At 67.8% G+C, this 204,740-nt stretch carries 183 protein-coding genes, 3 tRNA genes, 2 pseudogenes and 1 CRISPR repeat array (1 of these 189 only partly in view); of the genes and pseudogenes, 90 read left to right on the top strand and 98 right to left on the bottom strand.

Annotated elements, in window-relative coordinates:
• From CGZ91_RS10860 to CGZ91_RS10880, 5 genes are all read right to left on the bottom strand, one after another.
• Positions 1–276: the start of an SMI1/KNR4 family protein gene (locus tag CGZ91_RS10860; protein WP_229116584.1), read on the bottom strand. 357 nt of this gene lie to the left of the window's left edge; only the first 276 of its 633 coding nucleotides appear in the window; the start codon lies at positions 274–276; its stop codon lies beyond the left edge, outside the window.
• Positions 273–776: a mycothiol transferase gene (locus CGZ91_RS10865; protein WP_094455097.1), complete on the bottom strand. Its 504-nt coding sequence runs from the start codon at positions 774–776 to the stop codon at positions 273–275. The genes CGZ91_RS10860 and CGZ91_RS10865 overlap by 4 nt, the downstream gene beginning before the upstream one ends.
• A 210-nt stretch (positions 777–986) precedes the next feature.
• Positions 987–2,270: a citrate synthase gene (locus tag CGZ91_RS10870; protein ID WP_094455099.1), complete on the bottom strand. Its 1,284-nt coding sequence runs from the start codon at positions 2,268–2,270 to the stop codon at positions 987–989.
• Positions 2,271–2,415: 145 nt separating this feature from the next.
• Positions 2,416–2,829 (bottom strand): HIT family protein, encoded by a 414-nt coding sequence (locus CGZ91_RS10875; protein WP_094450370.1) that lies wholly within the window; start codon positions 2,827–2,829, stop codon positions 2,416–2,418.
• Between the two features lie 97 nt (positions 2,830–2,926).
• Entirely contained in the window at positions 2,927–3,478 is a 552-nt protein-coding gene (locus CGZ91_RS10880) for a MarR family winged helix-turn-helix transcriptional regulator (RefSeq protein ID WP_179229329.1), read from the bottom strand.
• Between the two features lie 116 nt (positions 3,479–3,594).
• On the opposite strand from CGZ91_RS10880, the gene CGZ91_RS10885 reads away from it, so the two are divergent.
• The 3 genes from CGZ91_RS10885 to CGZ91_RS10895 all read left to right on the top strand — a co-directional run bounded on the left by CGZ91_RS10885 (position 3,595) and on the right by CGZ91_RS10895 (position 5,216).
• Positions 3,595–4,086 (top strand): glutathione peroxidase, encoded by a 492-nt coding sequence (locus CGZ91_RS10885; protein ID WP_094450368.1) that lies wholly within the window; start codon positions 3,595–3,597, stop codon positions 4,084–4,086.
• A gap of 74 nt (positions 4,087–4,160) precedes the next feature.
• Positions 4,161–4,652: a thiol peroxidase gene (gene tpx / locus CGZ91_RS10890; RefSeq protein ID WP_094450367.1), complete on the top strand. Its 492-nt coding sequence runs from the start codon at positions 4,161–4,163 to the stop codon at positions 4,650–4,652.
• A gap of 105 nt (positions 4,653–4,757) precedes the next feature.
• Positions 4,758–5,216 carry an SRPBCC domain-containing protein gene (locus tag CGZ91_RS10895; protein WP_094450366.1) on the top strand — a complete coding sequence of 153 codons (459 nt, stop codon included), beginning with the start codon at positions 4,758–4,760 and terminating at the stop codon, positions 5,214–5,216.
• A 115-nt stretch (positions 5,217–5,331) separates the two neighbouring features.
• Here CGZ91_RS10895 and CGZ91_RS10900 read toward each other — a convergent pair whose 3' ends face one another.
• Positions 5,332–6,168 (bottom strand): aldo/keto reductase, encoded by an 837-nt coding sequence (locus tag CGZ91_RS10900; RefSeq protein WP_094455103.1) that lies wholly within the window; start codon positions 6,166–6,168, stop codon positions 5,332–5,334.
• Positions 6,169–6,280: 112 nt separating this feature from the next.
• On the opposite strand from CGZ91_RS10900, the gene CGZ91_RS10905 reads away from it, so the two are divergent.
• Both CGZ91_RS10905 and CGZ91_RS10910 read left to right on the top strand, forming a co-directional pair.
• Entirely contained in the window at positions 6,281–7,024 is a 744-nt protein-coding gene (locus CGZ91_RS10905) for an amidohydrolase family protein (RefSeq protein ID WP_179229330.1), read from the top strand.
• A complete protein-coding gene (locus CGZ91_RS10910; protein ID WP_094455105.1) occupies positions 7,021–7,833 on the top strand; it encodes a hypothetical protein in 813 nt (270 codons plus the stop codon). Before CGZ91_RS10905 ends, CGZ91_RS10910 begins: the two co-directional genes overlap by 4 nt.
• A gap of 29 nt (positions 7,834–7,862) precedes the next feature.
• Here CGZ91_RS10910 and CGZ91_RS10915 read toward each other — a convergent pair whose 3' ends face one another.
• Positions 7,863–8,885 (bottom strand): DUF2330 domain-containing protein, encoded by a 1,023-nt coding sequence (locus CGZ91_RS10915; RefSeq protein WP_094455107.1) that lies wholly within the window; start codon positions 8,883–8,885, stop codon positions 7,863–7,865.
• Positions 8,886–9,118: 233 nt separating this feature from the next.
• A complete protein-coding gene (locus CGZ91_RS10920; RefSeq protein WP_229116585.1) occupies positions 9,119–9,895 on the bottom strand; it encodes a PadR family transcriptional regulator in 777 nt (258 codons plus the stop codon).
• Positions 9,896–10,341: 446 nt separating this feature from the next.
• On the opposite strand from CGZ91_RS10920, the gene CGZ91_RS10925 reads away from it, so the two are divergent.
• Both CGZ91_RS10925 and CGZ91_RS10930 read left to right on the top strand, forming a co-directional pair.
• Positions 10,342–10,908 (top strand): GNAT family N-acetyltransferase, encoded by a 567-nt coding sequence (locus CGZ91_RS10925; protein WP_094455109.1) that lies wholly within the window; start codon positions 10,342–10,344, stop codon positions 10,906–10,908.
• Positions 10,909–11,013: 105 nt separating this feature from the next.
• Positions 11,014–13,272 (top strand): FAD-dependent oxidoreductase, encoded by a 2,259-nt coding sequence (locus CGZ91_RS10930; RefSeq protein ID WP_094455414.1) that lies wholly within the window; start codon positions 11,014–11,016, stop codon positions 13,270–13,272.
• Positions 13,273–13,568: 296 nt separating this feature from the next.
• Here the strand turns inward: CGZ91_RS10930 and CGZ91_RS10935 are convergent, their stop codons facing one another.
• Positions 13,569–14,399 (bottom strand): peptidoglycan-binding domain-containing protein, encoded by an 831-nt coding sequence (locus CGZ91_RS10935; protein WP_094455111.1) that lies wholly within the window; start codon positions 14,397–14,399, stop codon positions 13,569–13,571.
• Positions 14,400–14,688: 289 nt separating this feature from the next.
• Between CGZ91_RS10935 and CGZ91_RS10940 the strand changes: the two genes are divergently transcribed.
• Together CGZ91_RS10940 and CGZ91_RS10945 are read left to right on the top strand one after the other, a co-directional pair.
• On the top strand, positions 14,689–15,102 hold the full coding sequence (locus tag CGZ91_RS10940) for a hypothetical protein (protein WP_094455113.1): 414 nt from the start codon (positions 14,689–14,691) through the stop codon (positions 15,100–15,102).
• Between the two features lie 3 nt (positions 15,103–15,105).
• Complete coding sequence (locus CGZ91_RS10945; RefSeq protein ID WP_094455115.1) at positions 15,106–16,458, top strand: glucose-6-phosphate dehydrogenase; 1,353 nt, start codon at positions 15,106–15,108, stop codon at positions 16,456–16,458.
• Between the two features lie 164 nt (positions 16,459–16,622).
• Here the strand turns inward: CGZ91_RS10945 and CGZ91_RS10950 are convergent, their stop codons facing one another.
• The 3 genes from CGZ91_RS10950 to CGZ91_RS10960 form a co-directional block, all read right to left on the bottom strand.
• A complete protein-coding gene (locus CGZ91_RS10950) occupies positions 16,623–17,399 on the bottom strand; it encodes an SDR family NAD(P)-dependent oxidoreductase (RefSeq protein ID WP_094455117.1) in 777 nt (258 codons plus the stop codon).
• 150 nt (positions 17,400–17,549) lie between these two features.
• Positions 17,550–19,493 carry an ABC transporter ATP-binding protein gene (locus tag CGZ91_RS10955; protein ID WP_094455119.1) on the bottom strand — a complete coding sequence of 648 codons (1,944 nt, stop codon included), beginning with the start codon at positions 19,491–19,493 and terminating at the stop codon, positions 17,550–17,552.
• Positions 19,490–21,391 (bottom strand): ABC transporter ATP-binding protein, encoded by a 1,902-nt coding sequence (locus CGZ91_RS10960; protein WP_094455121.1) that lies wholly within the window; start codon positions 21,389–21,391, stop codon positions 19,490–19,492. Before CGZ91_RS10960 ends, CGZ91_RS10955 begins: the two co-directional genes overlap by 4 nt.
• Positions 21,392–21,617: 226 nt before the next feature.
• Here CGZ91_RS10960 and CGZ91_RS10965 point away from each other — a divergent pair, with 226 nt between their 5' ends.
• From CGZ91_RS10965 to CGZ91_RS14350, 3 genes are all read left to right on the top strand, one after another.
• Positions 21,618–22,127 (top strand): hypothetical protein, encoded by a 510-nt coding sequence (locus CGZ91_RS10965; protein ID WP_094449405.1) that lies wholly within the window; start codon positions 21,618–21,620, stop codon positions 22,125–22,127.
• An 80-nt stretch (positions 22,128–22,207) separates the two neighbouring features.
• Positions 22,208–22,621, top strand: a complete 414-nt coding sequence (locus tag CGZ91_RS10970; RefSeq protein WP_094455123.1) for a hypothetical protein — start codon at positions 22,208–22,210, stop codon at positions 22,619–22,621.
• The gene (locus CGZ91_RS14350; protein WP_179228892.1) at positions 22,618–22,782 is read left to right on the top strand and encodes a hypothetical protein; all 165 of its coding nucleotides are present in this window, start codon (positions 22,618–22,620) and stop codon (positions 22,780–22,782) included. The genes CGZ91_RS10970 and CGZ91_RS14350 overlap by 4 nt, the downstream gene beginning before the upstream one ends.
• Before the next feature lie 79 nt (positions 22,783–22,861).
• Here the strand turns inward: CGZ91_RS14350 and CGZ91_RS10975 are convergent, their stop codons facing one another.
• Complete coding sequence (locus CGZ91_RS10975) at positions 22,862–23,860, bottom strand: hypothetical protein (RefSeq protein ID WP_094455125.1); 999 nt, start codon at positions 23,858–23,860, stop codon at positions 22,862–22,864.
• A gap of 137 nt (positions 23,861–23,997) precedes the next feature.
• Between CGZ91_RS10975 and CGZ91_RS10980 the strand changes: the two genes are divergently transcribed.
• The 3 genes from CGZ91_RS10980 (at position 23,998) to ypfJ (ending at position 27,159) form a co-directional block, all read left to right on the top strand.
• A complete protein-coding gene (locus CGZ91_RS10980; protein WP_094455127.1) occupies positions 23,998–25,233 on the top strand; it encodes a Tm-1-like ATP-binding domain-containing protein in 1,236 nt (411 codons plus the stop codon).
• Positions 25,230–26,054, top strand: coding sequence for a phosphoenolpyruvate hydrolase family protein (locus tag CGZ91_RS10985; protein ID WP_094455129.1), 825 nt, complete (start codon positions 25,230–25,232; stop codon positions 26,052–26,054). Before CGZ91_RS10980 ends, CGZ91_RS10985 begins: the two co-directional genes overlap by 4 nt.
• Positions 26,055–26,295: 241 nt before the next feature.
• Positions 26,296–27,159 carry a KPN_02809 family neutral zinc metallopeptidase gene (ypfJ, locus tag CGZ91_RS10990; RefSeq protein ID WP_094455131.1) on the top strand — a complete coding sequence of 288 codons (864 nt, stop codon included), beginning with the start codon at positions 26,296–26,298 and terminating at the stop codon, positions 27,157–27,159.
• Positions 27,160–27,261: 102 nt separating this feature from the next.
• Here ypfJ and CGZ91_RS10995 read toward each other — a convergent pair whose 3' ends face one another.
• Together CGZ91_RS10995 and CGZ91_RS11000 are read right to left on the bottom strand one after the other, a co-directional pair.
• On the bottom strand, positions 27,262–28,095 hold the full coding sequence (locus tag CGZ91_RS10995) for an endonuclease/exonuclease/phosphatase family protein (RefSeq protein WP_094455133.1): 834 nt from the start codon (positions 28,093–28,095) through the stop codon (positions 27,262–27,264).
• 327 nt (positions 28,096–28,422) lie between these two features.
• Positions 28,423–28,611 carry a GrpB family protein gene (locus CGZ91_RS11000; protein WP_094455135.1) on the bottom strand — a complete coding sequence of 63 codons (189 nt, stop codon included), beginning with the start codon at positions 28,609–28,611 and terminating at the stop codon, positions 28,423–28,425.
• A gap of 417 nt (positions 28,612–29,028) precedes the next feature.
• Between CGZ91_RS11000 and CGZ91_RS11005 the strand changes: the two genes are divergently transcribed.
• The 3 genes from CGZ91_RS11005 (at position 29,029) to CGZ91_RS11015 (ending at position 32,131) form a co-directional block, all read left to right on the top strand.
• A complete protein-coding gene (locus tag CGZ91_RS11005) occupies positions 29,029–29,685 on the top strand; it encodes a hypothetical protein (RefSeq protein ID WP_144276876.1) in 657 nt (218 codons plus the stop codon).
• A 200-nt stretch (positions 29,686–29,885) separates the two neighbouring features.
• The gene (locus tag CGZ91_RS11010) at positions 29,886–30,497 is read left to right on the top strand and encodes a hypothetical protein (RefSeq protein ID WP_144276877.1); all 612 of its coding nucleotides are present in this window, start codon (positions 29,886–29,888) and stop codon (positions 30,495–30,497) included.
• A 128-nt stretch (positions 30,498–30,625) separates the two neighbouring features.
• Positions 30,626–32,131, top strand: a complete 1,506-nt coding sequence (locus CGZ91_RS11015) for a gluconokinase (RefSeq protein ID WP_094455141.1) — start codon at positions 30,626–30,628, stop codon at positions 32,129–32,131.
• Between the two features lie 22 nt (positions 32,132–32,153).
• Here the strand turns inward: CGZ91_RS11015 and cas2e are convergent, their stop codons facing one another.
• From cas2e to CGZ91_RS11070, 11 genes and pseudogenes are all read right to left on the bottom strand, one after another.
• Entirely contained in the window at positions 32,154–32,459 is a 306-nt protein-coding gene (cas2e, locus tag CGZ91_RS11020) for a type I-E CRISPR-associated endoribonuclease Cas2e (RefSeq protein ID WP_094455143.1), read from the bottom strand.
• Positions 32,459–33,502, bottom strand: coding sequence for a type I-E CRISPR-associated endonuclease Cas1e (gene cas1e / locus CGZ91_RS11025; protein WP_324252663.1), 1,044 nt, complete (start codon positions 33,500–33,502; stop codon positions 32,459–32,461). Before cas1e ends, cas2e begins: the two co-directional genes overlap by 1 nt.
• The gene (gene cas6e / locus CGZ91_RS11030) at positions 33,411–34,148 is read right to left on the bottom strand and encodes a type I-E CRISPR-associated protein Cas6/Cse3/CasE (RefSeq protein ID WP_179229331.1); all 738 of its coding nucleotides are present in this window, start codon (positions 34,146–34,148) and stop codon (positions 33,411–33,413) included. The genes cas1e and cas6e overlap by 92 nt, the downstream gene beginning before the upstream one ends.
• Entirely contained in the window at positions 34,145–34,930 is a 786-nt protein-coding gene (gene cas5e, locus CGZ91_RS11035; protein ID WP_094455149.1) for a type I-E CRISPR-associated protein Cas5/CasD, read from the bottom strand. The genes cas6e and cas5e overlap by 4 nt, the downstream gene beginning before the upstream one ends.
• Positions 34,930–36,018: a type I-E CRISPR-associated protein Cas7/Cse4/CasC gene (cas7e, locus tag CGZ91_RS11040; protein WP_094455151.1), complete on the bottom strand. Its 1,089-nt coding sequence runs from the start codon at positions 36,016–36,018 to the stop codon at positions 34,930–34,932. Before cas7e ends, cas5e begins: the two co-directional genes overlap by 1 nt.
• 4 nt (positions 36,019–36,022) lie before the next feature.
• On the bottom strand, positions 36,023–36,559 hold the full coding sequence (gene casB, locus CGZ91_RS11045; protein WP_229116586.1) for a type I-E CRISPR-associated protein Cse2/CasB: 537 nt from the start codon (positions 36,557–36,559) through the stop codon (positions 36,023–36,025).
• Positions 36,556–38,130 carry a type I-E CRISPR-associated protein Cse1/CasA gene (casA, locus tag CGZ91_RS11050; RefSeq protein WP_094455153.1) on the bottom strand — a complete coding sequence of 525 codons (1,575 nt, stop codon included), beginning with the start codon at positions 38,128–38,130 and terminating at the stop codon, positions 36,556–36,558. The genes casB and casA overlap by 4 nt, the downstream gene beginning before the upstream one ends.
• Positions 38,131–38,235: 105 nt before the next feature.
• Complete coding sequence (locus CGZ91_RS11055) at positions 38,236–40,959, bottom strand: CRISPR-associated helicase/endonuclease Cas3 (RefSeq protein ID WP_094455155.1); 2,724 nt, start codon at positions 40,957–40,959, stop codon at positions 38,236–38,238.
• A 147-nt stretch (positions 40,960–41,106) separates the two neighbouring features.
• Positions 41,107–45,235: direct repeats of the CRISPR family, unit length 28 nt; unit sequence GTCGTCCCCGCACACGCGGGGATCTTCC.
• Between the two features lie 17 nt (positions 45,236–45,252).
• A pseudogene (locus tag CGZ91_RS11060) lies at positions 45,253–46,238 on the bottom strand (IS481 family transposase).
• A 143-nt stretch (positions 46,239–46,381) separates the two neighbouring features.
• Positions 46,382–46,768, bottom strand: coding sequence for a VOC family protein (locus CGZ91_RS11065; protein WP_094455157.1), 387 nt, complete (start codon positions 46,766–46,768; stop codon positions 46,382–46,384).
• Positions 46,769–46,778: 10 nt separating this feature from the next.
• Positions 46,779–47,576 (bottom strand): helix-turn-helix domain-containing protein, encoded by a 798-nt coding sequence (locus CGZ91_RS11070; protein ID WP_094455159.1) that lies wholly within the window; start codon positions 47,574–47,576, stop codon positions 46,779–46,781.
• A gap of 266 nt (positions 47,577–47,842) precedes the next feature.
• On the opposite strand from CGZ91_RS11070, the gene CGZ91_RS11075 reads away from it, so the two are divergent.
• Positions 47,843–48,043: a hypothetical protein gene (locus CGZ91_RS11075; protein ID WP_179229332.1), complete on the top strand. Its 201-nt coding sequence runs from the start codon at positions 47,843–47,845 to the stop codon at positions 48,041–48,043.
• 1 nt (position 48,044) lies between these two features.
• On the opposite strand, the gene CGZ91_RS11080 is transcribed toward CGZ91_RS11075, so the two are convergent.
• The 3 genes from CGZ91_RS11080 to CGZ91_RS11090 form a co-directional block, all read right to left on the bottom strand.
• Positions 48,045–48,917, bottom strand: a complete 873-nt coding sequence (locus tag CGZ91_RS11080) for an SDR family NAD(P)-dependent oxidoreductase (RefSeq protein ID WP_094455161.1) — start codon at positions 48,915–48,917, stop codon at positions 48,045–48,047.
• A gap of 69 nt (positions 48,918–48,986) precedes the next feature.
• Positions 48,987–50,318 (bottom strand): TIGR01777 family oxidoreductase, encoded by a 1,332-nt coding sequence (locus tag CGZ91_RS11085; protein ID WP_094455163.1) that lies wholly within the window; start codon positions 50,316–50,318, stop codon positions 48,987–48,989.
• A gap of 41 nt (positions 50,319–50,359) precedes the next feature.
• Positions 50,360–51,217 carry a CPBP family intramembrane glutamic endopeptidase gene (locus CGZ91_RS11090; protein ID WP_144276878.1) on the bottom strand — a complete coding sequence of 286 codons (858 nt, stop codon included), beginning with the start codon at positions 51,215–51,217 and terminating at the stop codon, positions 50,360–50,362.
• Positions 51,218–51,360: 143 nt separating this feature from the next.
• On the opposite strand from CGZ91_RS11090, the gene CGZ91_RS11095 reads away from it, so the two are divergent.
• The 3 genes from CGZ91_RS11095 (at position 51,361) to CGZ91_RS11105 (ending at position 53,829) form a co-directional block, all read left to right on the top strand.
• Positions 51,361–52,578, top strand: coding sequence for a Gfo/Idh/MocA family protein (locus CGZ91_RS11095; protein ID WP_229116587.1), 1,218 nt, complete (start codon positions 51,361–51,363; stop codon positions 52,576–52,578).
• Between the two features lie 93 nt (positions 52,579–52,671).
• Positions 52,672–53,079, top strand: coding sequence for a YccF domain-containing protein (locus CGZ91_RS11100; RefSeq protein ID WP_094455168.1), 408 nt, complete (start codon positions 52,672–52,674; stop codon positions 53,077–53,079).
• Between the two features lie 108 nt (positions 53,080–53,187).
• Complete coding sequence (locus CGZ91_RS11105) at positions 53,188–53,829, top strand: immunity protein Imm33 domain-containing protein (RefSeq protein ID WP_094455169.1); 642 nt, start codon at positions 53,188–53,190, stop codon at positions 53,827–53,829.
• Between the two features lie 10 nt (positions 53,830–53,839).
• Here CGZ91_RS11105 and CGZ91_RS11110 read toward each other — a convergent pair whose 3' ends face one another.
• Positions 53,840–54,643, bottom strand: a complete 804-nt coding sequence (locus CGZ91_RS11110) for an acyl-CoA thioester hydrolase/BAAT C-terminal domain-containing protein (protein ID WP_229116588.1) — start codon at positions 54,641–54,643, stop codon at positions 53,840–53,842.
• Between the two features lie 136 nt (positions 54,644–54,779).
• Here CGZ91_RS11110 and CGZ91_RS11115 point away from each other — a divergent pair, with 136 nt between their 5' ends.
• A complete protein-coding gene (locus tag CGZ91_RS11115; RefSeq protein ID WP_094455171.1) occupies positions 54,780–55,718 on the top strand; it encodes an SDR family oxidoreductase in 939 nt (312 codons plus the stop codon).
• Here CGZ91_RS11115 and CGZ91_RS11120 read toward each other — a convergent pair.
• Positions 55,709–56,296: a TetR/AcrR family transcriptional regulator gene (locus tag CGZ91_RS11120; RefSeq protein ID WP_094455173.1), complete on the bottom strand. Its 588-nt coding sequence runs from the start codon at positions 56,294–56,296 to the stop codon at positions 55,709–55,711. The genes CGZ91_RS11115 and CGZ91_RS11120 overlap by 10 nt on opposite strands.
• Positions 56,297–56,422: 126 nt before the next feature.
• On the opposite strand from CGZ91_RS11120, the gene CGZ91_RS11125 reads away from it, so the two are divergent.
• The 3 genes from CGZ91_RS11125 to CGZ91_RS11135 all read left to right on the top strand — a co-directional run bounded on the left by CGZ91_RS11125 (position 56,423) and on the right by CGZ91_RS11135 (position 59,346).
• Positions 56,423–56,647 (top strand): hypothetical protein, encoded by a 225-nt coding sequence (locus CGZ91_RS11125; RefSeq protein ID WP_094455176.1) that lies wholly within the window; start codon positions 56,423–56,425, stop codon positions 56,645–56,647.
• A 123-nt stretch (positions 56,648–56,770) separates the two neighbouring features.
• On the top strand, positions 56,771–58,306 hold the full coding sequence (locus CGZ91_RS11130) for a hypothetical protein (protein ID WP_094455178.1): 1,536 nt from the start codon (positions 56,771–56,773) through the stop codon (positions 58,304–58,306).
• A gap of 74 nt (positions 58,307–58,380) precedes the next feature.
• Positions 58,381–59,346: an ADP-ribosylglycohydrolase family protein gene (locus tag CGZ91_RS11135; protein WP_094455180.1), complete on the top strand. Its 966-nt coding sequence runs from the start codon at positions 58,381–58,383 to the stop codon at positions 59,344–59,346.
• 3 nt (positions 59,347–59,349) lie between these two features.
• Here CGZ91_RS11135 and CGZ91_RS11140 read toward each other — a convergent pair whose 3' ends face one another.
• The gene (locus CGZ91_RS11140) at positions 59,350–61,125 is read right to left on the bottom strand and encodes a glycoside hydrolase family 15 protein (protein WP_094455182.1); all 1,776 of its coding nucleotides are present in this window, start codon (positions 61,123–61,125) and stop codon (positions 59,350–59,352) included.
• 89 nt (positions 61,126–61,214) lie between these two features.
• Positions 61,215–62,105 carry a cation diffusion facilitator family transporter gene (locus CGZ91_RS11145; protein ID WP_094455184.1) on the bottom strand — a complete coding sequence of 297 codons (891 nt, stop codon included), beginning with the start codon at positions 62,103–62,105 and terminating at the stop codon, positions 61,215–61,217.
• 126 nt (positions 62,106–62,231) lie between these two features.
• Here CGZ91_RS11145 and CGZ91_RS11150 point away from each other — a divergent pair, with 126 nt between their 5' ends.
• Positions 62,232–62,576: an ArsR/SmtB family transcription factor gene (locus tag CGZ91_RS11150; protein ID WP_094449375.1), complete on the top strand. Its 345-nt coding sequence runs from the start codon at positions 62,232–62,234 to the stop codon at positions 62,574–62,576.
• Positions 62,577–62,596: 20 nt separating this feature from the next.
• On the opposite strand, the gene CGZ91_RS11155 is transcribed toward CGZ91_RS11150, so the two are convergent.
• From CGZ91_RS11155 to dnaB, 3 genes are all read right to left on the bottom strand, one after another.
• Positions 62,597–63,007, bottom strand: a complete 411-nt coding sequence (locus CGZ91_RS11155; RefSeq protein ID WP_179229333.1) for an OsmC family protein — start codon at positions 63,005–63,007, stop codon at positions 62,597–62,599.
• Positions 63,004–64,020: an NtaA/DmoA family FMN-dependent monooxygenase gene (locus CGZ91_RS11160; RefSeq protein ID WP_229116589.1), complete on the bottom strand. Its 1,017-nt coding sequence runs from the start codon at positions 64,018–64,020 to the stop codon at positions 63,004–63,006. Before CGZ91_RS11160 ends, CGZ91_RS11155 begins: the two co-directional genes overlap by 4 nt.
• 172 nt (positions 64,021–64,192) lie before the next feature.
• Positions 64,193–65,482 carry a replicative DNA helicase gene (gene dnaB, locus CGZ91_RS11165; RefSeq protein ID WP_229116598.1) on the bottom strand — a complete coding sequence of 430 codons (1,290 nt, stop codon included), beginning with the start codon at positions 65,480–65,482 and terminating at the stop codon, positions 64,193–64,195.
• A gap of 589 nt (positions 65,483–66,071) precedes the next feature.
• Between dnaB and CGZ91_RS11170 the strand changes: the two genes are divergently transcribed.
• From CGZ91_RS11170 to CGZ91_RS11190, 5 genes are all read left to right on the top strand, one after another.
• Positions 66,072–66,428, top strand: a complete 357-nt coding sequence (locus CGZ91_RS11170) for a metal-sensitive transcriptional regulator (RefSeq protein WP_094455420.1) — start codon at positions 66,072–66,074, stop codon at positions 66,426–66,428.
• Between the two features lie 56 nt (positions 66,429–66,484).
• Positions 66,485–66,694, top strand: coding sequence for a heavy-metal-associated domain-containing protein (locus tag CGZ91_RS11175; RefSeq protein WP_094455192.1), 210 nt, complete (start codon positions 66,485–66,487; stop codon positions 66,692–66,694).
• Positions 66,695–66,898: 204 nt separating this feature from the next.
• A complete protein-coding gene (locus tag CGZ91_RS11180) occupies positions 66,899–68,197 on the top strand; it encodes a septal ring lytic transglycosylase RlpA family protein (protein WP_094455194.1) in 1,299 nt (432 codons plus the stop codon).
• Positions 68,198–68,710: 513 nt separating this feature from the next.
• Positions 68,711–69,025: a thiamine-binding protein gene (locus CGZ91_RS11185; RefSeq protein WP_094455196.1), complete on the top strand. Its 315-nt coding sequence runs from the start codon at positions 68,711–68,713 to the stop codon at positions 69,023–69,025.
• A gap of 2 nt (positions 69,026–69,027) precedes the next feature.
• Positions 69,028–69,696, top strand: a complete 669-nt coding sequence (locus CGZ91_RS11190) for a type 1 glutamine amidotransferase (protein WP_094455198.1) — start codon at positions 69,028–69,030, stop codon at positions 69,694–69,696.
• Between the two features lie 101 nt (positions 69,697–69,797).
• Here the strand turns inward: CGZ91_RS11190 and cydC are convergent, their stop codons facing one another.
• From cydC to CGZ91_RS11210, 4 genes and pseudogenes are all read right to left on the bottom strand, one after another.
• On the bottom strand, positions 69,798–71,423 hold the full coding sequence (gene cydC / locus CGZ91_RS11195; protein WP_094455200.1) for a thiol reductant ABC exporter subunit CydC: 1,626 nt from the start codon (positions 71,421–71,423) through the stop codon (positions 69,798–69,800).
• Complete coding sequence (gene cydD, locus CGZ91_RS11200) at positions 71,420–73,087, bottom strand: thiol reductant ABC exporter subunit CydD (protein ID WP_094455202.1); 1,668 nt, start codon at positions 73,085–73,087, stop codon at positions 71,420–71,422. Before cydD ends, cydC begins: the two co-directional genes overlap by 4 nt.
• A 137-nt stretch (positions 73,088–73,224) precedes the next feature.
• A pseudogene (gene cydB, locus CGZ91_RS11205) lies at positions 73,225–74,232 on the bottom strand (cytochrome d ubiquinol oxidase subunit II); the annotation flags it as partial.
• 9 nt (positions 74,233–74,241) lie between these two features.
• Positions 74,242–75,750: a cytochrome ubiquinol oxidase subunit I gene (locus CGZ91_RS11210; protein ID WP_094455204.1), complete on the bottom strand. Its 1,509-nt coding sequence runs from the start codon at positions 75,748–75,750 to the stop codon at positions 74,242–74,244.
• 115 nt (positions 75,751–75,865) lie between these two features.
• Here CGZ91_RS11210 and CGZ91_RS14790 point away from each other — a divergent pair, with 115 nt between their 5' ends.
• Positions 75,866–76,225, top strand: a complete 360-nt coding sequence (locus CGZ91_RS14790) for a BlaI/MecI/CopY family transcriptional regulator (RefSeq protein ID WP_094455206.1) — start codon at positions 75,866–75,868, stop codon at positions 76,223–76,225.
• Between the two features lie 114 nt (positions 76,226–76,339).
• Here the strand turns inward: CGZ91_RS14790 and CGZ91_RS11220 are convergent, their stop codons facing one another.
• From CGZ91_RS11220 to CGZ91_RS14355, 6 genes are all read right to left on the bottom strand, one after another.
• Entirely contained in the window at positions 76,340–76,564 is a 225-nt protein-coding gene (locus CGZ91_RS11220) for a hypothetical protein (RefSeq protein ID WP_094455208.1), read from the bottom strand.
• 378 nt (positions 76,565–76,942) lie between these two features.
• Positions 76,943–77,554: a hypothetical protein gene (locus CGZ91_RS11225; protein ID WP_144276879.1), complete on the bottom strand. Its 612-nt coding sequence runs from the start codon at positions 77,552–77,554 to the stop codon at positions 76,943–76,945.
• A 151-nt stretch (positions 77,555–77,705) separates the two neighbouring features.
• Positions 77,706–79,754 carry an ABC transporter ATP-binding protein gene (locus CGZ91_RS11230; RefSeq protein WP_094455212.1) on the bottom strand — a complete coding sequence of 683 codons (2,049 nt, stop codon included), beginning with the start codon at positions 79,752–79,754 and terminating at the stop codon, positions 77,706–77,708.
• The gene (locus tag CGZ91_RS11235; protein ID WP_094455214.1) at positions 79,751–81,484 is read right to left on the bottom strand and encodes an ABC transporter ATP-binding protein; all 1,734 of its coding nucleotides are present in this window, start codon (positions 81,482–81,484) and stop codon (positions 79,751–79,753) included. The genes CGZ91_RS11230 and CGZ91_RS11235 overlap by 4 nt, the downstream gene beginning before the upstream one ends.
• A complete protein-coding gene (locus tag CGZ91_RS14085) occupies positions 81,478–82,062 on the bottom strand; it encodes a TetR/AcrR family transcriptional regulator (RefSeq protein WP_179229335.1) in 585 nt (194 codons plus the stop codon). Before CGZ91_RS14085 ends, CGZ91_RS11235 begins: the two co-directional genes overlap by 7 nt.
• Positions 82,063–82,271: 209 nt before the next feature.
• Entirely contained in the window at positions 82,272–84,011 is a 1,740-nt protein-coding gene (locus CGZ91_RS14355) for a MinD/ParA family ATP-binding protein (protein ID WP_179229336.1), read from the bottom strand.
• Between the two features lie 363 nt (positions 84,012–84,374).
• Here CGZ91_RS14355 and ngcE point away from each other — a divergent pair, with 363 nt between their 5' ends.
• Genes ngcE through CGZ91_RS11265 form a run of 3 tightly spaced genes read left to right on the top strand, consistent with a single transcriptional unit; the run spans position 84,375 to position 87,655 of the window.
• On the top strand, positions 84,375–85,781 hold the full coding sequence (gene ngcE, locus CGZ91_RS11255) for an N-acetylglucosamine/diacetylchitobiose ABC transporter substrate-binding protein (protein ID WP_094455220.1): 1,407 nt from the start codon (positions 84,375–84,377) through the stop codon (positions 85,779–85,781).
• Between the two features lie 9 nt (positions 85,782–85,790).
• On the top strand, positions 85,791–86,780 hold the full coding sequence (locus tag CGZ91_RS11260) for a carbohydrate ABC transporter permease (protein WP_094455222.1): 990 nt from the start codon (positions 85,791–85,793) through the stop codon (positions 86,778–86,780).
• Positions 86,777–87,655 carry a carbohydrate ABC transporter permease gene (locus CGZ91_RS11265; RefSeq protein WP_094455224.1) on the top strand — a complete coding sequence of 293 codons (879 nt, stop codon included), beginning with the start codon at positions 86,777–86,779 and terminating at the stop codon, positions 87,653–87,655. The genes CGZ91_RS11260 and CGZ91_RS11265 overlap by 4 nt, the downstream gene beginning before the upstream one ends.
• A gap of 105 nt (positions 87,656–87,760) precedes the next feature.
• Here the strand turns inward: CGZ91_RS11265 and CGZ91_RS14360 are convergent, their stop codons facing one another.
• Positions 87,761–88,630, bottom strand: coding sequence for a YbjQ family protein (locus CGZ91_RS14360; RefSeq protein WP_179229337.1), 870 nt, complete (start codon positions 88,628–88,630; stop codon positions 87,761–87,763).
• A 76-nt stretch (positions 88,631–88,706) separates the two neighbouring features.
• On the opposite strand from CGZ91_RS14360, the gene lysS reads away from it, so the two are divergent.
• A complete protein-coding gene (gene lysS / locus CGZ91_RS11275; RefSeq protein ID WP_094455226.1) occupies positions 88,707–90,266 on the top strand; it encodes a lysine--tRNA ligase in 1,560 nt (519 codons plus the stop codon).
• 657 nt (positions 90,267–90,923) lie between these two features.
• Here the strand turns inward: lysS and CGZ91_RS15020 are convergent.
• Positions 90,924–91,697 (bottom strand): cell division protein CrgA, encoded by a 774-nt coding sequence (locus tag CGZ91_RS15020; protein WP_407670874.1) that lies wholly within the window; start codon positions 91,695–91,697, stop codon positions 90,924–90,926.
• 135 nt (positions 91,698–91,832) lie between these two features.
• Between CGZ91_RS15020 and CGZ91_RS11285 the strand changes: the two genes are divergently transcribed.
• Both CGZ91_RS11285 and CGZ91_RS11290 read left to right on the top strand, forming a co-directional pair.
• A complete protein-coding gene (locus tag CGZ91_RS11285) occupies positions 91,833–92,549 on the top strand; it encodes a DUF881 domain-containing protein (RefSeq protein WP_229116590.1) in 717 nt (238 codons plus the stop codon).
• Between the two features lie 46 nt (positions 92,550–92,595).
• Positions 92,596–93,243, top strand: coding sequence for an aminodeoxychorismate/anthranilate synthase component II (locus CGZ91_RS11290; protein WP_094455230.1), 648 nt, complete (start codon positions 92,596–92,598; stop codon positions 93,241–93,243).
• Between the two features lie 411 nt (positions 93,244–93,654).
• On the opposite strand, the gene CGZ91_RS11295 is transcribed toward CGZ91_RS11290, so the two are convergent.
• The 8 genes from CGZ91_RS11295 to CGZ91_RS11330 form a co-directional block, all read right to left on the bottom strand.
• Complete coding sequence (locus CGZ91_RS11295) at positions 93,655–95,910, bottom strand: PhoX family protein (RefSeq protein WP_094455232.1); 2,256 nt, start codon at positions 95,908–95,910, stop codon at positions 93,655–93,657.
• A gap of 155 nt (positions 95,911–96,065) precedes the next feature.
• Positions 96,066–97,871, bottom strand: coding sequence for a Stk1 family PASTA domain-containing Ser/Thr kinase (gene pknB, locus CGZ91_RS11300; protein ID WP_094455234.1), 1,806 nt, complete (start codon positions 97,869–97,871; stop codon positions 96,066–96,068).
• A gap of 145 nt (positions 97,872–98,016) precedes the next feature.
• Positions 98,017–99,456 carry a peptidoglycan D,D-transpeptidase FtsI family protein gene (locus CGZ91_RS11305; protein WP_094455236.1) on the bottom strand — a complete coding sequence of 480 codons (1,440 nt, stop codon included), beginning with the start codon at positions 99,454–99,456 and terminating at the stop codon, positions 98,017–98,019.
• Complete coding sequence (locus CGZ91_RS11310) at positions 99,453–100,916, bottom strand: FtsW/RodA/SpoVE family cell cycle protein (protein WP_094455238.1); 1,464 nt, start codon at positions 100,914–100,916, stop codon at positions 99,453–99,455. The genes CGZ91_RS11305 and CGZ91_RS11310 overlap by 4 nt, the downstream gene beginning before the upstream one ends.
• Positions 100,916–102,391: a PP2C family protein-serine/threonine phosphatase gene (locus CGZ91_RS11315; protein WP_094455240.1), complete on the bottom strand. Its 1,476-nt coding sequence runs from the start codon at positions 102,389–102,391 to the stop codon at positions 100,916–100,918. The genes CGZ91_RS11310 and CGZ91_RS11315 overlap by 1 nt, the downstream gene beginning before the upstream one ends.
• Positions 102,391–102,861: an FHA domain-containing protein FhaB/FipA gene (locus CGZ91_RS11320; protein ID WP_094451552.1), complete on the bottom strand. Its 471-nt coding sequence runs from the start codon at positions 102,859–102,861 to the stop codon at positions 102,391–102,393. The genes CGZ91_RS11315 and CGZ91_RS11320 overlap by 1 nt, the downstream gene beginning before the upstream one ends.
• A complete protein-coding gene (locus CGZ91_RS11325; protein ID WP_094451553.1) occupies positions 102,861–103,565 on the bottom strand; it encodes an FhaA domain-containing protein in 705 nt (234 codons plus the stop codon). The genes CGZ91_RS11320 and CGZ91_RS11325 overlap by 1 nt, the downstream gene beginning before the upstream one ends.
• A 134-nt stretch (positions 103,566–103,699) precedes the next feature.
• Positions 103,700–105,628 (bottom strand): outer membrane protein assembly factor BamB family protein, encoded by a 1,929-nt coding sequence (locus tag CGZ91_RS11330; protein WP_094455242.1) that lies wholly within the window; start codon positions 105,626–105,628, stop codon positions 103,700–103,702.
• Positions 105,629–105,885: 257 nt separating this feature from the next.
• Between CGZ91_RS11330 and CGZ91_RS11335 the strand changes: the two genes are divergently transcribed.
• Positions 105,886–105,971, top strand: a tRNA-Leu gene (locus CGZ91_RS11335).
• Between the two features lie 208 nt (positions 105,972–106,179).
• Here the strand turns inward: CGZ91_RS11335 and CGZ91_RS11340 are convergent.
• From CGZ91_RS11340 to CGZ91_RS11350, 3 genes are read right to left on the bottom strand one after another with little or no spacing between them, the layout of a single operon-like run.
• Positions 106,180–107,145, bottom strand: a complete 966-nt coding sequence (locus CGZ91_RS11340; protein ID WP_144276881.1) for a hypothetical protein — start codon at positions 107,143–107,145, stop codon at positions 106,180–106,182.
• Complete coding sequence (locus tag CGZ91_RS11345; RefSeq protein ID WP_094455246.1) at positions 107,084–107,926, bottom strand: hypothetical protein; 843 nt, start codon at positions 107,924–107,926, stop codon at positions 107,084–107,086. Before CGZ91_RS11345 ends, CGZ91_RS11340 begins: the two co-directional genes overlap by 62 nt.
• Positions 107,923–108,231 (bottom strand): hypothetical protein, encoded by a 309-nt coding sequence (locus tag CGZ91_RS11350; RefSeq protein ID WP_094455248.1) that lies wholly within the window; start codon positions 108,229–108,231, stop codon positions 107,923–107,925. The genes CGZ91_RS11345 and CGZ91_RS11350 overlap by 4 nt, the downstream gene beginning before the upstream one ends.
• A 1,112-nt stretch (positions 108,232–109,343) precedes the next feature.
• Between CGZ91_RS11350 and CGZ91_RS11360 the strand changes: the two genes are divergently transcribed.
• The 5 genes from CGZ91_RS11360 to CGZ91_RS11380 all read left to right on the top strand — a co-directional run bounded on the left by CGZ91_RS11360 (position 109,344) and on the right by CGZ91_RS11380 (position 117,582).
• Positions 109,344–111,125, top strand: coding sequence for a site-specific DNA-methyltransferase (locus tag CGZ91_RS11360; protein ID WP_094455252.1), 1,782 nt, complete (start codon positions 109,344–109,346; stop codon positions 111,123–111,125).
• Position 111,126: 1 nt separating this feature from the next.
• The gene (locus CGZ91_RS11365) at positions 111,127–113,628 is read left to right on the top strand and encodes a DEAD/DEAH box helicase family protein (RefSeq protein WP_094455254.1); all 2,502 of its coding nucleotides are present in this window, start codon (positions 111,127–111,129) and stop codon (positions 113,626–113,628) included.
• Positions 113,629–113,810: 182 nt separating this feature from the next.
• Complete coding sequence (locus tag CGZ91_RS11370; protein WP_229116591.1) at positions 113,811–114,170, top strand: TIGR02391 family protein; 360 nt, start codon at positions 113,811–113,813, stop codon at positions 114,168–114,170.
• Between the two features lie 146 nt (positions 114,171–114,316).
• Positions 114,317–115,933, top strand: a complete 1,617-nt coding sequence (locus CGZ91_RS11375) for an ATP-dependent nuclease (protein ID WP_094455256.1) — start codon at positions 114,317–114,319, stop codon at positions 115,931–115,933.
• Positions 115,930–117,582: a UvrD-helicase domain-containing protein gene (locus CGZ91_RS11380; protein WP_094455258.1), complete on the top strand. Its 1,653-nt coding sequence runs from the start codon at positions 115,930–115,932 to the stop codon at positions 117,580–117,582. The genes CGZ91_RS11375 and CGZ91_RS11380 overlap by 4 nt, the downstream gene beginning before the upstream one ends.
• 74 nt (positions 117,583–117,656) lie before the next feature.
• Here the strand turns inward: CGZ91_RS11380 and CGZ91_RS11385 are convergent, their stop codons facing one another.
• Entirely contained in the window at positions 117,657–117,872 is a 216-nt protein-coding gene (locus CGZ91_RS11385) for a hypothetical protein (protein WP_094455260.1), read from the bottom strand.
• A gap of 332 nt (positions 117,873–118,204) precedes the next feature.
• On the opposite strand from CGZ91_RS11385, the gene CGZ91_RS11390 reads away from it, so the two are divergent.
• Entirely contained in the window at positions 118,205–118,393 is a 189-nt protein-coding gene (locus CGZ91_RS11390) for a hypothetical protein (protein WP_077349434.1), read from the top strand.
• 18 nt (positions 118,394–118,411) lie between these two features.
• On the opposite strand, the gene CGZ91_RS14365 is transcribed toward CGZ91_RS11390, so the two are convergent.
• The 4 genes from CGZ91_RS14365 to CGZ91_RS11405 form a co-directional block, all read right to left on the bottom strand.
• Positions 118,412–118,573: a hypothetical protein gene (locus tag CGZ91_RS14365; protein WP_179229338.1), complete on the bottom strand. Its 162-nt coding sequence runs from the start codon at positions 118,571–118,573 to the stop codon at positions 118,412–118,414.
• A gap of 127 nt (positions 118,574–118,700) precedes the next feature.
• Positions 118,701–118,925 carry a DUF2188 domain-containing protein gene (locus CGZ91_RS11395; protein ID WP_094455262.1) on the bottom strand — a complete coding sequence of 75 codons (225 nt, stop codon included), beginning with the start codon at positions 118,923–118,925 and terminating at the stop codon, positions 118,701–118,703.
• Positions 118,926–119,005: 80 nt separating this feature from the next.
• Positions 119,006–119,758 carry a hypothetical protein gene (locus tag CGZ91_RS11400; protein ID WP_144276882.1) on the bottom strand — a complete coding sequence of 251 codons (753 nt, stop codon included), beginning with the start codon at positions 119,756–119,758 and terminating at the stop codon, positions 119,006–119,008.
• Positions 119,759–119,987: 229 nt separating this feature from the next.
• Positions 119,988–121,724: a glycerol-3-phosphate dehydrogenase/oxidase gene (locus CGZ91_RS11405; RefSeq protein WP_094455266.1), complete on the bottom strand. Its 1,737-nt coding sequence runs from the start codon at positions 121,722–121,724 to the stop codon at positions 119,988–119,990.
• A gap of 151 nt (positions 121,725–121,875) precedes the next feature.
• On the opposite strand from CGZ91_RS11405, the gene lgt reads away from it, so the two are divergent.
• From lgt to CGZ91_RS11420, 3 genes are all read left to right on the top strand, one after another.
• A complete protein-coding gene (gene lgt, locus CGZ91_RS11410) occupies positions 121,876–122,883 on the top strand; it encodes a prolipoprotein diacylglyceryl transferase (protein ID WP_094455268.1) in 1,008 nt (335 codons plus the stop codon).
• Between the two features lie 210 nt (positions 122,884–123,093).
• Complete coding sequence (locus CGZ91_RS11415; RefSeq protein ID WP_144276883.1) at positions 123,094–124,557, top strand: type 2 periplasmic-binding domain-containing protein; 1,464 nt, start codon at positions 123,094–123,096, stop codon at positions 124,555–124,557.
• A gap of 194 nt (positions 124,558–124,751) precedes the next feature.
• A complete protein-coding gene (locus CGZ91_RS11420) occupies positions 124,752–125,375 on the top strand; it encodes a DUF6891 domain-containing protein (RefSeq protein WP_094455272.1) in 624 nt (207 codons plus the stop codon).
• Positions 125,376–125,381: 6 nt separating this feature from the next.
• Here the strand turns inward: CGZ91_RS11420 and CGZ91_RS11425 are convergent, their stop codons facing one another.
• The 3 genes from CGZ91_RS11425 to CGZ91_RS11435 all read right to left on the bottom strand — a co-directional run bounded on the left by CGZ91_RS11425 (position 125,382) and on the right by CGZ91_RS11435 (position 128,043).
• A complete protein-coding gene (locus CGZ91_RS11425; RefSeq protein WP_144276884.1) occupies positions 125,382–126,017 on the bottom strand; it encodes a hypothetical protein in 636 nt (211 codons plus the stop codon).
• 35 nt (positions 126,018–126,052) lie between these two features.
• A complete protein-coding gene (locus CGZ91_RS11430) occupies positions 126,053–127,135 on the bottom strand; it encodes a CPBP family intramembrane glutamic endopeptidase (protein WP_094455276.1) in 1,083 nt (360 codons plus the stop codon).
• 125 nt (positions 127,136–127,260) lie between these two features.
• A complete protein-coding gene (locus tag CGZ91_RS11435; protein WP_094451584.1) occupies positions 127,261–128,043 on the bottom strand; it encodes an HAD-IIA family hydrolase in 783 nt (260 codons plus the stop codon).
• 130 nt (positions 128,044–128,173) lie between these two features.
• Here CGZ91_RS11435 and CGZ91_RS11440 point away from each other — a divergent pair, with 130 nt between their 5' ends.
• The 4 genes from CGZ91_RS11440 (at position 128,174) to CGZ91_RS11455 (ending at position 133,886) form a co-directional block, all read left to right on the top strand.
• Positions 128,174–128,572: a PRC-barrel domain-containing protein gene (locus tag CGZ91_RS11440; RefSeq protein ID WP_094455278.1), complete on the top strand. Its 399-nt coding sequence runs from the start codon at positions 128,174–128,176 to the stop codon at positions 128,570–128,572.
• 11 nt (positions 128,573–128,583) lie between these two features.
• A complete protein-coding gene (locus CGZ91_RS11445; protein ID WP_094455280.1) occupies positions 128,584–130,593 on the top strand; it encodes an ABC1 kinase family protein in 2,010 nt (669 codons plus the stop codon).
• Between the two features lie 124 nt (positions 130,594–130,717).
• Complete coding sequence (locus CGZ91_RS11450) at positions 130,718–132,361, top strand: type 2 periplasmic-binding domain-containing protein (RefSeq protein ID WP_094455282.1); 1,644 nt, start codon at positions 130,718–130,720, stop codon at positions 132,359–132,361.
• 271 nt (positions 132,362–132,632) lie between these two features.
• Complete coding sequence (locus tag CGZ91_RS11455; protein ID WP_179229339.1) at positions 132,633–133,886, top strand: cutinase family protein; 1,254 nt, start codon at positions 132,633–132,635, stop codon at positions 133,884–133,886.
• A gap of 120 nt (positions 133,887–134,006) precedes the next feature.
• Here the strand turns inward: CGZ91_RS11455 and CGZ91_RS11460 are convergent, their stop codons facing one another.
• The 3 genes from CGZ91_RS11460 to CGZ91_RS11470 all read right to left on the bottom strand — a co-directional run bounded on the left by CGZ91_RS11460 (position 134,007) and on the right by CGZ91_RS11470 (position 137,916).
• Positions 134,007–136,532 carry a DEAD/DEAH box helicase gene (locus CGZ91_RS11460; protein WP_094455426.1) on the bottom strand — a complete coding sequence of 842 codons (2,526 nt, stop codon included), beginning with the start codon at positions 136,530–136,532 and terminating at the stop codon, positions 134,007–134,009.
• A 139-nt stretch (positions 136,533–136,671) separates the two neighbouring features.
• Positions 136,672–137,229, bottom strand: coding sequence for a GNAT family N-acetyltransferase (locus CGZ91_RS11465; RefSeq protein ID WP_179229340.1), 558 nt, complete (start codon positions 137,227–137,229; stop codon positions 136,672–136,674).
• A gap of 51 nt (positions 137,230–137,280) precedes the next feature.
• A complete protein-coding gene (locus CGZ91_RS11470; RefSeq protein ID WP_094455288.1) occupies positions 137,281–137,916 on the bottom strand; it encodes a beta/alpha barrel domain-containing protein in 636 nt (211 codons plus the stop codon).
• Between the two features lie 219 nt (positions 137,917–138,135).
• Between CGZ91_RS11470 and CGZ91_RS11475 the strand changes: the two genes are divergently transcribed.
• Positions 138,136–138,681: a hypothetical protein gene (locus tag CGZ91_RS11475; RefSeq protein WP_094455290.1), complete on the top strand. Its 546-nt coding sequence runs from the start codon at positions 138,136–138,138 to the stop codon at positions 138,679–138,681.
• A 63-nt stretch (positions 138,682–138,744) separates the two neighbouring features.
• Positions 138,745–139,548 carry an NUDIX hydrolase gene (locus CGZ91_RS11480; protein ID WP_094455292.1) on the top strand — a complete coding sequence of 268 codons (804 nt, stop codon included), beginning with the start codon at positions 138,745–138,747 and terminating at the stop codon, positions 139,546–139,548.
• A 3-nt stretch (positions 139,549–139,551) separates the two neighbouring features.
• Here the strand turns inward: CGZ91_RS11480 and CGZ91_RS11485 are convergent, their stop codons facing one another.
• The 5 genes from CGZ91_RS11485 to CGZ91_RS11505 all read right to left on the bottom strand — a co-directional run bounded on the left by CGZ91_RS11485 (position 139,552) and on the right by CGZ91_RS11505 (position 144,962).
• Complete coding sequence (locus tag CGZ91_RS11485) at positions 139,552–139,935, bottom strand: MmcQ/YjbR family DNA-binding protein (protein ID WP_094455294.1); 384 nt, start codon at positions 139,933–139,935, stop codon at positions 139,552–139,554.
• Between the two features lie 2 nt (positions 139,936–139,937).
• The gene (locus CGZ91_RS11490; protein WP_094455296.1) at positions 139,938–140,330 is read right to left on the bottom strand and encodes a VOC family protein; all 393 of its coding nucleotides are present in this window, start codon (positions 140,328–140,330) and stop codon (positions 139,938–139,940) included.
• A gap of 49 nt (positions 140,331–140,379) precedes the next feature.
• The gene (locus CGZ91_RS11495; protein WP_094455298.1) at positions 140,380–141,366 is read right to left on the bottom strand and encodes an endonuclease/exonuclease/phosphatase family protein; all 987 of its coding nucleotides are present in this window, start codon (positions 141,364–141,366) and stop codon (positions 140,380–140,382) included.
• 156 nt (positions 141,367–141,522) lie between these two features.
• Positions 141,523–142,455 (bottom strand): hypothetical protein, encoded by a 933-nt coding sequence (locus CGZ91_RS11500; protein WP_094455300.1) that lies wholly within the window; start codon positions 142,453–142,455, stop codon positions 141,523–141,525.
• Between the two features lie 266 nt (positions 142,456–142,721).
• The gene (locus CGZ91_RS11505; protein WP_094455302.1) at positions 142,722–144,962 is read right to left on the bottom strand and encodes a polysaccharide lyase 8 family protein; all 2,241 of its coding nucleotides are present in this window, start codon (positions 144,960–144,962) and stop codon (positions 142,722–142,724) included.
• Positions 144,963–145,157: 195 nt separating this feature from the next.
• Between CGZ91_RS11505 and CGZ91_RS11510 the strand changes: the two genes are divergently transcribed.
• Entirely contained in the window at positions 145,158–146,159 is a 1,002-nt protein-coding gene (locus tag CGZ91_RS11510) for an SH3 domain-containing protein (RefSeq protein WP_094455304.1), read from the top strand.
• 70 nt (positions 146,160–146,229) lie between these two features.
• On the opposite strand, the gene CGZ91_RS11515 is transcribed toward CGZ91_RS11510, so the two are convergent.
• From CGZ91_RS11515 to CGZ91_RS11555, 9 genes are all read right to left on the bottom strand, one after another.
• Positions 146,230–147,798 carry a deoxyguanosinetriphosphate triphosphohydrolase family protein gene (locus CGZ91_RS11515; protein WP_229116593.1) on the bottom strand — a complete coding sequence of 523 codons (1,569 nt, stop codon included), beginning with the start codon at positions 147,796–147,798 and terminating at the stop codon, positions 146,230–146,232.
• Between the two features lie 49 nt (positions 147,799–147,847).
• Positions 147,848–148,771 (bottom strand): type IV toxin-antitoxin system AbiEi family antitoxin domain-containing protein, encoded by a 924-nt coding sequence (locus CGZ91_RS11520; RefSeq protein WP_094455306.1) that lies wholly within the window; start codon positions 148,769–148,771, stop codon positions 147,848–147,850.
• 454 nt (positions 148,772–149,225) lie between these two features.
• On the bottom strand, positions 149,226–150,875 hold the full coding sequence (gene pgi / locus CGZ91_RS11525; protein WP_094455308.1) for a glucose-6-phosphate isomerase: 1,650 nt from the start codon (positions 150,873–150,875) through the stop codon (positions 149,226–149,228).
• A gap of 88 nt (positions 150,876–150,963) precedes the next feature.
• Entirely contained in the window at positions 150,964–151,347 is a 384-nt protein-coding gene (mnhG, locus tag CGZ91_RS11530) for a monovalent cation/H(+) antiporter subunit G (RefSeq protein WP_094451577.1), read from the bottom strand.
• Complete coding sequence (locus tag CGZ91_RS11535; protein ID WP_094455310.1) at positions 151,344–151,766, bottom strand: monovalent cation/H+ antiporter complex subunit F; 423 nt, start codon at positions 151,764–151,766, stop codon at positions 151,344–151,346. Before CGZ91_RS11535 ends, mnhG begins: the two co-directional genes overlap by 4 nt.
• Positions 151,763–152,344: a Na+/H+ antiporter subunit E gene (locus CGZ91_RS11540; protein WP_094455312.1), complete on the bottom strand. Its 582-nt coding sequence runs from the start codon at positions 152,342–152,344 to the stop codon at positions 151,763–151,765. Before CGZ91_RS11540 ends, CGZ91_RS11535 begins: the two co-directional genes overlap by 4 nt.
• Positions 152,341–153,867: a Na+/H+ antiporter subunit D gene (locus CGZ91_RS11545; RefSeq protein ID WP_094455314.1), complete on the bottom strand. Its 1,527-nt coding sequence runs from the start codon at positions 153,865–153,867 to the stop codon at positions 152,341–152,343. Before CGZ91_RS11545 ends, CGZ91_RS11540 begins: the two co-directional genes overlap by 4 nt.
• Positions 153,864–154,481 (bottom strand): Na(+)/H(+) antiporter subunit C, encoded by a 618-nt coding sequence (locus tag CGZ91_RS11550; protein WP_094455316.1) that lies wholly within the window; start codon positions 154,479–154,481, stop codon positions 153,864–153,866. Before CGZ91_RS11550 ends, CGZ91_RS11545 begins: the two co-directional genes overlap by 4 nt.
• A 1-nt stretch (position 154,482) precedes the next feature.
• Positions 154,483–157,461 carry a Na+/H+ antiporter subunit A gene (locus CGZ91_RS11555; protein WP_094455318.1) on the bottom strand — a complete coding sequence of 993 codons (2,979 nt, stop codon included), beginning with the start codon at positions 157,459–157,461 and terminating at the stop codon, positions 154,483–154,485.
• Between the two features lie 281 nt (positions 157,462–157,742).
• Between CGZ91_RS11555 and CGZ91_RS11560 the strand changes: the two genes are divergently transcribed.
• Together CGZ91_RS11560 and ggt are read left to right on the top strand one after the other, a co-directional pair.
• Positions 157,743–159,056: an exo-beta-N-acetylmuramidase NamZ family protein gene (locus tag CGZ91_RS11560; RefSeq protein ID WP_094455320.1), complete on the top strand. Its 1,314-nt coding sequence runs from the start codon at positions 157,743–157,745 to the stop codon at positions 159,054–159,056.
• Between the two features lie 47 nt (positions 159,057–159,103).
• Positions 159,104–160,948 carry a gamma-glutamyltransferase gene (gene ggt, locus CGZ91_RS11565; protein WP_094455322.1) on the top strand — a complete coding sequence of 615 codons (1,845 nt, stop codon included), beginning with the start codon at positions 159,104–159,106 and terminating at the stop codon, positions 160,946–160,948.
• 115 nt (positions 160,949–161,063) lie between these two features.
• Here ggt and CGZ91_RS11570 read toward each other — a convergent pair whose 3' ends face one another.
• The gene (locus CGZ91_RS11570; protein ID WP_094455324.1) at positions 161,064–161,789 is read right to left on the bottom strand and encodes an arsenate-mycothiol transferase ArsC; all 726 of its coding nucleotides are present in this window, start codon (positions 161,787–161,789) and stop codon (positions 161,064–161,066) included.
• A 180-nt stretch (positions 161,790–161,969) separates the two neighbouring features.
• Between CGZ91_RS11570 and CGZ91_RS11575 the strand changes: the two genes are divergently transcribed.
• Together CGZ91_RS11575 and CGZ91_RS11580 are read left to right on the top strand one after the other, a co-directional pair.
• The gene (locus CGZ91_RS11575) at positions 161,970–162,575 is read left to right on the top strand and encodes a SanA/YdcF family protein (protein ID WP_094455326.1); all 606 of its coding nucleotides are present in this window, start codon (positions 161,970–161,972) and stop codon (positions 162,573–162,575) included.
• Between the two features lie 41 nt (positions 162,576–162,616).
• Positions 162,617–163,897, top strand: a complete 1,281-nt coding sequence (locus CGZ91_RS11580; protein ID WP_094455328.1) for a sulfatase-like hydrolase/transferase — start codon at positions 162,617–162,619, stop codon at positions 163,895–163,897.
• Positions 163,898–163,917: 20 nt separating this feature from the next.
• Here the strand turns inward: CGZ91_RS11580 and CGZ91_RS11585 are convergent, their stop codons facing one another.
• From CGZ91_RS11585 to CGZ91_RS11595, 3 genes are read right to left on the bottom strand one after another with little or no spacing between them, the layout of a single operon-like run.
• Entirely contained in the window at positions 163,918–164,877 is a 960-nt protein-coding gene (locus CGZ91_RS11585) for a hypothetical protein (protein ID WP_094455330.1), read from the bottom strand.
• Positions 164,874–165,533, bottom strand: a complete 660-nt coding sequence (locus tag CGZ91_RS11590) for a hypothetical protein (protein WP_094455332.1) — start codon at positions 165,531–165,533, stop codon at positions 164,874–164,876. Before CGZ91_RS11590 ends, CGZ91_RS11585 begins: the two co-directional genes overlap by 4 nt.
• A gap of 6 nt (positions 165,534–165,539) precedes the next feature.
• Positions 165,540–166,352 carry an aldo/keto reductase gene (locus CGZ91_RS11595; RefSeq protein ID WP_094455334.1) on the bottom strand — a complete coding sequence of 271 codons (813 nt, stop codon included), beginning with the start codon at positions 166,350–166,352 and terminating at the stop codon, positions 165,540–165,542.
• A 126-nt stretch (positions 166,353–166,478) separates the two neighbouring features.
• Here CGZ91_RS11595 and argS point away from each other — a divergent pair, with 126 nt between their 5' ends.
• The 9 genes from argS to CGZ91_RS11640 all read left to right on the top strand — a co-directional run bounded on the left by argS (position 166,479) and on the right by CGZ91_RS11640 (position 176,801).
• Complete coding sequence (gene argS / locus CGZ91_RS11600; RefSeq protein ID WP_094455336.1) at positions 166,479–168,113, top strand: arginine--tRNA ligase; 1,635 nt, start codon at positions 166,479–166,481, stop codon at positions 168,111–168,113.
• A 25-nt stretch (positions 168,114–168,138) separates the two neighbouring features.
• Positions 168,139–168,672, top strand: coding sequence for a DUF6886 family protein (locus CGZ91_RS11605; protein ID WP_094455338.1), 534 nt, complete (start codon positions 168,139–168,141; stop codon positions 168,670–168,672).
• Positions 168,673–168,931: 259 nt separating this feature from the next.
• Positions 168,932–170,386, top strand: coding sequence for an Ig-like domain-containing protein (locus CGZ91_RS14370; protein ID WP_179229341.1), 1,455 nt, complete (start codon positions 168,932–168,934; stop codon positions 170,384–170,386).
• A 208-nt stretch (positions 170,387–170,594) separates the two neighbouring features.
• Positions 170,595–171,731, top strand: coding sequence for an LLM class flavin-dependent oxidoreductase (locus tag CGZ91_RS11615; RefSeq protein WP_094455340.1), 1,137 nt, complete (start codon positions 170,595–170,597; stop codon positions 171,729–171,731).
• Complete coding sequence (locus CGZ91_RS11620; protein ID WP_094455342.1) at positions 171,728–173,050, top strand: LLM class flavin-dependent oxidoreductase; 1,323 nt, start codon at positions 171,728–171,730, stop codon at positions 173,048–173,050. The genes CGZ91_RS11615 and CGZ91_RS11620 overlap by 4 nt, the downstream gene beginning before the upstream one ends.
• Positions 173,047–174,984, top strand: coding sequence for an FAD/NAD(P)-binding protein (locus CGZ91_RS11625; protein WP_094455344.1), 1,938 nt, complete (start codon positions 173,047–173,049; stop codon positions 174,982–174,984). Before CGZ91_RS11620 ends, CGZ91_RS11625 begins: the two co-directional genes overlap by 4 nt.
• Before the next feature lie 110 nt (positions 174,985–175,094).
• Positions 175,095–175,565, top strand: coding sequence for a hypothetical protein (locus tag CGZ91_RS11630; protein WP_094455346.1), 471 nt, complete (start codon positions 175,095–175,097; stop codon positions 175,563–175,565).
• Positions 175,565–175,885 carry a hypothetical protein gene (locus CGZ91_RS11635; RefSeq protein WP_094455348.1) on the top strand — a complete coding sequence of 107 codons (321 nt, stop codon included), beginning with the start codon at positions 175,565–175,567 and terminating at the stop codon, positions 175,883–175,885. The genes CGZ91_RS11630 and CGZ91_RS11635 overlap by 1 nt, the downstream gene beginning before the upstream one ends.
• Entirely contained in the window at positions 175,878–176,801 is a 924-nt protein-coding gene (locus tag CGZ91_RS11640) for a hypothetical protein (RefSeq protein WP_094455350.1), read from the top strand. Before CGZ91_RS11635 ends, CGZ91_RS11640 begins: the two co-directional genes overlap by 8 nt.
• Before the next feature lie 138 nt (positions 176,802–176,939).
• On the opposite strand, the gene CGZ91_RS11645 is transcribed toward CGZ91_RS11640, so the two are convergent.
• The gene (locus CGZ91_RS11645; protein WP_094455352.1) at positions 176,940–177,275 is read right to left on the bottom strand and encodes a hypothetical protein; all 336 of its coding nucleotides are present in this window, start codon (positions 177,273–177,275) and stop codon (positions 176,940–176,942) included.
• A gap of 165 nt (positions 177,276–177,440) precedes the next feature.
• Here CGZ91_RS11645 and CGZ91_RS11650 point away from each other — a divergent pair, with 165 nt between their 5' ends.
• Positions 177,441–178,370 carry a hypothetical protein gene (locus CGZ91_RS11650; protein ID WP_094455354.1) on the top strand — a complete coding sequence of 310 codons (930 nt, stop codon included), beginning with the start codon at positions 177,441–177,443 and terminating at the stop codon, positions 178,368–178,370.
• A gap of 131 nt (positions 178,371–178,501) precedes the next feature.
• Here the strand turns inward: CGZ91_RS11650 and CGZ91_RS11655 are convergent, their stop codons facing one another.
• Entirely contained in the window at positions 178,502–179,473 is a 972-nt protein-coding gene (locus CGZ91_RS11655) for a hypothetical protein (protein WP_094455356.1), read from the bottom strand.
• Between the two features lie 379 nt (positions 179,474–179,852).
• On the opposite strand from CGZ91_RS11655, the gene CGZ91_RS11660 reads away from it, so the two are divergent.
• Positions 179,853–181,364 carry a hypothetical protein gene (locus CGZ91_RS11660; RefSeq protein WP_094455358.1) on the top strand — a complete coding sequence of 504 codons (1,512 nt, stop codon included), beginning with the start codon at positions 179,853–179,855 and terminating at the stop codon, positions 181,362–181,364.
• Between the two features lie 153 nt (positions 181,365–181,517).
• Here the strand turns inward: CGZ91_RS11660 and CGZ91_RS11665 are convergent, their stop codons facing one another.
• From CGZ91_RS11665 to CGZ91_RS11680, 4 genes are read right to left on the bottom strand one after another with little or no spacing between them, the layout of a single operon-like run.
• Entirely contained in the window at positions 181,518–182,447 is a 930-nt protein-coding gene (locus tag CGZ91_RS11665) for a phosphotransferase (RefSeq protein WP_094455360.1), read from the bottom strand.
• Between the two features lie 4 nt (positions 182,448–182,451).
• Positions 182,452–183,219: a polyphosphate--glucose phosphotransferase gene (gene ppgK, locus CGZ91_RS11670; RefSeq protein ID WP_094455430.1), complete on the bottom strand. Its 768-nt coding sequence runs from the start codon at positions 183,217–183,219 to the stop codon at positions 182,452–182,454.
• A gap of 48 nt (positions 183,220–183,267) precedes the next feature.
• Complete coding sequence (gene galE / locus CGZ91_RS11675) at positions 183,268–184,245, bottom strand: UDP-glucose 4-epimerase GalE (protein ID WP_094455432.1); 978 nt, start codon at positions 184,243–184,245, stop codon at positions 183,268–183,270.
• 15 nt (positions 184,246–184,260) lie between these two features.
• Positions 184,261–184,818, bottom strand: coding sequence for a CGNR zinc finger domain-containing protein (locus CGZ91_RS11680; protein ID WP_094455362.1), 558 nt, complete (start codon positions 184,816–184,818; stop codon positions 184,261–184,263).
• Positions 184,819–185,037: 219 nt separating this feature from the next.
• Here CGZ91_RS11680 and CGZ91_RS11685 point away from each other — a divergent pair, with 219 nt between their 5' ends.
• Complete coding sequence (locus tag CGZ91_RS11685) at positions 185,038–186,000, top strand: EamA family transporter (protein ID WP_179229342.1); 963 nt, start codon at positions 185,038–185,040, stop codon at positions 185,998–186,000.
• Positions 186,001–186,012: 12 nt separating this feature from the next.
• Here the strand turns inward: CGZ91_RS11685 and CGZ91_RS11690 are convergent, their stop codons facing one another.
• The 3 genes from CGZ91_RS11690 to CGZ91_RS11700 form a co-directional block, all read right to left on the bottom strand.
• Positions 186,013–187,524: a PH domain-containing protein gene (locus tag CGZ91_RS11690; RefSeq protein WP_144276887.1), complete on the bottom strand. Its 1,512-nt coding sequence runs from the start codon at positions 187,522–187,524 to the stop codon at positions 186,013–186,015.
• Entirely contained in the window at positions 187,521–188,006 is a 486-nt protein-coding gene (locus tag CGZ91_RS11695) for a PH domain-containing protein (RefSeq protein WP_094455368.1), read from the bottom strand. The genes CGZ91_RS11690 and CGZ91_RS11695 overlap by 4 nt, the downstream gene beginning before the upstream one ends.
• Positions 188,007–188,070: 64 nt before the next feature.
• Positions 188,071–188,754 carry a DUF1707 SHOCT-like domain-containing protein gene (locus CGZ91_RS11700; RefSeq protein WP_179229343.1) on the bottom strand — a complete coding sequence of 228 codons (684 nt, stop codon included), beginning with the start codon at positions 188,752–188,754 and terminating at the stop codon, positions 188,071–188,073.
• 105 nt (positions 188,755–188,859) lie between these two features.
• Here CGZ91_RS11700 and CGZ91_RS11705 point away from each other — a divergent pair.
• The 14 genes from CGZ91_RS11705 to CGZ91_RS11765 all read left to right on the top strand — a co-directional run bounded on the left by CGZ91_RS11705 (position 188,860) and on the right by CGZ91_RS11765 (position 200,447).
• A tRNA-Gly gene (locus CGZ91_RS11705) sits at positions 188,860–188,930 on the top strand.
• A gap of 46 nt (positions 188,931–188,976) precedes the next feature.
• Positions 188,977–189,050, top strand: a tRNA-Gly gene (locus CGZ91_RS11710).
• A 79-nt stretch (positions 189,051–189,129) separates the two neighbouring features.
• The gene (locus tag CGZ91_RS11715; RefSeq protein WP_094455372.1) at positions 189,130–190,071 is read left to right on the top strand and encodes an ROK family protein; all 942 of its coding nucleotides are present in this window, start codon (positions 189,130–189,132) and stop codon (positions 190,069–190,071) included.
• A 29-nt stretch (positions 190,072–190,100) separates the two neighbouring features.
• A complete protein-coding gene (locus CGZ91_RS11720) occupies positions 190,101–190,784 on the top strand; it encodes an N-acetylmannosamine-6-phosphate 2-epimerase (protein WP_094455434.1) in 684 nt (227 codons plus the stop codon).
• 91 nt (positions 190,785–190,875) lie between these two features.
• Positions 190,876–191,601, top strand: coding sequence for a MinD/ParA family ATP-binding protein (locus CGZ91_RS11725; RefSeq protein WP_094455374.1), 726 nt, complete (start codon positions 190,876–190,878; stop codon positions 191,599–191,601).
• 28 nt (positions 191,602–191,629) lie between these two features.
• Complete coding sequence (locus CGZ91_RS11730) at positions 191,630–191,974, top strand: hypothetical protein (protein ID WP_094455376.1); 345 nt, start codon at positions 191,630–191,632, stop codon at positions 191,972–191,974.
• Positions 191,975–192,012: 38 nt separating this feature from the next.
• Positions 192,013–192,888, top strand: coding sequence for a hypothetical protein (locus tag CGZ91_RS11735; protein ID WP_144276889.1), 876 nt, complete (start codon positions 192,013–192,015; stop codon positions 192,886–192,888).
• 2 nt (positions 192,889–192,890) lie between these two features.
• On the top strand, positions 192,891–194,702 hold the full coding sequence (locus CGZ91_RS11740; RefSeq protein ID WP_094455380.1) for a hypothetical protein: 1,812 nt from the start codon (positions 192,891–192,893) through the stop codon (positions 194,700–194,702).
• The gene (locus CGZ91_RS11745; protein WP_144276890.1) at positions 194,699–196,252 is read left to right on the top strand and encodes an SCO6880 family protein; all 1,554 of its coding nucleotides are present in this window, start codon (positions 194,699–194,701) and stop codon (positions 196,250–196,252) included. Before CGZ91_RS11740 ends, CGZ91_RS11745 begins: the two co-directional genes overlap by 4 nt.
• A gap of 2 nt (positions 196,253–196,254) precedes the next feature.
• Positions 196,255–197,829, top strand: coding sequence for an ATP-binding protein (locus CGZ91_RS11750; protein WP_094455384.1), 1,575 nt, complete (start codon positions 196,255–196,257; stop codon positions 197,827–197,829).
• A 20-nt stretch (positions 197,830–197,849) separates the two neighbouring features.
• Positions 197,850–199,439 carry a type IV secretory system conjugative DNA transfer family protein gene (locus CGZ91_RS11755; protein WP_094455386.1) on the top strand — a complete coding sequence of 530 codons (1,590 nt, stop codon included), beginning with the start codon at positions 197,850–197,852 and terminating at the stop codon, positions 199,437–199,439.
• Between the two features lie 5 nt (positions 199,440–199,444).
• A complete protein-coding gene (locus tag CGZ91_RS11760) occupies positions 199,445–200,065 on the top strand; it encodes a hypothetical protein (protein ID WP_094455388.1) in 621 nt (206 codons plus the stop codon).
• On the top strand, positions 200,062–200,226 hold the full coding sequence (locus tag CGZ91_RS14375) for a hypothetical protein (protein WP_179229344.1): 165 nt from the start codon (positions 200,062–200,064) through the stop codon (positions 200,224–200,226). The genes CGZ91_RS11760 and CGZ91_RS14375 overlap by 4 nt, the downstream gene beginning before the upstream one ends.
• Positions 200,223–200,447, top strand: a complete 225-nt coding sequence (locus CGZ91_RS11765) for an antitoxin VbhA family protein (RefSeq protein ID WP_094455390.1) — start codon at positions 200,223–200,225, stop codon at positions 200,445–200,447. The genes CGZ91_RS14375 and CGZ91_RS11765 overlap by 4 nt, the downstream gene beginning before the upstream one ends.
• Here CGZ91_RS11765 and CGZ91_RS14655 read toward each other — a convergent pair.
• A complete protein-coding gene (locus CGZ91_RS14655) occupies positions 200,419–201,021 on the bottom strand; it encodes a Fic family protein (protein WP_094455392.1) in 603 nt (200 codons plus the stop codon). The two genes, CGZ91_RS11765 and CGZ91_RS14655, sit on opposite strands and share 29 nt — an antisense overlap.
• On the opposite strand from CGZ91_RS14655, the gene CGZ91_RS14660 reads away from it, so the two are divergent.
• The 4 genes from CGZ91_RS14660 to CGZ91_RS11785 all read left to right on the top strand — a co-directional run bounded on the left by CGZ91_RS14660 (position 200,952) and on the right by CGZ91_RS11785 (position 204,444).
• Positions 200,952–201,197: a hypothetical protein gene (locus CGZ91_RS14660; RefSeq protein WP_229116595.1), complete on the top strand. Its 246-nt coding sequence runs from the start codon at positions 200,952–200,954 to the stop codon at positions 201,195–201,197. The genes CGZ91_RS14655 and CGZ91_RS14660 overlap by 70 nt on opposite strands.
• A gap of 56 nt (positions 201,198–201,253) precedes the next feature.
• A complete protein-coding gene (locus CGZ91_RS11775; RefSeq protein WP_144276893.1) occupies positions 201,254–202,150 on the top strand; it encodes a hypothetical protein in 897 nt (298 codons plus the stop codon).
• A gap of 96 nt (positions 202,151–202,246) precedes the next feature.
• A complete protein-coding gene (locus tag CGZ91_RS11780) occupies positions 202,247–203,515 on the top strand; it encodes a hypothetical protein (protein WP_144276894.1) in 1,269 nt (422 codons plus the stop codon).
• A gap of 110 nt (positions 203,516–203,625) precedes the next feature.
• Positions 203,626–204,444: a hypothetical protein gene (locus CGZ91_RS11785; protein ID WP_144276895.1), complete on the top strand. Its 819-nt coding sequence runs from the start codon at positions 203,626–203,628 to the stop codon at positions 204,442–204,444.
• The last annotated feature ends 296 nt before the right edge of the window (positions 204,445–204,740 follow it).

The following is a 204,740-nucleotide window of genomic DNA, read 5'->3' on the forward strand; positions in this document are numbered from 1 at the left end:
GGAAAAGAAATAGAGGCCATCGGCCAGGTCGTCGTACGCCGCCCGCCAGCCGGTGCCGTCATTCCAGTTGTCGAGCATGCCGGGCTCGCTGCCCGCGCCGCGAATCACCAGCGCCGACTCGAATGCGACGAATCCGTTGCGTCGGCGTAGCAGATCGCCGAGTTGCCGTCCCAGGGCGGTGTCCGGGACCGAGGCGATCGGATTGGTGGAGATGGCCTCCGACCCGATCGAGAGCAGGGTGTCGAGCGCGCTGTCAGCCTGAGGGTCCCTGTTCACCCGAGCAGGCCGCGCAGGTATGCCGCCTGACCGGCGTGCTGTGCAGCGTCGTCGACGATGGACACCAGGCGTACGCCGCGGGTCACCGGCGGGTCCCAGTTGGTGTCGATGACTGCGTCCCAGTCGTCCGCGCCGAGCTTGGCGATGTAGTCGCGGGTGGCTGCCGCAGTCGCCTCGAGGTAGCCGGTCAGCAGGCCCGGATCGGTGACGGTGACCTTGGCGACCTCCTCGGGGGAGTGGCCGTAGCCCATCGCGTCTGCGGGCAGGTCGAGCCCGAAGCGCTGCTGCCAGCCGCCGGTGTGCCAGACCTCCTCGGTGCCGGCCAGGACCGCCAACTGGGCATCCTCCTCGCGGGCGGCGTGCCACGCCAGCCACGTGATCGAGTTGGTGGTCGGCGTCGGTTGGTGGTTGAGCTGACCGGCGGCAAGACCGTCGATCGCGGCGGCGAACGCCTCATGGGGGCGTGAGTGGAAGTCCAGGAACAGCGCAGTCAGATCCATGCCGTCCACCGTAGTCCGGGGATGATGGCCCGCTGTGTGCTGGGGGTCCGATCGAATCGGTCGACTCGACTGCCCAGGAAGTGCCTTCCCGGCCCCGAATCGCCGATCGAGTCGACCGAAACGATCGCAGCCGGCGTACGCCCGTCGCCAACCCATCCCGGGACGGCAAGAACGCCCACCCCCGACGGGGATGGGCGTCTGCTCAGTCGCTCAGCGGTCGGCCGGGGCGACCCAGTCGCGCTTGGTGGCGCCGGTGTAGATCTGGCGGGGACGGTAGATCCGGATCTTCGGATCGTCGTTGACCTCGGCCCAGTTGGCGATCCAGCCGGGCATCCGGCCCAGCGCGAACATCACCGTGTACATCTCCAGCGGAATGCCCAAAGCGCGCAGCACGATGCCGGAGTAGAAGTCGACGTTCGGATAGAGCTTGCGCTCGACGAAGTACTCGTCCGCCAGCGCAACCTGCTCCAGGTCGCGGGCGATCTGCAGCAGCGGATCCTCGACGTTGAGCTGCTCCAGCAGCGCGTCGACGGTGCCACCCAGCACCTTGGCGCGGGGGTCGAAGTTGCGATAGACGCGGTGCCCGAAGCCCTGCAGCAGCATGGTCTTGTCCTTGACCTTCGCCACCACGTCGTCGAGGGAGTCGCCGTCGGCCTGGATCTTCTCCAGCATCCGGACGACCTCCATGTTGGCGCCGCCGTGACGCGGCCCCCACAGCGCGCTGACGCCGGCAGCGACGCTGGTGTAGAGGTTGGCGTGGCTGGAGGCCACCATGCGCACCGTCGAGGTCGAGCAGTTCTGCTCGTGGTCGGCGTGCAGCAGCAGGAAGAAGTTGAGGGCCTTGTCCGCCTCGGCGGTCGCCTCGTGGTCCTCGGTGTCGGTCGAGAACATCTCGTGGAAGAACTCAGCCACGTAGCCCTTGTCGGTGCTGGGCTGAATCGGCTTCTCGCCCTTCGAGGCACGGTAGAAGGCCGCGGCGATGGTGCGGGTCTTGCCCAGCAGCTTGGCGGAGTGCTCCTCGAGCTGCTCACGGTTGCCGGGCTCGATCGTGGTGTTCTCCTCGTGTACGAAGAGCACGTTCAGTATTGCCGCCAGCACTGCCATCGGGTGCGCGTCGGCCGGGAAGGCCTGGATCTGTGCCAGCGTCGACTCGTCGAGCTTGGAATTCTCGCCGATCAGTCGGTCGAAGCGCTCCCGCTGCTCAACAGTGGGCAGTTCGCCGAAGATGACCAGGTAGGCCGTCTCCACGAAGTCGCTGTGCTCGGCGAGCTGCTCGATCGGGATGCCCCGGATCTGCAGGATGCCGGCCTCACCGTTGATGAAGGTGATCTCCGAGGTGCACGACCCGGTGTTGCCGTAGCCGGAATCCAGCGTGATGTAGCCGGACTCGCTACGGAGCTTGCTGATGTCGAAGGCGGATTCATCCTCGGTGCCGGTGATGATCGGCAGCTCGTAGGTCGTTCCCTCAATCTCCAGTCGGGCCTGCTGGGCCACGGTGACCTCCTGCGGTAGGGGACTTCATCATCGCCCACCGCGGCGGGAGCTGCGACACAGAGTCCATCAGTGATGTCAAAAAAGCATTTCCAAGATGTTGTGGTCCACTTTGCCGAGTTGGCCGCGGTTGAGCAAACGCGCGGGCTCAGTCCTGGCCCGCCAGAACGGCGGTCAGCGCCTCCGCGGCCCGGTCCAGGGTGGCATCCGGATCGTCGCCCAAGTCGGCGCCGGGAAGGTCGAATCGGAGGTCCTGTTCGGAGTTGGTCGGGATGACGTGGAGATGGGTGTGAGGCACCTCGTAGCCGGCAATCACCAGACCAATGCGCTGACAGTCGAAGGCCTCCAACTGCGCCCGGCCGATCCGCTGCGCGACCTGCAGCAGGTGGGCGGCGTGTTCGGCGGAAAGGTCGATCCAATGGTCGGTCTCGGCGATCGGCACCACCAAGGTGTGCCCGAGCGTACGCGGTCCGACGTCGAGGAAGGCGGCACACAGATCGTCCCGATGGACGATCCGGCCGGGCAGCTCGCCGTTGATGATTCGGGAGAACAGGGTGCTCATGCCCCCATCCAATCAGGAGCCGTACGCCCACCCGCCTCGGGTCCCCATCCCCTGCCCTGGCGGAGGACCCAGGCGACGACAGCTGAGGCCGACAACCTCAGGTCGGACGTTCGCTGCTGGTGTGGTGTTGGAAGAACTCACTGTCCATGACGGCATCGGTGAATCGGACCAACGTCGCGTGGAGGTTTTGGGCGTCATCCTCGGACCAGTCCGCCAGCAGTTCCCTGATCCATTCGCGCCGGGTCCGGCGAATCTGTTCCAGCACTTCTTGGCCCCGCTCGGTGAGCTCCAACAGCTGGGCGCGGCCGTCCTGCGGATCGGGGGTACGCGCCACGTAGCCGGAATCGACCAAGGTGGCGACCTGTCGGCTGGCGGTTGACGGCGCGGAATGGATGCCGGCCGCCAAGTCCGACAGCCGCAGCGGCTCGGTGGCGAGCCGATAAATGATGGGCAGGTGCGAGGGCTCCAGGTCAGGGGCCGCGCGGGGAATCCGCGGCCGGGTCACCCACATCGCCTTGGACAGCCGCGCCACCGCGATGCTCAGCTGGTCGGCGGTCTCGGCCCGTACCGAATCAGTTCGGTCCGAATCCCCTGACTGGGCTGGGGTCGACGCAGCGGCGGCGGCGCCGTGGTCCTCGGAGGCGGGCATGCTCCCCATCCTAGGGCCGGGGGTGGCGGCGATCCCACCGTGGCGGCGTGACCTCGGTCACGGTCGCCTAGAATTGGCGGTGGTGCTGCTGCCCCGTGGCGCCGGAGGGAGTCGCCATGACCACGTTGTCCGATTTCACTGCCACCCGGTTGGACGGCACCGAGGAGTCGCTCGCGCAGTACGCCGGCAAGGTCGTCTTGGTGGTCAACACGGCCAGCAAGTGTGGATTCACCCCGCAGCTGGAGGGGCTGCAGAAGCTCTACGACAGCTACGCCGACCAGGGCTTCGTGGTGTTGGGTTTCCCCAGCAACCAGTTCGGCAACCAGGAGCCCGGCAGCGCCGATGAGATCGGCGAGTTCTGCCAGCTGAACTATGGGGTCACCTTCCCGATGTTCGCGAAGATCGACGTCAACGGCGCCGACGCGCACCCGCTCTATCAGTGGCTCACCAAGGCCAAGGGCGGCGTACTGAATGACGCGATCAAGTGGAACTTCACCAAGTTTCTCATCGCCCGCGACGGCACCGTGCTGCGTCGTTTCGGGCCGCCGACCAAGCCCGAGTCGCTGGCTGACGACGTCGAGGCTGCCTTGGGCGCGGTCACCAGCTGAGCCCGGACCTCGGCGCCGGTCCCACCCGCGCCCCCCGGGGTTGCCCCTGGCGGCCGGCGCGCAAGAATGGCGGCATGGCCACTACTGCATTCAAGGGTTCCGAAGTTCACACCGTTGGCGAGCTCCCCACCGGGGCGGCGCCGTCCTTCACACTGGTCGGCACCGACCTCGCTGACGTCACACTGGACAGCTTCGCCGGCAAGCGGGTCGTCCTCAACATCTTTCCCAGCCTCGACACCGGCACCTGTGCCGCGAGCGTACGCCGTTTCAACGAGCTCGCTGCCGACCTCGCTGACACCGTGGTGCTGTGCGTGTCCAACGACCTCCCGTTCGCCCAGGCCCGCTTCTGCGGCGCCGAGGGGATCGAGAACGTCGTGACCGCCTCCGGTTTCCGTTCCAGCTTCGGCGACGACTACGGCGTCAAGCTGGTCGACGGCCCGCTGGCTGGCCTGCTCACCCGCACCGTGATCGTCATCGACGCCTCTGGTCAGATCACCTACACCCAGCTCGTGCCCGAGATCACCGACGAGCCCGACTACGACGCCGTCCTCGCCGAGCTCAACTGAGCCACTGACGTCGACTGAACCGGCGCCGCCCTCACCGGGGTGGCGCCGGTTCTGCGTACGGGGGGTGGTCCCGGCCCGCCGATGTCCACCTGTGAGACTGGGGCCATGGCTGATGACACCAAGAAGCTGACTGTCACGCGGACGATCAACGCCCCTGCCGCGGAGATCTATGACCTGCTGACCAATCCGCATCGTCACTCCGAGACCGACGCGTCGGGCATGGTGCGGTCGCTGGACCAGGGGGACCGGCTGGCCGAGGTCGGTCAGGTCTTCCGCATCAACATGCACCACCCCGACATGGGGGACTACCAGATGGACAACACCGTCTCCGGTCTGCAGGAGAACAAGCTGGTCGCGTGGAAGCCCGCCAACCCGGGGGAGGAACCGTACGGGCTGGAGTGGGCCTGGTCGCTGGAGTCCACCGACGCCAGCCGCACCGAGGTGACGCTGACCTATGACTGGTCCTCGGTGACGGATCCGAAGTACACCCCGATGCTGCCGGCTTTCGACACCGACCTGCTGGAAGGCTCGTTGGCGACGGTCGCGGCCGCCGTCGAGGGCTGACGTTCAGCACGAATCCACAGAACAGCCCGCCCCAGCGGCGGTAGGTCGAACTATTTGCGACCTACGTCGTCTGGGGCGGGCTTTTTGTGAGAACCGGCCGGTCAGGAGGGGAGAATCACCACTCCTCGTGGGTGCGGGAGTCCCAGGCGTGCTCCTCGCCGAGGTCGAGGCTGGCCAGCAGCTGGCGATCCTCGTCGTCGAGCGCGAAGTCGAGCTGCGCGTTGGCGCGCTGGCGCTCCGGGTTGGCCGACTTGGGGATCACGACGACCCCCTGGTCGACGGCCCACCGCAGCGCGACTTGGGAGCCGGTGACGCCGTGCTTGCTGGCCACCCGCTGCAGCGCGAACTGGTCGGCCAGTCCTTCGCGGCCACCCAGCGGACCCCAACCCTCGGTCACGATGCCGTGCTCATTGTTGAAGGCCAGCGACTCCTGCCGCGGCAGCGCGGGCGAGAGCTGGATCTGGTTCACCTCGGGCCACGCCCCGGTGGCCTCGTGGAGTTCGGTGAGCTGGTCGGGCAGGAAGTTGGACACGCCGACGTGGGCGATCAGGCCCTCCTCGCGCAGCTCCAGCAACTCCTGCCAGGTCTCCACAGCGAGCCCGCGGGACGGGTTGGGCCAATGGATCAGGACCAGGTCGGCGTACTCGACACCGAGCCGTCGCAACGACCCCTCGACACCGGAGCGGGTGCTGCCCTTGCCCTGGTCGCCGCCGGCGACCTTGGTGGTCAGCAGCACCTCTTCGCGGGGGACGCCGCTGAGGCGTACGCCCTCACCCACGGCCGCCTCGTTGCCGTACTGGGCGGCGGTGTCGATGAGTCGATAGCCGGACTCCAGCGCGGCGGCGATGGCCTTGGCGGCGTCGACACCGCGCATGCCGCTGGTGCCGAAACCGACCAGCGGGATCGGCGTGCCGTCGCGCAACTGGGTGGTCGGGATGGAGAGCTGGGACATGAAACCTCCTGGACGAGAGCCTGCCCATTTCCTACCACGCCGGCCCGCGGAGTCGTCTCGGCCCGTCCCACCCGGATGCGAAACCATCGAAGAAAAGGGCATCATGGAGCCCATGCCTGTCATTGACTGCCATGGCCACGTGGGTGCGGGATTCGACGAACGACTCCTGCACCAGGCCGACCAACTGGGCGTCGACACCCTGGTGCTGTCCAACATTTCGATGTCGATGCGATGGCCCGACGAGGCCGAGATCGAGCGCCGCAACGCCGAGATGGGGCAGATCGTCGCCGCCCATCCGGGCCGGGTGGAGGGCTACGCGTACGTCAACCCTCGACACCGCAACGCCCTTGACGTGATACGCCGCGGCCTCGAGGATCAGGGCCTGATCGGCCTGAAGCTGTGGATCGCGACCACCATCGACGACGCGCTGGTCGATCCGATCGCCGAGCTGGCGGCCGAGTACAACGCGCCGATCCTGGCCCACACCTGGGACAAGGTCGACACCCAGCTCGCCCACGAAACTCGCCCTGCGAACCTCGAGAACGCCGCTCGGCGCCACCCCGACACCACCTTCATCGCGGCCCACATGGGTGGCCGGGTGGAACGCGGCCTGCCCCACTTCGTCGGCCTGCCCAATGTGTACGTCGACACCTGCGGCACCCTCATCACTGCCCGTGAGGTGGCGCTGACCGTCGAACGGGTCGGCGCCGACCACACCCTTTTCGGGTCCGACCTCGAGGGCGGCTGTCTGGCCGTCAACGTCGGCAAGGTGCTCGCCGCCGACCTCGACCAGGCCGATTTCGACCTGGTGATGGGCAACACCATGCACACCATCCTTCAGGGGGTACGCCGATGAACACCCGCGCAGGACAGCAGCAACTGGACCGGTTCGCCGGGCTCGGAGCCGTCGACACCACGCACTGGTTCGGCCACTGGCCGGCCCGCCACGAGGCGTACGTCGATCGTGATCGGCTGCGCGCCTCCATCGAGCGATTCGGGCTGTCGCAGGTGTGGCTGTCACACCTGTCGAGCCTGTATTCGCTGGAGGTGCGGCCCGGCAACGACGCGGTGTTGCGAGTCGCCGAGGAGGTCGACCAGGTCCGCCCGTGGGGCGTGATCGACCCGTCCTTCCCGCACTGGCAGCGGGAGCTGCAGCGGGTGCTCGAGGCGGGCGTCGCCGGCGTACGCCTGGCCCCGGGGCACCACAACTATGCGCTGAACGAGCCGTACGCCATCGAGGCCTGCCAAGCGCTGGCCGAGAAGCGGGTGCCGACGATGGTGGTCGTGCGGTTGGAGGACTTCCGGCTGCGGGACTGGCGCTGGAACCTCGCCACCCCCAACGTCGACCAGATCGCCGGCGCACTGATGCACCTGGACCGGGAACGGACCATCATCAGTGGCTTCAACTTCACAGAGATCGCGCAGCTGCGCAGCACGATCGGGTCCTGGATCGATCCGGTGCGGTTCGACAGCTGGTTCATCAACGGGCCGTCCTTCGGGTTGGACGCCTCGGTCGAGACGGCCCCCGGCCAGGTCGTCTATGGCAGCGGTGCACCCTGCATGGAGCAGGTCCCGACGGTGCTGCAATTCGGCGTGATTGACGCTGAGCTGGAGCCCCAGGTGCTGCGGGCAGTGCGCGGGTCGGCCGAGCAGCTGCTCGGCTGACCTGCCGAGTTGGTCTGAGTTGCCTCACCTCAGCGCTTGCTGGCGCGGAAGACGACGATCCCGCTGATCACCGCGGCGGCGATCACCGCCACCCCGGCCACGGCGATCGGCCACGGGATGTCGGTCTGGTGGCGGACGACCTCGTAGGTTTCGTACCGGTCGCTCTGGTCGGCCGACTCTTGGAAGCGGTAGTCGGCGGTGATGGTCTCGGGCTGGAGGGTGCCCTCAAACTTGGTCAGCCGCCAGGTGCCGCTGCCGCCCGGGCTGATTCGGGCGTACTCGATGTCGCCGGCGAAGGTGAGCTCCAGCGGCGTGCTGGAGGCCTGCTGGCTGATCTCGACGTTGCGGGGAGCGGCGACGTAGAGGATGAGGTCCTGATCCTGCTGGGCGTGGCGCGACAACAGGATCGGATAGACCGGCTCCTCGGTCGGGAAGCTCAGCCGCAGCGGTTCCAGATCGCCCGTGAACGCGTGGGCGCCGTCGGCGGTGAGACGTGTGGCGAGGATGTCCCAGCCCTGGTCGATGTAGCTCTGGAAGGTCGGCTGGAGCTCCTCGCGGGCCGGGAAACCGTGCTCAGTCAGCCAAGCGCTGACCGAGGCAGCGTCGCCGCCGCTGAGGGTGCTCACCTCGAAGGGGCCGACCTCGGTCGTGGTGACGCTGGGCGGGGCGCCCTCGGGGGCACCGCCGTCGCCCTCGTCGATGCCGACGATCCGCGGCCACCAGACGTCGCGGTACTCTGGCCGAGGTCGGCTCAGCCATTGCAGGTGGGAGAAGATCTCGCGGTCGCCCAGGGACAGTTCGGTCTCGGGCGGCGCCGGCATGATCCAGGCGGCCTCGGTCGCGTGGCCGTCGACCTGGAAGACCATGTCGATCTGTTCGTGGCGGCCGTCCCACGTGATCAGCGAGACCTCGCCGCCGACGTCGAGCTCCTCAGCGACCATCGCCCCGCAGGCACAGGCCTGGGCGGCGGGGACAGCGACGATGCTGGACATGGCGAGCAGGGCAGCAGCGAGCAGCAGGCGTACGCCGCGCAGCGCGGCTGACGTGAACATTCGTCAACGATAGAAAGCGCCGGGACCGACCCGCCGGTGATGTCGCTCGATCGAGAGCGAATCGTGACAGGTCGACCCCGGCTCAGCGTGTCATCGGGCGGGCGGACCTGCACAACTACAGCTTCGCGTAGCTGCGCAGGTGAAGTGGCCCGGATGACCTGCACAACTACAGCATGCTGTGGTTGTGCGGCCGGCGTGGTGGAGTGCGTACGCCGGCTCGGCCGCGGTGAGGATCAGTCCTGGTCGTCGGCGAGCAGCCGGTAGAGGGACTTGCGGGTCTGGTCCAGCAGCTCGCCCGCCTTGGCCCGAGTCGCCTCGTCGCCGCTCTGGGCGACCGCCTGGACGGCCATCGCGAGGGCTTGGGCCTGGTGCAGGAGTCCGTCGCCGGCGGCCTCGGCGGCCTGCTGGTTGAACTCCTCCCAGGGGCGGGGCTTGTCGCCGGCGGCCGCGACCTCGGCCTTCCCGGCCTCGGTCAACTGGTAGGCCTTGCGGTCCTCGCTGGTGACCTGCTCGATGAGACCCTCGTCCTCGAGCTGGGCCAGCGCCGGATAGATCGCGCCGGAGCTGGGCTTCCACGCGCCGTCGGTGCGTTCGGCGAGCGCCTGGATCAGCTGGTAGCCGTTCATGGGCTGCTCCGAGAGCAGGAAGAGGGCGGCGCTGCGGACATCACCGCGGCGAGCCCGGCCGCGTCGGCCGCGCGGGCCAAACGGACCGCCGGGGCCAAAGGGCCCACCCGGACCGCTGGGACCGAATGGCCCACCGGGACCGAAACCAGGCCCGAACCCGCCCGGCCCGAAACCGCCACGGCGACCACGGTGGTGGCCCTTGTGCTCACGGCCCTCGGGGCGCTCATCGGCGCCTGCGTCCGGGCCAGTCATCGGCAGGACGTTGCCGCGGGGGCCGCGACCACGTCCGCGTCGGCGGCGACGTCGGTCGCCCTCGGCGCGATTGCTGCTGTCGTCAGCCGGGCCGTACGCCCAGCCATTGAAGGGGAAAGAAAGAGAAGTCATGGTGCCTCCTTGGGCAGTCATCCCCGGGTCACGGTGGCCCGGGTGCGCTCCGGCGACCCCCATCGGATCACCTCGCTGACACCATGATGAAGTATCAGTCGCGATATGTCAAAGATATGTCGAGACCTAGCTGGATCGGTGCCGTGCGAAGGCGTCTCCGCCCTGACAGCGGCCTTGCGGGCAGTCGCCGGGGGCGTACGCCCCAGCTCCGTGGCGATCGACCCGACCTGCGCAACTACAGCTGGCTGTGGCAATGCGGCCGGATCGGGCCGAATGCCTGCGCAACTACAGCATGGTGTGCCTCTGCATCCAGGTACGCCGGCGGCCTGCTCCTGAGGCAGCCGGCTCGCGTACGAATGACCACGACGGGCGGACGCACCCGGGCGTCGGGGCAGCCAAGCGCTGGGGGAGACTGTCGCCATACTGGGACAGTCGAGAGGACCGCCATGGAGCACGATCTGACCCTCCGTCACGAATCCATCACCCTGCGACCGCTGCAGGTGGCGGACGCGGCTGCCCTGCGAGCCCTGGTCGATGAGGAGATGTGGGCCGGCATGAGCGTGCCGTTCCCGCGCAGCAATGCCCACATGGAGCGGCATCTGGCAGCCCTGATCGCGCGTCCGCAGGCGTACTTCTTTGCCGTCGAACGCGGCGGTGAACTCATCGGCCGGACCAGCTACTACGACCTGGTCGAGGGGCTGCGGGTTGAGATCGGCAACACCATCTATGGCCGGCCGTGGTGGGGCACCGAGGTGAATCCAACCACCAAACTGCTGCTCTTTTCCCATGCGTTCAGCGGCTTCGGGGTGGTCAGGGTCGCGCTGCGCTGCGACGCCCGCAACCGCCGTTCCCACAATTCCATCCGGCGACTTGGTGCCCGCTATGAGGGCACCCTGCGCAACTTCCGCCATGCCGCCGACGGTACCGTCGCTGACATGGACTACTTCAGCGTGGTCGATCGGGAGTGGCCCGCCGTACGCGAGCGGCTCGAGGTGCGCCTGGACCATCTGTGATCCCTGCCCGAAACCAGGGGCAACCGGTTGCTACAGGCGTATGGACCGGGCAGGATCGTTCCAGGCACGCATGTCGGTGGCGACATGCACGTTTCAGGGGTGAAGATGCTCGGCACGACGCAAACCATTGAGTCCGACCTGGCCGTGGTCGGGGGTGGTTTGGCCGGCGTCTGTGCGGCGATCGCGGCAGCACGACGCGGCCATCGGGTTGCCCTGGTGCAGAACCGCCCGGTGTTGGGCGGCAACTCCTCCTCCGAGGTGCGGGTGTGGGTCTGCGGCGCGACCGCCCACGGTGTCCACCAATGGGCCCGTGAGACCGGAATCATGGGCGAGCTGTGGGTCGAGAACCAGTACCGAAACCGCGAGGGCAACCCGTACTACTGGGACATGGTCGTCCTGGAGAAGGTGAAGGCCGAGCCCAACATCGAGCTCTTCCTCAACACCGAGGTCACCGAGGTCGACACCGCCGACGGCAGGATCACCGGCGTACGCGGCTGGCAGTCCGGCTCGGAACGCCGGCTGGAATTCACGGCGCAGCTGTACGCCGACTGCACCGGTGACGGGATCGTCGGGGCCCTGGCGGGAGCATCGTGGCGTACCGGCAGGGAGGCGCAGGAGGTCTACGACGAGTCGTGGGCGCCTGACGTGCCGGACGACAACACCTTGGGCAGCACGATCCTCTTCTACACCAAGGACCTCGGCAAACCCTCGCCCTTTGTGCCGCCGCCGTGGGCGGTGAAGATCTCCGAGACCGCGATCCCGACCACCCGCACCATCAAGCAGACCATGTCAGGCTGTGACTTCTGGTGGATCGAGCTGGGTGGCGACCGGGACGTGGTCGCCGACAACGAAGAGATCCGCGACGACCTGCAGGCGGTCTGTTACGGCATCTTCGACCACATCAAGAACTCCGGCGAGTTCGAGGCCGACAACCTCACCCTGGAATGGATCGGGTCGGTGCCTGGCAAGCGCGAATATCGCCGCTTCGAGGGCGAGATCACGCTCACCCAGCACGACATCCTCGAGCAGACCGAGTTTGAGGACCGGGTCGCGCACGGCGGCTGGTCCATCGATCTTCACCCACCGGGCGGGGTGTACGCCAGCGAGCGCGGTTCGCGGCACTGGCATCCGCCGGGCAACTACCACATCCCGTTGCGGGCGCTGTTCAGTCCGCAGGTCAGCAATCTGTGGTTTGCCGGCCGCGCACTGTCGGCCTCGCACGTCGCCTTCGGTTCGGTGCGGGTGATGGCGACCTGTGCGCTGACCGGTGAGGCGGCCGGCCTCGGCGCCGCGCTCAGCCTGGAGCTCGGCGTACCGGGTGGAGTCCTGGCCGCCGAGCGACTGCCGGAGTTGCAGGCGGCCCTGGCGTACGCCGACGCCTCGGTGCTGGGACTGGAGAATCGCGACCCGGCCGACCTGGCACGGCAGGCGACAGCGAGCGCATCCTCGACGATGACGGCGCTCGACAACAGCCCGCAGGATTGGACGCCGGTGGATCTGGCAGATGATCTGGCGATCGTCATCCCCGTCGACCCGAGCATCGACGGCATCGAGGTGGCGGTGCGGGCGACGCAGGCGACCACGCTGCGCGCGGAACTGTGGAACACCGACAAGCCGCAGAACTATCTGCCCCACGAGTTGGTCGCTGAGGCCGAGGTGACGGTCGATCCGTCCGGTTCAGATGATTCGATCGGTTCAGATCATGTGACGGTGCCGACCTGGGTGCAGCTGCCGCTGGCCTGGGCGCCCGAGGCGGCCCGCAACACCATGCTGATCCTCAAGGCGAATCCGGACATCACGCTGCACGAGGGCCGGCACCGGCAGCCGGGCACCGTGGCGCTGCGCCACCGCCACATGCCCGCCGATGAGCAGTGGACCGAGCAGTTCCGGCCCTGGAAGCCGGTCCTGGTCGACACCGGGCTGGCGATGAGGGTCAGCTCGACCACGCAGGCGTACGCCCCGGACAAGGCGGTCGGCGGGTACGCCCGGCCCTACGGCGGGCCGCAGACCTGGGTGTCGGCGCCGCTGACCCAGGATCAACAGCCGTGGCTGGAACTGGCCTGGCAGGGCCCGCAGGAGATCGACGAGGTCGTCGCGATCTTCGACGACGACATCGAGGTGGACCTCATCAACCTGCACCACCACACGAATGAGGAGCTGGTGATGCCGACGCTGGTCACCTCCGCGGTGATCGAGGTCGCCGACGGGGACGGCTGGCGTACGGTCGCCGAGACCGAGACCAACCGGGCCCGGAAGTGGACCGTACGCCTGGACGCCCCGGTCACGACCGACCGGCTGCGGCTTCGGTGCCGGGCCACCGGCGGCACCGACCGGGCGCGCGTGGTGGCGCTGCGGGCGTACTGACGCCAGCCGTCGGTCCTGCACGGCTCAGCCCCCAGTCCAGCCCGGACCTGACTCGTGCCACTGAATGCCTGATCGTTGCTCGAGGCATCCAGTGGCACGAGTGCGTGTGTCAGGCGGGGAGCTTGGACGCCAGGACGTCGAGCTGATGGCGTACGCACTCGGGAGCTGTCGGCGTGCGACGCACTGAGCTCGCCCCGGGCGTGCAGGAAAGACGGGCAGATCGCCGATCTGCAGCTCAGCCGCAGAAAGGCAGATCTGCCCGTCGATTCTGCACGGACCTGATCGGGTGGCTGAGGTCAGCCCATCACGATCTTGCTGTAGCGGCGTGCCTTCCAGTTGCTGCCGAGGCCGAAGAACGGGTACGAGGTGACCTCGCGACCGATGGCGCCCTTGCTGCCGCTCTCCTCGAGGGAGTAGTAGGCCGTGCGGGCGCTGTTGGCCCAACCGCAGAAGACCACCGTGTGGTAGTCGTAGCTGTTGAGGATGTCGCCCGGACGCAGGCTGGCCTTGGAGATCACTGACGTGATCTGGTCCAGGCTTCGGGTCGAGTAGGACTGGGTCGCGTGGAAGGCGTTGGAGACCTGGCCCGAGCAGTCCTGACGGTAGGTCCGGGTGCCCTTGATGTCGCGGTAGTAGTTCGAGCGGCTGTAGCCCAGCCCGATGTTGGGCCAGTACGCGGCCCGCTGGATGACCTCGGTGCGCCGGATGGAGCCGCCCAGCGAGGAGGAGCCCAGGCCGACGACGCGGGTGATGTTCATCTTGGCCATGGTCTTCGGGCCGGCCTTGCCATCGACGACCAGGCCGTTGCGGGACTGGTAGGACTTCACGGCGCTGGTGGTCGCGTCGCCCCAGGAACTGTCCATGGTGGCGCCGGCCTGAATCTGGACGAGCGCGACCATCGCCGCGAGGACGGACTGGCTGACCGGGCCGATCTTGCCGTCCTGGACGAGGCGGTGGTCAGCCTGGAAACCCTTGGGGTTGTTGGTGTAGCCGAGGCCGGACAGGTTGCGGTTGATGCGGTCAGTCGGCATCGCGGCGGTGGCCGGGACGGCGCCGAAGACGCTGGCGGCACCCAGGGCGATACCGCCCATGGCCGCGCCTTGGAGAAACAGACGACGAGTGGACATGAAGGATCCTTCGGTTGGGGTGGGTGAACCGTCGGCAACGCGGACTCGGGGTCAACCGTCGTCGAGGTGGCCGGCGGATGTGGCGGCCCCGTCACTACTGTGTTCCGGAAGCTCCACGGCCCCCACTCGATCACGGCTTGCCGAACCGCGCAAGGATTTCGGGAATCTTCCCAGCGGCGATGGTCATTCGGTCGCACGCCGGCGTACGCGACCCCACCCGATCAGCCGGTGCCACCCGCTCCCTAGACTCGGGGATGACCGATGCGCGAGAGCGACTGGAGGAGCAACCATGAGCACCACACCAGAGGACGGCGGGATCGTCGACGGCTTCGAGCAGACCACCGAGGAACGCGAGCAGGAGGCCTTCGAGGACGGCACGGAGCCCGGCGCCGAGGGGCCGATCGGGACTGGCGTCGAAGGTGCTGACGACATCCTGGAGGCCGAACGGCAGGGTGACGATGACGGCATCGACAGCGCCGACCTGCATCCACGGTTCGCGCCCGACGAGGTCGCCGCGGCCGAACAGGGCAACCGGATCGGTGACGAGATGGCCTCCGGCGGGGACGACGCCGCCGAGGTGGCCGAGCTGACCGGTGACACGCTCGACGTGGATGACCTCAGCGACGACGGCATCCGCGCGGTGAGCGACGTGGACGGCCTGGACGTCGCCACCGGCCACGTCTTCGACGATTCCCAGGAGTGAGGCGTGGCGACGACGCTGGTCATCTTCGGCGCGGCCGGGGACCTGACCTCCCGGTTGCTGCTGCCCGGATTGGCGGCGCACGTACGCGATCACGGCGGCGCTGACCTGCACCTGATCGGTTCGGATCGACGCCCGGTCGACGACGCGGACTGGCGGCAGCGGGTACGCACCGCCTGCACCGCGGCCGGCGTTGCCGAGGCGGACACCGAGACCATCGTCGCCGCCGCGCGCTGGCAAGCCGCCGACGTCACCTCCGGCGCCGACCTGACCGCCCTGTTCGAGACCGTGGCGCCCGGCCGCTGCATCCTTTACTTCGCGCTCCCACCGGCGGTGACTCGCCGCAGCTGTGAGGCGCTGGCCACCATCCAACGGCCCCAGGACCTGCAGCTGGCGATGGAGAAACCGTTCGGCTTCGACCTCGCCTCCGCGCGGGAGCTGAACCAGATCGTCCACGGTCTGGTGCCGGAGGAGAAGATCTTCCGGATCGACCATTTCCTCGGCGAGGCGATGGTGCAGCAGCTGTTGGCGATGCGACTCGGCAATCGGATGTTGGCGCAGCTGTGGAGCAGGGAGCACGTGGCACGGGTGGACATCGTCTGGGACGAGACGCTCGGGCTGGAGGGTCGCGCCGAGTTCTACGACCCGACCGGCGCCCTGCGCGACATGCACCAGTCCCACCTGCTGCAGGTGTTGGCGATGGTCGCGACCGAACCGCCGGCCAGCCTCACTGAATCAGACCTGCGCGACGGTCTCGCCGCCGCGTTGCGGGCCACCCGGATCGCCGGCGACGACCCGGTCGGCAGCGCGCGGCGGGCCCGTTACACCGCCGGTGTGATCAACGGTCGGCCGCTGCCCGACTATGCCGCCGAACCGGGTGTCGCCCCGGCCCGCAACACCGAAACCTTGGCGGAATTGGACGTCGAGGTCGACACCGACCGGTGGCGTGGCGTGCCCTTCCGGCTCCGGTCGGGCAAGGGGCTGGCAGCCGACGTCTTCGAGGTGGTGCTGACATTGCGGGCCCCCGAGGCGAGTGGCGTAGCCGTGCGCGAGCAGCCCGACCGGATCGTCTTCTGCCTCGATCCCCACACCGTCACCTTCGAGATGGCGGTCGGCGTCACAGACCCGCTGGGAGCGACCGAGGACGGCGTCGCGGTGCTGGATCTGGGCGAGTCGCCACCGGCGTACGCACGGGTGGTCGGTGCCATCCTGGCCGGTGATCCGCTGCTGTCGCTGCGCGCTGACCAGGCCGAGGAATCCTGGCGCATCATCGAGCCGGTGGTGCGGTCCTGGGAGCAGCGACGTACGCCGCTGGCCGAATATCCGGCCGGCACCACCGGACCTCAGAACTGGTCCTGAACCGACACTCTGAGGGCCGAGCGGACTGCCCGCACGGCAGACTGGGTGCATGAACTCCCTTGCGCTGCCCGACCGGGCCGTCCTGCCGCTCCAGCCCCCGGCGGCCGGTGGGCTGGAGCGGTGGGCACGCCCGCCGGAGCCGCGCTGAGGGCGTACGGGCTGGATCAGACCGCGGTGTAGCCGCCGTCGACCAGCAGGTCGGTGCCGGTGACGAAGGATGCCTCCGGCGACAGCAGGAAGCGCACGACCGCGGCGACTTCCTCAGCCTGGCCCAGCCGGCCGATCGGGTGCTTGGCGACCAGAGCGTCGAACACTTCCTTCGGCAGCCCCTCGAGCAGCGGGGTGTCGATGTAGCCCGGTGAGACCGCGTTGATGCGGGGGCCGGCGGCGCGTACCTCGGCGGCGGCGTTCTTGGTGACTCCGAGCAGCGCGTGCTTGGAGGCGGTGTACGCCGAGTTGCCGTCGACCGCGGTGTGGCCGTGGATCGAGGCCAGATTGACGATGGCGCAGTCGGCGGCGTCGGGCTGGCTGAGGAACTGCTTGAGCTGGAAGTGCATGCCATAGACGACGCCGTCGAGATTGAGCCGGATGACCTTGTCCCAAGCGGCTAGGTCCATCTCCGCGATGGACCCGATCATGCCGCCGATGCCGGCGTTGTTGACCGCCAGGTGCAGTGCGCCGTAGGTGTCAACCGCCAGCTTCACGGCCGCCTCGTTGTCCTCGCGGGAGGCGGCATCCATCTTGAAGGCGACGGCTTCGCCGCCGGCCTCCTTCACCTCGGAGACGACGCGTTCGGCGCCCGCCTGGTTGAGGTCGGCCACAACCACCTTGGCGCCGTGGGCAGCGAGGTCCTTCACGGTTGCCTCGCCGATTCCTGAGGCGCCGCCGGTGACCAGGGCAACCTTGCCGGCCAACAGGGTCCGGCCATCGAGTTCCGACATCAGTACCTCTCCTTTCGTCCGCGACGTGAGGCGCGGGATTCAGTTGTTGATACCTCGAGGCTAGAAAGAAAACCCTGTTTCCTCAATGGTTCTCGGGTGTGGTGATGGTCACAGCCGCTGGGGCGCGGTTTTCGCAGAGAAGCGGTTGCCTCAGCTGGTCCACGCTCGCCACAGAGCGGCGTACTCGCCGTCAAGGGCCAGCAATTCGTCGTGGCTGCCCAGCTCGGTAATCCGGCCATCGATGACGACCGCGATCCGGTCTGCGTCGTGGGCGGTGTGGAGGCGGTGCGCAATCGCGACGACGGTACGCCCGGTGAGCAGGGAGGCCATCGACCCTTCCAGGTGCCGTGCGGTCTGCGGATCAATCAGGCTGGTCGCCTCATCCAGGACAAGGGTGTGCGGGTCGGCGATGACGAGTCGGGCCAGCGCGACCTGCTGGGCCTGGGCCGGGGTCAGCTTGAGGTTGCCGGAACCGACCTGGGTTGACAACCCCTCGGGCAGCCGTTCCACCCACTCGCGGGCCTCGACGGCCTGCAGCGCGGTCCAGACCTCCTCGTCGGTCGCGGTCTCCTCGCGCGCCAGGATGACGTTGTCGCGCAGTGATCCGACAAAGACGTGGTGCTCCTGGGTGACCAGCGCGACCTGGGTGCGCAGATCATCCAACGGCAGCCCCATCACGTTGACGCCGCCGACGGTGACCGCACCGGTACGCGGGCCGTTGATGCCGGCCAACAGCCGCCCCAGGGTCGACTTGCCCGAGCCCGAGGGGCCCACTATTGCGAGCCGCTCGCCGACGGCCAAGTCGAGGTCGACGCCGTGCAGCACGTCGTGACCCTCACGGTAGGCAAAGCGCAGGTCCGAGCCGACCAGGTGCGCATCGGCGGGGCGGCCCGGCTGCGGCGTACGGTCCGGCGGCACCGTCGAGATGCCCAGCAGGCGTCCGGTCGAGGCGACACCGCTCTGGATCCGGTCAATGGCGTGCAACAGCATGTCCAACGGGCCGATCAGCTGCTGACAGTAGAGCGCGGCGGCCGCGATCTGACCCAGCGACACCCAGCCCTGCAGATAACCGACGCCGCCCAGCACCAGCAGCACCGGCAGCGGCAGCTTCAGGGCCGAGTCCACGCCGATGAACATCAGGGTGCGCAGCGTCAGCGTGTACCGCTCGGCCTGGCTGGCCAGCTCGACGTCGCCGTCGGTGTGGCGGACCCGGCTGCCCTCGATGCTCAGCGACTCGACGGTGCGCGAGGCCACCACCGACTCGGTGAGCGCGGAGTTGGCCACCGAATAGGAGTTGCCCTCGGCGACGTACCCCTTCAGGGCACGCGGCAGATACCAGCGGGCGGTGAAGAAAAACAGGGCCAGCGCCACCAGGTTCGGCAACGCCAGCAGTGGCGAGGTGATGACCATCGCTATCAGCGTGATGACCACGGTGGCACCGGAGACGACGCCCATCGGCAACGCCCAGGCAGCGGTTTCCCCCATCACCGCGACATCGCGGGTGACGCGGGTGACCAGGTCGCCCGAACTGGTCGACTCCACGCGCGACAGCGGCAGTCGCAGCACCGAACGGACCACCGACTCCCGAGCCCGGGCCAGCAGGTCGTTGCCGAACAGGGTCGTCACGGTCTTCGCCAGGAACTGCAGCAACACCTGCAACAGCACGATCCCAATCGCGATCGCGGCGAGCCCGGTCAACGCATCCACCAGGGTCGGATCGCCCGCCTGGACCCGGTCCACGATGCCGCCGAGCAGTGCCGGCAACAGCACCGCGGAGACGGCGGCGGCCACGTTGGCGATGACGACCAGCACCACGATCCACGGCTTGGTGCTGATCAGCTGTCGCAGGAAGCGGCCGACCTCCTTGTTGCCGGCCACCGGCAGTCCGGCCTGGTCAGAGCGGGTCCGGGCGTACCATTCCTCGGCGCGTTCCCGGCGCAGCGTGTAGCGGTGCAGCAGTGCCTTGGCGCGGTCGCCCCAGCTGGTCGACCGGTCCGCGAAGAGCTCGCCGGGCAGGTCGGGACGGGAGTTGTCGGGCGTACGCCAGGACTCGGCGGATCCCTCGAAGCGCGGCTCGGTGAGTGTGTCGGTCACGATGCCTCCTCATCCATGCCGCGGGCGACGATGGCCCGGTAGTCGTCGTTGTGGAGCAGGTCCTCGTGGCTGCCGGTGGCGACGGCCCGGCCGTCGACCACCAACACCACCTGGTCGGCGTGGTGCAGCCACAGCGGCGACACCGTCGTGATCACGGTCGTACGCCCGCGGCGGGCCTCGGTGAGCCGCTCGGCAATCCGGGCCTCGGTGTGGGCGTCGACCGCCGAGGTCGGCTCCACCAGGACCAGTACGTCGGGGTCCAGGACCAGGGCGCGCGCCAGCACCAGCCGCTGCCGCTGACCGCCGGACAGGCCGCGGCCGCGTTCGTCGATGGTGCCGGACCAGCCGCCCGGGATGGCATCCCAGACGTCCTCGGCGCTGGCGACGTAGAGCGCCCGTTCGGCCTCCTCGCGGTTGGCCTTGCGGTGGGGGTCGACCAGCCCCTGCAGGGTGCCGGCGAAGACGGCGGCGGACGCGTCGGACACCACGATGGTGCGACGGGTCTCCGCCAGGCGTACCTCGGACAGGTCCACCCCGCCGACGGTGACGCCCCAGCGGCCACCGGCACGTTCGGCGTCGCGGGCCGCCTGGGCCGCGCGCTGTTCGGCGAGCCGACGCCGTTCCTTCTTGGCGGCACGGCCCTTGAGGTCGCCCTCGGCCCCCAGCGGCACCGGGTCGTCGTCATCGGGCAGGTAGCGGCCCAGCCGGTCCGCCAGCGCGACGGTCTCGTCGGGCACCGCCGAGACCAGCACGGTGAGCTGGTGCGGTTCGATCCGCAGCCCGGAGTGCTCGTCGACGATGGTCGCGCCGAGCGGCAACGGTTGCGGGTCGGTCGGCTCGGTCCACGGCGGCGACTGACGCAGCACACCGAGCGCCTTCTCTGCGGAGACCAGCGCCTGGTTCCACCGGTTGATGAACATGAACAGGGTCTGGATCGGGCTGGTGAGATAGACGGCGTACCCGAAGAACGCGACCAGCTGGCCCGGCGTGAGGGCGCCGTCGAGCACCTGCTGGGTGCCCAGCCAGACCACGGTGACCATCAGGGCACCGCTCATCAGCGTCGCGAGCGCGTCGACGCCGGACTGCCAGGGTGCGGCGGTGTTGGCGGCGTGGCGGACCGACTGGGACTGGCGTACGTAGTTGTCGCCGAAGGTACGCTCGCCGCCCACGCCACGCAGGATCCGCAGCCCGGCGACAATGTCGGTGGCCATGCCGGTCAGGACACCGGATCGGGTCCGCTGCCGCATCCGGGCCTCGCTGAGCGGCTTCAGCAAGGGCCGGGAGATGATCACCATCACCGGAGCCAGCACCAGCACGATCAGGCCGAGCTGGAGCGACTCCTGCAGCATGATGGCGGCGACGATGAAGATCGTCGCCAGGCCCGTGACGGCACGCGAACCGATCTCGCCGAGGGATCCGAAGATGTCGGAGTCGCCCATCGCGACCGACAGCACCTCGCCGGTGGGGGCGCGGCGAGGCAGGTTGTGGCCCAGTTCGGCCGACTTGCGGTTGACCAGCATCATCGATCGGAACATCACGTTGAGCCACTGCGCGACCGCGGCTCCGTGCAGCGCGATGCCGCCGATGATGCTGACCAGGACGGCCAGCAGATAGATGCCGGACCAGACCAGCGTGGTCTGCAGGTCGCCGGTGGCGATGCCCGTGTCGATGGTGCGGCCCAGCAACCAAGGCATGATCGCGGTCGGCACCATCCACAGCGCCGCCAGCACGATGCAGACCACGAACAGGCTCTTGGCCTGCAGGATCAGCCACAGCACGAAGCGGGCCGGGCTGCGGGTGTCAGGAGTCTCGCCGGTGCTGGGCAGCTCCACCGGATAGGGGCCCTCCGCAGTCGCCGGGATGCCGTACGCGTGCACGCGCGGGGGAAAAGTCTTCATAGCCCGAAGAACATTACGCCGGGCGGTGCGGGTCGGCCACTTGTTTGCCGAGGCCCCCGCGGCGCCGGTGGCGGCGTCTGCGTACGCCCTGAAACGTCCGGTTCTGGGGCTCGTGGAGGACACTATGAGCATGGCGCCCCGCTGGCGCGGACGCTTCAGGGGCGCTGGCCCTGGCATGGCCGACCATGGAGTGGTCAGACGAGTGGGCAGACGAAAGGGAACGATCATGAAGCCGGTGCGCACACTGGTCGCAGTGGGGTCGGTGGTGGCCGTGCTGGCGCTGACGGGCTGTGGTCTGATCCCCAGCGCGAGCAATCCGTCGGCTGACTGGTGCAACACCGAGGACATCTCGGGAAGCCTCGAGCTCTACACCGGGTCGGTGCCGCCGCCGCACAACTGGACCCGGACGGTGACCTTGGAGGGCGCCCGGGCCAAGGTCGTCATGGAGCCCGGCTATGTCGATGGGGCGCCCACGTGGAGCAGCGATCGGCAGGTCTCGCCGCGGGACGTGGCCGAGCTGTGCCGGGTCGTGGTGGCAAACAAGCTGAGTGCCGAGGACGAGAACGCCGCCGGCGGATCCCAGATTCTGGTGAAGCTGGTCGCCGACGGGCACGAGCTGGACTTCCGGGCGTACGGGAACGAGGAGACCCGGGCGGCGCTGCGGCAGGTGGTCGGAGAGGACGAATGGGACCAGCAGCAGGCCGCCTATGAGGAGTGGAAGGCCAGCTACGAATGAGACGGACCGGTCAGTGAGACCGGCTTGGTAGAGTCGCGCTGGACCACTGAGGTACTGGATCGGATCGGTAGGAGGGGACCATGTCGGTCACCCAGCAGGAGGCGGCGCCGGTTGTCGCGCCGCCGGCGTACCGTTCCGACTCCGCCGCCGACCGTTTCATGCGCCGGCTGTTGCGGGTGCAGGGCAAGAATCGGCGCGCTGCCGACGGCGCGCACCGGGCGTACCGCACGTCGTTGATCGTGTCGGGCATCCGTTGCCTGATCACCTATCTGTTGATCCCGGTCCTGGTGCCGGTGCTGAATCTCAGCAATGCGGTCGCGGCGCCGGTCGGGATCCTGCTGTGTGCCGTGGCGGTGGTGTCGGGAATCGCGGGCGTACGCCGGTTTTGGCAGTCCGACCACAAGGGCCGGTGGGGTTACACCGCTTTCATGGCCGTGATCTTCGTGATCTTGGCCGTCGGCCTGGTCGCCGACATCGCGAGGGTGGCGGCATGAGCACTCACGACGAGCCGGACTTGGTCGAGGACGACCTGGTTGATGACGAGATCGACGAGGAGGACGAGGCTGGCCTGTCGGTCAACGCCCTCATCACCCTCGGGATCGGGATGGCCGTCGTCGTGGTCTTTCTGGCCGTCTGCGTCCCGCTGCTGATCTGAGCCGACCCGTCAGCGAAACGGGGTGACTCGACGGTCGGACCAGGCGGGTGTGCTCGTCCGACAGGACCGACGGCCGGCGTCAGTCCTTGCCGGGCCAGTCCAGCATCAGCGTGACCAGCTTCAGGCCGGAGTCGTCGTACGTCAGGTGGAGGGCCTTGCCGCCGGTGATCCAGTTGGCGGCGCCATCGCCGCGCCATTCCGGTTCGCCGAGGGAGGCGAGCGCGTCCTCCAGCGTCGGGGCGGCCGGTTCGAGCAGCGGCGCCGGCGGGGTGGCAGCGGCCGCGGTGATCCAGATCGTGGTGAGGACCTTCTGCTCGGCCTCCACCTCGAGGCCGGCCTTGCGCAGCTTTCCTCCGGCCCGGGTGACCGGCTTGCCGGCCAGGTCGACACCGAACTGGGCCAGCGTCTCGGCGATGGCCGGGTCGTCGACCGGCCGCCCGAGGAGGTCCAGCAGTTGGGCCACCGAACCGGCCACTGGCGTACCGGGCTCGGCATCGGCATCAACGCTGGGGACGACCGTCTCCTGGCCGAGCTGGGCGTTCACCCAGGCGGTGAAGTCGTCGTCGCCGACGCTGTGCCACTCCTCGGGGACATCGACGGAGAAGGTGTCGGCCAGCCAGGTCCGGAAGGGCTCAGCCAGCTCGACGGATTCGGTGGATTCTGGCGGCAACGCCAAGGAGATCTCGTTGAGTTCGTCGTAGCCGATCGCGACCAGGGTGAGGAAGTCCAGGACGTTGTCGGCCAGCAGGAAGGCGCTGCCCTCGCTGCTGAGGCCGACCACCTTGAGTTGATCCTCGTCGTCGAGCCACAGGGCGCCGATGCTGCCGCTGCCGTCCAACTCGGCGATCGGTAGCAGCCGGGCGGCGGCCGGCGAGTCCGGTTCGAACCAGCCCTCCAGGGTGGCGTTGGGGGTGAAGACGATGCTGACCTGGAACTCACTGGTGACCGGGGTCAGGTAGTAGCCGTGGTCGGTGGTGTCGCCGTTGCCGGCGTTCTCCATCCAGAGCCAGGCCTGCTCCAGCTCGTCAGGGATCGTGATGTGGGGGTGCTTCGGCAAGGAATCCTGCATCGTCGACATGCGGGGGAGCTTAGCCGGTCACTGTTCCATCGGTTGGTCTGGTCGTGGCCGGGTGGGGCGATCTGCACTGGTGGCCGCGAGTAGCATCCGAGACAGGTCCGGTGGATGCGCCGGGGGCGAGGAGAGGGGAGCAGAGCATGGCAACCGTGGCCGTCCTGGGGACGCTCGACACCAAGGGTGAGGAGGGTGCGTGGCTGGTCGCCCGACTGCAGGAGCACGGCGTCGACACCCTCACCATCGACGTGGGGTCCTTTTCGGACCGGACTGACGTGGACGTCACCGCCGAGGCGGTCATCGATGCCGCCGGTGAGGATGCCGCGGCGTTGCGGGAACGCCGCGACCGCGGCGAAATGATGGACGTGATGGGGCGCGGTGCCGCCGAGATCGTGCGCCAGCTGGCCGAGGAGGGCCGGGTCCACGGGCTCTTGGCCTTCGGTGGGTCGAGCGGTTCCTCGGCCGCCGCCCCCGCGATGCAGGCGCTGCCGGTCGGCTTCCCGAAGCTGCTGGTCTCCACGATGGCCTCGGGAGACGTCGCGCCCTACGTCGGCGAGGTCGACGCCACCTTGATGTATTCGGTGGTCGACATCGCCGGCATCAACTCGGTCTCAGCGAAGGTGCTCGGCAATGCCGCGGCCGGGATCGCCGGGATGGCACAGGCGTACGCCGAGCCCCACCAAGAGCAGGAATTCCGGCCGGTGGTGGCGGTCAGCATGTTCGGGTTGACGACCCCGGCCGCCGATGAGGCGCGACATACCTTGGAGGAGCTTGGCTATGAGGTGCTGGTCTTCCACGCTACCGGCGCCGGCGGCCGCGCGATGGAGCGGCTGGTCGCCGACGGTCTGGTCGCGGGCGTCGTCGACCTCACCACCACCGAGCTCGCCGACGATCTGGTGGGCGGTGTCCTGAGCGCTGGACCGGATCGGCTCGAAGCGGCCGGCGCTGCTGGTGTCCCCCAGGTGGTCAGCCTCGGCGCCCTCGACATGGTCAACTTCGGGCCGCGCGAGTCGGTGCCCGAGAAGTTCGATCAGCGCACCTTCGTGGTCCACAACCCGACCGTGACCCTGATGCGCACCACCGTCGAGGAGAACGCCGAGCTGGGCCGGCGGATCGCCGCCAAGCTCGCCGCGGCCACAGCCCCGACGCAGCTCTTCATCCCGTTGCGGGGGGTGTCCGGGATCGACATCGCCGAGGGTCCCTTCGAGGACCGGGAGGCCGATCAGGCGCTGTTCGCCGCCGTACGCGAGGGCCTGGCCGACAGCCCGGTCGAGATCCACGAGCTCGACAGCCACATCAACGATGCCGGCTTCGGCAAGACCTTGGCCGAGGCCCTGCACCAGCAGCTCCAGCTCAAGAATCAGGAACGACAGGCATGAACCGCACCGACATCCTCGAAGGATTCCGCCGTCAGGTCGCCGAGGGCAAGCCGATCGTGGGAGGCGGCGCTGGCACCGGCATCTCGGCGAAGTCGGCCGAGGCCGGCGGCATCGACCTCATCATCATCTACAACTCGGGCCGCTTCCGGATGGCCGGACGCGGCTCGCTGTCGGGGCTGCTGGCCTACGGGGACGCGAACGCGATCGTGATGGAGATGGCCAACGAGGTGTTGCCGGTGGTGAAGCGTACGCCAGTGCTGGCCGGTGTGAACGGCACCGACCCGTTCCGGGTGATGCCCCACTTCCTGCGCCAGATCAAGGACATCGGCTTCGCCGGCATCCAGAACTTCCCGACCGTTGGGCTGATCGACGGAGTCTTCCGGGCCAACCTGGAGGAGACCGGGATGAGCTACGGGCTCGAAGTCGACATGGTGCGAGAGGCGCACGAGCTGGACCTGATCACCTCGCCCTATGTGTTCGACGCAGAGCAGGCCAAGGACATGGCCAAGGCCGGCGCCGACATCCTGGTGCCGCACATGGGACTGACGACCTCGGGCTCGATCGGTGCCCAGACCGCGCTGACCCTGGACGAGGCAGTGGCGAAGGTGCAGGAGCTGGCCGACGCGGCGCGTACGGTCAATCCCGACATCCTGTGCCTGTGCCACGGCGGCCCGATCGCCAACCCGGAGGACGCCCAGTACGTGCTCGACAACACCGACGGCATCGTCGGCTTCTACGGCGCCAGCTCGGTCGAACGCTTCCCGACCGAGACCGGGATCCGGGAACAGACAGAGAAGTTCAAGGCGATCACCTTCAACTGAGCCCTTCCGGGCCGTCAGGGCGCTGGTCCAGTGGTGACCCACCGCCGCTCTGCGAACGAGTAGCCGACCAGGCTGCGGCCCTCACTGATGTGGAGGACCTGTGGGGTCTCCCGGTCGATGACCACCATGATGCTGTCGGCGGCGCGACCCAACAGGTAGTCACCTGCGAGCGCCAGCAGGCGGCACGGAATAATCTGCGGTGGGCGGTGCCGTGGCTGCCCACCGGTATCGAGGAGACGACATGCAATATCAGGATGGCGCCAAGCTTGACCCGTCCCAGGTCGGCAGCGGCGGGGGCGGCAGGCGCGCCGGCGGGATCGCGGTCGGTGGTGGCGGTGCCATCGTCGTCGTGATCTTGGCCTTGGTGTTCGGGCTCGATCCGTCGGCGATTCTGGCCGGTGGTGGGGCGGAGGAGCCCGGGCCCGCCGAGCCGAGCCTGCAGCACTGCCAGACCGTCGAGGACATCGAGAACGATCGCAACTGTCGTTACGTGGCGTACACGAACTCCATCCAGGCCTATTGGCAAGGCGCCATGAAGGGCTATCAGGTGACGCAGATCCACCCCTTCACCGGGGAGGTCTCGACCGCCTGCGGACGGGCGACCGCGCAAGTCGGGCCGTTCTATTGCCCCGGTGACATGGGTGTTTATCTGGACATCGAGTTCCTCGACCAGCTGCTGGGTCAGCTGGGGGCGCAGGGCGGCGATGCCGCGGAGGCGTACGTGCTGGCCCACGAGTTCGGCCACCACGTACAGAACCTCACCGGCACCATGGAGCAGGCGCAGCGGGACCGCTCAACCGGGCCGAAGTCCGCCGGCGTACGCCTGGAGCTCCAGGCTGATTGCTATGCCGGGGTGTGGTTTGCCAACGAGAAGAACCTGCCCGACAGCCCGATCGGCGACATCGGTGAGCAGGACCTGCTGGAGGCCGCCGATGCGGCTCGCGCGGTCGGTGACGACCACATCCAGCGGCAGTCCGGCGGCGACGTCAACCCTGATGGCTGGACTCATGGTTCCTCGGAGCAGCGGCGGCACTGGCTGCAGGTCGGCTATCAGACCGGCGATCCGAACCAGTGCGACACCTTCGGCACCGACGACTTGGGCTGATTCCGGGCAGTCTCGACAGAAAAGCGTGCCCCAGCGGCAGTTGGTCGACCTCATCAGCGCGACCAACCGCCGCTGGGGCGGCGTTTTCTGCGGCGTCGGTGCTCAGGCGCCGGGGCGAGCCGAGAAGGTGATGGTTGCGGCGACGGGCAGGTGGTCCGAGGCGAGCGTGGTGCCGACCTCGGCGTCGCTGAAGCTGACGTCGCGGCCGAGGATGTAGTCGATCCGCTTGGTCGGCAGTTCCGACGGCAGCGTGTTGGCATCGTCGCGACCCGCAAAGGCGTCGTCGAGGACGGTGGTGAGGCGCTGGATTTCAGCCGAGTCGGGCTCGGCGTTCAGGTCGCCCAGCAGGACTGCCGGCCGGTCGTTGCGCTCGAAGATCTCGAGAGTCTCGGTGACTGACAGGTCCCGCTGCTCGGCTCGCTGGTGGTCGTAGTGGGTGTTGTGGACCTCGAGGCGTACCCCGCGGATGTTGATCGTGGCGGTCAGCAGGCCGCGCTGCTCAGTCGGGCGCTCGGGGTAGTCGATGCTCGTGAGCAGGGTGTTTTCGCTGCGGACGATCGGGTAGCGGCTCAGGATCGCCGTGCCGTACTGCTGGTTGTGGGTCTGGCCCTCGGCAGGTGGCAGGTCGAGGTTGGCGCCGAAGACGACATGCATCCCGAGGCGGTCGGCGAGCTCCTGGGCCTGGTCGGCGAAGTCGCTGCGCTCCCAGTGGTTGTCGACTTCCTGCAGGCCGATGACGTCGGCATCGGCGCGGGTGATCTCGGCGGCGATCCGGTCCAGGCTCAGCACGCCGTCAACGCCCTGGGCGTGGTGGATGTTGTAGGACATGACGCGGACCTCACGTTCGCGGGGCCGCGGATCGGCGTTGGCCGGGGCGGCCAGAGCGGTGAGGGCGAGGGCTGCAGCCGCGATGATCACGGCGATCTTGCGCAACATGGTGCTCCTTGGGTGGGGGGGTTGGTTTCACCCTGCCATGGACGGTCGTGTGAGTGGGGGTGGGGTCCCTGAAACGTTCGAGCCTGACGTGGCTCGTGGGCGATGTGTCCCTGGCGGCCGGCTGGCGGGGACGTTTCAGGGGCCTGGCCTGCGCCGGAGTCTGGTCCTGCCACGCCCCCTTCGGTCCCGTGCCTGGGGGCCGGTCCTGCCGTGCCCGTATTGGTCAACTCGATGGGCGTTCCGGTCCCGATTCGAGCGTTTCGGCCGATCGAGTTGACCAAAACGGGTGGCGTACGCCGGGATCCGGCGTCCCATGGACCGTCCGGCTCAGGCGTCGACGGAGGCGAGGATCTCGGCAACGACCGACGCCTTGGCTGAGGTGTACTCACCCCAGTCGTGCGTGGTCGCCGCGGCTGACCGCTTCACAGCCAGATACGTGGCGCGCTGGTGCTCGTCGGCGATGAGGATGTCCCGAAACCGCAGTCGCCTTGCTGGGCGCCAGAACCACTCGCTCATCCGATGCCACCCGGTCAGTGTTCCAGAGCTGCTGGGTCGCTGGGCTTGGAAGACGTGCGGCTCGCCCTGAAGTGTCCTGCGCAGCGGTGTGCGACGGACGATTTGGCCATGGCTCAGGTCAGGCGCGGACGCTTCAGGGGAGGGCTCCCTCTCGTACCGTGGCGGACATGACCGAGTTCGTACTCTTCTGTCTGCCGACGGTGATCTATCTGGTCGTGCAGTCGCGGGGGAAGGACCGGACTCTGGCCGCTACCCGGGGCGCTGGTCCATGCCATCGCCAACGTGGTCGCAGGACTGGTGAGTTCATAACGGTTGGGTGAACAATGGGCCATTTCTGTGGATAACTCCAGAACTGCTCTCGATTTCTTCGCCTGGGGGCGGTCAGACTGAGGGCACTTCCTTGGATCGGAGTTGATCGTGGCCTGGATGAAGTGGTTGCCGACGGCGGCGCTGCTGGTGTGTCTGACGGCGGGGTGCCAGACCGACACCGGTGGCCCGCCGGTGTCGCCGGCGCCAACCGGCGGTGGGACGTCCGCGCCGACGTCGGCGTCGTCCGTGCCGACTCCAGAGCCGACCTGTACGCCTGATGGTGCCCGTTATCCGGAGGCGCGCAGTTGCAGCGAGGAGGAACGGGCCGAGCAGGTACGCCTGGACGAACTCGAGGCCGAAGCGATGCAGGTGTATCAAGAATTCTGGGATGAGTGGGTTCGGCAGATGAAGGCTGGCGGTTCACCAGAGCCTTCGGACTACATGAAGGAACGCGCTTCGGGCCCCTTTTTAGAAGGACAACGCTTGCTCCTTCGTGACATGCATGATGGAAGAGGCGAGTTGAAGGGCGAGCTGACTACCGTGGCGGCGCCAGCTCGAGGCGTGACGTTTCAAGGCTCTGAGGTGGCACTGATCGCGTGCATGGACGGCAGCGGGACGGTGACCACATATGAGGACGACGGTGAGTCGTATCCCGGGAAGCTGACCTACTGGACGCTCTCGCTTAGGCATGACCCGACCGATGGGCGACTCAAGATTGACGACGGCGAGCCCGAGGAGGTCAACGCATGCCCTATCTCCGACTAGCACTCACGTTGTTTGCTGCCTTTGCCCTGCTGACTCCGGTAGCCGCGTTCGCTCAAGGAGGCGGTGCAAGTCCTGGAGAGGACGAGTACAGGCTCCGAGCAGACGGAGTCAGGGGAGGCATGCCCGGTGGCCGTCCCCCTGTCAACGAGCGGCCCGTCCAGCCTGACCGTACAGATGGCCCGGGGCGGTCGGGGTCTCCGGTGAGGGTGGATCCGAATGCTCCGCGTGAGAACCGCGCTTCCTGTGCTGCCGATGGGGCGGCGGACGGCGTCATCGACAACATCGCGACCTGCATCGGCAACCGAGGCGGCGGCGGTGGAAGTGCCGCCCCGGCGCCGCCGACCACCGAGCAGATCAACCTGCACCTCAGCGAAACCGTGAAGCTCCCCGCCGGGACGCCAGTGCTCGGCCCAGATCCGTCGATCAACGAGTGGAACATGGCCGTCGTCGGCTATCCCTACTGGCTGTGGACCGAGGACCCTGAAGCGTTCGACCACGGCATCAGCCTGGCCGGGATCACCGTTGACTCCCACGCCGAGATCAAGCAGGTTGTGTTCGACGTCGGAGACCCCGAAGTCGCACCGATCCGCTGCACCACCACGACCCCGTGGCGCAAGGGCGTTCCCGCTGGAACGCCCTCACCCAACTGCGGCTTCCGCTACCTCAACCCCGGCCACCACGAACTGACAGCCACGACCACCTGGCTGATCACCTGGTCGTCCAACACCGGCCAGTCCGGCAGCTTCGAGATCGAGGTCACCGCGAGCCAGACCATCCGAGTCGGGGAGCTCGAGTCCGTCATCATCGGCTGACCCGCTGACCCGCTGACCCGCTGACCCGCTGACCCGCTGACCCGCTGACCCGCTGACCCGGCGTACGGGCCAGGACCATCTACGGATCCGCCCGCGCCACACCTGACCGACGGGCCTACCGTTGTGCCATGGCGAAGTTCAGCGTGTCACCGGAAGCGGCCCAGGACCCCCTCGTGCTGGCCCTCGACGTGGGCTCCAGCGGCACCCGTGGCTGCCTGTACGACGCCACCGGCCGGTCGCTGTCCAAGCGGCGCGACAAGCTTGAACACTCCTTCACCTCCGCCTCGGACGGGACCTCCACCATCGAGCCGGACCGGGTGGTCGCCGAGGTCAGCGAGATCCTGGATCGGCTGGTGGTGCCCGATGTCGCCGATCGGATCGCCGGGGTGGCGATGGACACTTTCGCTGCGACGCTGGTCGGCGTCGATCGCGCCGGCAACGCCATCACCCCATGCATGACGTACGCCGATTCCCGGTCCGCCGGCGAGGTCAAGGCGATGCGCTTCGAACTGGACGAACGCGAGGTGCAGGACCGCACCGGCGCCAGGCTCCACACCTCCCACCTGCCCGCGATGCTGCGCTGGGTCCACGCCGAGCGACCCGAGGTCTTCGAATCGGTGGATCGATGGCTGAGCCTGGGTGAATACGTGTGGCTGCGCCTGCTGGGCGACACCGCCGCCGCGACGGCGACCGCCGCGTGGAGCGGGCTGCTGGACCGGCGTACGGGGCAATGGGACCCGACCATGCTCACCGTCGCCGGCATTGAGGAACGCCAGTTGTCGCGCATCGCCGACCCCGACCAACCGGTGCGGCCGGTCAGCTCGGTGGTCGCCAAGCGGTGGCCGGCACTGGCCGACGCGGCCTGGTTTCCGGTGATCCCGGACGGGTTCGCGTCCGGGTTGGGGTCAGGCGCGACCGGCCCCAGTACGCCGGTGGTGTCGTTCGCGACGTCCGGCGCGATGCGGGTGCTCGTCGACGAGGTTGCCCCGCAGCTGCCGCCCGGGCTGTGGTGCTATCGCGTCGACCGCAACCGCAGCCTGGTCGGCGGAGCACTCAACGACGTTGGCCGGATGGTCACCTGGATGGAGAATGCGTTCCGGCTGCCCGACCTGGCGCGCCGCGATGCGATCCTGCAGGCCGAACCGAAGCAGGCCACCCCGTTGGTGTTGCCGTTCCTGACCGGCGAACGGGCCACCGGTTGGGCCGGTGATGCCCGGATGGTGCTGCGCGACCTGAACTACTCCGAGGGCCCCGAGGACCTCTATCGCGGGTGCCTGGAAGGGGTCGCCCTGTGCTACGCGCGTCTGGCCAAGCAGGTGACCGAGGTGTCCGGAGAGCCGGTCGCGCTGCGCGCCTCGGGGAGGGTCTCCAACAACATCCCCGGGCTGCTGCAGCTCGTCGCCGACGCGACCGGGCACCCCGTCGAACCAGTCGACATCAAGCGCTCCACCATGCACGGGACCGCGCTGTACGCCTTGGCCACCCTTGTGCCCGACGTGCCCGCCGCCGAAGTGCCGGTCGGAAAGGTGACCCATCCGATACCGGAACGGGCCGATTACTACCGGGATCGACTGGAGCGGTTCGAAGACCTCTATCGCGCCACCATCACCGAACGGATCGGCGCCAGGGACTGAGCCGGACCGGGCTGGAGGCGGGTTAGGTTGGCGTCGCCGTCACGTTGACTGCTCCGTCGGGTCGGGCCATGAGGAGTACGCCGTCGAAGTCGACGGGCGTCCAGCGGTCGCGGCCCGCGGTCCGAACCGTCCAGCCCTGCTCGGAGCTCACCGGTTCGACCATAACGGCGTGACCGTCGCCAATTCGCTGAGTCAGCGTCAGCCAAAATTGGTCCCGTACCCGCTGGGAGGGGGATCCAACGAACACTCCTGCGTGGATCTCGACCATCCACCGCGTGAGGTGTCCCCGTAGGCCGGGCGGGGCAGCGACGAGCACGACGACGACCATCAGAACGGAACCTCGTCGAAGTTCGGGCCCTCGATCACCGCGTAGTCAGGGTTGGCCAGGAACCAGTCCAAGTCCCAGTTGTGCCCCTGGGGCAGGACCGTGTCGTCCTCGCTCCACAATCCCGTCGAGGCTGATTCATTTTCGACCTTGTCCTCGAGTAGTAGCGACAAGATGTCTTTGACAACCCTGGGCATGAGGCGACCGTCCTTGATTCGATCGCGAAGGGCCCATCTGGCGTCGCTCTCCTCAGTTCTGCCTGCCGCAGCAAGCTCGAAGGCAAGTGGAATGGTGTATTCGGCCTTGTAGAGGTCGGCGATGTCGAGCACGAACGACACTGCGGATCCGGTGTGGACAAAGCCGAGGGCAGGGCTGGCTCCCACCCCAACGATGGCGGCGTGGACCAGCCCATACAGGGCCTTGTTTGCGGCCGAGAGGACGCGGTTGACGTCGTCGCCGGCGGCGTAGGCATCTCCTGCTTTGTACTCTCGTCGCACCCACTTCACGCCGGTGCGTTCGGAGTGCTCGCGGTACAGCTTCTTGACGCGGGCGCCCTCCATGCCGCGCAGACGACGAAGATCTGCGTCCGCAACGTCGTCGTCGGGGAACCGCATCACATACATGTTCTTGGCCACTCGCAGCCGATCCTCCCGCCGCGACACCAAGAATGCTTGTCTCTGAATGACATGCGCACTTCGCGCCGGGCCCAAGCCAGCAGAGTACATCCGGACACCGTGCTCTCCGACCCAGCAGACACTGGTGCCAGAGTCTCCCAGAAGAACCATGGCAGCTTGGGTGACCCGGGTGCCTGGACCAAGGAGCAGCGCGCCGATCATTGCGGCCGGCAATCGCACGCGCTGCTGTCGATTGATGAAGACCACCGCGTTCTCATCACGGTCGAGGTGGCATCGCTCCACGTAGACCGTGCTGATCCGATCTTCGACGCGATGGAGATCAGCTGCGCCCGCGTGCCACCACATCCACGGTCCTTGGCGGTGCGAGTGTGAGCAGACCGCAGCCGTACGCCTTGGCCTTGCCGATGCCATTCAGCAGAGCTTGCTTGAACACATCGACGTCGACGACCTCCAAGCGTCCTTGGAAGGTCACGATGTTGAGATGCACTTGTCCGGCTCCGCGACCTCGAGAGAATCGGACCTGTTCTCGACCGACAATCTGTACCTGGGCGTCCTCGGGATCAGAACCGACCGTGAACCCCCAGCGGGGTACTTCGCCGACCGTTCGATCCAGGAACCACTCGAGTTGGTGCGCAGCAGTCCGGTGGGCAACCCGAACGGCTTGTCCAGACTCCAGGCGCTTGGCTTGACCGCCGGTCGGATGGGCAACCGATCGAGTCGACACGACAGGATTCAGGGCGACCCTGAACTCGAACTGCCGGCCGCGCGACACCTGGCCCAGGAGGGGATCGAGGCTGGCCACTCGTGGAGCGCCGTCGGGGTTGTCGATCCACCCTGCTTGCTCGACGATGTGGTCCAAGGTTGGACGCGTTGGGGAGAGGATCAGCAGCTCCACCTCGTTGCGTCGTTCCTCGAGCCGCCACAGCAGGCGTCCATTGGGAGCAGGCGGAACCACACCGGCAACCGCCGCATGCACACGTTGGCGATTGGAGATCAAATTCTGGGCCCCCCGTCGCAGCGGGTTCAGCCTGACACTTGCCAGATACGCCACTGTCACCACCCCAGCAGAGCGAATGGGTCGTGGCCTGCGGACTTCGCGTCTGCATCCGGCTCCATCCCGGTTGGAATCTCGACCCACAGATGTTGCACTCGGCGAGTGCTGAATGCACGGTCTCGATGGGCGAAGTTGACAGGAATGTCGCCGGCCAGATCATCGCCGTCCGCCGCATCCACCGTTGCAGCCAATCTCACCGTGCTGCCGAGCCTACGGGACTGGCGCGCGGCCACCCCGGCCTGCCACGGCACTGTCTTGAGAAGGTCCTGCATGGTCCCGTCCCATGTCAGGCTGCCGTCAGCAGCGTTCACCAGCAGCGGATCGGCCGGTGGGCAGCTGCGGCGACCGAGGAAGAGCGGGAAGACGGGGTGCTGCAGGCTGTCCGCCAATGTCTCAATCAGTCGCGACTCGCCACGGACGATGGCAACGAAAGCTGCGTCCTGGAGGTAGAAGCGAGTGGTGACGTGAGTGAATTTCTTCGGAGTCGTCGGCTTCTGCCAGCCTTTCGCGGTTGCATTGGATGACAGCAACGGGCCTCGGTCCAGTGCGGACACTGTGTGGTAGTCCCGAAGCAATGAGCCGGGCTGGTCGGCCCGCACGCCCATCTCGAGGCCGACCAGATCGGCGATCGTTTCGCCTCTCCTGCGCCCGCTCGCGGCAGCAAGAAGGCCAACGATTCCGGACTTCGAGGGCTGCTGATCAGTACTTCGCCGATTGAACTCGCTAACCGTCCCCCATGACTGAAGGGGCCCGGCGAGCCGCAGCACGATGCTTGCCACGGCCATCAGGACGCCTCGTCGACGGCAGCACGAACGGCCTTGAGGAGCTCGTCCATCGTTCCGGTGGAGCCGAGTGCTCCAACCTCGAGGCCGGCAGCCGCGCTGTTGATCCGCAGCAACGGCTGATCACCCCAGCGGTCGCTTTCGGTTCCGACGAACTCGTTCAGGCGAGCGACTGACTGCGCCAGATACCCGCGACCGTCGGCCAGAACTGGCTCTTCGAACGCGGACATGTAGTTGACAGGACGGTCGTCACGGACCTCGATCAGCACCAGGCCGGGTCGGGTGTGTGCGGCGAAGGTGTTCTGCTTGCCGGTGGGCATGCTGCGTACGAAGGAGCGAACAAACTGCTCTACTCCAGCCACGGCCGGTTCCGATTCACCCATGTTGTCGATCAGCGCGGGCACGCTCAGGGCTGCGTAGCGGTACAAGGTTGCCGAGTTGAACTCGACGGTGCCGATCATGCCTGCGCCAGTCTCGTCGGACTCCTGTGCGTCGTCGACGGCAGTGAAGTAGTCGAACTGGGTTGGAGCGGCGTGGGTCGCGAGCGCATGGCTGACTTGCACGGCGGCGTCAACGTTGATCGCGGGGAGGTCTGCCACCATCCGTCCGAACAGTGCGACGTCGAGGGAGTGGCCATGCCCGAGGGCCTCGCGAACACGAATCGCCTCAGCGAGGGCCTTCGGGTCCTCCCAGAGATCGGGGCGGCGGTGGGTCGCCTCGACAAGCTCCACTACCTGGGGCCGCGAGAAGAAGAGCAGGTAGGCCGTCTCGTCATCCTTCTTGCCTGCCTTGATGCCGATCTGCGCCAAGATCTCGACGGTGAGGCTGGCAGCCACGTCCGCGGGCACACCAGATTCGTTCAGCGCCTCACGGATGGTCTCGTTCACCCGCCGCGTGCGTACTCCAAGCGACTGCCGATCGATGTCGGCCAGGAAGTCCAGCCGGATGGCTCGCTTCCATGCCTGCGACGACACTCGGAGCCGTTCCACGCCTCCGTATCGTGCCGACTTGGGGGAACCGCTGTCGTCGCGGTTCAGGTTCGACGGCGGGACATCCTGCAAAACATGGAGGTTCACGTAGAGATTCGCCATGGTGTCATTCCTCTTCATTCTTGTTGGTCTGGAAGTACGCCGCACCCCAGCGGCGGCGTACGGCGCCTGCGCGCAATTCGTTCTGGATGTTCACGAGGTCCCAGAACAGCGCGGTGTAGTCGAAAGTGATGGGGCGCTTGGTCGCTCCCATCAGCTCCACGAGCGACGTCAGGTGGTGGGCGAGTTCCGTCATCTGTCCAGCGGTGGCGAACTGGCTCACCCGACTGTCCAGTGCGTCCTCACTGAACTTTCCGCTCCGACGGACCTCGCGAAGGGCGGATCCGAACGGTCTGCCTGACTGATGGACTGCGAAGGGCTGGCCTTGCTGGTGGCGCCCAAAGGCGATCAGACAGGCGTGCTCTGCGCGAAGTTGATTCGAGATGCGCCCATCTGGGCGCAGGTGGCGATACCAGCGCAAGGTGGTGAAGTCGTCGCCCGGTTCAGTTCCGTGGTTTCTTCTGAGGGCGGCGAGTGCACCACCCCCTCCTTCGACCGTCAACTGTCCCTTGTCGTCAACCATCTCCCACAGATAGGCGCTCATCCGTCCGTCTCCTTCTTCTGTCGAGTTGATGCGCGTTCCTGCCGGAGGCTGGCCAGGGCTTGGTCCAGCTTCCAGTTGAACCGTCCTTCGATGTCCGAAAGCCTCAGGACACGACCGTTGCTGCCCGTCTCGCGGCCGAGAAAACTGGATGGGGGAGCTGCATCGAGCATCGGTCCCACGACCTGTCGCGCGATGGTGTCAACGGCTCTGTCCCACGCCAGCAGCCCCTCATGCAGCCGCTCAGGCTGCCGCTGGAGACCGGTCAGCAGTCGCTCGGTCGGGGAAGTCATGAGCGGCAAGGCAGCGTTGCCAGGATGGTGACCCGAATCCCAGGCGATCCGCTCGGCACCTTGGATCTCGCGGAGTTGGCCCGCGACATCATTGATGGCACGCCGCACTTCCTCTGCTCGTCGGGCCACCTCGCTCAGGGCATCACGCACGCTCCGGTCAACGGCGAGTGCCGCGACGGGGAGCGGAAGTGAGTCCAGGTGGACGTCCTCAATGATGGCCGATTGGTTGCCGTAGGTCGCTGCGACACAGATGAGGTTGAGGGGATAGTCCCAAGGCAGCCAGTCATCGCTGTACTCACGAATCTGGCGGAGGAGGAGGCTCGTGCGGGATTCCCCCTCGAACGCCACCAATGAATCCAGACCACGCCACGCTGGCTGGCCCGCGGACCATCGCATTGGACGATCGGGACCGGACTTGGCTTCCCGCCACCGGGTGTGCGGTTCCATGTCAGGCGGGGCGAACAACAAGCGATCACCAGCGCCCACCACGACGCCGCTCACGGCATCGCCATCTTCATTGGGCCAGAACCGAATGCGCCGGGACTGCCACGTTGCGAGCTCGAGATAGCCCTGAGGCTGCTTCACTTCCCACGACGCCGTCCACTCGCGCTCCCATGCCGGTCGAGCCTCCCCCGAGGTGGGCCCGAACGGAATGTTCAGCAGGATCGTCTCGAACAGGTTCCGTCCCCAAGGGACAATTCCGCCGAGCTGCCCGAGCGGCCCAGTTGGGTTGCCGGTGGTCTTCCCACTCTTGGCGATCGGGTCGTTCTTCATGCCCGTCTTGATCGATGCGGTGTCGTAGCCGTGATTGATGATCAGTGCCAGTGCGGCCTCAGCAAAGCTGAGCGGCGTGGTGCTGGCATCAAACTCGGCGCTGAACAACGGGACGTTGTTTCCAGAGGCAACGTCCAGCCGGATCGACCTCGCGTTCCGCGGGCCACCGCTCAGCGGCTCGATCCCCGGGACCTGGTAGAACGGGCGGTCTCCGAACAGGTCGAATGACCCCTGCCAAGCGTCGAGATACTCGTCAATGAGTCCCTCGGTGAACTTCCCGGTCTCCCACAGGGAAGCGATGTCATCAGCACTGGTGATGTCATGGCTGGCGATCACGACAGCCGACAGCAACCGCACCATCGGAAGGATCGCCAGAGGCTCGTCAGTTGCGAGACCGACGAGATCCCCGGCATCGCGCAGGGCCGTGCGGAGGGATCGGAGTTCCTTGCCGTCCGTAGACATGACAGGAAGCCAGGACTCCTCGGTCAGCAGGAAGGAGTGCGACACTACTTCACCCCTTCAACATGTGGATTGCTTGCCATGAGCGGACTCTAGTCATGTGGGATCGAGTGCCGCTAGATCCGTCCGGACGCACGTTTTCCCACCGGCCTTTCACAGAATCTCCAGTCCCAGATCGTCGTCATACCTCACTGGCATGGCACCGATGTGGCCCAGATTGTTCTCATCCAGAACGGTCACGATGCTTCCTGTCAGGAACGGCAGTCCCTCCCACTGAGGCAACGGACTGGCGCCGGCCATCTCCTTCCGCCATCGCAGGCGTACGGAGTCGGCCAGGACCCGGCGAGCCACGTCTCTGTCGGCCGCCCGTTCGCCGGCGTGGCCCAAGGGCGTCCCTGTCAACGATTGCAACCGGTCGCCGACTCGCTTGATCAAGATGACCTCAAGGCTGTCTTCGCCATCTCGAACCACGGGGCGATCATCGGGGGTTGCGGATGACGACCGGGCATGCAGGTTCACCAGATCAACCCTCGTGGTCTTCGGATCACCGTCGAGGCGAAAGGTCGCGGCCACACTTCGGCGATACTCCCGCTCAGCGGTTTCATGTCGGGCTGCAGCGGCAAGGAGCGCCTGCCAGGCCGGGCTTCCGGAGGGCGCATCTGAGTACGCGGCTGCAACGAGCTGCGGGACTTCGGACGGGATGTGCCACAGGGCGGGGGCCCGAAGGGCGTCTGCGCTACGAAGGAGCCCGCCCGGCCGATAAACGGTACGCCGGATGAGCGGGTCCCGGGGCTCAGCCTCGGGACTGTCGGCAAACGAGCCTGGCCAGTGAGGAACGCCGTTTGCCCAGTCGAGGCCAGTGACGTGGACCCTGGGCTGCTGGAGGCGACTCGGCCTGTCTGAGGCGGGCCGATCGTGGCGATGCAACCGCCCGATCCGCTGGAGCAGAAGATCCATCGGCGCAAGGTCGGTGAACAGGACATCGGCGTCCACATCGAAACTCTGCTCGGCGATCTGTGTGGCGACGATCACCAGCGTGCCAGGACGGTCGCCGTCCGGTCCCAGGTCTCGAACGGCCCGGGCAGTGCGGTCGGCCCGTTCCGCAGCCGTGAGCCGGCCATGGATGAGCATCGCGGGAACGTTGAGTCGCCGCAGCTCCCGGTACACCTCTTGTGCGCGACGCACCGTGTTGAGGATTGCGAGTGCCACACCGCCGTCGTTCACCTGATCCCGGACCTCCGACGCGATTCTGCCCTCGGAATCCTCGCCGGTGCCAGGGACTGCAGCTACCTCGACCGCAAGGTCTGGGCGGTACGGGTCACAGCTGCGGAGCTGCTGCTCGCCGTTGTCTGCGACGCTCAGGATGCTCGGATAGGCGGCGACAGTGGCGTCGGAGGGCGGCAGCCCCGCGCCTTCACGCCAGGCGTTGACGAGGGCAGTCCGGATGCTCTCTGGAAGAGTTGCGGACATGAGGACCACCGGCGTTTTCATCCGGGCGCACCACCGGAGCAGTTCGTGAAGGAACACGCCCATGTAGGCATCGAACGCGTGCACCTCGTCAATCACGAGGACCCTTCCCATCAGCCCAGCGTGGCGAAGTGCAACAAACTTGGTGCGGGTGGCTGCCCACAGCACTTGGTCAATGGTCGCAACGCCGGCGCTTGCCAGGAGGCCCCGGTGTCGGCCGGCGAGCCACGCTGAGGGCATGGCGGCCGAACGTTGACCGTCTCCCCAGTCATCGGCCGGAAGTCCGTACTCGTCAAGATCGTGAACTTCGCCAACTCCCACGCCCTCAGTGAGGTTGACCCAAGCCTCGTTGAGCATCGCCTTGCCGTGGAGCAGCGACACAGGAACTGTCGGATCGACCGTCTCCATCCAGGAACGGACTCGGTCATACATTGCATCCGTCGTGCCCTGAGTGGGCATCGCGAAGAAGACCCCCTTGGCTCCGCTGCTTGCGGCCAGCATCTCCGTGAGGGCCAACGCAGCCTCAGTTTTTCCCTCTCCCATCGGCGCCTCGATGATGGTGAGGCCCGATCCGCCCATGCCCGCGCCCACAGCGAGCGCCTGGAGCGGCCGGGGGTGGAACCCGAAGTGTGCGGGGAACTCGTCAATGGAGGTCAACAGCGACTGTGTCGTCCAGCCGGCGTCGAGGCCGAGCCGGTCCCACGCCGATCGGGCCCGTTGCCGTGCTGTCAAGATGTCGACGTCGACGAGGCCGAGCCCGGGGAACAGATCAGACGAAGCAATCCAGTCCGCCATGACGATCAGGCCACCGAATGCGGTCTGAACTCCTCGGGACGGCCGACTGGGGGACCAACTAGTTAGGTCAACTCCGAGCTGCCCCAGCACCTTGGCGGCCAGGTGGTGGCGAACCGCAGCCCATTGCGGGTCGCCGTGCCCAAGTGACGGTCGGCCGGCTGGCCCGCCGTACCGACCATGGTGACCTTCGATCAGCGGGGCGGCCCAAGACCATGACTTCCATTGGGCCGCTGGGACGATCTCTCTCAAGGCCACGGCGCCGGCTCGGCCATGGTGCCAATCTTGAAAGATCTTGAGGTTTGAAGGCGGCACGGACAGCCCGGCGGACTCGATGCCGGACACCAGATCGTCACGACCGATGTCCCGTGCCTTGACTTGAAAGGCCGGGGTGGCCTTGCCGATGTCGTGAAGTGCGCTCAGTGTCACCAGGAGCTGTTTCCCGTCGCCGTTGCCGGCCGCCGCCGCGAGGTGCTCGCGCGCAGCGGGGGCCAGGTAGTCCGTCCAGATCAACTCGGCCACGGCCGCGGTGTCGAGGAGGTGCCCGACGAGCGAGTGGGGTTTCCCGCCCGCGTCGGACTTGGCCCACAGGGCTGACGCTGCCCGTTCAATGTCCATGGCCGCATTGAAGCAACAGTCACTGACAAGTTTCGGGCCGGCGGTGCGGCTCAGAGTGGTGGGGTAGTGCTTGCATTGCTGACGCTTGGTGCGAAAGACTGCTCATGAAGGAGCTGCGGATTCCAGAAGAAATCCGTTTCGCCAAGTGTCGTCCCCGCACACGCGGGGATCTTCCGTCGCAGCGGGTAGCGTCAGGTTGAGGGTCTGGGTCGTCCCCGCACACGCGGGGATCTTCCTGATGAGCCGTCCGTCGGGGGTGTTGATGAGGCGTCGTCCCCGCACACGCGGGGATCTTCCCTCGCTGTGGCGGCACCTCCGCCGCCGCGGCCGGTCGTCCCCGCACACGCGGGGATCTTCCCTCGGTCCACTTGCGGAACCCGGCGACGTGGGTGTCGTCCCCGCACACGCGGGGATCTTCCGGGGCGGCTCGACCTGGGATCAAAACAAAGGGCGTCGTCCCCGCACACGCGGGGATCTTCCCGGAATCCACAGCGGATGAGCTGCCAAATGGTCGTCGTCCCCGCACACGCGGGGATCTTCCCTGCAACCGGCGCAGGGACCGGCCAGGGCCGTGGGGCTGGTTGACGTCGTCCCCGCACACGCGGGGATCTTCCTCCCCGCACGGTCCGGGCGTGGGAGTCCGGCAGGTCGTCCCCGCACACGCGGGGATCTTCCGTTGGAGCGCCGCATCGCGTCCGACTGGCCCGAGTCGTCCCCGCACACGCGGGGATCTTCCCTTGACACCGCGTCAGTTGAGATCCATGCCATGGTCGTCCCCGCACACGCGGGGATCTTCCCTCCAGCCGCCACCGCGAGGTCGCCTTGGTGCTGTCGTCCCCGCACACGCGGGGATCTTCCCCGCACCGTGGCCGCCGCCGCCGCACAGACAAGGTCGTCCCCGCACACGCGGGGATCTTCCCTGCTCGGCCCTGCCGCCGACCAGCTGTCTGACGTCGTCCCCGCACACGCGGGGATCTTCCCTCGGGCACGTCCACCGCCGAGGTGCCTGCCGTGTCGTCCCCGCACACGCGGGGATCTTCCCCCATGACGGGTTGCGGGGGAGTTGTCGTGACTGTCGTCCCCGCACACGCGGGGATCTTCCGCGCACCGAGGCATGGGGACGGCCAGCAAGGACGTCGTCCCCGCACACGCGGGGATCTTCATCGGCGCAGACGGCGGCGAGGCGTCGTCCCCGCACACGCGGGGATCTTCCCTGACCCCGAAGACGAAAAAATCCCCCGCAACCCGTCGTCCCCGCACACGCGGGGATCTTCCGCGCACCGAGGCATGGGGACGGCCAGCAAGGACGTCGTCCCCGCACACGCGGGGATCTTCATCGGCGCAGACGGCGGCGAGGCGTCGTCCCCGCACACGCGGGGATCTTCCCTGACCCCGAAGACGAAAAAATCCCCCGCAACCCGTCGTCCCCGCACACGCGGGGATCTTCCCGGGGGCGTAGCGTTCACTAACAAGTCGATCGAGTCGTCCCCGCACACGCGGGGATCTTCCCACCCGCGAAGCGCTCGCCTCTGAGTTGCTGCGGTCGTCCCCGCACACGCGGGGATCTTCCGCTCGAACGCCGCATCGCGTCCGACTGGCCTGAGTCGTCCCCGCACACGCGGGGATCTTCCCTTGACTGGCACTCTGGATCACCCCCGCCGGTTGTCGTCCCCGCACACGCGGGGATCTTCCCTAGCGTCGATCTCGGTCCACCTCGACGGCGTCGTCGTCCCCGCACACGCGGGGATCTTCCTCCGACCCTTCACGCTGCTCGTCCAGCTCGACAGTCGTCCCCGCACACGCGGGGATCTTCCCTGTGGTGGATGTGGGAGCGAGCTAGCCAGGGCGTCGTCCCCGCACACGCGGGGATCTTCCCGGCATCGACTCGCTCGGCGCTGACCTCGTCAAGTCGTCCCCGCACACGCGGGGATCTTCCGCGGCTGTCACCGGACGCCTACCAGCGGCTGCTGTCGTCCCCGCACACGCGGGGATCTTCCGTACCAGCCCTACTCCGACGACACGAAGGTGAAGTCGTCCCCGCACACGCGGGGATCTTCCGCACCAGCTCCCGACACCGGATTCAGCGGTGTGGTCGTCCCCGCACACGCGGGGATCTTCCCTGTTGGCTGTACAGGACGGTTTCGCACAAAAGGTCGTCCCCGCACACGCGGGGATCTTCCCGCCTGCACCAGAGGTCTCCAGCGACATGCGCAGTCGTCCCCGCACACGCGGGGATCTTCCTGTCGGCGGACAGCTCGCAGTATCGGGCGGCGGGTCGTCCCCGCACACGCGGGGATCTTCCTGCGTCGCCCAGTCCTCGCCGTTCAGCGTCTGCGTCGTCCCCGCACACGCGGGGATCTTCCTCAGACCGCGCTGGAGCCCGCCCGGATCATCAAGTCGTCCCCGCACACGCGGGGATCTTCCTCACGAGCTGATCAAACGGCAGCCACGCCGCGAGTCGTCCCCGCACACGCGGGGATCTTCCCACTCGACCGTCATCGACTGCCCCGACGACGGGGTCGTCCCCGCACACGCGGGGATCTTCCCCACGCCATTCCTCGTTCGAGTCCTGCCCTCGAGTCGTCCCCGCACACGCGGGGATCTTCCCGGCAACTGGGCGGCCCGTCAGATCGGCCTGTCGTGGTCCCCGCACACGCGGGGATCTTCCTCCCGGATCAGGGACTCAAGCATCTGGACCAGAGTCGTCCCCGCACACGCGGGGATCTTCCGTCGCCTTATGAGGTGATGATGGGCCGCTTCAAGTCGTCCCCGCACACGCGGGGATCTTCCTTGCAGCCGCTGCCGTGAGGCGCGCACACGGTGGTCGTCCCCGCACACGCGGGGATCTTCCCGCCTGGGAGGACGTGTCAGACCTGTCCCGTGCGTCGTCCCCGCACACGCGGGGATCTTCCCGGACCCCGGGGCGGGTTGCTGGCGGACGTACGGTCGTCCCCGCACACGCGGGGATCTTCCGTCTTCCTGCCCGACGGCAGCTCCGCCGGGTCAGTCGTCCCCGCACACGCGGGGATCTTCCGATCGCCCACGGTCTGGATCGGGGGCAGGCCGGGTCGTCCCCGCACACGCGGGGATCTTCCCACTGGCGGGTTCAAGCCCGTCCCCACACCCGCGTCGTCCCCGCACACGCGGGGATCTTCCGGCCCTGAAGGCTGGACCGTCCTCGCCACCGAAGTCGTCCCCGCACACGCGGGGATCTTCCGGTGTCGTCCTGCACGGCACCGCCGCTGATAGCGTCGTCCCCGCACACGCGGGGATCTTCCCCCGGCCCCCGCGATCCGAGGACTCGCCATCACGTCGTCCCCGCACACGCGGGGATCTTCCCCCGGCCCCCGCGATCCGAGGACTCGCCATCACGTCGTCCCCGCACACGCGGGGATCTTCCCGGCATCGACTCGCTCGGCGCTGACCTCGTCGAGTCGTCCCCGCACACGCGGGGATCTTCCGCGCACCGTCCGGGACCCCGCTGTTGCTGCGGAGTCGTCCCCGCACACGCGGGGATCTTCCGGAACTGACGTTCTGATCGTCTCACGGTTGCCTGTCGTCCCCGCACACGCGGGGATCTTCCGTCGTTCCCTCTCTGTCAGGCTGCGGTTCACCGAGAATCGGTCACCGCGCAGCACCTCGTCCCCGCACACGCGGGGATCTTCCCGGCAAGTGGCGCTACCTCTGCGCCGACCATCAGTCGTCCCCGCACACGCGGGGATCTTCCGAAATCGCGGCCGTGTTGGAACGTGGCCGTGACGTCGTCCCCGCACACGCGGGGATCTTCCCGTGAGAGGACTCACCAGTGCAACAGCCGATAGGTCGTCCCCGCACACGCGGGGATCTTCCCTCGCGACGATACCCGCCGGAGCCGATGGCCTGGTCGTCCCCGCACACGCGGGGATCTTCCGGCATTCAACGTAGGGACCATCCCTACGACCAAGTCGTCCCCGCACACGCGGGGATCCTCCCCGCTTCCAGTCCCGAATGATCGCGACCGTGTCGTCGTCCCCGCACACGCGGGGATCTTCCGTGCAGCACGACCGTCTCCGCGTCAGCGGCTTCGTCGTCCCCGCACACGCGGGGATCTTCCCCTGTTCCAGGCGTTGGTGCCGGCACTGCTGCCGTCGTCCCCGCACACGCGGGGATCTTCCCACCGGGTGGAGGTCAGTGCCGCGCTGCACCTCGTCGTCCCCGCACACGCGGGGATCTTCCGTCCACCGCTGGATCTCCGTCCAGGTCGACCGGGTCGTCCCCGCACACGCGGGGATCTTCCTGGGTCGTCAATGACAACTAGGTGTACTGCCCGGAGACGTTGATCAATCGCGAGAAGGGCGGGAGGTTCCCGCAGGCCGTGTGCGGCCGGTGATGGTTGTAGTAGTGCAGCCAGTCGTCCAGCTCGCCCCGTCGTTCGGCTTCGGAGGTGTAGCAGCGGGCGTAAGCCCATCCGTCGGCCAGGGTGCGGTGGAAGCGCTCGATTTTCCCGTTGGTCTGCGGCCTGTAGGGCCGGGTGCGCTTGTGCCGGATACCGAGTTCGGCGCAGGTGTCGCGCCACAGGTGTGAGCGGTACGCGCCGCCGTTGTCGGACAGGACCCGCTCGACGGTGACGCCGCGGGCGTTGAACCACTCGACGGCTCGGACCAGCACGGCGGTGGCAGTGCGGGCGGTTTCGTCGTCGTGGATCTCGGCATAGGCGACGCGGGAGTGGTCGTCGATGACGGTATGGACGTAAGCCTTGCCCATCAACGGGTCGTAGTGCTTGTTCTTCGGCTTGTCGGGTGTAGCGGCCCGGTTCTTGTCGCCCTGTCGCCGCCCGACGTAGCGCCATCCTCCGCCGTCGGGATGTTGCCGAGCTTCTTCACGTCGACGTGCAGCATCGACCCTGGGTGATCGTGCTCGTAACGGCGCACCGGTTCTCCCGTGGCGCGGTCGACGTGCGACAGCCGGTTCAAGTGCACGTCTGTAAGGATGCGGTGGACCGTGGACGGGGCTATCCCAAGTCGGCTGGCCAACTGCACCGGCCCCTCCCGTAGTCGCAGGCGAAGACGGACGCAGCGCCTGGCAGTCTGCTGGTTGGTCTTGTTCGGTGAGTGATGCGGCCTGGATGACCTGTCCTGCATTGGCTCGCCGGTGCGGTAGCGGTCGGCCCAGCGCTTCACCGTGGGCCAGGAGACCTGGAACCTGGCGGCGACCTCGCTGATCGGCCAGCCGTCATCGACGACCAAGCGGCCGACGATCAAGCGGTGGCGAGGGGCGAGAGCGGCGTTCGCGTGGGACATGACGAGGCCTTCCTGTGGGCATGCGCCGCCCAGGAAGGCCAGTTGCCGCCGCGGGCGGCGAGATTGTGTGGGTCAGGGCTCATTGAGATGTGCACGAACTCGTGAGCCGTGGCACATGACGGTGTCGAGGGGTGTTCCCCGGCTCAGGCTCCCGGGTAGGAGTCGAGGTTCCACCAGTGGCCATCGAAGTCAGCGACACATGCGTTGCGCCCTCCGTGGGGGGCGTCGTTGGGCTCCGTGACGGTGGTCGCGCCGTGTGTCAGGGCTGCGGCGAAGAGGCTGTCCACGTCCTCATCACTGGCGACCACCAGGTTGCAGATCCCCGGCCCGTAATGCGGGTCATCGTCCCGAACAGAGCCGAGCATGATGCCCCCGTTGTCGCGCCAGGCAAGTTGCGCATGGGCCACCAAGGTCGCGTCATCAGGATCCCGCACGATCATGGCGGTGGTGAAGCCGATGGCTTGGAGGAAGTCGATGCCTCGATCGGCGTCTGTATAGCGCAGGCAGTGGAACAGCTGTGGTGTCGTCATGGCTCTAGCCTCACGCCGGAAGCATGTCGGTGTCTTGAAGCAATGGGAAATCGTCCTTCGACTGGCGCAGCGTCCATCCAGTCATCGACTTCCATTCCCGGGACAGGTGCGGTTGGTCGCTGTAGCCGGCCATCGCCGCGACGTCCGAGGGCTGGGCGCCACGCTGGACCAAGTCTTTGGCGTGGGTGAAGCGAGCGATGCGCGCCACCTGCTTGGGCGAGAGACCGGTCTCGAGGTTGAACAGGCTTGAGAGCCGCCGTCTGGACAGGCCAACGTCCTGAGCCAGGCCGGAGATGGGGATCGTGCCTCGGGTCCGATGGATCCGCGCGAGTGCCTCGACCAGGTCTGCGCGCGGTGCATGAGGATGCTGCTCGAGCCTCTTGGTGAGGAATGCCGCCAAGAGGTGGAACCGTCGTGGCCACGTTGACTGCCGCAGCTGGTCGAGCAGGTGCCTGGGCCACGAGAGATCATTCACATCAACCATCGAGCCGGCCAGTTCCCCGGCCGGCAGCCCGAGAAGCCGACGGGTCGAGAGCGGGTGGAGCGACAATTCGAGGCCCTGCTGGCGTCCCCTCGACTGGATCAGAGCCGGAGTGGTGTGCAGGCCGGAGACTAGTACGTCACAGAGATGCCGCGCGTCGCCATGAAGCCAGCCACAGTCGATGGGCTCTGCGAGCGACAGCACCACCGTGACGCCCATCGAGGGAACCCCGTGGTGGACGGTGTCGGTACTGGTGAAGTCGTACCCCACCCAGGAAAGGAGATGGGGGCGCAACCCTTGCGGGATAGCTGGCTGCCAAACGGGCATGCACCCACCCTAGGGAAGCCCCGGCCCAGAAACAGTCACTTGTCTGACGACCACTGTGGTGTCGCTACACGAACGCCAGGGCCGTGGCGGCTCGATCAACGTCTCCGGGCAGTACAGCATGGGTCGTCCCCGCACACGCGGGGATCTTCCCACCGAGTTCTCCGAGATGCAGGCCATCATCCAGTCGTCCCCGCACACGCGGGGGTCTTCTGATCGCCGACGGCTGCCGCGCCCGATAGTCGACGTCGTCCCCGCACCACGGCCTGGTGGTGCTGGCCCGATCGGGCCTGGACGACCTCCTCGGATCGGCTGCCGCTCGCTCCGGTACGCCGTTCGGCGAACCGGGGGAGCGGCAGCTGCCGCGCCAGACCCACCAGCGGATCCTGCGTTCCTTCGCCCGGGCCAGGCTGGTCCTCGAGCCCGGTGACCTCGAGACAAGTGACCGCGAGGAGCACCCCGAGGCCTGACCTACAGGTCCGTCCCCGTCAGGCGTACGCCCAGCTGCCACACGGCTTCGGCGGCGTCGTCGTCGCGGGCCAGCGGGCTGGGCAGGTGAATCGCCGGGTTGCCGGTCAGGCCGCCCGGGCCGTCGGGGCCCAGCATGCTCAGTGGCGGCAGGTCTGCGGCAGCGGCGGCGATCAGCGGTTTCGCGCCGTCCTCAGCCGACTGACCGAAGGTCCGCGACGCCGCGTCGGCCACCGTGCGTACGACCTTGTTTTCGGCTGCCCGCGGCAGACCGGTGGCGCTCCAGCCCGGATCGGCGATCTGGACGTCGATCCCGTCCAGGCGAGTCTGCAGCGCCCGCGCCCACAACATGTCGGCCAGCTTGGACTGCCCGTACGCCGCCATGATGCTCCAGCGTCGATGCCGAAAATCGGGGTCCAGGGCATCGACCCGACCTGCTCGATGGACGCCGGAGCCCACGACCACAACCCGACCCCGCAGCTGGGGCGCCAGCAGATTCGTCAACGCGAACGGGCCCAGGAAGTTCGTCGCCAACATCAGTTCGTGGCCGGCATCATTGCGCTGCAGCCGCTGCGTCACGGTGCCGCCGTTGTTCATCAGTACGTCGATCGGCTCATCGATGCTCTCGGCGTACGCCTGCACCGTGGCCTGGTCCGACAGGTCCGCATGGCCCAGAATCACCTCACCGCCCATGCCGTGGATGGCGCGGGCCAGGTCTTCCCCTTTGGCTTCGTTGCGGACCGGCGCCAGCACACGGGCGCCGGCCTTGGCCGCGGCGACGGCGGTGACCCGGCCGATGCCGCTGGTCGCGCCGGTGACGAGCCACGTACGCCCCGCCTGGTCGGGCAGGGCGAAACTGCTGAGTTCCTCAGGCATGGGCGTGACGCTACCAAGCAGCCGGCCTGCGCCGCCGTCGCCCTGAACCGTAGGTCCAGACCTCGTGACTCACTCCACCCGGCCGAGCAGGTGCCCCAGCGCCGCCGCCAGCTCGGCGTGCCGAAACTCGTGTCCCAGCTCGGTCAGCCCGGCCGGCTGCACCCGCTGGCTGGCCAACGCCAACTCGTCTGCTCCCTCCCGACCCAGCAACACCCGAGGACCGAGCGCCGGCGTCGGCAGCGCGGCTGGACGATGCAACAGCTGCGCCAACGTCGCGGCGTACTCCTCGTTGCGGACCGGATGCGGTGCGACGGCATTGACCGGCCCAGCCAGCTGCTCCGACACCAGCGCGCGGTGGTAGACGTCGACCAGGTCGTCGATGCCGATCCAGGACAGCCATTGCTTCCCGTCGCCGAGTCGGCCGCCCAGACCAGCCGCGAACAACGGATGGAAGATCTGCAACACCCCGCCCTGGGGGGTCTGGACGATGCCGGTCCGGACCTGGACGGTTCGCAGTCCAGCCTCGGCCGCCGGCCGGGTCGCGTCCTCCCATTCGGCCACCACGTCGGCCAGGAATCCGTCGCCGCGGTCGCTGTCCTCGGTCAGCACCTCATCGCCGCGGTCGGCGCCATAGATGCCGATCGCGGAGGCGGACACGAAGGTGCGGGGGCCATCCGGCGTACGCGCTGCCACCGCCGCCAGCCGGCGCGTCGGTTCCACCCGACTGGACCCGACCTCCCGCTTGTGCCGGTCGCTGAACCGGCCGGCGATCGAGGTGCCGGCCAGATGGAGCACCGCGTCGATGCCGACCAGCAGGTCCGGGTCAGGATCCAAAGGCGCCCAGCGCCGCTCGTCAGGTCCCGTGGGCGTACGCCGCACCAGCCGGATGACGTGGTGTCCGCCGGCGCTGAGGAAGGCGGCCAGTTGGCGGCCGATGGTGCCGTTGCTGCCCGTGATCGCGATCGTCAGCGGTGCGGTCGGCGCCGCGGCGAGGCTGGCCAGGTCACCGGCGAGTTGCCGGTGCCGATAGGCCACGATCGGCCGTAGCGTCGTCGCCGGGATCCGCGTGTCGATCTCGTCGGAGACGTAGGTCCGCTCATGCCCCAGCGCCTCGAAGACGTGACGGTGCCGCCACGACACCACCGCCCGCAACGGCAGCGAGGTCAGCTCGTCGACGAACCGGTGCGGCGGGTCGTAACCATCGGGCCGGTGCTGCGCCACCCAGCGCAGCCCACCCGGCAACGCGAGCTCGGCCCGGCCATCCCGCAGCGAGGTGCTCTCGCGGCGTACGGTCATCGGCAGCCACGGCGGCGTCAACCGGGTCATCGCACCGGGCCGGGTGTGCCACTCGAAGACCGTCGGCAGCGGTGCGGGGACGAGCCTGCGATATGCGATTCCCATGATGCAACGCTACGTCACGGGTCCGACGCTCCGGCGGCGGCTCAGGCAGGCAGGTTGAGGCAGGTATGCAGCAGCAGCGGCCACACCGGCGTACGGTGCCGCCACCACAGCCATCCCAGCAAGATTCCCATCGGGAAGTGCCGCGCGACCACCTGCAACAGATCCAGCCACAGGTCCCCCTGCCCCTGGATCGCGACATGCCACGCCGACCACAGCACCGCGCCACCGACGATCGCCAGCGCGGCGCCGAGGCTGCGTTCGACGCGGGTCTGCAGCCAGAAGCGATAGAAGACTTCCTCCAGCACACTGTTGAGGAGGAAACCGATCCCAACCATGATCAGCAGATCCAGTGACCACGAGGGGGCGCTGCGCTCGGCGCCGACCGACGCTGGCGCGAGCCACAGCCAAGCCACGGTCACCACGACCGCGACGGCCCCGCCCACCAGACTGCGTACGCCACCTCGCCGAGGCGCAGTGGGGCGCGGGAAGAACCGCCGATCGGTGCGCAGCACCAGGACCGGAATCACCAGCAGCAGCACCAGCTTGAGGACCAGATACCACCAGTCGTCCGGGGGCCGACCCGGCAGCGGCAGCAACACCGCGAAGGCGATCGCAGCCACCCCCAACACCGCAGTCTCGTGCCAGACCTTCCTGGTCGAATAGTCCTGCGGCAGCGAAGTCGTCGACTGCGTCGTGGGTCCCGCGATGAACAGGGAGGCCGCAAACCCCAGTGCGGGACCGACCCAGAAGAACCACAGTGGCGCGGTGTCGGCTCCGTCGGCGGACATGCGTACGTTGCCATGTCCGGTGAGCATCAACACCACCGCGAGCGCCACGACCGCGACCGCGATCAGGGTCGCAGCGACCCTGCCGGACGGGTGGCGGGCTTGCACGGACACATGCGGAGTCTAACCATTTCCGCATGCCGTCCAGCGACCCGGCGGCGTACGCCGCCGGCCGCGGACTCCGCCCACACCCGAGGGCCGACTGTGGAAGCATGCGGACCATGTCAACGACGAACGAGTCCAGGACAACCGAGTCCATGGCAGGAGTGCCGTTCGCGGCACATGATCACGTACGCGTCGGCCTGCTCGGCGCCGGAGCGCGCGGCAGCGGACTGGCTGCCAACCTCGCCCACGTCGAGGGCGCCACGCTCGCGATCGTCGCCGAACCGGGCAGCCGCGAACTGCTGGACCAGCGTTGGCCAGACGGCAAGGACCGCCCGACCGTGGTCAACAGCGCCGAGGAAGTCTTCGCCGCTGACGTCGACCTGATCCTCGTCGCAACCCCGTGGGAGACCCACGCAGACCTGGCGTTGCAGGCCATGCGGGCTGGCAAGCACGTGGCCGTCGAGGTCCCCATCGGCGTCACCATCGACCAGCTCTGGGAACTCGTCGACACCAGCGAACAGACCCGCCGTCACTGTCTGATCATGGAGAACTGTTGCTATGGCCGCAACGAGATGATGGTGCTCCAGATGGCCCGCGCCGGCCTGTTCGGTGAGCTGCTGCACGGCGAGGCCGCCTACATCCACGACCTGCGCCAGCTGCTCTTCCAGCGGCTTCCGTGGCGCCGCGAGATGCACACCAAGATCGACGGCAACCACTACCCGACTCACGGCCTGGGTCCGGTCGCCGGCTACATGGGCATCAACCGCGGCGACCGACTCACCCGGATCGTGTCGATGAGCACCGGCCACTACGGCCTGGAGAAGTGGCGCGAACGGCACCTGCCCGCCGACGATCCGCGGCAGAAGGAGACCTACGTCGCCGGCGACATCAACACCTCACTGCTGCAGACCGAGCAGGGCCGCACCATCCTGCTGCAGCACCAGGTGATCGGCCCGCGCCCCTACGACCGACTCAACGGCATCGTCGGCACCGACGGTCTCTTCCAGGACTACCCGGCCCGCATCTTCATCGAGGATGCGGACGAGGTTGACCTCGACGCCGAGATGGGGCACGTCGACTGGCAGGACCTGGAGCCCTACCGGGAGAAGTACGAGCATCCGCTGTGGCAGGCCGAGGGTGAAGCAGCCCTGGCGGCAGGCGGCCACGGCGGCATGGACTACCTGATGTTGCTGCGCATCGTGCAGAACATGCGGGCCGGATCGACGCCCGACATGGACGTCTACGACGGCGCTGCATGGTCGGCGCCGCTGCCGCTCAGCGTCGCATCGGTCGCTGCCGGTGGCGCCCCGCAGGACATCCCGGACTTCACCCGGGGCCGCTGGCAGGAGGCGTACCCGGGCCTGCCGTGACGTCGGAATCAGGGTGAACCCCGTGGTGTACGCACGATTCTGCGGCGACCATGGGGGATGTTGGGCACACCGATGCCCACAGGAAGGAACCTCGTGCGCACGATTCTGAACATCATCTGGCTGCTCTTTGCGGGCATCTGGCTCGGCCTCGGCTACATCATCGCCGGCATCATCGCCTGCATCTTCATCGTCACGATCCCGGTCGGCGTGGCCAGCTTCCGGATGGCCGCGTACGTATTCTGGCCGTTCGGCCGCGCCGTCGTTCCCTCGCCCACGGCGGGCGGGCTGTCGACGGTCGCCAACGTCATCTGGTTCATTGTTGCCGGCTGGTGGCTGGCGATCCTGCACGTCATCACCGCGGTCACCCAGGCCATCACGATCCTCGGCATCATGAACGCTGTCGTGAGCCTGAAGATGATCCCGGTCGCCTGCTTCCCGTTCGGGAAGGTGATCGTCGACCGGAGCGACCTGGTGGGCGTACGGCCGCTGCATTCGGTGTGACGGTCCGGCTGGCTGGCAGGACCTGATGAAGCGCGTATGCCCGGTGCGTACGCGCTTCTGTTTCTCCTAGGATGAAAGCCACCTGACGAACTGGCTAGGAGATGGCCCGTGACCGAGACCACCACGATCACCCGCAAGGCCGGTGAACACACGCTGCTCGCGACGGTGTCGACGGAATTCACCGACATGGCGCAGAGCCTCCTCGGCGTGTTCGAGGGGCAGGCCGCCAACCTGCGCGACGGCTACATCCTGCAGTTCGGCTGGGGTCCGATATTCCTCGAGTCCGAGGGTGAGGCCTTGCGGTTGACGACACCGGACTACGCCGGCGATGCCGAGAACGACCGCACCCAGGACCTCACCGGCGCGATCCGGATCCAAGTCAGCCAGATGTGGCTGCCGTCGGCCTCCGGCGTACGCCCCCAGGAGATGCACTTCCACAAGGAGATCCTCATCCAGCGCGGCTGGGAGGAGATGGAGGACTTCGAAGCCTCGCGCCAGCCGTCTCGTCATGAGATCTTCTCCGGCTGGTTCATCAGCGACACCAGTGAGCGCGACGAGCCCTACCCCCACGACGACATTCTCAAGGTGCCGGCCTGGCAGGTCGTCCAGCGCAGGCCGATGTTGGCGCAGGTGCTGGCGATGCCCGACGAGACCCTCACGATCCTGCTCGACGGCGAGGTGGATCGCGTGGTGCTGCTGCGCGGCGACGACAGCGAATGGCTCTATGTGAAGGCTGATCAGGAGGACTGAGCCGGGTCCGTCAGGGCTGGCGTAGGCGCAACGCCTTCGAGATCGCAGGCCACGCCAGCCGCCCCAGCTCGGTGTCGGCCTCGACCGACCCGCCGCGCGCCATTTCCTGACCGGCGCTGGGCGCATCCTCGCCGGGCAGCACTGTCCGATGGCCGGCCCGCGGATGGTGGATGTGCGTGGTCCTGATTCCGTGCCTCTCCCGCCGCGCCACGATCGCCTCGGCGAAGTCGGCGGCCGGCCACACCCGGTCGTCGCCGCCGCTGACCAGCACCAGCTCGGGGATCCGTTCCACCGGGATCGTCGCCGCCGCGAGCCGGTCGGCCGGTGCACCGCGCCACGACCGCCGATAGAGCTCCACGCAGCCCTGGTCCCCGCCGTCGCTGGGGCGAGCATCGAACTCGAGCCACGGCAGCGGTGTGTCCTGGTGGGTCCAGTGCGAGGTGGCGCGGCCGGACTCCATGTCGGTTCCTTGCCAGACCACGCTGGTCGGGGCCAACGCCACCACGGTGCCGACCCTGGCATCGAGGGTCGCAGTCAGCATCGCGGCCTCAGCGCCGAAGGAGAGCCCGACGATCGCCAGCCGGTCCACCTCGCGTGCCAGCAGGTCCAGGGCACGAATGAACGTCTCGATCGGGACTTCCCAGGGGCCCGGTTGCAGGCCCGGCCCGCCGAACCACTTCAGCGCCAGAGCCGTGGCGCCGTGGTCAGCCAACAGTTGAGCGCGTGGCGTGTCGACCCGGCCGCTGGAACCAGCCAGCACCAGCACACCGGTCCCGCAGGATCGCTTGGGGCGGATGATCTGGGGTGCGGTCATGCCCCGACCTTACGGGGCGAGCGCGCCCTGAAGTGTCCGCGCTGGGAGCGCGGCGTGGACGTAATGGTCCTGGCGGGCGGCTGAGCCGGACATTGCAGGGGTTGCGCCGCACGAGTTAATGAACGATCATTCAGTAATGTTCTCCGAATCCTCGCCCGCCCCGCTGGCCGGTCAGGTCGCCCTGGTGGCCGGCGCCACCCGTGGCGCCGGCCGTGCCTTCGCCGTCGAGCTCGCTCGTGCCGGGGCGTACGTGTACGCGACCGGGCGCTCCAGTCGCACCTCCGGTCAGTCCGAGATCAATCGCCCCGAGACGATCGAGGACACGGCAGACCGGATGCAGGAGGCCGGCGGCGCCGGGGCGGCGTACGTCGTCGACCACGAGCAGCCCGACCAGGTCGAGGAACTGATCGCCCGGATCCGGAGGGAACACGGGCGTCTTGACGTCTGCGTCAACGACATCTTCGGCGGTGACCGGTACGCCGACTTCGGCGCGAAGCTGTGGGAGCACGACCTTGCCGGCGGGCTGCGGATGCTCGGGATGGGCGTCAACACTCACCTCATCACTGCGCATTTCGCACTGCCATTGATGCTGGAGAACGACCGTGCGCTGCTGGTCGAGGTCACCGACGGGACAGCCGAGTACAACGCCAACTATCGCCACGGCGTCGGTCTCTACTACGACCTCGTCAAGGCCAATGTCGGGCGTCTGGTGCTGGGCCTCCACGCCGAGCTGGGGGGTCTGCCGGTCACCGTTGTGGGGCTCACTCCGGGCTGGCTGCGTTCGGAGGCGATGCTCCAACAGTTCGGAGTCACCGAGGACAACTGGCGAGACGCCATCGCTGAGGTGCCTGACTTCTGGATCTCGGAGTCGCCGTCCTACGTGGCGCGGGGGCTGGCCGGGGTTGCTGCGGACCCGGCGTACGAACGGCACGGCGGTCGGATCCTCGACTCGGCCGTCGTGGCCCGGGAGTACGGCGTCACCGATGTTGACGGCAGCCAGCCCGACTGCTGGCGGTTCCTGGCCGAGAAGCCCGATGTGGTCAGTGACCCGGGGCTGATGGCCGACTACCGCTGATCCCAGCCGGCTAGCAGTGCGTCGAGATCGGCCTCGGCGCGGGCCCGCAACGATCCCTCCGGCTGGACCGACCATGCCAGCCGGGTGCCCTCGGCGAGAGCGAAGAGCATGCGGGCCGCCTGCTCGGCGGGTGGGCTGCCGACCAGCCGGCCGGCCCGGTGGCAGTCCGCGACCAGCTCCGTCAGCCGACGACGTAGGGCGCCCCAGCCAGCTGCGAGGAGCTCCCGCAGCTCGGTGTCGAGCAGATCCGCGGCGAGCCCCGACAGGACGTTCGCCAGCACCGCTGGGGCCTCGAGGTCGCCGATCCACACCAGGGCTGTCGCGCGGACCCGGCGTACGGGATCGCTCTCTGCGGTGAGTGCGTGGTCGACTTCCGCGTCCACCGACTCGGCCCACCGACGATCCAGGGCCACCAGCATCCCGCGCTTGGAACCGAAGCGATTGATCAAGGTCGCGGCGCTGACCCCGGCCCGGTCCGCGACCGACTGCAGGGTCAGGCCAGCCACCCCTGAGTCGGTGATCGTCGCGGCGACATGGTCGAGCAGGACATCGTCGTCGATTCCGCGGGGTCTGGGCATGGCTTCAGCTTAGGAGCGGATGCCGGCGTACGCCCTGAAGTGTCCGCGTACCGCCTGCGGCAAGGACAATGCGTCCCTCGCTGACGCCTGGCGCGGACGGTTCAGGGAGACTGCGAGAATGCCGGCATGACCAAGGTCGCTCGCGTGGTGCACAACGACGGCCGACGCATGCTCATCACCACCGCGGCAGCGACCCTGCTCACCGCCGTGATCGTGACCGGCTGGACCACCGTCGACTCCTCGATGCGGGCGTACGCCGTGTTGCTGGGCTGCATCGTGGCCTGGGCCTGCTCTCGGGCATCCGTGCCTGGACTGCCTGTCGCCGTCATCGTGTCGATGTTGCTCGGCTGATCTTCCGGGAACTCGTTTTCTCCCGGCCGGGAAGTCGTGGCGTACCCCTTGGCGGCGGGCCGGCTGATTGCTAGCGTCCTGCTACGGGCCCCCGGCGCGGGGGCCACTCATCGAGGAGTAACCGTGTCACCGCAGACCCCCGTCAGCCGCCGCACCCTGATCGCCGCGCTCGCCGCAACCCCGATCCTCAGCGTCGCCGCCACCAGCGGGCGCCGGGCGTACGCCGCCACCGCCGACATCGGCACCCGCGCCCGCTATGACGCCGACTACGCGGCCTTCCCGATCACCCTCGGCGTCAGCAACGAGGCGGGCAGCCTGGCGTGGGGCACCGCGTACGTCATGAATTCGCTGGTCCGGATGTACGAGGCCACCTGCGATCCCCGCTACGTCGACGAGCTGGCCCGGATCGGCGCCGACATGCTCGCGCAGCGCGACTCGGTACGCGGGGTCACCGACTACCAGGGCCGCTCCGGCCCGGTCTGGCGCACCGCGGGCAACTACACCGCGGGCGTCGCCGAGATCCCCGGCAGCGACGGCACCGCGGTCCTCGACATCCGCTGGGCCGGCAGCCGCGCAGTCGAGGCCAGCGTCGAGGTCGTCCCCACCAGCGACACTTTCACGCTCCACCTGCACCACCCGCTCGCCACCTCCCGCACCCTGACCGGACTCAGCCTCGATCCGGCCAGCGCCGACTTCGTCGAGACCCGGATCGTCGCCGAGGCGTACGCCAGCAACGCCCGCTGGACCGCCGTCGCTCACGGCACCGGTGCCCCGGCGGGCGGAACCTACGGCTTCGAGCCGCAGTACTACGCGTACGCCGTCCACACCGGCCAGATCAGCTATCCGCTGGCGGCGTTCGCGCGGCTGGTCAAGGAGAACCCCGCCTTGAGCAAGCACCGTCGACTCGCCGCGACCTTCCGCCAGGCCGCCATCGACGCTGTCGCCTTCCATGACGACGAGTGGGTCGAATCTGGTGCCGATCGCGGCGACTACGTCTGGCCCGTCGGCGCGCCGGTGCCCTTCGACGGCACCATCCAGCCGTTCAACCAGACCCAGGGCCTGGGTCAGACCATGGCCGAACTGCATCGGATCGAGCCCAACGAGGCGTACGCCAACAAGCTCACCCGGATGGTCCGCAGCTGGCGGGGCGACCGGCGCCTCGAAGGCGATGCGGCGGTCTGGAACTACTGGCCGACCTACTCTGAGCTCTACCGTGGCTGGCGCGTCGGCGAGGTCGAGTCGACCTACACTCCGGCGTACGGCGCGAGCCGCCAGGCCGAGGACGTCTCCCACGCCGCGATCACCGTGGAGTTCCTGCGGGCCGCGTACGCCGCCGGGGTGGAGGCGACCGAGACGGACCTGCGCAACCTGGCGGCGACGTACCGGGACAAGCTCGCCCGCGGCGTCGACCAGATCTGGAGCCGAGTGGACGGCGTCACCGAGGCCTCCACGGCGTACATCGCCCAGGTGGGCCGTTGGCTGCCGATCGATGAGTTCGGCCCGGACATGGAGGATCACATCCGAGCGGTCTATCGGCGCGCCGAGGAACGGTTCGGTGGCGGCTCCCGGCTGCTCAACACGGCCTATCTGGTGTGGGCGAGCGTCGATGGCTGGGGCCAGGTGTGCCGCGGCCGGGTGCCGTTCCCCGCCGGCCGCTGACCTCTGGGGCGCGTCGTAGACTCCGCGTACCGAATTGGAATGACCGCCACCGGAAATCGGAGTCTGAATCGCCCATGAGCACCGCTGCCGTCGATCTGGATCGCGCCGCCGGGGCCGTCCTCGGCTCGGCCGCCGGCGATGCCCTGGGTTCGCAGTACGAGTTCGGGCCGTCACTGCCCGATGAGGTGGCGATCGAGTTCGGCGCGGGCGTGTTCGGTCACGCCGTTGGTGAGTGGACCGACGACACCAGCATGGCGGTCCCGATCCTGCAGGCCCTCGCCCGCGGCGAGTCCTTGAACGATTCGGCTGTGCTCGGCCGAGTGCTCGCCGAGTGGCGGGAGTGGTCGCGCACCGCGAAGGACGTCGGCGCGCAGACCCGGGCCGTCTTCGAGCGCCTGCCGGGGCGGGCCAGCGAGGATGTCGCCCGCGCCGCAGCGGAAGCCCACCATCACCGCAGTGGACGTTCCGGCGGCAACGGGTCGCTCATGCGTACCGGCCCAGTCGCTCTCGGCTACCTCGCCGATGGCGCCGAGCCGGCGCTGGTCGATGCCGCTGTCCGGGTCGCGCAGCTGACGCACTGGGAGCCCGACAACGCCGATGCGGTGGTGCTGTGGTGCCTCGCGATCCGTCAGGCGATCCGCGTCGGGGTCGTCGACGTCAGGGCAGGATTGCGACACCTTCCGAGCGACCGACGTGACCGCTGGTCGGCACTCATCGACGAGGCGCTGGCCGAGGGCGCGCATCCGCGTGACTTCGGGACCGGCAATGGCTGGGTGGTGCGTGCCTTCCAGGGTGCCCTCGCGGCCGTCGCGGGTGCGGGGTCGCTGCCGGATGCGCTGGAGCGAGCCGTCCGCGGTGGCCACGACACCGACACGGTTGCCGCGATCGCGGGGTCGCTGGCGGGCGCCCGCTACGGGGCGAGTGCCGTGCCGGCGCAGTGGCGGAGCCTGCTGCACGGGTGGCCCGGCTGTCGGGCTGACGACCTGGTTGAGTTCGCAGCCCTCGCGGCTGGTGGCGGGTCAGGCGCCTCCGTCAGCTGAACCTCACCGACCGGCGCGGGACTCCCGGATCGCCTCGGCGGCCTGCACCAGGCCGAGGTGGCTGAAGGCCTGCGGATAGTTGCCGGCGAGCCGGCCATGGGCCGGCGAATACTCCTCGGCGAGCAGGTCCAGCTCGCCGCCGTAGGACACCAACTGCTCATAGAGCTGCTCGGCACGTTCCAGTTGCCCGGTGCGGGCATAGCTCTCGACCAGCCAGAAGCAGCACAGCAGGAACGGATATTCATCTCCCGCCAGCCCGTCCAGCTTGGCCTGGGTCCGATAGCGGTGCAGCAGCCCATGGTCATCGACCAGGTCTCGCTCGATCCGCGCGACCGTGCCCAGCATCCGAGGATCGTCCCAGGCACAGAAACCCGTGTGCGGGATCATCAGCAGCGACGCATCCACCTCGGCGGACCCGTAGGTCTGGGTGAAGGAATCGATCTCGGCATTCCAGCCTCGCTCCTCGATCTCGGTACGCAGACGGCCCCGCAACCCGCGCCACCGCTCCACCGGTCCCGGTAGTTCCTGGGTCTCCACCGCGCGTACGCCGCAGTCGAACGCCGCCCACAACATCACCCGGCCATGGGTGAAGTAGTGTTCCTCGCCGCGCATCTCCCAGATGCCCTGGTCCTTGTCGTCGATGCGCCGCTCGCAGTAATCCAGCAGCGCGCGCTGCAGCGCCCACGAGTTCGGGTCCTCCGCGACTCCGGCCTCCCGGAATCGCTGCAGCGCAATCATCACCTCACCGACCACGTCGGCCTGATACTGATCCGCGGCGCCGTTGCCGATCCGCACCGGCACCGAGTCCTCGTACCCGCTGAGATGCGACAACTCCAGCTCGGTCTCGACGTAGGCACCGTCGATCCGATACATGATCTTGGGGTCGTGGACGTCGCCGGCGATGGCCCGCAGCAGCCAGTCCCGCCAGGAGTGTTCGTCCAGCCCGTAGGCGATCATCGCCTCGATCGACAGCGCTGAGTCGCGCAGCCACACGAAGCGGTAGTCCCAGTTGCGGATCCCGCCGAACTCCTCCGGCAGCGAGGCGGTCGGCGCCGCGATCACACCGCCGGTGGCGTAGTGGGTGAGGCCCCGCAGCACCAGCAGCGACCGGCGTACCGCAGGGTCATCGGCATTGACCATTGTCGCTGCCCAGTCGCGCCAGTCCTTGATGGTGCGGGCCAGATCAACGTCGGGGTCCTCCTGCACCGGCGGCACTTCGTGGGAGGGAAACCACGTCAGTGTCCAGGTCTCCTTGGTGCCGGCGGCCAGTCGGTGCTGGGAGGTGTGCGCGGCGTCGTGGGCGTGCGGCAGCGGCCCACGCAGCACCAGTCCGGTCGGGCCAGAGATCCCCACCAGCACCTCGACCTCGCCGATCGCGCGGCGTCGCACCCACGGCAGCCGTTCGCCGTAATTGGGGCGCATCCGCAGTTCCTGGTGCACCAGCACCTCACCGGACACGACCTCGACGTTGCGCTGCAGGGTGTGGTGACCGTCGGAAACCTCCTGGAGCAGTTCGGTCACCACCGCCTCGCCGTGCTCACCACGCCAGCGGGTCTGCAGCACGAAGGTGTCGGGCAGGTACGTCCGCTCGACCACCTCGGCATCGACGATCCGCAACAGCCAGTGGCCGTTGTCCTGACTGCCCAGCAGTTTGGCAAACACCGCCGGGCTGTCGAACCGAGGCGGACACCACCAGTCGATGCTGCCGTCGCGGCTGACCAGGGCCGCGGTGGCGCAGTTGGTGAGCAGGGCGTAGTCCTCCAACGGCGTGTGCGACATGCCCTCAGTGTCTCGGAGCGTGCCACCGGAGCGCAGCCGGGGCTGCGGGCGTACGTCACGGATTGAGCGCGGGACGTACGGTGCGTCCCTCACCAAGCCGGGTGGTGGCAGTCGTGGCTGGTCGGTTCGATCTGCAGCGTGGCGTGCTCGATGCCGAAGTCCTCGCGCAGGGCGGCATTGGCCCGGTCCAGCATGTCGTGCGGATCGTCGCTGACGACCAGGTGTGCGGTGGCGACGTCCATGCCCGAGGTGAGCGTCCACAGGTGCAGGTCGTGGACCTCCTCGATGCCCGGGATTGCGCGCAGCCGCGTCTCGATCGCCGCCGGATCCAATCCATCGGGGGCGTTCTGACCCAGCACTTGGAGCACCTCGCGGCCCAACATGACGGCCCGGACGGCAACGAAGACCCCGATGGCCACCGCGACTGCGGTGTCCCACCAGGTGTCGCCGGTGGCGCGGACCAGCAGGGCCGCGGCGATGACACCGACCGAGCCGAGCGTGTCGGCGAGCACCTCCAGGTAGGCGCCCTTGAGGTTGAGGCTTTGCTTGGCCCCGGCCCGCAACAGCAGCATCGCGACCAAGTTGACGATCAGACCGAGGGTGCCGACCACGAGCATCGGCCCGGTCTCGACCTCGACCGGTTCGCCGATGCGGGCGACCGCGGAGGCGGCGATGGCGATCGCCATGCCGAGCATCAGTAGGGCGATGAAACCGGAGGCGAAGATCTCGGCGCGATAGGAACCATAGGTACGCCGTCCGGTCCGGTCGCCGCGCGCGGCCAGCCGGGTGGCGACCAGCGCGCTGCCGAGCGCGACGACGTCGGCGGCCATGTGGCCGGCATCGGACAGCAGCGCCAACGAGCCGGTGATGATGCCGGCGACCAGTTCGACGGCGAAGAAGGTCGCGATCAGTCCGAACGTGACGACCAGGCGCCAACGGTGGCGGCCCGCGGCGCTCAACGCTCCGTGGTCATGTCCCATCTCGTTCGCCCCTCCCGCAATTCATCGTTCTCCAGCGATGATAGCCCACGTCGGCGGAAGATGAAACCGCGCAGGCGAGCCTTCGTTGAGTCGGTACCCGGCAGGTGGGATCATCGGCGGGTGGCGATGACAGGATCAGACGGCGATACGCCTCCGGAGGAACTCTTCGATGCGGCCGCCGCGATCCTGCACGGGTTCAGCGAACGCTCCCGGCTCATCATCATCCAGCACCTGCTCACCGGCGAACATCGCGTTGTCGACCTCCAGGAGCACGTCGGGCTGGCGCAATCAACCGTCAGCAAGCACCTGGCGTACCTGCTGCGGGCGGGACTGTTGACCGTCCGCGCGGAGGGTCGCGCCTCGGTGTACGCACTGGCGCACCCCGAGGCCACCCGCGCGCTGCTCGCGGCCACCGACCGGTTGGTCGAACGGGCCGGTCTGGGCATCGAAGGTGAAGCCCTGATCTCCTGAGCTGCTCGTCATGCCAACGCTCAGGCCACGCGTACGTCGAACTCCGCCGGACTGACCGCAGCGACGGTGTTGTAGATCGGGCAGGTGTCGCGGAAGCGCTGCACCAGCGCCTCCGCGGTCGTCTGGTCGACCCCGGCCACGGTCACCTCGAAGCGGAACCACGCATACCGCGGCGGCTGGTCCTCGCCGCGCTCGGATGACACCTCGACGGTGACCGGCCCCAGGCCCAACCCCTCCTCGGCGGCGGTTCCCTCGATGACGGCCAGCGCACAGGAGGCCAGTGCCGCCAGCAGTAGCTCGCCGGCGTGGATCTCCGGCCCGCCGCTGTTGCGGGCATCGGATCGCACCGTCGCACCACGGGCGGTGATGGTGTATTCCCCGGCCGCGGCGCTGGTGCGGCCGGTGACCGTGGCAATCGGGGCTGCCGTCACGACTGCCCCTGCCCGCGCCGCTGCCAGTCGCCGACCGCCGGGCGAGGCACGCCGAGACTGTCGCGCAGCGTGGTGCCCTCGTACGCCGTCCGGTACAGCCCGCGGCGCTGCAGCTCGGGGACGACCTCGCGTACGAACTCCTCGAAGGCGCCCGGCTGGTAGACCGCGCCGACGGTGAAGCCGTCCGCAGCCCCCTTGCTGAACCATTTCTCCAGGCCGTCAGCGATCTGCGAGGGCGTACCGATCATGTTGCCCTCGGTGCGGCCGCCGTACTGCTTGCCCAGCTGTCGCAGCGAGATGCCCTCGCGGCGGGTGATCTCGGCGACCTCGTGGTAGTGGCCGTCGATGCTCGGGTCATCGAGCGCGGGCAGCTGCTCGTCGAGCGGGAACTGTGACAGGTCGATGTCGAGGTGGTAGGACAGCTGCGACAGTCCGGCCTCCTCGGGGACCAGCTCGTAGAGCTCGGCAGCGAGGTCCTTGGCGTCCTGCTCGACCGGCCGCACGATCGGGGTGATCGAGGGGAGCACCTTGATGTCGTCGGGATCGCGGCCCGCCGCCTTGGCTCGTTCCTTGATGTCGGAATAGAAGGCCTGGGCCGACTCCAGCGAGGCGTGGCTGCAGAAGATCGCATCGGCCCATCGCGCGGCCATGTCGCGGCCGCTCGGCGAGGCGCCGGCCTGCAGGATCACCGGGTAGCCCTGCGGTGGCCGGGGCACGTTCAGTGGGCCGTCGATGTCGAACCAGTCGCCGTGGTGGTCGATCGGGTGCACCTTGCTGGCGTCGGCGAAGACCGGCGTCTGGGGATCGAGCACCAGGGCGTCGTCCTCCCAGCTGTCCCACAGCTTCGCCGCGACCTGCAGGAATTCGTCGGCTCGGGCGTACCGGCTCTTCTTGTCGAGCAGCTCGACCTGGGAGAAGTTGCGCGCCTCGGCCTCGGTGCCGCCATGAGCATGCATACGAGGGTTGCGGGTGCGCTGATCGGGCAGTGCTGATCGGCGCAGGCTGCGCCTCACCTCAGGAGCGTGACCCGGTGAAGACCGCCGGTCCCCGTCTGACCGTGGACGCCAGCGCAGTGGGAGGAACTCCAGCGCCAGTACCAGCAGCGGCAGGACGACTTCGAGTGAGCCGGTAGCCGGGGCGCCTCGCGGGATCAGGGCGACGGCCCCGCCCTGTCCCCGGGTGGCGCTAATGCTGCATGTCGACGAAGCGGGAGTAGTGGCCTTGGAAGGCGACCTGGATGTCGCGGGTGGGGCCATTACGGTGTTTGGCGACGATGAGGTCGGCCTCGCCAGCTCGGGTGGAGTCCTTGTCGTAGTAGTCCTCGCGGTGCAGCAGGATGATCATGTCGGCGTCCTGTTCCAGGGAGCCGGACTCACGCAGGTCGGCGACCATGGGACGCTTGTCGTTGCGTTGCTCGGGGCCACGGTTGAGCTGGGAGATCGCCACGACGGGGAGCTCGAGTTCCTTGGCCAGCAGCTTGATCTGGCGGGAAAACTCGGAGACCTCGAGCTGGCGTGATTCGACTCGCTTGCCCGACGTCATCAGCTGCATGTAGTCGATGACGACCAGTTTGAGGTCGTGGCGTTGTTTGAGGCGGCGGGCCTTGGCGCGAATCTCCATCATGGTGAGGTTGGGGGAGTCATCCACATACAGCGGGGCTTCGGAGATCTCACCCATCTTGCGCGCCAACCGGGCCCAGTCCTCCTCGGTCATCTCACCGTTGCGGATGTTCTTGAGGGGGACGCCGGCCTCGGCCGACAGCAGTCGCATCACGATCTCGGACTGGCTCATCTCGAGGGAGAAGATCGCCGAGGTCATGCCGTTCTTGATCGAGCACGCCCGCGCGAAGTCCAGCCCGAGAGTCGATTTGCCCATGGCCGGTCGCGCCGCCACAATCACCATTTGGCCGGGGTGGAGGCCGTTGGTGAGGTCGTCGAGGTCGAGGATCCCGGTGGGGACGCCGGCAAGTTGGCCGCCGCGCGAACCGATCGCTTCGATCTCGTCCAGGGTGGATTCCATCAGCGCGGACAGGGGCTTGTAGTCCTCGCTGGTCTTGCCTTCGGTGACGGAATAGATGGCTTGCTGGGCGCGGTCGACGATGTCGCTGACGTCACCGGTGCCTTGGTAGCCGAGCTGGGAGATCTTCATGGAGGCCTCGACCAGCCGGCGCAGCACGGCCTTTTCACGCACGATCTCGGCGTAGTAGCTGGCGTTGGAGGCGATCGAGACGGTGGAGACCAGTTCGTGGAGGTAGGGGTGGCCGCCGACCCGGCCGATCTCGCCGCGGCGGGTCAGTTCGGCGGCGACGGTGACGGCGTCGGCGGGTTCGCCGCGTCCGTAGAGGTCGAGGATCGAGTCGAAGATCATCTCGTGGGCAGGCCGGTAGAAGTCGATGCCCTTGATCGACTCCAGCACGTCGGCGATCGCGTCCTTGCTCAGCAGCATCGCACCGAGCACACTCTGCTCGGCCGCCATGTCCTGCGGCGGCGTACGGTCGACCTGGCTGCGCTCCTCCGGGCCCGAAGCCTCCAGCTGATATGCCTCACTCACGGCAGCCACCCCCATCCATGTCGAGCCATTCATCACATCAACCGAGTCACCCACAAGCCGAGTCACCCACGAGCGGGGCCGCCTCACGTACGGCTGCTCGTGGCCCACTGCCAACTGTCTGCGACCGTACGCAGGGGGTCCGACACTTTCGTCACCCATCGCTTTGCGCCGACACCGTAGCGCTCGGAATCACCGAAGGACAATGACTCTGTCCACAGGGCTTGTGGACAGTCGGTGGACAGGTGTGGAGAGCGGTGCAACACGCCGGATCCGGCTGTGGATGAGTCTGTGGGGGCAGTCGGTCCAATGGTCGAAGACGCCCGTTTCTATGGGGCTTTGCGAGAGAACTCGCTGTGGACGAAAAGTTCTTTGGCCAACTCCGCCAGGCCTGACCGCGCGCTTGACAGCCCCTGGGAGGGGTGGTGTATGGCGGAGTTGCCCACAGGTTGTCGGGCCGGATGTGGACAAGATGGTGATCTTGATCTGGATACCCCTCAGGGGTATCATCGAGGCCATGGCTGGCGCGACTGAGACCACTGACCCCGCAGGCGCCGCGGATGCGGCTGGCGCCCCTGCCGCGGGGCATGCCCATCACGGCTACATCAGCGAGCAGGCGGCGTACCTGCGGCGACTGAAGCTCGTCGAAGGCCAGGTCCGCGGCCTGCAGCAGATGGTGTCCGATGAGAAGTACTGCATCGACATCCTCACCCAGATCTCGGCGACCACGGCTGCACTGCGGTCAGTGGCGCTCGGGTTGCTCGATGACCACATGGCGCACTGTGTGGTCGATGCGGCGGCCAAGGGCGGCGCCGAGGCGGACCAGAAGCTTGCCGAGGTCAGCGACGCCATCAAGCGACTCAGTCGTTCCTGACCTCCCAGCCGTCCCAACCAGGCAGATCTCGCCAACCCAACCCAGGAGGAAACACCATGCAGACCAACTACACCGTCACCGGCATGACCTGCGGCCACTGCGCCGCCGCCATTACCGAGGAGGTCAGCGAGATCGCTGGCGTCTCCGCCGTCAAGGTCGATCACGAGGCCGGCTCGATGGTCGTCACCAGCGATGCCGTCGTGGACCAGTCCGCCATTGATGCGGCGCTCAGTGAGGCGGGCGATTACACCGCCGTCCCGGTGTGACGCGCTGCCGGCGTACGCACCTCAGGGTGCTCCTCTGCGGAGGGGCACCCTGAGTCATGTCCGGGGCGGCTGCGGCTCCAATGCGCCAAACCTTCAGAGTTCTCAGGCAATTTTTGGCTTCAGGTCACGACCGGGTTACGCTTCTGCCCGGAATGCGAGCCGAACGGTGGGCGGCCGCTGAACGCCATTCATTGACGGAGGACCATGTCCAAGCTGATCTCCCTTGCCTTGGCAGGCACCCTGATCGCCGGTTCGGCCGGCGTCTACGGCGCGACCACAGCCATGGCCAAGGACGTCGACATCGCCGTTGACGGCCAAGTGCGCGAGGTGCGCGTCCTGGGCGGAAACGTCGCCGACCTGCTGGTTGACGAGGGCATCGAGCTCGGCCCCCATGACGTCGTCACCCCGACCCTGGACACCCCGATCAAGGACGACCAGGTGATCACCGTCCGGATGGGACGCCCGATCACGGTGACGGTTGACGGACAGCAGCAGACCTTCTGGACCACCGCGCGTACGGTCGGTGACGCCCTCAACGAGCTCCCGCACCGACTTGACGGAGCTGACCTGTCGATGTCGCGCGACACCCCGCTGGGCCGCGACGGCGTCGCGATCGACATCACCACCGCCCGCGACATCGTCATCGTCGTGGATGGGCAGGAGCACTCCGTACGCTCCACCGGCACCGTGAACGACGCGTTGGCCGCCGCCAATGTCACCGTCGGCCCTGATGACGTCCTGAATGTCGACCCCAACGCACCGTTGGAGGCCGACCAGCGCATCGAGATCGTCCGCGTGGAGCTGAAGAGCATCAAGCGCGAGGTCTCGGTGCCCCACAAGACCGTGGAGAAGAAGTCCTCCAAGCTCGAGAAGGGCGACACTGAGGTCCAGACCAAGGGCAAGGACGGCAAGGTGTCCGAGACCTGGGCCGAGCGCTGGGAGAATGGCCAGCTGGTCTCCTCCGAGATGACCGGCTCCGAGGTCACCCAGGAGCCCGTCGACGAGGTTGTGCTGGTCGGCACCAAGGAACCCGCCCCCGTCCCCTCCGATGACGACGAGCCCAAGTCCAGCTCGGGTGGCTCCGGTTCGTCGGGTGGTTCGGGCTCGGGTGGTTCGGGCTCGGGTGGTTCGGGCTCGGGTGGTTCGGGCTCGGGTGGTTCGGGCTCGGGTGGCTCCGGCTCCGGCGGTGGCGGCAGCGCCGACCCCAACCTGACCCCGGCCGTGGGCAACTCCTGTGAGGCCTCCAACTACTGGCAGGGCCAGATGACCGCCAATGGCGAGCGCTTCGACCCCAGCGCCATGACCGCCGCACACAAGTCGCTGCCCTTCGGCACCAAGGTCAAGGTCACCAACAAGCGCAACGGCAAGTCGGTCATCGTGCGCATCAATGACCGTGGCCCCTACGTCGGCGGCCGCTGCCTCGACCTCTCCCGCGCCTCCTTCGCACTGATCGAGGATCCGGGCCGTGGCGTCGCCCAGGTCACCTGGGAGATCGTGGGCTGAGCCCCGATCCCACTGACGGCCGTCTGGTCCCTTCGGGGCCGGGCGGCCGTTCTGCTGTCGGCGGCCGCGGGCCTTCGGGCCTGCGCAACTACAGCATCTAGCCGTTGCGCGGGCGATCTGGCTGGTTTCACCTGCGTATCTACAGGGTGCAGTGGTTGCGCGCGGCGGAGCTGCGGCCGCAGGGCGCGCCACGCCTGGGTTGCTGCTTCGTTGATCCACCACCCGGGCACGACCCGTCGGGACCCTGCCCTCGCCCTTGCTGCCCCGACTCGCGCGCAGTACGTGCAGTCGATTCGCGCGGACGCCCAGATTCGAGTGGTCGTGAGCATCGACTGCACGTAGTGCGCGCGAATCATCGTTCGCGACCACCCACGGAGCCGAGTGCCGCAGAGAACTGCGCCCCAGCGGCGGTAGCTCGCACCTGGATCCACCAACCGCCGCTGTTGGGGCGGGCCTCTTGTCACAGACCGGCCGGTCCCAGCCCGCCGCCGGGGCACGTCTAGGATCGGGCGCATGTTGGTTGCCTTCTCCGTTGCCCCCCAATCCAGCCAGGACGATCAGGGTTCGGTGAGCCGGGCGGTCGCCGCCGCGGTCGCCATCGTCCGCGAGTCGGGCCTGCCGCACCAGACCGATGCCATGTTCACCACCGTCGAGGGTGAGTGGGACGAGGTGATGGACGTCGTCAAGCGCGCCTGCGAGGCCGTCGGCGAATACAGCCCCCGCACCAGCTTGGTGCTCAAGGCCGACATCCGCCCCGGGCGTACCGGTGAACTCTCCGGCAAGGTCGAGCGACTCGAAGCCGCCCTCGCCGACACCGAACAGGGTTGAGCGTGCGCGTCGCGCTCTATCTGGACGAGGACGCCCTCGAGGAACCGGGCGACCTGGCCGGGCGACTCCTCCGAAGCCAGGGCCACGACGTCATCCCCGTGGTCCGTACGCCCGACCTGCGAGCACCCGAGGACGTCGGGCTGTCCGTACACATGGGGTCGCCGTCGCTGCCCTCGGACCCGGCGGCAGCGGCCATGGTCGATCCCGAACGGCAGATCATGAAGGACGCGTTGGGCACCGGCGTCCCGGTGCTCGGCATCTGTTTCGGGGCGCAGCTGCTCGCCGAGGTGCTCGGTGGCACCACCGGTCCTGCGGCCCATCCCGAGAACGGCCTGATGGAGGTCGAGTCCCACCACGAGTTGTGCCCACCCGGGCCGTGGGCGCAGCACCACCAGCACGCCTTCACGGTGCCCGAGCGAGCAGTGGAGTTGGGGCGCAGCTCGGCCGGCCCGCAGGGGGTGCTCTGGGACCCGCCGACCGGCGCGCGGGCGCTGGGCTGGCAGTTCCACCCCGAGGTGACGTCGGCGGTCATCCGGCGCTGGGGATGCAACTCCGCGACCTGGGCCGACCTCGTCGACCCGGTCTTGGAAGTCCTGCTGGACGAGAAGTCCGGCGCGGCCGAGCGTTCCGGGCGCCTGATGGCCGACGGGATCGCCTGGCTGCTGCGCTGAGAGCGGCGTACGCCCGTGCAGAGTCGAGAGCGATTCAGCCCGGTCTGGACCTGAGGAGCAGAACGGCAGGAACCACCGTCGATTCTGCACGCTGGGCGTGGTCAGCGACCGGCTGCGTACGCCGGGTCGAGACTCACCACCGAGGTCGCCTGGGCCGTGACGTCGGGGTCGTGGGTGATGACCAGCGCCGGTCGGTCGCCGACCAGTTGCCATACGTCGGCCATCAGCCGGGCCGCGGTCGGGACGTCGAGGTGTTCCGTCGGTTCATCCAGCACGAAGCCGTCCACCTCCGCGACCAGCAGTCTGGCCAGCGCGATCCGGCGGGCCTCGCCGCCCGAGACCGTCGAACCGAACTCGCCCAGCACCCGCTCCGGATCCAGGTCCAGACCCGCCTGCCGCAACGCGCGTTCGACCTGCTCGTCGGTGGCGTCCTTGTTGCCGATCCGTACGTTCTCGGCGATCGTCGTCGCAAACAGGTGCGCATCCTGGGCCAGATAGCCGAACCGCCCGCGCACCTCCAGATCGCCGGCCAGCGGCGGATTCATCCCGAGGACGGCTGCGGCCGCGGTCGTCTTGCCGATCCCCGACGGCCCCACCAACGCGACCCGGTCCCCGACTCCGACGTGCAGGTTGACCCCCGACAGCACCGGCTGACCCGACCACCCCAGCGTCGCGTCCGTCAGCCGGATCACCGGATCCGTGGCGTTCGGGCGTACGCCGTCAGTGCCGGCCGCCAGATCCTGCGGCGCGTCCAACACGTCGGCGACCCGGGCCAGCGCCCCGCGGGAACGCGACCACGCCTGCGCGGCCTGGACCAGCTCTCCGAGCACCTCGTGCAGGGCGAACGGGGTGAGCACGAAGACCGCCAGCATCGTGCGCGGCAGGTCCCCGGCCGCGACCGCCAGGCCGCCGATCACCAGTCCGGCCAGCACCGCCGCGCCCGCCGCGAAGACCTGCAGCGCCGCGGTCACGCCGCGCGCGGTCGCCGACCTTCGCTCGGCTGCGGCCAGCTCCTCGTCGGCGGCCGCCAGCCGGGCCAGCGCGGCGTCGGTGCAGCCATAGGTCACCAGGTCCACGGCGGTACGGTTCAGCTCCCGGGCCCGGTCGGCCAGCCGGCCCCGCGCCGGCGCGATGCTCGCCTCGGCGCGGGCGCTGATCCGCTGCGCCAGCCACGGCAGCCCGACCCCGGAGGCCACGCAGGTCGCCAACAGCACCAGCGCGTACGCCGGGTCGAAGACCGCCATGAAGCCCACCGTGGCGACCGCCACCAGCCCCGCCGAGGCGAACGGCACCAGCACCCTCACGATGACGTCCAGCACCGCGTCGACATCGGTGACGGCCCGGCTGATGAGGTCTCCGACGCGACGCCCCAGCAGGGTCGAACCGGCCAGCCGGCCGTAGGTCTGCAGCCGCAGCGAGCTCTGCGCCCGCAACGCCAGGTCGTGACCGACCAGCCGCTCGACGTAGCGGAACACACCCCGGAAGATGCCGAAGGTCCGCACGCCGGTGACGGCGACCATCAGGTACAGCACCGGCGGCATCTCGGCGGCCCGGGACAGCAGCCAACCCGAGGTCGCCATCAGCCCGACCGAGGCGCCGCTGGCCAGCGCCGCCAGGAGGATCGCGGCCGCGAAACGCATCCGGGGTCGGCTCATCCCGGTCAGCGCCGCGGCCAGGCTGCGGCGCACGGGCGAGACCGGGGCGGGGGCGGACACCGACGTCGTCATGCGACCTCCTCGGCGGCGCCGACCAGCAGTACGCGGTCCGCTGCGGCGATCACGGCGGGCCGGTGGCTGACCACCAGTACGCCGACGCCGGCCGCCCGCAGCGCCTGGATGACCCGCGCCTCGGTGCTGGTGTCGAGCCCGGCGGTGGGTTCGTCGAGGATCATCAGCCGGGCCCGGCCGAGCGTCGCGCGCAGCAGCGCTCGGGCCAGGGCGACGCGGCGCCGTTCGCCCGCGGACAGCCCGGTCGACTCGTCGCCGACCTCCTTGGCAAGGTCGATGCTCTGGCCGCCGACGGTGTCCAGGCACTGCCGCAGCGCCGACTCCGACGGGGCGGTCTCGGAGCCGGACGGCAGCCCCGCCAGTCCCATCGCGATCGAGTCGGCGACGGTGCCGGCGAGCAGGCCCGGCTCCTGCCCGACCCAGGCGAGTTGGCGCCACCAGCTGCTCGGCTCCACCTCGGACAGGTCCTCCTCGCCGACCAGGATCCTACCCTCGCTCGGCCGGAGGTGCCCGATCAGCAGCTGCAGCAGGGTCGACTTGCCGCCGCCGGAGCGCCCCTGGATCGCGACCACCTCGCCGGGGGCGATCTCGGCGGAGAAGTCCACCAGCGAGGGTTTCGCCGCCTCCGGATGGGTGAAGCTGACCGACTCGAATCGGATCCGGTGCTGGCGCAGGTCCGGCGCCGGGCGTACGCCGGTGGGCTCGGCCTCGGCCGCCTCGATCACCTCGAAGGCCTCTTCGGCGGCCGCCACGCCCTCGGCGGAGTCGTGATAGTGGGCGCCCACCTGGCGTACGGGCAGATAGACCTCCGGGGCCAGGATCAGGATGAACAGGGCGGCGGCCAGGTCAACCTGCCCGTAGACCACCCGCAGGCCGATGCCGACCGCCACCAGCGCCACCGACAGGGTCGCCAGCAGCTCCAGTACGAAGGAGGAGATGAACGCGATCCGCAGCGTGCCCATGGTCTCGCTGCGGTGCCGGCCCTCGGTCCGCTCCAGGCCCTTCAGCTGGGCCCGGGCCCGCCCGAACACCTGCAGCGTCGGCAGTCCCGCCATCAGGTCGGCGAAGTGGTGGGCCAGCTTGGTCTGGATGGTCCAGCGCTTGCGCATCCGATCCCGGGTCACATAGCCGACCAACGCCATGAAGGCCGGGATCAGCGGGATCGTGATGGCGATCGTGATCGCCGAGATCAGGTCCTGGCTGAGGATCGCGACGCCGACGATGAGCGGCACCGTGGCCGCCAGCATCAACTGCGGCAGGTACTTCCCGAAGTAGTCATCGAGTGCGTCCAAGCCCTGGCTGAGGAGGGTGATGAAGGCGCCGGTGGAGGGTTCGTACGCCGGTCGCCGCAGCCGGGCTGCCGCCACGTCACGCCGCAGTTGGGACTTCACCGCAGCAGCGCTGCGGTGAGCCAGCCACTGGTTGGCCCACGCCAGTACGGCCCGGCCGAGCAGCACCAGGACCAGCAGGCCGAGCGTGGCGGCCAGGCCACCGAAGGGGCCCGCCAGGTCGCCGTGGAAGATCGCGGCCATCTGGCCCGACAACAGCCAGGCCTGCACCACCACCAGAGCTGCGGTGAGGCAGCCGACCACCGCGCCACCCAGCAGGTACTGCCGGGTGGCGCGGGCACGGCGCAGCAGGCGTGGATCGATCGGGCCGGCCATCAGGCCTCGCCGTCGGTGCCCTGTTCGCGCCGACCGGTGGAGTCATCAGTGGGCGTGTCGTTACCGTGGCCGTCGACGGGGGCGGCGCCGGCGGCCACCCGCTGCGGCTCCGGTTCGGCCTCGGCCTGACCGGTGTCATCGGGCAGGTTCTCCACCGACAGCCGCTTGCGGAACACCCAGTAGGACCAAGCCTGGTAGCACAGCACGATCGGCACGAAGACCACCGCCGCCCAGGTCATGATGGTGAGGGTGTATTCGGTGGAGGCCGCCGACCACAGGTCCAGCGGGGCGCCCTGGTTGAGGCTGTTGTCGAAGCCCAGGTCGGGATACATCGTGACGAAGAAGCCAACCCAGATCGCCAGCGTGGCCAGCGCCGTGCCGGCGAAGGCCCAGCCCTCGCGGCCTGCCCGAGCCAGCGCGGTGGCGGCTGCGATCGCGACGATCGCCACGGCCGCCAACACCCAACCGGCCACGCCGGTGCCCCACTGCAGGTTCTGCCAGACCACCAGGGCAGCGACCAGCACGACCGTGACGATGCCGGACTTCCAGGCGAAGGCCTTGGCCTCCTCGTGGATCTCGCCGCGCGTCTTGAGGGCGATGAAGATGGCGCCATGGGTGAGGAACAGCGCCACCGCCATCACGCCGCCGAGCAGCTGGAACGGGCCGAACAGGGACCAGAACGAGCCGATGAAGATGTGATCGGCGTTGACCGGTAGTCCCACCACGAAGTTGGCGAAGCCGACACCCCACACCAAGGAGGGGACGAAGGAACCGACGATGGCGAACCAGTCGAACATGGCACGCCAGCGGGCATCGTCGCGCTTGGCGCGATACTCGAAGGCCACGCCCCGCAGGATGAGGCCCACCAGCACGAGCAGGAGCGGGAGATACAGGCCGGAGAAGAGGGTGGCGTACCAGCCGGGGAAGGCGGCAAAGGTCGCACCGCCGGCGGTCAGCAACCACACCTCGTTGCCGTCCCAGAGTGGGCCGATGGTGTTGATCATGACGCGCCGCTTCTTGTCGGTCTTGCCAAGAATCGGCAGCAGCATCGCGACGCCGTAGTCGAATCCTTCGAGGACGAAGTAGCCCAGCCACAGGACGGCGATCAGGATGAACCAGATGGTGGGGAGCAGAGACGGATCCATGATCATTCCTCAGTAAGCGAAGGAGAGTGGCTGGTCGTCGTTCTCGACGACCTCGACGGGTTTCGCCTCAGGCAGGCCCTCCTTGATGTACTTCAACATCAGGCCGACCTCGATCACCGCCAGGCCGCCGTAGAGCAGCGTGAAGACGATCATGGAGGTGAGGACGGTGCCCGCACCGACGCCGGGGGAGACGCCGGCGGCGGTCGGCATGACGCCGAACACCAACCAGGGCTGACGGCCCATCTCGGTGAAGATCCAGCCGAAGGAGTTGGCGAACATCGGGGCCAGCGGGGCAATCACGCAGATGGCGGTGAACCACCACGAGGAGCGGGGCAGGTGGTTCTTGCGGACCACCCACAGCAGGTACGCCCCGATCGCCATCGCGAGGAAGCCCAGCCCCATCATGGCCCGGAAGGACCAGTAGGTGACGGGGATGTTGGGGGCGAAGTTGACGATGCCGAAGTGGCCGTACTTCTCCTCGTACTCGGCCTGCAGGTCGTTGATGCCGCGGACCTCACCGTCCAGGGTGCCGGTCGCCAAGAAGGACAGCACGTACGGGACGGTCATGGCGTACACCTCCTCGCTGCCATCGAGGGTGCCGATCGTCAGCACCGAGAAGGAGGCCGGGGCTTCGGTGTCGTAGAGCGCTTCGGCGGCGGCCATCTTCATCGGCTGCACGTCGGTCATGACCTTGCCCTGGATGTCGCCGGTGATGCAGACGGCCAGTCCGGAGATCAGCAACCCAATGGCGCCGAACTTGAGCGCCCATCGGAAGCCGGAGATCTGCTCCTGTCGATCCGTCTCGGCCCGCTCGGCGGCAGCCGTGGCTTCGGCGTCGACCTCGGCCTCAGTGCCCGCGGGCAGCGTCGGGGTGGTCGCGGCGGCCTTGTTGAGTCGGGCCAGGTGCCAGCCGGCGATGCCGGCGATGAAGCCCGTCGCGACCAGGTAGGACGCGGCCAGGGTGTGCGGGAAGGTGATGAGCAGCACCGGGTTGGTCATCACGGCGCCGAAGTCGGTCAGCTCGGCGCGGTCGGTGACCGGGTTGTACTGGTAGCCGAGCGGATTCTGCATCCAGGAGTTGGCGGCCAGGATGAAGATCGCGGACAGCATGGTGCCGAAAGCCGCGAGCCAGATCGTCATCAGGTGGATCTTCTTGGGCAGCCGGTCCCAGCCGAAGATCCAGGCGCCCAGGAAGGTGGACTCGAGGAAGAACGCCAGCAGCGCCTCCAGCGCGAGTGGGGCACCGAAGATGTCGCCCACGAAGCGGCTGTACTCGGACCAGTTCATGCCGAACTGGAACTCCTGCACGATGCCGGTCACCACGCCCATGGCGAAGTTGATGAGGAAGAGCTTGCCGTAGAACTTGGTCAGCCGGAGGAATTTGTCCTGTCCGGTGCGAAACCACATGGTCTGCAGGACTGCGACCAGCAGTGAGAGAGCAATCGTCAGGGGTACGAAGAAGTAGTGATAGACGGTGGTGATCCCGAACTGCCACCGTGCCAGCGTTTCTGGGCTCATGGCCGCAAGCCTACGACGCTGCGTCGTAGTAATCCATCTGACGGGGCGGATGTGATATGCCTCACTACTACGGACAGTAGTACCAATGTTCCCGGATTGGTGCCATGCTGGTGCTGTGGCAGTTCTCGGAGACCTCGAACATCGCGTCATGGGAGCGCTGTGGCGTACCAGCCAGGCGCGCTCGGTGCGAGAGGTGCACGAGGAGCTCTCGGGAGAGGACGGGGAGAAGCAGCTGGCGTACACCACCGTCATGACGGTGCTCGACCGGCTCGCCAAGAAGGACCTGGTCATGCGGGAGCGCGACGGCAGGGCCTGGATCTATCGCCCCGCGGTCACCCAGGCGCGGCTGATCGCCGACGAGATGTATGCCCTGCTGGTCGACGTCGACCCGAGCGAGCGCCCCCGCATCCTCGATGAGCTGCGTGGCCTGATCGACGGCGACCCGGCCATGGAGGGGTTGCGCCGGTCGGGCTAGCGGCGTACGCGAAACCTCAACTTGTTGAGGACCTGGGGCCCAGGTCGCGGATTCTGGGCCGAGAAGCTCAACAAGTTGAGGAAACGTGCGCCGCGGGGGCTGGTTGCGGTGCGATCACATCGTGCGTGCGACGAACACCGCCACGGCGACGACCGCGGTCACGGTGGGTGCGACGGCCCAGTGCCAGTGGGCCCTGCGGCGTAGCAGCAGGGATCCGATGATCATCGGGAGCAGCGCCAGTAGTAGCGTCACGACGCCGTAGGCGAGCCAGGCGGCCCAGGGCAGGTCCTCGAACGCGTCGACGACCGAGGCGGGGCGCCAGAGGACCGCCGACGTCATGCTGAGAACCGCCAGCGGCGTAAAAGCCAGAACTCCTGAGACCACGCAACAGATCGCCAGAAGCGCCCCTGCTGCCGCTCGGCTCGGTCGGGAAGGTAGGCGCCCCCCGCGGGTACTTGTGGCATCGTTTGGCACCATATGTTTAGCGCAAGGCGGCGTTATGTCCCTCAAAGACTTCGTAGAAGCCGGTAACGGCCCTCGCGTACCGCTCCGCCGCTGGTCCAAATCCGTTGTAGCGACGGATAATATCGAACAGCTGAGCCGAGGTGTAGTCGGTGCGTGGCCCGCCAGGCACTCCGACCTCATCGGCTCCCCACAATAGGATCAGCGGCACTGCAGCCAGGTTGTACGCCGTATCGTCCGCGAGTTGCGCATCAGTCAGTCCTTCCAGATGAAGCCGTGGCCGCAGCTGCGATGTGCGTAGCGGAGAGTGGAGGTCCCCTCGGCCTGCGCGGCGGACGCGGTGTCGCGATTGAGCTCAGTCGTGCCGGTTCCACCGACGAGGGAGTTCTCGGTCTCGGTCAAGCGTGTCCACAGGTCCTTCGCTGACGGGGAGGCGTCGGTGCCGGCGGTCACGGCCTGGTCGATCCACGCGCACTTCCATACCTGCACTGCGTGGGAGAGGAAGAAGAGGTCGTCAAACGACGATCCCGGCTCTACCCAGCTGAACATCTGCTCGGCGCTCGGGTAGTAATAGCCCTCGGGCAGGTCTTGGGGTGCGGCGCGGATGGCCGCCTGCCACGCAGGCTCGACCTGCTCGTAGATGAAGGCCCGCTGCCCATCGCTGAGTTGGACCGCTGGCTGTTCCTGCTTGGACAGTTGTTCCTTGGACTCGGCATCGGTCGGCAGCTGGCCCCAACTAGTGACCACGATGTCGCGGTCGGAGTCGGCGCCCGCCGTCAACGACGAGACCCCGATCACGCTTGCTGCCGTCAGGGCAAGGGCGGCGCCTGTGGCCACCAGTCCTCGGCGTAGGTATTGCTGTTTCATCCCAACCTCCATCGGGTGAGAGCTGAAGCTGCCATCTGTGCGACGCTTTCAGTCTGTGCAAGAGACTAGGCTGGTGCGCCTCTGGAGTCAAGACCCCGCCGAGACTCGCACCGTGCGCGACCGTTCCGTACGCCGGGCGCGGACCGGCGGTTCAGCCCATCGGGCCCGCGGCCGGCGCGTCGCGTTCGGGCAGTTCGGGCTCCGGTTCGGCGTCCTCGATCGCCCCGGCGAACTGGGCGTTGTAGAGCTCCCAGTAGGGGCCGCGCTGCTCCAGCAGGGCGCTGTGGGAGCCCTGTTCGACGATGCCGCCGTCGCGCATCACCAGGATCACGTCGGCGTCGCGGATGGTCGACAACCGGTGCGCGATGACGAAGCTGGTGCGCCCGCTGCGCAGGTTGTTCATGGCCTCCTGCACCAACACCTCGGTGCGGGTGTCGACCGAGCTGGTCGCCTCGTCCAGGATCAGCAGCGCCGGATCGGCCAGGAAGGCCCGCGCGATGGTGATGAGCTGCTTCTCGCCGGCGGAGACGTTGCTGCCCTCCTCATCGATCATGGTGTCGTAGCCGTCGGGCAGGCTGTGCACGAAGCGATCGACCAGGCAGGCGCGGCCGGCCTCCTCAATCTCCTCGCGGCTGGCGCCGGGTCGGCCGTAGGCGATGTTCTCGGCGATGGTGCCGTGGAAGAGCCAGGTGTCCTGCAGCACCATCCCCAGCCGGGAGCGCAACTCGGGCCTGGGCACGCTGGACACGTCGACGTTGTCGAGGGTGATCCGGCCGCCGTCCAACTCGTAGAAGCGCATGATCAGGTTGACCAGAGTCGTCTTGCCGGCGCCGGTCGGCCCCACGATCGCGACGGTCTGGCCCGGCTCCGCGGTCAGGCTGAGGTCGGTGATGAGCGGCTCGTCGGTGTAGGAGAAGGCGACGTGCTCGAAGACGACCCGGCCGCGTACCGGCGGCAGGCTGGCCTTGCCCTCGGTGACCTGTTCGGTGGCATCCAACACCTCGAAGACGCGCTCGGCCGACGCGACGCCGGACTGCAGCAGGTTGGCCATCGAGGCGACCTGGGTGAGCGGCTGGGTGAACATCCGGGTGTACTGGATGAAGGCCTGGATGTCGCCCAGGTTCATCTGGCCGGTGGCCACGCGTACGCCACCGAGCACGGCGATCGCGACGTACTGGATGTTTCCGAGCAGGAACATCACCGGCATGATGATGCCGGAGATGAACTGGGCCTTGAAGGAGGACTGGAAGAGCTGTTCGTTCTCCTCCTCGAAGGTGGCCTCGGTCTCCTTGCTGCGGCCGAAGACCTTCACCAGAGCGTGCCCCGAGTAGGACTCCTCGACCACCGAGTTGACCTTGCCGGTGGCGGCCCACTGGGCCACGAACTGCTTCTGGGACTGCTTGCCGATGATCATCGTGGTGATCAGCGACAGCGGGATGATGATGAGCGCGACCAACGCCAGGGTCGGCGAGACCACGAACATCATCACGAGCACGCCGATCAGGGTCAGCAGTGCGGTCAGCAACTGGCTGAACGTCTGCTGCATCACCTGCGAGAGGTTGTCGATGTCGTTGGTGACCCGGCTCAGCAGCTCACCGCGCGGCTGCTTGTCGAAATAAGACAGCGGCAGCCGGTGCAGCTTCAGCTCTACCTTCTCGCGCAGGCTCTTGATGGTGCGCTGGACGGCGCCGTTGAGCAACCAGCCCTGCACCCACATCAGAATCGCCGACCCGGCGTACGCCGCCAGCGCGATCAGCAGCGCGGTGCCCAGCGCGCCGGTATCGACGCCCTGCCCCGGCACCAGGTCCATCCGCGCGATCATCTGCGCCAGGTCCGTCTGGCCGCTGGCCTCGAGCTGCTGGACCGCCTGCTCCTTGGTCACGCCGGCCGGCAACATCATGCCGACCACGCCGGCGAAGATGACGTCGGTGGCGGCGCCGAGCAACTTGGGGCCGATGACGGTCAGCAGGACGCCGATGGCACCGAGCACGATGACCGAGGTGACCACCATCCGTTCGGGGCGCAGCTCGGCGATCACCCGCTTGAGAGAGGGCCCGAAGTTGAGGGCCTTCTGCGTCGGCGTACCGACGCCGACGTGACCCCCGCCGTGCTTGCGGTGGTCCTCGGTGCTGGCCTCGATCTCAGTTGACTGGGTCTCGTCGGTCTGGGACTGGTCCTCGGCCGTGTGCTTGGGGCTCATGCTGCCTCCTCGGCGCTCAGCTGGGAATCGACGATCTCGGCATAGGTGGGCGAACTCTCCAACAGTTCCTCATGGCTGCCGCGGGCCACGATCTCACCGTTGTCCATCACCAGGATCAGGTCGGCGTCGGTGATCGTGGAGACCCGCTGGGCCACGACGATGCGGGTGGCGTCCTTGACCGACTCGTCCAGGGCCCGCCGCAGCCGGGAATCGGTGGTCAGGTCCAGGGCCGAGAACGAGTCGTCGAAGAGCAGCACCGGTGGTCGGGCCACCAGCGCCCGCGCGATCGAGAGCCGCTGCCGCTGCCCGCCGGAGACATTGCTGCCGCCCTGGGCGATCTTGTGGTCCAAGCCATCGGGGAAAGCACTGACGAAGTCGTCCGCCTGGGCGATCCGCAGCGCCTCCCACAGCTCCTCGTCGGTGGCCTCGGGCCGGCCATAGCGCAGGTTGGACGCGACGGTGCCGGTGAAGAGGAAGGAGCGCTGCGGGATCAGGCCGACCCGGGACCACAGTTCCTCGGGCGCCAGCTCGGTGACCGGTACGCCGTCGACCACCACCTCGCCGTCGGTGGCGTCGATCAGCCGCGGGATCAGGTTGAGCAACGTGGTCTTGCCGGTGCCGGTGGCGCCGATGATCGCGGTGGTACGCCCGGGCTCGGCGGTGAAGGTCAGCTCCCGCAGCACCGGCTCCTCGGCGCCGGGGTAGGTGAAGCTGACGTTGCGGAACTCCACCCGCCCTGCCGCGGCGGCCGGCGTACGCGGGTCGCTCGCCGGCACCACGCTGGAACGGGTGTCGAGAACCTCCATGATGCGCTTGGCACACACCGCCGCGCGCGGCGCAATGACCATCACCATCGTGGCCATCATCACGCTGAACAGGATCTGGGTGAGGTACTGCAGGAAGGCGGTCAGCTGGCCGACCTGCATCGCCCCCGACGCGACCCGGTGGCCACCGAACCACAGCACGCCGACGCTGCTGACATTGAGGATCAGCATGACCACCGGGAACATCGTGGCCATCAGCCGGCCCACCTTGGTGGTGGTGTCGGTGAGGTCGGCGTTGGCGCGGTCGAATCGGGCCGCCTCGTGCTCCTCGCGTACGAAGGCCCGCACCACCCGGATGCCGGTGATCTGTTCGCGCAGCACCCGGTTGACGATGTCGATGCGGTTTTGCAACTTGGTGAACAGCGGCCCCATGAAGACGACGATGGTGCCCACCGCGGCAGCCAGAGTGACCACCGCCACCACCACCAGCCACGACAGGCCGATGTCCTCGCGCAGCGCCATGAAGGTGCCGCCGATCATGGTGATCGGAGCGGACACCAGCATGACGCTGGCCATCACGACCATCTGCTGGATCTGCTGCACGTCGTTGGTGTTGCGAGTGATCAGCGAGGGTGCGCCAAACTGGTTCAGTTCGCGGGCCGAGAAGCTCAGCACCCGGTGGAAGATGCCGGCGCGGACGTCACGTCCCATCGCCATCGCCACCCGGGCGCCCAACCAGGCGGCGGTGATCTGGCCGGCGATCTGGACCAGGCTGACGGCGAGCATGACCCCGCCCGTACGCCAGATGTGGTCGATGTTGCCGGCTGCCACACCGTCATCGATGATCGAGCCGTTCAGGCTGGGGAGATAGAGCGAGGCCATCGCCGCGACCAACTGGACCCCGATCAGGGCGAGGATGAAACCGACGTAGGGCCGCAAATAGTGGCGTAGTAGGCGAATCAGCATGGGTCTCCTTCGGGTCGAGCGGCGACGCCGTAGAGGAGCGCGCGGGCGAGGTGATGGTCGGACTGGGGCCAGGCGTACGCCGGGACGGCCCGGCTGGCCAGGGAGAGCGCCATGATCATGCCGGTGATCTGCGGCAGTGGGGCGGTGAAGGAGTCGCCGTGGGCGGCCAGGCGGGCGGCGATGGCCTTGCCCACCCGTTGGCCGCGCTCCTCGCGGTCGGCGGCCGAGCCTTGGTGGTGCCCGGCGTGCGTGTGGATGACGAGGAAGAGCTGGCTGACCTGCTCCATGTCGGCGCGGAGCAGGCCGACGATCTCGGCGATCACGGTGGCCAGGTCGGGGGCCTCGATGGCGCCGATGGCGGTGCACAGCGCACTCGGGTCGGTGGCCCGCGCGATGGCGGCGGTGATGACGTCGTCCTTGGTGCCGAAGACCCGATACACCGTGCCCTCGGCCACGCTGGCGGCCTCGGCGATCTGTCGGCTGGTGATGTCCCAGCCCTGACTGCGAACCAGCGGAATCACTGCCTCAAGGATGGCGTCCCGACGCTGGTCGGGGGTGAGGGGAGTCGCGCGTGGCACGCCGGCCATCCTAAGTGAGTGAGCGCTCACTCACAACTGTTTTTCCGTGTTCTTCGGCGGGCCCGTCCCGGTGCGGGAGGGGCCCGCGTGCATCAAGCCGCACTCGATAGCCGAAACCCGGCCTTGAGGGGGCCGAAAGTGAATCGAGTGTGAATTGGTGCAGGCCGGGGCCGCCCAACGGCGGCGTTCAGGTGATTGACAGGCCCGACTCAGCCGCGCGGGGATCCCATCGGGGCGGCCCCGGCGACCGTACCGATCTGCTGGGCGACCGTTGCCGCCAGCGACAACGCAGCCCGCTGGGTGGTCCGGCTGAGCTTGGTGTAGTCGATGACGCCACCCTCGGCAATGTGCGGATCGGTGGGCAGATCCAAGATCTGGTGGTTCGCGCCGAACCAGCCAGAGGCATTGGCCTTGACGTCGCGCTGGGAGTCCATCGGACCGTTGGTGCCGACAATGACGGTGCGGTCCAGCAGCTCGGGCCGCAGGTCCTGCAACGTCTCCAGCATCCGGGCCGCCGGGATCAGACTGTCCTTGCGCCACTTGGTCGGCACCACCAGACAGTCGGCGGTGTGCGCCGCAGCCAGCCAGTTCGGGGACGCCTCGTTGTTGCCGGTGTCGACGATGACGATCTCGAAGTTGCGGGCCAAGATGTTGTGGATCCGCCCGAAGTCGTCACGGCTGATGACGTGGCCGAAGTTCTGCGCCGAGCCGAGGGTGTGGAACTTACCGGTCGACTGGTGGTTGAGGAAGTAGGCCAAGTCGGTGAACTGCGACTGCGGCTGGGCCAGGTGGTGCGACTCGGCGAGCAGGTCGCGCACCGTACGCCGGTGCGGGCTGTAGGAGCGGTCCGGCATGGTGCCGCGCAACTCGTTGTTGTCCCACGCCACCACGCCGCCGCCGCGGGAGACGCCGAAGGCGGCTGCCAACATCAGCACGGTCGGCGTCTTGCCCACGCCGCCCTTGGGGTTGGCGACCATGATCGTCACCGGCCGGTTGAACGGCATCCGCGCCAACTGGTCGTCGCGGGTCTCCTCGACCTCGCGCTGCGAGGGGCGCAGGCCGAGCCGCGCGCGGAGGCCCTTGGCGGCGCGCACCTGCGGCTCCGGGTTGAGCTGATCGATCAGCTCGCCGGCCGCGAACCGACGTGGCCGCGCCTCGCCCTGACCGGGCTGGTGCGACTGGGCGGGGTGCGAATGCTGGCCCGGCTGTGAGTTCTGGGGCTGGCCGGGAGCCTGACCGTACGCCGGCTGCTGCGGGCCGCCGGGGCGCTGTTGCTGACCCTGCTGCGGCCCCTGTGCGGGGCCGGGCTGCTGCGGACGGGACTGCGGCCCCTGGGCGGCCTGCTCGAACAGTTGCTGCAGCCAGGGGTCGACCGGACCAGTCTGCTGGCCGGCAGACCCGGGGCTGCTGGGAGCTGGCTGCGGAGTCGAGGCCGGTCCGACTGGCGGCTGCTGTCCGGCCCACGCCGGGCGCTGCCGGTCCGGCCCGGGCGGCGGGCTGGCGGGCGCGCCCTGGGCGCGGCGGGCGGCTGGCGTGTCATCCGAACCGCCGGCGGCCGGGCCGCGGGCACGGCGCGGATCCGAGACCGGAGGTGCGGTTTGCGGCTGCGGGTTGGGGCGATGCTGGGCCATCGAGGGGCGCTGGTTGCTGGGGGCGCGCATCACCCGCTGAGGAGAACCCGACGAACGCGGCCGGTTGACCGGTGTGGCGCCATCGGTCACCGGTGGTACGGCGCCGCCGCCCTCGGGGCGAGGGGCGGTTGCGCCTCCCGGAGTGCTGTCGCTCTGGCTGCTCCACTGCGGTGCGGCTGCGCCACCCGAGGGAGCGGCGGAACTCTGAGGGGATGGCCCCTGCGCCGGTCCCTCGGCGGAGGGGCGCTGGGAAGGGGTGGGGTGATCCGCTGCCGGAGCCGTGGACTCGGCATTCGGGTCAGGCAGGCGCTCGCTCATGGGGCCAACCTATCAGCCGCAGGAGCCGTGCGTACGGGGGTTGTGGAGGCCTGGGAGGTGGCCTCCGGCGAGGCCCGATGGGGCCGTCGGAGACCATGATCAGTAGGTGTCGACGGGGCCTGGCCGCCCTGAAAGTTGGCGACACGCCGAATCGTTACCAAATCGCTTCCAAGTTTCTCGATCGCTCGTGAAACGGTTTACTCATAGGGCTGGTGACGCGTGAAAGTTTGTTTTGCGATGCTTCGGCAGCGCTGTCACTGTCAAGGTGCTTGCCGGGCTCCGAAAGCACGTGAATAGTGTGCAGCGGGGCCGAGGGAGTCCCAGCGCGTACCCCGCGAACCTGAACGACCAGGAGGGCATGAAATGGACAACGCGGCATTCCAGCGGCGGGGGTTCCTCAAGGGAGCACTGTCCGTCGCAGCGATCGCGTCGGTGGGAGGCCTGTCGGCCTGTGCCGCAGGCGGTTCTGGCGGCGGTGGCGGCGGCAGCGCCGAGACCGGTGACGTGACCGAGGACAACCCCTTCGGCTTGGGCGAGAACACCGAGGTCGAGGCCGTCATCTTCAACGGCGGCTACGGCGTGGACTACTGCGTCTTTGCCGGCGAGGTGGTCACCAAGAAGTTCCCCACCGTCAAGGTCACGGTCACTCCGTCCACCCAGATCGCCCAGGAGCTCCAGCCCCGCTTCGTCGGCGGCAACCCGCCCGACGTCATCGACAACTCCGGCGCCGGCGCCATGTCGACAGCCCAGATCCTCGACCAACTCGCCGATGTCAGTGACATCCTGGAGGCCAACAACTACGAGGGCACCAAGATCGCCGACACCCTCTATCCGGGCGTGATCGAAGCCGGCACCTACGGTGACAAGTTCGTGCAGCTCAACTACGTCATGGCGGCGTACGGCATCTGGTATTCCGACTCGCTGTTCAAGGAGAACGGCTGGACCGCCCCCAAGACCTGGGCCGAGGCCCTCGAGCTGAGCGCCGCGGCCAAGGAAGCGGGCAAGTACCTCTTCCTCTTCGGCAAGGAAGCGGCGACCTACTACAACACCTTGTGCATCGACTCCGCGATCATGGAGGGCGGTCAGGAGGTCCGGCTCAACCTGGAGAACCTCAAGCCCGGCGCGTGGTCCCAGGAGCCGCTGCAGGAGGCCTTCAACGGCCTCAAGGCGATCATCGACGCCGGCGGCATGAAGCCGGGCGGCTCGGGCACCCAGTTCACCAACGCCCAGGCCCAGTGGTCCGACGGTCAGGAGGCCCTGCTCTATCCGTCGGGGTCCTGGATCGAGAACGAGATGGCCGACGCCACCGCCGATGGCTTCGACATGACCGTGGCGCCGACCCCGACCGTGTCGGACTCGCCGGCCGCCGGTGACGCCCTGCACGCCTCGCCGGGTGAGGGCTTCATCCTGCCCGCCAAGGCCGCCAACCCGGCCGGCGCCAAGGAGTTCATGCGGGCGATGCTGTCAAAGGAGGCCGCGACCAACTTCGCGCAGCTCACCAAGTCCCCGACCATCGTCATGGACACGGTGCCCGAGGACGGCTTCGGGTCCAAGGCGCTGCAGGGGCTCAACGCGATGTTGAGCGCGGCCGGCGACCAGGTCTATCCGCTGCGTTTCAGCGCCTACTACGGTCTCAACACCGACCAGTTGGTGCTGTGGAACGACTTCCTCGAGGGCCGGATGGATGTCCCGACCCTGACCGAAGGCCTGCAGGGGATCGCCGACGCCAAGGCCAACGATCCCAACGTCGAGAAGATCGAGTTCGAGTAAGCCTCATCCATGTCGACAACCGCCATCCCGACCGCGGCGGGGACCACCAGTCCCCGCCGCCGGCGCGTCAAGCCCAGCCTGGACTCGGTCAGCTTCTTCGCGGTCTTCCTCGGACTGCCGATCGGGATCTATGCCCTGTTCGTGCTGTGGCCCTTCGCCCAAGCTGTCGCGTACTCCTTCACCAGCTGGTCCGGTTTCAGCCCGGACGTGACCTTCGTCGGCATCGACAACTACATCCGGATCTTCAACGATCCGCTGTGGCTCACGGCGATGAAGAACAACCTGCTGCTGCTGATCGTGGTGCCGTTGCTGGTGATTTTCCTGTCGCTGACCCTGGCGATCGTCATCACCGTGGGCGGCAGCAGCAAGGGCAACGTACGCGGGTTGGCGGCGTCCTCCTTCTATCGGATCGTCTCCTTCTTCCCGTACTGCATCCCCGCAGTGGTGATCGGCATTCTGTGGGCGCAGGTCTTCGACCCCTCCAACGGCCCGGTCAACGCGCTGCTGACTGACCTGGGGCTCGCCGGCTTCGAAGCCTTCCCGTGGCTGGGTGATGCGCGTACCGCGATGCCGGTGGCCATGTTCGTGATGCTGTGGGGCTTCGTCGGCTTCTACATGGTGCTGTTCGTGGCTGCCATCAAGTCGATCCCCGCCGAGATCTTCGAGGCCGCCCGCATCGACGGTGCGGGTCGCTGGACCATCGGCGTACGCATCACGCTGCCGCTGATCCGCGAGAACGTCCAGACCGCCTACATCTATCTGGGCATCATGGCGATCGACGCCTTCGTCTACATGCAAGCGATGTTCCCCTTCGGCGGTCCGCAGAACACCACCCTGACGATGTCGCAGCGGCTGTTCCGGGTGGCCTTCCAGGACGGCCTGTTCGGGGTGGCATGCGCGATGGGCGTCGTGATCGCGGTGCTGACCCTGATCATGGCGGCGATCGTCTTCACCGTTAACCGGTTCACCGGAGGCAAGGACCAGGTGACCCTCGCATGAGTGAACGTTTCGCCGTGCGACCCCGCACCCGCCGCACCTCCAGCCGTGCCAACGACATCGCCTTCGGCACCATCGCGCACATCCTGCTGATCATCTGGTCGCTCATCGTGGTGCTGCCGTTGCTGTGGACCTTGCTGTCCTCGTTCAAGACGACTCGGGAGATCTTCCGGTCCCCGTTCGCGTTGCCGGGCAACCTCAACTTCGACAACTACGCGCGGGCCTGGAACACCGCCAACATCGGCACCTACTTCTTCAACACCATCATCATCGTGGGCTTCGCGCTGGTGATCGTGATGATCCTGGGTGCGATGTGTTCCTACGTGTTGGCCAGGTTCACCTTCCCCGGCGCCCGGCTGCTCTACTACCTGCTGCTCGCCGGCAACACCTTCCCGGTGTTCCTGGCGATCGTGCCGCTGTTCTTCACGCTGCAGCAGCTCGGCCTGCTCAACACCAGACCGGGTCTGATCATCACCTACGTCGCCTTCGCGCTGCCGTTCACGGTGTTCTTCCTGTACGCCTTCTTCCGGACGTTACCCTACGAGATCAGCGAGGCAGCCTCGATCGACGGTGCCGGGATGTGGCAGACCTTCTTCCTGGTGATGTTGCCGATGGCTCGTCCCGGCATCGCCTCGATCGCGATCTTCAACTTCCTGGGCCTGTGGAACCAGTACCTGATCCCGGTCGCGATCAACACCCGGCCGGAGAACTATGTGCTGTCCCAGGGGCTGGCGGCGTACTCGGTGCAGATGGGCTACCAGGTCGACTACGGCGCGCTGTTCGCCTCGGTGGTCATCACCGTGGCGCCGGTGCTGGTGGTCTACATCATCTTCCAGCGCCAGCTGCAGGGCTCGGTGTCGCAGGGCACCATGAAGTGAGCTGCCAGGCCTGAGGCCGAGCAACCAGCACGAGAAACAGACAACCCCAGCCCGGATTGGGCTGGGGTTGTGCTGTGTCTGGCAGATCGCTTGCTGGCGGTCAGCTCACCAGGCCGACTGCTGGCCGGGCTGCTGCCCCGGCTGGCCGTAACCGCCGGGCTGCTGGGTCTGCTGCCCGTACCCCTGGCCCTCGGGCTGGGTGGCCGACTGCGGGCTGGACTGGTCCGAGGAACCGCCCCAGCTGGAGTCGCCCCAGGCGCTGGCGTTGGAGGCCGAGGCGCTGGACTGGCTGCCCCAGCCGGCACTCTGACCGGTGCTGCCCTGGCCGGCGGTCTGCGCCGTCGCGCTCGGCGTACCGCTGGCAGCCTCGCTTGCCTCCGTGCCGGTCGCGCTGTCGCTGGAGCTCTCGGTGGTCGAGCTGTCGGTCGCGGCCCCGCCCTCGAGCTTCACGGCGGTGCCGTACGCGAGGATCTCGGCGCCGACACCTGCGAAGCGCAGGCTGACCACAGCCTGGGCGCCGGCCTCGATGGCCTGGTCCAGCAGCGACTCGACGGCCTGCTGGGCCGCGCCGGTGCCGCCGCCCCGGGAACTGCCGATCACCTCGCCGATCGCGCTGGCGATGTCCTTGCCGGCCAGACCCTCGGTGGTGACCACCGGAATGTCGTGCTCGGCGCGCTTGTTGGCCGCCGCGGCCGGCTGGGACTGCGCCTGCTGGCCATATCCCTGCTGCTGCTGCTGCTGGCCGTAGCTGCCCTGGCCCTGCTGACCATAAGTCTGGTGCTGCTGGGGCTGCTGGCCGTAGCTGCCCTGCTGGGAACCGTAGCCCTGCTGCTGCGGCTGCTGGCCGTAACTGCCCTGGCCCTGCTGGCCGTAGCCCTGTTGTTGTCCATAGCCCTGCTGGGACTGACCGTAGCCAGCCTGGGACTGCTGCTGCCCGTAGGGGTTCTGCCCGTAGGGGGTCTGTCCGTAGCTCATGGCCCCCAAGATATCCAAGGGTTGGGCCGCTCAACAGACCCGGGGCGTACCGGATCCCTCGCGATAGGCTGGCGCGGTGACTGAGACCAATGCACCGGACCCGTCCAACGAGGAATCCGACGCCGCCCAGGAACGCGAACTCTTCGAAGGAGAGGGCGCGTCCGAGCAGACCCGGGTCCGGCTCGCCAAGCGGGAAGCGATCATCGAGGCGGGGGAGCAGGCGTACGCCCCTGACCTCACCCGGACCCACACGCTGAGCCAGGTCCGCGACGGCTGGCAGCACCTGGAGACCGGCGAGGAGACCCAGGATGTCGTCAGCATCGGCGGCCGAGTGGTCTTCGTCCGCAACACCGGCAAGCTGTGCTTCGCCACCCTGCAGGACGGGTTCACCCTCGATGGTGACGCCGAACGCCTGCAGGTGATGCTGTCGCTGGCCGAGGTCGGCGAGGAACGCCTGGCGGACTGGAAGGCTCAGGTCGATCTGGGTGACTTCGTCCACGTCACCGGCCGCGTGATCGTGTCCCGCCGCGGTGAGCTGTCGGTGATGGCCAGCCAATGGCGGATGGGCGCCAAGGCGCTGCGGCCGTTGCCGACGCTGCACAAGGAACTCTCCGAGGAGTCGCGGGTGCGCCGCCGGCACGCCGATCTGGTGCTGCGCGCTGATGCCCGCACCATGGTGCGCGACCGCGCCCAGATCACCCGAGCGGTACGCGAGGTGCTCCAGGGCGATGGCTACATCGAGGTCGAGACCCCGATCCTGCAGCTGGTCCACGGCGGTGCCGCCGCTCGGCCGTTCCGCACGCATCTGAATGCGTTCTCCACCGACATGACGCTGCGGATCGCGCTGGAGCTCTATCTCAAGCGCGCGATGGTGGGCGGCGCGGACCGGGTCTATGAGATCGGTCGGATCTTCCGCAACGAAGGCATCGACTCCAGTCACTCGGCCGAGTTCACGATGCTGGAGGCGTACCAGTCCTGGGGGGACCAGGTCACCATCGCCGACCTGACCCGGCGGATCGTGCAGGCCGCGGCCGACGCGGTCGGCAGCCGACAGGTCGACACCGAGGCCGGCCAGATCGACCTCGACGGCGAGTGGCAATGGCTGCCCGTCCACCAGGGCCTGTCCGAAGCGCTCGGCGAGGAGATCACGCCCCGCACCTCGCTGGCAGAACTCCAGCCGTACGCCGAGGCCCATGGCTTGGAACTGGATCCGGGCTGGGAAGCCGGCAAGGTCGTCATGGAACTCTTCGAGGAGCTCGTCGAACCGGGCCTGCTGCAGCCGACCTTCGTGTGTGACTATCCGACTGTTGCGCAGCCGCTGGCCCGCCAGCACCGTGATGATCCTGACCTGATCGAGGCCTGGGACCTCATCATCGGCGGTGTGGAGCGGGGCACGGGCTTCACCGAACTGGTGGACCCGGTGATCCAGCGGCAGCGGTTGACCGAACAGTCACTCAAGGCCGCCGGCGGTGACCCCGAGGCGATGCAGCTCGACGAGGACTTCCTCGCCGCGCTCGAATTCGGTGCACCACCGATGGGCGGGATGGGCCTGGGCCTGGACCGTCTCGTCATGCTGCTGACGGGCGCCGGCATCCGCGAGACGATCCTGTTTCCACTGCTGAAGCCGGAGCGCTGAGCCGCTCGAGCCCTCGGCTGCTCGCGGTTGGCTCTGGCGGGTCGGCCGTGAGTCCGGTGGGTCGGTTGTGAGTCCGGCGCGTGGGCTGTGAATCCGGCGCGCGCTGGGGGCGGCGCCCCGCCCACCTGCGCGGGCCCCGGCTGACGCCGGGTACCGATCCGGTACGCCCGACGACACCCCGACATCGCCCCCAGCGCCCACCTTTGAGCCGGCGGGCCGGCGTACATCTGGCGCCTCGGCCCGCACCTTGAGCTGCCGACCGGCGTACGTCTGGCGCCTCGGCCCGCACCTTGAGCTGCCGACCGGCGTACGTCTGGCGCCTCGGCCCGTACCTTGAGCTGCCGACCGGCGTACGTCTGGCATCGCGCTCCGCCTCTGAGGACCCGGGGGTGGTGTGACCTGCGCAACTACAGTCTGCTGTGGTTGTACGCCTGGAATCGGGGTTTCGGGCTGCTTTTCTACAGCCTGCTGTAGTTGCGTCACGGGTGCCCGTGCCCCTGCATTCGTTGCTGCGTCATTGCGGCCTGCACTCCAGCTGGGGGCGACGCTCGGTGGGGGCCATCGGGGTACGCCCGCGCGCAGGACGTGCAGTCGATTCGCCCAGACCCGGGTTTCGGACCGGTTTCGAGAATCGACTGCACGCAGTGCGCGCGAGGTCTACTTCCAGAGGGTCGACAGCGCGAAGGCGAGGCCCATCAGGCCCATGCCGATGAGGATGTTCCAGTCGCCGAGGGTGTTCATGAAGGGCACGTACTGGCCGGCGATGTAGTAGACCACCAGCCAGATGACGCCCAGGAGGCCCACCGTGATGAAAGTCGGCGGCACCCAGCGGCGGCTGGCCGGCCCCTTCACCTTCGGCTTCTTCGCGACCTTCTTCTTGCTGGCGGCCTTCTTGGCCGGGGTCTTGGCCGACTTCTTGCTGCCGGACGACTTCTTGCCGGAGCCCTTCTCGTCCTCGTCCTCGTCCTCGTCGGAATCGGTGTCGTCGTCCTCGTCGTCCTCGTCAGCCTCGTTCACGTACCGACCCTTGCCGCCGCCCTTCGTGGCTGCGGCCTTCTTCGCCGCAGGCTTCTTCGGGGCGTCGTCCTCGTCCTCGAGGTCGTCGCTCTCGATGTCCTCGTCCAGGTCCTCGTCGCTGGTCGCGGCCTGTGCGCGAGCGGCGGCACGGCGGTCCTTGCGGCGTCGGTTGGCGGACTTGGTGGCCGAGCTGGAGCGTTCGGACTGCTTGCGGTCCTCAGGCTTCTTGGCTTCCTGGGCACGGGTCGAGGTCAGCTCGGAGCCGTCGGGCACCAGCTCACCCTCGGACAGCACATCCTCGTCGGCGTCGCGGCTGTCCCGTGTTGCCGGCGTGCTGCGCTGGGCGGGCCTGCCGGCACGGTTGCGGTTGGAGTTCGGTCGTGACGACGACCGACGACGCTTGGACTGAGGCAACGCGACAATCCCCTCTGAGCGATGAGGCGACCCGTCGCGGGACGCTCTCGTGGGCAAGAATCCTCAGGTAGCCTAGTCGGTCAAGGCCCGCGGCACACCTTCGCGCGCCCGGCCGCCGCGCAGATGGGGGAGGACGTGGCCGATCACAGGTGGGCCCGGCTGGCTCGTCGACTCTTCACTGGTGCCGTGCTGGCGCTCGCCGCAGCGATGATGACGACTGCGGCAATCAGCTCCCAGGGCACGGACCTGCGCCCCAACCGCAACGTTGATCTGGTCGATCTCATCGAGGAGGAAGCTGACCGCAACGCCGACCTGCGCCGCGACGCGACCGCACTGCGGGCCGAAGTCGACGCCCTCACCGAAACCGCTGCGGGCGAGGAGGGTGCCGGGCTGGCCCGGGCCCGCCAGGAGGCGGGCGGCGACCCGGTCCAAGGCCCCGCGATCCAGGTCACCCTCTCCGATGCTCCCGACTCGGTGCTGGCCGAGGGCGTTGACGAATCCATGTTGGTGGTCCACCAACAAGACATCCAGGCGGTCGTGAACGCGATGTGGGCCGGCGGCGCCGAAGCGATGACCATCCAGGGCCAGCGGGTGACCTCGCTGACCGCAGTCAAGTGCGTCGGCAACAGCGTGGTGCTGCACGGCGTCCCCTACGGCCCGCCCTACGTCATCGTCGCGGTCGGCGACAGCGCCGGCATGCAGGCTCAGCTCGAATCCGACAGCTGGGTGCAGGCCTACCGCGGCTTCGCCCGGCGCTACCAACTCGGCTACGAGCAACAACTGCTGCAGCGTGCCTCGCTGCCCGGTTACGAGGGTGGCGGCGAGCTCGAGTACGCCTCCCCGCTGCGCTGATCTGAACCCGGCCCGCGGCGGGCGTACGGGGTGGCAAACTGGTGCCGTGACCCGCATCCTCGTCATCGACAACTACGACTCGTTCGTCTACAACCTCGTGCAGTATCTCGCCCAGCTGGGCGCCGAGGTCGAGGTCTGGCGCAACGACGACGAGCGTTTCGACGCGGACCAGTGGTGGCGCGGTGGCGCCGACAGCCTGCCCTTCGACGGGGTCCTGCTGTCGCCGGGCCCAGGCACTCCGGAGGCAGCCGGGGTCTGCGTACGAGTGGTGCGCGAGCTCGAGGACCAGGTCCCGATCTTCGGGGTCTGTCTCGGCCTGCAGGCGATCGCGGTGGCGTACGGCGGCGTCGTCGACCGTGCCCCCGAACTGTTGCACGGCAAGGTCTCCCACATCACCCACGACGGTCAGGGCGTCTTCAGCGACGTGCCGTCCCCGGTCCAGGTGACGCGCTATCACTCGCTCGCGATGGACCCCGACCAGGTGCCCGCCGAGCTCGAGGTGACCGCAATGACCGAATCAGGTGTCGTGATGGCGGTACGCCACCGCACCGCCTCGGTGGAAGCAGTCCAGTTCCATCCCGAGTCGGTGCTGACCGAGCACGGCTATCCGATGCTGGGCAACTGGCTGGCCGCCTGCGGCGACGCCGAGGCGCCGGCTCGCGCGGCCGGGCTGAAGCCCGTCGTCCTGGGCTGATACGGACCGGAGCCCGATTGCTATGAAAGTCCGCCCCAGCCGGGTCAGTCGCACTAGATGCGACCAACCCCGGCTGAGGCGCGGTTTTCGTCGTCATCCCGGTGGCCACGGGCCCAATCCGGCACACAAAGGTGGGCTCGGCGCGGGTCAGGTCGGGGTCAAAGACGCAGCAACGACAGGTCGGGTCGGGATCGGGTGGCCTGGCGGCAAGCTGTCTTGCACAACTACAGGATGCTGTAGTTGTGCAGCCGAATCAGGCCGATTGAGGTGCGTAGCTACAGGAGGCTGTAGTTGTGCAGGTTCACACGACGGCGCCGCTACCCAAAGGTGGGGTGGCGGGGGGGGTGTCGGGGTGTGCCAAGGGCGGGCAGCGAAAGAGTCCGCCGCCCGCCGTCGCGGGTTCACACAGGATCAGGCCTGGTCGGAGTCCTGGTCCTTGCGGCCCAGCAGGCGCGCGCCGATGGCGGCCGCGCCGGCGCCGAGCGCCACCACGCCCGCCAGACCGGCACCGGCACCGGTGTCAGGCAGCTTCGGCGGCTTCGGGGAGTCGGTCGGCGCCGGGCTGGTGGGAGCCGGCGTCGTCGGAGCCGGGTCGGTGGGTGCCGGAGTGGTCGGTGCGGGCGAGGTCGGGGCGGGAGTTTCGGTGGTCGTACGCCACACGCTCATCACCGACGGACGAGGCAGCGAGTCGCCACCGTCGGGGAAGTGCGAGTCGCGGGTCCAGAAGTCGGCGTCGTTGTTCTCGCCCGGGTGCTGGATGGCGACGTTCACGCGCTCGGCGGTGACCCACGGACCACAGCATTCGGCACCGTTGGGCACCGAGAGGAACTGCATGACGTGGCCGCGTTCGGCGCCCTCGAGCGGCACGGCGTACAGGCCGTCGTGGGCGCCCAGGGTGTTGCCGTCGGTGGAGATCCACAGCGTGCCCTGCTCGTCGAAGGCGACGTTGTCGGGGCAGGAGATCGGCGAGACCTGCGACTTGTCGAAGCCACCGAAGTAGGTGCTCGGGTCCTCGGGGTCACCGCAGACCAGCAGCAGGTTCCAGGTGAAGGTGGTCGAGGTCGGGTCGTCGCCGTCCTCGATCAGCTCGACGACGTGACCGTCCTTGTTGGAGCCGGTCTCGCCCTGCAGACCGCGCGGGTTGGCCTCGTCGGCCTCCTCAGCGCTACGCCGGGTGTTGTTGGTCATCGCCAAGTAGACGCGGCCGGTGAGCGGGTTGGGCTCGACATCCTCGGGGCGGTCCATCTTGGTGGCGCCGACGGTGTCGGCGGCCAGCCGGGTGTGGATGAGGACCTCGGCGGCGGTCATGCCCTCGACGAAGGACTCGTCGCCGTGCACCAGGGCAATCCACTCGCCGGTGCCGTCGAACTCGCCGTCGGAGGGCAGCGCGCCGGATCCATCGATTTCTTCGGCCGGGGAGTTGCCGGTGAAGCGGGCGACATAGAGGGTGCCGTTGTCGAGCAGGTCGGCGTTGGGGTCGCCGCCGTCCTTGGCGTTCTCACCGGAGACGGTGCCGTCGGAGACGAACTTGTAGACGTAGTCGAAGCGCTCGTCGTCACCCATGTAGACCGCGACGTGACCATCGGAGCTGACGCTGACGGCGCCGGCCTCATGCTTGAAGCGGCCTAGCGCGGTGCGCTTGCGCGGGGTCGAGGTGGGATCCCACGGGTTGACCTCGACGATCCAGCCGAACCGGTTGGGCTCGTTGGGCTCCTGCGCCAGGTCGAAGCGGGAGTCGAACTCCTCCCACTTGCGCTGCGAGGCGCCCTCGGCCAGGCCGTAACGCTTCAGCGCCGCGAGCTGGTCGGCGTCGGTGATCGCCTCGAGGTTGGCGAAGTACTGGTTGAAGTTCTCCTCCGCGGTCAGCCAGGTGCCCCAGGGGGTCAGGCCGCCGGCGCAGTTGTTCAGGGTGCCCAGCACGGTGGTGCCGCTGGGGTCGGCCGAGGTCTGCAGCAGTTCGTGACCGGCGGCGGGGCCGGTCAGCTCAAACTCGGTGCCGTTGTGGAAGCGACGGTTGTACTGGTGGTCCACGATCGGGGTCAGTTCGCCGGTGCCGGCGGTCTTGGCGACGGCGACCACCGACAGGCCGTGGGCGGCCCACTCGATCTTGACCTGCTCTTCGGTGGGGGCCTCGGCGTCGTAGTCGGGGAACATGATGTTCGGGTTGGTGTACTCGTGGTTCGTCATCATGAGCTCGGTGGAGTCATCGATGTCGAAGAAGCCCAGGAAATCACAGTTGTAGCCGAACTGACCCAGCTGGTCGGCCTCGGTCTGATTCTCGGCGTCGAAGTCGGCAGCCGAGGAGAAGAGCTTGTCGCCCCAGCGCATCACCGGCTGGGCCTGGTAGCCCTCGGGAACCGTGACGAAGTCGTCGGTCGCCGGAGCGATCGGGGTCCAGCCGAAGGCGCTGGGCTGGGCCTGGGCCGCCCGCGTACCGTTCACGGCATCGATGCTGAGGCCCACCGCGGCGGTGGCGCCGACGACGGCCCCGGCCTTCAGCAGCGTACGCCGCGAGATCGCCTGCGCGACGATGTCACCGAAGTACTGGTTCTCGGTCTGGTTGGGAACCTCGGTGAAGCAGGCGTTGCCGCAGCGGTACTCACAGGTGGCGTTGGAGCGGTTGAGGTGCTTGGGCGTGAACAGCTTGAGCAGGGTACGAGGGGGCATGACAGCTCCTGACGACGCAACGGGTTGACAAGCGACCGGGCACAGCCGGCGCACGAACCCCACTCAACCGGCCCTGAGGGCACGGCGGGTCGCCAACGGATGACGGTTGGATGAACCTCCGGTGACGGAGCCTTCAGCTGGGGGTGTCGGAGTCCTCAGCGCGTCGGCGTCGCTGTCGGGGTGGGCGTCGGCGTTGGGGTCGGCTCCGGAGTCGGCGTGGGCGCCGGGATCGAGATGAAGATCACGACCTTGTCGTCCTTGCTGATCTTCTGCCGCGGCGAGGGCTCCTGGCCCACCACGACGCCGGTCTCACCGCTGGACTCCCGCTCCTGGAATTGGACATTGGTCAGCCCCAAGCCGTCCAGGACCTGCTGGGCCTCGGTCTGGGAGTAGCCCTGCAGATTGGGCATCTCGACCTGTCCGGTCGCGACCGTCAAGGTGATCTGCGAGTCGAGCGTGGTGTCGGTGCCCTCGCTGGGATCGACGTCGAGCACCTCACCGGCCTCGGCGGTGCTCGGCTCGGAGGTGGCCTCCTGGGTCCTGATGTTGGTGAAGCCGGCATCCTCCAGAGCCTGTCGGGCGTCGCTCTCGCTCTTGCCGATCAGGTCGTCGGGGATCTCGGCTGAGGCCAGGCCGACGTTCACCACGATGGTGACCTCGGAGCCCGGCGCCAGGGTGGTGTTGGCGGTGGGGTTCTGGCGCAGCACGGTGCCGACCGAGGATCCATCGGACTCCTCGACCTCTTCCACCTTCGGCACCAGGCCTTCGTCGCGGAGCCGCTGCTCGGCCTGTTCCCGCGTCATGCCGATCACCGAGGGGACCGTCGCCTGGACCGGTGAGGGGCTGGCCGACGGGCTCGGGCTGGGCTGCGGGTCGCGAAAGAACCACACTGCGCCGCCGATCAGCGCCACTGCCAGCAACAGGGCGACCACGGTGAGGACGATCGGGGCCTTGCTGCCCTTCTCCTCCTCGTCCTCGTCCTCTTCCTCCGGGTTGGCGGCCGGCGTCACGGGCGCGGCGGCCGGTGCGGCGGCGTAGGCCGGGGCGGGCGCCAACGCCTGGGTCGGGTCGGGATCCGGGCTGGTGGCTGAGGCGGGGATGACAGCGGTGACGGCCTGACCGGCCAGCAGCCGGGCGATGTCGGAGCGCATCTCCTGGGCAGACTGGAAGCGTTCGGCAGGGTCCTTGGCCAGCGACTTCAGCACGATCGCGTCCATGTCGGGCGTGATCGCCGGGTCGAGATGGCTGGGGGGTTGCGGGATCTCGCGTACGTGCTGGTAGGCCACGCTGACCGGGGAATCGCCCTGGAACGGTGGCCGTCCTGTCAGCAGCTCGTAGAGCAGGCAGCCGGCTGAATAGATGTCGGAGCGGGCGTCGACGCTTTCGCCGCGGGCCTGTTCGGGGGAGAGGTACTGCGCGGTGCCGATCACTGCGGCGGTCTGGGTCATCGTCGCTGACGTGTCGGCGACGGCGCGGGCGATGCCGAAGTCCATCACCTTGACCTGACCCTGCGGGGTCAGCATCACGTTGGCGGGCTTGATGTCGCGGTGCACGATGCCGGAGCGGTGCGAATAAGACAGTGCATCGAGGACGCCCTGGCTGAGCTCGAGAGCCCGCTCGGGCATCACCTTGCCGTCCTCGCGGAGCACGTCGCGCAGGGTCTTTCCTTCGACCAGTTCCATCACGATGTAGGGGACCTGGACGTCGTCGATGGCCTGCTCACCGGTGTCGTACACCGACACGATGTTGGGGTGGTTCAGGCCGGCGGCGGACTGGGCCTCACGGCGGAACCGGGCCTGGAAGGTCGGGTCCGTCGCCAGATCAGTGCGCAGGGTCTTGATGGCGACCTCGCGGCCCAGTCGCGTGTCCGTGGCGCGCCGGACCAACGCCATGCCGCCACGACCGAGGACCTCACCCAAGGCGTAGCGGTCGCCGATGACCTCGGCACGACCTTCGCTCATTGGTTGATTCCTTCCGATTGGGTTGACCTGTCCATGACCACCACAGGCCATTGTGGATCATCAGTGTGAGAACAAGATGAAAGAACCCTGCTCACCGGCACCTGAGGTTGAGCCTCACGCTGACGGGCTCCCGCGATGGGACGCTTCATGATTCCAGCACCGCCTCGATGACGCGCTTGGCGATCGGCGCGGCGATCCGGCCGCCGCCGATCTCGTTACGGGGTACGTCGGCGGACTCGACGAAGACGGCCACCACGATCTGCGGGTCGTTGGCCGGCGCCACTGCGCCGAACCAGGCGTATGGGGGGCGGTCCGGGGAACTCTGCGCGGTGCCGGTCTTGCCACCCACCTGCATGCCGTCGATCGCGACCGGGGCGCCGGTCCCGTTGTCGACCACGCCCACCATCATCTGGACCAGCGCGTCGGCGTTCTCCTGCGACATCACCCGATTCTGCTCGGTGGGGCGGTGCTGGGAGATGACGCTGAGGTCGGGGGCGCGGACGGTGTCGACCAGATAGGGCTCCATCATCGAGCCGCCGTTGGCGATGCCCGCCAGCACCATGCACATCTGGAGCGGGGTCGCCGCGACGTCGAACTGGCCGATCGAGCTCATCGCCAGCTGGGCCTGGTCGGGGTTCTCCGGGAAGCGGCTGGCGGCACCATTGAGGTCGGACAGCTGCCGTTCCCCGAAGCCGAAGGCCTCGGCCTGGCCGCGCAGAGCATCTTCGCCGATGGTGAGTCCGACGTTGGCGAAACTGGTGTTGCAGGACAGTTCCAGGGCCCGGCCCAGCGTCTGTTGGCTGTTGCCGCAGTCGGTCTGGTTGGGCAGATAGGTCTGGGTGCCGGGCAGCCGGAGCTGCTCGGGCGTGTCGATGAGGGTGTCGGGGCTCATCCCGTTCTCCAGCGCCGCGGCAGCGGTGACCAGCTTGAAGACCGAGCCGGGCGGATAGGTCTCGCGTACGGCGCGGTTGGCCATCGGGCTGCCGTCGGCACCCTGCAGCCGCTCCCAGGCATCCTGCGCCTCACCCAAGTCGTGGCTGGCCAGTTCGTTGGGGTCATAGCTGGGGCTGGTCACCAGCGCCAGGATTGCTCCGGTACGCGGATCCATCGCGACCACCGCCCCCTTGCGGCCGTCGAGGCCTTCGAAGGCGGCCTGCTGGGCGCGCGGGTCGATGGTGGTTTCGATCTGGGCGCCCTGCGGCGTACGCCCGGTGACCAGGTCGACGAAACGTGACAGCGCCTGGGCGTCGCCCTGGCCGGCCAAGGCCTCGTTGTAGGAGGCCTCCAACTCGCTGCGGCCGTAGGAGAAGGAGTAGTAGCCGGTGATCGGGGCGTACAACTCGGCGTCGGGGTAGCTGCGCTGGTACTTGTAGCGGTCGTCAGTGGGCGTGGTGGTAGCGATCGGACGGCCGCCGGCGAGGATGGCGCCGCGATTTTGGGAGAACTGTTCCTCGCGGGTACGCCGATTCAGCGGGTCGTTGACCAGGTCGGGTTCGCGGACCACCGTGTTGAAGGTGATCTGGCCCAGCAGCAGGGCGAAGAACAGTCCGGCCACGATGGCGACGCGACGGATGGGTCGATTCATGCTGAACTCCCCTGACCTGGTGGTTTCGGATGAGTCTGCGGTGTGGGCTGGCTGGTCGGCGTGTCCTGGGAGGCGTTTTGGAAGGCGCCGCGGCGGCCGATCACCTGGGTGGTGTCGCCGGCCAGCGACGGAGCGGGCGCGGGCGTGTGGCCCAGCTGGGGTTTGCGGGCGTTGTGGGAGATCACCATCAGCAGCGCCAGCACCAGCCAGTTGGCCAGCATCGAGGAACCGCCCTGGGACAGGAAAGGCGTGGTCTGGCCGGTCAGCGGCAACAGCCGGGTGACGCCGCCGACGATGGTGAAGACCTGCAGCGTGAACACGAAGGCCAGGCCCGCCGAGAGCAGCTTGCCGAAGGGGTCGCGGATGATGAGTGAGCTGCGCAGGCCGCGAGCGACCAGCAGCCCATACAGCACGATGATCGCGATCAGACCGGTGACGCCGAGCTCCTCACCGAAGGCGGCGGTGATCATGTCGGACTTCACCACCGGGATCAGCTCGGGACGGCCCAGCCCCAGTCCGGTGCCGAGCAGGCCGCCGGCGGCCATGCCGTACTGGGCCTGGATGATCTGGTAGTTGCGGTCGAAGTCGGAGAACGGGTCGAGCCAGGCGTTCACGCGCACCTGCACGTGTCCGAACACCAGATAGCCGACATAGCAGGCGAGCAGGAACATCCCGACGCCCAAGATTGGCCAGCCGGGGCGCTGGGTGGCGACGTAGAGCATCATCACGAACAGGCCGAAGAAGAGCAGCGAGGTGCCCAAGTCACGTTGGAAGACCAAGATGCCGACGGCGGCCGCCCACATGATCGCGATCGGACCCAGGTCGCGGGCTCGGGGCAGATCGACGCCCACCAGTCGGCGACCGGCCAGGGCAAGCACGTCACGCTTGTCGGTCAGATAGCTGGCGAACGCGATCGCCAGCACGATCTTGGCGATCTCGCTGGGCTGGAAGGAGTAGGGGCCGATCCCGATCCAGATCTGGGAGCCGTTGATCTCGCGGCCCAGCCCCGGCACCAGCGGCAGGAAGAGCAGCGTGATGCCGAGCCCGAACCACAGATAGGGGAACCGGGCCATCACCTGGTAGTGCCGCAGCACCATGATCGCGGCGATGAAGCCGACCATCGCCAGCAGGGTCCACATCAGCTGGGTCGGGGCGTTCGTGGCTCGCGTGCTGAGGTCGAGCCGGTGGATCATCGCCAGCCCCATCCCATTGAGGAGCAGCACGATCGGCAACATCAGCGGGTCGGCGTACGGCAGCCGCCACCGCACCGCCAGGTGCAGCACGACCGCGGCGCCGAACCACAGGGCCGCCGCGACCGGCAGGTTGTCGGGCAGTACGCCGTCGCGGTTGAGGTGGACCGTGACGTACGCGGCCAGCCCCATCGCCGCCGCGAACAGGGAGAGCAGCAGCTCCACATGTCGGCGACGTCGATAGACGACGATGAGCGACCCGTCGCTCATCAGCACTCGTTCGGTGCCGGCGCCGGTCCGGGGGCGGTCGTGGCGGTCGGGGTCGGAGTGGTCACTGGCGGTGCGGGGGGTGCCGGCGGCGCAGGTTCGCCGGGCGGGGCGGGTTCGCCGGGCGGGGCGGGTTCTCCGGGCGGGGCAGGCTCGCCGGGCGGGGCGGGCTCGGTCGGCTCCGGCTCCGGCGGCTGGTTGGCCGCCTCCCGCTGGGCCTTGCAGAAGGTCGCATTCTCCCGCAGCACGCTCACGGTTTCCTGCGCGGTTACCAGGTCAGGTACGCGGATGCTCTCGCCGACCCGCTGCTGGTAGTAGGGCGACAGGTCGGTGACGAGAATGTCCTGAGGTGTGTGGACGTGGGAGAACTGGATCCCGGCGAAGGAGCCCGGTACGCCCTGGTAGATGGCGACCTGATCCCCTTCGGCGCCGACGTAGTACTGCTGGTCGAGATACCAGCGGCCGCCGTAGAAACCGCCCAACACCAGCCCAGCGATCACCACCGCGGTGCCCAGACCCCACATGATCCGGCTGAACCAGCCACCCAGCCGAGGGCGATACCGCTCGTCCTCGTCGTCGTCCTCCTCGGTCGCCTCCTGATAGCCCTTGGGCTTGGGGGCGGCCGGGATGATCGCGCTGGTGCCGTCGTCGTCACTGGGTCGATTGGACTCGATGCTGATGGTGCGCGGCTCGACCACCGGAACGGTCGTGGTCGCGGCAGCGCCGGCCTTGATGGGGGCCAGCTCCGGGTCCTCGGGGACGACGTCGGCGACCACCACGGTGATGTTGTCGATGCCACCAGCGGCCCGGGCTGCCTCGGCGAGGGCGTCGGTGGCGGTCTCCACATCACCCTCGGCCAGCAGTTCTGCGATGACGTCGTTGTCAACCAGTCCGCACAGACCGTCGGAACAGAACAGCAGCCGGTCGCCCTCGCGTACGTCGAGAAGCTCCAAGTCGGGCTCGTTGCCGGGCTGCCCATTGAGCACCTTGAGGAGCAGTGATCGATGCGGGTTGACCGCTGCCTCTTCGTCGGTGAGCTTGCCCTGGTCGACCAGCGACTGGACCCAGGAGTGGTCGTGACTGAGTTGGGTCAGTTCGCCGTCGCGCAGCAGATAGCCGCGGGAGTCGCCGATGTGGGCCAGCCCGATCTGGGAGCCGTCGAACATGACGCCACAGACCGTGGTGCCCATCCCGTCCAGGCTGTGGTCGTCGGCGACCAAGTCAGCGATCCGGTCATTGGCGCGGCTGATGGCGCCGGCCATCGCCTCCAACATGTCCTCGCCCGTGGCGGGCGCGTCGGCCATCCGCTCATCGGAGCGGGACAGTTCCTGGACCGCGACCGCGGAAGCCAGGTCACCTGCCGCCGCGCCGCCCATACCGTCGGCGACGACCAGCATGGTGGCGGAGGCGTACCCCGAGTCCTGGTTGTTCTTGCGGACCAGGCCCACTTCGGAGTGACAGGTGAAGTTCAGATGCATCAAGGCACCAGTTTCATCAGCGTACGGCCGATCCGGACGGTGTCCTCGAGCCCGATCAGGGTGGGCGTCTGGATGCGCTGACCGTTGACATAGGTGCCGTTGGTCGAGCCGGTGTCCTCCACCACGAAGTTCCCCTCCCCGTCCGGATAGATCCGGGCGTGTCGGGTGGAAACGTAGTCGTCATCAAGCACCAGCGCACAATCGTTGCTGCGCCCGATTCGCAGATCGTCCTGCAAGGGCGTCTGCAGACCGTTCTGGCGTCCTTGGGTGATGACCAGGGCGTGAGGCGTACGCCGGCTGGACCGGGTCCGCTTCGGCTTGGCATTGAGGGAGCCCTGCTGGGGGAGTTCGGAGGAGGACACCGCCCGGCCGAACAAGTCGGTGCGGATCACGCTCGCTGCGATCAGGACAAAGATCCACAGCAGGGCGAGGTAGGCGATCTTGATCGCCGCGATGACCAGCTCACTCATCAGGTGCCCGTCGGTGAATGGACCAGCATCCGGGTCGACCCGATCTCGATCCGGGAGCCGTCGCCGAGGTCGGTGTGGCGGGTCTTCTTGCCGTCCACCACGATGCCGTTGGTGGAGCCCAGATCGGTGATCGCGATCTTCAGGCCGTCTCCCTCTGGCAGGACGTCGATCTGGGCGTGGCGCCTCGAGATGCCAGGGTCGGAGATGCGCAGGTCGGCGTCGGAGCCGCGCCCGATGACCAGTCCGGGCGGGGTGAGCGGGTGGCGTACGCCATTGACCTCCAGCACCAGCTGGCCCGGCCGCGGCGGGCGGGCCTCCCGATTGGAGTCAACACCGGCGACCGCGTGGGAGGAGACCCGGAAGCGGCCGGTGGGCAGCTTGGTGTCCAGCTCGTAGCTGATGGTGATGGGGCCGTTGAAGACGTAGCCTCGGTTGGCCGCGTGCTCACGCAACTCCGGGACCACCTCGTTGTTGAGGGTCTTGGAGTAGGGCACCAGCCGGTCGTGGTCGTGCTGGGACAAGAAAATGGTGAACTCGTTGGGCACCAGTCGACGTTCCCGCGACAGCAGCTTGGCCTCGGAGTCGAGCTCGCGCTGGAGCCGGGCAGCGATCTCGATCGGCTGGACGTCGCCCTTGAAGGCGCGCGCGAACACACCATTCACGACGCCCTCAATGGAGCGCTCGACCCTGTCGAAGACACCCAACGCTGCCACTCCTTGCTTTCCGGTCAATCTACTCGGCCAGCTGAACACGTGCAGTCTAGTGAGATGATGGCTTAGGTGTGTGCGACCGTGGTCCACCGCCACGCATACCAAGGGTACGAATGCCTGCCCCGGCGTCAGCGTCGGGTGAGGTTGGTCCCCACCAGGCTGTACAGGCGACCGCGGCTGTCGAGGCCCGCGTCCGGGACCGTGTACCAGCGCGCATCGGCGTCGGTAATCAGATCCGTCAGCGCCAGCGTGGCCGGATCCAGCAGCGCCACCCCGCCGGGATGGGCGGCCAGCACGACCGCTTCGCCCCGCCGGTCGGCCACCCTCAGCTCGGTGTGACCCGGCGCCGGAGCGCGTACGCCGACCGCTCCCGTGGCCGGGTCCAGCGCGACGATCTCGCCGGTGCTCAGCGAGGCCAACAGCTGTCCGTCGATGAAGGCGAGGCTGCGACAGTTCGGTGCCGGCAACGACACCTGCCACGCCAACACGCCGGTGTCGGGATTGACCTGCGCGACCACGCACTCGGTGTGAGTCGGGACCGATCCGAGACCGCCCTGGACGTCGGAGCCGACCCACACGCGCCCATCGGTGGGATCCACGGCGATCGCCCGCAGCGACTGCTCGGGCACGAGGCCGACATGACAGGCGAGGATGCCGCCCGTCGCACCGGCGCCGACCACCGTCAAGGCGCCGGCCGGGTCGCCCAGCGAGGGCTGGGTCGTGATGAGGATCCGACCGTCCGGCAGGGCGGCCATGCCTTGCGGGCGAGTCTGCCGATGCCCGATGACGCCGACCCGGGTGAGTGTTGCCGCGGGCGCGTCGGTCCGATAGCGCCACACCTCGGTGGAGGGATACATCGCCATCGTGACCCAGTCGCCGTCCGGCTCGGCGGTGGCGACCAACCGCTTCGGCTCGCCCGGCACCGGGAAGCGTTCGTCGCTGCCATCGGCGCGCCGCACGATGACCTGGAAGTGTCCGCCGAGGTGGACGTCATCGCCGACCACCAGCAGTGACTGCAGCGGTTCGGGCAGCGTCGGATGCCCGGCGTCGGCGAGGTCGAGGACCGTGACATCTCCGGCGCTGGCGTCCTTGATGGCATCGCTCGGGTCGGCCAGGTCCATGCTCCAGACCTGGCCGGTGCCGGTGGCGCCGCGCAATCGCCCATTGCTGTGCCACAGCAAGCGGGTCTCCGCGCCGACAACCGGCATACCGAGCGTCACGAACGCCTCGGCCGTCCGGTCCAGTCGCAGCAGTTGCCCCGCCGGGCGAGTGCTGACGACGACCTCGCCGCGGGGATCCTCAGAGGGCAGCCAGGCGATGGCGTCGATGGTGTCGTAGCTGTGGTCGGAATTCGGGCCCTGCGTGATGACCTGCACCCGCGTGGGATCGGCGCGATCCAGCAGGCAGAACGGGGCGCCGGCGTCACTGCCGACCGCGACTTCGGTCGGTCCCACCGCGATCCGGATCACCGTCGGCGCCTCGGCGAGCGCAGCCGGTGTGACATCGGTGACATCGCGCGGATCGGTGAGGCTGACCCTGGCCACGGTCGCCGGCGATCCGCCACCGACATAGAGGACCTGCTGCTCCGGGTCGACGGCCAGGGTGCGGGCGTACGCCGCCCCGGGCCGCAGCGGGCCGCTGGAGGTCAGCTCGCCCGTGCCCGCATCCAGACAGACGGCCGCCCCAGTGGGGTAGCTGCCGGCCCACACCTGGCCTGCGGCGTACTCGACTCCCCACAGGAACCGGTCGATCGGCTCGGCGGTCAGCAGCCGCGCCTGACCGGTGGTGGTGTCGACGGCGACGAGGTTGCCCGGGGAGTAGGTTCCGATGTACGCGGTGCCGTCGTGGACCGTCAGCCCCCAAGCGCCGTGGCCCCATTCGGCCGGAAGCTGGTGGTGGCTCAGCTGACCGGTGGTCAGGTCGGTGGCGGCCAACACGATCGGGGCAAACCGAGTCGTGGTCCACAGCGTGGTGCCCTCGACGTACGCGCCGGTGATGGCGGCGGACGCGTAGGCGGGGCCGAGATTCTCAGGGGCATGGTCGGGACGGGCAGGCATGGGCACCTCAGCTGTGGGTTGTGTTGAAGGCTACGGAAGGCGCGGGTCCTCGACGTAAAGTCTCGCACGGTCGAGGGGGCTGGGGCGCTGGTCCACAGCGGCCGTCAGTCTGCGGACTGTCGGGACGAATCCGGCTGTGGGGAAGGGACGGTTCGCCGCGCCCCTACTGATTGGCTCGTCCGGCCCCTGCGTGCTACCGTTCTGTCTCGGTCCGAAAGGACCCGCTACCTCGATCTTTTCGGAGATCGGTCACGCTTGCGCGAGTGGCGGAACGGTAGACGCGCTGGCTTCAGGTGCCAGTGTCCTTAGGGACGTGGAGGTTCAAATCCTCTCTCGCGCACCACGGCTATTCAGTAGTAGTAGCCGATTTGTTCAAGAGAACTCCCGGTCCCGGGTCACCGGGACCGGGAGTTCTGCGTTGGAGGGCCGTTGTCACGCCTCCGGGTGCCCCACCGAGCCCGTGAAGCGTGGCGAACCGGCGCTCGGCAGGCCCGCGACAGCGAAAAGCCCCGTCCGGGCTGTTTCCGGGCAGGGGCTGGTAGGGCGAGGTGCTACGAGATGATCGACTCCAGCGTGGCTGGCGAAGTGGTGACGGCGCGACCCTCAGGTCCCGCCCTCGTCGCAGGCGGCTGGTGGTCGGGATCGGTCCAGGCTGGGTCGTCGGGGTCGGGCAGGTAGGGGTCAGCCGATCCCGTCCAGCGCTCGAAGAACTCCGTGGGCATGTTGATGATCAGGCGGGTGTTCACCGCGTCTACGAAGAACGCGAGCGCTAGGGCGATCTTGTTGCGACCGAGAACCTTGATCGAGCCCTTGGAGAATCGACCGTGATGGTCCTTGAAGTTGCTGTTGGCCGTCTCGGAGAGATTGCGACCGCCATAGGCACGCTCCCACTCCGGGGAACCCCAGACGTAGGGCTGGTAGAAGCGGATCACCTCAGTGATCGGGACGACCTTCGTCTTCCCGCAGGCGCAGTCTTCACCCCGGACGTGGGCGGTCGTGGGGCGGGTGGTGCGACGCCCGCCCCGTGAGTGCTGTTTGACGGCCTTCAGACGCATCGAGGCAGGGTGGTTGACACACCGCACCTGTCCTCGGACGGCAGGTCCCACCAGTCGGACCGTGCCCCTCTCTAGGTTCCAGTCCTCGAAGCCGAAGGAGAAGGCGTGACGCTTGACGACCATCTCTGCGCGCTTGTCCTTGATCGCGTGAGATTCCAGGGGTGAGCGGGTGGGGACCGCATCATGCTTGGTCACCTTGTCACTGACCAGGAGCAGTCCGTCTCGCCACTGAGTCCCCTTGATCGGCCCGGGTCTGACTCTTCGGTTGTTCGGGTGCAGGTCGAACACTTGCTTGATGCCGCGCTCGTGCAGAGGCAGGGTCCAGTTCTGGGCCTTGCAGTTGGAGTAGCCGCGGTCATCCAGAACCTCGTCAGGGGTGTGCCCCAGCACCCGCTTCACCTCATCGAGGACGGCGATGCCCGCGTCGCCACGGTGGGTGCTTCCGGGGGCAAGGTGGAGCACCCGAATAATGGGCGGTGCATGAAGGGGTGAGCCGGGCTCGCGTGAGTCCCCAGGAAATGGGCCTCGTAGCCCAGCCGTACGTTGCCGGGGCTGAGGTTCTTTCCCGTCTGCACTTGGTCCCGGGCATCTCCGTCGACCGAGTGATCAACGTCCCATCCTCGGCCACGCGCGGGAACCCGGGAGCGTTGCTGGCCTTGGGTGCATCCTCTAAGTCGGCGGGAACGAGATAGTCGGACTTCTGCTGGTAGTCCGGCTTGGCATCCTTGGCCCAACTGCGACGACGGGCATGGGTCTCGATCAGTGTGCCGTCGAGCGCTTGTCGAGAGGTCGGGGCAACTTCGGGTGTCTCGATGAGGCGGATGATGAAGTCGTCCAGTGACATCTGGAGCCGAGGATTTCCTACTTCGCCAGTGGCCTGGCAGATGCTCTCATCGCCCGCCTTGGCGAGCGTCTTGAAGGCGTACTCGACGTGGTGGTAATCGCAGCGGGAGAAGCCCACTTCCCGGCGCTGGGAGGGGGTGAGCCCATCGGCCACGTGCATGATGTCGACCAGGTGGAACGTGGCCTCACAGTGGAAGGCCGCGAGCGTGCACAGGCGGATGAAAGCAGCCCACGACACAACACGCTTGCGACCCGTCGTCGCGGCCATGCGCTCCTGGACGAACGCCGGGATCCCCTTGCGCTCCAGACGCTTCATGACCTGACGGAACTCGCGAGCGCCCGTCGAGCGTGCCGTCTTGGCCCGCCAGCGGGGGTCGTCGTAGTGCTTGCGGGTGATCACCGCGAACGTGCTCCCGAGGCGATGATGAGCCACTCGTCGTCGGCCCACCTACGCTTGGTGAAAGGAACGACGGCCTCCAGGGTCGAGGCGCTAGTGGTTCCGGCTGCTGCCTGCACCTCGGCCAGGGAGGCCCCGTTGTCCAGCAGGTCCTTGATCCAGGTGGTGCGCAATCGGCTGGCCGTGAGCGTCGGGAGATAGGCGGGGGTCTTGATCGCCTTGCGGAAGTTAGCGAAGGTGCCGTTGGACTTCTTCTTCTGCGTCCCGATGATCGGGCCCTCGGGACGAGCCGCACACAGGGCTCGCAACTCCTCGGTGTACTGCGTGAGGACAGGCGCGATCCGGTCCGCGACCTTGATCGAGGCAACGGCGCACCTGCGAGGAAGTAGATGTCGTGTGCAGTGATGTCCATGAGTTCGGGCACTTTCAGGCCGCCCCCGTGCGCGAGCACCAACAGGCTGCGGAGGATGTGCGCGCCCTTGTCGCTCTGCTGCTCCACCGCGTCCCAGTAGCCCGCCATCTCGGGCTCGGTGTAGGGCGGAGCGAGTCGGACGTGATTGGTGTACTGGGTCCGATCCGGCTCCCAGGGCGCACGCCTCGTGATCCCTTTGCCGACGTTGGTGAGGGCCGCGCGGTAGTTGCCTTGGCTGTGCCGAGAGGAGGTGCCCTCGCCCTCCGCGATGTACTGCTCCACCCGCTGCGGGGTGAACATCACCTCGGGGTCGAGAGGGAGGTCCTGCTCCAGAGCCCAAGCTAGGAATCGGGCGGTGATCCGCAGCGCGAAGTGAACGCTGGTCGGAGCCCTGTAGGTGCTCTTCGAGACTGCCCTGACTGCGAGCGGCCTGACCGTGTGCCAGACCTCTGAGGGCACACGCTCGCTCTCGGGGGTGTAGTTGTCCAGCACGTCCTGGGCGGTCCTCATGACCACGCCCCCGATGACCAAATCCTTGGGCACGGCCTACCTCCGTTGTGTTCGTAAGCACTGTGACAGTGGCAACAGGTTCCCCCTCCCCGCAACGCCCTTTCGGGAGCCCGTCCCGCCGCCACGAGGCAAACCTCCCGAGTCGGGTGGCTCGGATAACTACGAGCAGCCTCTTCGCCCGTCGCAGGCGGAAACGCTCTTACTGGCCCGGATCAGCCCCGAGCGCTTGTCAGGCAGATGAGGGTCAAGGCTGACCAGAAGGGCTGGGAACGCATCGACTGGACCGTGCTGGTGTCCAAGCAGCGCTTCGTAAAGACGTTGGCCGTGCGCCAGGGGAGGCAGAGACGCTGCTGCCCCAGGTGGAGGCGTGGCTGGAATCAGGTGCCGTGTGACGCCTCGGGTGAGGGCTGGTCGGCCACGCCTGGCCCGTTCCGTCGGTCTCTCCACCTACGATCAGAAGGACGCCTCCAGAGGTATGACGACAGCAAGGCAGGGTAGATGAAGCGCAGCCCCAAGGGACGGCTCGAACTCACGTGGATGGGCAAGGACTCCGCCCTGATCCCGGTGGAGGACGGCAAGTACGACTACTCCTTCGTGGACCCGGATGACCCTCGGGCATTGGAGGTCAAGTCCATCGAGGTGCTGGAGCAGGTCGGTGAGGTCGACGGTCCGACTGGGGCGAACGAGAACCTGCTCATCATCGGGGACTCCGGTGACGCGCTCCGCTCGCTGGTGACCATCCCCGAGTACCACGACAAGTACGCCGGTCAGGTGAAGTTGGTCTACATCGACCCGCCGTTCAACACAGAGAAGACCTTCGAGCACTACGTGGATCAGTTGGAGCACTCAATCTGGCTGACGATGATGCGAGACCGCATCCGCGACATTAAACCCCTCTTGTCTGGCGACGCCTCAGTGTGGGTCCACCTCGATCACAGTGAAGTTCATCGCATGCGGGTGCTTCTAGACGAGGAGTTCGGACCCGAGTGTTTCGTGTCATCGGTGATATGGAGATCAGCGGATACTGGAAACTATGACGATGCTAGATTCTCCAATGACCACAACACCATTCTTGTGTACAGCCTGAATGCTGGCTGGGCAGCGAATGGCCTAGAGCGCAATGTCAAGCAATCTAGCCACTACCGCAATCCCGACAACGATCCGAGGGGCCCTTGGTTTGACGGCAACCCCTTGGGTTCTCCAAATCCTCGCGAGAACTTGATGTACGACATCGTGTCTCCGCAGGGAAACACGATTCGGCACCCGCCTCACGGTTGGCGTTGGCAGCAGTCAACGATGGATCGGATGATCGAGGACGGCGCTATTCGTTTCAACGACGAGGGTACGCGGATTATTTATCGTACGTATCTACGAGAACAGGGCGACCTCCCGCCGTCTGATCTCTGGGACGAGGTTTCCGAGACGGGCAGTAATAGAAAAGCAAAGAACGAACTGAAAGCACTGTTCGGTCTGCCCGCGAAGCAGGTATTCAGCACGCCAAAACCGGAGTCCCTTCTGCGCAGGATCATTACGATCGCCACGAATCAGGGGGACCTCGTTCTCGACTTCTTCGGAGGTTCGGGGTCCACGGCAGCGGTGGCGCACAAAATGGGGCGTCGGTGGGTCACGGTCGAGTTGCAGCGGTCTACGGTAGACCAGTTCCTGCTGCCGCGACTTAGGCGGGTAGTTGATGGTTCAGACACTGGTGGTATCAGCCAAACCACGCAACGTATCGCGGCCAGCGGGACGCTGGCAGGGACGCTAACCCCGGAGGAAGCAGCGGAGTTCGTCAGGCAACTGAAGAAGGTTGTGTCAGATCTAGAAGGTCTCGATGAGGCGACTATCAGCCGGATGTCTCAATCTCTCAGAACACGGAACAGCACCACGACCCATTGGCGCGGTGGCGGCGGGTTCACTGTTGCCAAGATGGGTCCCTCGATGTACGAGGTGGACGACGAAGATGGTTCGGTGTACTTGTCCCCGGAGGCGACGAACGGTGCGTGGTCGAAGGCCATCGCAGGGCAGTTAAAGTTCACTTTGACGCCGGACGATCCGGTGTTCTGTGGAGTTCGAAAGCGCCAGCGGCTGGCGGTGATCGACGGCGTGGCGGACGAGACGGTGGTGCGCACGGTGGTCGAGCACTTGGGCGAGAAGGAGAAGGCCGTGATCGTAGCCAAGGGTGTCCTGCCGGAGGCGGGCGACCTGCTCCAGCGACTGTCGCCGGGGTCGCGGATCAAGAAGGCTCCTGAGGACATGTTCCCGAAGGGGACGGTGAACTGACATGGCCGTGGACATCACCTACGACGAGGCCCTCATTGAGGAGATCGCCGCGCGCTTTGATCTGCGCGACCCGAACAAGAACGCGCTGGCGACCATCGTTCAGCGGATCGCTGACGGCAGCGCTGGCTTTCAGGAGATGGTGGCCGACCTCGCCACGGGCGTAGGTAAGACCTTCCTGATGTCGTCGCTGATCGAGTACCTGGCTCAGCAGGGTGTCCGGCACGTACTGGTGGTCACCCCGGGCTCCACGATCCAGCGCAAGACCCTCGCGAACTTCGACGCGGCGTCGGCCAAGTACGTGGCCGGGGCTGACATCGCCCCGTTCATCGTCACGCCCGACAACTTCCAGGCAGCCAACGTCGGCTCCGTGCTGCGCAACCCGCAGCGGCTGAAGGTGTTCGTCTTCAACGTGCAGCAGTTGATCCGCCCCACCGACAAGGTGAGCCGGAAGGTGCGCTCCGAGGACGAGAACCTCGGGGACGCCCTCTACTCGCACTTGGAGAACGCTGACGACCTGTTCGTGATCGCGGACGAGCACCACGTCTACCGGGAGAAGGCCAAGGCGTTCTCCGCGGCGATTCGTGATCTGAACCCGGTCGCGTTGATCGGTCTGACAGCCACGCCGGACAAGGACGACTACGCCAAGGTCGTGTTCCAGTACACGCTCGGTGAGGCCATCGCGGACGGTCACGTGAAGGTGCCGGTGATCGTCTACCGGAAGGACGGCACGAAGGACGAGCGCACCCAGTTGCGGGATGCCTGCCAGTTGCTGGGCCACAAGGAGAAGTCCTACGAGGTCTACCGGCAGACCTCCCCCGATGCACCTGCCGTGAAGCCGGTCCTCTTCGTCGTGTGCCAGACCATCGAGCACGCCACCGAGGTCGGCCAGTTGCTCGCCCAGCCCGGGATGATCGGTGACGGCTCCCAGGTCCTGGAGATCACCTCGCAGTCCTCCGATGTTGCGCTGGAGGCCCTCGCCAAGGTCGAGGACCCTGACTCACCGATCCGGGCCATCGTCAGCGTGAACATGCTCCGCGAGGGCTGGGACGTGAAGAACATCGCCGTCATCGTGGCGCTGCGCAGGTTGGCCTCCCAGACTCTCACGGAGCAGATTCTAGGTCGTGGGCTGCGACTGCCTTTCGGTGCCCGCACGGGACTTGCTGACGTGGATCAGGTGGACCTGGTGGCCCACGACTCCTACCAGCAGTTGCTCGCCCAGAAGGACGTACTCCGGCAGCGCATCCAACTGCCGTCCACGGCTGTCGAGGTGGACGACCAGGGGTTTGCGACCACTACCGAGGTCGACCCCAACCAACCCGTCCCCGTGGAGCCGGTCGCTGGCTCGTCCCAGCAGGATCAGGTCGGCGGCACAGGTAGCAGCAGCAGCCTCACCCCGGCCCCCGGCCAGTGGGCGCTGTTCGACTGGGAGGAGGACGAATCGGCTCAGGGCGAGGACTACCAGCCCAACCCCGGCCTGATCTTCGAGGAGACCGAGCAGCGCGTCGAGGCCAAGGTGCCCGAGCCGCAGTACCGGGTGAAGGGTGCCCCGCAGATCATCTTCCCCCGGCGCGAGTCGCGCTTGGTGCACTCCCCCTTCTCTCTCTCGGACATCCCTGATGGCGATGCTGAGAAGGCGGGCGCGGCCTTCGTCAAGGAGGTGCCCACCTTCATCTTCCGCGACGCACTGGAGGCCAAGCGGAAGGGTGACCAGGTGGAGATCATCAGCACCCCGCAAGGCACTTCGGAGGCTCAGCAGACCCTGGCTGGTCTGGACGTGGTGCAGGCCGAACTGACCGAGACGATCATGCAGCAGCCGGAGGTTCCTGCTGAGAGGTCATCCAAGAACGCCGCCAAGCGACTCGTGAGGGCATTCCTGAAGGGCGCTGGGGTCACGAACGACGAAGAGACCGCTGAGTGGGGCACAAAGCGTCGCCAGCAGGCCGTCGAGGGCATGAGGACCATGATCCGCGACAAGATCACGACCCGACCCCGGCAGGAGAAGTTCGAGTTCGTCAAGATCGAACTTCCACTGGAGCCTGTCACCGTGGCAGCAGACGCGGTGAAGGCCCACAACGTGGTGAAGTTCAAGAAGGGGCTTCAGTACGTCGGCTGGGAGAAGAACGTCATGCCGGTCGCCACCTTCGACGCGGGAACGACCGAGTGGGAGTTGGCGCTCCTCATGGACCGCGACCCCAACATCAAATGGTGGGTCCGCGTATACGTCGGCGGTCAGGCGTTCATCCCCACCCCGGATGGTCGATACTTCCCAGACTTCATCGCGCTTGATGTCGATGGCGTGCATTGGCTGATCGAGGGCAAGGCTGACGACCACGCCAAGGATGACCCCGTGCTCCGCAAGAAGAAGGAAGCCGAGAACTGGGCTCGGGCCGTGCGAGACGACGGCGACTTCGGGACCTGGCGATACATGTTCGCGACCGAGACCAACATCGAGCATGCAGGAGGTTCCTGGAACGCCCTGCTGACGAGCACGAAGCCGGAGTAGGGCTGTGGCTCGTCCGCAAAGCACTCCGCGACGGCCCAAGAGCAAGGGTCCCGACCCACTGTCAACCCAGCCCGGGCACTCGTGGAGGTACCTCTACGAGCGTTTGACTGAGAAGCGGTTCCAGCAACTGTGCGGAGCCCTTCTGAGGCATGACGACCCGACCGTCAGGCTGTACCCCGTAGGTGAAGCGCGTTCACTTCCATGCCTGTCTGGAGGCGACCAAGAGCATCTTCGACAGACTCAGGAACATGACCGGCGCGTCTGGGGACGGCGCGTCCCTTGTGGATGAGACTCTTGCGCTCGGCATGAGCGGCACCCCGGTGCTGGCCATCAACTCCCTGCGGACCCAAACGGAGAGGGACGAGCAGACCAGCCTCGCCAACTTGGTCAAGGGCCTCGGGGGTCTTTACCGCAATCCCACGGTTCATGATCCGCGGCTGAGTCGCTCCATCAGCGATGAGGAACTGCTGGAGGTGCTGACAATGGTCTCCATGGTCCACCGCAAACTCGATGGTGCTCGTCAGGCCAGCGGCGGGCGGTGACAGTCCGGGTATGCCACAAGATGCTGAGAATCCGAGACACGCTTCCACGCGCGAGCCGGCGTGCATCTGCCGGTGCTTCACTAGGGTTGAGGATTGTTCACAAGGTTGGCCCTCGCTCCGGAGCAGGGTGGAGGAGTGAGACGACGATGCGCATATCCCGGGTAACGATCAAGAACCACAGCCGAGTACGGGACCTCGACCTGGAACTGCGGCGGCACGCGGTCATCGTGGGCGCGAACGACGTGGGCAAGTCCTCGATCCTCCGAATGTTGCATCTGGCACTTGGCTCGTCAACGGCCAGCCTGTACCAAGCCCTGTCCCCGAGCGATCTGCGCGACCCCGAGCAACCGCTGCTGGTCGATGTCACGTGGACCGACTTCACCGACAAGGACCGAGCGCCGTTCCCCGCTGAGATCAGTGTGGCTGAGGACCAGGAGAGCGAGTCGCTCTGGGTTCAGATGCGCGTGGAGGCTCACCCCGAGGATGACGAGGCCGTCACGGTGCGGCGGTGGTTCCCCGAGAGCGGGCACGAACGAGTGCCGAGCCGTGAGCAACTGGAAGCCTTCGGCTGGCGCTATCTCAAAGCGACGAGGGGAGCCTCGATCATGGAGGGTCCGATGAGTCCGGTGAGGACGCTCCTCGACGCCGCCGACCTGGGCGACAACGAAAGAACGCTGAAGGACCTGCTGACCACGTTCAACAGCGAACTTGATGCGAACGAGTCGGTTGGCGACCTGCTGAGGAAGGTCGCGACCCACCTCAGCCGTGCGATGCCGCGTCTGGTGCAGCGGGAGGAGTTCGCCATCCGCAGCGTCGCTGACCCGGAGAAGGACATGCTCGGGAATGTCTCGCTGTTCCTGAACCGCGATGAACAGCAAGTCTCGCTCCAGGAGCAGTCGGACGGCGTGCGCCAACTGATGGCGATGACGCTCTTCGACCTTGCAGAGGGGGCTGCGAACGTCATTGCGATTGATGAGCCGGAACTGCACCTCCATCCGACCAGCCAGCGAACGGTGGCAGACCTGCTCAGCGGCGAGGGAAACCAGAAGATCATCGTGACGCACTCGCCCTACATCCTGCACCGCTTCGAACCAGCCGAAGTTGTGGCCGTAGATCGCTACGGGATATCTCGGCAGATTGGTGCCAGCACGCTGTCGAGAGTCGAGAAGGTTCGGGCGCACTGGTGGTCTCCGCGCCTGCTGGAGGCACTGGCAGCGCGGTTCGTGATTCTGGTTGAGGGAGCCGCAGACCGTGTGATCGTGGAGGCTGCTGCCCGCGCCTTGGAGATCGACCTGGATCGGCTTGGCGCGGTGGTTGTGGACCTCGACGGTGCGGAGAAGTTCAGGCATGTCTTCCCGCTGCTCGGGCCCGATGGTTTCGGCTCAACCCTGCTTGGCCTGGTGGACGAGAAGGAGAGCGGACCCTGGATCGGTGCCTTCCAAGCCAAGCGTGCCGACATCGTTGACAAGTTCGTCTTTGTCTCGGACGCGGACTTGGAGGACGAGTATGCCGCTGCGCTTGGCGGCCCGGGCACTGCGCGAGCCCTGATCCGCGGCGGGCACTGCCGGGAGGACGCTGTGATCCAGAGCGCCGGAGTCGAGTCCATCGAGGACATCACTCCAGAGTCGGTCGCCGCGTACTGCCGCAAGGACAAGGTGTCGGCGGCGGTGTGCGTCGGTGAAGCGCTCACCCAGGAATCGGCGGAAGGAATCGGCAGCGTCGCGCGGTTGCTCCATGCTGTGGAAGGTTTGGACCTTCTGTGACAGTCGAGGCGCTGAGCGAGGAGCAGTCCGCCGCTGCGCAGGCAGAGGCGCGGCACGCCATGATCATCGCACCCCCGGGCTGCGGCAAGACCGAAGTTCTAGCGCATCGTGCCGACCACCAAATCCAGTTCCTCAGTCCGAACCAACGCATTCTGGCACTCACTTTCACCAATCGTGCCAAGGCAAATCTCCAGGAGCGGCTGCGCAACGTACTCGGCTACGCGAGGATGCGTCGCTACGTGACCGTGCGGAACTTCCACGGGCACGCCACCGAAGTCGTCCTCGCTCACGGTCGGACCATCGGTCTGGACTCGGGCGGTCTCCTCCTGCCCAAAACCGGCACGCTGCGCAAGGCATTGGAGGCGACGGGTGCGAACTGGGACACGAGAAGCGCCGCAGAGATGATTCTTGGTGAGGTCAAGCGGGCACCCGTCTCTGACAATGAGGTCCTCGACACCCTCGCCCGCAGGAGGCGAGACTTCGGTGCTGACCTGGCGCTCCAGGTAGAGGAGGAGCGCCAGACGGCGAACCAACTTCACTACCAGGACCTGCTTCGGCACGCCCAGCGCCTGCTGCGAATCCCGGCTGTCGGCCATCTGTATCGCTGTCACTTCGGGGCAGTTCTGGTGGACGAGTTTCAAGACCTATCGCTCCAGCAACTTGACATTGCGCGCCTCAGTTGTACGGCGCGGCAGACCTACGCCGGAGACCCGCTACAAGGCATCTTCTCGTGGGCCGGAGCCGCGTCCGAGCAGGTGGAGCAAGATGTGCGGACCGCGTGTGGTGAGCCCATCCTGCTTCGAGAGTCATACCGCTCCTCGCCGGGCGTGCTCGCCACCGTCAACTCCGTGAGCAGGTCCCTGACCGCGACAGCGGAACTGATCTCCGCGATACCGGAGCACTGGCCTCAGGGCGGTTGCTCCGCCGCGCTCGCGGTGCAGGACCGCAATGCTGAGGCTCATCTCGTGGTCGGTCTGGCGCAACAGATCATCGAACGTGACCCAACCGCGTCGGTAGGCGTCATCAGCAGGGTCGGATGGCGTCGCGAGGATATTGACCGTGCGTTCACTTCGCTACCTGGATTCCCCGTGCGAAGGTGGGACCTGGCGCTGGAGGACCCTCACGTGATGGCCCTGATCCGAGAGGCGGTCGCATCACTGCCTCGTGGTGCGACGCTCGACGTTGCGCACGAGGCTGTGCTCAATGTCGTAGACCCATCCGATGTGGACACCTTGGAGCAGGTCGATGATGCCTTCGCCGCGCTGGAGCAAACCCGGTCCAGCACCGCGCGAGGAGCGCTGGGTTCGATCCGCGTGTCCGACCCGAATCAGGCGGTCGGTCCTGGAGTGCATCTTCTGAACGCCCACACCGGGAAGGGGCAGCAGTTCGACTGGGTGTTCGTCATCGGCCTGGAAGAAGGGCACATCCCCCACAAGAAGAGTAGCCACGGCGAGGCGCTGATAGAGGAGCAGCGGGTTCTGCTCGTCATGCTGTCGCGGGCCCGCCACGGACTCGTCGTCTCGCGAGTGCAGATGAACGATGGCCGGTATGGACCCTACGCTGCAACGCAGAGCAGATGGTGGGACACTATCAAGAGCGAGTGCACCACCTTGGCGGAAGTTGAGGACCACATCGCTGGGCTACCGTGAAAGTCTCAATCTGAGGCATCACCGCAGCCGAAGCGCCACATTCTGCTCTGTCGCCGCGAACGGTGTGGAGGGGATCAGAAGTCGAAGGTACCGCCGCCGACCACCTCGTCCACGTACTGAACGCCCACGAGCACGCCCGCAGCCTCCCGAATGGCTACATGGATCGCATCCCCGACCATTCCCTCGGCCCTGTCCTGGGCCTCCAGCAAGTTGTCCGTCACCGCGTCGATGTCCTCCGGGCAGTCATAGCGCAGAGAGAGCCCTGTCTCGATCCGCGTCGGGACGGCCACGTGATGGCGTCGAGGGTGATGCCGTCCATGTCGGCGCAGGCGCGCCGCAGTGCGCGTTGATCTCTTCTCGACGCTCGGTCACCGGCGCGTGGTCTTCCAGGGTGCGCCGGATGGTGCTGGACGGGTCGCTCAGGTCGGTCAGGATGAAGGCCATCCCCACCTGCAAGTATTTCCAAGGCTGTTCTGGCATGGTCCCCCTCTTCCAAGTGCCCTCAGCCTCCTGACCCAGCGGCGTTCACTACCGAAGGTGCGAGCGAGCAGGTGGGTCGGACACGTGTGCGCCTACTCTCGATAACACCGACAAGCACAAGCCCGATCTCGGAGGGACCGTCATGACCCAGCACAACCCCAAGGACACCCTCCAAGCCGACCTGGAGGCGCTGGCTGAGGTCTTCGAGGCCGAGGACCGAGAAGACCGCCGCCGCGAGGCCCAGCGCCGTCGTGACGGCCTTCCCGAGCCCAAGCGGGACATCCGCACGTTCGACGGCTTTGCAGACGGCGGGGCGGCTCCCCGCGACTGACCGCCTGGTCCCGGACCGCTACCTCTTCGCGACCCACGCCTCCTCCAGCAGCACGCTCACGACGGCGTACTCTTTGCGGTCCCGGTCGAGGTCGGGCACGAGGTGGGTGAGGCTATCCATAGCGCGCTCGGCTGCCTCGAAGACGGCGGTGATCAGGGCCTGCTGGTTGGTCGCTCTCATTCGCCTGGACTGTAGCCAGGCTGGCCGACATCCTCAGCCACTCCGGTACATCTGGACTTGCGTCCTACGGAGCCAGAAGATGCAGAACCCCGCGCTCTCCACAGGGAGGACGCGGGGTTCTGTCCGGTCAGCCCCTCGGCGGGTAGGAGTCCCTCCCGTAGGAGTTCTTTTCACCGATGGTGCCGTCCAACTTCTTGATGACGTGCTCCACGCCCCGGTCCCTGGCCATCTCGCGGCCAGCCGCCTGCGCTGCTGCCTTGGTGTCGTGGACGTTGCTGGCACGGCTGTTGCCCTGCGCGCGGTTCTTCCACTGGCCGTCCTCGTGGTACGTCTCGATGTCGCCCTTGCTCATGTTCACCTCCTTCTTAGGCTCGTCTCTGCTTCTCCAGCATGACCGGCACCTCTGACAATCTTCGGCGGCGTCATAGGCCCCTACTGCGCGCTCGCCTCAGTGCGCCAGTGGCTCAGGATGTCCTCGCGGAAGTGGTGCTTGGGTCGCTTCTTGACCCCCTTGGCGACTTCCTTGGCCACCTTCCAGAAGAGCATCGCCTCACGTCCCTTCCAGCCCTCCCGCAGTGCAGCAGCGAACAGCAGGTCCGGCTCGATGGCGTGTCCTCCCTTGCGCAACTCCATGAGTCCGTGGGTCACCCGGTCCCCGTCGCGGGAGTCGTGCATCGTGGTCCCGCCGTAGGTGCTCCCGGTGAACGACTTCATCGCGACGGCCACCACTGGGTCGGTGATGAGGGGCTCGGGAGTCTGGATGGGCGGGCCCGACAGGCACTGGGGCCGGAAGGCGTTGATCCAGGGACGGTCGAAGGGCAGATCGTCCCCGCCGATCCATCCGCCCCGCGCGTCGTTCTCCGGCACGTAGGCGTGCACGAGGCAGATTGGGTGCTCGAACGGCTCGATCTCCGCCAGGGTCTCCAACGGGAGGTCCACAGCGACGACAGGGCCGTCCGGAGCCCGGAAGGAACGACCGCCACGAGGACGTGGGCGTTCTGAGTGGACGACGATCCCCCGTGAGGGGGCCTTGGACTCCAGCCCCGCAGGGAGGTCCTCCTTGTCCCAGCACCACAGGGTGACGGGCTGGCCGTCCTCGGCGTGGTCCAAGGCCCAGCGAAGGGCGGTGATGAGGTCCTGGTCCCGGTTGGTCGTGTTGCACAGGGCGGTGTAGGCGCGCGTCATGTCCAGGACGTTGCCAGAGGCCACTGACAGTTCTGGCGGGCTCAACCTTCTTGCTGCGGCCCAGCGCCGTGTGGTGAACCTACCCTTGGGCGTGTGGTGAAGTGTTCAGACCGTCTATGAGAGGCACGTCTGACGTGGGGTTTCGCCGTTTCCATGAATAGCCACCACACACGAAGAGCCCGGCCACCTCGGCCGGGCTCTTCTGCGTTTTCGTAGGGTCTGGCCTTGGTCAGCGGACCTGCGGGTGCTCCGGGGCGGCAGCCAGGGCTGCGGCCGCTTCGGCATCGCTGTGGGTCTGCTCGGCGGCGAGCCGGGCCTCGATGAAGGCCTTGTAGGTCTCGACCTCCAAGCGGGTGCGGTTGGCATCCCAGCCCAGCTCGGCGGACAGCAGCTCCGCGACCTCCTCGGCAGCGTTCGCGCCACGGTCGCGGGTCTCGTAGTCCAACCGGGTACGCCGGGTGAGCACGTCAGCCAGATGCACCGCGCCCTCGGCGCGGGCGGCGTACACGACCTCGGCGCGCAGATAACGCTGCGCGTGCTCGAGCGGCTTGCCGAGGCTCTCGTCGGCGTCGATCAGCGCAAGGACGTCGGGCAGCAGCGAACCGTAGCGGAACAACAGTCGATTGATTCGCACCGAGTCGAAGCCGTACTTGCGGGCGATCTTGTTCTTGTCGCGTACCAAGCCCTTGTAGCCCTGCGCACCAATGACCGGGACAGAGGTGGTGAGGCTGGGGCGGTCGGGGTGGTCGCGGCGGATCGCGAAGTCGACGACGTCCTCGGCCATCACCCGGTAGGTGGTGTACTTGCCGCCGGCAATCGCGCTGAGGCCGGGCTCCACCTCCATCACGGTGTGCTCACGCGACACCTTGGCGGAGGCGCCGTCGCCCTTGTCGACCGGCTGCAGCAGCGGCCGTAGGCCGGTGTACACGCCCACCACGTCATCGCGGGTGAGATCATTGGCCAGCACTGCATTGGCGTGCTCGAGGACGTAGTCGATGTCATCAGAGGTGGCGGCGGGGACGGAGACGTCCTCGTTCCACTTGGTGTCTGTGGTGCCGATCACCCAGTACTCGTCCCACGGGATCAGGAAGAGCACCGACTTCTCGGTCTTGGTGATGACACCGGTGTCGGCATCGGCAGGGATCCGATCCTTCTCGACGGTGATGTGGATGCCCTTGGAAGCCAGCACCTTGAGGCCGACCTCGGCACCAGCCAGCTCCTGCTGGTCCTGGGTCCAGACGCCGCCGGCCAGGATCACGTGCCCGCTGTGGACCTCGAACTCGTCGCCAGTCAACTCATCGCGCACCCGTACGCCGACAACCTTCTTGCCCTCGTGGAGGTAGCCGACCACGGTGGTGTAGTTCGCCACGGCGGCGTCGTACTGAGCCGCCGAGCGGACCAGCATCATGACGAAGCGGGCGTCGTCCATCTGGCCGTCGTAGTACTCGATCGCGCCGGTGATGGACTTCTTCAACCCCGGGAAGACCTGGAGCATCTTCTTGTGGAAGAGGTGCCGGTGCCACGGAACTGCCCGGCGGCGACCGACGACCTGCATCAAGTCGTACAACATGACGCCGGCGCCGATGTAGAAGCGGTCGATGAACTTGTGGAAGAAGGGGAAGACGAAGCTGATCGGACGCACCAAGTGTGGGGCGGTCCGCTTGATCAGCAGGTCTCGCTCCCGCAGTGCCTCAGCGACCAGCTTGAAGTCAAACATCTCGAGGTAGCGCAGGCCACCGTGCATCAGCTTCGAGGATCGCGAGGAGGTGCCCGCGGCCCAGTCTCGGGCTTCGACCAGCCCCACCGACAGGCCACGAGTCGCGGCATCGAAGGCAGCGCCGGCGCCGTTGACTCCGCCGCCCACGATCAGGACGTCGAGGGGGTTGTCAGCGGTCGCGGCACGCAGGCGGTCTAGGTGCTCGCCTCGGGCCTCGGGGCCGAGGATGGACTGGCGCGGAGATGGCACTGGGGGCTCCTTTGCTGACGACGTTGTTGTCTGCCAGTCTCCGCCCGCTGAGCGCCCGTTGCAAGGCCGGTGCACGAACGTGCGACCCCCCGGGGCCGGGTCGGGGCCGCTTGCCCACCCAGCCGTAGGTGGTCGCTGGCATGATGGCGGCGTGATTCAGCTCCACGACATCGACCCGATTCTGTTCAGCCTCGGGCCGTTGCAGATCCACTGGTATGGCCTGATGTACGGAATCGGGTTCCTCGTGGCCTGGCTGATCGGCAGCAGTCGGGTCCGCGCCGGCCGGCTGCCGGGCGTCGACGAGGACGGTTTCGCCAGCTTCATGATCGCGATGATCGCGGGCGTGCTGTTGGGCGGTCGGATCGGGTACGTCCTGTTCTACAGCTTCGACACCTTCGCGGCGGATCCGCTGTCGATCATCAAGATCTGGGAAGGCGGGATGAGCTTCCACGGCGGGCTGATCGGCGTACTGATCGCGGCCTGGGTCTGGAAGCGCAAGCGAACCGAGTTCACCTACTGGGACCTGGTCGACTTCGTCGCGCCATTGGTTCCGGCAGGGCTGGGCCTGGGTCGGCTCGGCAACTTCATCAACGGCGAACTGTGGGGCAAGTACACCGGCGGCGACTGGGGTGTGATCTTCCCCAGCGACCCGGAATTGTCGGGGTACACCATGGCGCAGTTGCGCCAGATGTACGCCGCGGGGCAGCTCGATGCGTTTGCCCGGCATCCCTCCCAGCTCTACCAGGCCTTCCTGGAAGGTCTGGTCCTCTTCACGGTGCTGTACGTGGTGTCGCGGCGGCCGCGGCGCCGCTTCCTGATCTCGGGTCTGTTCGCGCTCGGCTACGGGCTGGCGCGGTTTGCGGTCGAGTTCGTACGCGTGCCGGACGCCCAGCTCGGCTACCTCGGCATGGGTTGGCTGACGATGGGACAGCTGCTCAGCCTGCCGCTGATCCTGCTCGGCATCGGGCTGATCATCCTGTCCCGTACCTCACCGGTCCTCGAGCCGAAGCCGGTCGAGCCGGGCGCTGGTGCAGGGGAGAAGGACGGGACTGAGGGTCAGGATGACGGGGACGGTGGCCCGGACGCTGAGGTCGAGGCGGGCAGTGAGCAACCGGGCGAAGCCGATCAGGCTGACGAGCCGGGCGGCACGAAGGCCTAGGTTGGTCTCGCACACGACTGGCCCTCGTGGTCACCACCGGTTACTCGACGAGCTGATGTGGGGAGTAGCTCGGTGTGCAGGCCGGAACGCCGATCAGGTTGCGCGACCTCAGGAAGCTGTAGTTGCATCACATGGCCCACCCGGAGATTCCGACCCGGTTTGGTACGCCCCCGTCAGCAACTGCTGACGAGCGTCGGCCCTGAGAAACCGTTGTCTAGCCCCGACATCCCCGGTGACGGCCCGGTGCCGGACACCTTCCTCAACTACCCGGCCGATCCGGTCACCTTCTTCCCGGAGCCGCTGCCCGAGATCGAGCCGATCAGCTATCTGGTGCAGGGCAACGCGCCCGGCGTCGCGATGGAGCAGAACTCCCGCTACCAGGGCATCACCGAGGCCATCGGGGCGAATGTCGAATTCATCTTCGGTGGCATCGGCGACGCCTACCGCAGCAAGTTCACCACCTTGATCGCGTCGGGTGACCTGCCCGATCTGATGATGATGCAGAGCGTCAGCCAGATGCCGCAGATGCTGGAGAGTCAGTTCGTCGACCTCACCGACCGGTTGTCGGGCGACGGCGTCACCCAGTACAAGGGGTTGGCCTCCAAGCCGACGGAATCGTGGAACACCCCGCTGCTCAACGGGCGCCTGTGGGGCGTGCCGATGCCGCTGATCCCGGCCGCCAACATCATCAGCTACCGCCCCGACCTGACCGAGTCGATGGGCGTACCGAAGCCCGAGTTCGGTGATGTCGAGGACTTCGAGGACCTGCTCAAGGAGTTGAGCCGGCCGCAGGAGGGCAAGTTTGCGCTCGGTGGCGATCCCTCCAGCTGGATGGTCGGGATCATGCAGCAGATGTACAAGGCGCCCAACGGCTGGTCCAAGGAAGGCGACCGGTTCGTCAGCGCCTACGAGTCCGAGGAGTACGCCTCCGCGGTCGAGTCGGTGAAGCGGATGTGGAGCGCCGGCGTCTTCCATCCGAACTCCTTCTCCGAGCCGGGCAACTACAACGTCTGGTTCAAGGGCGGAGTGGTCTCGGTCTACACCCAGAACTTCTCGGGTTGGTCCTACTACGCCCAGAACAACCCCTTCCCGATCGACTCGATGCATCCGGTCAGCTTCGACGGCTCCCAGTACGAGGGGTTTCAGGGCGGCGCCGGCTTCGGCGGCTACGTCGGCATCTCCAAGGGTGCCTCGGAGGAGCGGATCGACGAGCTGCTGCGGGTGCTGGACTTCATGGCGGCCCCATTCGGCAGCAAGGAGTTCCTCCTCAACTACTACGGCCAGGAGGGCGACAACTACGAGATCGACGCGAACGGCAACCCGGTCGGCAACAAGCGGGCGGTCGATGAGTACATCGCCGGCTTCACCTACATGGGTGTCCCGTACGCCGCGCAGCTCTACACCCCCGGGATGGAGGACGTGACCACCGCTCAGGCGGACTACCTCGCGAAGTACCAGCCGCACGTCAAGCCGAGCCCGATCACCGGCCTCTACTCCGAGACCGCCGTCAGCGACGGTGCGCCGGCCGGAATCAAGCTCACCGACGCGATCCGCGACATCATCCAGGACCGTCGGCCGATGGCGAGCCTGGCCGATGCCGTGGCGGAGTGGAAGGCCGATGCCGGCGACAAGATCGCCGAGGAATACCAGGCCGCAGAGCAGGCGGCTGGCTGACCTGAGGCCCCTGGCGTACGCCGGGTGCTCCCGCCGCGGGGCGCCCGGCGTTGCTGATCCCGGCCACGGCCCACGTGGCGAAGCGGACCGTTGGAGGTCTACTCTGGTCCGGCGAACGGCCGGGGCGGGTATGCTCGTAGGTTCGGCCACCCGTCTTGGATGGCCGATACGCATTTTTCTGACAGGGAGATGTGATGAGCGAGAACACGGCGTCCATGGTGGCGGCGAGCGCAGGAACCACTGCGACCGCAGCGACCATGGACTCGTTGGATCGTTTGATGGAGGAGGCGCGGCAGCGCATCCTCACCGGGGAAGCTGACGAACTCGAGGACGTCGAGGCCTTCCTGGCCGGGGGACTCACCGGTGCCGGCGCACCGGCGGACGAGGACTCCGACCCCGACGACCTGGCCGCCCAGCTGTGGAGCGAGTGCTACGAACTCGCCTCCGAATGGGAGGACCTGCAGACCGACGTCGACCGACTGGCTGACGCCTTCGAGATCCTCGAGGACAGCGGCGTCCAGTGCCGCCTCTTCTCCAACTGGGACGACGTCACCATCACCGCCCGCCACCGCGGCGCCGTGCTGGTCTCGGCCGACGCCTGGCGCCGGCTCTCCCCGGAGGAGCGACGACCGCTGACGCTGACCTGGACCGGTGGCTGCGCCAGCGACCGGCAGGTCGCCAAGCAGATCCTCACCGCACTGGAGATGGCTGGCTTGCAGCCCACTCAGCGCGGCGACGACACCCTCACGGTGCCGGTGCTGTGGCGCTGGCACGTCGACCCCCTCGATGACGACGGGGACGACGACGATGACGACTGAGCCGGCTCAGTCCTGGCGGTAAGGCTGAACCTTCCCGTCCTCGCCCAGACACTGGTCTCCGGCGATCGAGGACGGGAAGGACACCGCCTTCAAGGTTGCGCAGTCGGGCGCGTCCTGACCCGCCCACGCTTCCTGCCACCGGTCGTCGATGACGGCCCAGAAGACCGCATGCCCGCCACAGGCGGTGACGCCACCCTTGGCGAACCCATCGGTACGCAGTTGGTCGACGTACACGGTGGCCGAGTCACACTCCTTGAGCGCCTCGGCCAAGGTCTGCTGCAGCATCGTCTTGAACGCATCCGGCGCGCCGACCAGCTTGTCGAGGTCGGCGTCGGTACGGATCTGGATCCCGTCGGGGCTGTCAACGGTGTAGTCGATCAGCTCCACCTCGCCACTCGAACCGGGGGCGGCGCTGGACTCGGACCCACTGGGGGTGGCCGGTCCGCTGGACTGGCTGGTGGCCGGGGCCGAGGTGCCCGGGTCGGTCGACGTCTCCTCCGGTTCGCCCGTGCAGCCGACCAGCAGGATCGCGCTGGCGGCCAGAGCGACCACGGAACGGGCCCACCGCGGCGTACGCATGGCGGACCGGTGCTGCGACAACGGATTCGGCGGCTGGACCTCAGGCCTGGGGGAAGCGCTCATGGGATCACCCTAAGGGTGGCAGGTGCCGATCCGGGTCAATCCCGCTGATCACGTACGCCGCGTCCCCGCGAGTCCTTCGGCAGCGCGCCGCGCTGCCCCAGCGTGCCCCACCGGTTCGGGTCCTGCTTGTCGATCGATGTAGGGGTGGTGGGGTCGGGGAATCGGTCGCGCGGGTCGTCCGCATCGCCCTGGACCGGCCACGGGGCGTACTTGATCAGCAGCGCCAGCACCGCGGCCGGGGCGATCCAGCCCATCACGCCGGTGATCCCGATGAGCGCCGGGTTGATGACCTGATCGCCGCTGCCGAGCAGCCGCGGCAGCCCCATCGACGCCGTGAAAGTCCCCAGCGCGAGTGCCGAGGGCCACACCGAGCGGGTCCACGAGCGCAGCCACCCCAGCAGACCGCCGACCACGATGGTGTACCCGCAGTAGGCCAGCACCGCGACGACGGGATTGACGCCGGGATAGAGCCAGCCGGTGACCAGCAGCGGGGTGAGTGAGAGCGCCCACGCCAGACCGGTCAGCACGATGGTGGGGATCAGCGAGTAGCGCTGCCGCAGCTTCGGGAAGAGATAGCCGCGCCAGCCCATCTCCTCCACGATCGCGGGCCAGATGCCCAGCAGGCCGGAGAAGAAGACCTGCATGCCCAGGGTGCCGAGGAATTCGCGGGTGTCGACCACGGGCGGTTCCAGGCCGGCGACCTCGTAGGAGACCCGCAGCGCCTCCGTCATGCCGGTGTAGTTGACCAGGTCGAACTCGTACAACCCCACCAGGGCGGACAGGCCCAGCCCGGCGACGGTCAGCAGCGGCGGCACCAGCAGCGCCGCCAGCATTCCGAGAACGAACTTGCCCAGATTGCCACCGAGCTGGACGTCGAGCTCGATGATGCCCTGCTTCTCGACATAAATCAGCGTGAAGATCGCCGCGGCGGCGGGGACGACCGCGACCCACTGCGTGGTGACGGCAAACCATTCGCTGTGCAGGCCGCCGGTGGTGAGCGCCGGCATCGCGAGCAGGCCGATCCCGACGAAGACCGCCACCAGGAAGGTGACGAGGCCCCTGCGCCACGGAACTGCCGCGATCGGCTGGGCGGAGTCATCGGATTCGGGCCACTGCATGCATGTCCTGTCGGGTCGGGCTCCGACACGGGACTGGGGTCGGAGCAACGTGCCCTGACTCTACCCGTGGCGCCGCAGAGTCCCGATTTCTTGGGTCGCACACCTGGACCGGGCGCGTACGTGGATCAGTCGGCGGAGAGGCCCCCGGGCTCGACGGGTGCCCATTCCTCCACCAGCTCCACGACATCCGCGATGCCGTCCTTCACGAAGGTCGGGCGGTAGGGGAAGCGGGTGATCTCGGCGGCCTGGGTGGAGCCGCTCAGCACCAGGATCGTGCGCAGGCCCGCCTCGATGCCCGAGACCACATCGGTGTCCATCCGGTCACCGATCATCACGGTGGTCTCCGAATGGGCCTCGATCCGGTTCAGGGCCGACCGCATCATCAGCGGATTGGGCTTGCCGACGTAATAGGGGTTGATACCGGTGGCCTGGGTGATCATCGCGGCCACCGAACCGGTCGCCGGGATCGGACCATCGGCGGAGGGCCCGGTCGGATCGGGGTTGGTCGCGATGAACTTCGCGCCACGGGAAATCAGCCGGATCGCTTGGGTGATGGCGGTGAAGGAGTAGGAACGGGTCTCGCCGAGCACCACGTACTCAGGGCTGACGTCGTCCTGCACGAAACCGGCATCGTGGATCGCCGACGTCAGGCCGGTCTCGCCGATCACGTACGCCGAGGAGCCCGGGCTCTGTTCGCGGAGGAACTGTGCGGTCGCCAGGGCTGAGGTCCACAGCGCGGACTCGGGGATCTCGATGCCGCCGCGGGCGAGCCGGGCCTGCAGGTCCCGGGGGGTGAAGATGGAGTTGTTGGTGAGGACGAGATAGCGGCGGCCCATGCGTTCCAGCGCCGCGATGAAGTCATTCGCGCCGGGCAGTGCCTGCTGCTCGTGCACCAGCACACCGTCCATGTCGGTGAGCCAGCAGTGAACCGCCTCGGGAGCACGGTTGGAATCCTTGGTCACGGTGCACCTCCTTGCCGCCCAGCCTACTGGGCAGCTCTGCGGTCCCCGGCGCGAGCGGGTCGGCTACCGTGAGCCTGTGGAGTCCGGACAGCCTGAGCAGCTTGACCAGGCGCCCCTGCGCCCTCACCGCGACCAGCACGGGGTTGACCTCGACGAGGTGGTGACCCACCTGGTTGCCGCACGCGGCCGACCGGTCGTCGACGCCGACGGTGCCGTCCTGGGAACCGTCGGACAGCTGTACACCGACTACCGCGGCCGAGCCCAGTGGTTGGCGATCAAGTCCGGCCCGATCGGTTCGGAGGAACGCTTGGTGCCTGCCGCCGGGATCGACCTGAGTGAGGGCGTACGCGTGGCGGTCACGGCAGCAGAGGTCCGCGGGGCCGGGGACCTGTCGTTGGGGCCGATCCTGGATGCGAGCCAGGTCAAGGACCTGCGCCACCACTACGGCGTTGAGGCCCCGCCAGGGCAGATCTGAGTGAGGCCTACATGAACGTGGTGATCGGGATCCTGCAGGTGCTGACCGCGTTGGCGGTCGGCCTGATCTTCATCCTGGTGGTCGCGTGGGCGGCCCGCCGGGCGCTCGGGACGCCGATCGGCTGGCTGCGCACCATCTTCGTGTCGGCGGTGGCTGTGACGGTGATGGCGCCGCTGATCGGCTACATGATGCTGCGCTTCGACATGGTCGACACCAACCTGAATCTGTTGGTCGACCCGATCGGGCTGACGCTGTGGCTGATGGTGGCGGTCGCTTGGATCTTTGCGCTGGCGGTGGGGGCGTTGGTGCTGTCTGAGGTGCTGGTGCCGACCTGGTCGGTGCCGCAGCCGTGGGCCGTGTTCGGCGAACTGCGTCGGCAGGGGCGGATCAACCGGCGGCTGCGCACCATCACCCTGATCGCGGTCCGCAACGGACTGGGCGGCTTTCTGGGGCGGCGTACGCCTGACCAACCCACCTCGGCGGTGGCCCGGGCATTGACCCGGACCCTGAACCAGTCCGGGGTGACCTTCATCAAGGTCGGCCAGCTCGCGGCCACCCGGCCCGACCTCATCAGCGAGGAGTTCGCCACGGCGCTGGCGCGGCTGCAGACCCACGCCGACACGGAGGAGTGGTCGCTGATCCGGGCTGCGGTGGAGGACGCCTGGGGCGTACCGATCGAGAACCATCTGGCCTGGGTCGACCCGACACCGTTGGCGGCTGCCTCGGTGGCGCAGGTGCACCGGGCTACCCTGCACGACGGCACCGCGGTGGTCCTCAAGGTGCAACGCCCCGCTGCCCGAGCCCAGGTCACCGCTGACCTGGAGGTGTTGCGGCGGATCTCGGGAAGTCTGGAGCGGCGTACCGCCTGGGGGGCCGAGCTCGGCGTGGGACGACTGGCCGAGGGCTTCGCCGAGTCCCTGGCCGAGGAGCTCGACTACTGCGTCGAGTTGGCCAACATGACTGCGGTCCGGTCCGCATCGGACCTGGTGGTGGTGCCACGACCCCATCCGCAGCTGTGTACGCCGACGGTGATGGTCGCCGACGAGATCGTCGGGGCACCGCTGTCCAATGCCAGCGAGCAACTTGCCGCGATGGACCCGGCGGAGCGAGGCCGGCTCGCGCGTGTGTTGGTGCGCGAGGTGCTCGACCAGGTGCTGCTGCGCGGCACATTTCACGCCGACCTGCACCCCGGCAATGTGATCCTGCGCAGCCCGGACGCCGGCGGCGGCCTCGCGATGCTCGACTTCGGGTCGGTCGGGCGGCTCGACCGGCATTCGCGTGACTGCATCGTGCTGCTCTTGTACGCGGTCGACAACGATGATGCGCTGGCCGCAGCCGACGTCCTCATCACCCTGCTGGGCCGGCCGGCCGGTCTGGACGACCGGGAACTGGAGGCGCAGCTGGGCCAGACGATGGCCAAGCTGGAGTCCGGCGTCAACACCTCGGGGCTGTTCGGTGAACTGTTCGAGGTGATGCGGCGCTCGGGGTTCACGGTGCCGCCCAACATTGCGGCAGCGTTCCGGACCTTGGTCGCCCTGGACGGCACTTTGAAGCAGCTCGACCCGACCTGCGACCTGGTGGGGATTGCCCGCGAGGAGACCCGCGACCTGGCAGCCCAGTTCTTCAACCCGGAGAAGGTGAGAACCCGGATCCAGCAACAGTTGGCGATGGCCACGTTGCCGCTTCAGCGGTTGCCGCGGCAGCTCTTCAAGCTCTCCGAGGATCTCAGCAGTGGGCGCTTCAGCATGCAGCTGCGGCCCTTCGAGGATCCTCAGGGGCGGGGTTTCCTGGTCGGGATGGCCAACAAGGTGATCCAGGCCTTCCTGGCCGGTGCGTTGGCGGTCGCCTCGGTGGTGTTGATCGTGGCTCCCGGTGGGCCGCAGATCGGCACCGGCTTCGCCCTCTATCCGCTGTTCGGGGCAGCGATCCTGCTGGTGGCCTTCATGCTCGGGCTGCGGGTGCTGGTCTCGGCGCTGGCGGAAGCACCTCCGCGTACGGCCAGAGGAAAACCGGCGGAGTAAATTTACGTAACCAACGGTAACGGTTTGCTATCGAAGGTTTGAACGCCTTGCGCCGCCCGCGCCGGGTTGGAAGTCTGAGGGCAGGTGGGGCAACGAATGCCCCTGGGTGCGAGAGGGACCTTCGATGACTGTGAACTTGAGCCGGCGAAGCGTACTGGCAGGTGCTGCGGGCGTAGCTGCTGCGGCCACGCTGGCGGCATGCTCCAACGACAACGGCGCCGGCGGCGGTGGCGGCGGCAACCAGGGCGGCGGTGGCAGCAACACCGAGGGCCTGGAGATGCCCACCCGTGTGCCCTTCGACAAGGTCACCCCTGACGTGCCCGGCGACGATGACCTCCAGATTCCGGACGGTTACTACAACTTCCCGCCGCCGGTGAAGTTCCTCACCGAGCCGCTGCCGGCCATTGAGCCGATCAACTACCTGGCTCAGGGCAATCCTCCCGGCGTCGCCTTCGACCGCAACCAGCGCTATGCCGCGATCAACGAGCAGCTCAACACCACCGTCAACTTCACCTTCGGTGGCAGCGGCAACGACTACACCAGCCGCTTCCAGGTGATGCTGGCCTCCGGTGACCTGCCCGACCTGGTGATGATGGCCTCGGTGCCGCAGATGCCGCAGGTGCTGGACCGCCTGTTCACCGACCTGACGCCCTACCTGTCCGGCGACAACATCGCACAGTTCCCCGGACTGGCGGCCCAGCCGTCGAACTCGTGGAAGATCCCCACCGTGAACGGCAAGATCTGGGGTGTCCCGATGCCGCGGCCCTCGGCCGCCAACATCATCACGGTGCGCACCGATGAGTTCGAGGCGCGCGGCGTGCCGAACTGGGAGATCAGCAACGGTGATGACCTCTTTGACATGTTCAAGGAGCTCAGCCGCCCGGCAGAGGGCAAGTTTGCCGTCGGCGGCGATCCGGCGGCGTGGCTGCTGCCCCAGATCGCCCAGATGATGGGTGCGCCGAACGTCTGGAGTCTGGACGGCGACAAGTTCGTCAGCGTTTACGAGACCGAGGAGTACGCGGCCGCGATCGAGAAGACCAAGGAATTCTGGGACGCCGACACGTGCCACCCGAACTCCTTCACCGAGCCCACCAACAACGCTCCGTGGTTCAAGGGCGGCGTCAACGCCACCTACATCCAGGGTTTCGCGGGCTGGTCCTACTACGTCCAGAACAACCCCTTCCCGATGGATGTCATCCGGATGAAGGGCTGGGACGGCGGCGACTACAACAGCTGGATGTCGATCGCGGCGTACGGTGCCTACATCGGCATCCCGAAGACCGAGGAGACCCGCCTGCAGGAACTCCTGGGCGTCCTCAACGCGATGGCGTCGCCGTTCGGCACCGAGGAGATGTTGGTCAACTACTACGGCGTCGAGGGCGTGCACTACGAGTTCGACGACAACGGCAACCCGATCAACAACCAGCTCGCCACCGACGAGTACATCGCGGCGTTCACCTACATGGGCGTCCCCTACTCGGCGCACCTGTACACCCCGGGTGAGGCCGATCTGACCGATACCCAGGCGGACTACCTCAAGGAGGTGCAGCCGCTCGCCGTCGAGAACCCGGCCGACGGGCTCTACAGCGAGGCTGCCGCCACTGACGGTGCCGCCGCGCAGCGCGACCTGCTGGACGCGATCCGCGAGATCATCCAGGGCCGTCGCGACATGAGCACCTGGGAGAACGCGGTCAGCGACTACATGTCGGCTGCTGGCAACAAGGCTGCCGAGCAGCTGGCCGCTGCCTATCAGGAAGCCAACGCCTGATCGGCTGAGCGAGGGGCGATCGCTGATCGCCACCGAACTGCGCTGAAGGCGCCGATCCGATGCGGGTCGGCGCCTTTGGCATTCCCGGGGGACCTCGGCTCACTGATCATGGTCGTCCGGTTCGCCCTGTCATGTCCGTGCTGGCGGGTCGCCGTGGGCATAGTGGTCACGGCTGGCCTCGGATGCGGACGTTGCAGGGATGGCCGGTGCCTGCCAATCCGGTGGCATTCCGTGCGGAAGTTTGTCCGGGGCGATGGGCCACGCTTCACTGGTGGGCGTGCGTTGCCTGCGGATCCTGCTCGCCCTGACCCTGGTCGGGCTCGTCGGACTGGTGCCCCTTCGTGGGGCAGCCGCGGCGACGGGCGGATGGCAGTGGCCCACCTCGCCGACGATGTCCCAGGACGCCGGCACCATGGCGTGCGCTGACCTGCTCTTCATCGGCGTACGCGGGTCCGGCGAGGCGGCGCCCTACGGCGACACCGTGTCGATGGTGCGGGACCAGTACCGCCAGCGGATCTCCACGCCGTCCGAGGGTGTGGCGACGGTGCGCGAGGTCGCGATCAGTTATCCGGCGACCTCCCCGCACACCTTGGCCGAGATCGGCCCCGAGCAGTTGCTCTTTGCCGAGACCCTGCCCGACACCGACTACTTCACCTCCGCCGCCATCGGCATCTCCAACCTGTCCGCGGTGCTGGACGATTCCCAGCGCCGCTGCCCCAACGAACGCTGGGTGCTCGCCGGCTTCTCGCAGGGAAGCCAAGTCATCACCGGCGCGCTGGACCGGCGTACCGGCGCGGACAACAGCCAGTTGGTGTCGGCCACACTGCTGGGCAACCCGTCCCATTACCCCGGCCAGTTACTGCGCAGCGAGGCCGGCGACGCGCCCACCTTCGGCGCGGGGTTGGTGACCTCGCTGTTCTATGTACGCGAGGCGGGACGGGTCGGGCGCACCAGCAACGACCTGCGCGGCGTACAGGCCACCGTCGCGGCGCTGCTGCGGCTCAGCCAAGGTGACGTTGACGAGGAACTGATGTCCACCACCGCCCGGACCAACGGGTTGCGGATTCCCAGTACCGCCAGCGATCGGGTGGCCTCGGTCTGTGCCGCCGAGGACCTCATCTGCAACGCCGGCCCCGGGCTGGGACGAGTGGCGCTGGGGCTGTCGACCCTGCAGGAGGAGATCGATCGGGCCCGGCCGGCGCATCTGGGATACACATCCGAACAGGTCGATCTGGTGACCGCCAGCGCGTATGCCGAACTGCTCGCACTGCTGCCCGAACTGGAGCAGGAGCCCCCCGAGGAAACCCAGGGCCCGCTGCCCGACGTGCTGACCGAGCCCGGCAGCAGCGCCGTACTGGGCGTTGTCGGCGTCGGATTCACCCTGCTGGTGGTGGCGGCCGGTGGCATCTCTCTGCGACGACGCGAACTGCGCCGCCGGGCGGCCGCGGCCGAGCTGGAGGCAGGCGACGATGAGCACGAACGGGCCGGGCAGACGTCCGGGACCTGGAATACTCCCGCTCAGTAACGGGGCGTACCAGGTCGAGCGGGTTACGCTCGACCTCGCCGACATCGACCTGCGCCCGCACGACCTGGAGCAGCGGCTGCTCGGCTTCGGCAGCTAGTCCGCGGAGCCACGCGCTGCAGATCAGTCCAGTCGGTTCATGGCGACCGCGCGCACCACAGCCGCGCCGGCCTCCTCGCTGGCCGCCAGATCCACCTCGGCCTGGATCACCCAGTCGCGGTCCCCGTCGGGGTCGAGCAGGGTCTGACGCACCCGCCACAGCTGGGCATCTTTGTCGACCTGGAACCATGCCGGTCCACGTGCCTCGGCGTCGGTACGGATCTCGTCGTGGTCGTCCCAGTACGCCGCCAGCGCATCATCCCAGGCATCGGCATCCATGATCACGTCGGCCGGCGGGTCGACCAGGTCCGCGATCTCGGCCTCGGCCGCGGCCAGGGCGTCGACGTTGTCGCGGGCGGCCAACTGGACCTTGCGGAACATGGCGTTGCGGACCATGGTCGCAAAGGCCGGGGTGGCGGTGATCGGGCGCTGCGGGCGTACCTCGGGGCGGTGCGGCTGGTCCGGTGAGGTCAGTGCCTCCCACTCGTCCAGCAGGCTGGAGTCGGTCTGGCGTACCACCTCACCCAGCCAGTCCGTCAGCGCCTCGACCTCCTCGGTGCGGTGCGCCGGCGGCACCGTGTGGCGCAGCGTGCGATAGCTGTCGGTGAGATAGCGCAGCAGTACGCCCTCGGCGCGGCTGATGCCGTAGTGGGCGACGTACTGGCTGAAGCCCATGGCACGTTCGTACATGTCGCGGACAATGGACTTGGGCGCCAACGCGGTCGGATCCAGCCACGGATGGGTCTCCCGGTAGGTCTCCAGCAGACCAGTCAGAAGTTCCGCCAGCGGCTTGGGCCAGCTGATCTCCTCCAGGGCCGCCATCCGGTCGACGTAGTCCCAACCGTCGGCCTTCATCTCGGCCATCGCCTCGTCCTTGGCCTTGCGCTGTTGGGCATACAACACGACGCCGGGGTCCTCGAGGATCGACTCGATCACCGACACCACGTCCAGAGCGTGGTCGGGGGAGTCGGCGTCCAGGGTGTCCAGGGCGGCCACCGCGAACGGCGCCAGCGGCTGGTTGAGGGCGAAGTCCTCATCAAGATCACCGGTGAGGACATACCGGCGACCATGATCATCGGGGGCGACCCGGCGTTCCAGCACGCCGGCTTCCAGCAGGCTGCGGGTGAGGGTGATCGCCTGGCGTACCAGCCGACGGCGCTGGGTGCGGTCCTGGTGGTTGTCGGTCAGCAGCGTCGCCAGGTCGGCGGCACCGTCACTGTGCCGGGAGGCGAGGTTGAGCAGCATCGCATTGGTGACGCGGAGCCGAGGAGCCAACGGCTCGGGGTCGGCGGTGGTGATCCGCTCGAAGGTCTCCGGTGTCCAGCTGATGGTGCCCTCAGGCGGCTTGCGCCGCTGGAACTTCTTGCGCTTCTTGGCGTCGTCACCGATCTTGGCCAGGGCCCGTTCGTTCTCGATGACGTGTTCGGGTGCCTGCACCACCACGGAGCCGGCCGTGTCGAAGCCGGCACGGCCCGCTCGACCGGCGATCTGGTGGAACTCCCGGGCGCGCAGGAGCCGTTGCTTGGTGCCGTCAAACTTCGCCAGACCGGTGAAGACCACCGTGCGGATCGGCACGTTGATGCCGACGCCGAGCGTGTCGGTGCCGCAGATGACCTTGAGGACGCCGGCCTGGGCGAGCTGTTCGACCAGCCGGCGATAGCGCGGCAGCATGCCAGCGTGGTGGACGCCGATCCCCGACCGCAGCAGCTTGCTGAGCGTACGCCCGAAGCCGGACTGGAAGCGGAAATGTCCGATGGCTTCCTTGAGGGCGGCCTTGTCGGCCTGCTGGGCGATCTCGGAAGTGAGCAGCGACTGCGCGGTCTCCAGTGCCGCGGCCTGGGTGAAGTGGACCACGTACGCCGGGGTCTGCCCAGTGTTGGCCAGGATGGTGAGGGTTTCCGGCAACGGGTCCATGGAGTAGCGGAAGGTCAGCGGAATTGGCCGTTCCACTCCGGTCAGGACGGTGGTTTCGCGGCCGGTGCGCCGGGTCAGGTCCTCGGTGAGGCCCTCGACCGGGCCCAGCGTGGCTGACATCAGGACGAACTGGGCCTGCGGCAGCGTCAGCAGCGGCACCTGCCAGGCCCAACCGCGGTCGGGTTCGGAATAGAAGTGGAACTCATCCATGACGACCTGGCCGACGTCGGCGTCGGCGCCTTCGCGCAGGGCGATGTTGGCGAGGATCTCGGCGGTGCAACAGATGATCGGGGCATCGGCGTTGACCGAGGCATCACCGGTGATCATGCCGACATTGGAAGCGCCGAACACCTCGCACAGATCGAAGAACTTCTCGCTCACCAAGGCCTTGATCGGAGCGGTGTAGAAGCTGACCTCGCCGCGAGCGATGGCGGCCGCGTGGGCGGCGATGGCGACCAATGACTTGCCTGACCCGGTCGGGGTGGCGACCACCACATTCTGGTCCGAGACCAGCGCCAGCAGCGCCTCCTCCTGGTGGGGATAGAGCTGCAGGCCGTCGGCTTCGGCGGCCGCGACGACCAGATCCACCACACCGTCCGGGTCGGCTCGGACCAGCGCCTGTGTGTCAATGTGCATGGGCATCAATCTTCATCCCCACCAACCTAGCGGCCCACATCCGGAGGATTCACTCGGTCGCCCTGCTCGGTCCGCCTCTGGGCTGGGCGGCGGTGGAGGTGTCCTCGGCAGGCGTACAACGTGGACGGTTCAGGGCAGCTCAGGTGGTGAGGGAGAAGACGAACGTGTCCCGCAGTTGGCTGGGGTCGGCGACCGCGCGGCCGTCGTTGGGGAATCGGGCGTCCAGCGTGAATCCGAGCGCCCGCGGCACGGCGGCACTGCGGTGGTTGTCGGGGTCGCAGCGGATCTCGATCCGGTGGAAACCCTCCGCAAGCGCCGCGTCGACGACGCCCTGCACCGCCTCGCGCATGTAGCCGTGGCCGGTCGCGGCCGTGGCGAGCCAGTAACCGATCTCACCTTTGGGGACGTGGCGGCGGATCGCGAAGATGCTGATTCTGCCGAGGAACTGCTCGGTTGCTGCATCCCGGATCACCCAGTTGTATTCGCGGTCGGCCTCAGCCTCAGCGGCCGTTGACGCAATGTTCTCCTTGGCCTGCGCCGCGGTTTGCCCGTCCTTGGCCCAGGGCATCCACTCCTGCAACTCCGGCAGCGACGCCATGACGGCCGCGGCCTGTTCCGCGGCATCGGCTGCGACCGGCGTACGCAGCACCAGCCGCTCGGTGCGGATTTCGGCGGGAAAGGGTCGGTGTTCGCTCACCGTTGGAGGGTATCCACCCGGTGCGCGGGCTGTCGTCCGAATTTCTTGCGCTCAGCGCAGGTAGCGGCGGATCGAGTCCATCGTCGACCGGCAGCGCTGGCGCAGGTCGTTGAGGCTGCCACCGCGGGTCGCGTTGGCCACCAGACTGTCGCCGAGGAAGACGCCGCGAGCCCCGGAAGCAAGCCACTTGTCGGTGGTGGTCCGCTCCACGTTCCCGAACGCAAACCGGTCCACGTCACCGAACAGATCACCCAGGTCGGCGATCTCGTCGTTGGACAGTGACCCCCCCGGATAGATCGTCACCGCGGTCGCGCCCGCCCACCAGGCGTGGATGATCTCAGTCGGCGTACGGGCTCCGACCAAGGTCTGTACGCCGGCGCCGACGGCTTCCTCCAGCAGGCCTTGGTCGAGATAGGGGAGTTGGACGAAGTCGATTCGCTGTTCGAGCGCGGCGCTGAGCTGGTCGTGGGTGCGGACCCCGTACACGCCGAAATCGGCGCGAGGACCGTAGATCGCCTTGAGAGTCGCCAGTTCGCCTGCCTCGTCGGCGGCCAACTGGAAACAGCCGACTTTCTCCTGGATGCACACCTCAATGGGCGCGATGTAGTTGTCTGCCTTCGGCGGCGGCTTGAGGGACACGATCACCTTGGTGCTCGCCAGCCGGCCATTCAACTCGATCCGATCCACAGGCCCATCTTGGCAGGTGCCGCCCAGCCTTGTGCCCAGTCCCGCGTTTGCCCCCGGCCGCACCTGCGCAACTACAGCATCGCGTAGCAGCGCAGGTGGAATGGGCCAGATGGCCTGCACAACTACAGCATCGAGTAGTTGCGATCGCTGGGCGGACGGTGCAGGGGTGGGGTTGGTCCCCGACCTCCGTAGGATCGGCGGAGCGACCGAGGAGAGCCTGTGCTGACCGACTACTTGCGCGATCACGCCTTCACCCTGGGCTGGTTTGGGCTGATGGCATTCGTCTGGTTCGGCTGGGCCCAAGAAGATCCGCCGGAGCGGCACCGCTGGAAGCTCGGGGTCGGCTCCGGTCTGGGACTGCTCCTGGCTGTGGCGTTCGGCGTGTCGGTGTATCGACACTGGGGCGCGGGCAGTGCGCTGGAAGGCCAGTACGCCCTCTTCGGGGTCCTCACGGGAATCGAGCTGGTCGCGGCGGGGATCGGCTGTCTGGTCCTGGCGCGGCAGCGGCGGACCCGATGGATGGCGTGGTGGGTGGCGCTGGTCGTCGCGCTCCACTTCGTGCCGCTGGCATTCCTCCTCGACGACACCTCGCTGCTGGGCGTCGCCGTCGCCCAGCTCTCCCTGCTCGGTGGCGTCTGGGCGCGACAGCGCAGCCGCACCGCCACCACCAGTTTTGAGTCCGGGGTGGTGATGGGCGGATCGCTATTGATGTTCGCGATCATCTCGGCGGTGGTCTTCGTGGTCCGGTGGGGGAGCCCGTGGTGACCGGGAGCGACGGCCATCCAGCAGTGCGGGCCCGGCTGACGGGCCGCAACTAGACTTGCGGGCATGACCAGTGCGACCCGTGCCAGTGCTCACGACCGGCCAGCCGGCCTCGGCGAAGCATGGTCGGACCTGGTACGCCTGGTGGCCAGCTACGGTGCGTTGGAGCCCGAGATCCCCGAGCCGGCCGACGTTGCTCGAGCGGAACCGGGCTGCTCCTTCGGGCGAGACGGGATGCGGGACCCGCGACCGGCGTCGGTACTGGTGCTCTTCGGGGCTATGGACAACCGGCTGGCCGACCACCAGACCGATCTGGTGCCGGCGGATCTCGATGTGCTTCTCACCCAGCGTTCCACGCGCCTGCGCAAACACCCCGGCCAGATCGCCTTCCCCGGCGGGGCACGGGATCCGGAAGATCCCTCGGCCGCCTTCTGCGCACTGCGGGAAGCTCAGGAGGAGACCGGGCTGGACCCGACGGGCGTACGCGTCATCGGCACCTTGCCCTCGATCCCGCTGGCGGTGTCCAACTTCGAGACGACCCCGGTGGTGGCCTGGTGGGCCCGGCCCTCGAAGGTCGCGGTGGTGGATGATGACGAGGCCACGCGGGTCTTCCGGGTGCCCGTGGCTGACCTGCTCGATCCGCAGCATCGCGTCCGCGCGACTCTGAAACGTCCCCGCCGGGACTCGGGGCTGCCCGGGGTGGTGTCGACGCCGGCCTTCACCGTCGCCAACACGCTGGTGTGGGGATTCACGGCCATGGTGCTGGATCGGCTGTTTGACCTGCTCGGCTGGGCTGAGCCCTGGGACCGCAACCGCCGCATCGACATCACCGGCTGGGACGCCACCAAGCCGGTGCCGCCGATCAGCTGAGACTCACGTCAGGGCTGCCAGCCGCTTCGGGGCGGTGACCCGATAGGAGTCGATGACCCACTCGCGGACCTCGTCCCAGTCGGTCTCCTCGGTGATGTCCAGTCCGGTCCAGCCGCTCCCGCCGAGGTAGCCCGGCACGTACGCCTCGGGTCGCGACCGCAGTGCTTCGCGTTCGGCCAGGTCGGCCAAAACCATGATCGATTGTGGGTGCTGGACCCAGCTCCCATCGACCTTGAGGGAGCCGCCGTAGTAGCAGAACACCTTCGTGGTGAAGAACGCCGGTCGCCCGTGGGAGAACTTCTCCTGAGCCTCGGGAAGGCCGAGCGCGAGGGAGCGGGTGCGTTGGAGGAATGGGTCGTTGTCGTCGTACATCTGGGGGTGGACCATGATCACTCTCCCGGATAGGAGTCCACGTTCCAGCGGTTGCCCTCGGGGTCGCTGATGGTGACCGTACGCCCGCCGTGGTCGGGCTCGGTGATCTCGGACAGTTGGGTGCCGCCGGCGCTCAATGCCCATGCCAGAGTCGCATCCACCTCGGCGTCGCTGGCCACCACGAGGTTGGTGTAGGCCTTGCTGAAGGAGCTGTCGTTGCCGTCGCCGCGGGTGCTGCCGAACATGATCCCGCCGTTGTCACGCCACCGGAATTGGGCGTGGACGATCACGGCGGGATCCTTCTCGTCCCGGACCACGAAGGCCTCGGTGAAGCCGAGTGCAGTGAGGAAGCGGATCGCCGCGTCGGCGTCCTGGTAGCGCAGGCACTGGAAGAGCTGGGGCTTCGTCATGGCTGCCAGTATCCGTGGGTCGTCATCGGGCCGGACAGCCGGGGGCAGCTCAGCGGCCGGGGAAGATCCCGCCGAGCACGGCCCGGTGGTCCGAACCGGGCAGGTCGCGGTAGCGATTCGAGGCAAAGGTGGAGTGCTGCGGCACCAGCACGTGGTCGATCCGGACGAACGGCGGGACCTTGGCGCCGACGGGCCAGGTCGGCTGCCACTTGGCGAGCATCGACCGCCCCAGCGTGAGGGAGGACTGCGGATCGGTCAGGCCGATGTCGCGGAAGTAGCCCATCGTGACGTGCTCGCGGGCGGCGTTGAAGTCGCCGATCGCGACGAAGCGGGGCTGGACGTGGGGCCGCAACCAGGCGGCGATCCCGTGAGCGTCGGCGTCCCAACGATCCGGTCCGACGGTCGGCGCGACCGGGTGCACCACGGCAACGGTGTAGTCGATGCCGTCCTGTGCGGTCGGCTGGACCAGCAGGTTGACCGCCCAGCCGTTGTGCTGGTCGATCAGGCTGATCGGCTCGCGGGCGTACACAGCAGTGCCGTCGGCGCCCGGTCGGGCCTCGCCGACGCGGTGCGGAAACTCGCGGCCGAAGTCGGAGTCGGCGATCCGGCGTTCCAACTCGGGGGTGTATTCGGTGATCGCGACGATGTCGGTGCCGGGCTCGACCAGCGCCTCGATGTCGGTCACCTCCACCTGCCCGAACTGGGCATTGATGCTGAGGAACTGCAGGTCGCCGGCCGGCCCGGGATCGTCAGGGAAGGTGCCGAGCAGCGGCAGCCCGAAACAGATCAGCGCAAACAGCAGCACCCCGGTCGCCACCCACCGCCACAGCCGGCGCGCCAGCAGGACCAGCCCCAGCAACGCGACCAGCGTGGGCAGGGCGACGTAGGGGATGAAGGAGGCGGCGTAGACCGCGTACGTGTGGACCAACTGGGTGCGGGGGACCAACCACATCACCCACAGCGGCAGTGCAGCCGCCGCCCCGATCACCAGGAGGAGTACGCCGACTGCGGTGGTGAACGGACGGGGTCTGGGCACCAGACCAGCGTATCCGGGCTCGGTCCTGGGTCGGCCCCGGAACGTCCGCGTCGGCGGCGAACGAAGTCCGATGCGTCCGTGGCGGTCCTCAGCGGCGGACACTTCAGGGTGGCCGGGCAGGGTTGTGAGGGGGCCTTCAGGCCGGGGTGCGGCGGCTCAGCGTCCGCGTCGGTGGGCCATCATCGCCAGTGACACCAGCAGGCCGAGCACCACCAGGCTGCCGAGGCCGACCGCGGCCAGGGTCCGGCCCAGCCGGTCCGGGGACGTCTCCTGGGTCTGCAACTGCGGCCGAGCTGACCGCGTCGGTGCCGTGGCCGGGTCGCTGCTGGCGACCCGAGTCGGGCCAGCCGACGGGGTGGTGATGCTCGGCGGTGCGGGCGGCGGATCGACTCCCACGACGGCGTGAGCCTCGCTCGCGTTGAGTCCGTCCTCGCCGCGGTAGCGGGCGTACAGGTCCATTTCGACGGGGTTGTCGGTCACCTCCATGGCAGTGGTGCGGACGAAGGCAGTCCAATTGCCGTTGTCGTCGGTGACGGCGGTGGCGACCGGATCGGCATTGAGGTGGACTTCGATGACGGCGCCGCTGACCGGATCCGGGCCGGCCATCAGCTGTCCGCTGACTTCGAAGAGATCGGCCGCCCGTATCCGCGGTTGGGGAACGACCAAGGTCACCGCGGTCGGCTGCCCGACCGGTGGCGCGGGAGTCGGCGCCGGCTCGGCTGGCGGGGCCTCAGCTCCGGCCGAGCTGACCTGAATCTGGCCGCTCGTGGAAGTAGCCAGGTATGTCCCAGTCCCGGGGAAGCGGACCTCCACGGCGTACGTCGCGTTCTCCCGGTCCTCGCGAGCCTGGACGATCAGCCGGTAGCTGCCGTCCGCCGCGGTGGTGGTCTGGCTCAGTGGTGCGCCGTTGACGATGAGCTGGATCGGCGCGGATCCGACCGGCTTCCCGTCCTGCCCGGTCAGCGTGCCCCGCAGAGTCGCCTGACTGCCGGGTTGGACCGGATTCGGCTCCGTGACGAGGGTCAAGGTGGTGCCGGTCTGGGCGTACGCCAGCGGTGCGGTCAGCAACACCAGGAGCAGGGCGAGCACGAGGCGAAGGAGAGTTGCTGGGCGTACGCCCTCACCGACTGCCGGGCGAACGCCCCCACTGAGTGCATCGCGCACGGGATGACCTTCCTGTCGCTGATCCGGGGCTGCTGATTCTGGGGCGCTGATCCTGGAACATGGTGCCACGATGTCACCGCCTCGGGGGCCCAAAGTGCGACCGGTTGCGGCCACCCGAGATGCCCTGAACCGTCCCCGTCGGAACTGGGCGGCGCCCCCGGCGGCTGTTGCCGACCGCTGAGGCGGACGGTTCAGGGCAACGGCCGCAGCGTGATCGTCGCCGGCGAGCCGGCCCGGCCGGTGGTGGTGATCCGCAGCCGAGTCTGCTGGGCCGAGGTCGCGACCGTGACGCCCTCATCCGTGACGCGCCCGTCCGGCGCGGCCAGCTCGAAGCGCCCCTGCAGGCTGACCTCCAGCCGGTCCGCCTGCTGGGTCGGGTCGGAGATCGCGAGCTCCCACTCGTCGGCGCGACGCAGCAACAGGCTCGCTGCCCGGTCGACGGCAACTCCGTCGCACTCCACCGGTGCCCAGGCGTTGAGGGCGAGGGTGTCCCCGCTGCGCGCTGCCTGACCGGTGGCGTCGTTGCGCAGGATCGTGACTCCGGGACTCGCCGCCGCGGCGGCAGTCTGGGTGGACCCGACCCCGGGCAGGAACAGCCACGCGGCCGCGCCTTGGTGGGTGTGGTCCAGCTGCAGCGTTGCGTAGCTGCGACGCAGTTCCTCCGTCGGCCCGCTGTGATGGTTGTCGCGCCAGCTGCCAGTGCGCTCGGCCACCGCTGCTCGCAGGCTGGCGGGGGCCAGGAAGATGTAGCCACCGACCCCGGCCAGGTGGGCCCACCGCGGGTTGGCCACAGTGGCTTCGGTCACGACCTCACCGTCGACGACCAGGCTGGTGCCGGGCACCACCTTGCGGTGCTCGACGACGGTGCTGACCGCCGCGCCGGACTCGGTGTGGACGTCGGCGGCCAAGGACAGCCATCCGCGCGGCTGGAACCACCAGGTGCGCCGGGCCCGCAGCCCGGTACCGCCCGGACCGACCAGGTGCTGCCCGGCCAACGCCTCCTCACCCAGGAGGGTGCCACCGGCCCATTCGGCCGGCGGCATCGAGTTGGCCCATTCCCCTTCGGTACGTGGCGGCAGCGGGGTGTGATCGACCGTCGTGCCGGCCGGGGCGGTGATGTCGAAGGTCGCCCAGAATCCGTCCAGGAACTGCTGCGGATCCGAATCAAGGTGCAGCTCTGTCATGCCCTGGCCGGTCTGGACCGCGAGGTTGTTCTCGCCGTTGCCGCACTCATACCAGGCGATCCGCGGCGAACACATCGACAACGTCACGCTCCAGCCCTGCCCGCGGTGGGTCAGCCGGTCCATCGCGGCGTACAGGCGCGGTCCGGTCGGCAGGTCGATCGGAGCCACGCCGGAGTCGAGCAGTTCGCGGACCAAGGCGGTCCGGGTCACGGTGGCGCCGTCGAGGATGTCGCTGCCGTACGCCCGATTCGTTGCGATCCAGCCCTGGCACAGGCCGCGCCAGTGGTCGGCGTACGACTCGGAGACGCCCCGACTGAGCAGCAGCATCGCCTCGATCAGAGCGGTTGCGCGGACGTCGCCCTGGGCCGCGTACCGGGAGACTCCGCGCCCGCTGACCGCGTCGGACAGTTGGCCGTTGAACACCCACGGCGCGAACGAGTCGGCGACCCGGGCGGCCAGGCTGTCGGCGAGCCCGCCGGGAAGGTGGTCGGAGTCGGCCAGGAGGGCAATGATTCGCGCGATCCCGATCAGCCACACGGTGCCGTAGGTGCCTGCGTAGGGCACCGTGCCGTGCTGGATGAAGGAGCCGTCGGCATAGAAGCCGTCGTGGGTGGTGACGGTGTCCCAGGTCTCCGGCAGTCCGGCGACGGCGTGCCGGATCTTCTCCGGGTCGGGCACCGCGAGGGCGCGGACGATGACGGCTTGGCAGGTGTCGACCCGGTTGGCGCCGGTCTGCGGCCGGTTGCCCCAGACGTTGAGCCAGGGGTCGGGAAGGAAGTGGTCGATGGCCGCGGCGTACGCCGCCAGGTCAGCCTCGGGGAGGACGTCGTGGAGGATCGCCATGGAGGTGGACAGCGCTTTGGGGCAACCGATCTGCCAGGTCCACCAGTTGCCGAAGGGTTCCTGGCCGGCGCGGTAGACGATTCGGTTGGCCTCCCGGAGCCCCGCGGCCAGCGCGGTCAAGGTCTGCTCGTTGTCGTGGTGGCGGGAGCCCGGTGTGGCCCAGGCGATCGCGATCCGCTCGAACCGGTCGTAGGTGGCGGTGACGTCGGGGTCGGCGGCCAGGTCGAGGTCGTCGAAGACCTGGTTCTGGCGGGGGCCCAGTCGCGTCAAGTCCGTGTCCACCCGGTCGTCGCGGGACTGGATGCCGGCGGCGTACGCCTCGGGCTCGGCGCTGATCTGCTGGCGTCCGGTGACCAGATCCACCCAGCGTTCGCGCAGCGCGTCAAGGGTGAGGGGCGTGGACATCGTGGCTCCTGTGCGTCGATCCGATGCTTCGATCCAACTGTTCGATCGTCTACGAGTCTGGCAGGTGTACGCCGAAAACCCTTGCTGGACGCGGGGCTCCGGCGTTCCCCACAAAAGTCTCAGATCTGATTCGGGTTTTTCTCAGGGAACGCTTATGATCGGTTCGTCTCTGACTTCAACGCTAAGGAAGTACTGGTGCGTCTGCCCAAGCTTTCTCGTCTCGCCACGGCCGCCCGGCCGGCGGTGGTTGCCCCGATCGCCGTCGGGCTGGCCGCTGTGGTCGGCATCAGCTCCGCCGCCGTGAGCGCCACCCCGGACCCGCACGCGATCCCGGCCGCCCCCGCGCCGGTGACCTCGAGCGCGCCGGTCTCCGACGAGACCCCGCTGCCCGAGGTGCCGGTCGAATCCCCCGAGGGCTTCGGCAGCCGACAGGAGCGGATCGACCGCAGCCAGGAACGTACGCCCCAGGAGCCCGCTCCGGCCGACGCGCTGACCGCCCAGGTGCGCAAGGCGTCCGGCACCATGTACACCACTGCACGGGTGAACGCGCGGGCCGAGGCTTCGGCCGACTCCGAGTCGGTGACGCTGCTCGACGAGGGCACCAAGGTGTCGGTGACTGACCGCACCAGCAACGACTTCCGCGAGGTGCTGCACGACGGCAAGAGTGTGTGGGTCTCCTCGGAGTACCTGTCGAAGGATGAGCCCAAGGAGGAGTCCAGCGAGCCGAGCTCCAGCTCCAGCTCCAGCTCGCGTTCGGGCTCGAGCGGCTCGGGTTCGGCTGAGCGCAACTCGACCAAGTCAGACGGGTCCAGTTCCGGCTCCAGCCAGGCGCCGGCGCCCTCGGGCGGCAGCTGCGCCGTCAGCGCCTCGATCCGGTCGGGGCTGACGTCGCGTGCGCGTGCAGTGTACGAGGCCGTCTGCGCGCGCTACTCGGTCAAGTCCTACGGCGGCGTACGCCCCGGCGACTCCGGCGACCACGGCTCCGGCAAGGCTGTCGACATCATGATCAGCGGCCCGACCGGCTGGGACATCGCCAACTACCTGCGCGCGAACGCCTCCACCTTCGGCATCGACTACATCATCTACGAGCAGAAGATTTGGTCGCGTGACCGTTCCTCCGAGGGCTGGCGCGGGATGTCGGATCGCGGCGGCGCGACCGCGAACCACTACGACCACGTCCACGTGAGCGTTCAGTGACCTGCTGACTCGTCGACGACATCCGCCCCGGCACCTGGTGCCGGGGCGGTTCGCGTTTGGCCTGGGCCTGTCAGAGGACGCCGGTGGCCCAGAGCAGGTTGGTGGTGCCCGACAGTCGTTGGGCAAACCCGATCGCCTGGGAGTCGGTGAGGCCGGCGACATAGTCGATGATGCCGCGGCCGCGCGCCATCCGAGCGAGCTCGGCATCGTTGGGGGAGCCGAGCCACTGCGGTTGTTCCTTGTTGACACGGCTGTAACCCTCACGAGAGATCTCGATCAGGTCCCGCAGTCGGTGTGGTGCCCGAGCCGCATCCGAATCATCGGACAACCAGGCATCCAACGCGTCGATGAGCCGCACCAGCAGGTCGGCCTGACCACGCTGTGCCATCGCCAGATCGGGTCGGTCCAGCACGAAGTACTGATGGATGAACTTCAGCACCTGCACTCGATGCCACGGCCGTGCCGACAGGCCGACCAGCCCCGCGCGTACCGGCGCGTCCGGCAGTAACACCGCCGCCGAGGAGAACACGTCCAGCCACCGCATCAGGAAGCCGGCCAGCGTCCGATCGGCCTGGATCGAGCCGTCGTAGGGCATCGCGAGCACCTCGTTGACGAACTCATCGTTGATCAGTTCCACGGCCTCGGAGAAGGCGTCAGGGCTGTAGATCCACTCGTCCTTGTCGGCGAGCCGACGCCGGAGCCGTTCCAGCCCGGCACCCGGGGCACGGCCGATCCGTTGCAGATCATCGTCGGTCATCGCCGACCACAGCCCCCGATCCTCCAACCAGGAGTCGAACTCGCTCGAGACCTGGGCGTACTGGAGCACCCCGGAGCGGTGGAAGTCCTCCAGGTCGTGCAGTGAGTATGCGATGTCGTCGGCCAGGTCCATCACCGAACACTCCAGGGTCTGCTGGCCGGGCCGGACCTGCGGGAAACAGTCGCGTACCTTGATCATTTCGGTGATGTCCGGCACATAGGCACCAAACTTTGCCGACCCCGTACGTCCGGGGGCGGGCCGGGCGCCCCGCGGCAGCACCTGCCAGCTGGTCGGGTGCGGGTCGGGCCACCGATCATGTCCCCAGGGGTACTTGAGGACCGCGGCGCGGGTGGCTGCGGTCAGGTTGAGGCCGTCGGTGCCGGGGCCATGGACCTCGAGTTCGGTGAGGATCCGGAAGGTCTGCGCGTTGCCCTCGAAGCCATCGGTGAGGCCGAACCGGTCCCGTGCCAACCGGTCCAGGGTCTGCTCGCCCAGGTGGCCGAACGGCGGATGGCCAAGGTCGTGCGCCACTGCTGCGGCCTGGACCACCACCGGGTCGAGGCCGCCCAGCGCGTCCAGTTCCGACCTCTCGTGGCGATCGACCAGCACCACACTGATGGCGCGCGCGACCGCGGTGACCTTGATCGAATGCGACAGCCGGTTGTGGGTCATCGAGCCAGTCGTCCCTGCTGTGACGACCTGGGTCACCTCCGCGAGGCGCGAGAACGCCGGCGCAAACCGCAGTCGTTCCAGGTCGGTGCGGGACTCGCTGTCGAGGCCGCCGGACAATCCGGTCCACTCGCCGGTCTCGGGGCGTTCGCGCAGCATCCGCTGGGCTGCCGGCCCGGAGGCGGCGTCGTCGGCGTACCTGTCGCTGCTCACACGCCAACCGTATTGCCTCAGGCCCGGGTTGTCGGCGTACGCCTGTCGATCAGCGCCCGCCCGTCACGGCGACCGAAGCATCAGAATGACCGTGCCCGTGGGTGATGGCCGCTGCCGCGAGGCCTGTGCTCCGCGAGGAAGCTGGCCGGGGTTTGAGGCCGCCACCACCCTTGGGTGGTCGGCGATGGGCCCGGGTCCGGATGATTCGCAAGATGTCGGGCAGTACCTCGTCCCAGTTCTCCATCACTTGGCGGTAACTCAACCGAACCACCAGGTAACCCAGCGCGACCAAGCGTCGGTCACGTTGCCGATCCTTCTCGAACTGTTCTGGGGAGGAGTGGTACTCAAAGCCGTCGACCTCGATCACGAGGCGCTGCCCGATCAGCAGGTCGACCCTTCCCACGCCGACGATGGTGACCTGGCAGGTCATCTTGATGCCAAGTCGGCGGAGCCAGAGCCGCACCAGCGTTTCGGTGCCGGATTCGGCCTGGTCGAGGCGTTCGAGCAACCGCAACACCCAGCGTGGCGCTCCGGCGACGGCATCGAGGATGTGCGACATCGTCATTAGTTCCTGGACGTGAATTGACTCCACAATCACCAAGATCCACTCGGGTGTCATGCATCGGATCGCGCAGCGCAGTGCAGTGTGGATGTCGTCGACGCCGCCGAGGACTGGTTCGTGGCAGCCATGGGCGCGACAGCCGCCGCGACGGCGATAGCTGCGTTCCGTGCGGCGTACATGCGGGGTGCTGTGTGACGGGACGAACACTCCCAGTCTCTCGAGCGCGGTGATGCAGGAGATTGCACCACCTTGGCGGACAGCGTTGATCAGGTCAGGGTCGGAACTGCTGCCGTCGGCGTACCAGCCGCGGCGTAGCCGGACCAGGTCACCCCGTGCGGCCGCTTTGCGGATCTTCCAGTCGCTCCAGCCGTCTCGGCGGAGCTCTGCCGTTCGTATGACTTTGAGGCTCACATCCTCACCATCGGCACGTGACCGCGAGATGTGCCGGAGGAGGACGAACGTGTGGATAACTCCGGCTGCAAGTCCGGCTGTGGACAGCCGGCGGCCCTGCTCAGTCCGCGGGGAGCAGGGCCAGTGGCCGCAGTTGTCGTCGCCGTGCTGGTACGCGGACGCTTCAGTGTCTGAGGGGGCATGGTGCAGCGGCTAACCCGGCCCGCTCTGAGCCGGGCGCGACAACGGAGCGGCGTTTCCGGTACCAGGGTTGGCCCCGCTCAGTCCGGGTTGGGCGGCGGTGGCGGTCGCGGGGGTCGTGGCGCGGCTGTGACGCGGACGGTCCAGGGAAAGACGTAGGTCAGACCCAAGCCGGACCCAGCGCTCGAGGCAGGTCCTTGCGAGGCATCAGCGGCGTACGCCCGGACAGCGTTGGTCCGGGTCCGGGCGTACGGGTCAGCTCAGCGGCGGTGCCTCAGGATCGCAACTGGAGGTAGCGGCTGATGAGGGCCTTGGTGGACTCGTCCTGGTCGTCGAGGACCTCGCGGTCCCCGGCGACGGCCGGGGTCAGCGCCTTGGCCAGCTGCTTGCCGAGCTCGACGCCCCACTGGTCGAAGGAGTCGATGCCCCAGACCACGCCCTGCACGAAGGTGATGTGCTCGTACAGCGCGATCAACTGACCCAGCACCGCCGGCGACAGTTCGGGCGCCAGGATCGAGGTGGTCGGCTTGTTGCCGGCAAACACGCGCGCCGGAACGATCTCCTCGGCGGTGCCCTCCGCGCGGACCTCCTCGGCGGTCTTGCCGAAGGCCAGCGCCTGGGTCTGGGCGAAGAAGTTCGCCATGAACAGCGCATGGACATCGGTGTCGCCGTCCTTGAGCGCGTGCGCCGGGTTGGCGACCGCGATGAAGTCGGCGGGGATCAGCTGGGTGCCCTGGTGGATCAGCTGATAGAAGGCGTGCTGCCCATTGGTGCCGGGCTCGCCCCAGAAGACCTCACCGGTCGAGGTGGTGACCGGCTCGGCGTCATAGCGGACCGACTTGCCGTTGGACTCCATCGTGAGCTGCTGCAAGTAGGCCGCGAAGCGGTGGAGGTACTGCGAATAGGGCAGCACCGCATGGGTCGCAGCACCGAGGAAGTTGACGTGCCAGATGTTCAACAGACCCATCAGCGCCGGTACGTTGTCGCGCAGCTCGGCGGTCCGGAAGTGCACATCCATCGCATGGAAACCGGCCAGGAACTCGTCGAACTTCTCCGGTCCGATCGCGACGACCAGCGAGGTGCCGATCGCCGAATCGACCGAGTAGCGGCCACCGACCCAGTCCCAGAAACCGAAGGCGTTCGCCGGGTCGATGCCGAAGTCGGCGACCTTGTCCAGCGCAGTCGAGACTGCCACGAAGTGGCGTGCCACCGCGTCGTCGCCCTCGTAGCCGGCCTCCTTCAGCCCGTCCAGCAGCCAACTGCGCACCAGCCGCGCATTGGTGAGGGTCTCCAGGGTGGTGAAGGTCTTCGACGCCACGATCACCAGGGTGGTCTCCGGGTCGAGGCCCTTCAGCGACTCGGCCGCGTCGGTCGGGTCGATGTTGGAGATGAAGCGGCACTGCGGGCCGTCGACATAGTTCGCGAGCGCCTCGTACGCCATCACCGGGCCCAGGTCCGAACCGCCAATACCGATGTTGACCACGGTCTCGATCGTCTTGCCGGTGGCGCCCTTCCAGTCGCCGCTACGGACCCGGTCGGCGAAGGCGTACACCCGCTCGAGCACCTCGTGGACATCGGCGACGACGTCCTGGCCGTCCACCTCGAGTAAGGCATCCTTGGGCAGACGCAGTGCGGTGTGGAGGACGGCACGGTCCTCAGTGACGTTGATGTGCTCACCGCTGAACATGGCCTCGCGGCGCTCGGGCAGTCGGACTTGCTCAGCCAGCTCGACCAGCGCGGTGAGGATCTCGTCGGTGACGAGGTTCTTGGAGAGGTCGACCCAGAGGTCGCCGGCCTGGCGGGTGAGGGCCTCGGCGCGCCCCGGCTCAGTGAACCAGCCGCGCAGGTCGGGCTCGAAGCTGTCCGCGATGGCCTGCAGCTTCTGCCAGGCCGCAGTGGACGTGGGATCAACAGGCGATTCCATGACGATCTCCTCAGTCAGCGGTGCGAATGAGGCCACCCTAGTGCGCCGTCGGTGCCCACTGATGTGCTGGTCAGTCCTGATGTGGTGGTCAGTCCTGATCGTCGCTGTCGTCCTCGGGTGCGCCGGGCAGGGACTCCGGCACCGTGTCGGGGCGGACGAAATTCTCCGTGGAGGGCGCCACCAGTCCGCGTCGGAAACCGGAACGACCGATCATGTGGGCCGCCAACGGGGCGGTGACGACCTGGAAGGTCGCGATCACTAGCATCATCCCGTACGCCGCCAGTTCCTGCAGCGTCAGGCTGACGCCGAGCAGCACGATCAGCAAGCCAAGTGTCTGCGGCTTGGCCGAGACATGGATGCGGCTCACCATGTCGGGAAAACGCAGCACACCGATGGCGGCGGTGAAGGACATCGCCGAGCCGATGAACAGGCACAGCACCCCGGCAACCTCGAGGATCTGCTCCAACGTCATCGGGGGCCTCCCTCGTCAGCCGGGTGGGTCGGATCGATGACCTCGTGTTCCGGGTGTTCGGTGGTGTCCTGGGTGATGGCGCCGCCGGCGACCGTGTCCTCGACCTCGGTCTGGGGCCGGGTCGGCTCCTCGGGCTGTTCCTCGACCGCTCGGTCGTCCTGGAGGAACCGCGCCATCGCGACCGGGCCGGCGAAGCCGACCATGCCCAGCGCCAGCATCACCGGCAGCGTCGTGTCGTCCTTGGTGAGGATGACGTACGCCGCGATGGCCGCCAGCAGGATGCCCGTCACGACGTCGCTGGCCGCGATCCGGTCCATGTTGGTGGGGCCGATCGACATCCGGATCAGCGCGACGACAGCGGCGGCGACCAGCAACGCCAATGACGCGCCGGACAGCACCAGCATGATCGTGTCGATCATCGCGACCCCCAATCGAGGTAGGTCGTCTCCTCGGCGAATGCCTTCCACTCGGGCACCTTGAGGTATTCCTCACGCGGGGCAAAGACCCGCGCGACCCGCCGCTCGTTCTCCAGCGCCCGTCGGTACGCCCGCACCCGGCTCTGGTCGTCACCGGCGTTGAGCACGTGCAGGTGTAGCACCCGGGTGGAGGGGCTGGCCTCGACGACGACGGTGCCCGGCACCAGGTTGATCAGCAGCACGGTATGGGTCATCACCAGGTCGGTGCGGGAATGCAGCGGGATCTCGATCACCGAGTTGTGCAGCTCCAGCCGCGGTTTGAGGCACAGGACGGCGATCTGGGCGCTGGCTCGGCACAGGTCCCACAGGGTCATCGCCACGAAGACGACGAACCAGTGCGGCCGGAAGGTGCCGACCAGTTGCAGGCGGGGCAGCGGGAAGACGATCGCCAGCACGGTGCCGAAGATCAGACCGCTGAGAAAGGTGGCCAGGTCGTACTGGCCCCACAGCATCATCCACACCAGCGCCGGGACGAAGGCGGTGATGAATTGCAGCAGCGTGGGACGGTGCCATCGCTTCATCGGTGGCCCTCCCCGAGGACGACGCTGATGTAGCGGCCGTCGTAGAGGTCAATGGCGGCCCGGCTGGTGTACTCGAACAGTGGTCCGGCGACCACGGACAGCAGTACGCCGACGATCGCCAGGGCGCCGACGATGACCATCCAGGCGTGCGGGATGCGAGCGCCGCGCTTGCGGGGCGTGGCATCCGGGTCGCCGGAGGTGGCGTCGGGAACGCCTCGCCAGAAGGCACGGTTCCAGACCTTCGCGACGGCCAGCAGAGTCAGCAGGCTGGTCACCACGCCGCCGACGACCAGGGTCATCGGCAGCCAGCCACCCATGTCGACGCCGGCCTCCATCAGCCCCACCTTGCCGACGAAGCCGGAGAAGGGTGGGATGCCGGCGAGGTTGATGGCGGGGATGAAGAACAGGACGCCCAACATCGGCGACATCGCGGCCAGGCCGCCGAGCTCGTTCAGCGAGGTCGAACCACCGCGGCGTTCGATCATGCCGCAGACCAGGAACAAGGTGGTCTGGATGGTGATGTGGTGGGCCGCGTAGAAGATGGCCGCCGAGACGCCGGCGGTGTTGGCCATCGCCAGCCCGAAGACCATGTAGCCGATGTGGCTGACCAGGGTGAAGGACAGGAGTCGTTTGATCTCAGCCTGGGCCACTGCGCCGAGGATGCCGACCACCATGGTCAACAGCGCAATCACCATCAATGGTTCGCTGAGGGAGTTGTGGGGGAAGAGCACCGTCTGGGTGCGGATCATGGCGTACACGCCGACCTTGGTCAGCAAGCCGGCGAAGACGGCGGTCACCGGTGCCGGTGCGGTCGGGTAGGAGTCCGGCAGCCAGAACGACATCGGGAAGACCGCTGCCTTGACGCCGAAGACCACCAGCAGGATGCCCTGCAGCAGTGACTGGGTGGCATCGGGCAGTGACGTCAGCTTGGTTGCGAGATCAGCCAGGTTGACCGTGCCGGTAGCGGCGTAAACCCAGGCGATCGCGACCAGGAAGAGCAGCGAGGAGACCAGGTTGACCACCACATAGGTGGTGCCGGCCCGGATCCGTTCGCCGGTGGCGCCCAGGGTGAGCAGGACGTATGAGGAGAACAGCAGGATCTCGAAGCCGACGAAGATGTTGAACAGGTCGCCCGCCAGGAAGGCATTGGAGACGCCGGCGCTCAACACCAGGAAGGTCGGGTGGAAGATCGAGACCGGGGTCTGTCTCCGGGTGGTTTCCTCGTCCTCGCCGACCGCGAAGAGCAACACCGCCAGTGCGACGGCGGTCGAGACCAGCAACATCAATGCGGACAGCCGGTCGGCGACCAGGGCGATGCCGATCGGGGCGGGCCAGTCGCCCAGCCACAGCACCTGCGGGCCGCGGGTGTCGGCCAGATACATCAGCACCGCCGCGATCGCGACGACCACGGTCAGGGTGATCGCGGACAGGACACGTTGGATCCGCGGATGGCGACCCATCGCCAAGCTGATGCCGGCGACGGCAAGCGGCAGGATGACCGGCAGCGGGACCAGTGCGTTCATCGGGTCTCACCTGACTCATCGGAAGTCGGGGTGCCCAGCTCGTCGGTGGCGGCCTCCTCGGAGCCGACCACGTCGGTCGCGGTAGCCCCAGCGTCCTCGGCAGACCCGTCGGGCTCGGCCGCCTCGCCAAGGGCATCCTCATCATGCGTTTCGCCGGTCCGGTCCTCGGGGTCGAGCGGGTGTTCGTCATCGTCGTCGACCACCGAGGTGTCGGTGTCCGGGGTGTCGATCGAGTCGAAGGATTCGGAGGCTTCCTCGAGTTCGGCGAGCTGGCGGATCTGGGAGTCCTCGATGTCGTCGCGCACCTCGTCGTTGCCTTCCAGCTGGAAGGCGCGATAGGCCATGCTCAGCAGGTACGCCACCGAGGCCAGCGTGATGACGATGGCCGTCAGCACCATCGCCTGGGGCAGCGGATCGCTCATCTCGTCGGGTTCGACCAGGCCGACCAGCGCCGGCAGGCCGGGCTCACCGATCGCCATGAAGAGCGTGTTGACGCCGTTGGAGGCCAGCATGATGCCGATGAGGATGCGGGTCAGGGACCGCTCCAGGATGAGGTACACCCCGCCTGCGATCAGGAAGGCGGCCACGGCGACCAAGGTCAGGTTCAGAGCCATGTCACAACTCCTGATCCTGGAATTCGGGGCGCCGGATCCGGTCCTGTGGGGTGCGAATCCGCTGGCGGCTCGGCTTGCGTACGCCGTTGCGCTTGGTCTGCACGTCGATGCCGGAGCCGAGCGAGCGCGCCAGGTCCAACATCAGACCGACCACGACCAGGTAGACGCCCAGATCGAAGAGCACCGTGGAGACCAGGTGGACTTCGCCGAGGATGCCGAGGTCCAGGTGCCAGTCGTAGCTCTGCATCACCTGACCGCCGAACGGCAGCGGCAGCACCGCGTGCAGCGCGGCCAGCGCGATACCGATGCCCATCACCTTGCCGGCATCGACGGGGGCGGCGTGCTCGAGCTCGTACCGACCGCCGGCCATGTAGCGCAGCAGCAGCGCCAGCCCGGCCACCAGGCCGCCGGCGAATCCGCCACCGGGCAGGTTGTGGCCGGCCAACAGCAGATAGACCGAGGCGATCAGCATGATCGGGAACACCAGCCGGATCATCACCTCCAGCGGCAGTGCCCGCTGCTTCGAGTCCTGCCGCTGACCGCCGCGCAGCCAGGTGCCCTGGCCGGGGGCCGGCGTACGCTCGCGGGCGTCCCGCAGCCGTGCTCGGCGACCGGCGCGGATCTCGGCGGCGGCCTTGGAAGCGGCGGTCGAGACCCGGCTGCGGACGAAGACCAGCGACGCAACACCGGTGGCGGCGACGACCAGCACCGAGATCTCACCGAAGGTGTCCCAGGCACGGATGTCGACCAGGGTGACGTTGACGATGTTGGCGCCGTAGCCGAAGCTGTACGCCCACTCCGCAAACTGGTCCGACACTGGCGCCTGACTGCGCGAGAGCACGGCCAGCGAGGTGCCGCCGAAGACGGTCAGCCCCACCAGTGCGGCCAGCCCCAGCCGCCACCAACGGTTGGAGTGCAGCGGCCGGTCGGTGAAGTACTTGGGCAGTTTGCGCAGCACCAGCACGGCGACCGCCAGGGTCACGGTTTCGACCAGTGCTTGGGTGAGGGCGAGGTCGGGGGCGCCGTGGAAGAGATAGAGCACCACGCAGCCGTAGCCGGTGACGCCGGTGAGGATGAAGGCCTTCATCCGGCCTCGGGCGCGGGCGGCGAACAGGCCAGCCAGCACCATCACGATGCCGGTGGCGAACTGGGCCGGATGGGTCCACCAGACGATCTTGCCGGTCGGCCAGGAGGCGAACAGCACCGCCGATCCCGGCACCACGACCACCATGCCGAGGATCCAGGCGACATAGACCGGCAGGGAACCGGTCTGGGTGCGGCCCGTGACAGCGACGGCCAGCCGGTCGATCGCCAGCATAACCTTCTGGTAGACCTCGCGGGCCGGCATCACTTCGGGGAAGGTTTCCTGGGCCTGATAGACCTGCCGCCGCTGCACAAACATCGCCGCTCCGACCACCCAGCACAGGAAGGAAAGCAGCAGCGGGACGCTGAAGCCGTGCCACAGGGCGTACTCATGTGGCTCGTGTCCGGTGGTGATGCTCGCCACCCACGGCTCGACCATGGCGGTCAGGGGGCCGCCGAGGAAACCGCCGACCAGGCACAGGGCGGCCAGCACCACCGGGGAGATCAGGAAGGCTCGCGACGGGGCGTGGAAGTCGACCTTGCGGGCGGGCTGTTCCTGGACCTCGCGCACCGAACCGAAGGCGCCCCACCACAGCCGCAGCGAGTACGCCATCGTGAAGATGCTGCCCACCACGATGGCTGCCAGCAGCAGGAGCGCCGGTCCGGCGGAGACTCCGGTGCCGTCGCCGTAGTAGGTGTGGATGAACTGGAGCGCGGACAGGCCCGATTCCTTGGTGATGAAACCCAGCGTGGGCGGCAGTCCGGCCATCGAGGCGGCGGCGATCGCGGCCGCGATGGCGAGCACGGGCACCTTCTTGTACAGCCCGGACAGTTGCCGCAGATCGCGGGTGCCGGTGCTGTGGTCAACAATGCCGACCACCAGGAACAGGGTGCCCTTGAAAAGCGCGTGGCCGACCAGGACGCCGATCGCGGCCATCGAGGTGGCCTGGGTGCCGATGCCGGCCAGCACCGTCATGAAGCCAAGCTGGGACACGGTGCCGAAGGCCAGCACCAGCTTCAGATCGTTCTGGCGCAGCGCCCGCCAACCACCGATGATCATGGTGGCGGCACCGATGACCATGATGATGGGCCGCCAGCCGGGCAGAGGTGCGGCGACCGGCGCGAGCAGGGCGATCAGGAAGATGCCAGCCTTGACCATGGTCGCGGCGTGCAGCAGAGCTGAGATTGGCGTCGGGGCGGCCATCGCGCCGGGCAACCAGAAGTGGAAGGGGACCTGAGCCGACTTGGTGAGCGCACCGAGCAGGAAGAGGACCATCGCGATCGACAGGTACGCCGTCACCTCCTGCTGGGGAAGCAGTGCCAGCATGTCGGTGATGGCGTAGGAACCGAGTTGTTCGCCGATCATGATGATGCCGATCAGCATCGCCAGGCCGCCAAAGGTGGTCACCGTCAGCGCTGTCAATGCTGCGGAGCGGCTGGCCCGGCGCAAGGGATTGTGGCCCACCAGCAGGTAGGAGAAGACGGTCGTCAGCTCCCAGTAGGTGTACATCACCAACAGGTTGTCGGTGGTGACCAGGCCCAGCATCACGCCGCAGAACGCCACCAGCAGCGCCGACACCCGCCGCTGGGGCGGATCGTCCTCGAAGTAGAAGGGGCAATAGATCAGCACAGCGGTGGTGATCAGGCAGGCCACGGTCGCGATGATCCATTGGAAGGCGCCGATGTGGACGTCGAGGTCCATCCCCAGCATCGGGACCCACGGGATGTTTTCGTGCCAAGCTTCGCCGCGCATCATCATCGGCGCGAGAGTGGCCAGCCACACCAGGGTGCCGGCGGGGGCCAGCGCCGTCAGCCAGAAGACCCATTGGCCGCGGCGGGCCGGCGCCACGGCAACGATGATCGCCAGTGCCACGTGGGCAACGATGGCGATGGTCATCAGTCTCCCCGGAGATGGTCGGTCGTCTGAGGTTGTCTCGTCGCAGGCACCGAGACGGCTGGAGGTGGCTGAAAAGCCCGGCGGGGCCCCCCATGCATGTTAGCGGACGGTCAGCGGTGTGGCGGTTGCTCGACGGGGGTCGATACCGGGGGTCCCGGGTTTCGGTCAGGGGGCGGGGTTACAGTGCTGGGACGCTACCCACCCCGGTGGCGGCCATCCGGGCGCCGGCGCTGCGGAAGCCGCGGTGACGGTCTCGGTGGACGACCGAGAGGACGTTGACCATGGATTCATCCCTGTCCCGACGCGGCATGCTGGCCACCGCCGGCTTGGGCGCCGTGGCCACCGCGGCGGCCGTGATGCCGCGGACGGCCGCAGCCGCCCCGCGTACCCCTTCCGGCCGCTCTCCTTCAGACAAGGTGCGCACCGGTGCCGATGTCGCCGCCGCAGCCGAGTGGGAGGTGTTCGCGGGCCGTCGGATCGGCATCATCACCAACCCGACCGGGATCGTCGAGGACACCCTGGCCACCATCGTCGACGCGATGCACGCCTCCGGCAAGGTCGACATCGGCGCGGTATTCGGGCCCGAGCATGGATTCCGCGGTTCGGCCCAGGCTGGCGAGTCGGAGGGCACCACGGTCGACGAACGCACCGGCATCACCGTCTACGACGCCTACGGCGCCGATGCTGATGCCTTCGCCGGTTTCTTCGAGGAGTCCGGCATCGACACCGTGGTCTTCGACATCCAGGACGTCGGCGCCCGCTTCTACACCTACATCTGGACCATGTACGAGGCGATGATCGCCGCGATCCGCACCGACCGGTCGTTCATGGTGCTGGACCGCCCCAACCCGACCGGCGGCACCGCCCGCGGCCCGATGCTGCGCGAGGGATTCAGCTCCGGGGTCGGCAAGGACCGGATCCTGCTGGCCCACGGCATGACTGCGGGTGAAGTGGCGCGCTACTTCAACGGTGAACTGATGCCGACGGCCGCCGGCGGCAGCCTGGCCGAGGTCGAGGTCGTCGAGATGGAGGGCTGGGATCCCGACTCGGTCTTCGCCGACACCGGACTGACGTGGGTGATGCCCAGCCCCAACATGCCCACCCCCGACACGGCGGTCCTCTACTACGGCACCGGCCTGTTCGAAGCGGTCAATCTGTCCGAGGGGCGCGGCACCACCCGCCCCTTCGAGTTGATGGGAGCGCCGTACGCCGACCATCGCTGGGCTGCCGAACTGAACCAGCGCGACCTGGCCGGGGTCGAGTTCCGGGAGGCGTACTTCAACCCGACCTTCTCCAAGTGGCAGGGTGAGGTCTGCGCCGGTGTCCAGGTCCACCTCACCGACCCGCGGGCCTTGAACTCCTTGGAGGTCGCCACCCACATGATCACCGCGGCCCGCGACCTCTATGACGACTTCGGCTGGCGCGACCTGGACGGCGACCAACCGGGCCGATGGATCGGATTGCTCACCGGATCCCAACGCTTCCAGCAGTTGTGCGAAGCCGGCGCCTCGGCCGAGCAACTGATCCGGGTGTGGCGGGCCGACGAGCGGTCCTTCGATCGACTCCGCCGCCAATACCTGATCTATCCCCGTTGATGCCCCCACCCCCACGTGACACCCCACCCCCAGTGAATGGAGACGCCATGTCCCAGCACAATCCCCTTCCCCGCGTCCGCACCTCCCGGCGTACGGTGTTGGCCGCCGCAGCAGGCCTCGGCCTGGCTGCCGGCATACCGCTGGCCGGGCGGGCGTACAGCCAGGACGGACCGGTGCCAGAACCCCTCAAGGTGCCCGAGGCGGTCGGTGCCGGTGGGTCGATCAGTTCGGTCGATCCGTACGCCAGCGACATCGGGCTGCAGGTCCTCAAGTCGGGCGGCAATGCCGTCGACGCGGTGCTGGCCGCGGCTGCTGCGCTCGGCGTCACCGAACCCTTCTCCAGTGGCATCGGCGGCGGTGGCTTCTTCGTCTTTCACCACGCCCGCTCCGGACACACCTGGACGATCAACGGGCGAGAGAAGGCGCCGCGGTCCTTCACCGAGACCTCGCTGACCGACGAATCCGGAGCCGCGCTCGACTTCGACACGGTCGTCACCTCGGGGCTGTCGGTGGGCGTGCCCGGCACCCTGTCCACCTGGGCCCTGGCTGCCAAGCGGTTCGGTTCCCGCAAGCTTGCCGAACTGTTGGAGCCCGCCATCGACCTGGCCCGGCGCGGCTTCGTGGTGGATCAGAACTACCACGACCACATCGCCTCGAATGCCGACCGGTTCGCCAAGTTTCAGGCGTCGGCCGACCTCTTCCTGCCCGGCGGTGAGGTGCCCGAGGTCGGCAGCACCTTCCGCAACCCCGACCTGGCGCAGACCTATCAGCGGCTCCAGCGCCGCGGGGAGCAGGAATTCCACTTCGGTTCGATCGCGAACGCGATCATCGCCGAGGCGCAGCGCCCGACCACCGTCGAGGGCGTCAGCGTGCTGCCCGGCCAGATGACTGCGACGGATCTGCGTCGCTACCGCGCGGTGGTGCAGGATGCCACTCACAGCCGTTACGAGGGCCACGACGTGTATGGCATGGATGTGCCCAGCTCCGGCGGTATCGCGGTCGGCCAGATCCTCAACCTCATCGAGGCGTACGCCGAACGCACCGGTCAGGCGCTGGCCGAGCTGGACGAGGTCGACTACCTGCACCGCTTTTCCGAGGCCTCCGCGACCGCCTTCGCCGACCGCAACCGGTGGGTCGGTGACGTCGACGGCGTACCGGTGGAGGAGTTGCTGAGTGAGGGCTTTGCCCGGGAACGGGCGGGTCTGTTCGACCCCGACCGGGCCCAGCCGCGGCCGATCCCGTTCGGCTTCCCCGACGGGGACTACGAGGACGAACCCGGTGAGGGTGGCCGTCAGGACGAACCGTACGAGGGGCCGCACACCACCCATCTGAATGCCGCAGACCGGTGGGGCAATGTGGTCTCCTACACGCTCACCATCGAGCAGACCGGTGGGTCGGCGATCACGGTGCCGGGGCACGGCTTCCTGCTCAACAACGAGTTGACCGACTTCAACTTCGTGCCGCTCACCGAGGGCGTACCGGATCCGAACCTGCCCGGCCCGGGCAAGCAGCCGCGCTCCTCGATGAGCCCGACCATCATCATCAAGGACGGCGAGCCGGTGCTCTCCTGCGGCACCCCCGGCGGCGCGACCATCATCACCTCGGTCGCCCAGATCATTCTGGGGCACCTGTCACGGGGACTGCCGTTGGTCGAGGCGATCGCGGCGCCGCGGCTCAGCTCGCGCAATGCGGGCGCTGAGGGTGCCGACCTGGGGCTGGCTTCCTCCGAGGTTGGCGCCGGGCTCACGGCCCTGGGCCACCAGCTCAGCAGCTCGGACTGGATCGGCAACGCTTCCGGTCTGGATCTGGACCGGCGACGTACCCATGCGGCGGCCGAGACCGTCCGCGGCGGCGGTGGCGCGGCCCGGGTGGAACGACCGATCGGACGTTGACAGCGTTCAGGCCCGCCTCGGTGGAGGCGGGCCTGGACGGTTGTGGGGGTCAGCTGTTCGTGTTGTTCTCTCAGGCGTGCTGGTCTCAGGCGTGCTGGTCTCAGGCGTGCTGGTCTCAGGCGTGGGCGAGTTCGCGGCGCGGGCTGGCAGGCGGCGCTCCCTCGACCAGCGGAACCTCCAGCTCGGCGAGCAACTGGCGTACGCCCTGCTCGAGCTGGTCGGCGATGCCCCGGGCTGCATCGAGGTCCTGGGCGTAGGGGTCGCTGATGTCCCAGTGAACGGTGCGCTGCCCGACCAGGGGCGCATCCTGCAGCCCGATCAACACCAGCACGTCGGCGGCATCGAGGACGTCGTCCTGGATTTCGCTCGGCAGCGGCACCAACAGGTCGATGCCGCGCTCGGCGAGCACGGTCGCGGCGTGGGGGTTGAGGCGCCCGGTCGGCCGCAGTCCGGCGGCCTGGGCGATGACGTGACCGCCGGACAGGTGTTCGGCGAGCGCCGCGGCGACTTGGGAGCGGCCCTCATTGCGTTCGCACACGAACAGGATCTTCGGGGTGGAGGTGAGCGCCTCGCCGAGGGCGGCGGCCCGGTCGGCGAGCTCAGCGCGTACCGCGTTCTCGGTCAGGGCAGGGATGAAGTCGAGGTGGCGGCCGGAGGCCTCCAGGCGGGCCCGGATCTCGTTGACCAGCTGCTCGATCTCGGCCTCGGCGACGCAGCCGCGGTAGCGCACGCCCAAGTCGTGGCGCACCCGTTCCATGGTGCTGGCGTACGCCTCGACGTCAAGAGCGGGGACGGTCTCGGGGGTTGCGACGTCCCGATCAATGTCCTGCTGAATGCCCATGGCGTCCTCCTCGGTTCCATCGGTTCTGGTGCAGATCGGCTCAGATCTGTCGCGGCAGTCACGCGACCGCCATGGCCAAGGTTAACAGGAGGTGAACAACGGGTGTACGAAGGTGGTTTCTGGTGTGCCGCAGGGCTCGCACTGGGGCTCGGCAGGACTTCCTCCTAGACTGTTCGGGTGATGAAACGCTGGCGATTCCTGACGGTGGCAGCGGTTGTCGGAGTGGCCGCCCTGGCCGGTCCGGCGATCGCGGTCCGGGCCGATTCCGGACCCGATCACACCGTCGAATCGGCGCCGCACCGGCCGGTGGGGATCGTGCTGGGCGCCCGAGTCCAGCCCAGTGGCCCCTCGCCCTACCTGCGGGCCCGGATCGACCTCGGGATCGAGCTCTACCGGTCCGGCAAAGTCGACCGACTCATCATGAGCGGGGACGACAGCGCCGAGGCGCTGCATGAGCCGACCACCATGAAGCTGTACGCCATCGACCGCGGCGTACCGGCGCAGGACATCACCGTCGACCCGGCCGGCCTCGACACCTACGACACCTGTGTCCGGGCCCGCGACGAGTACGGCGCCACCGCCGTGACCATGATCACCCAGAGCTACCACCTGCCCCGCGCGGTGGCGACCTGTCGCTGGGTCGGCTTGGATGCGATCGGGGTGGGGGACGAGAGCGTCCGCGGGCCGCACCCGCGCAGCTGGTGGTATGGCGTCGCTCGGGAGCTGCTGGCGAACTGGAAGATGCTGATCGACGTCGCCTCCGGGCGTCCGCCCGCCGAAGGCTGAGCTGGGTCGAGAGCCGGGCGGCCGGCTGATGGACAGTGGCCATGCGTCCCAATGTGGTGATCTTCATGACCGACCAGCAGCGTGGCGCGACGCTGGATCCGGGCCACCGGCTCCGAGCGCTGACCCCGAACGTCGACGCGATGGCTGCCGACGGCGTCCGGTTCTCACGGGCGTACGCGCCCTCGCCCCGCTGTTGCCCGGCGCGGACGTCCTTCATGACGGGCCGGCACCCGATCGAGCACGGCGTGTGGAACAACGTCAATGTCGCCAACGCGCTGAGCCGAGGGCCTCGACCCGGTACGCCTTTCTGGTCCCGGGATCTCGCTTCCGCCGGCTACGCGCTCGGCTTCGCCGGCAAGTGGCATGTCAGCAACACTGAGAATCCCTGGATCCGCGCCCGGGCCGACCAGGACCAACCATGGGTCAGTTACATTGGGCCGCTCGGGCCGCACGACCCCTATCAGCCGCCCCAGGAGTTCCTTGACCAGTACGACCCGGACGCGATCCACCTGGAGGACAGCTTCGCCGATCCGATGACCGACAAACCCGCCCTCTATCGGCGGATCCGGGACCGGTTCGACCAGTTGACCGAGCCAGAGCATCGCGAGGCACTGCGGCATTATCTGGCGTTCTGCAGCTACGAGGACGCTCTGTTCGGGGAGGTGGTCGCGGCGGTGGCTGAGTCGGGGCAGCTCGACGACACCATCTTCATCTACCTCTCCGACCACGGCGACTACGCCGGTGACCACGGGCTGTGGTGCAAGGGGCTGCCAGCGTTCACCTCGGCCTACCACGTCCCACTCGTGATCGGCGGGCGCCCGATCCAGGCAGCGAACCGTGGCGGTGTCGTCGACGCCGCGGTCTCACTGATGGACATCGGGCCGACGCTGCTGGAGCTGTGCGGCGCGGAGCTCGCCCACCCGATGTCTGGTCGTTCGCTGGTGCCGGCGCTGACCGGCGAGCCCATTGCGGAGCGTGACCTGCTGCTGGCGACCGAGGGCAATGAGACCTACGGCAACCAGCGGATTCTGCTCGCCGGTGACTGGAAGCTGGTCGTCAACATGTTCGATCGGGACGAGCTGTATCACCTGGCCACCGACCCGGGCGAGATGAAAAATCTGCTGCACCGCGGTGACGAACCGCGAGCGGTCGGGGTGCCCGAGGAGACACGGGTGCCCGAGGAACTCCGCGCCGTCGTCGAGGATCTGTACGCCCGACTGTGGCGGCTGGCCGTCGGCTACGGCGACGACCTCACCAACGGCTACATCCTCACCGCCCTGGGGCAGTATGGCCCTGGCGTCGCGGCGTCGCCCCGCCCGTGAGCCGCCGTTGGCGCAACGGCTCAGCTGGGCGGCAGCAATCGCTTGGCAAGCCCGGCCTGGGCGATGGTGTCAGCGATGGCGTCCATGGTGGTGTCGCGGCAGCTGCGGCCATCAGGAAGCATCACCCCCGAGCTCAGATAGGAGCCGCGGCCCAGATGCCGCATCGGCCCGATCACGGTCTGGGTGATCCGGCCGGCCGCCTTGGCGCGGTTCCAGGCTGACCCCTGCACCTGCGGCCAGCGCGACGGGAAGCCGCGCGCCAGCGCCTGGACCCAGTCCTTGGTGCCCTTGAGGTGCCACAGGTGAGCGATGTGATCCAGCGCCGGATCCGAGTTGAGGAAGCCGCCCAGCGACAGCACCGAGGTCTTCGCTCCGGTGGCGGCCAGATAGCTGGCTGCGCCCAGCGCGATCTGGGCGCCGCCGCTCCAGCCCAGCAACACGATCGGTGCGCGCGTACGCGGCTGGTATCCGTTGCGCAGCAACTCCTCCCAGATCACCTTGGCGATGCCCAGCGAATACACCGGGCCATAGCGGCTGTCGGCCGAGACCATCACCTGCATCACATTGCGCAGATAGACCAGCGCGTGGGCGGTGGAGGTGAAGCGGCTGCGGCCCAGCGCGGACACCAGTCGCCAGAACCGCGACGACCAGCGGCCGTCGGTCAGACCGACGTTGGTCATGTCGTAGGGATAGATGTGGCTGACGATCTTGGCGCCCTGCAGGCGCGCCTGGACGCCGTCGATGAGGGGCTGCTCCCCGCGCCGGTTGATCACCGGGGAGGTGGCGCCGACACCGGACACGTAGACCACCCAGCAGGTCGGTTCGTCTGGTTCGCGGGGCGGTTTCGGGGCAGCCTGTTCGAGCTGGCTGCTCGCCTCGATGGTGGCCTGCCGGCCCCACCAGCGCAGCGCCTCGAAGGGCGCCAGGAAGGCTGCCAACACCACCAAGGCCACCACCAACAGCAGGATCGTGGTGATCATCGGTCACCCTCGTCCAACCGAATGTCGGGGCCGTTGAGGTCGGCGATGCTGCCCTCGATGGTGGCCTCGTCGAGCAGGTGGCTGGAGTCGGCGTACAACTCCCGGCCGGTGGCCCGACGCCAGACGCGGTCACGCAGCGTGGCATAGCCCGGCGCGATCAGGGTGGAGGCGCCCAGCATTCCGAGCCAGGCGGCGAGCGTCAGGCCCGCCGCGCCCCAGATGCTGACCGGATAGAGCTGGTGGGCGGCCAGGAAGGTGATGAGTAGTCCCCACACCGAGGTCAGCCGTGTCACCAGCGGGCCCAGCAGCGGGATGGCGCCGAGGAAGTTGAAGGCCTGCGGCGACACCGACACCATCACGATCATGGCAACGCCCAGGGCCGGCACCGTCTGCCCCTCGGCAAAGATCACGCCGAGTAGCCACAGCAGCAAGCCCATCCCGATGTACGCCGCCAGCACCATCACCGCATTGGAGGCCAGCGCGAAGAGCAAGCCCCAGCCGCGCACCCGGTTGATGACCAAGACCACCGACTGTCCGACCAGGGTGGACGCGGTGGCGAGCAGGACGATCGTCAGCGCGATCTGACCATTGGCGGGGTCGGCGAGATACCGCCCGGTGTCGAGCCGGAGGGTGAGGGCATCAAGCCAGGCCCACACGCGTGATCACGCGTTCTTGTCGTCCGGGTGGCTGCCGGCCCGGTTGCCGGCGTCGAGGGCGTCCAGAGCGGCCATCGTGTCATCGTCGAGCTCGAAGCTGAAGACGTCGAAGTTCTCGGCCATTCGCTGCGGATTGACGGTCTTGGGGATCACGATGAGGTTGCGCTGCAGGTGCCACCTGATGATCACCTGGGCAGCCGTTCGCCCCAACTCGGACGCGATCGGCGCCACCGCCTCGAGGTCCTCGGAGCGACCCAGCGGGCTCCAGGACTGGGCCTTGGTGCCGAAGCTCTCGATCTCGGTGACCAGGTCGTACTGGGCCAACGAGGGATGGATCTCGACCTGGTCGACCGAGGGCACCGTCGAGGAGCCGTCGACGACCTTGCGCAGGTGCTCGCCGTGGAAGTTGGAGACGCCGATCGAGCGGATCAGGCCCTCCTGCTGGGCCTTCTCCATCGCCAACCAGGCATCGAGATAGAGGTCCTGCTGCGGCATCGGCCAATGGATCAGATAGAGGTCGACGTGGTCCAGGCCCAGCTTGCGCAGGGAGGTGCGGATCGCCTCGGCCGGGCGGTGCTGGTCGCCGTTGTCGAGCTTGGTCGTGATCCACAGGTCGTCGCGGTTGATGCCGGATGCGGCGACGGCCTGCCCGACACCCTCCTCGTTGTGATACATCGCGGCGGTGTCGATGTGGCGGTATCCGGCAGCCAGCGCATCGGCGGTGACCTGGGCGGCTTCGGCGGGCGGCACCTTGAAGACTCCGAAGCCGAGCTGCGGGATCTCGGTGCCATCGTTGAGGCGGATGGTGGGTACGGACATGTCGGACTCCTCCTCGGTCGGTGTCAGCCTAGCCGTCGTGGTTCCCGCGCGGTGTGGCTCGTACGCCCGCTCGGGGGTGGCGGAAACCCGCTGGAGACGCCGTTGACTCATGGAATACTGGCCGCCATGTCCTCCCTCCCGACTGAGATCAGCGCGCGGATTGAGGCGGTCGCCGGCATCGATCCGGAATTGCGTCCCGCCACCAAACCGCAGTTCGGCCACTACCAGTGCAATGTCGCCATGCGCCTGGCGAAGTCGGAGGGTGCCCCGCCGCGCCAGATCGCCGAGCGTCTGGTCAACGACATCGACCTGGCCGACCTGTGTGAGCCGCTCGAGATTGCCGGGCCGGGCTTCATCAACATCCGGATCCGCGCCGATGTGCTCGCCGCGCGTACCACCGAGATCCTCGCTGATCCCCGCGATGGTGTGGTGCCGGCCGAGGCGCCGCAGCGGGTCGTCATCGACTATTCCGCGCCGAACGTCGCCAAGCAGATGCACGTGGGCCACCTGCGGTCCACGATCATCGGTGACTGCTTCAACCGGGTGCTGAGCGCGACCGAGAACACCGTCATCGCCCAGAACCACATCGGCGACTGGGGCACCCAGTTCGGCATGCTGGTCGAGGAGATCCTCGAGGCTGAGGTCGACGTCTTGGAGCTGGACCTGGCCGGCGCCGACGCGCTCTACAAGCAGGCCTCGGCCCACTTCAAGTCCGATGAGGAGTTTGCGACCCGGGCCCGCGCGCGGGTGGTGAAGCTGCAGGCTGGCGATGAGGAGACCACTCGGATCTGGAAGCAGTTGATCGAGGTCTCTCGGGGCGGTTTCGCCGAGGGTTACCGGCGGCTCGACGTCCTCCTCACCGAGGATGACCTGGCAGGGGAGTCCACCTACAACGACGACCTGCCCGTGGTGGCCCGCGAGCTGGAGGAGTCCGGCGTCGCCGTGATCGACGACGGTGCGCTGTGTGTCTTCGTCGACGGTTTCGAGGCCCCGTTGATCGTCCGCAAGAGCGGCGGTGGATTCGGGTACGCCGCCACCGACCTGGCTGCGATCCGGCACCGGGTCCGCAATCTGGGCGCTGACCGGATCATCTACGTGACCGACCTGCGTCAGGCCGGTCACTTCCGGCAGGTATTCGCCGTTGCCCGGATGGCGGGTTATCTCCCCGAGGGCGTACGCGCCGAGCACGTCGGTTTTGGCATGGTGCTGGGGCCGGACGGGAAGCCTTTCAAGACTCGCGACGGGTCGGCGGCCAGCCTGGCGTCGCTGCTCGACGCGGCCGAGGAGGAGGCGGCGCCGGAGATTGCGCTGGCGGCGATCAAGTACGCCGACCTGTCGACCGGCCTGCAGAAGGACTACGTCTTCGACCCTGAACGGATGGCGCAGACCACCGGCAACACCGGGCCCTACCTGCAGTACGCCCATGCCCGCTGCTGCCAGGTGCTGCGCAAGGCAGCCGCCGAGGAGCTCAGCTCGGACACGGTGACCGTGCTGACCGAGCCGGCCGAGCAGCAGTTGGCGCTGCTGCTGACCCGATTCGGCGAGGTGGTGGCCGAGCTGGCCGAGAACCTCCAGCCGCACAAGCTGTGCACGTATCTCTATGAGGTGTCCGAGGCGTACTCGGTGTTCTACGAGCACTGCCCGGTCCTCAAGTCCGAGGGTCAGGTACGCACCTCCCGGTTGGGGTTGTGCTTGGCGACCAAGCAGGTGCTGGCGCGCGGCCTGTCGCTGCTGGGGATCCCGGCGCCCGAGCGAATGTGAGTCGAGGCGGGCTAGGGTCCCGTCCATGAGTGCTGCCGCTGGCGAGGTGCTGCATTTTTCCGAGGACCCGACCATCACGCGGTTTGCCCCACACGTCGCGCGGACGGCACAGCAGCCCGAGGTGTACGTGTGGGCCGTCGACGGCGAGCGCTGCCCGGACTACTGGTTTCCCCGGCAGTGCCCGCGGGCCATGGCGTGGGTGACGCCTGCGGCCACCGACGAGGACCGGCTCCGGATCCTCGGCCCCGGTGGTGGCAACCGCATCCACGCCGTGGAGTACGGCTGGCTCGAGGCGATGCGCTCGGTCGAGCTGTACGCCTACCGCTTCGCGGCTGCGGACTTCCGGCCGTACAGCGCGACCGAGTCGCATGCGTACGTGAGTGAGAGCGAGGTGCGCCCACTCGGCCCGCCCGTCCGCGTCGGTGACCTGTTCGCCCTGCACGAGCAGGCTGGCATCCAGCTGCGGGTGCTGCCGCGACTGCAGGACTTCTGGTCCGAGGTGATCACCACGACGCTGGGGTGGAGTGGGATCCGGCTGCGGAACGCGCGTACGGACTGACGCCCGGCTGCGCGGCGACCTCGGGGCGACGTACCCGTGGTCCAGCGCTGCACGAATGGTCACCATTGCCAGCGCGCGTGAACGTCGGTTCGTGACGTTTCGGTTCACCCTCGGGTCCCCTAATGTTAACGGTGTCACATTGCGGTAGTGCCGCCACCCGTCGCGCCATTCAGGGGGAGCGTCGGGGTGTGACCATGTCAGCGCGCCGGGGGGCGCGCGGGCTGACCTAGGTCGACCCATGGGAAATCAAGGAGTATCCATGAGCACATCCGTGCGCATTCGTGCGCCCAAGACACGCGCGCTCGTCGCGAGTCTGATGCTGGTGGCTGCCGTCATGGCGGGCTTCATCATCAACCCCGTTGCGGCGCCAGCTGCCGAGATCGACGGCGCCATCACGGACCTCCGCATCACCGGTGCCAGCGAGGACGGCGTCCTCCGCCCGGGTGACCGGATCGAGGTCGCGCTGGACTGGTCCGTGCCCGACTCGGCGCAGCCCGGTGACACCTTCGGCATCGCGCTCCCGCCCGAGTTGATCGTCATGACGACCACCTTCAGCCTCGCGGACGGCAACGGCAATGTGGTCGCGGTGGCGTCGGTTCGGGATGGCGACGTCGTGTTCACGCTGACTGACTTCGTGGCTGAGCACCGCAACGTGTCCGGCAGCGCCTGGTTCTGGGTTGAGCTGGATTGGGAAGCGGAGCCCGGCACCGAGCTGGAGATCAGTTGGGGTGCCGATTCCGACGCCGTTGTGCGTGGCGAGGTCGGTGAGCCGATCGACTACGGCACGAACCCCCGCACCGAGGGGCAGAAGTATGGCACGTGGAACTACCGGACCAACCGGATGGACTGGGTCGTCATGGGGCCGCTCGGCTACGACAAGGTCCACTTCCGTGACGAGGCCCGTGGTGGGCAGCGGTTTGACTGTTCGCGGCTCCGTATCGAGATCTGGACCCTCGATGAGGACGGCGGATGGGCGGCCAGCGAGCGAGCCACCTCGCATGACGTGACGTGCACCGAGCAGGTCGTTCAGGGCTCGATCAACAACATCCCTGATGGGATGATCGGGGCACTCGTGATCGAGACCATCGTGCCGGCTGGCGCGACGACGGTCGAGAACACTGCGGTGGTCACGGTCTCCAGTGGTGCGACGCAGCCGGACTCCGAGGCGGCCGTCTATGGCGCCGGGGGCGAGGGTAGCGGGGATCTTAATCCCACCCCGACCCCCACCCCGACCCCGACCCCGACGCCGACCCCGACCCCGACGCCGACGCCGACTCCCACGCCGACGCCGACTCCTACGCCGACCCCGACTCCCACGCCGACGCCGACGCCGACGCCGACCCCGACTCCGACGCCGTCCCCGACCCCCACGCCGACGCCGACTCCTACGCCGACGCCGACGCCGACCCCGACTCCCACGCCGACGCCGACTCCCACGCCGACGCCGACTCCTACGCCGACCCCGACTCCCACGTGTGAGCCGTCGGAGTCGCCGAGCGTGACCCCCTCGGAGTCGCCGACCGGTACGCCCAGCCAGGCGCCGACGGAGTCCCCGTGCGTTCCCTCGGAGTCGCCGAGCGTGACCCCGTCGGAGTCCTCGACGCCGACTGGTCCGGCCCTGCCTGACACCGGTGGCGCGGGTTCGGTGGTGCCGATCGTTCTCGGCCTGATGGCCGTGGCCGGAGCCACCGTGTTCGCACGCCGCCGCTCCTGAATCGGCCTGGCCTACGGACCACATGACACCGGCGCCGTCGCCCCATCGGGGACGGCGGCGCCGGCGTCTCCGGGGCGTAGGGGTGTATTCGCGGGGGGCGCCACCTCCTGGCTCATATCACAAACAATTATGGGCATATCAGCACAAGGCGCTAAGGTGATCGGCGTCGCCCTCCGACGGGGACGACCAGAGACCTGAGGGAGCGGACGTGCTGAACATCGGATTGTCGATACGCGGGGCGGGGTGGCATCCAGCCGCCCACGACACCGGCGAGTTTGGGCCCGGGCGGCCCCGGGACTGGAGCGCCCTGGCCCGCCAGGCTGATGGGGCGGGCGTCGATCTGCTCAGCTTCGAGGATGGGCCCGCCCTCGACGGGGTGTCGGCCAGCTTCGACTCCTTCGCTCTGGCGAACTGGCTGGCGCCCCAGACCGCTCGCATCGGCCTGCTGCCCACCGCGACCATCACCGCCTTGGAGCCCTTCCACACCGCCACCGCCGTCGCCACCCTGGACCACACCTCCCATGGGCGAGCCGGCGTACGCCTGCGAGTCGGTTTGCTCGAGGCCGAGGCCCGCGCCGTGGGGCGCCAGACCTGGCTCAGCCGTGCGCAGTTCAGCACGCTGTCGCCCGACGAGATCAGCGCGGCGACCCTGCCTGGCTTCGACGAGGCCTGGGAGTTCGGCCAGGTGCTGCGGCTGCTGTGGGACTCCTGGGAGGACGACGCCGAGATCCGCGACCTGGCGACCGGTCGCTTCATCGACCGCGACAAGATCCACAACCCCGGTTTCCGGGGCCACCACTTCTCGGTCCACGGCGCGTCGATCACGCCGCGGCCGCCGCAGGGGCAGCCGCCGGTCCTCGCGCTGGCCCATCAGCGGATCCCCTATGAGTTTGCCGCGGCCGTCAGCGACATCGTCGCGATCACCCCCTTCAGCGGCGGCGACCGGGAACGCATCCTGGTCGAGGTGCGTGAAGCGGCTGATCGGGTGGGCCGGGAGGGCGCTCCGATCAAGGTCTGGGGCGACGTCAACGTCCATTTTGGGCGCCTGAACCTTGATCAGTTCAGCAGTGACGCGCAACTCGTCGCCGGCTCCCCCGGTGAGGTCCTCGAGCAGTTGGCTGCCTTCTCCGAGGGGCTGGACGGGATCCGAGTGCGTCCACTCGACACCAACGCCGACACGACGATCTTCCTGGCCGACGTGTTGCCGCAGCTGCGGTCCGAGGTGCCCACCGGGCGTACGCTGCGCGACCGCCTCGGGTTGGTGCCCGCACCCAACCAGTACGTGGCCGCCCCCGCCTTCACCGCTGACTTCCGCGCCGCCCACCGACTGGAGGCATCCGCATGACCGCTCCTGACACGCACCGCCAGATCCACCTCGCCGCGCACTTCCCGGGCGTCAACCAGCAGACCGTGTGGTCCGACCCCGAGGCGGGCAGCCAGATCGACTGGGACTCCTTCCGGCGCTTTGCCGAGATCGCCGAACGCGGGCTGATGGACTACATCTTCCTCGCCGAGGGGCTGCGCCTGCGCGAACAGAACGGCCAGATCCACGACCTCGACGTGGTGGGGCGGCCCAACACGGTCGGTGTGCTCTCGGCACTGGCTGCGATCACCGACCACATCGGCCTGGTCGGCACACTCAGTGCGACCTACAACGAACCAGCCGACCTGGCGCGGCAGCTGCGCAGTCTGGACGTTCTCTCCGGTGGTCGGGCCGGCTGGAACGTCGTCACCACCACCAACGCCTTCACCGGGGCCAATTTCCGCAAGGGCGACCACCTGCCGCACGAGCAGCGCTACCTGCGGGCCCAGGAGATGATCAGCGCGCTGGCCGAGATCTGGGCGGCGCCGCTGGGTGGCGAGGTCTCGCTGCGCAGCCGCTACTTCGACGTCGACGTGCAGCAGACGCTGCCCGCCAGTCCCCAGCAGGCGCCGGTCCTGGTGCAGGCCGGCATCTCTTTGGAGGGCCGGGACCTGGCCGCCCGCAATGTCGAGGTGATCTTCTCCCCGTTCGGTCAGCGCGAGGCCGGGCAGGACTTCCGCAGTGATCTGGATGACCGGCTCGGTGTCAACGGTCGGGCCCGCGAGGACCTCATCATCATGCCCGGCATCTCCTTCGCGCTCGGCGACACCGAGGCGGAGGCGCAGGAGCGGGCGTACGCGATCCGTCGCGCCCAGGTCAGTCCGCCGACCGCACTCGCCTTCCTGGAGCAGATCTGGGGGAGGGACCTGCGGGCGTACGACCCGGACGGTCCGTTGCCCGACATCGACCCCAGTGAGGACGATCCCGTGCTGGGGCGGGTGCCCCGCGAGCGCGGTTTCGAGGCACGGTTGGCCAAGGCCAACCAGTGGCGCGCCGAGGCGGAGCGGGGCGGTCTCAGCATTCGCGACCTGGCCGTGCGGGAGTACGGGGCGCCGAGCGTGGTGGGGACGCCGGAGCAGGTCGCCGACGAACTGATCGCCCGCGTCGATGCCCGGGCTTGCGACGGCTACACCTTGATCGGTCACCTGGTGCCCGATGGGCTGGCCGAGTTCGTCGACCGGGTGGTGCCGATCCTCCAGGAGCGCGGCGCCTACCGGGCGGAATATCCCGAGGGGGCGACGCTGCGCGACCTGCTCGGGACCACCGCTGCCACGCCGGTGCCGCTGGAGACCGTTGCATGACCGCCCGGGCTGCCCGACTGATTGATCATGGTCGGACGGAGGCTGCGCAGTGCGTCACTTTCGTGGGCGCGGGCCCGTCCGCCGCCGGCGTACTGGAACGGCTCGCAGAGAATCAGGCCGTGCTCGACGCCCGGCCGCTGGTGGTGCACCTGATCGACCCGTATCCGCCCGGGTCGGGGCACATCTGGCGCGACCAGCAGTCCGGGCTGCTGAAACTCAACTCGATGGCCGGTGACGTGACCATGTTCACCGACGAGACCGCGACCGTCGACGGGCCGGTCGCGCCCGGGCCGGACCTGGCCGAATGGGCGGCCGGCGTGCGCAACGGAGACATCGCCGTTGACCTCGGGGACGAGTTGGCCGCGGAGGCGGCGCGGTTGGGGCCGGCGACGTTCCCGACCAGACGATTGCACCAGCGCTATCTGGCGTGGTGCCTGAATCGCAGCATCGAGCGACTGGCGCCCGGATCGCAGGTCCGGTGGCACACCGATGAGGTGGCCCGGGTCGAGGAGGGACCCGGCGGTGCGCAGATCGTGGTGCTTCGCTCCGGGGTGGAACTGACCACCGACCTGGTGATCTACAGCTTCGGGCATCTGGGATCCCGGCCGCAGGGGGATGCGGTCAGGTTGGCCGAGTTCGCCCGGGCGAGCGGGGCGACCTACTTCCCACCGGCGTTCACCGCCGACGTCAACCATGATCAGATCCGGCCCGGTGAGGAGGTCTTGGTGCGGGGGATGGGGCTGGCAGCGATCGACCTGATGGTGCTGCTGGCTGTGGGGCGCGGTGGCCGCTTCGTACGCGATGGCGGACTGCGGTATCTGCCGAGCGGGCGGGAGCCCAAGCTGCTGATCGGGTCCCGGCGAGGGGTGCCGTACCGCTCGAAGATCGCTCAGGAACTGCGCGGGCAGCTCTATCAGCCGCGCTATTTCACGCTGGCGGTGGCGCGGGAGATCGAGGCCCGCGGCAGCATCGACTTCCGGCGCGACCTGTGGCCGGTGCTGCGCCAAGAGATGCTCCACGCCTATTACCTGGAACTGTTCACCGGCTCGCCGGCACGGGTGAGGCTGGGCTGGGAGGAGTTCCTGGCGCGGTTCGACGAAGCCGACCTGGAATCGGCGGCGTACGCCGATCTGATCGCCGAGGCGGTCCCGGATCCGGCGGACCGGCTCGACCTGACGCAGCTCGACCGACCGCTGGCCGGGGTGGAGTGCGCGGACTCGGCGCAGCTGCAGGCGTGGATGCGGGACCACCTGCGTACCGACCTGGAGCGGCGCACCGATGCCCGCTTCAGCGAAAACTCTGCGCTCTTCCTGGGAATGCTGCGATCCTTCATGGCGCTGGCGGAGCTGTCGGCCTCGCCGGCGTGGCAGCCGGAGTCCTATCGCCGGGAGTTTCGCGGCCGCTGGTTCAAGTTCTTCAGCTACATCGCCTCCGGTCCGCCCGGGGAACGCGTCGAGGAACTGATCGCGTTGAGCGAGGCTGGGGTGGTCGAGTTCCTGGGGGCCGATCTGCAGGTGGCGACCGACGCCGAGACCGGTGAGTTCGTCGCCACCACCACGACCCTGCCGGGGGAGCGCCGGGCGAGGACCTTGATCGATGCGTGGTTGCCCGACCCCAGCATCGACGACACCGACTCGGCTGTGCTGCGGGATCTGATTGATTCCGGTGCCGGTCGCCAGAAGGCCGCCGGCACGATCCCGTCCGGATGCCTGGAGGTCCGAGACGTCGACGGACGCCTGATTCGCGCCGACGGTACGCCGCACCCTCGTCGGTACGCCGTCGGTCCCGGCACCAGCGGGCCCCAGGCCGGCGCCTTCAGCCGGCCACGCACCAATGCCCTGAGCTTCCGGCGCTGGGATGCGATCGCCCGGGCCGTCCTCACGGAACTGGCCGCGCTCCGGGAAGGTGACGAGCCGGAGCGGGCAGCCAGCTGAGATGTCGATCGCGCCGTGGCGCCGCTCACCCCTGCAGTGTCCGCCTGGGGCGTACGCGGTGGGCGGGGGCGCGGAAAAGTATGACCCTGACCGGCGATAAAGTCCGCCACATGAACTCCAGCGAGGATCCGCCGTGGATCACCCTCGAATGGGCCACTGACCAGCCGGAGCGGATCATGGTCCGCGACGGCTGGCGGGACGAGGTCGAACCAAGCGTCCTGCTCAACCAACTTCACCGTCAAATGATCAAGCTCGCTCAGCGGCCGGGGAGCTACCGCCCCAGCCTTGGTGATGTCCGGATCGAAGATCTGGGCGAGTTCGCACTCCTGATCCAGGAGGCGCGCGATGAGCGTCACCGTAACGAAGCCCCACCCGTCGAGGTTCGGACCCGACATTTCACTGTTCGTTGGCTCCGCGGTCGAGTCCTGGCGGTGACCTGCCAGGACGAGGACTGGATGCGTCGGGTCGTCACCTCGGAACTGGTCGAGGAACTCATGGAAGCTTGCACCCCGCCGCCTCCCGATGAGGCCGGCACCGCACAGAAGCGTCTGGAGCGCTTCGTTTCTGAAAGGAAGAAGTGATGGGTGGATACACCCAAGAACAGACGTTCTTCAACAAGCATGTGACCTTCTGGTACGAACTGTGCAAGGAGCTGGACGGCGACTGGCAGGCGATGAACCTGGTGCCGGAGTTGCCGCCCTTCTCGGCCGAGTTCGACGGCACCCTCAACGAGCTCATCCCGGCGCTCAACACTTCGTTCGAGAACATCACCAACAACCTGCTCAACTGTGGGGTGGCCACCGGCAAGATGGGTGACCTGCTGCTCGAGACGGGCAAGTCGTACGGGGTCACCGAGGAACAGGCCGAAGAGCTGGCGGATGTGGTGAACGAAAATGACTGATACCGCAACCCTGCGCGAGCTGCACCGTGAGCTGGTCGACAACCGGGACAAGTTCGAGGGCCAGATCTCGCACTCCCGGGAGATCGCGTACTCCGACTGGGGCCTCCAGTATTCGGTCTATGGCAAGTCGGTCGACAGCGACCAGGAGATGCACTGGCTGTTCAAGAACGACCCGGCGACGGAGAAGAAATACGCCACTCCCAGTGTTGGCAGCATCTTTTCCTACAGCGATGGATCGCCGGCCTACTTGTATGGCGAGCACATCGAGGTCATGTGGTGGGAGTCCTCCCCGCAGGAGGAGGTGCAGGCGTGCCGTGACGATTTGGAGAAGGCCCAGGAGGAGGGCGGCACCCTCTCAATGATGAACGAGACGGACCTCGACAGCCTCGTCGAGGTGCCGCAGACCTTGGCGCGGACTCGCGAGACCCTCCAGGATGCGCGCAGCACGTTCGAGACTCGCAAGGCGGAGGCTGAAACTCTGTCCGGGGCGGGTGGGCCGTGGTCCGGTGGTGGCTACACCAACTACACCACGGCGCTGAGTGCCTACATCTCCCGGTTCGACACCATGATCAGTGACATCGACAATCTGATGGATGCTCATCCGCCGCTGGTGGACAGGGTCGTGGACCTGTGCAACGCGGTGCTGCAGGTCTACATCGACAGTGTCGACGAATGCATCGGGCTCCTGAAGGGTGGCATCTCGCTGACCTCAGGTGTCCCGTCCTGGCAGTCCGCAGCTTCGGCAGCGCTGGACGTCATCGGCGACGCGGTCACCAAGCATCACGAGGAACTGCAGGAGAAGCTGACGGAGTTGCGGGACACCTTCGAGTTCCAGGCTTTGGTCGACACGGCATCGAACATCGATCTCGGCCCGTGGCCGCTGCCGCAGGGTATCGACAACACCTGGACCGACTGAGCCAACCCCCTGAAGCGTCCGCATCAGGCGGCAGTGAGGCTCCGTTGGCTTCCGCTGCCGTCTGGCACGGACGCTTCGTGGTGCTCGTGCTTTGGTCTCAACGGACGCCCGTTGTCGGTGAGGACAGTGCCCTCGCGCTCAGTGGGCCCAGGACTCCCGCGGCGGGATGGGCTGCCAGGGCCAGCGATCGACCTCGTCGGGGTCGGCGTATCGCAGGATCGGATTGCCTCGGATCGACAATCCCCAGAAGAGAATCCGTCCGCACTCCTGGCAGCTGAGGAAGCTGGCAACGGTGTATTTCCGCTCCGATTCGAGCAGGGCGGTCATGTCGGTGAGGGCCACGTCACCGCGCAGCACCTGCATCCGTCCGGCTGCCACCCGATCGGCGAGCTCCGCCGTGGTCGCGTCGACGTCCCACGGGATCGGCCCCTGGCTCGGGACTCCGACGGTGCCGCAGGCGGTGCAGTTCTCCACCTGACAAGTATCGGGCGTCCGGCTCCTACGGGGACCTGCCCGGCGGAGTCCGGCGCGGTTTCGCGCCGGTTTTCTGTCCCGTGGCGGCGCTGCAGACAACGCCTGGATCTCCCTCTAGGCTCAGAGGAAACCCGATTCCGGGGCCACCCAACGAAGGGATCACCCATGCGTACCGTCCTGACCTTGCTGACCGCAGTGGTCCTTGCCTTCGGCATGATGCCGAGCCAAGCTGCCGCCCAGCAGGACCTCATCATCCACGTCGCGCCCGACGGATCCGACGCCAACTCCGGCACCGCCGATGCGCCGATCGCCAGCATCAACCGCGCCAACGAGATCGCCACCGAGGCGGCCGCCACCGGCGACATCGAGGTCCGGCTCCAGCCCGGCACCTACGAACTGCGCAACCAGAAGTGGACCTACCCGTCCGCCGCCAGCGTCACCTTCGCCGCTCGGGGTGGCGTCGCGACCTTCACCGGCAACAACAACCACCAGGACTACCTGCTGCGTATCGAGCCGACCGAACGAGCCCGCAACATCACTCTGGACGGGCTTGCCTTCCGCAACGCCACCAACGGGCTGCGCGTCATGTACGCCGACAACGTCGCCATCAAGCGCGCCACCTTCACCGAGATCGGCAATGCGTACGGTGGCGACGGCGTCGGGTACGCCGGGCTGCAGTTCCAGCACGTCGACGGGGCCCGGGTCTTCTCGCCGGTCTTCACCGACATGATCAACAGCCGCAACATCGGCTCGATCCACGCGGTCTACATCGCCAACGACGCCGACAACGTCACCATCCTCAAGCCGGAGATCCGCCGCGTCACCGGCGATCCGCTGCGCTTCCGCAACGGTTCGGACAGCTTCCACATCATCGGCGGCTCGATCGAGCAGGCCGGCATGTTCTCGGCCTTCTCGGAGTTCTTCAACACCAACTCCAACGAGGCCCGTTCGCTCGACGCCCGCATCATCGGCACCAAGGTCGGCCAGGGCTATGACGCTCCGTATGTCTTCGGCACCACCGGCTGTTACCCCAGCGGCAGCCCGGTCGTGATGGACCCGTTCTGCGACATCACCGACGGCTCCCGCGCGGCCTGAGGCGGCACCGAGCTCGGCGCCGCCTGATCGCCCTGAAACGTCCGCGCCACGCAGCGGCGAAGGTCAATATCACCTTCGCGGCCGCGTGGCGCGGACGTTTCAGCGGATGCCCCGGCTCAGCGGGGGCAGACTCAGCTCGGCGGGGTGTCAGTGATCCGGCAGTCGCTGATCGGCCCACTGCCGGACCGTACGCAGGAGGTCCGGCCCAGCTCGTAGGTCTCTCCCCGGTAGTTCTTGCCGGTGGTCACATTGATGAACGAACCACTGGATCGGATCTCCGGGGTGGAGGCGTTCGGGTTGTACCACTCGGAGAACGCGGAGCGGCTGCCAGCCGACGACATGGTGCCGCCGTTGATGACGAAGTTGTCGGTGCCGTTGCGGATCCGGAAGGCATCGCCCGACACCCGGGTCGCGGTGATGTCGACCAAGGTGACGTCGTCGGCGTCGTTCGCCGCATACACCGCATGCACCAGTCCGGTGGTGTCGGTCCCGTCGAGCGTCTGGTTGTTTTCGATGTCGGTCCAGACCGGGTTGGTGACGGTGATGTCGGTGACGTGCTGCAGGCTCAGCGCGGCGTATCCGATCGAGCCCGGTGACCAACGGTTGCCGATCTTGTCGAACTTCAGGTTCTGCAGGGTCGCGTTGGTGGTGTTACGGACCTGCAGCCCGTTGGTGGCGTTGGTGAAGCGCAGGTCGCGCAGGATGACGTTGCGGATCCGCTTGTTCTCGCTGGCCGGCGGCCCGATCACCAGCTGATAGTTGCGGTGCGTGCCCTGGCCATCGAAGGTCGCCGTGCCGCTCGTGGTGCGGATGGTGAGCTTCTTCGAGTCCGCATAGGTCCACTGGTCACCCATGTCGGTGTAGGTGCCGGGCGCCAGGAGGACGTCGATGCGGTCGGTGGGCTTCTTGGCCGTGGCGATCTCGTTGGCTCGGCCAATGGACTTCACTGGGGAAGCGGCGGTGCCGGAGTTGGCATCCGACCCGGTGGGGGACAGATGAATGGTGAGTTCGGTCAGTGCCGCGGCGGGTGGTGCGCCCAACGCGACGGTGACCAGGGCGGCGGCGATCATGCCGACCAGGGCGGACAGGCTTCGGGTTTTCATGCTGACCTCCAGGGGGTGGGTTGCACTGGAACGTCCGCGTCAGGCGTACGTCGTGACCGATGCGTCCACGACGACGCGCAGAAACGGACGTTTCAGGGCCAGCCGGTTGGCTGGCGAGGTGCTCACGACCCTACTGGTGGCGATGCCGGCGGGCTGGCGGACCCCCTGAAACGTCCAGCCAGCGCAGTCGTCGAGGTGCCATTGGTCGTGGCGGCTGGCTGAGGCGGACGCTTCAGGGCTGTGCCCGCGTCGGGCCGGTGGCGAGTGAATGGTGGGCAATGTGTGCGAACGGCTGGTCAATGTGTGTGGGCGGGGCAGAGGCGTGTCACCCGTTGCTAGCGTCAACCTCGCCATGGTCGCTACAACGAGGAGGCCGACGATGCGCATGCGACGCCGCACCCTGCTAGCCGGACTTGCCACCGCGCCCGCCGCCACCCTTGGGGGCATCAGCGGTGGCACAGCCCACGCCCAGACGATCGATGATCGGGAGCGCTTCGATTCTGCGTATGCGGCATCGCCGCCCCGGGACGATCTCAACAACGAGACCGGTGGATTGGCATGGGGGACGTCCTATCTCATGAACGCCCTGGTGCGCATGTACGAGGCGACGTGCGATCCCTCCTATGTCCAGGAGCTCGCTCGGGTGGGTCGCAATGTCCTTGCTCAGCGCGACTCAGACCGGGGCGTGACCGACTATCTGGGGCGATCCGGACCGGTCTGGCGCACGGCGGGGAACTACACCGCTGCCGTCGCGGAGATCCCTGATGCCGCAGGCATGCCCACCCTCGACGTCCGCTATTCAGGTCCGCGCTCGAGCGAGGCGACCGTCGACGTGGCGGTGGCCGGGGACAGCTTCAGCCTGGTTCTGCACCACCCGTTGCACGACTCGAACACGCTTGAAGGCCTCAGCCTGGACCAGGCCAGCCCCGACTTCGTCGAGGATCGCGTCCATTCCGAGGCCTACGGGGCCGGAGCCCGGTGGACCGCAGTCGTGCGTGGCGGCGCTGCAGCGCTGCCCGAGGCCGGTGCCTTCCCCTTCCGAGCCCTCTATTACGCCTTCGCCGTCCACACCGGCCAGATCAGTTATCCGCTCGCGGCGTTCGCGCGTCTGGTGCTCACCAATCCCGCACTGTCGGGCCATCAACGCACCGCCCAGGAGTTTGCCGCCGCAGCACGGGAGGCCGTCGCCTTTCACGACGAGGAGTGGCGGGAAAGCGGAGCCGACCGAGGGGACTACGTGTGGCCGGTTGGTGCCCCACTGAACTTCGACGGAACGATCCAACCGTTCAACCAGAGCCATGGTCTGGGGCAGACCATTGCCGAGTTGCAGCGGATCGAACCGACCGCCGAGTACGCCAACAAGGTGGGTCGGATGGTGCGCAGTTGGCGCAACGATCGGGTGCTCCTCGGGGACGCGGCGGTGTGGTCGTACTGGCCGACCTATTCCGAGGTGTATCGCGGGTGGGCTCGGGGCGAAGTGGAATCCACCTACACCCCTTCCTACGGGGCGACCACGAGCGCGGAGGACCTTTCGCACGCAGCCATCACGATCGAGTTCCTTCGTGCGGCCCAGCAGGCTGGGGTCGAGGCGACCGAAGGCGACCTCGCGAGTTTGGCCGCCACCTACCGTGAGTTCGTCGTGCGCGACACCGACCACGTGTGGGGTCGTGTCGACGGAAGCGCCGAGGCGACCGCGAGTCAGGTGTCCCAGATCGGGCGCTGGTTGCCACTGGCCGCGCAGGGGTCCAACCTCGAGAGTCACATCCGTGCGGTGTACCTGAGCTCTGGCAGTCCGTCGAGAGGCCTCAACACGGCGTACCTGCACTGGGCCAGCGTGGACGGCTGGACCTTGAGATGCAGCGGGCGACGGCCGGTGCGGCGCCCCCGCTGACCACTGCGCCGAGACCAATCCGGGCCGGCGATGCCGGCGGGCGGACGCACCCCCTGAAGCGTCCAGCCAGCGCAGTCGTCGAGGCGCCATTGGTCGTGGCGGCTGGCTGAGGCGGACGCTTCGGGGCGTGCCCGCGTCGGGCCGGTGGCGACGTCAGTGGCGGTCGAGGACGGCCTCGAGGGCCAGCAGCCGAGCGACCCGGTCAGCGATTTCGGCGGCGGTGGTGAGGCCGGCGAGATGACGGCCGTACCAGTGGACGAGGCTGGTGGTCTCACGAAGCAACTGGAGCTCACTCACGGCGGCCACTTCGGCGTCGGTGAGCGACACGCGGCTCAGGTAGCCACGCCGAAACGCGTTGTCGACAGGCCAGGGTCTCGGTCCGGGCCAATCCTCGCGCGCGAATCCCCACAGCCCCGCCGCCAGGTCCATTGCCCGGATGCCGGGTCCGGCCGTCTCAAAGTCGAGGATCCCGCTCACCCGACCCTCGAGCATGAGGACATTGCCGGGACCGAAGTCGCCGTGGATGATGGCCCGCGGAAGCCGCCGCAGTGGCGCCTTGCCCACCCGTGCAAGGATCCTGGCCACCTCGGACCGGTGCGCTCCGGCCGCCATCGCGACCACGGTCGGGTCCGGCACCAGCGGATGGACGTGCCGCAGGTCGCCATCCCAGGTCGGGTGGGGAGGCAGCTGCCGCTCCTCAACCAGGGCCATGGCCGCATCGAGATCGGCCAGCGCGCGGCCGCACGCCGCAGCCGCGACCGGGTCGCCGCGCCGCGGGGGCTCGCCCGGGATCAGGCGGCTCACGCTGGCCCGAATCTTCTCGCCGTCGATGGTCTGCTCGACCACGGTCCGACCGTCGGCCGCGGGCAGGGGCGTGGGCAGCGCGAACGGCACCTCGATCAGCCCGAGCAGCGTGTGTTCGTACGCCGTCGACCCGACATTGCGATGCAGGCGCAGCACGTGGGCGTCGCCGACCGCCCAGGTCTGGTTGTTGGTGCCGCCCGACAGCGGGCGTACGCGCTCATCGGTCAGGCCCCAGTGCCCCAGCAGCATGCCGACGAACGGCGGCACCGGCGCGCCCACCGGGTCAGCCGAGTTCGCTGGCGAGCACCGCGGCGCCGATGATGCCGGCGCGGTTCTTCAGCTCGGCGGGGATGATCGGGCAGGGGAGGTCCAGCCTCGGCAGGAACTTCTCGGCGTCCTTGCTGACGCCGCCGCCGACCACGATCAGGTCCGGGGAGAACAGGAAGCACAGGTGGTCGTAGTAGTCCTGCAGCCGCTTGGCCCACTCCTTCCACGACAGGCCCTCACGCTCCTTCGCCGAGGTCGCCGCGTCGCGTTCGGCGGGGCCCTTCTGGCCGGCGAGGTGTAGGTGGCCGAGTTCGGTGTTGGGCACCAGTACGCCGTTGTGGATCAGCGCGCTGCCGATGCCGGTGCCGAGCGTGGTCAACAGCACCACACCCTCGACGCCCTTGGCGGCGCCGTAGCGAACCTCGGCCAGGCCGGCCGCGTCGGCGTCGTTGACCAGGTGGACCTCGCGCCTGAGTTCCTTGGTGAAGAGGTCGTCGGCCTCACAGCCGGCCCAGGCTTTGTTGATGTTGGCGGCGGTCTTGACCACGCCTTGCTGGACCACGCCGGGGACGGTGATGCCGATGGTCGAGTCCGCAGGCAGCTCGTCGGAGAAGTGGTCGAGGATCTCGCGGACCACCTCGACGACGTTGTCGGGAGTGGAGTCCTTCGGGGTCGGGATCCGCAGCCGGTCCGCCGCGAACTCGCCCTTGGTCAGGTCGACCGGGGCACCCTTGATGCCCGAACCGCCGAAATCGATGCCCAGTCCCCACCCGCTGTTAGCCATGGGCATGAGCCTAGCGATCCCAGTCCGCCCCGCGCGACGTCACCGGCCTCACTCGGCGCGCTTGCGGGCCCGCCACGCCGAGATCACCATGTCGTCGATGCTGTGACGCATCTGCCAGTCGAGGTCACGGGCCGCCAACTCTCCCGTGGCGACGATCTGGGCCGGGTCGCCGGGTCGGCGATCGCCCATGTCCGGGGTGAACGCGATGCCGGTGCCCGTGGCCATCGCATCCATGATCTGCCGCACGCTCAGCCCGCTTCCCGAGCCGAGGTTGTAGACGGCCTCCACCGGTTCGCCGGCGAGCATCCGCTGGGCGGCTGCCACATGGGAGTGCGCCAGATCGGCGACGTGGACGTAGTCGCGTACGCAGGTGCCGTCGGGGGTGTCGTAGTCGTCGCCGAAGATCTGCGGCGTACGCCCGTCCAGCAGCGCCTCGATGACCAGCGGGAAGAGGTTGTGGGGGCTGGCGTCGAAGACCTCCTCGGTGCCGGAGCCGACGACGTTGAAGTAGCGCAGCGAGGTGTGCCGGAAGCTGATGCCGGCCAGGCCCAGTGCGCGGGCCTGGTCGGCGATGAGCCACTCGCCGACGAGCTTCGACTCCCCGTAGGGGGACTCGGGGCGGGTCGGGTTGTCCTCGGTGACCAGGTCCACATCGGGGGTGCCGTAGACGGCGGCGCTGGAGGAGAACACCAGCCGGTGCACTCCGGCGGCGGCCATCGCGGCCAACACCGAGGCGGTGCCGGTGACGTTCACCCGGTACGTGTGCAGCGGCCGCTCCACCGAGACTCCGGCGTACTTGAAGCCGGCGACGTGGATGACGCCGGCGCAGTGGTGGTCGCGCAGCGCGGCGGTGACGGCGTCGGTGTCGTTGATGTCGGCCTGGACGAAGGGGACGTCGGCCGGGATGAAGTCGGTACGCCCGCTGGACAGGTCATCGAGGACGACCGCCCCGAGCCCTGCCTCGGTCAGTGCGCGGACCACGTGCGCTCCGATGTAGCCGGCACCGCCGGTCACGAGCCAGGGCATGTGCATGGGTCTCCCTCAGTTGCTGGTCTTGTCCCGGTGACGTTCACGGTACGCCGCCTGGTGGGCGCGGTTGGCGCACAGGCCGGTGTCGCAGTACTTCTTGGAGCGGTTGCGGGTGAAGTCGACGAAGACCATCTGGCAGTCCGGGTCTCCGCACCAGCCGAGCCGGTCGAATCCGTCGGCGCGGAAGAGGTCCACCAGCGCTAGGGCGACCTCGACGGCGAGCCGTCGCGGCAGCGGAGTGTCGGAGCTGGTGGGGTGCAGGTGCCAGTCCTCCCAGCCCTCGTGTCGTACCAGCTGGGGCACCAACGGCCCGTCGCGCAGCACCGCGTTGACCAGCTCGACGCGTTCCTCTTCGGACGGGGCGGCCCAGATGGCGCGCAGGGTGGTCTTGAAGGCCAGCACTTCGTCGAGTTCGGCGCGGGTGCGGGAGCGGTGGCCGGTGTAGCCCTCGGCATCGAGCCAGTCCTGCAACTGGGCAACGGTGCTGAGCTCCAGGCCGTCGGGCTGTCCTTCGTTCGCGAGCGCCACGGCTGAGGCCAGCGCGACCTGGGTGTCATGGGCGAAATCCATGCGTGGCCCTTTCCTCACCCCCCGCGGACTTCACGGAGTCATGGGTCGAGCCTACCCAACGCCACCGGTTGCAGGGGCCGTGCCGACAGTCGTGGACTGGGTCGCGACGAGAGGCGTGCGTCAGGGGCAAGAAGGCGTTGACTCCTTATTGGGCAGCCCCTAGGATCCAATGGGCGTACGCGTGTTTGGTCGTTACGCAATCGGATGCAGGAGGATGCTGTGAAGCGGGGAAGTGGGGTGTTCTGGGCGCTGGTGGCGGCCGCCTCGTTCAGTCCGGCGGGGGCGTTGGCGGTGGCCTTGCAGCAGGCCGGCTGGTCGCCTGCCGCGGCCCTGTTGGCGCGGGTCGGCGGCGCCAGCCTGATCCTCGCGATCCCCACGGTGCTGACGATGCGGGGCCGGTGGCACGTCGTGGCACAGCAGTGGCGGTTGATCCTCGCGTACGGGTTGATCCCGGTGGCCGCCGCCCAGTTCGCCTACTTCCAGGCCGTGCAGTACATCAACCCGGGCACCGCGCTGCTGGTCGAATATCTCGGCCCGGTGCTGCTGGTGCTGTGGCTGTGGGTACGCCACGGGCGGCGCCCCAGCCGGCGGACCGGCGTGGGCATGGTGGCGGCTGTACTCGGGATGATGCTGGTCATCAACGTCTTCGCCGGCATCACCGTCAACCCCGTGGGGCTCACCTGGTCGGGCCTGGCGGCGGTGTGCCTGGCCGTCTACTACGCCCTGTCCGCCGGCGATCACGGCGGCCTGCCGCCGGTGGCGCTGATCTGCTTCGGCATGGTCATTGCGACCGTTGCGGTGGTGGCCGGTGCCGGCGTCGGCGTCGTGGGCCTGACCTCTGGGCCCGGACCGGCCGTGCTGGCCGGCATGGAGGTGCCGGTGCTGGCGGTCGTTGCCCTGATGGGTGTGGTGCCCGGCGCGGTCGCCTTCATCGCCGGCATCATGGCGGGCCAGCGGCTCGGCTCCACGGTCGCCGGCTTCTTCGGACTGCTGGAGGTGGTCGGCGCGATCGTGGCGACCTGGCTGCTGCTGGGCGAGCTGCCGCAGCCGATCCAGCTGGTCGGCGGCGCGGTGATCCTCGCGGGAACGGTGCTGGTGAAGCTCGGCGAGAGCCGGCCGACAGAGGAACTGTCCAAGCTGCCCCTCACCCCGGTGCCCGAGGTGGCCGCCAAGCTCGCCTGAGGCCGAGGCCGCTCAGCTGGCCGCTCGGGCCCGGGCAGCCTTGGCGGGGTGGGCGAGCACCAGTGCCAGCGCGTCGCTCGGGTCCAGACAGCGAGCGGACTGGTCGACCGGCCCGGGGGTGCTGTCGAAGCGGACAGTCGCCAGCCGGAGCAAGCGGGTCCGCGGGCCCTGGACCATGCGTACCGACTGGTGCTTGGCGATCGGGGCGACCTCGGTGCGCAGGTCCATCCAGCCGCTCTCGGTGATGACGTGTCGGTCGTTCCAACCCCACGCCAGGTTGCCGGCGCTGAGCGGGTGCCGCCAGCGAGCCCGCTTCGGTGAGGGCTGCAGCTCGATGTCGGCGAGGTCGAGGTCGGGCAGCACCGCGCGCAGTGCGATCAGCGTCTCGGCCCGTGTGCCGATCGGCAGCAGCATCCCGGACCGCTGACCGTCCTCCTCGGACTTGTGACCGCCGAGCACCTCGATGTCAATCTGGTAGCGGTCCAGGAACCGCCACAGCCACGGCTGCTTGATGCGTACGCCCTGGATCCGGTCCAGCGGGACGGACTGGCTGGTGAGGCTGGTGAGGCCGCGGGTGATCCGTAGCCCGCCCGGCGAGCCGAGCAGTTGGTAGTGCCACTGGCTCAACACGCGCGTGCCGACGGTGCGGATCACGCCGATGACGGCGCCGAACATGGCCGGCAGCGCGAGCAGCAGCGCCGGGTTGATCAGGCTCGCCAGCGGGATCACCACGATGACGAGGATCGAGATCAGGAAGTCGGTCGACAGCACGGCGCCGAGCACCAGCTGCCCGGGGGCGACCCGGATGATGGGGGTCTCGTCGGCGCGGATGGCGGTGGAGCTGTACGCCGCTGGGTCGGCGTCGCCGAAGTCGCCGACGCTGGCATCGCGGTTGCCCAGCGCGCGGGCGACCAAGAAGTCGCGGACCCGGTGCGCCTGAGCCTTGCCGAGGTAACGCAGTCGGGTGGAGTCCTTGCTGCCGGCGTCGATGCTGACCTCGGCCAGGCCGAGCAGTCGGGCGATCAGCGGCTGGGTCAGGTCGACCGACTGGATCCGTTCGAAGGGGATCTTGCGGGAGGTGCGCGACAGCCACCCGGTCTCGATGCGTACTTCGGTGTCGTCGATGACGTACTTGGTGAACCACCAACTGGCCACGCTGGCGATCCCGACGATGAGGATCAGGCCGCCGGCGATCGCGAGGATCCACTGGATGCTGGGGATCTCACCGGTGTTGGCGAACTCGCGGCCCACAATGATGACACCGGCCAGCAGCAGACCCCAGCCACGCACCAGTGGGCTGAGCGGGTGGGGACGGCTGAGGCGGGCCTTTTCCGGCGGGGCCTCAGTGGGCTCCGGGCTGGCGGCCCCCGGGGGCATGGAGAGCTCCGCGGTGCCAGCGGTCTCTGGAGTCGCGGCAGTCTCGGCGGTCTCCGGGTGGGCACGTTGGGGTGCGTCGGGGGCGCCGGTGGCGTCCTCGGGCGGCAGCATCCGGCGCGGTTCGGGGGGAGTGGCGTGTTCGCTCACAGTCCCGATGCCTGCTCTTCGCCGAGGGCGGTGAGGCGCTCGCGCAGGTCGTCGGCCTCGGCCGGCGGCAGCCCCGGCAGGGTGGCATCGGTGGTGGCGCTGGCGGTGACGAAACTCAGCGACGCGATGCCGCACGCGCGTTGGATCGGGCCGGACTCGACTTCGACGACCTGCAGCCGGCCGTACGGGACGATGGTGAGCTGCCGAAACATCACGCCTTTGGTGAGGTAGAGGTCGGTGTCGCGCAGGGCGTACGCGTGCGACTTCCACAGGGCATCCATGCGGATCCAGCGCCAGATGCCGATGACCAGCCAGATTGCGCCTGCGCCGATCGCCCACGCCAGGTCGAGCAGGAAGCTGAGCCCGACCCCGGTCGCGATCGCGAGCACGGCGTAGGTGATGGCGACGTTGACGCGCAGATAGGTCCGGTAGCCGCGATGCAGCGGCTGCCAGTCAATCCCCTCTGGTCGGAACGGGTTCATCGGCTCCCTCGGTGTCGGCCGGGCGGTTCACTCCAGCCATGGTGGCAGGTCGAGACAATCGGAGTCATTCGTCCTCGTCGGTGCCGGTCAGGCGTACGTCGACCCCGGCCTGGAAGACGAAGCCGCGCAGGACCACCAGCGGCCGGCCGCTGGGCGGCGGCTGCAGTTTGGTGGTTTCGACGCCGGCCATGAAGACCACCGCTTCGTTGCGGAAGTCGACGCCCGGCGGGACGATGATGTCGAGCCCGCCCCACATGCAGAAGACGTTGATGTAGACCACATCAGCGGTGAGGACGGCGTCGGTGAGGTCGATCTCACCGCCGCCGGCAAAGGTGAAGCTGTAGCTCTGCTCGGGAACGCGCCAGGCGCCGCCACGGGTGTTGCCGCCGAAGACGGCGATCATCGGGGCGTTGGACTCGCCCGCGGCGGAGTGGTCCACCCGCATCGGGGCGACGTCGCTGCCGGCGGTGGTGGCCGGCGCCGAGGAGGGGCGCACGGCGGGCAGGTGCTGGCTGGGTGAGCCGGTGTAGGTCGCGGCGAGCGGATCGTGCGCGATCAGGTCGTCGGTGAGGCCGATCAGGTCGCCGATGGTGCGGGCGCCCATGGCCTGGGTGGTGCGTTCGGAGTGTTCCTCGCGGTCGAGACGGCCTTCGGCGTACGCCTCGTCCAAGATCGTGGTGATGGTCGCGCGGTCGGCGTCGGAGGCGCGATATCGGCTACGGTCGGCGGCACTGCTGGGGTCAACCACGGCCACCATGCTACGGCACGAGCGCGCGTTGGCGCCGGTGAAATTGCGGCACGCAGGGGGCGGCTGCCGTGGTGGCTGGGGCGGTGCGGCTATGGTGGCGAGGTCGCGAGTGTAGTTCAGTGGTAGAACATCGGCTTTCCAAGCCGAGGACATGGGTTCGATTCCTGTCGCTCGCTCTGAGCTGACGACCCAGCCGGCCAGTCCTGCTACGCTGGGCGGCGCGCGAGTGTAGTTCAATGGCAGAACATCAGCTTCCCAAGCTGAGAATGCGGGTTCGATTCCCGTCACTCGCTCCACATCTTCGCTGAACGCCTGAAGGTTCATTCCGTTCCTGACAGCTGCGACGAAGCCCTGGCACTCATGATCACCGCGCCCATGAAGACCGTGCTTGCCCTGGATATCGGGGGCACCAAGACGACGGCTGCGCTGGTGGATCTCGGAGCCGGCGCCGCCCGCGTACGCCGTCACCTCACCGGGCCCACCCCTGCTGCGGCTGGGCCGGACGCCGTTCTCGACCACGCCATCTCCCTCGCCCGCGAGGTCCGCGGCGAGGAGTCTGTCGTCGCTCTCGGGGTCGCCTCGGCTGGTGTTGTCACCGCGGCCGGGACCATCAGTCACGCGACCAGCGCGCTGCCGGGCTGGGCCGGTACCGATCTCGTCGGTACGTTCGCCCAGCGCCTCGACCTCCCCGTCGCGGCGCTCAACGACGTCCACGGCCACGCGGTCGGGGAGGCCCGCTACGGGGCCGGCCGCGGCGCCCACAGCATCCTGTTGGTGGCGATCGGCACCGGCATTGGTGCGGCTCATGTGATCGGTGGGCAGCCGGTTGTCGGCGTACGCGGGGCGGCCGGCCACGTCGGGCACCTGCCGGTCCCTGAAGCCCAGGACATCCCCTGTCCCTGTGGGCGTTCCGGGCACCTGGAGGGGCTGGCATCCGGGCCCGGCATCCTCGCGTTGGCGGCCCGTTTCGGGGTCCGTGACGACGCCGGTCCGGTGACTGACGGCGTACGCCTGGCGGCCCTGGCCCGGGAGAGGTCGACGGCAGCGGCGGAGGCCTACCGGGTGGCTGGCTTCGCGACCGGGCGCACCATCGGCGGTGCACTCAACCTGCTTGACGTGGAACGCGTGATCCTGACCGGCGGGGTCGCCGCCGTCGGCGAACCGTGGCGCGGCGCCGTGCTGCAGGGCATCGAGCACGAGGCGATGGACGTGGTCAGCCAGACTGAGGTCACGACGGCGACCGCCGGCACCCATGCCGCCCTGCTCGGTGCCGCGGCCTGGGCGGTCGACCTGATCGAAGAACGAGGAGCGCAGTGACCAAGCCGAACGGAAACCCGGCCGACACCATGATCGAAGAGCAGCTCGAAGCGCTTCGCGGGACCTTGATCGTTTCCTGTCAGGCCTATCCCGGGGAGCCAATGCGTGACCCGCGCACGATGGCCCAGATCGCCGTGGCCGCACGTATCGGAGGAGCGGCCGCGATCCGGGCTCAAGGGGTGGAGGACATTCGCGCGATCAAGGCCGCCGTCGACGTACCCGTGATCGGACTGATCAAGGACGGCGATGCCGGCGTCTTCATCACCCCGACGCTGGACCACTGTTTGGCCGTCATCGAGGCCGGGGCCGACATTCTCGCCCTGGACGGGACCACCCGCGTACGTCCCGACGGCCGCAGCCTGGCCGAGACCGTCGCTGCCGTACGCGAACGCTGGCCCGGGCCGATCATGGCCGACTGTGACACCGTCGAGGCCGGCGTCCAGGCCTCGGCCGCGGGCTGCACCATCATCGGCACCACGCTGGCCGGCTACACCGACGCCCGCGAGAAGACCGCCGGGCCCGACCTGGCGCTGATCGGCGAGCTGCGGGCCGCCCTGCCCGACGCCTTCATCGTGGCCGAGGGTCGCATTCATCGGCCAGAGCAAGCAGCCGCGGCTCTGGCCGCCGGCGCGGACGCGGTCGCCGTCGGCACCGCGATCACCCATCCCACCACCATCACCGGCTGGTTCGCCGAGGCCATCGCCGACGCCTGAGCGCCCGCGTACACCTGCGGCGACCCGGGCCCGACGGGCCGAGCCGACATCTCCCTGAAGCGTCCCCGCTGGCGGCGAGCTGCGCGGGACGATGGCGTTGCGGACCCAGGGCCGGTCCGGAACGGTGCGGCAGTTCCTGCAGGAGCTGCATCGGTTCCGTCCCGACACCTTGTCGCGTGGCGATGTCGAGGCGTACACCCGCAAGCAGCCAACCGGCCTGTTCGAGGCGATGGTCTCGGCTCGGGCGGGCAGCGACCAGCTCACCGCCGAAGAGTTCAGGATCTTGCAGACGATCCTGCGTCGGTTCTACAGCGTGATCGTGATCGACACGGCGAACAATGAGCAGGCACCGGCCTGGCAGGAGGCGATGCGGGCAGCGTCAGCGTTGATCGTGCCGGTGAAGTGGAAGCCGGACGTGGTCGTGCCGGCGGTGGAGATGCTGGAGGACCTGCAGAAGACTGCCCCCGAACTGGCTCGGCGTGCGGTCGTGGTTGCCAGCCATGGGGTCGGGGAGGCCGATCCGAAGTACCAGCTCGAAGGGCTGAACTATTTGACGCCTCGGGCGGCCAAGGTTGTCGAGCTGCCGACCGATCCACACATTGCCGCCGGCGGTCCGATCCTGTGGGACCAGCTGACCCCGGCGTATCGGGCAGGGGTCCAGGCGCTCGGTCTGGCAGTCGCGCAGACCATTCCACAGCCCAGCTTGTCGCCGGGATTGTCACAGCCTCCGGCGAGGATGATGCCGTCGGCTCCGGCACCGTTGTCACCTCACCCTCAGCCTCCCCAGCCCGCGGGGCCGGGGTACGGAGCTCCATAACCCCACCCCTGAAAGGAAGTCCCCTCCTATGAGCAACCTTGAACGGCTACTGGCCATGGTCGTCGCCTACGGCGCCCCCATAGTGCCGATGGAGATCCCGAACCCGATCGAGGGTCTGACCCCATCGCTGGGCCCGTTCGCCAAGATCGGCCCGACACTGCTGATCTTCCTCGCTGCCATCTGGTTCGTGGCGTTCCTCGTGTGCATCGGCTGGCTGATCGTCAGCATCGTCGGAGTCGCCAGGGCCCGGCATGAACGCGACCCTGACGGCAACACTGCGGCCGCCGCGGGGATCGGATGGCCACTGGCCGGCCTCATCGGCTTGGCCATGCTTCCCGTGATCGTCGGCGCCGCCCTGTCGACGGCAGGCTGACCCCGCCAACTTCTTCGCTGACGAAGGAAAGGTGCCCCATGCCTGTGCGGTCAGACAGCCCCGCTGCACCGCCGGATCCACCATCGGACCGTGCCGGTGGTGTGCCGGTCCGCTTGGTGATCGTCGCCGCTGCCGTCGTGGCACTGGTGATCGCGATCCTGGTGGTCGTCATCGTGGTGGTGGCGAACCGTCCGGGCCCAGGGCCCGACCCGGCCACAGCCTCACCCACCGTGACCCCTTCGGCCGGCGCCGACACATCGGCTCCGCCTCCCAGTGTCGAGCCGTTGGAACGATCCGTGGTCCCGGTGGGCGCCGAGTACGCCACCGGGAAGGTCGGGCCGCTGTTCACCGGCTACGAGCAGACCCCAGACGGCGCGACCGCTGCCGCGTTGAACTACATCATGGCCATCGGCTCACCGGAGATGTACGACGACCGCACCCGTCACCAGGTCGAGGCCTACATGTACGTCGACGCCGCCACCGCCAAGAAATGGGGGCTCTCCGACGAGCTGGCAGCCAAGCTGCGTAGCAAGCTCGGAACTGATTCGACCGGTAAGCCGCTCGACCCGACAAAGACGAACTACAGCGGCTACTACCCGGAGCTGGGCGCGTTCCAGGTGATGAAGGTGGTCGGCAACACCGAGGTGACCATCATGGTCTGGTATCCAGCGGTCGATGGGGTCGGCAACAAGCGGGCCGACCTGCTGATGCAGTGGAACTACACCCAGTTCCGGCTGGTCTGGTCCGACGGGGACTGGCGGATCGCTGACTGGCTGGACACGCCGACGCCGCCGTCACCGAAGGGGCTGGAGCTCTCGTTCGACGAGCGGGCCCGGCTGTTGGGCAAGGGGTGGCAGCTGCCGGCCAATGCTGTCGAGCACGGCCTCGAACGACTCAGGCTGCCGGAGAAGTGACCATGAACCGTTTCCGTGTCCTGGCAGCGCTGCTGCTGACCATCACCCTGGGCATGAACTTGGTGACCGCGGCCGCCCACGCCGCCGAGGCTGGTGGCCAGGGCTGCAGCTCGCCGAACGCAGCATCGCTGCAGGGTGGGAAATGCCCCCCTGGGGGTGGTCAGGCGCCGCCCGGGTCGGAGGAGACCCAGCCGCCGAAGTCGGAGGAGTCGCAGCCACCCAAGTCGGAGGAGTCCCAAGGATCGAAGGAGGAGACTCCGAAGAAGCCGTACGCCGGTGAGAACCCTGCTGATGGGCCGGGACAGTGGGGCAAGGCTGGCGCCGAAGCCGCGCAAGGCCAGGCCGACTACGTGCGGAAGGAACTCCGCAAGGGGGAGCTGGTCGGCGGGAAACTGTGGGGCGGCAATGCCAGCACGGTCTATGCGGCGATGTGGGCGCTGGGCTGCCTGTTGGCTGCTGTGGCAACGATCTTCGCCCTGGCACGGTTGGCCACGGGCGCCCCGGAGGACCGCGTCCAGGCTCAGCAGGCAGGGCTCCGGCTGATGATCTTCGCGCCCCTGTCGGCGATGATTCCGATGCTCGGCCTGTGGATCAGTGACATGACTGCCCACCTGGGCGGAGGAATGTACGAGCTAGCCTCGAACGAGTTGGCCAAGTCGCTGGACTGGATCGTCGCGTTCCTCGGCGGGTTGACCGCGACCAGCGTCCTCATCCCAGGCGGTTCAGCTGTGGTCGCTGGTCTGACCCTGTTCTTTGCCGGCGTGCTGACGACGATGATCGTCGAGTTGCTCGCTGCGAAGTTCGTAATCGCGGCGACGCTGATTCTGCTGCCGGTGTTGTTCGCGATGTGGATCTACCCGCCGTGGCAGTCCGGGGTGAAGAGGGCCGGCGGGGTGCTGCTGGGGGCATGGCTGACACCTGCCGCTCTGTTCTTCGTGTGGGCTGCTGCTTGGCAGATCGCCGAGGGCCCGATCGCACCGAAAGAACCGTTCATCCGTTTCCTGACCGTCCTGGTCGGGATCTTGGTGTCGTTGACCGCTCCGGTCGCGGCCGGAATGATACTGAGCCACATTCCTGGGGCGGTGGCGAACCTGGGGCTGGGCGATGCGGTCGCCCGCACCGGCGGCAGGCTGTTCGGGGCGGTGAAGGGTGCTCAGGACAAGATGCGCCAAGGTGTGCAGCAAGCCGGGCAGATGGGCCGTTCCAGCGGTGGCAGCGGCCGTCGCCCGGATCGGGCTCAGCGAGCCACGAACGCGTCGGAGATCTCGTCTGGCACCCGGGGCCCGGGTGTGAGCCAGCATGGCGCGGCGATCACCCCTGGTAGTGGCGGCAGCCCGGTCGGCGCTGGTACTGGCGCGGGTGCGGGTGTTGCAGGTGCGGCCGGGCCGGCTGGCCTGGCCACGCAGGCGGCTGAGCAGTGGAACAAGACCCGGCGCGGAACGCAGGCGGCCGCGCAGTCGGCCCAGGGTGCGGCAGCTTCGGCCACCCAGTCGGCCACCTCGCGCGGCACCAGCGCCGCGGGCGAGGGAGGCTCCGGCGGCGACTCGCCCGGTCCGGGCGCACGCCCGGGTGCGACACCGACGGGCGGGCGGCAGTCGCGGCTGCCTCAGGATGGTGGCACGGGCGGATCACGACCAACCACGCCCGCCTCAAGCTCGGGGGCTCCATCTGGCGGGTCCACGCCGTCATCGAGCCGGAGTGCACCGGCGGGCCCGTGGGCGAACTGGAGCCCGGAGTCAGCGCCACGGCCCTCGGGTTCTGGTGGGTCACGTCCCCCGGTGCCGCCGCGTGAAGGGCGGGGTGGTCGGGCATGAGTGACGAGATGGAGTTCGCGATCGACCGGGCCCGGATCCGGCCGGCGTTCCTGTTCCGCTTGTCGAAGCTCGGTCTCGCGGTCATGGTGGTGGTGCTGGTTGCGGCGTTCGTGGTGGTGGCGCTGGTCCAGGGCCGCGGGACGCTGGTCCAGTTCTTCGTGGTGTTGGGCTTGTTCGTGCTGGCGGCGGGCCTCTACTTCGTGTTGCGGATCCCGAAAGATCCGGAGGTGAGGTCGGTCGCGGAGTCGATCGCGGCCGGACGGTACCGGGCGATCGCGCGACACCGAGGGTGGGGCTCTTGGTCGCCGTCGACGGATCTGCCTGTTCCTCGTGCGGTCGGCGAGATCCATGTCATGGGGGTGTCGAAGGTGGTCGGCGATCCCGAGCACGCGGTGGTGCGGCACACCCCGGTCGAGGATCCTGCCCGCACGGTGTGGACCACCACGCTGGAGATCGGTGGCCGCGGCGATGGCCGCCGACACACCCGCGAGCTGGTCAACGACGCAGTCCAGCTGGAAGGGCTGTTGAGCCGGATGGCGCAAAACCACTTGGCCGTCGACGAACTCCAGGTCACGGTCCGTGCGATGCCGGGCCTACCGCCCAGATACCGCGAACAGCTGGCACAGGCACGCGGCGGGCGACCCGAGAGCGTCATCTCGGCCAACACCGACGACTTGGTCAACGTCGCCTCGGCCGTCACCGACAGCTACCGCACCTATGTGACGCTCGGAATGCCGGAGACCAGGGTGCGCGCGATGATCGGCCGGTCGGAGAAGATCACCCGGGAACGGATCGCCGACGAAGTCCACACCCAGGCCGGCCGGGTCGCGCAGTTCCTGACCTCGGCCGGATACACCGTTCAGGGTGGTTTGGGGCCGCGTCGCTGGGGTGCCCTGGTCCGTCATCTGCAGGCGCCTTCGTGGTCCCTGGACGACCTGTCCGGCATCGGTGCTGCGATCGACGGCTTCCAGCCGTACACCCAGGTCGAGGACGCGGTCGCGGTGTTCGACCAGACCCATGATGTGACCTGGTGCCACGCGACGGCCTCAGTCAGCGCAAGCATGTGGCCGGCCACAATCAAGGGTTCGCGATGGATGGAGGGCCTGGTCACCAACATGGTGCCGGACGAGGAACCCTCGGTGATCAGGGCGATCACGACGACGATGCGGCTGCTGACCCCGGCGCAGGCCCGCCGTGACGCTCAGGCCGACATCTTGTTCGCCGCGACTCAAAGCCTTGCCGAACGGCACAAGATCACCGACGGCTCGGCCGAACGGCAGACCGGCGCCGGGGTCGCCCGGCTGGTCGACCTGCTGGAAGGCGCGGCCGGGGTGAAGGTCACGACCCGGATCATGATCAGCGCTCCCTCGGAGGACGGCTTGTGGCATGCCCGGAACCAGGCCGATGAGGCCGCCTCAGCTGCAGGGATCGACCGACTCGACTGGGCCGACGAGAGGCCAGGCGATGCGATGGTGTGGACCTTGCCGCTGTGCCGGGGGATCGCCCGCCGGGCCTCCTCGTACAAGCTTGCCCAACTGCTGGAGGAGTGACTGTGTTTCTGACCACCAAGAAGAAGCCCAAGCCCCGCCGCCCGGCAGCTGCCGCCCCGGACACGTCCTCGAACAAGTCGGCCCCGAAGAAGGCTGCCACGTCGCCTCGGGAGGACCGGGGGACGTGGCGGGATCTGACCGGTCCCCGGCCCCGCGGATTGCGCCGGTGGAAGCTGCTGGATCGGCTCGGCTGGTACGAACCGCCGCACGAATACGTCTTGACCACCTCGACCCGTCAGGTCGTGCCGCTGGTCCCAGCGGTCGTGGCGGCGTACCAGCGTGAGTTCCTTGGCCGGCCGCTCGGCCTGGACGATGTCACCGGCCAGCTGGTCACATCGGATCCGTTCCAGCTGTATGCCGCCGGTCTGGCGACCTCGGTGAACGTGTTGATTGCCGGCGATGTCGGCACGGCGAAATCGACGCTGTGCAAGGACCATTACGTGACCGGCCAGCTCGACCTTGGCCGGCGTGTCTGCACCTTTGACAGGAAGCGGCAGCATCGCCACGGCGAGACCAGCATGGGCGAGTACGGCCGGGCTGCCGAGGTTGCCCGTACGGCTGGCTACACCGTCGCCGAAATGTCGTTCACCAACGAGGCCAACGGCGCCCGGGTCAACATTCTTGATCCCGCGATCTTGACCAAGACCGACCGCGGATCCGGCCTGGTCGGTCAGGACCGGCTGCTGCGGCTGGCCGCCGAGCTGGCCCGCGGTCCACTCAGCTCGAAAGAACGCTGGGTGTTGAAGGTCGCCCACCGGGTCGCACTGCGCAACGCAGCCGAGCAGGGCCGGGTGCCGATCCTGTCCGATGTCATCGAAGCGCTGTTCACCATCACCAGGGACGATGCCAGCCCGCACGAGCGACTCGTCGAGGCCGAGCTGGTCACCGACGAGACCGTCCTCGAGTGGGGCATGACGTTGGCGATGGACCTGTCCCAGTCGGATCTGCTGCAGCTGTTCGACGGGGAGACCTGCGATGCCGATGGCCAGCCGCTGAACCTTGATGCCGACCTGCTGGTCATCGACACCAGCGATCTGGGCGAAGGCTCTGCCCAGCAGGTGATGCTGATGGCGGTGATGACAACGTTCGTGGCCAGCGTGTGGGCAACCGATGAACGGGCCAGCCTGGTCATCATCGAGGAGGGCTACTCGGCTGATCTTCCGACCGCGGGCCAGGTGCTGCGGTCGTTGTCGAAGCGCGGCCGCGGCCTCGGCCTCGGGCTGGTGTTCGTTGTGCACCACCTGTCCGACATCCCGCCCGATTCGCCGCTACGGGCTCTCATCAAAGAGATTGGCGTCATCCACATCTTCCGGCAGCAGACCGAGGAGGACGCCACCGACGTCCTGCGGACGTTCGGCCTTCCGGTCAGCGCGGAGGAGTTGATGCGGCTGCAGAAGGGCACGCATCTGCTACGGGAGGGATCCGACGGAAAGCATCCGGTCCGTCATGTCGCGCATCTGCAGACCGCCCTGGACCGGTGGGTCACCTACACCGATGACAACCTCCGGCCCGGTGGTGGCCCGCCGAACTCGTTGGAGACCGAGATGGCCCCGGCACCGCTGGCACAACCGGAGTAGGGGAGAGGTGAGAAACACCCATGCTGCAACGAATGTTGGACATGCTGCCGTTCCCGCTGTGGTGGCTGCTGGTGCCGGTCGGAGTGGTCGTGGTTGCTGCCGTTGTGTTCGGCCTGTTCGGCACGCCACGCGGCGGGGACAGTCTGGACGTGCAGCGTGGCCGGTCGCAGCGCTGGGCAAGGAAGAAGGACCTCGCCCCCCTGCTGTATGACGATCCACGAGCAGACCCTCGACGGCTGGTGCTGGGCCGGTTCGCGGACCGGTGGGTACTGCACACCGGTCTGCACCGTTCGGTCGCCGTAGTTGCCCCCGCGGGACGCGGCAAGACTCCCCGCTTCGTGATTCCAACGTTGCTGCGCTACCCGGGACCAGCGTTTGTCACCTCGACCAAGTTCGACTGTGGCGCGTTGACCCTGGATCAGCGTGAGGAGCTGGGACCGGTGTGGCTGGTCGACCCGGCCGGCCAGACCGGGCATGCGCCGGCCCGCTGGTCGGTCCTGAGCCATGTCAACGACTACGAAGAAGCGGTCAACATCGCCTGGCTGCTGTCACGCTCGTCCCGCCGAGTCGGGGGTAGTGCCAGCAGCAATGACGAGTTCTGGGCGTCGATGTCGCGGATGCTGCTCGGCCCCTGCCTGTTGGCAGCATCACTTGCCGGCCAGTCGATGGCCTCCGTGATCCGCTGGATCCAAACCCACGACGCAATGAGTGTCGAACACATCCTCGCCGAGTTCGACCAGCCGGCGGCACTGTCGGCGTGGGCGGCGTTCAGCAAGGCCGAAGAACGGACCAGGGCCAACATGCTGACCAGCGCCACCAGCATTCTGGAGCCCTGGACCCATCCGGCGATCGCCCGGATGGCCGAGGTCACCGGCGACGGGGGACCGGTGATCGACCTGGACCGGCTGCTCGACGAGAACGGCACCATCTACCTGATCTGCTCGGCCGAGCAGCAGCAAATGTTCAGCCCGATCTTCGAGCTGTTGGCCGGGCTGGTTGTCGCGCTGATCGGCCAACGCTCGCTGCGGAACGGGGGACTGCCGATCAGCCCGCCGCTGCTGATGCTGCTCGACGAGGCGGCGAACGTGTGCCGGGTCCGGGACCTCGACATGTGGGCCTCCTCGATGGCCGGCCAAGGCATGATCTTGGTGTCGGTGTGGCAGGACGAGGCACAGATCGTCAGCGCGTACGGACAGTCGAAGGCCAAGGAAATCATGGCCAACCATGCCGCCACCGTCTACCTGCCAGGGATCTCCGACACCGACACGCTCGCCACGATCACCAAGAAGGTCGGCACGGCCAGCTTCCAGCACCACTCATCCAGCGTCAGCGCTGGCGCGAGCCGCGACCGCGGCTCGATCACACGCTCATCCAGTGAGCATGATGTCGCCCCGGCCTCATGGCTGCAGGACAACCTCGTCGACGGCCAAGCCCTGCTATTCGTCCAAGGGTTCAAACCCGCGATCGTGCAGGCCCCGGGCTGGTGGGAACGTGACGAGCTCCGCGCCCTCATCCCGGCGAAGGTAGCCGCCGGGTTCGACAACCTCTACGCCAGCGCTGCGCCGAGCCGGACGCGGCTCAGCCGGGTCCTCACCGGCAAGAAGGGATGAGCAGCATGGACGACACCCAAGCCGATCCGGCGACCTCGACCAACGACATGGCCGATCTGGCGACCTTGACCAACGGCCTGGCCGAACTGGCCGGCCGAGTCGACAGGTCAGAGGCGCACCTGGACCGCCTCGTCGACGTCGTCACCCGGCTGGTCGACGGCGAACCCTCCGCCACCGACCAGAAGCCCGCCGGCCAGGCCGATCAGAGCAGCGAGGCCGAAGAACCCCTTGAGGACTGGGTCGACCAGATCATCGAGCGGTACTACCTCCGCATGCAGTTCCGCGGCTGGCAGGACAACACCGCGTTCCGCGCCGAACTGGAAGCACTGCGCCTGGCACACCGGGCAGCGTACGGGCCGAAGGCCGACGGCTGGGCCCCAACCCAGTGGCATGACATGTTCGCCCGCATGCTGCACCGCCTCGTCAAAGACATCCCTTACCCACTTGATCGGGCCGGCCAGGAAAAGAACCTTGGCACCCTCCGCCCCACCGCCAAGCCAGCTAACACCGAACCCAGCCCACCGAAGGAAGGAGCCACACCATGCCCAACCTTGCCCAGCAAGTCGAGTTCGCTGCCGGCCGTCGCTGGAGCACGGTCAGCGACCTCACCACCAACGCCGGTGTGAGCCTCGTCCTGCAGTATCGCGGCACGCCCTATCAGGTGACCGCGACCGCCGACACGGTGACCGGCCTCCCCGGCGAGCTGCCCGGCTTCCGCCGGGCCGGGATCGAGTGGCTGCTGACCCAGACCGTCCAGAACACCACCCACGAAGGAGACCCAGCATGACCGAGAAGTGGCATGACCTCCTCGCCGGGCTAACCCCACAGCAGCGCGACGCCGTCGACGCGGCGATCGCCAACCAGGTCGCCTCCGGGTGGGAACCCGACCGGGACGGTGTCGCCGACATTGTCGCTGTGGCCACCGGCCGCCAGACCGTGGCCGACCTGGTCGCCAAGTTCACCAAGAACCCCGACACGCTCAACGGGCACTCCGATGTCGTGGGATGACACGTTCTGGCCGGGCACCGAGGTCATGCGGAACCGTCTCGGCATCCGCGATGCCGCCGAGCTCGCCCGCGTCGAACACGTCATCACCGCAGCCAGGGAGGCCGAGCTCCGCCTCGACCCACCACCGGACCGGATCGACACCGGCCAGCTCCAACAGATCCACCACCACCTGTTCCAAGACCTCTACGACTGGGCCGGCCAGGTCCGCGACTACGGAATGTCGAAGCAGGGCAGCAGATTCGCCGCACCCGAGATGGTCGGCCAGTACGTGCAGCAGGTCGTTCAGCTGAGGACGGACACCCGGCCCGTTGAGGTCGAGGGTGTAGGGGGTTCGGCGGGCGAGCTGGTGCACGACGAGCCGGCCGACGCGGCCGTTGCCTTCCCGGAATGGGTGGCCAGCATTCAACCACGCGTACAAGGTGGCTGCTCGTTCGGCGAACTGGTCGGAGGACAGGCTGTGCCATGGGGTGACGGTGTGGATCTCGTCGTGCCGCAGCCCAGTCCATGCCGACCTCGTTCGACCCGAACACCGAACCGTTGGTCGAACTGTTCCGCACCACAGTCCGCGAACCAATCCAGCAGCTCGGCCGCGACGCCCAGCTCCGCAACCTCGAGCTCCGCGTCCTCGAACAGACCGCCGCAGCCCACGACGTCGACCACGGCTACACCGTCGAGCAGGGCTACACCCGCGGATGGTCCCGCCTGGCCGAACCTGCCCTCAGCAACCCGTGGCTCGGCCACGAACGCTGACCCACTTCATCTCCCGCCCAGGTCACCCGACCCCTGTCCCCGAAGGCCTTCCACGCATGACTGCTGAGACTCCAACAGAACCGGACCAGACCCGACCCCAGGAAGACCATGAGGAGCACGTGCCCTCGCCGGACGAACAGTTCGTCCTCGACGCGATCGCCGCGTACGAGGAACACGAAGCTGTCGTGGCCACCGAACGCGCCGAGAAGACCAGGATCCTCAGAGAGGAACAGGAGAACCGGGCGGCAGCCGAGCAAGCTCATCAGCGTACGATCGAGCAGCGCTACGGCCCGGTCCTGACTGCCACACTGGCCAACATCCTTGATGCGGACCCTCACGGCCCAGTGCTGGGCAGGCTGGTCTGGTCCCTCGACCGGGACCACCACCGCCGCCTCGGCGGCCGAGTGCCGGACCGGCTCGTCAAGCTGAAGACCACCCTTGCCGGGATCGCGATCTCCGCCCAATACAGCCTGGACACCACCAGCATCAACTTCAACGGCGCCGGCATCGAAGTCGTCGACCGAGCCTCCTTTGGCGAGCTGGCGAACAAGATCGCCCGATGGAAGAACCAGGACGCCCAGGAACAGGCGCGCAAGCGTGAACTCGGCGTGGAGGCTTCGAAATGGCGTGAGATTGACCTCATCCAGGTCACCGTCGGCGATCGCGACGCCGACGAGATCCACCTGAAGGGTGAGACGTACCGCCCCGTCGACGACGGCGAACGATGGACACTCACCTACGCCGGCGAGACCACCTCCACCTCAACCAGAATCAGCTCCGCAGACGACCTTGCTCGCAAGCTGAGTTCCGCGATCTCCACCGGCATGCCGCTACGGAGCCGCCACGCCAACGGCTGGAAGATCTGGCCGCCGAACCAGCTGCCCACCATCGAGGTCCGCACACAGACCCGCCAGATCAGGACCGACAGTTCAGCCGCCACCGGCTCGATCTGAGCCTGGGGCGGCCATCCGACACGGCCCGCCCTCGCTCCCTCCAGCTACTGCAGAACAGCGCACCATGACGATCAGCCCCACGGTTAGGCCCTGTCCGTGGCACGCGCCTCCAGCGTTTCCGACCAGCTCGCGGCATCATGCTCTGGGGAGGGATGGAGAAGCCTCTATATAAACCATGGCTGGGGGAGGGAAATGAAAAAACCGGGTGACCTCCACGGTCCTGGAAGGCAGGGTCGCACCAAGCAGCAATGGGTCCAGTCTGCGCGTGAGGCCGTCCTCCACCTCCTCGAACGGGAACTAGTAGCCCCCCGGGTCGAAATCGATCGCCGTCTGCACGAACTACGGACGCCCGCAGGTGTCCGATTCGACCCGCACATCATCGGAGAGGCAATCACCCAGCTCACCTCCATGGGGGCGGTGACCACCTACCACCACACCACCAAAGGTGGCCGCTCAGTGGAGCTTCTCGGCACCGGCCTCATCATCAAGCGCTCGACAGAGGTCACCAAACGGGTGCGGCGCAAGGGGATGCTCTACGCCCGTTTCCTCCGTCTCACCACCACAGCCGGCAAGGCCGGTGAGTTCGTCGTGGACCAGTCCCTCCGCAAGGCGGGCACGCACCTCATCCCAATGTCTCCCGCGGGATGGGGTGAGGTATCGCGAGTTGGGCCGGCAGTCATGAATGGCCCGCTCGATGCAGGCGCCTGGCTCCAGTCCATCGACGCCGTCTCCGGGCTACCAAAACCGCCCATCGGCATCCCGATCGAGGTCAAGAACCGCCGACTCGTCATCTACCCGACACACAAGGAGGTGCATCAACTCCTCTACAAAGGCGCTGTACTCCAGACAACCCATCCGAACCAGGCGTTCGTCCCTGCCCTCATCTGCCGGCGGGTACACCGCAGATCCTTCTGGATGGCGCGCGACCTCGGCTTCTTAATCCACCCCACCGAACGCGAGTACGTCTACCTCGACAAGACCATCACCCCTCGCTTGCTTGACGAAGTCCGCAACGAGCTCGCCTTGGACGACCTGACTCCGGTCGACCCCGCTAAACCCCCGCAGATCATCCAGTTCTTCCAAGAGACCCTGAAGAACCGCGCAACCACACAAGCGGCTCGGTGGCGGCTCGTAGCACCCCTCGTACTACCCATCGCAAACCAGCTCCGAAAGGAGTCCACAGCACCTCCCGCGTACCGCGCAGAGGCCATACGATCTCTACGGGCACAGACCATTCCCCTCCTTGAAGGGGCTGGCTTCGAGTGTGGCGGCGGCTGGTCCCTGCCCGACCGGGTCGACGATGAGACTGATGAGGACGACGAGGACATCGACTACGCGGACTACGACGACGAGACCGATCAGTGACCTGCTTCCGACGGCCCCACAGACCACCTGTTACCCAGATGCCCGACGCGTAGGTTCGCTCCCTTCAGGATCACGACCACACCACCGACAGAGCCCTAGTGTCTGCAGACATGAACAGTGAACGCCCCAGCCAGCCGATCCCGGCAAAGCCCTCCAATGCGCCCGGCGACAACGAATCAGGGGCTGAAGAACCCACCACTGAGCCAGCTCCCTCAAGTCGTCTGCAACGAAGGGTCAACCGGAAGACCGACTGGGCAGCCTGGTCCGGAACCCTGAATGACCTCTCGCGGCTCGATGAGCGCCTCACCGAGCTCACCGCCGACAGACCGGACACTAGGAAGCGTGCAAGCATGCGCACCAGTCAGGAGACCGTGTCAGGGTCATTCTCCGATCTCGCCGGCGAGATCGACCCCCGCACCTGGTCGAAGTTCACCCTTAGCGCCAGACGCGGCTACGACGACGAAGTGATCAAGATCGTGTTCCTTCGGCGGCCAGAGTCTTACACGGATGCCGGAGTCGAGCTGACTGTCGATTCCCCGGACCCCGGCTTCGCTGCCACCTCCATGTCCCGGCTGTCCGAGCTGATCGACCTTGGAAAGCCCAGATGGTCGTTTGTCCATCGAGGAGCCTGGCCTTGGATAATCCTGGCCATCACGCTCGTCATTCTGGCGGCACTCGCCAAAGCCATCTTGGGCAAAGTCGGCCTGCCCTGGTCGCTAGTCTGGTCGACGGTCTACTGGGCGATCATCGGCATCCTGGGCCTGGCACTCGCTCCCGTGGCACGGGACCTCTTAGCAAGATTCTTGCCCCCAGCAGAGATCCGTCACAACGAGGCCCAGCAAGCCAGCGGGTCAAGATTCATCCTCGCCCTGCTGTCTCTATGGGTCATCCCTGCTGTCGTCACGCTAGTCCTCTCCGTCATCATCTGACGGTCAGCCGACCACCAAGCCTTAACCTCTACCAGACATACCCCCATGGGGTACGTCCGATAACATGCGTTATGTCAGTTCGCATCTTGTGGGCTGCATCAGATGCATCATCTTGGACCCGACTCCTCCAATGTCGTGCGACGCCCAACCGGCTCGTGGCTTGTGAGAATGGCCTGACCCCCTTTTGTAGGTCCAGTCATTGTGAGAGTTGTCCTGTTGCTCGAGGCTTCGGGCAGGGAGACTGGTCAGATCATGACAAACAGAAGGAAGCGTCACACGCCGGAGCAGGTGGTTCG

The sequence above is a fragment of the Parenemella sanctibonifatiensis genome, from assembly GCF_002250565.1.
GTDB classification, from domain to species: Bacteria; Actinomycetota; Actinomycetes; order Propionibacteriales; family Propionibacteriaceae; genus Parenemella; species Parenemella sanctibonifatiensis.

Bases quoted from the DNA above. Each gene is read 5' to 3' on its own strand.
- CGZ91_RS10975 (WP_094455125.1), bottom strand. From the start codon at position 23,860: ATGTCGACGATGCAGGATTCCTTGCCGAAGCACCCCCACATCACGATC.
- CGZ91_RS10935 (WP_094455111.1), bottom strand. From the start codon at position 14,399: ATGTCCACTCGTCGTCTGTTTCTCCAAGGCGCGGCCATGGGCGGTATC.
- ngcE (WP_094455220.1), top strand. From the start codon at position 84,375: ATGGACAACGCGGCATTCCAGCGGCGGGGGTTCCTCAAGGGAGCACTG.
- CGZ91_RS11425 (WP_144276884.1), bottom strand. From the start codon at position 126,017: ATGAGCGCTTCCCCCAGGCCTGAGGTCCAGCCGCCGAATCCGTTGTCG.
- CGZ91_RS10865 (WP_094455097.1), bottom strand. From the start codon at position 776: ATGGATCTGACTGCGCTGTTCCTGGACTTCCACTCACGCCCCCATGAG.
- CGZ91_RS11755 (WP_094455386.1), top strand. From the start codon at position 197,850: ATGCTGCAACGAATGTTGGACATGCTGCCGTTCCCGCTGTGGTGGCTG.
- CGZ91_RS14365 (WP_179229338.1), bottom strand. From the start codon at position 118,573: ATGAGAGCGACCAACCAGCAGGCCCTGATCACCGCCGTCTTCGAGGCA.
- CGZ91_RS14355 (WP_179229336.1), bottom strand. From the start codon at position 84,011: ATGAGCGAGCGCCTGCCTGACCCGAATGCCGAGTCCACGGCTCCGGCA.
- CGZ91_RS11265 (WP_094455224.1), top strand. From the start codon at position 86,777: ATGAGTGAACGTTTCGCCGTGCGACCCCGCACCCGCCGCACCTCCAGC.
- CGZ91_RS11375 (WP_094455256.1), top strand. From the start codon at position 114,317: ATGCGCATATCCCGGGTAACGATCAAGAACCACAGCCGAGTACGGGAC.
- argS (WP_094455336.1), top strand. From the start codon at position 166,479: ATGTCCTCCCTCCCGACTGAGATCAGCGCGCGGATTGAGGCGGTCGCC.
- CGZ91_RS11605 (WP_094455338.1), top strand. From the start codon at position 168,139: ATGAGTGCTGCCGCTGGCGAGGTGCTGCATTTTTCCGAGGACCCGACC.
- CGZ91_RS11220 (WP_094455208.1), bottom strand. From the start codon at position 76,564: ATGACGTCGGCGGTCCTCTGGCGCCCCGCCTCGGTCGTCGACGCGTTC.
- CGZ91_RS11115 (WP_094455171.1), top strand. From the start codon at position 54,780: ATGTTCTCCGAATCCTCGCCCGCCCCGCTGGCCGGTCAGGTCGCCCTG.
- CGZ91_RS11235 (WP_094455214.1), bottom strand. From the start codon at position 81,484: ATGCTGATTCGCCTACTACGCCACTATTTGCGGCCCTACGTCGGTTTC.
- CGZ91_RS11695 (WP_094455368.1), bottom strand. From the start codon at position 188,006: ATGAACCCGTTCCGACCAGAGGGGATTGACTGGCAGCCGCTGCATCGC.
- CGZ91_RS10965 (WP_094449405.1), top strand. From the start codon at position 21,618: ATGAAGCCGGTGCGCACACTGGTCGCAGTGGGGTCGGTGGTGGCCGTG.
- cas7e (WP_094455151.1), bottom strand. From the start codon at position 36,018: ATGGCGAATCTCTACGTGAACCTCCATGTTTTGCAGGATGTCCCGCCG.
- CGZ91_RS10885 (WP_094450368.1), top strand. From the start codon at position 3,595: ATGACCACGTTGTCCGATTTCACTGCCACCCGGTTGGACGGCACCGAG.
- CGZ91_RS11540 (WP_094455312.1), bottom strand. From the start codon at position 152,344: ATGAAGCGATGGCACCGTCCCACGCTGCTGCAATTCATCACCGCCTTC.
- CGZ91_RS14660 (WP_229116595.1), top strand. From the start codon at position 200,952: ATGCCGACCTCGTTCGACCCGAACACCGAACCGTTGGTCGAACTGTTC.
- CGZ91_RS10920 (WP_229116585.1), bottom strand. From the start codon at position 9,895: ATGACTTCTCTTTCTTTCCCCTTCAATGGCTGGGCGTACGGCCCGGCT.
- CGZ91_RS10960 (WP_094455121.1), bottom strand. From the start codon at position 21,391: ATGAAGACTTTTCCCCCGCGCGTGCACGCGTACGGCATCCCGGCGACT.
- CGZ91_RS11070 (WP_094455159.1), bottom strand. From the start codon at position 47,576: ATGCCCGTTTGGCAGCCAGCTATCCCGCAAGGGTTGCGCCCCCATCTC.
- CGZ91_RS11135 (WP_094455180.1), top strand. From the start codon at position 58,381: ATGAGCACCGCTGCCGTCGATCTGGATCGCGCCGCCGGGGCCGTCCTC.
- CGZ91_RS11435 (WP_094451584.1), bottom strand. From the start codon at position 128,043: ATGGACGGTGTGCTGGTGCACGAGCAGCAGGCACTGCCCGGCGCGAAT.
- CGZ91_RS10995 (WP_094455133.1), bottom strand. From the start codon at position 28,095: ATGTTGCGCAAGATCGCCGTGATCATCGCGGCTGCAGCCCTCGCCCTC.
- CGZ91_RS11595 (WP_094455334.1), bottom strand. From the start codon at position 166,352: ATGTCCGTACCCACCATCCGCCTCAACGATGGCACCGAGATCCCGCAG.
- CGZ91_RS11225 (WP_144276879.1), bottom strand. From the start codon at position 77,554: ATGAAACAGCAATACCTACGCCGAGGACTGGTGGCCACAGGCGCCGCC.
- CGZ91_RS11735 (WP_144276889.1), top strand. From the start codon at position 192,013: ATGCCTGTGCGGTCAGACAGCCCCGCTGCACCGCCGGATCCACCATCG.
- CGZ91_RS11460 (WP_094455426.1), bottom strand. From the start codon at position 136,532: ATGCACATTGACACACAGGCGCTGGTCCGAGCCGACCCGGACGGTGTG.
- CGZ91_RS11320 (WP_094451552.1), bottom strand. From the start codon at position 102,861: ATGAGTGAGCTGGTCATCGCGGCGATCAAGATCGCCTACCTCGCCCTG.
- CGZ91_RS11175 (WP_094455192.1), top strand. From the start codon at position 66,485: ATGCAGACCAACTACACCGTCACCGGCATGACCTGCGGCCACTGCGCC.
- CGZ91_RS11725 (WP_094455374.1), top strand. From the start codon at position 190,876: ATGGCGTTGCGGACCCAGGGCCGGTCCGGAACGGTGCGGCAGTTCCTG.
- CGZ91_RS11015 (WP_094455141.1), top strand. From the start codon at position 30,626: ATGGCGAAGTTCAGCGTGTCACCGGAAGCGGCCCAGGACCCCCTCGTG.
- CGZ91_RS11095 (WP_229116587.1), top strand. From the start codon at position 51,361: ATGGCAGGAGTGCCGTTCGCGGCACATGATCACGTACGCGTCGGCCTG.
- CGZ91_RS11655 (WP_094455356.1), bottom strand. From the start codon at position 179,473: ATGAAAACCCGAAGCCTGTCCGCCCTGGTCGGCATGATCGCCGCCGCC.
- CGZ91_RS10895 (WP_094450366.1), top strand. From the start codon at position 4,758: ATGGCTGATGACACCAAGAAGCTGACTGTCACGCGGACGATCAACGCC.
- casB (WP_229116586.1), bottom strand. From the start codon at position 36,559: ATGAGCGCCTATCTGTGGGAGATGGTTGACGACAAGGGACAGTTGACG.
- CGZ91_RS11550 (WP_094455316.1), bottom strand. From the start codon at position 154,481: ATGGCTCTGAACCTGACCTTGGTCGCCGTGGCCGCCTTCCTGATCGCA.
- CGZ91_RS11305 (WP_094455236.1), bottom strand. From the start codon at position 99,456: ATGAATCGACCCATCCGTCGCGTCGCCATCGTGGCCGGACTGTTCTTC.
- ppgK (WP_094455430.1), bottom strand. From the start codon at position 183,219: ATGGCTAACAGCGGGTGGGGACTGGGCATCGATTTCGGCGGTTCGGGC.
- CGZ91_RS11560 (WP_094455320.1), top strand. From the start codon at position 157,743: ATGGATTCATCCCTGTCCCGACGCGGCATGCTGGCCACCGCCGGCTTG.
- CGZ91_RS10940 (WP_094455113.1), top strand. From the start codon at position 14,689: ATGAGCACCACACCAGAGGACGGCGGGATCGTCGACGGCTTCGAGCAG.
- CGZ91_RS11400 (WP_144276882.1), bottom strand. From the start codon at position 119,758: ATGACGCGCGCCTACACCGCCCTGTGCAACACGACCAACCGGGACCAG.
- CGZ91_RS11180 (WP_094455194.1), top strand. From the start codon at position 66,899: ATGTCCAAGCTGATCTCCCTTGCCTTGGCAGGCACCCTGATCGCCGGT.
- CGZ91_RS14360 (WP_179229337.1), bottom strand. From the start codon at position 88,630: ATGAGCTACGGACAGACCCCCTACGGGCAGAACCCCTACGGGCAGCAG.
- CGZ91_RS11480 (WP_094455292.1), top strand. From the start codon at position 138,745: ATGACCAGTGCGACCCGTGCCAGTGCTCACGACCGGCCAGCCGGCCTC.
- pgi (WP_094455308.1), bottom strand. From the start codon at position 150,875: ATGGAATCGCCTGTTGATCCCACGTCCACTGCGGCCTGGCAGAAGCTG.
- cas1e (WP_324252663.1), bottom strand. From the start codon at position 33,502: ATGGCATCGGCAAGGCCAAGGCGTACGGCTGCGGTCTGCTCACACTCG.
- CGZ91_RS11715 (WP_094455372.1), top strand. From the start codon at position 189,130: ATGAAGACCGTGCTTGCCCTGGATATCGGGGGCACCAAGACGACGGCT.
- CGZ91_RS11390 (WP_077349434.1), top strand. From the start codon at position 118,205: ATGACCCAGCACAACCCCAAGGACACCCTCCAAGCCGACCTGGAGGCG.
- cydC (WP_094455200.1), bottom strand. From the start codon at position 71,423: ATGACGACGTCGGTGTCCGCCCCCGCCCCGGTCTCGCCCGTGCGCCGC.
- CGZ91_RS11170 (WP_094455420.1), top strand. From the start codon at position 66,072: ATGGCTGGCGCGACTGAGACCACTGACCCCGCAGGCGCCGCGGATGCG.
- CGZ91_RS10880 (WP_179229329.1), bottom strand. From the start codon at position 3,478: ATGCCCGCCTCCGAGGACCACGGCGCCGCCGCCGCTGCGTCGACCCCA.
- CGZ91_RS11310 (WP_094455238.1), bottom strand. From the start codon at position 100,916: ATGAGCGACGGGTCGCTCATCGTCGTCTATCGACGTCGCCGACATGTG.
- CGZ91_RS11620 (WP_094455342.1), top strand. From the start codon at position 171,728: ATGACCGCTCCTGACACGCACCGCCAGATCCACCTCGCCGCGCACTTC.
- CGZ91_RS11080 (WP_094455161.1), bottom strand. From the start codon at position 48,917: ATGCCTGAGGAACTCAGCAGTTTCGCCCTGCCCGACCAGGCGGGGCGT.
- CGZ91_RS11450 (WP_094455282.1), top strand. From the start codon at position 130,718: ATGACTGTGAACTTGAGCCGGCGAAGCGTACTGGCAGGTGCTGCGGGC.
- CGZ91_RS10930 (WP_094455414.1), top strand. From the start codon at position 11,014: ATGCTCGGCACGACGCAAACCATTGAGTCCGACCTGGCCGTGGTCGGG.
- CGZ91_RS11055 (WP_094455155.1), bottom strand. From the start codon at position 40,959: ATGGACATTGAACGGGCAGCGTCAGCCCTGTGGGCCAAGTCCGACGCG.
- CGZ91_RS10950 (WP_094455117.1), bottom strand. From the start codon at position 17,399: ATGTCGGAACTCGATGGCCGGACCCTGTTGGCCGGCAAGGTTGCCCTG.
- CGZ91_RS11660 (WP_094455358.1), top strand. From the start codon at position 179,853: ATGCGCATGCGACGCCGCACCCTGCTAGCCGGACTTGCCACCGCGCCC.
- CGZ91_RS11730 (WP_094455376.1), top strand. From the start codon at position 191,630: ATGAGCAACCTTGAACGGCTACTGGCCATGGTCGTCGCCTACGGCGCC.
- CGZ91_RS11490 (WP_094455296.1), bottom strand. From the start codon at position 140,330: ATGACGAAGCCCCAGCTCTTCCAGTGCCTGCGCTACCAGGACGCCGAC.
- CGZ91_RS11260 (WP_094455222.1), top strand. From the start codon at position 85,791: ATGTCGACAACCGCCATCCCGACCGCGGCGGGGACCACCAGTCCCCGC.
- CGZ91_RS11745 (WP_144276890.1), top strand. From the start codon at position 194,699: ATGAGTGACGAGATGGAGTTCGCGATCGACCGGGCCCGGATCCGGCCG.
- CGZ91_RS11680 (WP_094455362.1), bottom strand. From the start codon at position 184,818: ATGGATTTCGCCCATGACACCCAGGTCGCGCTGGCCTCAGCCGTGGCG.
- CGZ91_RS11330 (WP_094455242.1), bottom strand. From the start codon at position 105,628: ATGCCTGCCCGTCCCGACCATGCCCCTGAGAATCTCGGCCCCGCCTAC.
- CGZ91_RS10985 (WP_094455129.1), top strand. From the start codon at position 25,230: ATGAACCGCACCGACATCCTCGAAGGATTCCGCCGTCAGGTCGCCGAG.
- CGZ91_RS10900 (WP_094455103.1), bottom strand. From the start codon at position 6,168: ATGTCCCAGCTCTCCATCCCGACCACCCAGTTGCGCGACGGCACGCCG.
- CGZ91_RS10875 (WP_094450370.1), bottom strand. From the start codon at position 2,829: ATGAGCACCCTGTTCTCCCGAATCATCAACGGCGAGCTGCCCGGCCGG.
- CGZ91_RS10910 (WP_094455105.1), top strand. From the start codon at position 7,021: ATGAACACCCGCGCAGGACAGCAGCAACTGGACCGGTTCGCCGGGCTC.
- CGZ91_RS11785 (WP_144276895.1), top strand. From the start codon at position 203,626: ATGAACAGTGAACGCCCCAGCCAGCCGATCCCGGCAAAGCCCTCCAAT.
- CGZ91_RS11420 (WP_094455272.1), top strand. From the start codon at position 124,752: ATGAGCGAGAACACGGCGTCCATGGTGGCGGCGAGCGCAGGAACCACT.
- CGZ91_RS11625 (WP_094455344.1), top strand. From the start codon at position 173,047: ATGACCGCCCGGGCTGCCCGACTGATTGATCATGGTCGGACGGAGGCT.
- CGZ91_RS11150 (WP_094449375.1), top strand. From the start codon at position 62,232: ATGACAGGATCAGACGGCGATACGCCTCCGGAGGAACTCTTCGATGCG.
- galE (WP_094455432.1), bottom strand. From the start codon at position 184,245: ATGCCCTGGCTCGTGACCGGCGGTGCCGGCTACATCGGAGCGCACGTG.
- CGZ91_RS11210 (WP_094455204.1), bottom strand. From the start codon at position 75,750: ATGAGCCCAGAAACGCTGGCACGGTGGCAGTTCGGGATCACCACCGTC.
- CGZ91_RS11545 (WP_094455314.1), bottom strand. From the start codon at position 153,867: ATGAACGCACTGGTCCCGCTGCCGGTCATCCTGCCGCTTGCCGTCGCC.
- ggt (WP_094455322.1), top strand. From the start codon at position 159,104: ATGTCCCAGCACAATCCCCTTCCCCGCGTCCGCACCTCCCGGCGTACG.
- CGZ91_RS10980 (WP_094455127.1), top strand. From the start codon at position 23,998: ATGGCAACCGTGGCCGTCCTGGGGACGCTCGACACCAAGGGTGAGGAG.
- CGZ91_RS14350 (WP_179228892.1), top strand. From the start codon at position 22,618: ATGAGCACTCACGACGAGCCGGACTTGGTCGAGGACGACCTGGTTGAT.
- CGZ91_RS11085 (WP_094455163.1), bottom strand. From the start codon at position 50,318: ATGGGAATCGCATATCGCAGGCTCGTCCCCGCACCGCTGCCGACGGTC.
- CGZ91_RS11365 (WP_094455254.1), top strand. From the start codon at position 111,127: ATGGCCGTGGACATCACCTACGACGAGGCCCTCATTGAGGAGATCGCC.
- mnhG (WP_094451577.1), bottom strand. From the start codon at position 151,347: ATGACGTTGGAGCAGATCCTCGAGGTTGCCGGGGTGCTGTGCCTGTTC.
- CGZ91_RS11110 (WP_229116588.1), bottom strand. From the start codon at position 54,643: ATGACCGCACCCCAGATCATCCGCCCCAAGCGATCCTGCGGGACCGGT.
- CGZ91_RS11445 (WP_094455280.1), top strand. From the start codon at position 128,584: ATGAACGTGGTGATCGGGATCCTGCAGGTGCTGACCGCGTTGGCGGTC.
- CGZ91_RS11775 (WP_144276893.1), top strand. From the start codon at position 201,254: ATGACTGCTGAGACTCCAACAGAACCGGACCAGACCCGACCCCAGGAA.
- CGZ91_RS11360 (WP_094455252.1), top strand. From the start codon at position 109,344: ATGAAGCGCAGCCCCAAGGGACGGCTCGAACTCACGTGGATGGGCAAG.
- CGZ91_RS10925 (WP_094455109.1), top strand. From the start codon at position 10,342: ATGGAGCACGATCTGACCCTCCGTCACGAATCCATCACCCTGCGACCG.
- CGZ91_RS14370 (WP_179229341.1), top strand. From the start codon at position 168,932: ATGAGCACATCCGTGCGCATTCGTGCGCCCAAGACACGCGCGCTCGTC.
- CGZ91_RS10905 (WP_179229330.1), top strand. From the start codon at position 6,281: ATGCCTGTCATTGACTGCCATGGCCACGTGGGTGCGGGATTCGACGAA.
- CGZ91_RS11140 (WP_094455182.1), bottom strand. From the start codon at position 61,125: ATGTCGCACACGCCGTTGGAGGACTACGCCCTGCTCACCAACTGCGCC.
- cas5e (WP_094455149.1), bottom strand. From the start codon at position 34,930: ATGGCCGTGGCAAGCATCGTGCTGCGGCTCGCCGGGCCCCTTCAGTCA.
- CGZ91_RS11000 (WP_094455135.1), bottom strand. From the start codon at position 28,611: ATGAGCGAGTGGTTCTGGCGCCCAGCAAGGCGACTGCGGTTTCGGGAC.
- CGZ91_RS11395 (WP_094455262.1), bottom strand. From the start codon at position 118,925: ATGAGCAAGGGCGACATCGAGACGTACCACGAGGACGGCCAGTGGAAG.
- CGZ91_RS11740 (WP_094455380.1), top strand. From the start codon at position 192,891: ATGAACCGTTTCCGTGTCCTGGCAGCGCTGCTGCTGACCATCACCCTG.
- CGZ91_RS11505 (WP_094455302.1), bottom strand. From the start codon at position 144,962: ATGTCCACGCCCCTCACCCTTGACGCGCTGCGCGAACGCTGGGTGGAT.
- CGZ91_RS11315 (WP_094455240.1), bottom strand. From the start codon at position 102,391: ATGCATCTGAACTTCACCTGTCACTCCGAAGTGGGCCTGGTCCGCAAG.
- CGZ91_RS11230 (WP_094455212.1), bottom strand. From the start codon at position 79,754: ATGAGCCCCAAGCACACGGCCGAGGACCAGTCCCAGACCGACGAGACC.
- CGZ91_RS11125 (WP_094455176.1), top strand. From the start codon at position 56,423: ATGACCAAGGTCGCTCGCGTGGTGCACAACGACGGCCGACGCATGCTC.
- CGZ91_RS11145 (WP_094455184.1), bottom strand. From the start codon at position 62,105: ATGGGACATGACCACGGAGCGTTGAGCGCCGCGGGCCGCCACCGTTGG.
- CGZ91_RS11485 (WP_094455294.1), bottom strand. From the start codon at position 139,935: ATGGTCCACCCCCAGATGTACGACGACAACGACCCATTCCTCCAACGC.
- CGZ91_RS11650 (WP_094455354.1), top strand. From the start codon at position 177,441: ATGCGTACCGTCCTGACCTTGCTGACCGCAGTGGTCCTTGCCTTCGGC.
- CGZ91_RS10970 (WP_094455123.1), top strand. From the start codon at position 22,208: ATGTCGGTCACCCAGCAGGAGGCGGCGCCGGTTGTCGCGCCGCCGGCG.
- pknB (WP_094455234.1), bottom strand. From the start codon at position 97,871: ATGAGCGAAGGTCGTGCCGAGGTCATCGGCGACCGCTACGCCTTGGGT.
- CGZ91_RS11065 (WP_094455157.1), bottom strand. From the start codon at position 46,768: ATGACGACACCACAGCTGTTCCACTGCCTGCGCTATACAGACGCCGAT.
- CGZ91_RS11120 (WP_094455173.1), bottom strand. From the start codon at position 56,296: ATGCCCAGACCCCGCGGAATCGACGACGATGTCCTGCTCGACCATGTC.
- ypfJ (WP_094455131.1), top strand. From the start codon at position 26,296: ATGCAATATCAGGATGGCGCCAAGCTTGACCCGTCCCAGGTCGGCAGC.
- CGZ91_RS11630 (WP_094455346.1), top strand. From the start codon at position 175,095: ATGAACTCCAGCGAGGATCCGCCGTGGATCACCCTCGAATGGGCCACT.
- CGZ91_RS11720 (WP_094455434.1), top strand. From the start codon at position 190,101: ATGATCGAAGAGCAGCTCGAAGCGCTTCGCGGGACCTTGATCGTTTCC.
- cas2e (WP_094455143.1), bottom strand. From the start codon at position 32,459: ATGGTCGTCGTCGTGCTCGTCGCTGCCCCGCCCGGCCTACGGGGACAC.
- CGZ91_RS11295 (WP_094455232.1), bottom strand. From the start codon at position 95,910: ATGCCCCCTCGTACCCTGCTCAAGCTGTTCACGCCCAAGCACCTCAAC.
- CGZ91_RS11635 (WP_094455348.1), top strand. From the start codon at position 175,565: ATGGGTGGATACACCCAAGAACAGACGTTCTTCAACAAGCATGTGACC.
- CGZ91_RS11640 (WP_094455350.1), top strand. From the start codon at position 175,878: ATGACTGATACCGCAACCCTGCGCGAGCTGCACCGTGAGCTGGTCGAC.
- CGZ91_RS11585 (WP_094455330.1), bottom strand. From the start codon at position 164,877: ATGATCACCACGATCCTGCTGTTGGTGGTGGCCTTGGTGGTGTTGGCA.
- tpx (WP_094450367.1), top strand. From the start codon at position 4,161: ATGGCCACTACTGCATTCAAGGGTTCCGAAGTTCACACCGTTGGCGAG.
- CGZ91_RS11185 (WP_094455196.1), top strand. From the start codon at position 68,711: ATGTTGGTTGCCTTCTCCGTTGCCCCCCAATCCAGCCAGGACGATCAG.
- CGZ91_RS11575 (WP_094455326.1), top strand. From the start codon at position 161,970: ATGAAACGCTGGCGATTCCTGACGGTGGCAGCGGTTGTCGGAGTGGCC.
- CGZ91_RS11430 (WP_094455276.1), bottom strand. From the start codon at position 127,135: ATGCAGTGGCCCGAATCCGATGACTCCGCCCAGCCGATCGCGGCAGTT.
- CGZ91_RS10915 (WP_094455107.1), bottom strand. From the start codon at position 8,885: ATGTTCACGTCAGCCGCGCTGCGCGGCGTACGCCTGCTGCTCGCTGCT.
- CGZ91_RS11760 (WP_094455388.1), top strand. From the start codon at position 199,445: ATGGACGACACCCAAGCCGATCCGGCGACCTCGACCAACGACATGGCC.
- CGZ91_RS11570 (WP_094455324.1), bottom strand. From the start codon at position 161,789: ATGGGCATTCAGCAGGACATTGATCGGGACGTCGCAACCCCCGAGACC.
- dnaB (WP_229116598.1), bottom strand. From the start codon at position 65,482: ATGGCGGCCGAGCAGAGTGTGCTCGGTGCGATGCTGCTGAGCAAGGAC.
- CGZ91_RS11555 (WP_094455318.1), bottom strand. From the start codon at position 157,461: ATGACCATCGCCATCGTTGCCCACGTGGCACTGGCGATCATCGTTGCC.
- CGZ91_RS11765 (WP_094455390.1), top strand. From the start codon at position 200,223: ATGACCGAGAAGTGGCATGACCTCCTCGCCGGGCTAACCCCACAGCAG.
- CGZ91_RS11535 (WP_094455310.1), bottom strand. From the start codon at position 151,766: ATGATCGACACGATCATGCTGGTGCTGTCCGGCGCGTCATTGGCGTTG.
- cydD (WP_094455202.1), bottom strand. From the start codon at position 73,087: ATGGCCGGCCCGATCGATCCACGCCTGCTGCGCCGTGCCCGCGCCACC.
- CGZ91_RS11580 (WP_094455328.1), top strand. From the start codon at position 162,617: ATGCGTCCCAATGTGGTGATCTTCATGACCGACCAGCAGCGTGGCGCG.